198 protein-coding genes and 3 pseudogenes (2 of these 201 only partly in view) are annotated in these 230686 nt (G+C 65.7%); 109 read left to right on the top strand and 92 right to left on the bottom strand.

Annotated elements, in window-relative coordinates; all coding sequences use genetic code 11:
• The 4 genes from NED98_RS09285 to NED98_RS09270 form a co-directional block, all read left to right on the top strand.
• Positions 1-747, top strand: the final stretch of a protein-coding gene (locus tag NED98_RS09285) for a bifunctional salicylyl-CoA 5-hydroxylase/oxidoreductase (RefSeq protein ID WP_265312764.1). Its footprint begins 1572 nt before the window's first position; 747 of the gene's 2319 nt are visible here — the last part of the coding sequence; the start codon falls outside the window, past its left edge; the stop codon is at positions 745-747.
• Complete coding sequence (locus NED98_RS09280) at positions 744-1493, top strand: SDR family NAD(P)-dependent oxidoreductase (RefSeq protein WP_179514127.1); 750 nt, start codon at positions 744-746, stop codon at positions 1491-1493. Before NED98_RS09285 ends, NED98_RS09280 begins: the two co-directional genes overlap by 4 nt.
• Positions 1494-1504: 11 nt before the next feature.
• A complete protein-coding gene (locus NED98_RS09275; RefSeq protein ID WP_265312763.1) occupies positions 1505-2320 on the top strand; it encodes an enoyl-CoA hydratase family protein in 816 nt (271 codons plus the stop codon).
• Positions 2321-2383: 63 nt separating this feature from the next.
• Positions 2384-2776: a RidA family protein gene (locus NED98_RS09270; RefSeq protein ID WP_265312762.1), complete on the top strand. Its 393-nt coding sequence runs from the start codon at positions 2384-2386 to the stop codon at positions 2774-2776.
• Between the two features lie 8 nt (positions 2777-2784).
• Here the strand turns inward: NED98_RS09270 and NED98_RS09265 are convergent, their stop codons facing one another.
• Both NED98_RS09265 and NED98_RS09260 read right to left on the bottom strand, forming a co-directional pair.
• Entirely contained in the window at positions 2785-2967 is a 183-nt protein-coding gene (locus tag NED98_RS09265; RefSeq protein WP_265312761.1) for a hypothetical protein, read from the bottom strand.
• A gap of 92 nt (positions 2968-3059) precedes the next feature.
• Positions 3060-3989, bottom strand: coding sequence for a LysR family transcriptional regulator (locus NED98_RS09260; RefSeq protein ID WP_179514123.1), 930 nt, complete (start codon positions 3987-3989; stop codon positions 3060-3062).
• A 113-nt stretch (positions 3990-4102) separates the two neighbouring features.
• On the opposite strand from NED98_RS09260, the gene NED98_RS09255 reads away from it, so the two are divergent.
• From NED98_RS09255 to NED98_RS09245, 3 genes are all read left to right on the top strand, one after another.
• Positions 4103-4801 carry a pirin family protein gene (locus tag NED98_RS09255; protein WP_179514122.1) on the top strand — a complete coding sequence of 233 codons (699 nt, stop codon included), beginning with the start codon at positions 4103-4105 and terminating at the stop codon, positions 4799-4801.
• Between the two features lie 106 nt (positions 4802-4907).
• The gene (locus NED98_RS09250; protein WP_265312760.1) at positions 4908-7001 is read left to right on the top strand and encodes a S9 family peptidase; all 2094 of its coding nucleotides are present in this window, start codon (positions 4908-4910) and stop codon (positions 6999-7001) included.
• A gap of 12 nt (positions 7002-7013) precedes the next feature.
• Entirely contained in the window at positions 7014-7442 is a 429-nt protein-coding gene (locus NED98_RS09245; RefSeq protein WP_265312759.1) for a GFA family protein, read from the top strand.
• 128 nt (positions 7443-7570) lie between these two features.
• Here NED98_RS09245 and NED98_RS09240 read toward each other — a convergent pair whose 3' ends face one another.
• A complete protein-coding gene (locus tag NED98_RS09240; RefSeq protein WP_265312758.1) occupies positions 7571-8719 on the bottom strand; it encodes a winged helix-turn-helix domain-containing protein in 1149 nt (382 codons plus the stop codon).
• The gene (locus NED98_RS09235; protein ID WP_265312757.1) at positions 8719-9972 is read right to left on the bottom strand and encodes a DUF763 domain-containing protein; all 1254 of its coding nucleotides are present in this window, start codon (positions 9970-9972) and stop codon (positions 8719-8721) included. The genes NED98_RS09240 and NED98_RS09235 overlap by 1 nt, the downstream gene beginning before the upstream one ends.
• 216 nt (positions 9973-10188) lie before the next feature.
• On the opposite strand from NED98_RS09235, the gene NED98_RS09230 reads away from it, so the two are divergent.
• Positions 10189-11109 carry a DUF2268 domain-containing protein gene (locus NED98_RS09230; protein ID WP_265312756.1) on the top strand — a complete coding sequence of 307 codons (921 nt, stop codon included), beginning with the start codon at positions 10189-10191 and terminating at the stop codon, positions 11107-11109.
• Positions 11110-11136: 27 nt separating this feature from the next.
• On the opposite strand, the gene NED98_RS09225 is transcribed toward NED98_RS09230, so the two are convergent.
• The 9 genes from NED98_RS09225 to NED98_RS09185 all read right to left on the bottom strand — a co-directional run bounded on the left by NED98_RS09225 (position 11137) and on the right by NED98_RS09185 (position 21755).
• On the bottom strand, positions 11137-12810 hold the full coding sequence (locus tag NED98_RS09225) for an arylsulfatase (protein ID WP_265312755.1): 1674 nt from the start codon (positions 12808-12810) through the stop codon (positions 11137-11139).
• A 65-nt stretch (positions 12811-12875) separates the two neighbouring features.
• A complete protein-coding gene (locus NED98_RS09220) occupies positions 12876-13823 on the bottom strand; it encodes a TauD/TfdA dioxygenase family protein (RefSeq protein WP_265312754.1) in 948 nt (315 codons plus the stop codon).
• Positions 13824-13835: 12 nt separating this feature from the next.
• Entirely contained in the window at positions 13836-15227 is a 1392-nt protein-coding gene (locus NED98_RS09215; protein WP_265312753.1) for an MFS transporter, read from the bottom strand.
• A gap of 1 nt (position 15228) precedes the next feature.
• The gene (locus tag NED98_RS09210) at positions 15229-17661 is read right to left on the bottom strand and encodes a TonB-dependent receptor (protein ID WP_265312752.1); all 2433 of its coding nucleotides are present in this window, start codon (positions 17659-17661) and stop codon (positions 15229-15231) included.
• 269 nt (positions 17662-17930) lie between these two features.
• Positions 17931-18506, bottom strand: a complete 576-nt coding sequence (locus NED98_RS09205; protein WP_265312751.1) for an alpha/beta hydrolase — start codon at positions 18504-18506, stop codon at positions 17931-17933.
• A gap of 135 nt (positions 18507-18641) precedes the next feature.
• The gene (locus NED98_RS09200; RefSeq protein WP_265312750.1) at positions 18642-19388 is read right to left on the bottom strand and encodes a gamma-glutamyl-gamma-aminobutyrate hydrolase family protein; all 747 of its coding nucleotides are present in this window, start codon (positions 19386-19388) and stop codon (positions 18642-18644) included.
• Positions 19388-20314, bottom strand: a complete 927-nt coding sequence (epsC, locus tag NED98_RS09195) for a serine O-acetyltransferase EpsC (RefSeq protein ID WP_265312749.1) — start codon at positions 20312-20314, stop codon at positions 19388-19390. Before epsC ends, NED98_RS09200 begins: the two co-directional genes overlap by 1 nt.
• On the bottom strand, positions 20311-20949 hold the full coding sequence (locus NED98_RS09190) for a peroxiredoxin (RefSeq protein ID WP_265312748.1): 639 nt from the start codon (positions 20947-20949) through the stop codon (positions 20311-20313). The genes epsC and NED98_RS09190 overlap by 4 nt, the downstream gene beginning before the upstream one ends.
• A gap of 113 nt (positions 20950-21062) precedes the next feature.
• A complete protein-coding gene (locus NED98_RS09185) occupies positions 21063-21755 on the bottom strand; it encodes an ArsR/SmtB family transcription factor (RefSeq protein WP_265312747.1) in 693 nt (230 codons plus the stop codon).
• A gap of 123 nt (positions 21756-21878) precedes the next feature.
• On the opposite strand from NED98_RS09185, the gene NED98_RS09180 reads away from it, so the two are divergent.
• Complete coding sequence (locus tag NED98_RS09180) at positions 21879-23186, top strand: MATE family efflux transporter (protein WP_265312746.1); 1308 nt, start codon at positions 21879-21881, stop codon at positions 23184-23186.
• Positions 23187-23213: 27 nt separating this feature from the next.
• On the opposite strand, the gene NED98_RS09175 is transcribed toward NED98_RS09180, so the two are convergent.
• Both NED98_RS09175 and NED98_RS09170 read right to left on the bottom strand, forming a co-directional pair.
• On the bottom strand, positions 23214-24122 hold the full coding sequence (locus tag NED98_RS09175) for a hypothetical protein (protein ID WP_265312745.1): 909 nt from the start codon (positions 24120-24122) through the stop codon (positions 23214-23216).
• Positions 24123-24219: 97 nt separating this feature from the next.
• A complete protein-coding gene (locus tag NED98_RS09170) occupies positions 24220-24849 on the bottom strand; it encodes a LysE family translocator (RefSeq protein WP_265312744.1) in 630 nt (209 codons plus the stop codon).
• A 118-nt stretch (positions 24850-24967) separates the two neighbouring features.
• On the opposite strand from NED98_RS09170, the gene NED98_RS09165 reads away from it, so the two are divergent.
• From NED98_RS09165 to NED98_RS09150, 4 genes are read left to right on the top strand one after another with little or no spacing between them, the layout of a single operon-like run.
• The gene (locus NED98_RS09165) at positions 24968-25294 is read left to right on the top strand and encodes an ArsR/SmtB family transcription factor (protein ID WP_179514094.1); all 327 of its coding nucleotides are present in this window, start codon (positions 24968-24970) and stop codon (positions 25292-25294) included.
• The gene (locus tag NED98_RS09160; RefSeq protein WP_265312743.1) at positions 25291-25758 is read left to right on the top strand and encodes an SRPBCC family protein; all 468 of its coding nucleotides are present in this window, start codon (positions 25291-25293) and stop codon (positions 25756-25758) included. Before NED98_RS09165 ends, NED98_RS09160 begins: the two co-directional genes overlap by 4 nt.
• A gap of 33 nt (positions 25759-25791) precedes the next feature.
• The gene (locus NED98_RS09155) at positions 25792-26562 is read left to right on the top strand and encodes a DUF899 domain-containing protein (protein WP_265312742.1); all 771 of its coding nucleotides are present in this window, start codon (positions 25792-25794) and stop codon (positions 26560-26562) included.
• Positions 26559-26768 (top strand): hypothetical protein, encoded by a 210-nt coding sequence (locus NED98_RS09150; RefSeq protein WP_265267684.1) that lies wholly within the window; start codon positions 26559-26561, stop codon positions 26766-26768. Before NED98_RS09155 ends, NED98_RS09150 begins: the two co-directional genes overlap by 4 nt.
• Here the strand turns inward: NED98_RS09150 and NED98_RS09145 are convergent.
• From NED98_RS09145 to NED98_RS09135, 3 genes are read right to left on the bottom strand one after another with little or no spacing between them, the layout of a single operon-like run.
• Positions 26759-27193 carry a nuclear transport factor 2 family protein gene (locus NED98_RS09145; protein ID WP_265312741.1) on the bottom strand — a complete coding sequence of 145 codons (435 nt, stop codon included), beginning with the start codon at positions 27191-27193 and terminating at the stop codon, positions 26759-26761. The two genes, NED98_RS09150 and NED98_RS09145, sit on opposite strands and share 10 nt — an antisense overlap.
• Positions 27194-27204: 11 nt before the next feature.
• Positions 27205-27969, bottom strand: a complete 765-nt coding sequence (locus tag NED98_RS09140; protein ID WP_265312740.1) for a putative quinol monooxygenase — start codon at positions 27967-27969, stop codon at positions 27205-27207.
• A complete protein-coding gene (locus NED98_RS09135; protein WP_265312739.1) occupies positions 27966-28520 on the bottom strand; it encodes a DUF1579 domain-containing protein in 555 nt (184 codons plus the stop codon). The genes NED98_RS09140 and NED98_RS09135 overlap by 4 nt, the downstream gene beginning before the upstream one ends.
• 64 nt (positions 28521-28584) lie before the next feature.
• Between NED98_RS09135 and NED98_RS09130 the strand changes: the two genes are divergently transcribed.
• A complete protein-coding gene (locus NED98_RS09130; RefSeq protein ID WP_265312738.1) occupies positions 28585-29544 on the top strand; it encodes a helix-turn-helix transcriptional regulator in 960 nt (319 codons plus the stop codon).
• A 41-nt stretch (positions 29545-29585) separates the two neighbouring features.
• On the opposite strand, the gene NED98_RS09125 is transcribed toward NED98_RS09130, so the two are convergent.
• Entirely contained in the window at positions 29586-30638 is a 1053-nt protein-coding gene (locus NED98_RS09125) for an alpha/beta hydrolase family protein (protein WP_265312737.1), read from the bottom strand.
• A 13-nt stretch (positions 30639-30651) separates the two neighbouring features.
• Positions 30652-31224 (bottom strand): TetR/AcrR family transcriptional regulator, encoded by a 573-nt coding sequence (locus tag NED98_RS09120; protein WP_265312736.1) that lies wholly within the window; start codon positions 31222-31224, stop codon positions 30652-30654.
• A gap of 231 nt (positions 31225-31455) precedes the next feature.
• Here NED98_RS09120 and arr point away from each other — a divergent pair, with 231 nt between their 5' ends.
• Entirely contained in the window at positions 31456-31872 is a 417-nt protein-coding gene (arr, locus tag NED98_RS09115; protein ID WP_265312735.1) for an NAD(+)--rifampin ADP-ribosyltransferase, read from the top strand.
• Positions 31873-31889: 17 nt separating this feature from the next.
• Here the strand turns inward: arr and NED98_RS09110 are convergent, their stop codons facing one another.
• Together NED98_RS09110 and NED98_RS09105 are read right to left on the bottom strand one after the other, a co-directional pair.
• Positions 31890-32618, bottom strand: coding sequence for a DUF3142 domain-containing protein (locus NED98_RS09110; protein ID WP_265312734.1), 729 nt, complete (start codon positions 32616-32618; stop codon positions 31890-31892).
• Positions 32615-34756 carry a PA5441 family protein gene (locus NED98_RS09105; protein WP_265312733.1) on the bottom strand — a complete coding sequence of 714 codons (2142 nt, stop codon included), beginning with the start codon at positions 34754-34756 and terminating at the stop codon, positions 32615-32617. The genes NED98_RS09110 and NED98_RS09105 overlap by 4 nt, the downstream gene beginning before the upstream one ends.
• A 217-nt stretch (positions 34757-34973) precedes the next feature.
• On the opposite strand from NED98_RS09105, the gene NED98_RS09100 reads away from it, so the two are divergent.
• The 6 genes from NED98_RS09100 (at position 34974) to NED98_RS09075 (ending at position 51157) form a co-directional block, all read left to right on the top strand.
• A complete protein-coding gene (locus tag NED98_RS09100; RefSeq protein ID WP_265312732.1) occupies positions 34974-35921 on the top strand; it encodes a metallophosphoesterase family protein in 948 nt (315 codons plus the stop codon).
• A gap of 22 nt (positions 35922-35943) precedes the next feature.
• Positions 35944-36306: a cupredoxin domain-containing protein gene (locus NED98_RS09095; protein ID WP_265312731.1), complete on the top strand. Its 363-nt coding sequence runs from the start codon at positions 35944-35946 to the stop codon at positions 36304-36306.
• A gap of 31 nt (positions 36307-36337) precedes the next feature.
• The gene (locus NED98_RS09090) at positions 36338-36940 is read left to right on the top strand and encodes a sigma-70 family RNA polymerase sigma factor (RefSeq protein ID WP_265312825.1); all 603 of its coding nucleotides are present in this window, start codon (positions 36338-36340) and stop codon (positions 36938-36940) included.
• Positions 36937-37710 carry an anti-sigma factor family protein gene (locus NED98_RS09085; RefSeq protein WP_265312730.1) on the top strand — a complete coding sequence of 258 codons (774 nt, stop codon included), beginning with the start codon at positions 36937-36939 and terminating at the stop codon, positions 37708-37710. The genes NED98_RS09090 and NED98_RS09085 overlap by 4 nt, the downstream gene beginning before the upstream one ends.
• Positions 37711-38454: 744 nt before the next feature.
• A complete protein-coding gene (locus tag NED98_RS09080) occupies positions 38455-49926 on the top strand; it encodes an autotransporter-associated beta strand repeat-containing protein (RefSeq protein WP_265312729.1) in 11472 nt (3823 codons plus the stop codon).
• Positions 49927-49957: 31 nt separating this feature from the next.
• Complete coding sequence (locus NED98_RS09075; RefSeq protein ID WP_265312728.1) at positions 49958-51157, top strand: L,D-transpeptidase family protein; 1200 nt, start codon at positions 49958-49960, stop codon at positions 51155-51157.
• Positions 51158-51642: 485 nt separating this feature from the next.
• Here the strand turns inward: NED98_RS09075 and NED98_RS09070 are convergent, their stop codons facing one another.
• Positions 51643-52359 (bottom strand): TetR/AcrR family transcriptional regulator, encoded by a 717-nt coding sequence (locus NED98_RS09070; RefSeq protein ID WP_265312727.1) that lies wholly within the window; start codon positions 52357-52359, stop codon positions 51643-51645.
• A gap of 352 nt (positions 52360-52711) precedes the next feature.
• On the opposite strand from NED98_RS09070, the gene NED98_RS09065 reads away from it, so the two are divergent.
• The 9 genes from NED98_RS09065 (at position 52712) to NED98_RS09025 (ending at position 64127) form a co-directional block, all read left to right on the top strand.
• The gene (locus NED98_RS09065) at positions 52712-54916 is read left to right on the top strand and encodes a TonB-dependent receptor (RefSeq protein ID WP_265312726.1); all 2205 of its coding nucleotides are present in this window, start codon (positions 52712-52714) and stop codon (positions 54914-54916) included.
• 60 nt (positions 54917-54976) lie between these two features.
• Positions 54977-55819 (top strand): phytanoyl-CoA dioxygenase family protein, encoded by an 843-nt coding sequence (locus NED98_RS09060; RefSeq protein WP_265312725.1) that lies wholly within the window; start codon positions 54977-54979, stop codon positions 55817-55819.
• Positions 55820-55836: 17 nt separating this feature from the next.
• Positions 55837-56253, top strand: coding sequence for a RidA family protein (locus NED98_RS09055; protein ID WP_265312724.1), 417 nt, complete (start codon positions 55837-55839; stop codon positions 56251-56253).
• 80 nt (positions 56254-56333) lie between these two features.
• Positions 56334-57869, top strand: a complete 1536-nt coding sequence (locus NED98_RS09050; RefSeq protein ID WP_265312723.1) for a flavin-containing monooxygenase — start codon at positions 56334-56336, stop codon at positions 57867-57869.
• 170 nt (positions 57870-58039) lie between these two features.
• Entirely contained in the window at positions 58040-59518 is a 1479-nt protein-coding gene (locus NED98_RS09045) for a flavin monoamine oxidase family protein (protein WP_265312722.1), read from the top strand.
• A gap of 207 nt (positions 59519-59725) precedes the next feature.
• A complete protein-coding gene (locus NED98_RS09040; protein ID WP_265312721.1) occupies positions 59726-61207 on the top strand; it encodes a flavin monoamine oxidase family protein in 1482 nt (493 codons plus the stop codon).
• Between the two features lie 8 nt (positions 61208-61215).
• Positions 61216-61872: a c-type cytochrome gene (locus NED98_RS09035; protein ID WP_265312720.1), complete on the top strand. Its 657-nt coding sequence runs from the start codon at positions 61216-61218 to the stop codon at positions 61870-61872.
• Between the two features lie 36 nt (positions 61873-61908).
• Positions 61909-62586, top strand: a complete 678-nt coding sequence (locus NED98_RS09030; protein WP_265312719.1) for a hypothetical protein — start codon at positions 61909-61911, stop codon at positions 62584-62586.
• 35 nt (positions 62587-62621) lie between these two features.
• Positions 62622-64127, top strand: coding sequence for an NAD(P)/FAD-dependent oxidoreductase (locus tag NED98_RS09025; RefSeq protein WP_265312718.1), 1506 nt, complete (start codon positions 62622-62624; stop codon positions 64125-64127).
• A 117-nt stretch (positions 64128-64244) separates the two neighbouring features.
• Here the strand turns inward: NED98_RS09025 and NED98_RS09020 are convergent, their stop codons facing one another.
• A complete protein-coding gene (locus NED98_RS09020; protein ID WP_179514060.1) occupies positions 64245-64625 on the bottom strand; it encodes a glycine zipper 2TM domain-containing protein in 381 nt (126 codons plus the stop codon).
• Positions 64626-64832: 207 nt separating this feature from the next.
• Between NED98_RS09020 and NED98_RS09015 the strand changes: the two genes are divergently transcribed.
• Together NED98_RS09015 and NED98_RS09010 are read left to right on the top strand one after the other, a co-directional pair.
• Positions 64833-65798, top strand: a complete 966-nt coding sequence (locus NED98_RS09015; RefSeq protein WP_265312717.1) for a poly(ethylene terephthalate) hydrolase family protein — start codon at positions 64833-64835, stop codon at positions 65796-65798.
• An 85-nt stretch (positions 65799-65883) separates the two neighbouring features.
• Positions 65884-66327, top strand: coding sequence for a hypothetical protein (locus NED98_RS09010; protein ID WP_265312716.1), 444 nt, complete (start codon positions 65884-65886; stop codon positions 66325-66327).
• A 5-nt stretch (positions 66328-66332) separates the two neighbouring features.
• Here the strand turns inward: NED98_RS09010 and NED98_RS09005 are convergent, their stop codons facing one another.
• The 6 genes from NED98_RS09005 to NED98_RS08980 all read right to left on the bottom strand — a co-directional run bounded on the left by NED98_RS09005 (position 66333) and on the right by NED98_RS08980 (position 72713).
• On the bottom strand, positions 66333-66989 hold the full coding sequence (locus NED98_RS09005) for a TetR/AcrR family transcriptional regulator (RefSeq protein WP_265312715.1): 657 nt from the start codon (positions 66987-66989) through the stop codon (positions 66333-66335).
• Between the two features lie 91 nt (positions 66990-67080).
• Positions 67081-67776 (bottom strand): DUF899 family protein, encoded by a 696-nt coding sequence (locus tag NED98_RS09000; RefSeq protein ID WP_265312714.1) that lies wholly within the window; start codon positions 67774-67776, stop codon positions 67081-67083.
• 69 nt (positions 67777-67845) lie between these two features.
• Positions 67846-68394, bottom strand: coding sequence for a hypothetical protein (locus tag NED98_RS08995; protein ID WP_265312713.1), 549 nt, complete (start codon positions 68392-68394; stop codon positions 67846-67848).
• A 128-nt stretch (positions 68395-68522) separates the two neighbouring features.
• On the bottom strand, positions 68523-70052 hold the full coding sequence (locus NED98_RS08990) for a DHA2 family efflux MFS transporter permease subunit (protein ID WP_265312712.1): 1530 nt from the start codon (positions 70050-70052) through the stop codon (positions 68523-68525).
• A gap of 35 nt (positions 70053-70087) precedes the next feature.
• The gene (locus NED98_RS08985) at positions 70088-71230 is read right to left on the bottom strand and encodes an HlyD family secretion protein (RefSeq protein WP_265312711.1); all 1143 of its coding nucleotides are present in this window, start codon (positions 71228-71230) and stop codon (positions 70088-70090) included.
• Positions 71223-72713, bottom strand: a complete 1491-nt coding sequence (locus NED98_RS08980) for an efflux transporter outer membrane subunit (protein WP_265312710.1) — start codon at positions 72711-72713, stop codon at positions 71223-71225. Before NED98_RS08980 ends, NED98_RS08985 begins: the two co-directional genes overlap by 8 nt.
• 91 nt (positions 72714-72804) lie before the next feature.
• Here NED98_RS08980 and NED98_RS08975 point away from each other — a divergent pair, with 91 nt between their 5' ends.
• The 3 genes from NED98_RS08975 (at position 72805) to NED98_RS08965 (ending at position 77423) form a co-directional block, all read left to right on the top strand.
• Positions 72805-73455 (top strand): TetR/AcrR family transcriptional regulator, encoded by a 651-nt coding sequence (locus tag NED98_RS08975; RefSeq protein WP_265312709.1) that lies wholly within the window; start codon positions 72805-72807, stop codon positions 73453-73455.
• Positions 73456-73774: 319 nt separating this feature from the next.
• Positions 73775-75814 (top strand): M13 family metallopeptidase, encoded by a 2040-nt coding sequence (locus NED98_RS08970; RefSeq protein WP_265312708.1) that lies wholly within the window; start codon positions 73775-73777, stop codon positions 75812-75814.
• A gap of 88 nt (positions 75815-75902) precedes the next feature.
• Positions 75903-77423: an ABC1 kinase family protein gene (locus NED98_RS08965; protein ID WP_265312707.1), complete on the top strand. Its 1521-nt coding sequence runs from the start codon at positions 75903-75905 to the stop codon at positions 77421-77423.
• Positions 77424-77457: 34 nt separating this feature from the next.
• On the opposite strand, the gene NED98_RS08960 is transcribed toward NED98_RS08965, so the two are convergent.
• The 7 genes from NED98_RS08960 to NED98_RS08930 all read right to left on the bottom strand — a co-directional run bounded on the left by NED98_RS08960 (position 77458) and on the right by NED98_RS08930 (position 81878).
• The gene (locus NED98_RS08960) at positions 77458-77922 is read right to left on the bottom strand and encodes a PaaI family thioesterase (protein WP_265312824.1); all 465 of its coding nucleotides are present in this window, start codon (positions 77920-77922) and stop codon (positions 77458-77460) included.
• Positions 77923-77927: 5 nt separating this feature from the next.
• Positions 77928-78626 (bottom strand): SDR family NAD(P)-dependent oxidoreductase, encoded by a 699-nt coding sequence (locus NED98_RS08955; RefSeq protein WP_265312706.1) that lies wholly within the window; start codon positions 78624-78626, stop codon positions 77928-77930.
• A complete protein-coding gene (locus NED98_RS08950) occupies positions 78623-79216 on the bottom strand; it encodes a 2-hydroxychromene-2-carboxylate isomerase (protein ID WP_265312705.1) in 594 nt (197 codons plus the stop codon). Before NED98_RS08950 ends, NED98_RS08955 begins: the two co-directional genes overlap by 4 nt.
• Positions 79213-79713 carry a winged helix-turn-helix transcriptional regulator gene (locus NED98_RS08945; protein WP_265312704.1) on the bottom strand — a complete coding sequence of 167 codons (501 nt, stop codon included), beginning with the start codon at positions 79711-79713 and terminating at the stop codon, positions 79213-79215. The genes NED98_RS08950 and NED98_RS08945 overlap by 4 nt, the downstream gene beginning before the upstream one ends.
• Complete coding sequence (locus NED98_RS08940) at positions 79710-79994, bottom strand: hypothetical protein (protein ID WP_265312703.1); 285 nt, start codon at positions 79992-79994, stop codon at positions 79710-79712. Before NED98_RS08940 ends, NED98_RS08945 begins: the two co-directional genes overlap by 4 nt.
• Positions 79991-80338 (bottom strand): winged helix-turn-helix transcriptional regulator, encoded by a 348-nt coding sequence (locus tag NED98_RS08935; RefSeq protein ID WP_265312702.1) that lies wholly within the window; start codon positions 80336-80338, stop codon positions 79991-79993. The genes NED98_RS08940 and NED98_RS08935 overlap by 4 nt, the downstream gene beginning before the upstream one ends.
• Before the next feature lie 607 nt (positions 80339-80945).
• Positions 80946-81878 carry a formylglycine-generating enzyme family protein gene (locus NED98_RS08930; protein ID WP_265312823.1) on the bottom strand — a complete coding sequence of 311 codons (933 nt, stop codon included), beginning with the start codon at positions 81876-81878 and terminating at the stop codon, positions 80946-80948.
• A gap of 489 nt (positions 81879-82367) precedes the next feature.
• Between NED98_RS08930 and NED98_RS08925 the strand changes: the two genes are divergently transcribed.
• Positions 82368-84479, top strand: a complete 2112-nt coding sequence (locus NED98_RS08925) for a TonB-dependent receptor (RefSeq protein WP_265312701.1) — start codon at positions 82368-82370, stop codon at positions 84477-84479.
• Between the two features lie 27 nt (positions 84480-84506).
• Complete coding sequence (locus NED98_RS08920; protein ID WP_265312700.1) at positions 84507-85700, top strand: phosphatidylinositol-specific phospholipase C1-like protein; 1194 nt, start codon at positions 84507-84509, stop codon at positions 85698-85700.
• A gap of 44 nt (positions 85701-85744) precedes the next feature.
• On the opposite strand, the gene NED98_RS08915 is transcribed toward NED98_RS08920, so the two are convergent.
• The 8 genes from NED98_RS08915 to NED98_RS08880 all read right to left on the bottom strand — a co-directional run bounded on the left by NED98_RS08915 (position 85745) and on the right by NED98_RS08880 (position 98546).
• Entirely contained in the window at positions 85745-86917 is a 1173-nt protein-coding gene (locus NED98_RS08915; RefSeq protein ID WP_265312699.1) for a TetR family transcriptional regulator, read from the bottom strand.
• A 238-nt stretch (positions 86918-87155) separates the two neighbouring features.
• The gene (locus NED98_RS08910; RefSeq protein ID WP_265312698.1) at positions 87156-88679 is read right to left on the bottom strand and encodes a cryptochrome/photolyase family protein; all 1524 of its coding nucleotides are present in this window, start codon (positions 88677-88679) and stop codon (positions 87156-87158) included.
• Positions 88672-89265 carry a TspO/MBR family protein gene (locus tag NED98_RS08905; protein WP_265312697.1) on the bottom strand — a complete coding sequence of 198 codons (594 nt, stop codon included), beginning with the start codon at positions 89263-89265 and terminating at the stop codon, positions 88672-88674. Before NED98_RS08905 ends, NED98_RS08910 begins: the two co-directional genes overlap by 8 nt.
• Positions 89266-89462: 197 nt before the next feature.
• A complete protein-coding gene (gene glgX / locus NED98_RS08900; protein WP_265312696.1) occupies positions 89463-91247 on the bottom strand; it encodes a glycogen debranching protein GlgX in 1785 nt (594 codons plus the stop codon).
• Positions 91244-92707, bottom strand: a complete 1464-nt coding sequence (glgA, locus tag NED98_RS08895; RefSeq protein ID WP_265312695.1) for a glycogen synthase GlgA — start codon at positions 92705-92707, stop codon at positions 91244-91246. The genes glgX and glgA overlap by 4 nt, the downstream gene beginning before the upstream one ends.
• Positions 92704-93963 (bottom strand): glucose-1-phosphate adenylyltransferase, encoded by a 1260-nt coding sequence (gene glgC, locus NED98_RS08890; RefSeq protein ID WP_265312694.1) that lies wholly within the window; start codon positions 93961-93963, stop codon positions 92704-92706. The genes glgA and glgC overlap by 4 nt, the downstream gene beginning before the upstream one ends.
• 15 nt (positions 93964-93978) lie before the next feature.
• Complete coding sequence (glgB, locus tag NED98_RS08885) at positions 93979-96135, bottom strand: 1,4-alpha-glucan branching protein GlgB (RefSeq protein ID WP_265312693.1); 2157 nt, start codon at positions 96133-96135, stop codon at positions 93979-93981.
• Complete coding sequence (locus tag NED98_RS08880) at positions 96132-98546, bottom strand: glycogen/starch/alpha-glucan phosphorylase (protein WP_265312692.1); 2415 nt, start codon at positions 98544-98546, stop codon at positions 96132-96134. The genes glgB and NED98_RS08880 overlap by 4 nt, the downstream gene beginning before the upstream one ends.
• Before the next feature lie 300 nt (positions 98547-98846).
• Between NED98_RS08880 and NED98_RS08875 the strand changes: the two genes are divergently transcribed.
• Together NED98_RS08875 and NED98_RS08870 are read left to right on the top strand one after the other, a co-directional pair.
• Positions 98847-100451 carry an alpha-glucosidase gene (locus NED98_RS08875; protein WP_265312691.1) on the top strand — a complete coding sequence of 535 codons (1605 nt, stop codon included), beginning with the start codon at positions 98847-98849 and terminating at the stop codon, positions 100449-100451.
• A 134-nt stretch (positions 100452-100585) separates the two neighbouring features.
• The gene (locus NED98_RS08870; RefSeq protein WP_265312690.1) at positions 100586-101509 is read left to right on the top strand and encodes an alpha/beta fold hydrolase; all 924 of its coding nucleotides are present in this window, start codon (positions 100586-100588) and stop codon (positions 101507-101509) included.
• A 31-nt stretch (positions 101510-101540) separates the two neighbouring features.
• Here NED98_RS08870 and NED98_RS08865 read toward each other — a convergent pair whose 3' ends face one another.
• Both NED98_RS08865 and NED98_RS08860 read right to left on the bottom strand, forming a co-directional pair.
• Positions 101541-102662 carry a serine hydrolase domain-containing protein gene (locus NED98_RS08865; protein ID WP_265312689.1) on the bottom strand — a complete coding sequence of 374 codons (1122 nt, stop codon included), beginning with the start codon at positions 102660-102662 and terminating at the stop codon, positions 101541-101543.
• Between the two features lie 14 nt (positions 102663-102676).
• Positions 102677-104956, bottom strand: a complete 2280-nt coding sequence (locus NED98_RS08860; RefSeq protein WP_265312688.1) for a TonB-dependent receptor — start codon at positions 104954-104956, stop codon at positions 102677-102679.
• Between the two features lie 107 nt (positions 104957-105063).
• On the opposite strand from NED98_RS08860, the gene NED98_RS08855 reads away from it, so the two are divergent.
• Together NED98_RS08855 and NED98_RS08850 are read left to right on the top strand one after the other, a co-directional pair.
• The gene (locus NED98_RS08855; protein ID WP_265312687.1) at positions 105064-106323 is read left to right on the top strand and encodes a TetR family transcriptional regulator; all 1260 of its coding nucleotides are present in this window, start codon (positions 105064-105066) and stop codon (positions 106321-106323) included.
• A gap of 22 nt (positions 106324-106345) precedes the next feature.
• Entirely contained in the window at positions 106346-106777 is a 432-nt protein-coding gene (locus tag NED98_RS08850; RefSeq protein ID WP_265312686.1) for an ester cyclase, read from the top strand.
• On the opposite strand, the gene NED98_RS08845 is transcribed toward NED98_RS08850, so the two are convergent.
• Positions 106769-107653: an AraC family transcriptional regulator gene (locus tag NED98_RS08845; RefSeq protein WP_265312685.1), complete on the bottom strand. Its 885-nt coding sequence runs from the start codon at positions 107651-107653 to the stop codon at positions 106769-106771. The genes NED98_RS08850 and NED98_RS08845 overlap by 9 nt on opposite strands.
• A 94-nt stretch (positions 107654-107747) precedes the next feature.
• On the opposite strand from NED98_RS08845, the gene NED98_RS08840 reads away from it, so the two are divergent.
• The 7 genes from NED98_RS08840 (at position 107748) to NED98_RS08810 (ending at position 118078) form a co-directional block, all read left to right on the top strand.
• Entirely contained in the window at positions 107748-108515 is a 768-nt protein-coding gene (locus NED98_RS08840) for an SDR family oxidoreductase (RefSeq protein ID WP_265312684.1), read from the top strand.
• A gap of 278 nt (positions 108516-108793) precedes the next feature.
• Positions 108794-109954 carry a serine hydrolase domain-containing protein gene (locus tag NED98_RS08835; protein WP_265312683.1) on the top strand — a complete coding sequence of 387 codons (1161 nt, stop codon included), beginning with the start codon at positions 108794-108796 and terminating at the stop codon, positions 109952-109954.
• Positions 109955-110057: 103 nt separating this feature from the next.
• Complete coding sequence (locus tag NED98_RS08830) at positions 110058-112415, top strand: TonB-dependent receptor (RefSeq protein ID WP_265312682.1); 2358 nt, start codon at positions 110058-110060, stop codon at positions 112413-112415.
• Positions 112416-112434: 19 nt separating this feature from the next.
• Positions 112435-113967 carry a serine hydrolase domain-containing protein gene (locus NED98_RS08825; RefSeq protein ID WP_265312681.1) on the top strand — a complete coding sequence of 511 codons (1533 nt, stop codon included), beginning with the start codon at positions 112435-112437 and terminating at the stop codon, positions 113965-113967.
• Between the two features lie 30 nt (positions 113968-113997).
• A complete protein-coding gene (locus NED98_RS08820; protein ID WP_265312680.1) occupies positions 113998-115803 on the top strand; it encodes an N-acyl-D-amino-acid deacylase family protein in 1806 nt (601 codons plus the stop codon).
• On the top strand, positions 115800-116420 hold the full coding sequence (locus NED98_RS08815) for an FMN-binding negative transcriptional regulator (protein WP_265312679.1): 621 nt from the start codon (positions 115800-115802) through the stop codon (positions 116418-116420). The genes NED98_RS08820 and NED98_RS08815 overlap by 4 nt, the downstream gene beginning before the upstream one ends.
• On the top strand, positions 116417-118078 hold the full coding sequence (locus tag NED98_RS08810) for an amidohydrolase (RefSeq protein ID WP_265312678.1): 1662 nt from the start codon (positions 116417-116419) through the stop codon (positions 118076-118078). Before NED98_RS08815 ends, NED98_RS08810 begins: the two co-directional genes overlap by 4 nt.
• Positions 118079-118102: 24 nt before the next feature.
• On the opposite strand, the gene NED98_RS08805 is transcribed toward NED98_RS08810, so the two are convergent.
• Positions 118103-119029: a LysR substrate-binding domain-containing protein gene (locus tag NED98_RS08805; protein WP_265312677.1), complete on the bottom strand. Its 927-nt coding sequence runs from the start codon at positions 119027-119029 to the stop codon at positions 118103-118105.
• A gap of 96 nt (positions 119030-119125) precedes the next feature.
• Here NED98_RS08805 and NED98_RS08800 point away from each other — a divergent pair, with 96 nt between their 5' ends.
• The 10 genes from NED98_RS08800 (at position 119126) to NED98_RS08755 (ending at position 126928) form a co-directional block, all read left to right on the top strand.
• Entirely contained in the window at positions 119126-120277 is a 1152-nt protein-coding gene (locus NED98_RS08800; RefSeq protein WP_265312676.1) for an alanine racemase, read from the top strand.
• Positions 120277-120666, top strand: coding sequence for a RidA family protein (locus NED98_RS08795; RefSeq protein ID WP_265312675.1), 390 nt, complete (start codon positions 120277-120279; stop codon positions 120664-120666). Before NED98_RS08800 ends, NED98_RS08795 begins: the two co-directional genes overlap by 1 nt.
• Positions 120667-120803: 137 nt before the next feature.
• Positions 120804-121097: an HU family DNA-binding protein gene (locus tag NED98_RS08790; RefSeq protein ID WP_265312822.1), complete on the top strand. Its 294-nt coding sequence runs from the start codon at positions 120804-120806 to the stop codon at positions 121095-121097.
• On the top strand, positions 121097-121570 hold the full coding sequence (locus NED98_RS08785) for a YbaK/EbsC family protein (RefSeq protein ID WP_265312674.1): 474 nt from the start codon (positions 121097-121099) through the stop codon (positions 121568-121570). Before NED98_RS08790 ends, NED98_RS08785 begins: the two co-directional genes overlap by 1 nt.
• Positions 121571-121808: 238 nt before the next feature.
• A complete protein-coding gene (locus NED98_RS08780; RefSeq protein ID WP_265312673.1) occupies positions 121809-122825 on the top strand; it encodes an LLM class flavin-dependent oxidoreductase in 1017 nt (338 codons plus the stop codon).
• Positions 122826-122975: 150 nt separating this feature from the next.
• Positions 122976-123428, top strand: a complete 453-nt coding sequence (locus NED98_RS08775) for a MarR family winged helix-turn-helix transcriptional regulator (protein WP_265312672.1) — start codon at positions 122976-122978, stop codon at positions 123426-123428.
• A gap of 57 nt (positions 123429-123485) precedes the next feature.
• A complete protein-coding gene (locus NED98_RS08770; RefSeq protein WP_265312671.1) occupies positions 123486-124049 on the top strand; it encodes an isochorismatase family protein in 564 nt (187 codons plus the stop codon).
• A gap of 1 nt (position 124050) precedes the next feature.
• Positions 124051-124380: a hypothetical protein gene (locus NED98_RS08765; protein ID WP_265312670.1), complete on the top strand. Its 330-nt coding sequence runs from the start codon at positions 124051-124053 to the stop codon at positions 124378-124380.
• Positions 124377-125594: an MFS transporter gene (locus NED98_RS08760; protein ID WP_265312669.1), complete on the top strand. Its 1218-nt coding sequence runs from the start codon at positions 124377-124379 to the stop codon at positions 125592-125594. The genes NED98_RS08765 and NED98_RS08760 overlap by 4 nt, the downstream gene beginning before the upstream one ends.
• A 95-nt stretch (positions 125595-125689) precedes the next feature.
• Entirely contained in the window at positions 125690-126928 is a 1239-nt protein-coding gene (locus tag NED98_RS08755; RefSeq protein ID WP_265312668.1) for an alpha/beta hydrolase-fold protein, read from the top strand.
• A 230-nt stretch (positions 126929-127158) separates the two neighbouring features.
• Here NED98_RS08755 and NED98_RS08750 read toward each other — a convergent pair whose 3' ends face one another.
• Positions 127159-128292 (bottom strand): ROK family transcriptional regulator, encoded by a 1134-nt coding sequence (locus tag NED98_RS08750; RefSeq protein WP_265312667.1) that lies wholly within the window; start codon positions 128290-128292, stop codon positions 127159-127161.
• A 123-nt stretch (positions 128293-128415) separates the two neighbouring features.
• Here NED98_RS08750 and NED98_RS08745 point away from each other — a divergent pair, with 123 nt between their 5' ends.
• Together NED98_RS08745 and NED98_RS08740 are read left to right on the top strand one after the other, a co-directional pair.
• The gene (locus NED98_RS08745) at positions 128416-130917 is read left to right on the top strand and encodes a TonB-dependent receptor (RefSeq protein WP_265312666.1); all 2502 of its coding nucleotides are present in this window, start codon (positions 128416-128418) and stop codon (positions 130915-130917) included.
• A complete protein-coding gene (locus tag NED98_RS08740) occupies positions 130917-132074 on the top strand; it encodes a YdcF family protein (RefSeq protein ID WP_265312665.1) in 1158 nt (385 codons plus the stop codon). The genes NED98_RS08745 and NED98_RS08740 overlap by 1 nt, the downstream gene beginning before the upstream one ends.
• Before the next feature lie 835 nt (positions 132075-132909).
• Here the strand turns inward: NED98_RS08740 and NED98_RS08730 are convergent.
• The 3 genes from NED98_RS08730 to NED98_RS08720 form a co-directional block, all read right to left on the bottom strand.
• The gene (locus NED98_RS08730) at positions 132910-134391 is read right to left on the bottom strand and encodes an MFS transporter (RefSeq protein WP_432423308.1); all 1482 of its coding nucleotides are present in this window, start codon (positions 134389-134391) and stop codon (positions 132910-132912) included.
• Between the two features lie 148 nt (positions 134392-134539).
• Positions 134540-135844 (bottom strand): MFS transporter, encoded by a 1305-nt coding sequence (locus tag NED98_RS08725; RefSeq protein WP_265312663.1) that lies wholly within the window; start codon positions 135842-135844, stop codon positions 134540-134542.
• Positions 135841-136677, bottom strand: coding sequence for a metallophosphoesterase family protein (locus NED98_RS08720; RefSeq protein WP_265312662.1), 837 nt, complete (start codon positions 136675-136677; stop codon positions 135841-135843). Before NED98_RS08720 ends, NED98_RS08725 begins: the two co-directional genes overlap by 4 nt.
• A gap of 194 nt (positions 136678-136871) precedes the next feature.
• On the opposite strand from NED98_RS08720, the gene NED98_RS08715 reads away from it, so the two are divergent.
• Positions 136872-139166: a TonB-dependent receptor plug domain-containing protein gene (locus tag NED98_RS08715; protein ID WP_265312661.1), complete on the top strand. Its 2295-nt coding sequence runs from the start codon at positions 136872-136874 to the stop codon at positions 139164-139166.
• A gap of 4 nt (positions 139167-139170) precedes the next feature.
• Here NED98_RS08715 and NED98_RS08710 read toward each other — a convergent pair whose 3' ends face one another.
• Positions 139171-140055: a LysR family transcriptional regulator gene (locus NED98_RS08710; RefSeq protein ID WP_265312660.1), complete on the bottom strand. Its 885-nt coding sequence runs from the start codon at positions 140053-140055 to the stop codon at positions 139171-139173.
• A 205-nt stretch (positions 140056-140260) separates the two neighbouring features.
• On the opposite strand from NED98_RS08710, the gene NED98_RS08705 reads away from it, so the two are divergent.
• Positions 140261-140653 (top strand): hypothetical protein, encoded by a 393-nt coding sequence (locus NED98_RS08705; RefSeq protein ID WP_265312659.1) that lies wholly within the window; start codon positions 140261-140263, stop codon positions 140651-140653.
• Positions 140654-140800: 147 nt separating this feature from the next.
• Here NED98_RS08705 and NED98_RS08700 read toward each other — a convergent pair whose 3' ends face one another.
• Complete coding sequence (locus NED98_RS08700) at positions 140801-141157, bottom strand: VOC family protein (RefSeq protein ID WP_265312658.1); 357 nt, start codon at positions 141155-141157, stop codon at positions 140801-140803.
• An 87-nt stretch (positions 141158-141244) separates the two neighbouring features.
• On the opposite strand from NED98_RS08700, the gene NED98_RS08695 reads away from it, so the two are divergent.
• The 3 genes from NED98_RS08695 to NED98_RS08685 all read left to right on the top strand — a co-directional run bounded on the left by NED98_RS08695 (position 141245) and on the right by NED98_RS08685 (position 143462).
• Entirely contained in the window at positions 141245-141700 is a 456-nt protein-coding gene (locus tag NED98_RS08695) for a MarR family winged helix-turn-helix transcriptional regulator (RefSeq protein ID WP_265312657.1), read from the top strand.
• Positions 141693-142076 (top strand): glyoxalase superfamily protein, encoded by a 384-nt coding sequence (locus NED98_RS08690; protein WP_265312656.1) that lies wholly within the window; start codon positions 141693-141695, stop codon positions 142074-142076. Before NED98_RS08695 ends, NED98_RS08690 begins: the two co-directional genes overlap by 8 nt.
• Positions 142077-142151: 75 nt before the next feature.
• On the top strand, positions 142152-143462 hold the full coding sequence (locus NED98_RS08685; protein ID WP_265312655.1) for an aspartyl protease family protein: 1311 nt from the start codon (positions 142152-142154) through the stop codon (positions 143460-143462).
• Between the two features lie 170 nt (positions 143463-143632).
• Here NED98_RS08685 and NED98_RS08680 read toward each other — a convergent pair whose 3' ends face one another.
• On the bottom strand, positions 143633-144700 hold the full coding sequence (locus NED98_RS08680) for an aldo/keto reductase (protein WP_265312654.1): 1068 nt from the start codon (positions 144698-144700) through the stop codon (positions 143633-143635).
• 84 nt (positions 144701-144784) lie between these two features.
• On the opposite strand from NED98_RS08680, the gene NED98_RS08675 reads away from it, so the two are divergent.
• Positions 144785-145345, top strand: coding sequence for a TetR/AcrR family transcriptional regulator (locus NED98_RS08675; RefSeq protein ID WP_265312653.1), 561 nt, complete (start codon positions 144785-144787; stop codon positions 145343-145345).
• A gap of 268 nt (positions 145346-145613) precedes the next feature.
• The gene (gene xth, locus NED98_RS08670) at positions 145614-146390 is read left to right on the top strand and encodes an exodeoxyribonuclease III (RefSeq protein ID WP_265312652.1); all 777 of its coding nucleotides are present in this window, start codon (positions 145614-145616) and stop codon (positions 146388-146390) included.
• A gap of 54 nt (positions 146391-146444) precedes the next feature.
• Here the strand turns inward: xth and NED98_RS08665 are convergent, their stop codons facing one another.
• Positions 146445-147134 (bottom strand): hypothetical protein, encoded by a 690-nt coding sequence (locus tag NED98_RS08665; protein ID WP_265312651.1) that lies wholly within the window; start codon positions 147132-147134, stop codon positions 146445-146447.
• Between the two features lie 187 nt (positions 147135-147321).
• Here NED98_RS08665 and NED98_RS08660 point away from each other — a divergent pair, with 187 nt between their 5' ends.
• The 4 genes from NED98_RS08660 to NED98_RS08645 are packed head-to-tail and all read left to right on the top strand — an operon-like array spanning position 147322 to position 150047.
• A complete protein-coding gene (locus tag NED98_RS08660; RefSeq protein ID WP_265312650.1) occupies positions 147322-147900 on the top strand; it encodes an SRPBCC family protein in 579 nt (192 codons plus the stop codon).
• A complete protein-coding gene (locus NED98_RS08655; protein ID WP_265312649.1) occupies positions 147900-149084 on the top strand; it encodes a zinc-dependent alcohol dehydrogenase in 1185 nt (394 codons plus the stop codon). Before NED98_RS08660 ends, NED98_RS08655 begins: the two co-directional genes overlap by 1 nt.
• 11 nt (positions 149085-149095) lie before the next feature.
• Positions 149096-149866: an SDR family NAD(P)-dependent oxidoreductase gene (locus NED98_RS08650; protein WP_265312648.1), complete on the top strand. Its 771-nt coding sequence runs from the start codon at positions 149096-149098 to the stop codon at positions 149864-149866.
• Positions 149867-149879: 13 nt separating this feature from the next.
• Positions 149880-150047 carry a hypothetical protein gene (locus NED98_RS08645; RefSeq protein ID WP_265312647.1) on the top strand — a complete coding sequence of 56 codons (168 nt, stop codon included), beginning with the start codon at positions 149880-149882 and terminating at the stop codon, positions 150045-150047.
• Between the two features lie 334 nt (positions 150048-150381).
• Here NED98_RS08645 and NED98_RS08640 read toward each other — a convergent pair whose 3' ends face one another.
• Together NED98_RS08640 and NED98_RS08635 are read right to left on the bottom strand one after the other, a co-directional pair.
• A complete protein-coding gene (locus NED98_RS08640; RefSeq protein ID WP_265312646.1) occupies positions 150382-153372 on the bottom strand; it encodes a hybrid sensor histidine kinase/response regulator in 2991 nt (996 codons plus the stop codon).
• A gap of 295 nt (positions 153373-153667) precedes the next feature.
• Positions 153668-154489, bottom strand: a complete 822-nt coding sequence (locus NED98_RS08635) for an AraC family transcriptional regulator (RefSeq protein ID WP_265312645.1) — start codon at positions 154487-154489, stop codon at positions 153668-153670.
• A 479-nt stretch (positions 154490-154968) separates the two neighbouring features.
• Here NED98_RS08635 and NED98_RS08630 point away from each other — a divergent pair, with 479 nt between their 5' ends.
• Positions 154969-155313 (top strand): UBP-type zinc finger domain-containing protein, encoded by a 345-nt coding sequence (locus NED98_RS08630; protein ID WP_265312644.1) that lies wholly within the window; start codon positions 154969-154971, stop codon positions 155311-155313.
• Between the two features lie 99 nt (positions 155314-155412).
• Here the strand turns inward: NED98_RS08630 and NED98_RS08625 are convergent, their stop codons facing one another.
• The gene (locus NED98_RS08625; protein ID WP_265312643.1) at positions 155413-156180 is read right to left on the bottom strand and encodes a class I SAM-dependent methyltransferase; all 768 of its coding nucleotides are present in this window, start codon (positions 156178-156180) and stop codon (positions 155413-155415) included.
• A gap of 260 nt (positions 156181-156440) precedes the next feature.
• Between NED98_RS08625 and NED98_RS08620 the strand changes: the two genes are divergently transcribed.
• A complete protein-coding gene (locus NED98_RS08620) occupies positions 156441-158567 on the top strand; it encodes a TonB-dependent receptor (protein WP_265312642.1) in 2127 nt (708 codons plus the stop codon).
• A gap of 66 nt (positions 158568-158633) precedes the next feature.
• Positions 158634-160118, top strand: coding sequence for an alpha/beta hydrolase (locus NED98_RS08615; RefSeq protein WP_265312641.1), 1485 nt, complete (start codon positions 158634-158636; stop codon positions 160116-160118).
• Positions 160119-160156: 38 nt separating this feature from the next.
• Here the strand turns inward: NED98_RS08615 and dgcN are convergent, their stop codons facing one another.
• The gene (gene dgcN, locus NED98_RS08610; protein ID WP_265312640.1) at positions 160157-161149 is read right to left on the bottom strand and encodes an N-acetyltransferase DgcN; all 993 of its coding nucleotides are present in this window, start codon (positions 161147-161149) and stop codon (positions 160157-160159) included.
• Between the two features lie 235 nt (positions 161150-161384).
• Here dgcN and NED98_RS08605 point away from each other — a divergent pair, with 235 nt between their 5' ends.
• From NED98_RS08605 to NED98_RS08595, 3 genes are read left to right on the top strand one after another with little or no spacing between them, the layout of a single operon-like run.
• The gene (locus tag NED98_RS08605; protein ID WP_265312639.1) at positions 161385-162773 is read left to right on the top strand and encodes an amidase; all 1389 of its coding nucleotides are present in this window, start codon (positions 161385-161387) and stop codon (positions 162771-162773) included.
• Between the two features lie 4 nt (positions 162774-162777).
• Positions 162778-163890: a helix-turn-helix domain-containing protein gene (locus NED98_RS08600; protein ID WP_265312638.1), complete on the top strand. Its 1113-nt coding sequence runs from the start codon at positions 162778-162780 to the stop codon at positions 163888-163890.
• Complete coding sequence (locus tag NED98_RS08595) at positions 163883-165136, top strand: spinster family MFS transporter (protein WP_265312637.1); 1254 nt, start codon at positions 163883-163885, stop codon at positions 165134-165136. The genes NED98_RS08600 and NED98_RS08595 overlap by 8 nt, the downstream gene beginning before the upstream one ends.
• On the opposite strand, the gene NED98_RS08590 is transcribed toward NED98_RS08595, so the two are convergent.
• Together NED98_RS08590 and NED98_RS08585 are read right to left on the bottom strand one after the other, a co-directional pair.
• Positions 165133-166572 carry an N-acyl-D-amino-acid deacylase family protein gene (locus tag NED98_RS08590; RefSeq protein WP_265312636.1) on the bottom strand — a complete coding sequence of 480 codons (1440 nt, stop codon included), beginning with the start codon at positions 166570-166572 and terminating at the stop codon, positions 165133-165135. The two genes, NED98_RS08595 and NED98_RS08590, sit on opposite strands and share 4 nt — an antisense overlap.
• Positions 166569-167183, bottom strand: a complete 615-nt coding sequence (locus NED98_RS08585) for an FMN-binding negative transcriptional regulator (RefSeq protein ID WP_265312635.1) — start codon at positions 167181-167183, stop codon at positions 166569-166571. The genes NED98_RS08590 and NED98_RS08585 overlap by 4 nt, the downstream gene beginning before the upstream one ends.
• Before the next feature lie 178 nt (positions 167184-167361).
• Between NED98_RS08585 and NED98_RS08580 the strand changes: the two genes are divergently transcribed.
• Positions 167362-168357, top strand: a complete 996-nt coding sequence (locus tag NED98_RS08580; RefSeq protein WP_265312634.1) for a dipeptide epimerase — start codon at positions 167362-167364, stop codon at positions 168355-168357.
• A gap of 305 nt (positions 168358-168662) precedes the next feature.
• Here the strand turns inward: NED98_RS08580 and groL are convergent, their stop codons facing one another.
• Together groL and groES are read right to left on the bottom strand one after the other, a co-directional pair.
• The gene (gene groL, locus NED98_RS08575) at positions 168663-170282 is read right to left on the bottom strand and encodes a chaperonin GroEL (protein ID WP_265312633.1); all 1620 of its coding nucleotides are present in this window, start codon (positions 170280-170282) and stop codon (positions 168663-168665) included.
• A gap of 52 nt (positions 170283-170334) precedes the next feature.
• Positions 170335-170649: a co-chaperone GroES gene (gene groES / locus NED98_RS08570; RefSeq protein ID WP_265312632.1), complete on the bottom strand. Its 315-nt coding sequence runs from the start codon at positions 170647-170649 to the stop codon at positions 170335-170337.
• Positions 170650-170924: 275 nt separating this feature from the next.
• Here groES and NED98_RS08565 point away from each other — a divergent pair, with 275 nt between their 5' ends.
• A complete protein-coding gene (locus tag NED98_RS08565) occupies positions 170925-171158 on the top strand; it encodes a hypothetical protein (protein ID WP_265312631.1) in 234 nt (77 codons plus the stop codon).
• Positions 171158-171427: an usg protein gene (locus tag NED98_RS08560; protein WP_265312630.1), complete on the top strand. Its 270-nt coding sequence runs from the start codon at positions 171158-171160 to the stop codon at positions 171425-171427. The genes NED98_RS08565 and NED98_RS08560 overlap by 1 nt, the downstream gene beginning before the upstream one ends.
• A gap of 167 nt (positions 171428-171594) precedes the next feature.
• On the opposite strand, the gene NED98_RS08555 is transcribed toward NED98_RS08560, so the two are convergent.
• From NED98_RS08555 to NED98_RS08545, 3 genes are all read right to left on the bottom strand, one after another.
• Positions 171595-171933 (bottom strand): hypothetical protein, encoded by a 339-nt coding sequence (locus NED98_RS08555; RefSeq protein WP_265312629.1) that lies wholly within the window; start codon positions 171931-171933, stop codon positions 171595-171597.
• A gap of 176 nt (positions 171934-172109) precedes the next feature.
• Positions 172110-173531: an efflux transporter outer membrane subunit gene (locus NED98_RS08550; protein WP_265312628.1), complete on the bottom strand. Its 1422-nt coding sequence runs from the start codon at positions 173529-173531 to the stop codon at positions 172110-172112.
• Positions 173531-175024, bottom strand: a complete 1494-nt coding sequence (locus tag NED98_RS08545; RefSeq protein WP_265312627.1) for a DHA2 family efflux MFS transporter permease subunit — start codon at positions 175022-175024, stop codon at positions 173531-173533. Before NED98_RS08545 ends, NED98_RS08550 begins: the two co-directional genes overlap by 1 nt.
• Between NED98_RS08545 and NED98_RS08540 the strand changes: the two genes are divergently transcribed.
• The 6 genes from NED98_RS08540 (at position 175023) to NED98_RS08515 (ending at position 180077) form a co-directional block, all read left to right on the top strand.
• Positions 175023-175163 carry a hypothetical protein gene (locus tag NED98_RS08540; RefSeq protein WP_265312626.1) on the top strand — a complete coding sequence of 47 codons (141 nt, stop codon included), beginning with the start codon at positions 175023-175025 and terminating at the stop codon, positions 175161-175163. The genes NED98_RS08545 and NED98_RS08540 overlap by 2 nt on opposite strands.
• Positions 175164-175217: 54 nt before the next feature.
• On the top strand, positions 175218-176339 hold the full coding sequence (locus tag NED98_RS08535; RefSeq protein ID WP_265312625.1) for an HlyD family secretion protein: 1122 nt from the start codon (positions 175218-175220) through the stop codon (positions 176337-176339).
• 41 nt (positions 176340-176380) lie between these two features.
• Entirely contained in the window at positions 176381-176974 is a 594-nt protein-coding gene (locus NED98_RS08530; RefSeq protein ID WP_265312624.1) for a TetR/AcrR family transcriptional regulator, read from the top strand.
• 329 nt (positions 176975-177303) lie between these two features.
• A complete protein-coding gene (locus NED98_RS08525; RefSeq protein ID WP_265312623.1) occupies positions 177304-178200 on the top strand; it encodes a TauD/TfdA dioxygenase family protein in 897 nt (298 codons plus the stop codon).
• Positions 178201-178695: 495 nt separating this feature from the next.
• Positions 178696-179340 (top strand): ArdC family protein, encoded by a 645-nt coding sequence (locus tag NED98_RS23395; RefSeq protein WP_432423307.1) that lies wholly within the window; start codon positions 178696-178698, stop codon positions 179338-179340.
• A 47-nt stretch (positions 179341-179387) separates the two neighbouring features.
• Entirely contained in the window at positions 179388-180077 is a 690-nt protein-coding gene (locus NED98_RS08515) for a ferric reductase-like transmembrane domain-containing protein (protein ID WP_265312621.1), read from the top strand.
• 180 nt (positions 180078-180257) lie between these two features.
• On the opposite strand, the gene NED98_RS08510 is transcribed toward NED98_RS08515, so the two are convergent.
• On the bottom strand, positions 180258-181577 hold the full coding sequence (locus tag NED98_RS08510) for a hypothetical protein (protein ID WP_265312620.1): 1320 nt from the start codon (positions 181575-181577) through the stop codon (positions 180258-180260).
• 62 nt (positions 181578-181639) lie between these two features.
• Between NED98_RS08510 and NED98_RS08505 the strand changes: the two genes are divergently transcribed.
• Positions 181640-182143: a PadR family transcriptional regulator gene (locus NED98_RS08505; protein WP_265312619.1), complete on the top strand. Its 504-nt coding sequence runs from the start codon at positions 181640-181642 to the stop codon at positions 182141-182143.
• Between the two features lie 186 nt (positions 182144-182329).
• Here the strand turns inward: NED98_RS08505 and NED98_RS08500 are convergent, their stop codons facing one another.
• From NED98_RS08500 to NED98_RS08480, 5 genes are read right to left on the bottom strand one after another with little or no spacing between them, the layout of a single operon-like run.
• Positions 182330-182635, bottom strand: a complete 306-nt coding sequence (locus tag NED98_RS08500) for a DUF4387 domain-containing protein (RefSeq protein WP_265312618.1) — start codon at positions 182633-182635, stop codon at positions 182330-182332.
• On the bottom strand, positions 182622-184016 hold the full coding sequence (locus NED98_RS08495) for a DUF1446 domain-containing protein (RefSeq protein WP_265312617.1): 1395 nt from the start codon (positions 184014-184016) through the stop codon (positions 182622-182624). The genes NED98_RS08500 and NED98_RS08495 overlap by 14 nt, the downstream gene beginning before the upstream one ends.
• A complete protein-coding gene (locus tag NED98_RS08490; protein WP_265312616.1) occupies positions 184013-184834 on the bottom strand; it encodes an alpha/beta fold hydrolase in 822 nt (273 codons plus the stop codon). The genes NED98_RS08495 and NED98_RS08490 overlap by 4 nt, the downstream gene beginning before the upstream one ends.
• 13 nt (positions 184835-184847) lie before the next feature.
• Positions 184848-186323 carry an MFS transporter gene (locus NED98_RS08485; RefSeq protein WP_265312615.1) on the bottom strand — a complete coding sequence of 492 codons (1476 nt, stop codon included), beginning with the start codon at positions 186321-186323 and terminating at the stop codon, positions 184848-184850.
• Positions 186323-189268, bottom strand: a complete 2946-nt coding sequence (locus tag NED98_RS08480) for a TonB-dependent receptor domain-containing protein (protein ID WP_265312614.1) — start codon at positions 189266-189268, stop codon at positions 186323-186325. Before NED98_RS08480 ends, NED98_RS08485 begins: the two co-directional genes overlap by 1 nt.
• On the opposite strand from NED98_RS08480, the gene NED98_RS08475 reads away from it, so the two are divergent.
• A complete protein-coding gene (locus NED98_RS08475; protein WP_265312613.1) occupies positions 189234-190562 on the top strand; it encodes a citrate synthase in 1329 nt (442 codons plus the stop codon). The two genes, NED98_RS08480 and NED98_RS08475, sit on opposite strands and share 35 nt — an antisense overlap.
• 273 nt (positions 190563-190835) lie before the next feature.
• Positions 190836-191120 (top strand): annotated as a pseudogene (locus NED98_RS08470) (LysR substrate-binding domain-containing protein); the annotation flags it as partial.
• A gap of 148 nt (positions 191121-191268) precedes the next feature.
• Here NED98_RS08470 and NED98_RS08465 read toward each other — a convergent pair.
• The gene (locus NED98_RS08465) at positions 191269-191511 is read right to left on the bottom strand and encodes a MarR family winged helix-turn-helix transcriptional regulator (protein WP_265312612.1); all 243 of its coding nucleotides are present in this window, start codon (positions 191509-191511) and stop codon (positions 191269-191271) included.
• A gap of 180 nt (positions 191512-191691) precedes the next feature.
• Between NED98_RS08465 and NED98_RS08460 the strand changes: the two genes are divergently transcribed.
• The 4 genes from NED98_RS08460 to NED98_RS08445 are packed head-to-tail and all read left to right on the top strand — an operon-like array spanning position 191692 to position 196287.
• Positions 191692-192207, top strand: a complete 516-nt coding sequence (locus NED98_RS08460) for a 2Fe-2S iron-sulfur cluster-binding protein (protein WP_265312611.1) — start codon at positions 191692-191694, stop codon at positions 192205-192207.
• Entirely contained in the window at positions 192204-193172 is a 969-nt protein-coding gene (locus NED98_RS08455; RefSeq protein ID WP_265312610.1) for an FAD binding domain-containing protein, read from the top strand. Before NED98_RS08460 ends, NED98_RS08455 begins: the two co-directional genes overlap by 4 nt.
• Complete coding sequence (locus NED98_RS08450) at positions 193169-195367, top strand: xanthine dehydrogenase family protein molybdopterin-binding subunit (protein ID WP_265312609.1); 2199 nt, start codon at positions 193169-193171, stop codon at positions 195365-195367. Before NED98_RS08455 ends, NED98_RS08450 begins: the two co-directional genes overlap by 4 nt.
• Complete coding sequence (locus NED98_RS08445) at positions 195367-196287, top strand: XdhC family protein (RefSeq protein WP_265312608.1); 921 nt, start codon at positions 195367-195369, stop codon at positions 196285-196287. Before NED98_RS08450 ends, NED98_RS08445 begins: the two co-directional genes overlap by 1 nt.
• A 288-nt stretch (positions 196288-196575) precedes the next feature.
• Here NED98_RS08445 and NED98_RS08440 read toward each other — a convergent pair whose 3' ends face one another.
• The 5 genes from NED98_RS08440 to NED98_RS08420 form a co-directional block, all read right to left on the bottom strand.
• Entirely contained in the window at positions 196576-197997 is a 1422-nt protein-coding gene (locus NED98_RS08440; protein WP_265312607.1) for an efflux transporter outer membrane subunit, read from the bottom strand.
• Entirely contained in the window at positions 197990-199147 is a 1158-nt protein-coding gene (locus NED98_RS08435) for an efflux RND transporter periplasmic adaptor subunit (protein ID WP_265312606.1), read from the bottom strand. Before NED98_RS08435 ends, NED98_RS08440 begins: the two co-directional genes overlap by 8 nt.
• Positions 199140-202358 (bottom strand): efflux RND transporter permease subunit, encoded by a 3219-nt coding sequence (locus NED98_RS08430; protein ID WP_265312605.1) that lies wholly within the window; start codon positions 202356-202358, stop codon positions 199140-199142. The genes NED98_RS08435 and NED98_RS08430 overlap by 8 nt, the downstream gene beginning before the upstream one ends.
• 121 nt (positions 202359-202479) lie before the next feature.
• Positions 202480-203829, bottom strand: a complete 1350-nt coding sequence (locus NED98_RS08425) for a sensor histidine kinase (RefSeq protein ID WP_265312604.1) — start codon at positions 203827-203829, stop codon at positions 202480-202482.
• Positions 203819-204496 (bottom strand): response regulator transcription factor, encoded by a 678-nt coding sequence (locus tag NED98_RS08420; RefSeq protein ID WP_265312821.1) that lies wholly within the window; start codon positions 204494-204496, stop codon positions 203819-203821. Before NED98_RS08420 ends, NED98_RS08425 begins: the two co-directional genes overlap by 11 nt.
• A gap of 407 nt (positions 204497-204903) precedes the next feature.
• Here NED98_RS08420 and NED98_RS08415 point away from each other — a divergent pair, with 407 nt between their 5' ends.
• Positions 204904-205635 carry a PEPxxWA-CTERM sorting domain-containing protein gene (locus NED98_RS08415; protein ID WP_265312603.1) on the top strand — a complete coding sequence of 244 codons (732 nt, stop codon included), beginning with the start codon at positions 204904-204906 and terminating at the stop codon, positions 205633-205635.
• 719 nt (positions 205636-206354) lie between these two features.
• Here NED98_RS08415 and NED98_RS08410 read toward each other — a convergent pair.
• The gene (locus tag NED98_RS08410; protein ID WP_265312602.1) at positions 206355-207581 is read right to left on the bottom strand and encodes an MFS transporter; all 1227 of its coding nucleotides are present in this window, start codon (positions 207579-207581) and stop codon (positions 206355-206357) included.
• Between the two features lie 114 nt (positions 207582-207695).
• Here NED98_RS08410 and NED98_RS08405 point away from each other — a divergent pair, with 114 nt between their 5' ends.
• Both NED98_RS08405 and pgmB read left to right on the top strand, forming a co-directional pair.
• Complete coding sequence (locus NED98_RS08405; protein ID WP_265312601.1) at positions 207696-209846, top strand: glycoside hydrolase family 65 protein; 2151 nt, start codon at positions 207696-207698, stop codon at positions 209844-209846.
• A 2-nt stretch (positions 209847-209848) separates the two neighbouring features.
• Entirely contained in the window at positions 209849-210502 is a 654-nt protein-coding gene (pgmB, locus tag NED98_RS08400) for a beta-phosphoglucomutase (protein WP_265312820.1), read from the top strand.
• 32 nt (positions 210503-210534) lie between these two features.
• Here the strand turns inward: pgmB and NED98_RS08395 are convergent, their stop codons facing one another.
• Positions 210535-211518 (bottom strand): LacI family DNA-binding transcriptional regulator, encoded by a 984-nt coding sequence (locus NED98_RS08395; protein ID WP_265312600.1) that lies wholly within the window; start codon positions 211516-211518, stop codon positions 210535-210537.
• 436 nt (positions 211519-211954) lie between these two features.
• Here NED98_RS08395 and NED98_RS08390 point away from each other — a divergent pair, with 436 nt between their 5' ends.
• A complete protein-coding gene (locus NED98_RS08390) occupies positions 211955-214219 on the top strand; it encodes a TonB-dependent receptor (protein ID WP_265312599.1) in 2265 nt (754 codons plus the stop codon).
• Positions 214220-214485: 266 nt separating this feature from the next.
• Here the strand turns inward: NED98_RS08390 and NED98_RS08385 are convergent, their stop codons facing one another.
• Positions 214486-214626, bottom strand: coding sequence for a hypothetical protein (locus tag NED98_RS08385; RefSeq protein WP_265312830.1), 141 nt, complete (start codon positions 214624-214626; stop codon positions 214486-214488).
• Positions 214627-214818: 192 nt separating this feature from the next.
• On the opposite strand from NED98_RS08385, the gene NED98_RS08380 reads away from it, so the two are divergent.
• Together NED98_RS08380 and NED98_RS08375 are read left to right on the top strand one after the other, a co-directional pair.
• A complete protein-coding gene (locus tag NED98_RS08380; protein ID WP_265312598.1) occupies positions 214819-215133 on the top strand; it encodes an MFS transporter in 315 nt (104 codons plus the stop codon).
• Positions 215134-215253: 120 nt separating this feature from the next.
• Positions 215254-215403 carry a DUF736 domain-containing protein gene (locus NED98_RS08375; protein WP_265312597.1) on the top strand — a complete coding sequence of 50 codons (150 nt, stop codon included), beginning with the start codon at positions 215254-215256 and terminating at the stop codon, positions 215401-215403.
• Between the two features lie 49 nt (positions 215404-215452).
• Here the strand turns inward: NED98_RS08375 and NED98_RS08370 are convergent, their stop codons facing one another.
• Both NED98_RS08370 and NED98_RS08365 read right to left on the bottom strand, forming a co-directional pair.
• The gene (locus tag NED98_RS08370) at positions 215453-215923 is read right to left on the bottom strand and encodes a DoxX family protein (RefSeq protein ID WP_265312596.1); all 471 of its coding nucleotides are present in this window, start codon (positions 215921-215923) and stop codon (positions 215453-215455) included.
• Positions 215924-215980: 57 nt separating this feature from the next.
• Complete coding sequence (locus tag NED98_RS08365; RefSeq protein WP_265312595.1) at positions 215981-216265, bottom strand: BufA1 family periplasmic bufferin-type metallophore; 285 nt, start codon at positions 216263-216265, stop codon at positions 215981-215983.
• 213 nt (positions 216266-216478) lie between these two features.
• Between NED98_RS08365 and NED98_RS08360 the strand changes: the two genes are divergently transcribed.
• From NED98_RS08360 to NED98_RS08340, 5 genes are all read left to right on the top strand, one after another.
• Positions 216479-217018, top strand: coding sequence for a sigma-70 family RNA polymerase sigma factor (locus tag NED98_RS08360; protein ID WP_265312594.1), 540 nt, complete (start codon positions 216479-216481; stop codon positions 217016-217018).
• Positions 217015-217656, top strand: a complete 642-nt coding sequence (locus tag NED98_RS08355; protein ID WP_265312593.1) for a DUF1109 domain-containing protein — start codon at positions 217015-217017, stop codon at positions 217654-217656. The genes NED98_RS08360 and NED98_RS08355 overlap by 4 nt, the downstream gene beginning before the upstream one ends.
• 104 nt (positions 217657-217760) lie before the next feature.
• The gene (gene bufA2 / locus NED98_RS08350; protein WP_265312592.1) at positions 217761-218024 is read left to right on the top strand and encodes a BufA2 family periplasmic bufferin-type metallophore; all 264 of its coding nucleotides are present in this window, start codon (positions 217761-217763) and stop codon (positions 218022-218024) included.
• 57 nt (positions 218025-218081) lie between these two features.
• Positions 218082-218915 (top strand): MNIO family bufferin maturase, encoded by an 834-nt coding sequence (gene bufB / locus NED98_RS08345; RefSeq protein ID WP_265312591.1) that lies wholly within the window; start codon positions 218082-218084, stop codon positions 218913-218915.
• On the top strand, positions 218912-219661 hold the full coding sequence (locus NED98_RS08340; protein WP_265312590.1) for an HvfC/BufC N-terminal domain-containing protein: 750 nt from the start codon (positions 218912-218914) through the stop codon (positions 219659-219661). Before bufB ends, NED98_RS08340 begins: the two co-directional genes overlap by 4 nt.
• 291 nt (positions 219662-219952) lie before the next feature.
• On the opposite strand, the gene NED98_RS08335 is transcribed toward NED98_RS08340, so the two are convergent.
• From NED98_RS08335 to NED98_RS08310, 6 genes are all read right to left on the bottom strand, one after another.
• Positions 219953-220525 (bottom strand): tyrosine-type recombinase/integrase, encoded by a 573-nt coding sequence (locus NED98_RS08335; protein WP_265312589.1) that lies wholly within the window; start codon positions 220523-220525, stop codon positions 219953-219955.
• 38 nt (positions 220526-220563) lie between these two features.
• The gene (bla, locus tag NED98_RS08330) at positions 220564-221448 is read right to left on the bottom strand and encodes a class A beta-lactamase (RefSeq protein ID WP_265312588.1); all 885 of its coding nucleotides are present in this window, start codon (positions 221446-221448) and stop codon (positions 220564-220566) included.
• 122 nt (positions 221449-221570) lie between these two features.
• The gene (locus NED98_RS08325; RefSeq protein ID WP_265312587.1) at positions 221571-222008 is read right to left on the bottom strand and encodes an acetyltransferase; all 438 of its coding nucleotides are present in this window, start codon (positions 222006-222008) and stop codon (positions 221571-221573) included.
• Between the two features lie 84 nt (positions 222009-222092).
• Complete coding sequence (locus NED98_RS08320; RefSeq protein ID WP_265312586.1) at positions 222093-222467, bottom strand: hypothetical protein; 375 nt, start codon at positions 222465-222467, stop codon at positions 222093-222095.
• A gap of 190 nt (positions 222468-222657) precedes the next feature.
• Positions 222658-224079, bottom strand: coding sequence for an amidase family protein (locus NED98_RS08315; RefSeq protein WP_265312585.1), 1422 nt, complete (start codon positions 224077-224079; stop codon positions 222658-222660).
• Positions 224076-225485: an MFS transporter gene (locus NED98_RS08310; protein WP_265312584.1), complete on the bottom strand. Its 1410-nt coding sequence runs from the start codon at positions 225483-225485 to the stop codon at positions 224076-224078. Before NED98_RS08310 ends, NED98_RS08315 begins: the two co-directional genes overlap by 4 nt.
• A 172-nt stretch (positions 225486-225657) precedes the next feature.
• Here NED98_RS08310 and NED98_RS08305 point away from each other — a divergent pair, with 172 nt between their 5' ends.
• From NED98_RS08305 to NED98_RS23385, 5 genes and pseudogenes are all read left to right on the top strand, one after another.
• Positions 225658-226527 carry an alpha/beta hydrolase gene (locus NED98_RS08305; protein WP_265312583.1) on the top strand — a complete coding sequence of 290 codons (870 nt, stop codon included), beginning with the start codon at positions 225658-225660 and terminating at the stop codon, positions 226525-226527.
• An 18-nt stretch (positions 226528-226545) separates the two neighbouring features.
• Positions 226546-227031 (top strand): annotated as a pseudogene (locus NED98_RS23390) (TonB-dependent receptor plug domain-containing protein); the annotation flags it as partial.
• A 111-nt stretch (positions 227032-227142) separates the two neighbouring features.
• Complete coding sequence (locus NED98_RS08295; RefSeq protein WP_265312819.1) at positions 227143-228855, top strand: TonB-dependent receptor; 1713 nt, start codon at positions 227143-227145, stop codon at positions 228853-228855.
• Between the two features lie 81 nt (positions 228856-228936).
• Positions 228937-229596, top strand: coding sequence for a TetR/AcrR family transcriptional regulator (locus NED98_RS08290; protein ID WP_265312582.1), 660 nt, complete (start codon positions 228937-228939; stop codon positions 229594-229596).
• A gap of 46 nt (positions 229597-229642) precedes the next feature.
• A pseudogene (locus NED98_RS23385) lies at positions 229643-230326 on the top strand (MlrC C-terminal domain-containing protein); the annotation flags it as partial.
• A 36-nt stretch (positions 230327-230362) separates the two neighbouring features.
• Here NED98_RS23385 and NED98_RS08285 read toward each other — a convergent pair.
• Positions 230363-230686: the end of a gamma-glutamyltransferase family protein gene (locus tag NED98_RS08285; protein WP_265312581.1), read on the bottom strand. It continues 1290 nt past the right edge of the window; 324 of the gene's 1614 nt are visible here — the last part of the coding sequence; the start codon falls outside the window, past its right edge; its stop codon occupies positions 230363-230365.

Raw genomic sequence — 230686 nt, 5'->3', positions numbered from 1 at the left:
AATTGGCCGTTGGTCGCGCCGTCCGATGTCGCGTGGAGCGCGGAAAATCAGGTGCCCTCGGCGCTAACCCGCGCGCAGATGGACGAGATCCGCGACCGGTTCGTCCAATCGACGCGCTACGCCGACGCGGCGGGGTTCGATATGGTCGAGCTGCATTGCGGGCACGGCTATCTGCTCTCGGGGTTCATCAGCCCGATCCAGAACCGACGCAGCGACGATTATGGCGGCAGCCTCGACAACCGGCTGCGCTATCCGCTGGAGGTTTTTCGCGCGATGCGCGCCGTCTGGCCGGTGGACAAGCCGATGTCGGTGAGGATTTCGGCGACCGACTGGATGGGCGACGCCGGGGTGACCCCCGAGGATGCGGTCGAGATCGCGCGCGCCTTCACCGCCGCTGGCGCCGATCTGATCGACGTTTCGGCAGGGCAGGTGACCAGGGATCAGAAGCCGGTTTACGGCCGCATGTTCCAGACGCCATTCTCCGATCAGATTCGCAACGAACTGGGAGTGGCGACGATGGCGGTCGGCAATATCTACGAGGTCGATCACGTCAATTCGATCGTCGCCGCGGGTCGCGCCGATCTGTGCGCGATCGGGCGGCCGCATCAGATGAACCCCAATTGGACGATCGAGGCGGCGGCGGCGCAGGGGCTCGGCGAGGAAAATGTGCCGGTGCAATATCTGAGCGGCTATGCGCAGCTCAAGCTCAACAAGCTGCGCGCGGCGCAGGTGGCGGCGGCGCAATGAGCCACGCGATCGTCACCGGCGGCGGCAGCGGGATCGGGCTGGCGATCGCCAAGGCGCTCGTCGCCGCGCGGCATCGCGTGACGATCATGGGGCGCAGCGAGGCGCGGCTTCATGCGGCGCTGGTCGACTTGCCCGGGGCGAACGCGGTCGTCTGCGACGTGGCGGACGCGGCGTCGGTCGCGGCGGCGTTCGACGCGGCGGCGGCGCGCCACGGCGCGGCCGGCATCCTCGTCAACGCCGCGGGGGCCGCGCGCACCGCGCCGTTCGAGGCGTCGGCCGATGCATTGTGGGACGAATTGTGGCGCGTCAACGTGATGGGCGCGGTCCATACCAGCCGCGCGGCGCTCCCCGCGATGCGCAAGCTGGAGACGGGGCGGATCGTCAACGTCGCGAGCACTGCCGCGCTCAAGGGCTATGCCTATGTCAGCGCTTATACCGCGACCAAACATGCGCTCCTCGGGATGACGCGGTCGCTGGCGCTCGAGCTCGCCAAGACCGCGATCACCGTCAACGCTTTGTGCCCCGGCTATACCGACACCGATCTGATCCGCGATGCGGTCGCCAATATCGTCGCCAAGACCGGGCGCAGCGAGGAACAGGCGCTCGCCGCCTTCACCGCGAGCAACCCGCAGGGGCGGTTGGTCGAGCCGGAGGAGGTTGCCGCGACGATTTCGTGGCTGGTTTCCCCCGCGGCGCGCTCGATCACCGGACAGGCGATCGTCGTCGCCGGCGGCGAGATCATGTGAGGAGACTAAGGATGGAATTCGACGCGGCGGGCTACCGGCCGAGCCATTTCGCCTATGAGTTCAAGGATCGCGTCGCGACGATCACGCTCAACCGCCCCGAGCGCAAGAACCCGCTGACGTTCGATTCCTATGCCGAGTTGCGCGATCTGTTTCGCGCGTTGGTCTATGCGCCGGCGGTGAAGGCGGTGGTGATCACCGGCGCGGGCGGGAATTTCTGTTCGGGCGGCGACGTGCACGAGATCATCGGGCCGCTGACCGAGATGACGATGCCCGAATTGCTCGCCTTCACCCGGATGACCGGCGATCTGGTCAAGGCGATGCGCAAATGCCCGCAGCCGATTATCGCCGCGGTCGACGGGGTATGCGCCGGGGCGGGGGCGATCATGGCGATGGCGTCCGATATCCGCTTTGCGACGCCGGCGGCCAAGACCGCTTTCCTGTTCACCCGCGTCGGGCTCGCCGGGGCGGATATGGGCGCGTGCGCGATCCTGCCGCGGATCATCGGGCAAGGGCGTGCGGCGGACCTGCTGTTCAGCGGGCGCTCCTTCTCGGCCGAGGAGGGCGAGCGCTGGGGCTTCTTCAACCGCGTGGTCGCGGCGGAGGCGCTGGCGGGCGAGGCGGCAGGCTATGCCACGATGCTCGCGCACGGCCCGACCTTCGCGCACGGCATGACCAAGAACCAGCTCGAAATGGAATGGGCGATGCCGGTCGAGACCGCGATCGAGGCCGAGGCACAGGCGCAGGCGATCTGCATGCAGACGCAGGATTTCTCGCGCGCCTATCACGCCTTCGTGGCGAAGCAGAAGCCGGTGTTCGAAGGGGATTGAGATGGCAGGCGAGAGCTTCATCAACGAGCGCGACGATCGCGGCATTCCAGACGGGGCGAGACGATGAGAATCCTGCAACCGGCCGGCTGGCCGCGTCCCAAGGGCTATTCCAACGCGATCGAGGCGCGCGGGCGGCAGATCTTCGTTTCGGGGCTGGTCGGCTGGAACGAAGAGGAAAAGTTCGAACGCACCGATCTCGCCGGGCAGTTCGAACAGATCCTGCGCAATCTGGTGGCACTGCTCGTGGAGGCCGATGCCGGGCCGGAGCATGTCGTGCGGATGACCTGGTACATCACCGATCGCGCCGACTATCTCGATAATGCGCGGCGCATCGGCGAAATCTATCGCGCGATCATGGGGCGCAATTATCCGGCGATGGCGGTGGTGCAGGTCGTCGCGCTGATGGAAGCCGCCGCAAAGATCGAGATCGAGGTGACCGCGGTTGTTCCCGACTAGCGCGGGCTTCAACTATTGCCGGGCGTCTCGATCTTTACGTTGGCGTCGACCTTTTGCGGGGCGTTGCGCAGCAGATCGGTGCCGAAGACCACATAGAGTGCGACCAGCACCACGATGATCCCCAGGATGAAAGCGACCACCGTACTACCGCCGCCGCCGGTTTTGACTATGGTTGTCTTGTCCTCTGACATCCCATCTCTCCTCAGCCCGCACGAACGCCCACGCCAACATTCTGGTTCCGTTTAAGAGGACTACCGGTGCGCTGCGAGCCGCAGCGTCGCCGTCAGATGTCGGGCAGCCCGGCGTGGAGATAATCTTCCAGCCCCGCGCGCGCGAAATGGTCGATCAGCCACGCGCCGGCCGGGCCGGGCGGCACGTCGCGCCGCCAGATCCCGGCGAAGCGATAGATGCCGCCGGGATGATCGGGCATGTCGAGCCGCACCAATGTGCCTGCGACGAGATCGGGCTCGACCATCGGCAGCGGCATATTACCCCAGCCGATCCCCTCGCGCAGCAGGGCGTGCTTGGCGCCGAGATCGGCGAGCCGCCAGGTCTTGGGGCTGACCACCGAAAAGTCGCGCCCCTCGGTGAAATGCGAACGATCGGTCAGCACGAGCTGGATATGATCGCGCCCCGCGCCCGGCGCGATCCGCGCCATCCGGCCGAGCGGGTGATCGGGCGCGGCGACGGGGACCAGCGGCACCGCGCCGGCCGAGACGCTCTCGATCTCCTCGACGCCGACGAACAGCGGCCCGGAAAGCCCGATCGAGGCGGTGCCGTCGAGCACCATCGCGGTGACCGCGCCCAGCGCCTCGACGTGTAGCCGAAGCTGGACGGTGGGAAACTCGGCCGCGAAGGCGCGCAATGTCTTGGCGAGCCGCTCGGCCGGGAGCATCACGTCGACCGCCAGATCGACCTCCGCCTCCAGCCCTTCGAGCAGCCCCTTCACCTTGGCGCGCAGCCCGTCGATCCCGAGCGCGACGCTGCGCGCCTCGGCGAGGACGGCGCGGCCGGCGAGCGTCAGCCGGGGCTTGCGCGTTCCCTCGCGCTCGAACAGGGTCAGCCCGAGCTGCGCTTCGAGATTGCCGATTCCGTAGCTGATCACCGAGACCGCGCGGTTGAGCTTGCGCCCGGCGGCGGCGAAGCTGCCCGTATCGACGATCGCCAGAAAGATGCGGAGCTGGTCGAAGGTCGGGGTGCCGGGGTTGGCCACTTTTCAAGTTCCTGGAATAGTCGGGTCGATTTTATCCCTCTGAAAAGAAAAGTGCGCAACCTCTAAATCGTTCTCAACAAGGGCGGCCGGCGCCGCCCGACAGGAGATGCACGATGATCGAACTTCGCCCTTTCGACGGCCTCGGTGGTGCCAATCACGGCTGGCTCGATGCCAAGCATCATTTCTCGTTCGCCGGTTATCATGATCCGGCGCGGATGCACTGGGGCAATTTGCGCGTGTGGAACGACGATACGATCGCGCCCAAGACCGGCTTTCCGCCGCACCCGCACCGCGACATGGAAATCATCACTTATGTCCGCGAAGGCGCGATCACGCATGAGGACAGCCTGGGCAACAAGGGCCGCACCGAGGCCGGCGACGTCCAGGTGATGAGCGCGGGCACCGGGATCCGCCATTCGGAATATAATCTCGAGGATGTGACGACCAGGATCTTCCAGATCTGGATCATTCCGACCCGTGACGGCGAGCCGCCGCGCTGGGGCGCCAAACCCTTCCCCAAGGGCGAGCGCGCCGGGCAGTTCGTCACGCTTGCCTCGGGTTATGACGGCGACGGCGATGCGCTGCCGATCCGCACCGATGCGCGGGTCGTCGGCGCGACGCTCAAGGCCGGGGAGAGCGCCGATTACCCGCTGGGCAAGGACCGCAAGGCCTATCTCGTCCCGGCGACCGGCGCGATCCGGATCGACGACGTGCAGGTCAATGCGCGCGACGGCGCGGCGATCAGCGACGTGGAGGTGATCCGCGTCACCGCGATCGAGGATAGCGAGATCGTCCTCGTCGACGCGGCGTAATCGGGGAAGGCGGGCGATTGTCGCCCGCCTTTTTCGCATCTTGCGCCCCGTGCATTGCCAACCACGGGTCAGCCGCTAAGCTCTTCTCCCAAAAGGGGAGATGTGCATGCGGCCGATCGTGCTGGGCGTGTTGCTGGCGATCGCGCCGGCGGGAATTGCAGCAGCGGAAGCGCCGCCGCCGGGGCTGGAGGCGGCGCTCGCTTATCCGTTCCAGACCGGGCTCGTCGCGGCCGAGCGCGCCGATCGCATCGCCTGGATCAATGTGGTGAAGGGCGCGCGCAACGTGTGGAGCGCGGCCGGCCCCGATTATCGCGCCCGCCGGCTGACCGACGCGACCGCCGATGACGGGCAGGAACTGACCGGGCTGGTGCTGTCGCCCGACGGCACGCGCGCGATCTGGGTGCGCGGCGGCGATCACGACGCCAATTGGCCGATCGAGGGCGAGCCCAATCCGGCGAGCCGCACCGATGCGGCGACGCTCGAAATCTGGTCCGCCGCGACCGCCGGCGGGGCGCCGGTGAAGATCGCCGAAGGCGATGCGCCGGCAATCTCCCCCACGGGGCGCGTCGCCTTCATCAAGAGCGGCAAGGTGTGGAGCGTCGATGCCGCGGTGAAGGACAAGCCCGCGCTGCTGATCGCCGATCGCGGCAAGGCATCGGGGCTCGCCTGGTCGCCCGACGGGACGCGGCTCGCGTTCGTTTCGGGGCGCGGCGATCATGCCTTCGTTGGCATCTGGTCGGGCGCGGACAAGCCGGTGATATGGCTCGCCCCTGGCACCGGGTTCGACGGCGGCGCGGTGTGGTCGCCCGACGGCCGGCGCGTTGCCTTCACCCGCCAGCCCGGCGACGGCGGGGCGCCGCAACCTTTGCTGACCGAGGCGCCCGAGCCCTGGTCGATCCTCGTCGCCGATGCGACCAGCGGCGAGGGCAAGGTCGTGTGGCGCAGCCCGCGGACCGCCGAGGGTTCCTATCCCAGCGCGATCTCGGACGGCGCGGCACTGATGTGGGGCGCGGGCGACCGATTGGTGTTCCGCGCCGAACTCGACAATTGGGCGCATCTCTATTCGTTGTCGGCGAGCGGCGGTGAGCCGCTGCTGCTCACGCCGGGCAAATATATGGTCGAGCACACGAGCTTGTCGCGTGACCGCACCATGTTGTTCTACGACGCCAATAATGGCGCGACGAGCGGCGACGACGATCGGCGGCACGTGTTCCGCGTACCGGTCGACCGCGCTGCGCCGCAGGCGGTGACGCACGGCACCGGGCTCGAATGGACCCCGGTTGCGGCGGGCGGCGATCGCATCGCCTTTGTCGCGGCGGGGCCGACCCGCGCGGGCGAGGTGCGGATGATCGGCGCGGACGGACGTGAGACGCTGATCGGCGACGCCTCGACCGGCTACGCCCCGCCGATGGTCGTCCCCAAACAGGTGACCTTCAAGGCGGCGGACGGGATGCTGATCCACGGCCAGTTATTCGAGCCGGCGGGCGGCGGCAGGCATCCCGCGCTGGTCTTCGTCCACGGCGGGCCGATGCGGCAGATGCTGCTCGGTTTCCCCTATATGGATTATTACGCGCACAGCTATGCGATGAACCAATATCTGGTGACGCGCGGCTTTACCGTGCTGTCGGTCAATTACCGGCTCGGCATCGGCTATGGCCGCGCGTTCCAGCATCCCGCGCAGGCGAGTTTCCGGGGCGCATCCGAATATCGCGACGTGCAGGCGGCGGGCGCCTATCTCAAGTCGCTGAGCAGCGTCGATCCCGAGCGGATCGGGATCTGGGGCGGGTCTTACGGCGGCTATCTCACCGCGATGGCGCTCGCCCGCGACAGCGCGACCTTCAAGGCGGGGGTCGACCTTCACGGCGTCCACGATTGGTCGCGCACGCTGGTCGAGGAGGCCAAGCCGGCCGAGCGCTACGAGAAGGGTGATTGGGAGGCAGCGCTCAAATCGGCATTCGAAAGCTCGCCGGTCGCCGATGTCGCGCGGTGGAAATCGCCGGTGCTGCTGATCCACGGCGACGACGACCGCAATGTCCGGTTCAACCAGACGATCGATCTCGCGCGCCGGCTCGATGCCGCGGGCGTGCGTTATGAGGAACTGGTGCTGCCCAACGAGATTCACGGATTCCTGCGCTATTCGGACTGGCTCAAGGCGGACACCGCGACGGTGCGATTCTTCGAGGCGGAGCTCAAGAAATAGGAGGGGATGCCCGTGCCCGGATCGATCAGGGGTTCATGTCTTTGCGGCAAGGTCGCCTTCGCGATCGAGGGCAATTTCGGGCCGGTCGGGCAATGCCATTGTTCGAAATGCCGCAAGGTTTCCGGCACCGACGGCAATGCGGTTTTCTATACCGCGGTGAAAAGTTTTCGCTGGCTCAGCGGCGAGGGCGATATCCGCAGCTATCTCGTCCCCGGATCCGATGGCTGGCTATCGACCTTTTGCGGGACGTGCGGGAGCCCGGTGCCGCACACCGACAGCGATCGGAAAATCTATTTCGTCCCCGCCGGGCTGCTCGACGATGATCCGGGTTTTCGCGGCTATGCGGCGCATATCCACGTCGCGTCGAAAGCACCGTGGGTGCGGATTACCGATGACGCGCCGCAATTTGCCGAGGGATTTACGTCGTTGCGTGATGCATAGCGCATCGCGTGAAAGATGATCTGCCCCGGCGAAGGCCGGGGTCCAGTCACGACCGGCCCGATGCTGGACCCCGGCCTTCGCCGGGGGGGGGGGTGAGCAGGATGTGATTCAGCGCGCTCAGCGGAATTTCATCCCCCAAAACCCAGCCAGCGTTCCATCCGATCGAGTTCCGCCCGAAGCGCCTCCTGCGTATGCTCCGGCGCGCCGGGCTCCAGATGTACCGACTGGACGATCAGCCGCCGCGCCTGCCGGTCGGCCTTGAGATCGACCCGCGCGACGAGCCGGTCGCCGAGCAGGAAGGGCAAAACGTAATAGCCATATTGCCGCTTCTCCTGCGGCACATAGATTTCGATCCGGTAGCGAAAGCCGAACAGCCGTTCGGCACGGTCGCGTTCCCAGATCAGCGGGTCGAACGGTGCGAGCAGCGCCTGCGCCTCGATCCGGCGCGGCTGGCGCGCATCGCGATGCAGCCACGCGTGCCGCCACCCCGGGACGGCGACCGGGATCAGCGTGCCTTGCTCGGCGAGCGCTTCGATCGCGGGCCGCGCCTCGGCGGGTGACTGGCGGAAATAGTCGCGCAATTCCCCCTCGGTCGCGATGCCGAGCGCGGTGGCGGCGCGCTCGATCAGCGCGCGATGCGCCTCGGCATCCGATGGCGTCGGTTGAGCGAGCACGTCCGCCGGGATGACGCGCTCGGTGAGATCATAGACCCGTTCGAAACTGCCGCGGCGCGTGGCGGTGGTGATATGGCCCGCCCAGAACAGCCATTCGAGCGCGCGTTTGGTGTCGCTCCATTCCCACCAGCCCGATTGGCCCTTGTGGCTCTCGAAGTCCGAGGCGGCGAGCGGCCCTTCGGCACGGATCCGCTCGAGCAGCGCCATCGGCTCGGCGCGGCGCTCGGTGGCATAGAGCCGCATCCGTCCCCAGCCCGTCTCGCCGCGATCGGCCTTGGCCATCCGCCAGCGCAGCAACGGATGCGTCTCGAACGGCAGCAGCGAAGCTTCATGCGCCCAATATTCGAACAATTTGCGCTGGCGCTTCGGCCCCCAGGCGAGCCGATCGAGATCGGCCCGGTCATAGCCGCCGAGTCGCGAGAAGGCGGGCAGATAATGCGCGCGCAGCAACACGTTGACGCTGTCGATCTGATGGAGCTGGAGCCGTTCGATCGTGCGGCGGAGGTGGGCCGCCGTCGGCACATCGGGGCGTTTCGCGCCGAAGCCCTGCGCGGCGAGCGCAATACGCCGCGCCAGCGGCAACCCGATCCGTTCGACCGCCATCAGCCTTGCTCCACCGCGGTGCCGGCGGGCGGCTCCCAGCCGAAGACGCTGCGGCCGCCATAATCGTGCGAGCGTGCGAATTCCTCGGCGATGACCGCCTCGACCGACGGGCCGGTTGCGGTCGCTTCCAGCCGGCGCGCCTGCGCGTCGAGCCGGCGGATCGCCGCCAGTTCCTCCTCATTCCCCAATCTGGCCTTGAGCACCGCCGACTTCATCACCGCGATCGTATGGTCATAGACCTTGGTCGGCACCGGATAGGGATGCCGGTCCTTCCCGCCGTGGGCGAACGAGAAGCGCGCGGGGTCGCTGAAGCGGCACGGCGCGCCGTGGACCACCTCCGCCACGAGCGCCAGCGCGCGGACGGTGCGTGCGCCGACCCCGGGAACGAGCAGCAGATCGGCGAAGTCCGCGGGGCCACGTTCGGCGGCGGCGGCGAAGGCGGCGTGGAGCCGGCGGTCGATGATATCCTCGGCCCGCACCTCGTGACGATCGGGCAGGACGAGATGCGGGAGCAGCGGCTCGGTCGCGGGCGCTGTGCCCTTCTTGCCGTCGAGCCGCGCCAGTTCGCGCGCGATTCCGGTGGGGCCGATATCGGCGAGCAGCTCGAGCTGACGATCGCGCGACGCTGCGGCGCGGCGATCGGCCAGATTGACGATCCGCCCCTGATGATGCCCCTCGATCGCGGCATGCGGGGCGTCGACGTAGCTCTCCAGACCCTCCGACAGCCAGTGATAGCGGCGCGCCTGCCGCCGATCGCCGTTCATGCCTTGCTGGACGACGACCCAGCGGCCGTCGTCTGCGACGATGAAGCCGTGGAGGTAGAGATCGAACCCGTCCTGCACCGCGGCATTGTCGACCTTCGCCACCAGCCGGCTGACCCGGCCGAGCGCTGCACCGTCGATCCCGGTGCGATCGCCGACCGCCGCGAGCTCCTGCGGGGTCGCGCGGCTGTGCCGGCCGCGGCCGCCGCAGACGTGGATGCCGAGTTCGCCCGATAAAGGCGCGAGTCCGCGCTTGAGCGCGCCGATCACGCTGGTGGTGATCCCCGACGAATGCCAGTCCATCCCCATCACCGCGCCGAACGACTGGAACCAGAAGGGATGCGCGAGCCGGCGGAGCAATTCGTCGCGGCCATATTCGACGACGATCGCCTGCGCGATCACAGCGCCCAGCCGCGTCATGCGCTGGCCAAGCCACGCGGGGACGCGCCCGCCGTGCAGGGGAAGATCGGCACTGCCCGCGCGGCGCCCCATCAAGCGGTTCGCATCGGGAAGCGCCGGGCCGGGGCGGTGGAAAGAGGCACCATCGGCACCGTCTAGCACCGGCGGAACATGAAGTGAACAGGCTGGAACGACGGCGGCCGCTCGGTTCGCCGCGATTTCATTATTTTCTTCCGCTTCGACAAAGAAATGCACAGATAGATGCGCTTGCCGAGCGACCTTCGTCCGGCCGATGCGGAAGGAAGATCGATGACGCTTGCCGCCAAATCCGTCGGGGCGCTGGGGTTTGCGCTCGTCGCGCTCTCCGCCAGCGCGCTCGATGCCGCGTCGGCGCCGAGCGTGCCGGTGATCGAAACCGAGGATGTTGAGCGCTTCTATCGGATTTACGATGCGAACCACGGCAAGCCCAGCGCCGAGCAGCTCCAGCGCGACTATCTCGACGCCGGATCGGACGGGCTTCACACGCTGGCGCGACTGCGCCGGGTGACTGGGCAGCGCATCGCCGACCAGATCGCCGCGGACCCCTCGCTTTACGAACAAGCGCGGCGTTGCGCCGCGGTCCTTCCGACGACGGTCGACCGGCTCGCGGCGGTGACGCGCAAGCTCAGCCGGCTCTATCCGCCGGCGCGGTTTCCGCCGATCTCGATCGTCATCGGCCGTGGCCGCCCGGTCGGGGTGGGCGGGCCGGCGACGGGGCTGCAGATCGGGCTGGAGGCGCTGTGCGGGGTCACCTATTTCGACGCCGATCCGGCGGACCGCATCGTGCATGTCGTGGCGCATGAATATGCGCATGTTCAGCAGCAAAGCGCGCTGGTCGACGATCCGAAACCGACAGTGCTCCAGGCCTCGCTCGCCGAAGGGGCGGCCGAGTTCCTGGCCGAACTCACCTCGGGCGGCGTTTCCTATCCCCGGCTGGCGGGCTCGGTGCGCGGCCGCGAGGTCGAGCTGGGGCGCGCCTTCCTCGCCGATCAGGATAGCCGCGACCTGTCGAAATGGCTCTACAACGGCTCGATGCAGCGTGCCGGGGATATCGGCTATTGGATCGGATACCGGATCGTCCGCAGCTATTACCGGCAGGCGAAATCCAAGCGCGCCGCGATCCGCGGGATCATCGAGATGCGCGATCCCAAGGCCTTCCTCGCGGCGAGCGGCTGGCATCCGGGCGCGTAAGCTGCGCCCGGATGCGCCCGCGCGCCTTTAGGGATAGCGGCTCGGCGTCGACGGCATGACCACCCCCACGTCCTTGCCGTAAATGTCCCACGCCGCGGTAAGCTGGCGCAGCCGCTCGGGCTCGGCGGCGGCGAGGTCGCGGGTCTCGCCCGGATCATTGGCGAGGTTGAACAGTCGCCAGCGGTCACCGAGATGGACCGCCTTCCAATCGCCCTGCCGGATCGCGCGACGGCCGAACAGCTCGCTGCCGACCGCCTCTTCGGGCGCATGGATGCGTTCGGCCGCACCGGTGAGATAGGGAAGCCAGCTCAGCCCGCGCACCGGCTGGACGGCGCGGCCGGCGTATTGACTGCCGCGCCAGTCGCCGCCGGCCGCCTCGACCAGCGTCGGGACGATATCCATTACCGTGCCATAAGCGTGGCTGACCCCGGTCCGTGGCGATCCGGGCCAGTCGATGAACGCCGCGACGCGGGTGCCGCCTTCGGTGGTATAGCCCTTGTAGAGCCACGACGGCGCGGTCGCCGCCTGCGCCCAGCCGGGGCCGTACCAGGCGTAGGAGGTCGGCCGCCCGATATTGTCGAGCCGGTTATCGGCGGTCCTCACCCGCTCCTGAAACGCCGGGATCTCGAGCTTGGCGAGATCGGCGCCTTCCGCGCCATTGTCGGCGGTGAACAGGATGATCGTATTGTCATATTGCCCGGTGCGCTTGAGGTAATCGATCACCCGGCCGACATTCTGGTCCATGCGATCGACCATCGCGGCATAGACTTCCATCCGGCGCGATTGTTCGCGCTTCTGTTCGGCGGAGAGACTGGCCCATGTGCCGCCGCCGGGCAATTCGAGCGTATGCGCCGCGACATCGGCGGGGATCAGCCCGAGCTGTTTCTGGCGCGCCAGCCGCTCGGCGCGCAACGCCTCGAACCCCGCGTCATAGCGCCCGCGATAGCGCGCGATGTCCTCCGCCGGCGCCTGCAGCGGCCAGTGCGGGGCGGTGAAGGTGAGGTATGCGAAGAAGGGCTTGCCGCGATCGGCGCGGCCGAGTTGGTCGATCAGCTTGGCCGCATAAGCATCCGACGAATAGAAACCGGCGGGGAGCTGGCTGACACGGGTGCCATTCTCCCAATAGGTCGTCCCGCCGTCCCCGGGCTTCTGCGACAGATCGGTGCCGAAGTGATTGCCGCCGCCCTGCGCGAGATCGAAGCTCTGGTCGAAGCCGTGGCGCGCCGGGCTGTCCTCGGCGCGCACCCCGAGATGCCATTTGCCCGACATCATCGTCGCATAGCCCAGATCGCGCAGCCGATCGGCGAGCGTGACGATATCGGCGGGGAGATAGCCTTCATAGCCGCGCTGCCCGACCTGGTTGGGGGCGAGCATCTCCGCCATATTGCCGAGCCCGGCGAGGTGGTTGTCTGTGCCAGACAAGAGCATCGAGCGCGTCGGCGAACAGGTCGGCGCCGAATGGAAGCCGGTGAGCCTGAGGCCGCGTTTTGCGAGCGCATCGAGGTTGGGGGTGCGGATCTCGCCGCCGAACGCGCCGATATCCGAATAGCCGAGATCGTCCGCGACGATGACGAGGATATTGGGTCGCGCCGCAACCGGCGTCGCCGGTGCCGGGGGCGCGGCAGGCGCGGTTCGGGCGGGCGCGGCCTGATGCAGCGCCGCGACGGCAAGGAAGGTGGTGGCGAGCAGGCGACGGCGCATCGATCGTAGTTCCTTGGGAAAAGACGCGAAGCCGGCGACATCGCGCCGCCGGCCCCGCAAGAGCGTTATTCGGCGGCTTCGAGCGCGGCGACCGGGACCGGCTCGGGCTTGAGCGCGCGGCTGCGCGATCCGTCGAGCGCGACCGGGATCGTCCCGGCGATCGTCGCGCGGCGCAGGTGGCGGCGTTGCTTGCCGAAATCGGCGATTGCGCGATGCTGGGTCGCGCGATTGTCCCAGATCGCGACGTCGCCCGGCTGCCAGCGCCACCGCACAACATTTTCCGGCCGGGTGATCTGATCCTGCAGAATCTGGAACACACGCGCGCTGTCGTCGCGGTTCAGGCCGACGATATTCTTGACGAAATTGCCGAGCAGCAGCGATTTCTCGCCCGATACCGGGTGGACGTGGACCACCGGATGCTCGGTTTCGTAAACGGTGGAGGCGAATATCTCGCGATGCCGCCTGATCTGTTCGTCGGATGCCTCGGGCCGACTGGCGGCATAATCATAGGCATTGGTGTGGACCGCGCGCAGATCGGCGACCAGCGCTTTCAATGCGGGCGGCAGCCCCTCGTAAGCGGCGACGCCGCTCGCCCACAATGTATCGCCCCCCGTCGGCGGGATCACCAAAGCGCGCAGCACCGAGGCGGCGGGGAAGGCGGGGAGAAAGGTGATGTCGGTATGCCATTGCGACGCCGCCTCGCCCTCTTTCGAATTGAGTTCGAGCAGATATTTCGACCCTTCCGCGACCGGCACGGTGGGATGCGCCAGCGGATTGCCGAGCCGCGCGGCGAATGCCTCGTGGCTATCGTCGTCGAGGTGGGTCTGGCCGCGGAAGAAGATCACCTTATGCCGCACCAATGCGGCCTTGATCGCCTCGATCGTGAGGTCGTCGAGGTCGCCGGCGAGGCGGACGCCGCGCACCTCCGCACCGATCCGGCCGGCGACCGGCGCGATATCGAGCGGGCTGTCCGCGTCGGCGGCATTGTCGAACGAATGGGCAAGCTGGGTCATGGTGATGTTCCTTCAGGCTTGGGCGGTGGAGGCGGCGCGCCGATCGAGCGCGCGGCGGATCGCGGCATGGCGGGTCTGGTCGAGCGGGAAGCGCCAGATCAGCGCGGCCGAGATGATGTGCGCGACGGCGGGGCCGAGCGCGAAGACATATTTGAGCGCTTCGAGCGAATGGGCGGTGCTGTGCCCCCTGGGCTGGAAGCCGAGCCACGCGAGCAGCGGCAGCGCGATGCCGATGCCGATCGCCGGCCCGGCCTTGGTCGTCAGGCTGAACACCGAAAAGAACAGCCCGGTGCGATTGTGCCCGGTCTCCAGCTCATGCGCGTCGGCAACGTCGGCGACCATCGCGCGCAGCATCAGATTGCCCGAGCCCTGCGTCAGCCCCTGCGCCACCGCGAGCGCGACGAGCAGCCACAACAGGCCGGGAAACACCGCGAGCAGCGCGAGGTTGATCGCCGCCTGCGCGAGTTCGCCGGCGATCGCGGTCTCGCGCTTGCCGAAGCGGCGGCCGATCGTCAGCCAGATCGGCCCGGCGAGGATGCCGAAGGCGAATTGCAGCAGATAGAGCCCGCTCGCCCATTGCGGCAGCCCCATATAGCTCACCGTGAAGAAGGCGATCAGCCCGGCGCGGATCGATTGCCCTGCGGTTACCGCCACATCGGCGGCGAGCACGCGCAGCAGCAGGCGATCGCGGAAGACAAGCCCCGCGGCGCGCCAGAAGCCGGTGTGCGGGCCTGTCGCGGGCGGGGCGGGGGGCTCGCCGATCATCGTCAGGTTGAGCAGCAGCGCGGGCACCAAGGTCGCGAGGATGAACGCGCCGGTGACGTGGAGCTTGAGCACCCCGTCATCGGGGCGCCATTGTTCGATCAGCGTCGGCAGGATCAGCACCAGCAGCAGCCCGATCGAGCGCATCGTCTGCTGATAGGTCACGATGCGGGTGCGCTCGTGGTAGCGCCCCGATATCTCTCCCGCCCAGGCGGAGAAGGGCACCTCGATCATCGTGAACCCGGCGTAGAAAACGAACAGGGCGGCGGCGAGATAGGCCGGCGCGACGACCGCTGGCGGGAAGAACAGCAGCGCCGATCCGATCGCGAACAGCACGCCGCCGGCGGCGATCCACGGGCGGCGGCGGCCGATGCGCGTGCGGGTGCGATCCGAAAGCCCGCCGACGATCGGGTCCGTGGCGATATCCCAGAAGCGGCTGACGAAGAAGATCGCGCCCAGGGTCGCGAGCGAAATGCCGAAATGGCTCGCGTAAAGCTGCGGCAGGAACAGCGCGAGCGGGAGGCCGGCGGCGGCGAGCGGGATCGCGGGCGAGCCGAACGCGACGAGTCGCGCGCCGCTCGGGCTGTCCCGCTCCGCCGCGGGCGCCGCAAAGGCGGTGGGCTCGAACGCGACGCTCGCCATCTTAGAACCGCACCTTGAGCGTGCCGCCGAAGGTCCGCGGATCGCCGAGCGTCGCGGTGACGAGCCCGTAATTGAGCACGCTCAACGTCTGATAATAATTCTTGTCGAACAGGTTGCGCGCCCAGACCGACAGTTCATAGCGACCGTCCTCGAAGCGGAGCCCGAGCCGCGCGTTGACCAGGCCATAGCCGGGGACGAGCCCGTAGCTGCTGTTGCTGGCGACGGTGTAATAGGACGAGCGGTACGACCAGTCGCCGTGGAGGAACGCCTCGGTCCGATCGCCGACCGGCTGGGTCACGTCGCCGCCGACCGACGCGGACCATTTGGGCACCCCGGCGAGCGGCTGGCCCGACATGTCCTGCACCGGATTGCCCGCCGGATTGGCCGGCGTGGGATTGAGCGCTTCCACCGGGGTCGGCCCGTTGGGATAGCGGACATAGGTCGCGTCGGTATAGGCGAGCGAGCCGGTGAGGCTCAGCCAGCGCGCCGCGCGCCACGCCACATCGCCCTCGAAGCCGCGCGAGCGGACCTTGGGGATATTGGCGATATAGTTGATATAGGTATTGGTGCCGACGATCTGCTGGACGATCGTCGTCTGATATTGATCGACATCGGTCTGATAAGCGGCGAGGTTGATCGTCAGCGCGCGATCGAAGAACTGCGATTTGACCCCGATCTCGTAATTGTTGACCTTCTCGGGATTGACCACCGGGTTCACCCCGGCCGGGATCGCGGTGAGATTGAGCCCCTGGGACTTGGAACCGCGCGAATAGGTTGCGTAGAGCAGCACGTCGTTGCTCGGTTTCCAGCCGAGGGTGGCGAGGCCGGAGAGGCTGTCGTCGCTGGTATCGACGTTGAACGACTGGATCGGCCCGAGCGCATTGCGGATCGTGTTGACGCGGGCGACCTGCACATCGGTGAGCCCGGTGGTCGGCAGCGCGAAGGCGCGGACGCTGGTATAGCCGCCCCATTTGTCCTCATGCGTGTAGCGCAACCCGAGCGTGAGGCTGAGCGCCGGGGTGATATGCCAAGTGCCCTGACCGAACAGCGCGGCGCTGCGTGTATGCGGATCGGAGGTATAAGTGGTGAGCAGCCCGTTGCTGGCGATGTTCGCCACCGCCTGATTGTCGTTGGGATAGAGCGCGAGCGCGGCATCCGGGCCGAATTGCGTGCGGCCGTAGCCGCGCACCACCTGCCAGAAATAATAGCCGCCGATCAGCCAGTCGATCGTGTGCGTGCCGGTCGAGGCGATGCGCAGTTCCTGGCTGAACTGGCGCTGGAAGTTCCGGATATGTCCGACGGTGTTGATCGACCGGGCGATATAGTCGCCGTCGTTGAGCGGGAACCAGTTCCAGTTGCGCACCGCGGTGACCGAGGTGATCGCCGCGCCGCCGAGATCGTAATCGACCTGCCCGGATACGCCCCAGGTGTTCATGTTCGCCTGGAACGGCGAATTGGCGTCGGTGCGGCGCGCGAAGGGATCGAGCGGCTGCGGGGTATAGCCCAGCCGCGCGACGCGCTGGTTGAAGTTGTTCGCGATCGTCGTGCCGTTGCGATAGGTGTCGAACGTGCCGGCCAGCAGGTTGATGCAGCAATGCTGTTTCTGCTGGCTCCAGTCGCCGATCAACCGGATCGTCAGCCGCTCGCTTGGGGTGAGGAGAAGCTGGCCGCGCACCGAGGCATTTTCGTAATCGTGGACATGTTCGCGGAGCGTGGTGTCGTAGAGGAAACCGCCGCGATCGGTATAGGCCGCGCTCAGCCGGAAGGCGGCGAGGCCTTCGGCGATCGGGCCGGTCAGCGAGCCGCGGACCTGGCGGTAATCGTAATTGCCGAGATCGGCCTGGCCGTCGAAATGCCAGTCGAATTGCGGCAATCGGCTGGTGATGTTGATCGCGCCCGCGGTGGTATTCTTGCCGAACAACGTGCCCTGCGGCCCGCGCAAGACTTCGACGCGATCGAGATCGACGAGATCGAACTGGCTCTGTCCGACGCGGCCGTAATAGACATTGTCGATATAGAGCCCGACACCGTTTTCGAGGCCGTCGGTGGTCAGCGCGACATTCGAGCCGAGCCCGCGGATATTGATATTGGTATTGCGCGGGTTGAAGCTGAACACCTGAAGCGAGGGGACGAGCTGCTGGACCTGATCGAGCCGATAATCACCGCGCACGCCGAGCTGCTCGTTGCCGATGACGCTGAGCGCGATCGGCACGTCCTGCGCCTTTTCGACGCGGCGGCGGGCGGAAACGAGCACTTCGGCGGCGGCCGCCGGCTCGGCATCGGCGCTCGCCGCCGCCGCGGCGACGGGTTCGGGCGCCGCGGCGTCGTTGCTGGCGAATTGGGTCTGGGCGGTGGCGGCGACGGGGAACAACGCCGGCAGCGCGGCGGCCGCGGCGAGCAGATATCGACGGTAATTCAGGGCGTGACTGGTCACTTCCTCTAACCCCCTTTCCGGTTGAGGCTGGTTGTCGTTGGCGAGCGGGGACGCACGGCTCCCCGTCGCGTGACGCAGTGCGTCACGCGTGAAGGGCGAGCGGAACCGGGCCGCCAATCGTGCGGCGCGACGGTTTCCGGCGATTATGCTCGATGGATCAGCGGGCGGTGCGGCAGCACCGACACCGGGGCGGATCGTGGTGGCGGGGGTGTATCATCATACTCGCCTCGCAAGATGGAATGGGCCGCGACTGGCCCGCATCTCAATTCCTACCGGATTGGAGGAGATTTAAAAAGAAGAGATGCTAGGGGCGGTGTAAGCTCGGCTATCGAGCGCCGGAGCGTCGGCGCCGAGGGCGCGCGCGGCGCGAGGAAGGCACGCAGCGCCGCGCGCAGCGATGCCTCGGTGCTATCCCCCGCAATATCATTCTGGATTGCGTCGCGGGTGGCGAAGCGGCTGCGCCAGCGCGCGGCGAGCGCGAGGATATGCGCCGCCGTGCCGATTCCCGATGCGACGAGCAGCGACGGAAAGGGCAAAGGGGTGGCCGGGGTCGATGCGAGGCCCAGCCGCGGCCACTCGCGCGGCGCCGCCGGATCGAGCAGCACCGCCCCCGCGATCTGCCGCGAATAGCGCAACGGGCTGAGCTGCGCCCAATGCGCGAAGGCGATCGCGGCCAGCTCCGCCGCGACGACGATCACCGGCTGGGCGAGGTCGATCAGCGCCGCATCGAGCTGCGCGGCCCATTTGCCGGTCCGCTCACCCACGTCGAGCCGCAATTCGTGGCGATCCGCCTGCGGCAGATCACCGGCGGTCACGATTAGCAGAGCAGCATCGCCGATCGACATCGGATCACTCCCGCGCCTGATTGCTGAGGGGCACCGGATCGCCCCGATCGCGCGCAGCCGGTGGTTTAATATATACTGAATAGGTAGGAAATCGAGTCGCGCCGAAGCGACCGGTCGTCGCGCCCGGGTGCGATCTTATTGCCGCGCCGCGCTCGCCGCGCGCAGCGACTCGCCGAGCAGGGCGAAAAAGGCTTTGCTGCCCGCGCAATGCGCGACATCCCATTCGGGATGCCATTGCACCGCGAGCACGTCGGCGCCGCAGCCGGGCGCGCGGATCGCCTCGATCAATCCGTCGTCGCTCGCCACCGCTTCGATCGCGAGGCTCGCGCCAAGCCGTGCGATGCCCTGCTGGTGGACCGAATTGACGGTGAGGTGTCGATGCCCGGCGATTCCGGCGAGCACCCCGCCGTCGATCAGGTCGATCGCGTGGCGGTGATCGAACAAGGTGGCGTAATCCTCGTCCCACGAGCCGCGGTGATGCCGCCCGCTCGTGTCGGTCGCCGCGAGCGTGCCGCCGAACAGCACGTTGATCTCCTGCAATCCGCGGCAGATGCCGTAGACCGGCTTGCCGCGCGCGATCATCTGCTCGGCGAGTTCGAACGCGACCGCATCGCGTTCGGCATCGACCACGGCGCCTTCATCGGCCGGCCCCCCGCCGTAGCGCGCCGGCGCGACATGCGATCGCGCGCCGGTCAGCAACAGCCCGTCGAGCACCGTCGCGACCGCGCGCGCATCGACCGCATCGCTGACCGCCGGCACCAGCAGCACCGTCGCGTCGCACAATTGCGTCACCGGCGCGATGAAGCGCGTCGCGACCGACTGCACCGGCCGCGCGGCGACTTCGTTCGCGCACATGATGCCGATCACCGGGCGCCGCATCATCACGCCGCCTCGAGCTCGTCTTTGAGCGCGCGCGCGGCGCCGGCGGGAAGCTCGCGCGCCTCGGGCTGGACGATCACGCTGTCCGCCGGCACGTCCGACAGCAGCCAGACATTGCCGCCGATCACCGATCGCGCGCCGATCGAGACGCGGCCGAGGATCGTCGCCCCGGCGTAGATCACCACATCGTCCCCCACCACCGGATGCCGCGCGAGCGCGCCGCCGGGCGCGCGCGTCGCCGAGCCCAGCGGGCTGCACGCGCCGAGCGTGACATGCTGGTAGAGCCGCACCCGATCGCCGACGATCGCGGTCTCGCCGATCACCACCCCGGTGCCGTGGTCGATGAAGAAATTGCGCCCGATCGTCGCGCCGGGGTGGATGTCGATCCCGGTGCGCTCGTTGGCGAGCTCGGAGATCAGCCGCGCGACGATCGGCGCGCCCAATGCGTGGAGCTGGTGCGCGAGCCGGTGGTAGAGGCTGGCAATCGCGCCGGGATAGCAGAGCAGGATCTCGTCGACGCTGCGCGCCGCCGGATCGCCGAGGAATGCCGCCTCGACATCGCCGTCGACCAGCTCGCGCACCTCGCCGAGCGATGCGCCGAACAAGCGGACGATCGACGCCGCCTGGTCGGCCGGGAAATCGGCGCGCGATTCCTTTTGCCAATAGCCAAGCTCTGCGGCGATCTCGCGTTCGAGCGCGCCGAAGCCCGCGATCAGCTTGGCGGCGACGAACCGGTCTTCCTCATCCCCCGCCGCGCCGCGGAACCGCCCGAGCCGGCGCGGGTAGAGCGCGGCGGCCAATATGTCGACGATCGCCGCGATCGCCTCGCGCGACGGGAAGCTTTCGACATCGCGCCCCTCCTCCTGCCGCGCGCGCCAGCGATCGCGCGCGCCGCGCAGCGCGGTCACCGTCTCGGCGAGGGTCGTCATCGCCGCGCGCCCGGTTGCGGCACAGTGCGCAGATAGGGGGTGATCGTCCGCCAGCTGCCGAACAGCCGCCGCGCGGTTTCGTCGTCGACCGAGGGCAGGATGATGACATCGTCGCCGTCGCGCCAATCGGCCGGGGTCGCCACCTGTTGCGTCTCGGTGAGCTGCAGGCTGTCGATGCTGCGCAGCAGCTCCGCGAAATTGCGCCCCGTCGAGGCGGGATAGGTCAGCGTCAGCCGCAGTCGCTTGGCGGGATCGATCACCAGCACGCTGCGCACCGTCACCGTATCCGACGCATTGGGGTGGATCAGATCGAGCAGATGCGAAACGCGCCGGTCCTCGTCCGCGATCAGCGGGAAGTTGAGCGCGACGCCCTGCGTCTGTTCGATGTCCGAAGCCCAGGCGCGGTGGCTCGCCACCGAATCGACCGAAAGCCCTGCGACCTTGACCCCACGCCGGTCGAACTCCGGCTTGAGCCGCGCGACCGCACCCAGCTCGGTCGTGCACACGGGGGTGAAATCGCGCGGATGGCTGAACAGCACCACCCAGTCGTTGCCGGCCCAGCGGTAGAGACCGAAGTCTCCCTCGGTCGACGCTTGCGTAAAATCCGGCACCGTATCGAAAAGCTTGAGCGACATGCTTCACCTCCGATGCACGATCATATCCTATCAATTTAATAGGATATGGAATAAAAGCTATCGCGGCGGCAAGGCGACCTTTTGTCGGACGAAGCGACGAAGCGGTCGCGCGCTCACCCCGGTTCGTACCCGAAGCGCCGACGAAGCTCGGCCGCGCCGGGCGGGGTGACGCGGATCGCGCGGCTGCCGTCGACCCGCGCGATCCAGCCGCGGTCGAGCAGCCGTTCGAGCAAGGCGGCGCCGAGCACGCCGGCGAGGTGCGGGCGGCGCTCGCTCCAGTCGAGGCACGGACGGCAGACCGGCCGGCGGCCCCACCCGCGCGGGGCATCGAGATCGATCGCCATCTCGCCGAGCCACGCCCGCCCGTGATCGGTCACCGCGATATTATTATCGTCGATCCGCACCGCGCCGTTTGCGACCAGCGTATCGGTGATCGCGATGCCCAGCCGCCCCGCGAGGTGATCGTAACAGGTCCGCGCCTCGCGAAGCGCGTTTGGCACGCGCGGCGTCGCGCGATGCCGCGTAACGAGCGGTGCGGTCACCGCCATCAACCCTTCGAGCAGCCGCGCGACCTCGGGCGAGGCGAGCCGGTAATAGCGATGCCGCCCCTGCGCCGCGACCGCGACCAGCCCGCCGTCGAGCAGCTGGCGCAGATGCCCGCTCGCAGTGGCGGCCGAGACGCCGGCGATCGTGGCGAGCTCGCCCGCGCTATGCGCCTGCGCGTCGAGCATCGCATCGAGCATATTGGCGCGCGCCGGATCGCCGATCAGCCGCGCCACCGCCGCCATATTGTTTCCCGTCGTCATGTCGCGCTTTTAGCATGGTCGGCGGCGATGACATTTCGCTCGCGGCCAAAAGGTCGCGTTCCGCGACCATTTTTTTGCGGATCGGAGTAGCGTGATCGCCCGGTCCGTGTGATTTCGCCGGCGATGAACAACCTGACTCGCCGCAATATCTTCGCACAGGCATGGCCGATCATCGTCGGTCAGGCGCTGGTGCCGCTGGTCGGGGTGGTCGATGCGACGGTGATCGGGCGCACCGGCGACGCCGCAATGCTCGCGGGGGTCGCGCTGGGCGTCACGACGGTCAATCTGATCTTCTGGACCTTCGGCTTCCTGCGGATGGGGGTGACCGGGCTCACCGCACAGGCGGTGGGCGCCGGCGGCGGGGAGGAATTGCGCGCGCTGCTCGTGCGCGCATTGTTGCTCGGGCTGGGGCTGGGTGCGATATTGCTGCTGCTGTCGCCCGCGATCGTCCCGCTCGCGCTGCTGCTGATGCACGTGCCCGCCAACGCCGCCGCGGCGGCGCATGACTTCACCGCCGCGCGCTTCCTCGGCGCGCCCGCCGCGCTCGGCTTCTACGTGCTCAACGGCTGGCTGCTCGGGCTCGGCCGGACGCGGCTGGCGCTCGCGTGCCAGGTCGCGTTCAACGGCATCAACATCGTGCTCGACGTGCTGTTCGTCGCGGTGTTCGGGCTCGGGCCGTGGGGGGCGGGGATCGGCACCTCGATCGCCGAATGGGTCGCGCTGGCGAGCGGGCTATGGGCGGCGCGGCACGTGTTGGGGGCGGGCTGGTGGCGCATCGGCCGCGCGACGACCTTTGCCCCCGGCGCGTTTCGGCGGCTGTTGTCGGTCAATGCCGATATCATGATCCGCACCGTGGCGTTGCTGCTGCTGTTCACCTGGTTCGCACGCGCCGGCGCACGGCTCGGCGCGGTGCCGCTCGCCGCCAATCATGTGTTGATGCAGTTCGTCAGCATCAGCGCATTCGTGCTCGACGGGTTCGCCTTCACCGCCGAGGCGCGGGTCGGGGCGGCGATCGGCGCGGGATCGCGCCAAGGCCTGCTGCGCGCCGCGCGACTGACCGGCGAATTCTCGCTCGCGGGCGGCGTGCTGTTCGCCGCCGCGATCGCCGCGAGCGGGCCGTGGCTGATCACGCTCGTCACCCGCGATCCCGCGGTACAGGCGCAGGCGGTGGCGATGCTGCCCTTTTGCGCGCTGGTGCCGCTGCTCGGTATGCCGAGCTGGCTGCTCGACGGCATCTTCATCGGCGCGACGCGCGGGCGGACGCTGCGCAACGCGGCGATCCTCTCGCTCGCGCTTTATCTCGTCACCGATGCATTGCTGCGCGGGCTGGGCGACGCGGGCGTCTGGATCGCGCTGCTGGCGAGCTACCTCTATCGCACGGCGGCGCTGGGGCTCGCTCTGCCGCGTCTGGTGAAGCAGGTGGGGCGCTGATCGGCGGCCAGCGCTCCCGCCCGGCGCTCAGGCGCAGGATCGACGCTGCGGCGGCTTGGTGCCGTTCGGTGTCAGGATGACCTTGCCGACACGCGGATCCCACACGCTGGTGAAGCGCGGGAGGAAGCCGATGCCGAGCGTCAGCCGTTCGTCCTGGCGCTCGCTGCGCTCGAGATCGACCAGATCGACACGCTTCCCGCCGAAGGTGGCGGGCGTCACCGCGATACATCCCTTGCCGGGGCGCGGCTTGACGACCTTCGAGGGCGCGATCCGCTTCCAATTGGCGGGCTGCAGCGCGAGGCTGTCCCAGCCGGTCGTCCTGACGACGGTCGGCGTGGAATGGCCGCCGATGCTCGCGACGAACGGTCGCACCGGGCTGGAGGGGAGGAACGAGAGCGTGATACTCTCGGGCGGGCGCGGCGTCGGCGGCGCCTTGGCCAAGGGCATCAGGCGGACGACCTGCCGGCGATAATCGATCGTCGTGACGTATTTCTTGAAAAAGCCCCAGCCGAGCCAGCCGAGGAAGCGCGGGTCGATGTCCTGCTGCTGCTGACGGGCATCGATGCTGAGCGCGGCATCCGGATTCTTGCCATTGCCCGACGAGGCGGGAACCTTGAGCACCCCGGCGAGATCGGCCTTGTGCGCGCCCGCGTGGCGGCGAAGGACGATCGACTCGTCGCCACCGACGTGAACGCCCTGATCGAGCGGGACATAATGACGGTTCAGCAGGAAACGATCATAGGTCCCCGTATCGAGCAGGAAGACGCCGGGCTTGCCGTCCACCGCGCCCTTGATGAGCGGGAACCCTTCCTTGTTGAGCTGGAACGGCAGGACGGTCTCGCCCGTCGCGGGGCGGGGGCTATGCTTCTTTTCGGTCTTTGCGACGGCGGCGAACGGCACGGCCGCGAGGAGGATGGCGAAGGCTGCGACTTTCATGCGGCGGATCATGCCGGGCCGCAACGCCGCGTTCAAGCCGAACGCGGCAGGAAGCATCGGATTTCTAGTGCTTATGGGCGCCGCCGCCGCCCATTGCTCAGGACGGCCTCACCTTGAGCAACGCCAGCCCGAACCCGACGAAGATCGCCCCCGTGATGCGGTTGAACGCGCGCTTGATCGCCGGCCGGCTCAGATAGCGCGAGAGCGAATGGCCGCCGAACGCGTAAACGGCATACCAGCCGCATTCCACCGCGGCGAAGGTGAGCACCAGAATGGCGAATTGCGGCGCCTGCGGCTGGGTCGGCGTCACGAATTGCGGCAGGAACGCCGCGGCGAACAAGATCAGCTTGGGGTTGCTGATGCCGATCGCGAAGCCGCCGCGAAACAATCCGCCCGGCGACACCGCGGCGGGAAGCTCGTCGCTGCCCACATCGATCGGGCCGGCCTCGCTGCGCCACGCCTTGATGCCGAGATAGATCAGATAGGCGACGCCGGCGTAGCGCAGCACCGCGAAGGCGCCCGGCACCGCGAGCAGCAAGGTCGTCAGCCCGGCCGCCGACGCGGCGAGAACGGTAACCACCGCGGCGAGGCAGCCGGCCATCGCGGCGACGCTGCGCTTCATCCCCATTTCCACGCTTCGCGACAGGATGTGGAGCATATTGGGGCCGGGCGTGCCGGAGAGCAGGAAGACCGCGCCCGTAAACAGCCACCATGTGTGAAGCGTCATCCCTGCGTCCTTTGCCGACCGAAAGCGAGCGACGCGTTAGTACCTGAAATCGGCAGCTTTACGGCGAAGCGATAAGATTAGCATTGACTAATGAATTAGCGAAGACTAATTGAACTGCATGATGCAGTCCGTTGCGATCGACAATGTGCTTCGCGCGCTCTCGGACCCGACCCGCCGGGCGGTGTTCGAGCGTGTCGCGCGATCGGAACTCAACGTGGTCGAGCTGACCCGCGAGAGCGGGGTGACGCAGGGCGCGGTGTCGCAGCATCTGAAATTGCTCAAACAGGCCGGGCTGGTGACCGAGCGGCCGGAAGGTCGCCGGGTCTTCTACCGCGCCCGCCCGGAGGGGCTGGCGCCGTTGTTCGACTGGCTCAGCCATTATGACGCTTTCTGGCGCGACCGGTTCGCCGATCTGCGCTTGCTTCTCGAGGAGATCGATCAATGACCGACAGCCTGGTGCAGACCGACGCGCGCGTGATCGCGGTCGACGAGGTGTTCCCCCACGCGCCGGAGACGATCTGGAAGACGCTGGTCGACCCCGAACTGATCGCGCGCTGGCTGCGGATGACCCCGGTCGGGTTCGAGCCCGTCGTCGGCAATCTCTTCACTTATCAGACCAGCCCCGCGGGCGAATGGGACGGGACGATCCGCTGCGAGGTCATCGAGGTCCAGCCGCATCGCCGGCTCGCCTATAGCTGGCGCGGCGGCCATGTCGCGAACACCGGCTACGGCTCGCTGCTCGATACGGTGGTGACGCTGACGCTCGAACCGGTCGACGGCGGCACCCGGCTGCGCGTGGTCCATTCCGGGTTCGAGCTGCCGCGCAACGAAACCGCTTATCGCAACATGAGCGGCGGCTGGGTCGGCGTGGTCACCCGCGTCGGGGAGATCGCCGATGAGCAGGCGTAACGCATTATCCGTCCGACGAGCAGGAGCGACGTCATGAGCGAGGAACTGCCGAAAAACCATCCGCCGATCGTCTCGCCCGAGGCGTGGCGCGCGGCGCGCGAGGCGATGCTGGTGAAGGAAAAGGCGCTGGTCCGCGCCCGCGACGCGCTCGCCGCCGAGCGGCGGCGGATGCCGTGGATGGCGGTCGAGAAGGACTATGTCTTCGAGGGACCCGAGGGATCGGCGACGCTGCTCGATCTGTTCGCCGGCCGGCGCCAGCTTATCGTCTATCGCGCCTTTTTCGAGCCCGGGGTGTTCGGCTGGCCCGATCACGGCTGCCGCGGCTGCTCGCTCGGGGCGGATCAGGTCTCGAACCTCGTCCATCTCAACCAGCGCGATACGACCTTGGTCTATGCCTCGCGCGCGCCGCAGCCCGATATCGCGCGGCTCAAGGCGCGGATGGGGTGGGAACAGATTCCCTGGTATACGATCACCGACAGCTTCGACGCCGATTTCGGGGTCGACGAATGGCATGGGCACAATGTGTTCATCCGCGACGGCGCGAAAATCTATCGCACCTATTTCATCGACAATCGCGGTGACGAGGCGATGGGCAGCGTGTGGAGCTATCTCGATCTCACCCCGCTCGGCCGCCAGGAAATCTGGGAGGATTCGCCCGAGGGCTATCCGCAGACCCCGCCGTACAAATGGTGGAACTGGAACGACAATTATGACGCGGAGGACAAGCCCGACCCGCAATGGGTCGCGGTGACCGACGCCGGCGAGGCGGCGTTCCGCGATCCCGACGCGCCGGTGAAGGCGTGACCGCGTCGCGCTGGCTCGCGCTCGCGGCCAGCCCGACCTTCGCGGTGATGGCGCTGCTGAACCTCGCTTACGGCAGCGATGCGCTGATCTGCTCGGCGATGGGCACCGGCGCGACCGGCGGGATGACCGGCATGTATGCGTTGATGAGCCTGTTCCACGCCTCGCCGTGGCTCGCGCTGCGCGGCAGGGCGCGTGTTCAGGGCTGAGCGGCAGCGGGGAAGCGCGTCACCTCGGTGAAGACGACCTGCCACCGGCCGCCGCGTTTCGCCCATATGTCGGCGAACCGCATATGGCTGACGAAGGGCTTTCCGCCGTCGGTGCCGCGCAACGTCACCTCGCCCGACAGCACCGCGCCGTCGCGCCACACCCGGTTGATCGGATGCTCGATGACGAAAGGCTGGAGCGAGAAGCCCGGCGCGGTCGAATCGCGGATGAATTCGGCCTTGGTCGATATCTCGGCGGCGCCGTTGACCAGGGTATAATCGTCGGCGAGCAGCCGCTGCAGCGCGGCGCCGTCGTTATGCATTTGCGCCTGATCGTAATCCGCCGCAGCCTGCGCCAGATCGGGCGGCAAGGCCGCATCCTGTGGCGCGGCCGTTGCGAGCAGGGCGGTCCATAATATCGCGTGCATCCGTTTCTCCTTCAGGCATCGGGGACAGAAATCGACGGCGCGAGCCGCAGCACCTCGGGCTTCTGCATCAACGCGGGAAGCAGCGTATCGGCGATGCCGTCGCGCCAGCCGCTGCGCGCGCGCAGGCGGGTGTCGAACCCGCGCTCGCCGGCCTCGTCGGGGAAGTGCGCGATCCACAGGAAAACCGGGTCGTGCTCGCGCACCGGGAGCCGCGGGAAATTGTTCGCGGCCGCCTCGCTGGCGAGCGTCACGACCAGTTCGCCGCCGGCGCCGCGGATCTCCGGGCGCATCCGCGCGTCGAAGAACGCCGCGAACGCCGCCGGGTCGACATCGCGCAGACGATGGATCGCGATGCGGGTCACGCCCTTGTTCCCCAGCGCCTTCGGCCCGACCGGCCCGGATATGCGCTTCAGCAGCAGCACATTGTCGCTGTCGAGGATCATCGCATTGGCCTCGTTGCGATGCGCTTGCCACGCCGGACCGGTGTAGAAGGTCTGCAGCGCCGTCTTGCGCGCATCCATATCGGCGAAGCCGCGTATCCAGACGAAGCGATCGGGATCGTCGAGATCGCGGAATACCGCCAGCACATGACAGCCGACCGCATCCTGCGAGGTGACGAATTGCTGCTCGAACAATCGCGTGAAGGCGGTACGCGTGCCGCCCTTCAGTGTATATTGCCGCAATTCGAACACGCTGAGCTCGGGCGATGCCGCCGCGAGCAGCGGCACGGCCGCCAGCCCCGCCGCGCCGGCCACGAACAACCGCCGATCGATCACCGCCGGAACTCCATCACCCAATTGGTCTCCCACGTCGCCCCTCGATCGGGCGAGAAGGCCTGTTGCCAGCGCGGCACCCCGGCGGTGGGCATGTCCCAGATATAGCGGACGCGGATCGCCTTTCCGTCGAACATGCTGTCGCCGAAGAAGGTGCCGATGCCGTTTTCGAACCGGCCGGTGACGGGCGGATCGATCTCGGCAAAGCGCCCGTCCCACCACCAGATCGACCACAGCCCGGTCTTGGGATCGAGCCGCCGCAGCCCCTCGGCATGATAGGCGCCGAGCGGATCGTCGAGGAAATTGTCCTCATAGCCGGCGAGCCCGGCCATCAGCGGCCCGGCGGTGGTGGTGCCGGCGAATTCATACCAGTCGGTGCTCCGCGCCAGCCGTCGCCGCAGCTTGCGGTGGTGGACGGTCCAGCGCCCGTCCTGAAACGAGAAGTCGCGCAACGGCACGGCGCCGGTAGCGGTGGGCGGCGCGGTGGCCGCGGCGGTGAGCAGGGCGCCTCCGGCGATCAGGGCGCGGCGATCGAGCGGGAAAATCTCTGTCATGCCCCGAGCCATAATCGGGTAAATATGTCAGCCTGCGTCAACATTGATGCGCTAAGGCCGAATGATGCGTGCGAGCCGTCTGCTTTCGATCCTGATCCTGCTCCAGATCCACGGGCGGGTCTCGGCGCGCACATTGGCCGAGCGGTTCGAAGTATCGAAGCGCACCATCTATCGCGATGTCGACGAGCTGAGCGCGGCGGGGGTGCCGATCTATGCCGAACGCGGCGCGGCCGGGGGCTTCGCATTGCTCGACGGCTGGCAGACCCGGCTCACCGGGATGACCGGCGAGGAAGCCGAGGCGATCCTGCTTTCGGGCATGCCGAGCGCGGCGGCCGACCTTGGTTACGGCGAGACGGCGGCGACCGCGCGGCTCAAATTGTTCGCTGCCATGTCGGCGCCATCGAGCGCGGCGGCGCGGCGCGTCGCCGATCGTTTCCATTTCGATCCCATCCCCTGGCATCGCCGCCCAGCGCCGCGGCGCGAGGATTTGCGGCTCTTGGCGCGCGCGGTGTGGGAATGCCGCCGGCTTCAGCTCGTCTATGATAGCTGGGCCGGCCCCACGCCGCGCACGCTCGAGCCGCTCGGCATCGTGCTGAAGGCCGGGGAATATTATTTCGTCGCGCTGCGGCGCGGGCAGCCGGCGATCCACAAGCTCGACTATGCGCGCGATCTTGTGCTGCTCGACGAGGGCTTCGCGCGGCCGCCCGATTTCGATCTCGCCGCCGCATGGCGGGATGCGCTGGCGCGGTTCGAGGCGGCGTTGCGCCGCGATGTCGCGACGCTGCGCGTCGCCCCCGCGGCGATGTCGCGACTGGGCGCGCTCAACGCCGATATGACCGAACCGATCCTCGCCGCGGTGCCCGATGCGGACGGCTGGCGCCGCGTCACCGTGCCGATCGAGAGTGTCGATTTCGCCGCGGGCCAGCTGCTCGGCTTCGCGGCCGCGATCGAGGTACTCGCGCCCGCGGCGCTTCGCGCGGAATTGAAGGAGCGGGCAGAGGCTGTGACCGCGCTCTACGGATGACGGCATGTCCGCCGTCGTTGCGACGTCCGGCGACCGCGCGATCACCGAAGCGCGCGGTCGAACAGGTCGAGCGCTGCCGCGATCGCCGCCCGATGCGCGCTCTCCTGAACGGTTGCGTCGCGACAGACCGAAACCTCTTTCACCGCGGCTGCCGAACAGGTGGCGAGGAAGCTGTAGTGCGTGACGCCGGGAAGGATCGTCACGGTCGCGCCGGGGATCAGCGGCTTGGCGACCAGCGCATGGGTTGTCGGCGGCACCGTCACATCGGCTGCGCCGGCGATGATCGCCACGGGCACGCGCATGGCGCTAAGGCTCGCCGGCGTCAGCGGCTGCACCACCGGCGCCATCGCGAAAACCGCTTTCACACCGGGAAGGGAATGGTCATCGCTCGCCTTCGCCCGCTCGGCCGCGAGTGCGGGACTTTCGAGCGTCGCGGCCGCCTCTTCGTTGCTCAGCGCGAACTCCAGCTGCGGCTTGCAGGTGCCATCTTCGGGGTGCTCGTGGCAGAAGCGGATCATGTGCGCGGGATCGGTGCGCGCGCCTCCCGCGACCAGCGCGGTCAACCCGCCGATTGAGAAGCCCGCGACGCCGACGCGCGCCCGATCGATATGCGGCGACAGCCGCGGATCGGCGAGTACCGCGGCGAGCGCCACCTTCAGATCGTCGGCCCTGTCCCACCAGAGCACCGAACCGGCAGCGGTGGGGCGATCGATTCCATTGTTTCCGGGATGGTCGACGGCGACAACGACATAGCCTCGCTCGGCAAGTGCGCGGCCGAACCATCCCATCATCCGCGCCGATCCGCCGAAGCCATGCGACAAGAGCACGACGGGGTGCCGCGCCTCGTCAACGAATAGCGCGTCCGGTGCCGTGGTTCCGACCAGGAAGAGCGGCTGGTCGGGCGGAATGTCGATCGAGCGCTCGGGCGCACCAGCCTTCGCTGGATACCATATCGTAACGCGCAGGTCGGGGCGGTGCTCTGCATCGCGTAGCGCCGCGCTCGGCTGAGTGGCGAGCCGGTGCTGTTCCCCCACCGCCGCAGCCGCGGGCGCGGCGATAGGCAGGCAAAGCGCCGCGGCCATCAGGGTCAGCATTCTTGGGTTCATCCTATGGCTCCACGGCGTTGTGTCGCGGCTGTTCGGCACACAGCCCGTCCAGATAGAAATCGAGGTGACGATGCGCGAGCAATCGCTCCTCGTCCGGTGGCAGCCCCACCGCCAAGGGCCGCGCGAAGCGGGTCAAGGCGAAGACGATGTCGCGCTCGGAAAGATCGCTGCGCAGCGAGCCCTCCTGCGCGGCGCGGCCGACGATCGATTTCATGAGCGTTGCCGCACGCGCGCGAAGGTCGGGCCAATCCGGTTTTTCGAGCAGCGGGTGGAGAATATTCACCACCCCGATCCCGTTATCGAGGGCCATGTGCATATACTGACGCAGGGCGTCGACACCGCCGGGAACGGTTTCGACCAGCGTTTCTCCCGCGCCGATGCTCTTTTCCAGCACATGACGAATGACAGCGTGGAGGAGGGACTGCTGGTCCGGGAAGTGCCGGTAGAGCGTCCCGATGCCGACGCCGGCGCGCTCGGCAACAGCGTCTCGCGCGGGCTCGCCGCCGGCTTCCAGCGCCAGGTCGACGGTGACCTCGATGAGCCGCTGTCGATTCCTTTGCGCATCAGCCCGCATCCTGCACCCGCGCTCGACTCCAGAGCGATTGCCTTGACGCATCCATAAACGGAGGATATCACTCCGTTTGTTGTGCTGTCAATGTCGCTGCGAGGCCCATCGGGTTCGGGATCGATGAAACCACGGGCAACCAAATCTCGCTGGTCATCGGGAGGGGCGGCGATCCCCTGCCGTGTTCGCGACGCCAGTTGATCCACTTCGCGGCGACGGACTCAGTTCAAGGAGGCGCTAATGTATGCAAAAGATGTCCCGCCTGGCACCACGTTCTATCACGGCACCAAGGCCGACCTCGCCGTCGGCGACCTGATTGCGCCCGGTTTCGGAAGCAATTTCGTCGAACGCGGACTGAAGCACGTCTATTTCAGCGCGACGCTCGACGCAGCGACGTGGGGGGCGGAACTCGCCAAGGGCGAAGGCCGGGGCCGTATCTACGTCGTCGAGCCTACCGGTTCGTTCGAGGACGATCCAAACCTCACCGACAAGAGGTTCCCCGGCAACATAACCAGATCCTATCGCTCAACGGGACCGTTGCGGATTACGGGCGAGGTGAAGGACTGGATCGGCCATTCACCCGAACAACTCCAGCACATGAAGGACAGTCTTGCCCGCATGAGGGAGGAGGGCAGCGACACGATCATCGAGGACTGATCCGCACGAGTCTCCCCTTATCGCTTTTGCGCTGCGCGCGGCCCCCGGTTGAGCAGAAACACGACATAGCCGCGAAATTGCGGATGCCGTGCCAGCATCGGCGGCGCAGCCCACTCACCGCCCTCGACCAGCGCGACGCGAAAGGGAATCGGAAAATGCTCCATCCGTCGGAAATAGCGTTCGTAACCGGGAATGGTGGTGCGCCCCTGATAGGTCTGCACCACCGCCTCATCGATGATATGCGACAGCGCCGCGAGCGCCTGCGGGTCGCCGTGTGCGCTCCAGTCCATCAGTCCGGTAACCGACAATTTCCATCGCCGGGGCAAACGCTGCCGAAGATCGGCGAGGAAACGGGCATAGCCATCGATTCCGCGGGTCGCGGCGTCGAAATCGATCTGGAGCCCGGCAAGATCGTTGCCCGCCGCCTGCCAGCGTTCGAGATCGGCGAGGATCGCGTCATAGACCGCTGCATCCCAATCAAGTCGGTTGGCGCGCACCACCAGCCACAGCGCTTTTCCCGGCAGCCGCGGCACGCCCATGCGGAGCCGCTGGAAGCGCCGCGGCTGCCGCACCTCGCCGTCAAGAAGGTAGAGCGTCCTGGGGCGAAGCGCCGCCGCCGGCCTGACGCCGGGCCACAGGTAAAAGGCATCATAGCCCGCAGCGGCCACCTTTGGTGCGACGGGGGGCTCGGGCGCCGGCCGGCAGGCCGCAAGCAGCAGCAGCGCGCCGATCGCAAGCCGTCTCACCAATAATAACGCAGCGATTTGGCCCAGCGGCTGTTGGGATAACGCGTCTTCAGCTCGGTGAACCATGCCTTTCGCCGCGCGATCGGCGCCTGCGCCGCGTCGCTTTCCGCGCTGGTCGCATGGGGTCCGCTACACCCGTTATAGGCCGATGGCGCATAGCACATCACCGCGCGATAGAGCGCATAAGCGCGCTCCTCCGGCGCGGCGCGCTGATCGGCTATGACCGCGTCATACAGGGCGTCGCGCGACATCGGGCGCCCCGGGAAGCCGTCCGGCCCCGCGCCCAGCCATTCCTTCTCGCCGTCCGGCCTGAACAGGCTGAAGCCATCGAAGCCGTTGAGGCGATAGAATTCGCCGAGGCACAATTGCGCTTTGCGATCGGCCGGCGCGCGCGCGAGCGTGGCGGCGGTCTGGGTGATGGAGGGGCAGGCGTAATCCTCGGCCCAGGTCCCTTTGCGGAACAGGCCCGCCGGCACCCTGTCCTGAAGCGAGAAACTCCAGAGCCCGCCATCGGCCCCGGCATCGACGGGAAGCGACGCGATATCGCGGCCGAAATCGCCATAAGCGCCGCGATTCAGATCCTTGTACAGCAACGTGAACCAGGCGATGTCGCGTTCGTGCGCCGGGCGCGTGGCATCTTTCCCCACGCCTCGCAGGATCGCCGGGGTCGCCACCGTCTGCAACAGGATTTCTCGCGTCGCGGCGTCGGTGATCGGCGATCCGGGCGCGAAGATTTGCGCCACCCGCCCGTCGCGCTGCCACCGGATCGCCAGCCCCATCTCGACCAGCGGCCGCTGGAACAGCGGCGCGGCGCCGCCCATCATGTCGCGCCAGAAGCCGGCCTCATTGACGTCGCCTGTCCGCGCGAGCGCCATGCCGCGCAGCATCTGGCGGCTGAAGGCCAGCGGGGTGAAGCTGCCCGCTTTCGCCGCATCGGGAAGCAACGCGAGGATCGCCTTCGGATCTTCGCCGGCATAATAGCGCCGCGTCGCTTCCAGCAGCGTGTAGAGATCGGGGCGGGCGGCGAAGTGCGGCTTCTGTTGCGCCAGCTCGTCGGCGGAGAAGCTATATCCCTTGCCATCCTCGCGGCGCATACGCTTCAAATCGGCGATGGCGAGCAGCAGCGGCGTGTCGCCTGCCGCAGCGATGCGTGCGGTGACATCATCGGCATCCAACAGCTTGCGATCGATCTCCTCGGCGAGCAGCGCGCTTGCCTCGCTATCGCCAGGCGTCGTCGCGAGCAGTTTCTCATAAGCGCGGATCAGCGTTGGATTGTCCCCGCCGAGCCAGGCGACGCGCCGCTTCAGGCCCTCGGCCGATTCCGCGTAAAGCCCCTTGGGATAGGCTTTGAGATAGGCGGCGATCGCCTCACGCGCCTCGCCCAGCGCCGCGCGGTCCACCTTATCGGTTCCGGCGAAATCGCCATATTGATCGGTGGTGCCCGCCACCGCCGCGCGCAAGCCGATGCGGATCGGCATATAATGCGCGGCTTCGGCCACCCAGCCGGTCCGCGCGCGGGCGAGTGCGGCAAACCCCTGTCGCGCGGCCGCCCAATCGTTGCCGTAAAAGGCATAAGCCGCCTTCAGATAGGCGAGATAGTCGCGCCCCGGCTTGCTCGTAACCGGGGCATCCTCCCATTTCACCTCGTGGCAGCTCATCTGCGTCCGTAACGCGCCGAGCGCATCGCGCTCGGCCGCGGGGAGCGCACGCTCCTGCGCCAACGCCGCCTTGAACGCATCGACCGCAACATCCTGATCCGCGCAGATGCGGGGCGCGTCGGCCGCACCCTGCGACTGGGCCGATTGGGTCGTCGCCGGTTGCGGCCAGAATGCTTGCCGCAGCCCGTCCCAGGACATGAAGGTGTGCCCGAACTGGCGATCGTCGCTCCCGGGCGTCGCGCGCGCTTCGCCGCCGCGCGGCGGCATCAGGCTGCGCATCAGCAGCACCATGTTGATGCGCGTATCGTTGCCGGGGTTGAGCATCGCCTCTCCCCCGCAGGCGAAGGACGGCGAGGCCAGCCGCCATTCCGCCGAACAGCTATTGTCCGCGCACGCCCAGACCGCACCACCCGCTACGATCGTGGACGCCGCAAATGCCGTCAGCCCGGCGATCGCCCTGCGCTTATGCCCCTTGACCATATGGCCGCTTCCATCCCTGCTTCATTGTTTTTCTGGCGGATTTTTCCGCGAAGCGAAAGGCGCGGATCCGCCCGATGCCAAATCGGCGAAACGGGGCGGTTCGCCGCGTCGTTGCCCACCGCATCATCTGCGCGCGAAATAAATTCCGCTGCGACGGGAATAATCCGCATCGAGCCACGGTCTTTTCCCATGAACATGGTTTCAAGGGACCAAGCCGATGACCGATCACGCGGACGAAAGCCTCAGCCGGCGCGGCCTGCTGACCCATTGCGCGGGCTGGGCCGGTGCCGGGGCGCTCTACACGCTGACCGGCGGGATCGCCTCGTCGATCAGCCTCGATGCCGCGCTGGCGGCGCCCCCGCGTCGTGGCGCGAGCAAGCCGTTCACCTTCCTCCAGATAAGCGACACGCACATCGGCTTCGACAAGGCTGCCAATCCCGATACGCGCGGCACCGCGATCGCGGCGGTCGAGAAGATCAAGGCGCTGCCCGACAAGCCCGACATCATCCTCCACACCGGCGATATCACGCATCTGTCGACCGAGGAGCAGTTCGACGACGCGCGGCAGATATTGTCCGGGCTGGGTGCCCCGGTCTTCTATGTCCCGGGCGAACACGATTTCCTCGATGAAGGACAGGGGCGCGCCTATCTCGCGCGTTATGGCGCCGGGACGCTCGGCACCGGCTGGCACAGCTTCGATCATCTCGGGGTGCATTTCATCGCGCTCAACAATGTCGCCAATTTGAAGGCCGGTGGGATGGCGCATCTCGGCGAGGAGCAGCTTGCCTGGCTCAAGCGCGATCTCGCGGGATTGTCGGCGAGCACCCCGATCGTGGTGTTCGCGCATATCCCGCTGTGGACGGTCTATGAGGCATGGGGATGGGGGACCGACGACAGCGGGGCCGCGCTGGCGCTGCTCCGCCGGTTCGGCTCGGTCACCGTGCTCAACGGCCATATCCACCAGATTCTGCAGAAGGTGGAAGGCAATGTCTCGTTCCACTCGGCGCGGTCGACCGCTTATCCCCAGCCCGCGCCGGGTGCTGCGCCGTCGCCCGGTCCGCTCAAGGTGCCGAGCGAGCAGCTTCCCATGATGCTCGGCATCCGTACCGCGCGCTTCGTGCGCGGCAATGAACCGATCGCGCTGATCGACCAGTCGCTCGCCTGACCCAGTTTTTCGGAGTATCGCCATGACGCATGCCGTTGCCGCCGCCCGTCGCCTTGCCGCGCTGGCGCTGATCCTCGCTTTGCCCGCACTTGCCGCGTCGTCCGGCCCCGCGGCGGCGGCCACCCCGGCGAAAACCGTGACGGTGGCGATTAAGACGTTCGCCTTCACCGCGCGGGTCATCACCGTGGCGCCGGGGACGACCGTCGTCTGGACCAATGAGGATGAGGATCCGCATACCGTGACCGCCGCCGACCGGAGCTTCCATTCCGCCGCGCTCGATACCGGCGGCAAGTTCAGCTTCACCTTCACCAAAGCGGGCGATTTCGGCTATTTCTGCTCGCTCCACCCGCACATGACGGGCCGGGTGATCGTCAAGGCGAATTGACCATGATGCGATCGGGCGAGGGCCGGTGAAGATGCGCGGTGGTCGCCTGTTTCGCCCGCGCCTCGTCTCGCCGTCGCGCGACGCAGCGGGGCGGGAGGCGGCGCAGGCCGAACGCTTCCGCCTCGTCATGCTGCCGCACCTCGATGCCGCTTACAGCTTCGCGCGCTATCTGACCCGCGACAGCGTGGCGGCCGAGGATGCCGTGCAGGATGCCTTTCTACGCGCCTTCCGCGGCTTCGACGGTTGGCGCGGCGATAATCCGCGCGCGTGGCTGTTCGCGATCGTGCGCCATCGCTGCCTCGACGCGATGACGGCGCGCCGCGATCCGCTGCGCGGCGCCGAGCCGGTTGAGGCGATCGATCGCGATTCCGCGGTTGCCGCAGCAGAGCCCGGAGCGCTGGAGGATCAAGCGGCGCGACGTAGCGAGATCGCGATGCTGCGCGGCGCGATCGAAAGTCTGCCGGAGCCGTTTCGCGAAGCGCTGGTGCTGCGCGAGCTGGAAGAGCTGAGCTACAAGGATATCGCCACCGTCACCGGGGCGCCGATCGGCACTGTCATGTCGCGGCTGGCGCGGGCGCGGCAGATGCTCGCGACCTTGTTGTTGCCGCCCGTATCGCGAAAGGCGCAAGCATGACCGCGCATCCCGACAAGCTGTCGCTGATCCACTGCCTGTTCGACGGCGAGCTCGACGCCGCCAATGCGCTGGCGATCGAGGCGCACCTGCGCGAATGCGACGATTGCCGCAACGAGTTCGAGCGGATTAAGTCGCTGCGCGACCTGCTTGATACGGACCGGCTCAGCGAACCGGCACCCGAGGGACTGCGCGACCGGATCCTTGCGACGCTTGAGGCCGGGGCCGGTGTCCGCCCGTCCCCGCGCAGCGGGATCGCCGCGCATGTGTTGAATGGCCGCTGGGCGTCGGGGGCGCTGGCGGGGGCGCTCGCAGCGTGCCTCGCCTTGACGCTGGGGATGCCGCAGCTCACCCGGACCGACACCGCGGACCAGCTCGTCCAGAGCCACGTCCGCTCGCTGCTCGCGAGTCATCTCGTCGATATCCCGACCTCGGACCGGCATGTCGTGAAGCCGTGGTTCAACGGCAAGATCGACTTCGCCCCACCGGTGCCCGATCTCAGGGACGCGGGCTTTCCGCTGATCGGGGGGCGGCTCGATTATGTCGATGATCGACCGGTTGCGGCGATCGTCTACGGGCGGCGCCGGCATTACATCAATCTGTTCGTGCGCCCCGCGGGCGGACTGTCGCTGTCGCGCGGGTTCGCCGAGCGTCGCGACGGTTATAGCCTTGCGCGTTGGACGGCCGGTGGCCTCGAATTCTGGGCGGTTTCCGATGTGGGGGCCGACGATCTCGAGGCGTTCCGCCAAGCCTATATCGCGCACGGCGGCTAGCTCGGCCGGCATCCATCGCCGAAAAAGACCGTCCGCGCGACCGCAATCATATTGCCTCGCCCTCGTCATATTGTCGCGCGTGAACGGCGGTTCGTCTGGCCCACGCGCCGCGTCGGCAATTCATCGGCAATTGTGACGCGTTCCTTGGTCGCGTGAACCGGCCATGCTGATCGTGGCAAGGACCGCTTTCTGCCCTTCGTCTTTTCGCCCGCAAGGCAAGCGCCTCCCGATACGAAGGCAGGAAGGATAGCGCGCCAAAAAGCAAGTCAATAGGAGAACGGATCATATTGATCCTTTCTCTTCAATAAGATATTCAACGACTCGCCATGATGTAATACGGATATCATCTTCGGGGTTGATGGTTGAAACTGCGTAATGCGGTCGTACTATACTTGGTTAAAAAAGAATTAATAAGCCATTTTGTTCGCAATTGCACAATGATTACTTTCTGAACGATCGTTGTAACGCGATTTTGCCCTGATCCCCGGTTGGCTTTGCCGGGAGAGCGATATGGGTCATTCGGTTTCGGCGCGTCGCATGAACCGGATTTCGCGGTCCTTGCGGTCGGGAAGCGCAGCTTCCGTCATCGCGTGGCTCGCGTTATTCCCAACCGAGGCCGAGGCGCAATGCGCAGCAAATCCAGTCGGCAGTTCGACGATCGTCTGCTCGGGCGCTGTCGTTGTCTATTCCAATACGAGCAATGGCCTCGACGTTACGGTTGATCCGAGCGCGACGATCACGGTGGTGCCGATTGCCGGTGGAACCGCGCTTTCGCTCACCGGCAACAATGTCACGCTTACCAACAACGGCTCGATCAATGCCGCCGCCGGGCCGACGTTCGCGACGAACGGTGCGATCGTCGGGAATACGGCCACCGGCAGCACAGTGAACGTCACCAATAACGGATCGATCACCGCGGGAACGTCGCTCCTCGCCGGCCCGGCGCTCACGGTGAACAACGGTGTCGGCGGCGTAAGTACGATCGTCAATTCCGGGACAATTGGCGCGGCGGGCTTTGCGATCGGCTCGGCGGCGGTTTCCACCGCAGGCAGCGGCACCGTCAATTTCACCAACAATTACGGCGGAGCGATCAACGGGTCGGCGGTCTTTGCCGGCGGTTCGAGCGGCAACAGCTTCATCAACGGCGGCACGATCACCGGCGGCGTCTCGCTCGGCGCGTCGGCGGGCGCGCTCAACAGCTTCACGGCGATGACCGGTTCGTCGATCGGCACGACCGTCGATGCGGGTATCGGGACCAACAGCACCCTCAACCTCGCGCAGAACAGCGGCGGTGGCAGCCCGACGAGCGGCTCGATCGCGATCGGCAGCTACACCAATTTCTCCAACCTCTCGGTCCAGGGCGGAACCTGGAACATCACCGGTGCCTGGGTGCCGGCGGCGGCGTCGACCCCTGTCGTGACGCTTGGCGGCGGGACCGCGATCGTCAACCTGCCCGGCGTTTTCGCCACCGCGAGCATTACCGGCAACGGCGGGGCGCTGCAGGCAGGTGTCGCAGGCCTGTCGCTCGCCAACGCGATCAATCTCACCGGCGGCCTGGCGATCAGCGGCAGCAATGGACTGACGCTGAGCGGGGCGATCGGCGGTGCTGGCGGTCTGACGATGGGTGGGGCCGGGACGCTGACGCTGACCGGCGCGAACGCCTACGCTGGCGGCACGACATTGAATGGCGGCGGCGGCCTCGTGCTCGGCAACGGCCTTGCGCTTGGCACCGGCACCCTGGCCTTGAGCGGTCTCGGCGGTTCGTTGAGCGCGAGCGTGCCGGGCGTTGCGCTGTCCAATGTGATCAATCTGAACGGTGCCGGCCTGATGCTTGGCGGTGCCAACAGCCTCACGCTCGCCGGCGCGATCGGCGGTACCGGTGGATTGACGCTCGGCGGCGGCGGAGTCGTCACCTTGAACGGGGCCAACAGCTATAGCGGTGGAACCCTGTTGAACGGTGGTGGTGGGCTCACCGTCGGTGCGAATGCCGCGTTGGGCATCGGCGCGCTGACGGTGGCCGGCGCTGGCGGCACGCTCAGCGTGGGCGTGCCGGCAGTCACGCTCGCGAATGCGGTTAACCTCAACGGCGGCCTGACAATTGGTGGCGGCAACGCGCTGGGTCTGGGCGGCGCGATCGGGGGCACCGGTGCGCTGACGCTTAGCGGACCGGGGACGGTGACCCTGAGCGGCGCCAATGCCTATAGCGGCGGCACGACGCTGAGCGGTGGTGGCGGTCTTGCGGTGGGCGCGAGCGCCGCGCTGGGAACAGGCGCGCTGACGGTGAGCGGCCTCGGTGGGACGCTGAGCGCGGTGACCGCGGGCGTTACGCTGGCGAATGCGGTCAGCCTCAACACCGGGTTGACCGTCGGTGGCAGCAACAGTTTCGGGGTGAGCGGCGCGATTGGCGGCACCGGTGGGCTGACGCTCGGCGGAACGGGAACGCTCACGCTGAGCGGGACGAACAACTACACTGGGGGAACGATCGTCAACAGCGGCACGCTGGCGCTCGGCGCGGGCGGCCGCCTTGCGGCGGGCGGCGCCGTCAACCTTGCCGGGTCCGGCGCAATATTCGATTTGAGCGCCGCGGGCGCGGCGCAGACGATCGGCGCGCTGACGGGTGTCGCGGGCAGCAGTATCTCGCTCGGCGGCAACGGTCTGACGGTAAGCGGCAGCGCCAGCACCACCTTCGTCGGCGCGATCGGCGGCACCGGCGGGTTGACGCTGGGCGGCACGGGTTCGCTCACCCTCGCCGGCACGAACACCTATACCGGCGGAACGACCGTCACCGGCGGTACGCTCGCAATCGGACTTGGCGGTAGCCTTGCCGCCGGCGGGCCGGTCAATCTCGCCGGCGCCGGGGTCACGCTCGATTTGAGCGCGGCAGGGGGGGCGCAGACGATCGGGACGCTGACCGGCGTTGCGGGCAGCGCCATTGCCCTTGGCGGCACCAATTTGACCGTCGCCGGCAACAGCAACGGCACCTTCGGCGGCACGATCGGCGGCACCGGCGGCCTGACGCTTGGCGGGACCGGAACGCTCACGCTGACCGGGGTCAACACCTATACCGGCGGGACGGTGATCAATAGCGGGACGCTCGCGATCGGCGCGGGCGGCGGGCTTGCCGCGACCGGCGCGGTCAACCTCGCCGGTGCCGGTGCGTCGTTCGATCTCAGCCTCGCCGGTGCCGCGCAGACGATCGGCGCCCTGTCCGGTGTCGCGGGCAGCAGCATTGCGCTCGGCGGCAACGGGCTGACGGTGGGCGGCAGCGCCAGCACCACCTTCGCCGGCGTGATCGGTGGTACGGGCGGCCTGACGGTCGGCGGTACCGGGACGCTGACGCTCGGCGCGGCTAATGGCTACAGCGGCGGCACCACGCTCAACGGCGGCGGCGGGCTCGTGCTTGGCGCAAATGGTGCGCTCGGCACCGGGGCGTTGACCGTGAGCGGGCTCGGCGGCGCGGTCAATGTCGCCGCCCCCGGCATCGCGCTAACGAACGCCATCAATCTCACCGGCACGGGCCTCACGCTCGGCGGCAGCGATGACGTCGTGCTCGACGGCACGATCGCCGGCACGGGCGCGCTGACGCTCGGCGGCACCGGCACGGTGACGCTGAACGCTGCCAACAGCTATAGCGGCGGCACCAATCTCAGCGGTGGCGGCGGGCTTGCGCTCGGCGCCAATGGCGCGCTGGGCAGCGGCGCGCTCACGGTCAATGGGCTGGGCGGGACGCTCAGCGCTGCGACCGCGGGCATTACGCTGGCGAATGCGGTCACCCTCAATGGCGCCGGGCTGGCGATCGGCGGCGCCAACAGCTTTAGCATCAGCAGCGCAATCACCGGCACCGGCGGGCTGACCTTGGGCGGCACCGGCACGCTGACGCTGACGGGAGCGAATGGCTACACCGGCGGGACGCTGATCAACAACGGAACGCTTGCGCTTGGCGCGGGCGGTAGTCTCGCCGCGGGGGGCGCGGTCGACCTTGCAGGCGCGACCTCGGTATTCGATCTGAGCGCGGCTAATTCTCCCCAGATCATCGGGGCGCTCTCCGGTGTCGCGGGCAGTCAGGTCGCGCTCGGCGGCACCAGTCTGACTTTGGGCGGGAGCGCCAATGGCACTTTTGCCGGCACGATCGCCGGCACCGGCGGGTTGACGCTCGGCGGGACCGGGACGCTCATCCTCGCGGGCGCGAACGGCTACAGCGGCGGGACCACGCTCAACGGCGGGGGTGGCCTTGCGGTCGGCGTGAACGCCGCACTCGGCACGGGGGCGCTGACCGTTGGTGGGCTCGGCGGCACGTTGAGCGCCGCGGTAGGCGGGGTTACGCTCGCCAATGCGATCAACCTCAACGCCGGTCTCACGCTCGGCGGCAGCAATGATTTTGCGCTTTCCGGCCTGATCGGCGGAACCGGCGGGCTGACCCTGGGCGGGACCGGGATGGTCACGCTCGGCGCCGCCAACAGCTATAGCGGCGGTACGGCGCTGAGCGGGGGCGGCGCGCTCGCGCTCGGTGCCAATGGCGCCCTGGGTACCGGCGCGCTGACCGTAAATGGGCTTGGCGGTACACTGAGCGCATCGATCCCCGGGGTCGCCCTCGCCAATGCGATCAACCTGAATGGTGCCGGACTGACGCTGGGCGGCGGCAATGATATCGCGCTGGGCGGAGCGATCGGCGGCAGCGGCGGGCTGACGCTCGGCGGCCTCGGAACGGTCACCTTGAGCGGCGCCAATAATTATGGCGGCGGCACGTTGCTCAGCGGCGGCGGCGGCCTTGCGGTCGGTGCGAATGCCGCACTGGGGACGGGCGCCCTGACCGTGAGCGGGCTCGGCGGCACGCTGAGCGCGGCAACGAGTGGCATCACGCTGGCCAACGCCGTCAACCTCAACGGTGCCGGTCTGACGATCGGCGGCGGCAACAATCTTGGCGTGAGCGGCGCGATCACCGGCACTGGCGGGCTGACGCTGGGGGGCACCGGGACGCTGACCCTGACGGGGGCGAACAGCTTTACCGGCGGGACGACGATCAACAGCGGCACGCTCGCGCTGGGGGCGGGCGGCAGCCTCGCGGCGGGCGGTGCGGTCAACCTTGCCGGCGCGACCGCGGTGTTCGATCTCGCCGCGGCAAACTCGCCGCAGACGATCGGCACCTTGTCGGGCGTCGCTGGCAGCCAGATCGCGCTGGGCGGTACAAATCTGACGCTGGGCGGCAGCGCCAACAGCAGTTTCGCCGGCATGATCGGCGGGACCGGCGGATTGACGCTCGCCGGCACCGGCACGCTGACGCTGGGCGGTACGAACACATATAGCGGCGGGACGACGCTGAGCGGTGGCGGAGGGCTCGTAGTTGGCGCTAATGGCGCGCTCGGCACCGGCGCGTTGACCGTCAGCGGGCTCGGTGGAACGCTGAGTGCAGCCGCGCCGGGCGTAGCGCTCGCCAATGCGATCGACCTTAACGGCGCGGGGTTGACCCTCGCCGGCAGCAACGACCTCGCGCTAAGCGGCGCGATCGGTGGTACGGGCGGGCTGACGTTCGGCGGCACCGGGACGGTGACGCTGAACGGCGCGAACGCCTATAGCGGCGGCACGACGCTCAGCGGCGGCGGCACCCTCGCGTTCGGTTCCGATAATGCGCTGGGGACGGGCGCGCTGACGGTGAGCGGGCTCGGCGGGACGCTGAGCGCCACCACCGTAGGCCTTACCCTCGCCAATGCGATCGATCTCAACGGCGCCAATCTCACCTTCGGCGGGGCCAACAATTACACCCTGAGCGGCGCGATCAGCGGCACGGGCGGGCTGATGCTGGGGGGAACCGGCGTCGTGAGCCTCACCGGCGCCAGCAGCTATACCGGAGGGGTCGGGCTCAACGGCGGCAATCTGGTGCTCGGAGACAGTATCGCGCTCGGGAGCGGGGCGCTCAGCGTGGGCGCGCTTGGCGGCACGTTGAGCGCCGCGAGCCCCGGCATCGCGCTTGCGAACGCGATCGACCTCAATGGTAATCTGACGCTCGGTGGCGCCAATAGCCTCGCGCTCAACGGCACGATCGGCGGCACCGGCGGGCTGACGCTTGGCGGGACGGGCACCGTGACGCTCGGCGCGACCAATAGCTATAGCGGTGGGACATTGCTCAAAGGCGGTGGCGGCCTCGCGCTAGGCGCGAACGGCGCGCTGGGCACGGGCGCGCTGACGGTCGGTGGCCTCGGCGGGACGCTGAGCGCGGCCGCGCCGGGCATTGCATTGGCCAATGCGATCGATCTCAACGGGGCGAACCTGACGCTTGGCGGCGCCAACGATCTCGCGCTGGGCGGCGCGATCGGTGGCAGCGGCGGGCTGGTGCTCGGCGGCACCGGCACGGTGACACTCAACAGCGCGAACAGCTTTGCCGGCGGCACGATACTCGACGGTGGCGGCGGGCTAGCGCTGGGCGCGAACGACGCGCTCGGCACCGGTGCGCTGACGGTGAGCGGCGCTGGCGGCACCTTGAGCGCAGCGGTGCCCGGCATCGCACTGGCCAATGCGATCGATCTCAACGGCGCGACGCTGACGCTCGGCGGTGCCAATGGCCTCACGCTCGCGGGCGCGATCGGCGGTGCGGGTGGGCTGACGCTCGGCGGTACCGGCACAGTCACCCTTACCGGCGCCAACAATTATAGCGGCGGGACGACGCTCAACGGCGGCGGCCTTGCGCTCGGCGCAAATACGGCGCTCGGCACCGGCGCGCTGACCGTGAATGGCCTCGGCGGGACGCTGAGCGCATCGGTCCCCGGCATCGCGCTGGCGAATGCCGTCGACCTCAACGGCGCCGGCCTGACGCTTGGGGGTAGCAACAGCATCGCGCTCAATGGCGTGGTCGTCGGCACGGGGGGCCTGACGCTTGCTGGCGCCGCCGCGGTGACCCTGGGCGGTGCCAACAGCTATAGCGGCGGCACGACGCTGAGCGGCGGGGGGGATCTTGCCCTTGGCACGAACACCGCGCTCGGCACCGGTGCGTTGACGGTGAGTGGGGCCGGCGGTGCCTTGAGCGCAACGCTGCCCGGCGTCGCGGTGGCCAATGCGATCAACCTCAATGGCGCGACGCTGACGCTCGGCGGCACCAACGACGTCGCGCTCAATGGCGTTATCGGCGGTTCCGGCGGACTGGTTCTCGCGGGCGCCAATACGGTCACTCTCGCCGGCACGAACAATTATGCCGGCGGGACGACGCTCAACGGGGGCGGCGGCCTCGCGCTCGGCGCGAACGCTGCGCTAGGAACGGGTGCGCTGACGGTCGCTGGACTCGGCGGGACGCTCAGTGCGGCCGTGCCCGGCATTAGCCTCGCCAATGCGATCGATCTCAACGGCGCGAACCTGACGCTCGGCGGCGCCAACGATCTCGCGCTGGGCGGCGCGATCGGTGGCACCGGCGGGCTGACGCTCGGCGGGACGGGCATCGTGACGCTCGGCGCGGCCAACGGCTACACCGGCGGCACCGCGCTGACCGGCGGCGGGACGCTCGCGCTGGGTGCAACCGGCGCACTGGGGACCGGCGCGCTGACGGTGAGCGGGCAGGGTGGGACGCTCACCGCTGCGGCATCCGGCATCACCCTCGCCAATGCGATCGATCTCAATGGCGCGGGCCTCACGCTCGGCGGCGCCAACAATCTCGCGCTGGGCGGCGTGATCGGCGGAACCGGTGGGTTGACGGTCAATGGCAGCGGAATCGTGACGCTGACCGGCGCTAATAATTACACGGGCGGCACCGCGATCGACGCGGGTACGCTCGCGCTCGGCGCGGGCGGCAGCCTTGCGGCAGGCGGCGCGGTCAACCTCGCCGGCGCGACCGCAGTGTTCGATCTGAGCGCCGCGGGCTCGCCGCAGACGATCGGCACCTTGTCGGGCACGGCAGGCAGCCAGATCGCGCTCGGCGGCACCAATCTGGTGATCGGGGGGAGCACCAACAGCGCCTTCGCCGGCGTGATCGGCGGCACCGGCGGCGTGACGCTCAATGGAATCGGTGCGCTGACCCTGACCGGCACCAACACTTATACCGGCGGCACCACGATCGACAGCGGCACGCTCGCGATCGGCGCGGGTGGCAGCCTCGCGGCGACGGGCGGCGTCAACCTTGCCGGCGCGAGCGCGGTGTTCGATCTGAGCGCCGCCGGCTCACCGCAGACGATCGGTCTGCTTTCGGGTGTCGCCGGCAGCCAGGTCACATTGGGCAACACCGGTCTCGCCATTGGCGGTGCCGGCAGCAGCACGTTCGGCGGCGTGATCACCGGCACCGGCGGGCTGACGCTCGGCGGCACCGGGACGCTGACCCTGACGGGGGCGAACAGCTTTACCGGCGGGACGACGATCGACAGCGGCACGCTCGCGTTGGGGACGGGGGGCAGCCTTTCGGCCGGTGGCGCGGTCAACCTTGCCGGCGCAACCGCGGTGTTCGATCTCAGCGCGGCTAATTCACCGCAGACGATCGGCACCTTGTCGGGCGTCGCCGGCAGCCAAGTCGCGCTCGGGGCCACCAGCCTGACGCTGGGCGGCAGCGCCAATAGTAGCTTCGCGGGACTGATCAGCGGTACGGGTGGCCTCGGTATCGGCGGGTCGGGGACGCTGGCGCTCACCGGGGCGAACAGCTACAGCGGCGGCACCGCGCTCAGCGGCGGCGGTGGACTTGCGCTCGGCGCGAATGGCGCCTTGGGCAGCGGCGCGCTGACGGTTAGCGGGCTGGGCGGTACGCTCGGTGCGACCGTGCCCGGCATCACACTGGCCAATGCAATCAACCTCAATGATGTCGGCCTGACGCTGGTCGGCAGCAACGACCTCGCGCTCGGCGGTGCGATCGGTGGGACCGGCGGGTTGACACTCGGCGGGACCGGGACGGTGAGGCTGAACGGCGCGAACGCCTATACCGGCGGCACGACGCTGAGCGGCGGTGGCGGTCTCGCGCTGGGCGGGAACGCGGCGCTCGGTTCGGGGGCGCTCATCGTGAGCGGTCTCGGCGGCACATTGACCACCGTCCTGCCCGGACTTGCGCTTGCCAACGCGATCGATCTCAATGACGCGACACTGACGCTCGGCGGCGGCAACAATATCGTGCTGAACGGCGTGATCGGCGGCACCGGCGGGTTGACCCTGGCCGGCACCGGGGCCGTGACCGTCAACGGCGCGAACAGCTATGCTGGCGGGACCGCGCTCAGCGGCGGCGGCGAGCTTGTGGTTGGCGCGAACAACGCTTTAGGGGCCGGGGCGCTCACGGTGAGCGGTCCTGGTGGCACCCTGGGCGCGGCCGCGCCGGGCATCACGCTCGCCAATGCAATCAATCTGAATGGCGCCTCCCTGACGCTCGGCGGGGTCAATAATGTCGGTTTGACCGGGGTCATCGGCGGGACCGGCGGGCTGACGCTTGGCGGCACGGGCACGGTGACCCTCAGCGGCGCGAACAGCTATAGCGGTGGCACGACGTTCGGCGGCGGCGGTGGCCTCGCGGTCGGCGCGAACACGGCGCTCGGCTCGGGTGCGCTGACCGTGAACGGCCTCGGCGGCACGCTGAGCGCGAGCGTCCCGGGCGTCACGCTGGCCAATGCCGTCATCTTGAACGGTGCCGGTCTCACGATCGGCGGCAGAGCCAGCCTAGGGCTGGGCGGCGTAATCGGTGGGAGCGGCGGGCTGACGCTGGCCGGAACCGGCACGCTGACCCTGACGGGCGCGAACAATTATACCGGCGGGACGACGGTCAACAGCGGCACGCTCGCGATCGGCGCAGGCGGCAGCCTTGCGGCGGGCGGCGCGGTCAGCCTCGCAGGCGCGGGTGCGGTGTTCGATCTGAGCGCCGCCAATGCGGTCCAAACCATCGGCACTCTGTCGGGCGTCGCGGGGAGCCAGATCGCGCTCGGCGGCACCAGCCTGACCGTGGGCGGCGGCGGTAGCAGCGATTTTGCCGGTACGATCGGCGGAACGGGTGGGCTGACGCTCGGCGGGGGCGGCGCGCTGACCCTGACGGGCGCGAACAGTTACACCGGCGGCACGAGGGTCAACAGCGGCACGCTGGCGATCGGCGCGGGGGGTAGCCTCGCCGCGGGCGGCGCCGTCGACCTCGCCGGGCCGACCGCGATCTTCGACGTGAGCACCGCATCGTCACCGCAGAGCATCGGCACTCTGTCGGGCGTCGCGGGCAGCCAGATCACGCTCGGCGGGACCAGCCTCGCCTTGAACGAGAACGGCAGCAGCAGTTTTGCCGGCGCGATCGGCGGCACCGGCGGGTTGACGCTGAACGGTACGGGCACGCTGACCCTGGCCGGCGCCAGCAGCTATAGCGGTCCGACGACGATCAACGGCGGAACACTGGCCGTCACCGGCGCGATCGGCAATTCGATCGTCGCCGTGAATAATGGCGCGATGCTGACCGGCACCGGCAGCGTCGGTGGCCTCGTCGCGGCGGCCGGCAGCACCGTCGCCGCGCTGACCCCGGGGCAAGCGCTCTCGATCAACGGCGATGCGACGCTCCAGCCCGGGTCGACATTGCAAATCGCGATCAACCCGGTGCAGCGCGCAAGCCTTGCGGTGGCCGGATCGGCGCAGATCGGCGGCGCGACGCTCACGCTGGTCTCGGCGCCGGGCCAATATCGTCTCGGGACCACCTACACCGTCCTCAACGCGACCGGCGGGGTCCAGGGACAATTCGGCGCGGTCAATTCGACTTTCGTCTTCGTCGATCCCAGCCTGACCTATGGCTCGACCTATGTGTCCGCGACGCTCGAGCGCAACAGCATGCCCTTCGCCAGCATCGCCGCAACGCCCAATCAGGCGGCGGCGGCCGTTGCGATCGATCGGCTTGGCGTCAGCAACCCGATCGTTGGCGTCATCGCGGTTTCCGACGTACAAACCGCGCGCAGCGGCTTTTCGCAGCTCGCCGGTCAATTGCATGCCAGCGTGAGCTCGTCATTGCTGTCCGACAGCCATTATCTGCGCGATGCCGTGCTCGAGCGCGCGCGTACCGGGGCGGCTGGCGGCTCCGGTCCGCTCGGGGCGCTGTCCGCAGCGGGCAATATTCTCTGCCAGAATGCGGACCCGGTCGCGGCGGGCGAGGGGGCGATCCGGCATTGTGCAAGCGATTCGCCCTACCAGCCGGTCGTCTGGGGACAGGTGCTCGGCGGCTGGGGCAAGCTGCGTGGCGACGGCAATGCGTCGAGCCTCCACCGCGATCTCCAGGGGATGATCGCCGGCGTCGATGTCGCGCCGAGCGATGAGGTGCGGTTGGGCATCGCCGGCGGCTATACGCACAGCGGGTTCGACATTGCCGACCGGAATGGCACCGGGTCGATCGACAGTTATCATATCGCTGCCTACGGCGCCGGGCAGTTCGGCGGCTTCGGCGTGCGCGGGGGCGTCGCTTACAGCCTTTATCGCATCCACGGCGACCGCACCGTCGCCTTCGCCGACTTCCGCGACCGGCTGCGCAGCGGCTATGACGCGTCCGGAACGCAGGTGTTCGGCGAGATCGGCTATGGCATTCCGGTCGGCAAGGCGGCGGTCGAGCCGTTCGCGGGAATCGCCTATGTCGCGCTGCGTACCAACGGCTTCCACGAGCGAGGTGGCGCGGCGGCGCTGGTCGGGAACGCCAACCGCGCGCGTGTCGGCTTTTCCACCCTGGGCCTGCGCGGCGCGGTCGAGCTGGGCGATGCCGCCGGGTTCGATCTCAGAATTTATGCGACGGCGGGTTGGCGCCACGCGTTCGATGATGTCCGGCCCGTCGCGGCGCTCGCTTTCGTGGGCGGCGACGGATCGCGCTTCCAGACGGCAGGCGTGCCGATCGCGCGCAACACCGCCTTCGTCGAACCCGGGGTCGATATGACGATTGCGCGGCATCTGTCGCTGGGCGTCTCGTATCGCGGCCAGTTCGGCGACGGCGCACGCGACAATGCGGTGCTCGGGAATATCCGCTGGCGGTTCGGCGGCGCGACACGCCGGGCGCCGGAGACCGGGGTGCGCGCGACGGACGCGATGCCGGTCCTCTCGCCGCCGGTTCCCGCGCCGGCGCCAGCGGTTACGCCGGCCGCGGCGCCGGTCCCGGTGGTCGTCCCCGCGCTCGCGCCTCAGGCCGAGGCGGTCGCTCCCGCGCAGCGGACCCGGGCGAAACGGCTGGTCCCGCGCAAACCGCGACATGCGATCAAGGGCGAGATGGGTGCCCTCGACCGGTCGGTGCCCGTGGTCATCCGGGCTTCCGCGCGTGCCGGCGAGTAGAAGGCTGCGTCGAAGCGCGGGTTTCCTCGCCGTGCTGCTCCCCGTCTCGATCATTTCGGGCGCGCACGCACAACGAGCAGAGAGCCGGTGGACGATCGCCGACGCAAGGGCGCTCCTGGCCTATATCGACGGGATCGAGAATGAAGGACTGATTCCCGCCGATTATGCGCCTCAAACGCTACGGCGCGCGATCGAAAATAGCGAAGGCGCGGTCCTCGACGCTGCCGCCGATGCTTCCTTCACCGCGCTGGTCGAGGATTTGCGTGATGGTCGCACGCCCGTCGATGACCGCGGCGCATGGTATGTCGACGACGACGACGAGATTCGTAACCCGACCGACGCGGTGTTGGCGCGTGCCCTCCGCACGCACGATGTCTCCGGCACCCTTGCGGCGCTCGATCCCACGGCGCCCGATTATGCCGCGCTGAAGGTGGCTTTGGCCGGAACTCCTGCCGCCGACACCCGCCGACGAGCATTGTTGCGCGTCAATATGGATCGTTGGCGCTGGTTTCCGCGCGACTTCGGCAGCGACTATCTGTTCGTCAACGTGCCCGAGTTCCGGCTTCGGCAGGTGCGCGGTGGCGACGTCGTTCGGAACTATCGCGTGATCGTCGGCAAGCCTGGCGATACCGCGACGCCGATTCTGGCGGAGAAAGCTGCGGCAGTCGTGCTCAACCCGGTCTGGACGGTGCCTGAGCCGATCGCCGAGGGCGAGAGGCTCGGCGCGCGCCTCCTCGCCCGTCCCGACATGGCGCGGGCAGGGGGTTACGTCGTTCGCCGTGAGGCCGGCGGCAAGATCGCCGTTATCCAGCAGCCGGGGCCCGCGAATGTGCTGGGCAAGGTCAAGATCGACATGCCGAATGCCTATGGGATTTACCTCCACGACACGCCGGCGCAGGATCTGTTCGATCGCGCCGTTCCCGCGCTTAGTCACGGTTGCATTCGCGTGGAAGGCGCAATCGCGCTGGCGACCGATCTCGTCGGGACGAAGGCGGATATGCCGCCGGCTGCGGTGAAGGCGATCGTCGACGCCGGCCAGACGCGCAACATTGGGCTGTCGCGCCCGATGCCGGTCTTTATCGGCTATTTCACGATCGGCCCAACATCGAACGGCGGCTCACTGGCCGTCTTCGGCGACATTTACGGTTGGGACCCACCGGCAGCGGCAAGTTTCCAGCGGCCGCTTCGGGTCCTCGCGGCCCGGCAGCGTCGCGTTCTAGCGCCCAGGTGAAATACTTACGTTCGCAAGATGCGCGGCCGCTGGTTGGGGCTTCATGGTCTAACGCTGCCTGCCACATCGCAGAGCGGCGCGATCGCATCCTCCGCGACATAGTGGCAAAGATCCCCCTCACGCGTAACGAAGGCTATGCCCTGCGCGCGAGTGACGTTCCTTGCTGTCTTACGTACGACGTCGACCACCTCGTCGAGCGTTCTCGCGCGGGCCAGCCTCTCCGCCGCATCAACAATGCGTTCCACTGCTCAGTCAACCCTGCCTGTCCTCTCGCCATGGACTGAAGTGCCCCAGGTCAATGGAATTTTTCTCCGACGGGAAACCTGTCACGGGGAAGAAGGCTCCGTTGGCGATGCGCGTCGGTCACGCGAGTGGTAGTCGTGTCGTCCTTAACCGGGCCTGAGAACCAGGGTGGCATCGTCCGAAAACTCGAAAGTGCTTCAAAGTAGTCTAACTCGTTGCTCTCCGTGATGATCTGATGATCGTCAGAGCTTGTCATCTCTTGGTGAGACCAGCACGACCATGGCATCCAAAAGAGCCTTCATCCGCTCAGCCTCGAAGCGCTCGGGTTCGATCGGAAACATGATCATCCAGCCGTCGGCCATGGCGCAGAGCTGGTCGGCGAGCAGATCCGCCGGAATATCCGAACGGATTTTGCCCCGGCGCTGCTCTTTGGCAAGCCGCGTCGCGAGCGTTTTCCGGTAATGGGCGTACCGTCGCTGATATATAGTGGCAAACGCAGGATCGAGCCGGGCATGCGCAATGAGCTGGAATCCGGCTAGCCACGGATCGGATTCATCGGCTTTTGCCCAATTCAGGAAGCGTTCGAAGCCGGATTTCAGATCATCCTCAGTGGCTGCAAGGTAGCTGTCCCACTCATCCCACAGGCCTTCGACGATCGCGAGAACCATCGCTTCCTTGTTCTCGAAATAATAGGTTACCGCACCGGTCGTGCAGCCTGCGCGTTGTGCCACCTTCCTCAGCGACGCGCCGGAAAATCCTTCCTGGGCGACCACCGCGATTGCGACCTTCACCAATTCCGCGCGCTTCGCCGCATGATCGCCCGCAGGCCTGCCGCGGCCTCGTTTTGCAGGCATTTCACCGGGAATATTCGGCGATCGGGGTGCGGATTTCAGCTTAAGGTTGTTTCTCGCGGCCATGAGCGGAACCTTAACCGATCGCGTCACGATATCAAATACCATAACGGCAGTTACCTCAAAACGTTCCTCTTGGACCTCGCGGTCGTCGGCACCTGGCGGGGACAGAGCGGTCGATCGCGCATTTTTCTGGCTGACCGTTATTTTTATTCTTGCCAAAGCCCCGATCTAAATATTATTACGTCAGTTATAAAAAAAGACGCGCTCCGGCATCGGGCTGCGCGGACGGAAGAGGGTCGGCGGGAAAGCGCGAAACGACCCGGAAAAGACCGCAGGCAGTGATCGCGGGGAGGAGAGAGACATGAAGAGACTGGGGTATTGCCTGATTGCCGGCGTTAGCGGTTTGGCACTCGCCGTGCCTGCTGCAGCACAAAATGCGGCAGGGGCCGAGGCATCCGTGAGCGCGCCGCCGTCGGCGCCGGGCGACATCGTCGTCACCGCGCAGCGGCGTTCGGAACGTTTGCAGGACGTCGGCGTCTCGGTCTCGGCGGTAACGAGCGATGCGCTGCGCGCGAGCGGCATTTCCAACGCACAGGCGATTTCCAAGTCGATCGCGGGCGTCACGCTCGATTCGGTCAATTCGGGGACGGCGAACGCGCAATTGGTGGTGCGCGGCGTCTCGCAATCGGACTTCTCGTCGTTCCAGGAATCGCCCAACTCGATCTATATCGACGACATCTATCTCAGTTCGTCGGGTGCGGCGGGGTTCGCGCTCTATGATCTCGATCGCGTCGAGGTGCTGCGCGGGCCGCAAGGCACGCTGTTCGGCCGTGCCTCGAGCGGCGGCCTCGCCAATTTCCTTCCCAAGCATCCGACCAAAGAATGGGACGGTTATGCCGAGATCGGCTTCGGCAGCTATGCCGATGCCTATGCCGAGGCGGCGGTCGGGGGGCCGCTGACCGACAAGATCCGTTTCCGTGTCGCGGGCCGTCGCGAGGTGACCAACGGCTGGTGGATCAACGATATGCCGGGCGGGCGGGACACGCTCGAGAACGATTTCGCCGGCATCCGCGGGCAGATCGAAGCCGACGTCACCGATAATTTCACCGCGCGGCTGTCGGTCAGCTACGACAAGAACCCGCGGCATCGCGACGGCATCTATCGCTCGGTGCCCTTCTACCTCGTCAACGGCCACCCGGAGCCGCTGCCGGCCAATGTCGATGCTTATGGCACCGGGCCGGGCAACGACATGACCGGCTATCGCAACACCAATTCGCGCGCCTCGGAGGGGTCGTTCAACAATGTCGGCTTCTTCGAGAGCGAGCGCTTCTCGCCGTCTCTGTTCCTGACCTGGCAGATCGGCAATGCGACGGTGACGTCGATCAGCAATTACACCCGCTTCAAATCCAATTATCGCGAGGATTGCGACGGCGGCCCGGTCGATTTCTGCCAGGAAGCCTTCAAGCAGAATTTGAAGCAATATTCACAAGAATTGCGCATCAACGGCACTGCCGGGAACCTCACCTACACCGCCGGCATCTATTATCTCAACACCGATCAGAAGGTACTGAGTGCCTATCGCGCGCCGGCTTTATCGGGAAGCGATTTCGCCTATGACGATTTCAATCCCGTCCGGCAAAAACTGAGTTCGATCTCGGTCTTCGGGCAGATCGAGTATAAATTCACCCCGAAGCTCAAGCTGACGATTGGCGCGCGCTATTCGCACGACGTGAAGAAGTTCGATTCGAAGGCCTATTTCAACGAGCTCGGCAACGCCTATATCGACGGCAGCGCGGGCTCCACGGTGTTCGACCCTCCGCTTCTGGCTTATGACTTTTCGCAGGCCAATCCCGCGGTCGGCAATCTCGCGCGGGTCGTCAACGATCTCTGGTCGGGCAAGGTCCAGCTCGATTACAAGCCGAGCGACAATGTGCTGATCTATGCCGGCGTTTCGCGCGGCAGCAAGGGCGCGGGGTTCAACGGCAACACCACCGCGGCGCTGAGCCCAGCGAACTACGGTCAGACGGCGTTCAAGAGCGAATATCTCTACGACTATGAAGCGGGCGTCAAACTGCAGATGTTCGATCGTCGCGCGACGCTCAACATCGGCGTGTTCAATTACGATTATCACCGCTTCCAGGGCTTCGCCTATGTCGGGCTGCTCGGCATCGTCGGCAATTACAACGGCTATTTCCGCGGCGGCGAAATCGAGCTGAATGCCTATCCCGTGCCGTCGGTCAATGTGACGATCGGCGTGTCCTATGTCCGCTCGAAGCTGCACGACGTGCCGACGCTCTATGACGGCGTGCGCGACGAGCAGGGGGTCAATACCCCGCACTGGTCGGTCAAGGGCGCGATCTCGAAGGACTTCCAGATCGGCGCCGACAAGCTGACTCTGCGCTGGTCGGGTGACTATATCGGCGATCGTTATTCGTCGATCGACAACAATGCCGCGACCTTCGTCAAGGGATCGTTCGTCCACGGCGCGCGCGTAACCTATCATGTCGAGAGCATGGGGGTCGATCTGTCGGCGTTCGTCGACAACATCAGCAACGTCAACCGCCAGACCTTCTCCTACGACGTGACCGGCACGGAGGGCGCGGTGCTACGTGCCTATGCCCGGCCGCGCTGGTTCGGCGGATCGATCCGCAAGCAATTCTGACGAATAGCGGGAGCGCACTACCCGTCGCTTCAGGTCACCAAACAGAAAGGAGAGATTGTAATGGATGCCTCATTGAGCAAACGATTTCGCGAGGATGGCGCGGTTCTTGTGAAGAACGCCCTCGATCGCGAGCAGCTTTCACGATGCCGCGAAGCGTTCGATTGGGCGGTCGCCAACCCTGGCCCGGCAGCCTTTCAGATCTTCAACGGCACCGAGCACCAGACGCACAACGACAACAGCAATCCGAAAGCGAAGGAAAAGCTCGACGCGCTGATGACGACGCTTCCGTTCGGCAAGCTGCTTTCCGAGCTATGGGGCTCGAAGCACGTCTGGTACTTTGCCGAGGAAGTTTTTCTGAAGGCGGGCGGAAAGACGGGGCGGTCGCCCTGGCATCAGGATACGTCCTATCTGCCGTGGGCCGGCGATCATTGGGCCAATGCCTGGATCACCTTCGAATCGCTCCCGAAGAAAAATGCGCTGGAGGTGGTACGCGGTTCGCATCGTGGCCCGATCTACGATGGCACGACCTTCATGAATCCCGACGATCCGACCGAGCCGCTCCACGGCGAACATGCGGTGCCGCCGCTGCCGCGCCTTCCCGATATCGAGGCGGAGCGCGCGCGCGATCCCAATGCCTATGACACGGTTTCGTTCGCGAGCGAGCCCGGTGACGTATTGGTTCTCCATCCCGGCAGCCTTCACGGCGGCGCCCCGGTCGACGCCGATTTCCCCGAACGTCACACGCTGGTGTTCCGTTTCTTCGGCGACGACGCGACATTCCGCGCGCTGCCGACGCAAAGCGCCGGCGGCTATGATCGGAACGGGGTGTTGTTCGTCAAGGAGATGGCACAGCTCAACGAAGGTGAACCCTTCCGCTCGCCCGTCTTCCGCCAACTCATCTGACTGAAGGGAATATGTCCATGACGACAAAGAGCGCGCCGCGTCAGGTGATCAAGCCGGCTGGCACCGAAATACTCTATGACAACTTCCACTTCGCTCCCGCCACCCGGGTCGGGAACATGGTCTGGGTATCCGGGCAGGTCGGCATCGACGCCAATATGGTGCCGGGCGACGGGATGGAGGCCCAGGCGCGCCTGGCCTTTCAGGCGCTCAAGACGGCGCTCGAAGCCGCCGGCGCGAGCATGGGCGATATCGTCGAGCTGATCACCTTCCACATCGATCTGCGCGGCGAGATGGAGGATTTCGCCAAGGTGAAGGACGAGTACCTCCCCGATCGTTACCCGTCGTGGAGCGCGGTCGGGGTGACCCAGCTCGCGATGCCCGAACTGCGGGTCGAGGTGCGCGCGGTGGCGGTGATCGGCAGCGGTAGCGCCTGAAGGGAAAGCCGCCTTTGGCCGCGGCTGCCATCGCGTTGACGGCGGTCGCGGCAATTGACGTCTGGATGGAGAGGAAAGAGATGGCGGGAACAGCAGAGTCCGCATCGGCCGACGGAACGCATGTCGATGTATTGATCATCGGCGCAGGCGTTTCGGGAATCGGATCGGCGTGGCACATGAAAAGCCAGTGCCCTGACAAAAGCTTCCTTATCCTCGAAGCCAAGGATAGGTTCGGGGGAACCTGGGATACGCACAAATATCCCGGCGTTCGGTCCGATTCCGATCTTTACTCCTACGGGTATCGCTTCAAGCCGTGGGTCGGCGCACCGATCGCCAGCGGCGCCGACATCCTCAAATATCTCGGCGAGGTGATCGACGATAACGCGATCGGTGCGCATATCCGATACGGTCATCGCATCATTTCCTGCGCCTGGTCGCGCACAGACGCGCGGTGGAAGGTCGAGGCGAAGCGCGCGTCGGATGGCGCTACCGTCACCCTGACGGCCGGCTTCATCTGGGGTTGCCAGGGCTATTACGATCACGAAAAGCCTTATGTGCCCGATTGGCCCGGGCTGTCGGACTATCAGGGGCTGTTCGTCCACGCGCAGCTGTGGGATCCGGCGATTGACTATGCGGGCAAGCGGATTGTCGTGATCGGTTCGGGTGCGACCGCTGCCACGGTCATCCCGGCCCTTGCGGAAAAAGCCGCGCATGTGACGATGCTGCAGCGTTCCCCCACCTATTTCTATTGTAACGAGAACCGGAACGAGCTCGCCGACCGCCTGCGCGAGATCGGGATTGACGAACCGACGATCTATCGCGTGGTGCGGGCGCAGGTGATGTACGATCAGGACATCATTACGCGTCGCTGCGAGACCGAGCCCGATGTGGTGGTCGAGGAGTTGAAAAGCCTCGTTCGCGCCTTCACCGGTAAGGCCGATTTCGAGTTCGAGCCGCATTTCACCCCGAAATATCGTCCGTGGCAGCAGCGGGTCGGTTTTTGCCCGGACGGGGATCTGTTCAGGGCGATCGTCTCGCGCAAGGCCAGCGTCGTCGCCGACACGATCGAGCGTTTCACCCAAACGGGTGTGCGGACCAGGGGCGGACAGGAACTCGACGCCGACATCATCGTCGCCGCGACCGGTTTCAGAATGTCCGTGATGGGCGACATTCCGTTCGAGGTGGAAGGCAAGCGCGTCGATTGGGCGGAGACGATCACCTATCGCGGCATGATGATGACCGGTGTCCCCAATCTCGTGTGGGTGCTGGGCTATTTCCGCGCGAGCTGGACGCTGCGCGTTGACATGATGGGCGATTTCGTCACCGACCTGCTCAAATATATGGATGAGATCGGCGCGCGACGGGTCGAGGTCGCCTTGCGCCCGCAGGACCGGGATATGGCGATCCTGCCGTGGATCGAGCCCGAAAACTTCAATCCCGGTTATCTCATGCGCAGCATCCATGCCATGCCGCGTCGCGGCGACAAGCCCGAGTGGCGGCACAATCAGGATTATTGGGCGGAGAAAGACGCGTTCCCGCTGATCGACCCGACCGATGCGGCCTTCCTCTACGACGGCAGCCCGATCGCGCATCGGGAGGCCGCGGCGGCCGAATAGCCGCGGAGCAGGCTGGGGAGAGATCGCCAAAATGGCGGATGCCGGGCGACATATTTGGTGCCGGATATCCCGCCCGGCGCGACCGGCAAGATCGACAAGAAGGCGATCCGGGCCAGTCTGGACGGTGATGCACCGCCCTTCGACGCTATTCGCTGACAGGAGAGGGAAGAATGAAATCGAAACTGGCGGCCGGAGAGAATGGCGGTCTTGCGCGACGTTCGCTGCTTCAGGCGATGGGCGGCGGCGCAATCGCCGGCGGGCTTTTTGCCGGCGGCGAAGCGGCGGCGACCGTGGCCAAGGGAAAGGATCATTCGGTTCTCGACGTAGCGATCATCGGTGCCGGCCTTTCGGGCCTGACATCGGGCAGGGATTTGAAACGTGCCGGCTGCGAATCCTTCGTCATTCTCGAAGCGCGCGATCGTGTCGGCGGTCGCACCGTCAATCACGATATCGGCAATGGCGTCATCTCCGAAGGCGGCGGCCAGTGGATCGGCCCCGGCCAGACGGCGGTCGCCGATCTCGCGCGTGAACTGGGCGTCGCCACCTTTGACAGTTTCTACAAGGGCAAGACCGTCTATCTGGTCGGCGATCAGCGGATCGAGGCGGGCAGCGGAAACGGTGGTCTCGGCGCCGCCAGCCCGGTGATCGACAAGCTTAACGCCATGGCCCGCGAGGTGCCGAGCGCCGAGCCGTGGAACGCGCCGCGCGCGGCCAAACTGGACCGCCAGTCGCTCGCCGACTGGCTCGCGAAAGAGAAGCTGACCGACGACGACAGGCTGACCTTCTTCCTGTCGGCGACATTGACCTACGGCGCGCCGCCCGAGCAGCTCAGTCTGCTCCACTATCTGGCGATCATCAATTCGTCGGACTGCAATCTCGAGAAGCTCGAATCCATGCCCGGCGGCGCGCAGGAAAAGCGGCTCGTCGGCGGCTCTTATATGCTGAGCGCCAGGATGGCCGAGGATCTGAAGGATAAGATCAGGCTCTCCTCACCGGTACGCAAGATCGTTGGCTGGGACCGTAACGTGGTCGAACTCCACACCGATCGAGGCATCATCAGAACGCGGCAGGTGATCGTCGCGATGAGCCAGTCGCTGTGCAACCAGATCGCATTCGATCCGCCGTTGCCCGCCGATCGCGCGGCAATGCACAAGGCCTGGCCGACGACCGCGCATATGCGCAAGACCGTCCATGTCTATCCGCGTCCGTTCTGGCGTGATGCGGGGCTGAGCGGACAAGTCATTCAGGTCGGCGGGCCTGTGCTCTGGTGCACCGACAATTCGCCGTCCGATCTTTCGGTCGGCATCATCACCGCCTTCGTCAAGGAGGGCGCTCTGTCCGCTGATCCCAACGTGGCGCAACGTGAATTGTCTGCAATCTACGCCCGGGCATTGGGCGAAAAGGCCCGAAATCCTACCCAATATCATGAGATCGACTGGAGTAAGGTCGACCGTTGGAGCCTGTCGTGCACTTCGCCTTACGCGCCCGGGTTCCTCACCACATTCGGCAAGGCGATGCGAATGCCGACCGGCCGGCTGATCTGGTCGGGGACCGATATGGCGGAGCTCTGGCCCAGTTCGATGGATGGCGCGATCAGGGCCGGCCATCGTTCGACCTTGAAGGCGCTCGAAGCATTGGCGCGGTCCTGAACGAGCGATCGCGGGGACCGAGCTGACAATGAATGCCCGCGGGTACATCTCCCGCCACCGATTTATATCATAACAAGCGCGATATTAATTGTGCAAACCGCGATTCCGCCGCTTGCCAACCTGTGCGCGCTCATTTATCATCACATCTGTAATAAAAATATGCGTGACGAAAATTCCCGCGCGCATCGAAATTGCAGGGGAGGCGAAATGTCTCACGAATCGCGTTCCGATGACCCGTCGCTGGTCGAGCGAAGGGGCCTGCTGAAGCTAGCTGGCGCCGCGGCGGTAGGCGCGCTTAGTCTGGGCAATGCGTCGCCGCGGATCGGCGGTGCCGCTGACGGCGATGCATCACCCGGCATTCTCGATGTCGCGATCATCGGCGCGGGGCTCGCCGGGCTCACCGCGGCGCGCGATCTGGTCCGCAGCGGGTGTACGTCGGTCGTGGTGCTTGAGGCACGCGACCGGGTCGGCGGGCGGACGCTCAATTTCGATGTCGGCGGCGGGCACGTTTCCGAAGTCGGGGGGCAGTGGATCGGGCCGGGACAGACCGCGGTTGCTGATCTTGCGCGCGAGCTCAACGTCGGCACCTTCCCGACTTACTATGATGGAAAGACCACGATCCTCGGCGGCGAAGGCCGTGTCGAGATCGATCTCCACGGCACGTTCGGCACCGATGAAGCGCTTGCGGCAAAGCTGAGCAAGCTTTCGCGCGACGTACCGTCGGGCGCACCGTGGACATCGTCCCGCGTGCAGGAACTCGACAAACTCTCGGTTGGCGATTGGTTGGCAAAACATTCGATCAAGCCCGAGGACCAAAACGGCTGGAACAGCAGCATTGGCTTGTCTGGAGGGACCTTCCCCGCGAAAATGGGGCTGCTCCACTTCTTGTCGATGATCAATTCGGCGAATTGCGATTACGAGCAACTCGATTCGATCAAGAATAGCGCGCAAGGGACGCGTCTGGTCGGCGGGTCGCAGATCCTGTCGACCAAGCTGGCCGAACAGCTCGGCGACAAGGTGCGGCTGTCCTTTCCGATCCGGCGGATATCGGGCTGGGATCAGGAAGTGATCACCCTGCATTCGGATCGCGGCGAGATGCGCGCGCGCCGCGTGATCATGGCGCTCAGCCCGCCCTTATGTAACCAGATCCAGTACGAGCCCGCGCTGCCGACGGCGCGCGCCGCGCTGCATCGCGCCTGGCCGGCGCATTCGCCCGCGCGCAAGACCGCGATGGTCTATGCGCGCCCGTTCTGGCGCGAGAAGGGGCTCAACGGCCATGTCCTGCAATTCGGCGGGCCGATCATCTGGGCGTGGGACAATTCGCCCCCCGGCGGCGAGATCGGGATCATCAACGCCTTCGTCACCAATGCGATGCTGCCGACCGATCTCGGCGAGGCGAAGAAGATCCAGACGGCGATCTATGCGCAGGCGCTGGGCGACGAGGCGCTGTCGCCGGTCTCCTATCACGATCGCGACTGGGGGTTCGCCGATCCGTGGACGATCACCTGCGTCTCGGCGATCCCGCCCGGTTTCTGGAGCATCCACGGTGCCGCGCTGCGCCCGCCGTGCGGCGGTCTCATCTGGGCGGGCACCGAAACCGCCGACATCTGGGCCGGCTATATGGATGGCGCGGTCCGCTCGGGCCACCGGAGCGCGCTTGAGGCGCTCAACGCGCTGCGGCGGGCATGAGGGGGCATATGAAGAAATATCTTCTGCTCGGCGGGCTCGCCGTGGCCGCATTGCTGCTCGTCATTTTCGGGCCGACGCTGCTCAATCTCTATCGCCTGCAGAATTACGTTTCGGCGAGCGCTGAGGCGGCGCAGGCCGATGCCGGGCCTTGGCCGCGCACCACCGAGGTCTGCACCACCTGTCACGGGGTGAAGGGCAATTCGGTCAACGGCAATTATCCTGCGCTGGCAGGGCAGCCCGCGCCCTATCTCGCGGCACAATTGCAGCATTTCGCGAGCGGCGCGCGGGTCAATCCCAACATGGGGCCGCTGGCGATGACGATGAAACCCGCCGAGGTGGATGCGCTCGCGGCCTATTTCGCGCGACAGCCCGCACTGCCCAATCCCTATTTCAAGCCTGACCCGCAGGTGAGCGCCAAGGGCGAGAAACTGGTGGAGGGGGCCGGGTGCGCTGCGTGCCACGGCGCGCAGATGATGGGGCAGGAGCAATTCCCGCGGCTGGCCGGGCAGGGATATGAATATCTCGTCCGCCAGCTCGATGCCTTCGCCGGCGGCGCGCGAACCGAGGCGACCGGCACGATGCAGCGGTTGGCTGTCGCCGCCTCTCCTGACGATCGCAAGGCGATGGCTACCTATCTCGCCAACCTCCCGCCGTCGGCAAAATAGCGGCGCCCGCGACAGCATCCTTTTTCGAGGATTTTCGTGATGGATCTTAGATCATTCATCCTGTGCCTAGCGGCTTTCTCGCTCGCGCTGACTGGCTTCGTCTATGGCGCGAAATTCATAAGGAAGAAGAACTATCTCATCGGTATAGAGTGGTTCATCCTTGCGACATCGTCATCGAATGCGGTCGTCTATTTCGCGACCAATTCGCCCTTGTCGTTCAAGATCGCGCATTTCTTCGACACATTCTCGCGGGCGTTCGGCGTGCCGATCGTCATCCCGGTCGGGATGATGGTGCTCACGCACGGGATGAAGCCCTCGATCAGGTTCGATATCGCGATCTTTGCGCTGTCGTTCGTCGCGACGATCGCGATCTTGTCGCTGGGCTTTTTTCAGCCATTGCTCGCCTATTTCCTGCTTGGAATGTCAATATTGTACACGATATATCTGATTTATCTCGTCGCAATATTGCTCAAGGCGGGAGAGAAGTTGCAGGCATTGGGTGTGGCGCTGGTCACGGCGACGACTTTTTTCGTAGCGGCGGTCTATGATTTCTACAAAATACCGGGCGAGGATACGAACGTAATCTTCAATTTCTTTACCATCGCCCTCTTCACGTGGTCGTACATGACCGTCCAGCTTTACTACGCCTATTGCGCGCTCGAGCGAGCCCGGCGTGGCGGTGCGGCAGTGGGTAACAGCGCCGATTTAGCATGAAACAACGCCGAGTAAGCGGCGTGGGAGAAGATGTCATGAGTGAGATTGAAGGCGGCGGCCCGTTCGATCGCGAGACAATTGCGCAAGCGAAGCCGTCGCGCCGCGATTTCTTCAAGGGCGCCGCGGCGGGCGTGGCGATGACGACGGTGGCCGCGGCCGCCACGACCGTGGCCGTCGCCGGACCAGGTGCCGCTGACGATGCGATGGCTGCCGCCGATATGGAGAAATATCGCGCCCTCGGCGGCTGGATCGAGAAGCCGAGCGACATCCGACCGGCGCTCGACGGCGACACGATGGCGGATGTGGTGATTATCGGGGGCGGGTTCGCCGGGCTGTCGACGGCGCTCGAATTGCGACGGCAGGGCGCGAACGTCGCCGTCATCGAGCGCGAATTCTGCGGGTTCGGCGCGAGCGGGCGTAATGCGGGCTATCTCGCCGGCGCGGGCGGGCTGGAGCACGATCTGTTCCTCAAGCGCGTCGGCGACGAGACCGGCAAGAAAATCATCCAATATTACGACGGCGCGGTCGATTACGTCGAAGCCAGGTTCAAGGAATATGACATCGCCTGCGATTACGTGCCGTCGGGGGTGCTGCGCGCCGCGGTCGATCCGTCGCAGGAGGGAAGGGTTCGCGAGAGCATGGAGATAGGGCACCGGCTCGGTCACAAATCGCAATTCCTCGATTCCGCCGAGATGCGCGCGCGCGGGATTCCGCCCGCCTTCCTGTTCGGCGAATATGATCCGCGCGGGGGGACGCTCAACCCGGGTAAATATGTGCTGGGGCTACGTGCGGCTGCGTTGCGCGCTGGCGTCAGGATCTACGAAACCACGCCGATGCTATCCTATGCCGAGGGGCGGACGATCAAGGTGCAGACGCCGCGCGGCGCGGTGAGGGCGCGGGCGATGGTGTTCGCCACCAACGGCTATACCCCGGGGAACGGGTTGCTTGAAACCAAGGTGATGCCGGTCCGCGTGTCGGCGATCGAGACCGAGCCGTTATCGCCCGCGCAGCTGAAATCGCTCGGCTGGCCGCGGCGCGAGGGGATCGTCACCGCGCATTATATGATGGAAAGCCACCGGCTGACCGCGAGCGATACATTGGTCGTGACGACCAAGAAGGTGCGTTATCCTTACGGCTCGCGCACCCCCAATGTCCCGGATTACGATGCTTATCACGCGCTGCGTCGCGCGCTGCACGAGCGCTTCCCCACGGTTCGCGGGATTGCGCTTCGGACTTGCTGGAGCGGCTATATCAGCTTCGCGCAGGATGCTTTGCCGGTGATCGGGGTGACGGGGGCGGACCAGAATATCTTCTATACCGCCGGCTGTTCGGGACACGGCGTTGCGTCACAGTCGTTCGTCGGGCATCTGCTGGCGCAGCGCATCCGCGGCGTCGTCGACCCGATCCTTGCCGGGATTCGCCATGATACGCCGAACCTGCTGCCCGAGCCGCTGCGCTGGTGCACGGTAAACGGCGCTTTCGCGGCGACCAATGTGATGGATGAGCGGCTCAACGCGAAGATTGCAGCGCGTTCGGCGTAGCGATAGCGCGTGCACAATCGTGGACGGCAATTAACGGAGAATGAGGAAGGCATTGGTTCGAGATGGGCTGGGTCCGGGCTCCGGTGATCCGAACCCGGACCGCCCAAATATCCGGAATTAGCGGCAGCGCACCTGGCCGCGATCGACTGAACGGCCGAGCAAGGCGCCGCCGGCGCCGCCGATCAGCGTGCCGAGCGTATCGCCGCCGATCGCGTTGCCGAGCAGGCCGCCTGCCAGACCGCCGATCACCAGCCCGGTCGTACCGTCGTTCCGGCGGCAATAATAGCGCCCGTCGCGGCCGCGGTAGATGCGATCGTTGCGGCTGAGGCGGCGCTCCCGATAGCGCCCCGGGCGATAGGAATGCGATGCATCCCAGCCCTGCCTGTCCCCCTGCCAGCGATAATCGCGATCGCGATGCTGGGCGGCAGCCGGTGCCGGCAACGCGACCGGCAGCGCGACGGTGGCGGCAGCGATAGCGGCGACCAATTTCATACGCATGGGACATCTCCTTATTAGCGGAGGTTCAACGCTTCATTGCAGGTCGGGTTCACCGCGCGCTGGCGCCGCTCTCGTGCTTGATTGAATTTACATTCTTTACTGAATGTAAATTCAATCTCGGCTTTAACATCTTTGGCGGGCCGCGCGATCGGGAGCACCGTCGATCGATCGGGCGCCCGGCCGGAAGTCGATCAAAGGGAGAGGCAGATGAAGGGATTATCGCGAGCGGCCGTTGCGGCGCTCCTCGCCACCGTAATACCGGTGGTTCCGGCGCTGGCGCAGTCGGTGCCGAACGCACCCACCGGGCCGATCGAAACGAAATATTATGCCAACGGCCCATTCGCCACGACCCAGACCCGCTCGGCGGCACCGTGCGATTCAAAGGGCAACCAATGCGATATCTTCTATCCCAGCGACGTCACTTCCTCGACGACGCGGTGGCCGCTGGTGGTGTGGGCCAACGGGACCGCGGCGACGCCCGACAAATATACCTATTGGCTGCGGCATCTCGCGTCCTGGGGTTTCGTGATCGTCGCGACCCGCGATCAACAAACCGGATATGGCAATACTGCGCTGGATTCGCTTGCTTATATGCAGGGCGAGGAAGCCAATCCGGCCAGCCCCTTCTATCATCGCATCGATTTCTCGCATGTCGGCGCGGCGGGCCATTCGCAGGGCGCCTCGGGCGCGGCGAATGCGATGTTCCATTCGAACGGGGTAATCAGTACCGCGGTGGTCTTCCATCTGCCGAGCCAGATGTGGTGCAATCCGGCCGACAATTGCCTGCTGACGCCGACGCTGGCCGGCGGCGCGGGGTCGATCTTCTATGTCAGCGGCACCGCCGACGGGCTGATCGCGCCGGATACGCAGGGCAGCGGAACGCAGCTCAATTCGCAAACCGCTTATTACAACGCGACGCCGGCGGCGATGGCCAAGGCCAAGGGATTGCTCAAGGGCACCAATCATAACGACATTTCGGGCACGCCGGGGTGCGGGCTGCTCGGGATTCTCCAATCCTGCAACAACGGGACCTACGGCTATCTCGGCTTCCCGACCGCGTGGCTGGTGTGGAAGCTCAAAGGCGATGCCGCCGCCGGCGCGGCGTTCAAGGCCGGGTCCGGCGAGTTCTTCACCGCTACCGCGTGGACCGGGCAGGTCAGCAACGTGCCGTGATCGTTCCGGCCGCGCGTCCGCTGCGAAAAAGCGGCGCGCGGCCGAGGATCGGTTTCCCCGACAGAGACGAGAATGATCGATGCCGATGCGTCGCGTAACAGGCCGTTATTTGCTTGCCCTCGCGGTGGTCGCGGTGATCGCGGCCGCCGCCTTTCTCTTCTTCCGCGCCCCCGCCACGCCCGAGGTCGCGCGGACGAAAGCGATCGATACCGGCACTGCCGAACCGATGGAGCCGCTGCGCGCCCACGCGGCGCCGACTCCCACGGAATCGCCGGCCGCGACCGCGCCCCCGCCGGCGATCGAGGCCGCGATCTTCGCGTCGATCGCCGATCGCGGTGCCGAATTGCGCAGCGTCGCGGTCCGCCGCGATGCCCCACAGATCGCGTGCGGCGAAAAGCGCACTTCGAGGGATCCGGCGTTCAGGCGCTTCGTCTGGCTGGGGCATCTGAAGATGCTCGCCACCGACGACGGCTCGCGCGAGTTCGACCGGATCGCGATGATATGCCGCGAAGGCCAGTCGCTGCCTTAGCGCGGTCAGTCGGTGCGCCGCGCCGGCCCCGGGCGGCCCTGCGCGTCGACCAGGCCCGCTTTCGTCGCCCCCTCGATCAGCATCTTGAGAAAGTCGATCGAGCGGCGGGTGTCGGCGGGGTTGGGCGTCAGCACCTGCGCGATCGAAAGGCCGCGCACCGCCCAGACGAACAACCTGATCGCGGCGCGGGTCTCGGCCTCGTCGTCGCTGCCGAACTGCTCCTTGATCGCCTCGAACGACATCTGCTCGATCTGCGCCTGCATCGGCATGACGAGCGCCGCGAGCTCGGGATCGCTGCGCGACGCCTGCAGCACTTCGAGCACCGCGAGGCCCGAGGGTTTGCTCAGCACCGCCCACAGCATGTCGGGCCAGTCCGAAAGAACCGCCGCACGACCGCGGCTGGCGGCGATCTCGCGATAGCTGCGATGCTCCTGCTCGTAGACGGTGCGGATCACCGCCGCCATCAATTGCGCGCGCGTGCGGAAATGGTGACGCATCGCGCCGCGCGTCACGCCCGCCTCTTCGGCGATCAGTTCGATCGGCGTCTTGCTGTAACCGTTGCGATAAAGCAGCCCGATCGCGGCTTCCAGCAGCGCCTCGCGGGTTTCCGCGGTGCGCTCGGCCTGGGTTCGACGTTTCCTTGCCGGTGCTGCTGCCGTCACCCTTTTGCCCGTCCCTTCGATGCCCGGCCGGTCAGGGGCCGCGCTTTCCGCCGATGTGGCGGGACGGGGGAGGGTGCGTCAAGGACGACGCTCAATCATATTCCAGCTTCGGATACCAAGTTTCTCCGCGCCCTTCGGGGGTGAGATCGAGCGCGGTCCATAAGGGCGCGAAATCGGGGCCGCCGCGCGGGTCCTTGCCGGGGTCCGCCATCTCGCCGGTCATTTCCCCTTTCCAGAACAAGCGGACCTCGTCGCCATCCTTCCGGAACACCGCAAGCAGCGGATATTCCGCCTTGGTCGCCGGATCGAACACGCCGAAATCGAGCGGATAGCTGTCGCCCACCGTCTGGTGGAACCGCAGGTGATGCCAGCCGCGCTCCTGCGCAAAGGCGATCTGCCGCTCGACCGGGCTGCGCCCGAACACCGCCAGCGCGACCCGCTGTCGCAGATCATTGGCATTGGCGTTGAGCGGCCCGAGCAAATTGGTGCACATCGGGCACGGGCGCGCGCGCTCAGGGCCGTACATCCAGAAATAGGTCAGCAAGCTATTCTTGTCGCCGAACAGGTCGATCAGGCGGACCTCGGTGCCGTTCGCGTCGCTAAAGCGATAGTCCGCTTTAATCAGCGGGCCGGGCGGCAGCTCTCGGCGCAGCGCCGCGACCCGGTCGAGATGGCGCTGCAGCTCGATCTCTTCCGCCAGCAGGCTTTGCCGCGCCCGCGCATAATCGGCGGATTCATCGGGGGAAGGTTTGCGCAATGCAGCCAGTTCGATTGACGAGGCAGGCATCTTGTCCCCCCAATTTGCGACCGGTTCCGTGCGCAACAAATTGGCGGGCGGCTTGGTTCCGTGCGCCGGTCAGGCTCGCGCGGCGGGGTGATGCAGCGACACGGCAGTCGCGCCGAGAATGCCCGAGACGATCGCGGAGACGGCAAGGTCGTCGGTCGCCTGCTGGAGCAGCAGTGCGACGGCGCCGAGGACGACCGTCCCCCCAAGGAACGTGAACACCGAACGAAGCCGCGATGCGGCGTTATGGGAACGGTTTGCGACATGCCGGTCGACGAGCAGCCGCACGTCGCGAAGCGCATGCCGATCGAACCCGGCGGCGGCGATCGCGGTTTCCTCAATCGGATCGAGCGCTTCGCCGTCGAGACGGTAAAGCACGGCATAGCGGCGCAACGCCTCGAGCCGCGGATCGGCAAGCGCCGGCTTGGCGCGCCGGCCCGCGAGCCAGCCGCCGATCCGGGCAAAATGGCCCGGCGCACCGAGCGACGAGCGCGTGTCGCCGTAGGACAGTCGCAGCACCTCGCGCTCGATCGCGCCGAATTCGGCGCGCGGGCGCCGCACCGCGCCGGCCGCCGATGCGTCCGGCATCTGTTCGAATTGCACATAGGCCATGATCGTCATGCTCCTGTTCGTGCTGCGCGATGTCGCCGCGCCCTCATTCATATCGGCCGATCGCATGCTCGATAAAACCGGCAAAAGATCGATAATTCTTTTCTAGTTTCTTGAAACTCTCCACGCTCGTCGGGGCCTCAATGCGCTGCTCCTGGTTCGATCTGCCGCGCCGGCTTGGGGGCGGCCCAGATCAGCATCGCGGCGACGAAGAACATCCCCGCCGAGACCAGGAAGACATGATTGGTCGCGAGCGAGCTCGCCTCGGTGCTCACCAGCCGCTCGATCTGCCCGGCGATCGATCCGGGGTCGAACCCCTGGCTCTGCAGCGCGGCCACGGTGTCGTCGGTATTGAGCTTGCCGACCAGCTCGCTGTGCGCGGCGCGGGTCTGATTGTCCCAATAGGTCGTGACGATCGAGGTGCCGACCGCGCCGGACAAGGTGCGCAGGAAGCTCATCAGCCCCGCCGCCGATTCGAGCTCGTCGGGGTCGACCGCGCTCAACCCGATCGTGGTGATCGAGATGAAGAAGAACGGCATGCCGACGCCCTGCAGCAATTGCGGGATCGCCAGCGTCCAGAAATCGGCGCCGCTGAACCAGTGCGTCCGCAGCAATGATGTCGCGCCGAGCCACAGCACGCCGAAGCAGACGAGAATTCGTGCGTCGACGCGATTGGACAGATTGGCCGCGATCGGCGCCACCAGCAGCGCCGAAACGCCCGTGAACGCCGTCGCATAGCCCGCCCAGGTGGCGGTATAGCCAAGATCGGCCTGCAGCCATTGCGGGATAATCACCGCGGTGGTGAAGAAGGTGCCGAAGGCGAAGGCGAGCGCGATCACGCTGGCGGTGAAGCCGCGGTGGCGGAAGACGCGCAAATTGACCGCGGGATGCTCCTCGGTCAGCTCCCAGGCGCAGAACACCGCGAAGCCGACCGCCGCGATCACCGCCAGCGCGATGATCAGGTGGTTGTTGAACCAGTCGCGATCGTGGCCGAGATCGAGCATCAACTGCAGCGCGGCGATCCACACCACCAGCAGCGCGAGCCCGCTGCGATCGATCCGCGCCGGGCGCAGCGCGGTCTCGACAGGGCGCAGCAGCAGGATCGCGGCGGCAATGCACGCGATCGCGACCGGCAGGTTGACGAAGAAGATCCAGTGCCACGACCAATTGTCGCTGAGCACGCCGCCGAGGATCGGGCCGAAGATCGGCGCGGTCACCGTCGTCATCGACCAGATGCCGAGCGCCTGCCCCTGCCGCTCCTTGGGGAAGATGCGCATCATCAGCGTCTGGGTGATCGGCATCAGCGGGCCGCCGCAGAAACCCTGGCCGAGCCGGAACAGCACGATCTCGGGGAGCGAGGTCGAGATGCCGCACAGGAAGGAGAAGAGCGCGAAGCCGATCAGCGCGCCGATGAACAATTTCACGCTGCCGAAGCGCGCGGTGAGGAAGCCGGTGAGCGGCACGCACACCGCCTCCGCCACCGAATAAGAGGTGATAATCCACGTCCCCTGATCGGGCGCCACCCCGATCGCGCCCGAAATATGCGGGACGGAGACGTTGGCGATCGTGGTGTCCAGCACCACCATGAAATTGCTCAGCCCCAGCCCGAGCGCCGCGAGCAGCAGCGGCAGGCCGGAAAGCGTGACGGGTTGTTCGGATTGCGTGGCCACGGATGTTGCCCTCCTTCGGGCTGGCGGCGGAGCGCTCAGAGGTGGATCTCGGCGTCCATCGACAGCCCGACGCGCAGCGGATGCGCCTTGAGTTCGCGCGGATCGAGCCTGATGCGCACCGGCAGCCGCTGGACCACCTTGATCCAGTTGCCGGTCGCATTCTGCGCCGGGATCAGCGCGAACGCCGCGCCGGTGCCGCCCGAAAAGCCGGTGACCGTCCCGTGGAACACGACGTCGCTGCCGTAGAGGTCGGAGGTGACCGTCACCTTCTGCCCCGGCTTCACGCGGGTGAGCTGGCCTTCCTTGAAATTGGCGTCGACATAAAGCTGGTCGACCGGAACGATCTTCATCACCGCGGTGCCGGCGGCGAGCCGCTGGCCGACCTGGACCGCGCGGCTCGTCACCACGCCGTCGACCGGCGCGCGGATCACGGTGCGCGCGAGATCGAGCCGCGCCTGATCGACCCGCGCCTGCGCGGCGAGCACGTCCGGGTTGGTCTCGACCGTCGTGCCGGTGGTCAGCGCGCGATTGGCGGCGAGATCGCCTTTCGCGGCATCCTTGGCCGCGATCGCCTGCTGCACCGCGCTGCGCGCGCTGTCGAGGCTGCTCTTCGCCGCGGCATAGCCGTTGACCGCGGAGGTCAGCTCGTCGGCCGAGACCGCGCCGCTCGGCGCCAGCTTCCTGCGGCGGTCGAGATCGACCGACGCCTTCTGGAAAGCCGCCTGAGCCGAGGCGAGGCCGGCCTGCGCGCTGGCGATCGCCTGATCGCGCGCCGCCAGCGTCGCGGCAAGCGATTGGCCGGTCGCGCTGGTCTGCCCGAACTGGCGCTTCGCTTTGGCCAGCGCGGCCTCGGCATCAGCGAGCGCGATCCGCGCATCGGCATCGTCGATCCGCACGAGCACGTCGCCGCGCTTCACATTCTGCGTGTCCGACACCAGCACCTGCGCCACCTGCCCCGCGACCATCGGGGTCACCTGCGCGGTATCGGCGCCGACATAAGCGTTGTCGGTCGAGACATAATGGCTGCCGACCGCCACATACCAGATGCCATAGCCGCCGCCGGCGAGCAGCACCGCGCCGGCGATGCCGATCAGCGCCTTGCGCCGCTTGGGATTGCCGGGGGCGGGCGGGGTGGCGATCTCGGCGCTCGCGTCGAAACGGGGATCGGCGTCAGCCATGAATCTTGTCCTTGGAAACCGCGCCGGCTGCGGCGCTGACGGGGGAGGGGGAAGCGGCGACCGCGCCGCCGCCGAGCGCGCGCACCAAGGCGACGTCGAGGGTGAAGGCGCGCGCCTCGAGATCGACCACCACGCGCTGCTGCTGGAGCATGCTGTTCTGCGCGGTGAGCACCGAAAGGTAATTGGAGAGCCCGCCCTGGTAGCGCAGCTTCGCGACGGCATAGGCCTCCCGCGCGTCGGCGAGCGACTGGCGCGACTGGGCAAGCTGTTCGCCGAGCATCGACTGGCTGGTGACCGCATCGGCGACATCGTGGAACGCCGTGGCGACCGCGCCGTCATAGCTCGCGACCGCTTCGTCATAGCTGGCGCGCGCGACGCGATATTTGCCCCTGATCTCGCCGCCGTGGAAGATCGGCAGGCTCACCGCGGCGGCGGCCTGCCCGTTGTGCGATCCCGATACGAACAGGTTCGAAAGCCCGAGCGATTGGAAGCCGACCAGCGCGGTCAGGCTGACCGACGGATAGAAATCCGCCCGTGCCGCCTTGATCCGCGCCGCGCTCGCCTCGACCCGCGCGCGCGCCGAAACGATGTCGGGACGGCGACCGATCAGATCGGTGGTGACGTCCGCCGGCACGCTGCGCGCGGCGAAGGAGAGCGTCGGGCGCTGGATCGTAAGCCCGCGATCGGGACCCTTGCCGATCAGCGCGGCGAGCCGGTTGCGGGCGAGTGCGATCGATTCGTCGATCTGGGAAAGCTGGGTCCGCTCGGCCGGCACCGCGGCATCGGCCTGTTTGAGCTCGGCGCGGGTATCGAGCCCGACCGCGACGCGATCGGCAACCAGCTTCTGCGTCTCGACGCGCGAGGCCACCGCATCGGCCTGGACATCGCGCTCGGCGAACAGCCGCGCGAGATCGGCATAAGCGCTGGCGATATTGGTTGCGAGCAGCAGCCGCGCCTGCGCGACGTCGATCGCCGCCGCATCGGCGTCGGAAGTCGCCGCGCGCAGATTGGCGCGGTTCTTCCCCCACAGATCGAGGTCGAAGCTGAAATCGAGCGCGGCGCTGCCGGTATCCTTCCACCCCTTCGGGACGAAGGCGGCGGGGACGCCGTTGTTGTAGCTTTGCTTGGCGCCGCCGGCCTGCGCCTGCGCGTCGACCCGTGGAAGCAGCGCCGCGCCCGCCTGCTGGCGATAGCCGTCGGCCTGCCGCAGCCGCGCGATCGCGGCGGCGATATCGGGCGCGCCGGACAGCCCTTCCTCGATCAGCGTGGTGAGCTGGGCATCGCCATAGCCGCGCCACCAATTGCCGTCGGGCCAGGTCGCCGCTGGCGAGACGGCGGGGGCCAGGCTTTGGTCGGCCGCGAAGCTTTGCGTCGCGCGCATCTCCGGCCGCGGCCCGAGCGGCGGGACGGAGACGCAGCCCGACAAGAGCAGCGCAAGCGCCGCCGCTCGCAGCGACGCCCGATGATCAGTGACGACTCGCACGATTGAAACTCCGTACCAGTAAGTACGGTTTTTCGCCTGATCCCGCGCGTCGCCCTTGTCAATATAAAATCGTACTATATGGTACGAGAATATGAAGGAAGCAGCGAAGCCCGCACCCGGCCGCCGCGAAGCGCGCAAGGCCGCGCGCCGCGCCGCGATCGTCGCGGTCGCGTGGCGGCATTTTCTCGAACACGGCTATGATCGCACCTCGATGTCGGCGATCGCCGAGGAAATGGGCGGCTCCAAGGGTACGTTGTGGAGCTATTTCGCCTCCAAGGAGGAATTGTTCGCCGCGGCGATCGATGAGGTGACGACCGCCTTCCGCGCGTCGGTGATCGAAATTCTCACGCCCTCGCGTGAGCCGCGCGAGGCGCTGACGATCCTCGCCGAGCGCCTGATCGATCGCATCACCTTGCCCGATGCGATCGCGCTCCAGCGCCTCATCGTCGGCGAGGTCGAGCGTTTCCCCGAAATCGGGCGGATCTTCTACGATCGCGGACCGGGTGCCGGTCAGGCCGTGCTGATCGATTATATCACCGCGCAGGTCCGCGCCGGCAATCTGTCGGCGGACGATCCGCGGGAAGCGGCGCTGATGTTCTTCAATCTATGTGCCGGCGGCTATCATCAGCATGTCCTGTGGGGCATCGCCGATCACGACGACCGCCGCGCGAAATGCGAGGCGGCGCTCGCCGTCCAGCACTTCCTCCATTGCTATGGCGCGCATCGCCCGGCTGCCGGCTGATCTTTCCGGCGCGGGCGATGCGTTCATCAGGCATCGGCTGCGCCGACAGGGAGACGCAGCGAGTTTCGTGATCCCGTTATGTGCGGAAATAAGCGCATGATTGCGCTGCTCCTCACCGATCGCGACGCTCGCAGGCGCGAAGCCGTCAGCGCCCGAGATGATTGCGCTCAATGCGCAGATCAAATGTTCGCGCCGACACGTCACTCGGGACATGACCGTGAGATACTGCGGCTACTTCCTCGGCATCGCGTTCGGCGAGGAAGAAAGCGATTGACAATAACGTAGGTGCCTACATTATTGTCCGATGAGACGGCGGGACATGCTTGCGGGCCTGAGGCGCCTTCGTGCGGGCGTCCGCCCGGTAGCGCTGCCGTTGCTCGGCCTGGTGCTCGTCGCTGCATCGCCGGCCATTCCGCCCTGGGGGTTCGATCTCGGCGGGATGGATCGTTCGGCAAAGCCGGGCGACGACTTCGACCGATACGCCAGCGGCGCCTGGAAGCAGGCGATGCCGATCCCGCCCGATCGTAGCGCCTGGGGGCCCTTCGCGATGCTCCGTGCCAAGGCCGAGAGCGACGTCAAGGCGATCGTCGATGACATTGCCGGGCGGCCGCAACCAGCCGGGTCGATTGAGCGCAAGATCGCCGATGCCTACAACGCCTATCTCGACACCAAGGCGATCGAGGCGGCGGGATTGGCCCCTGCCAGGGCGGACCTCGCGCTGATCGCCGCGGCTCGTTCGCATGAGGATGTCGCGCGGCTGATGGGGCATCCCGAGCTCGGGCTCGGCGGCCCCTTATCCCTGACGCCGTGGCCGGACGCCGCGAACCCCGATCGCTATGCGATCAATATCGTCCAATCGGGCCTCAGCCTCCCCGATCGGGATTTCTATCTGAAAACGGACCCGCGGTCCGCCGAGGTGCGGGCCAGGTTCCGATCCTATGTTGCGCGGATGCTGGCGCTCGGCCATTATCCGGATCCCAAGGCCGCGGCCGACAATATGCTGGCGCTCGAGACCGCAATCGCCCGGGCGCACTGGACGCGCGAGAAGCGCGCCGAGCGCGATCTGACCTATCATCCCAAATCGCGCGCCGAGCTCAAGGCCTTCGCACCCGATTATCCGTGGGACGCGACGCTCGCCGCGCTCGGGATCGCCCCTCACGACCTTTACGTCCTCAAGGAGGACAGCGCGATCCGCGAACTGGCCACGCTGTTCCGCCGCACGCCGGTCGCGACGTGGCGCGCCTATATGACGTTTCATTATCTGAACGGCATGGCCGATGTGCTTCCCGCGGCGTTCGACGACCTGTCATTCGACTTCAACGGCCGCGTGCTTTCCGGCCTGCCGCAGAAACGGGAGCGCTGGAAACGCGCCACGGTCGCGCTCAACGCGGCGCTCGGCGAGGCGGTCGGCCAGCGCTACGTCCAGCGCCATTTCACGCCCGATGCGAAAGTGCAGATCACCGCGCTGGTTGAGAATCTGCGGACTGCGTTCCGCGCCCGGATCGAGCGGCTCGACTGGATGTCGGCCGGCACGAAGCAGGCCGCGCTGACGAAGCTCGCAGCGATCCGTGTGAAGGTGGGCTACCCGGAGAGCTGGCGCGACTATGCGACGCTGGAGGTCCGCGCGGGCGATCCTCTCGGCAACCGCAAGCGCGCGCTGCTGTGGGACTGGAAACGACGGATCGCGCGCCTCGCGCAGCCGGCCGACCGCGACGAATGGGGAATGACCCCACAGAACGTCAACGCCTATTCCAACAGCTTCTTCAACGAGATCGTCTTTCCCGCCGCGATCCTGCAGCCGCCCTACTTCGATCCCGCGGCCGATCTCGCGGTGAATTACGGCGGTATCGGCGGCGTGATCGGTCATGAGATGAGCCATGCGTTCGACGATCAGGGCGCGAAGACCGACGCGAAAGGCGCTCAGCGCGACTGGTGGGACAAGGCCGACATCGTCCGGTTCAAGGCACTGACCTCTCGCCTTGCCGAGCAATATTCGCGTTATGAGCCGATCCCGGGGGTCCAGCTGAATGGCCGGACGACGCTTAGCGAGAATATCGGCGATCTTGGCGGCCTCAATGTCGCGCTGGAGGCCTATCATCTCGCGCTCAAAGGGAAGCCCGCGCCGATCCTCGACGGCACCACCGGCGATCAGCGGGTCTTTCTGTCGTGGGCGCAGACCTACCGGGAAAACATCCGCGACGAGGCGCTTAGGGCCGCCCTCGCATCGGACCCGCATAGCCCGTCAACGTTCAGGGTGAATGGCGTCGTCCGGAACATCGACGCCTGGTACGACGCGTTCGGTGTGAAACCGGGCGATCGTCTCTACCTCGATCCCGTCGACCGTGTGCGTATCTGGTAGCGACGCCCCGGGGTTTTCCGCGCTTATGACGCGAGCCGAGTGCATTAGTTCCTGCAAGCCAGCGCGATCGCTCGCTATAGCGTTCCCCATGATCAAGACGCTGCTCGTAGCCGGCCGGGACCGCAATCGGCTCGCGGAGATTTTTCGTGTCGCTTCTCGATTTGGGCTCGGCATGCTCCTCGCGCGTCTTGGGCTCGAACAGGCGGAGCAGGCGGAAGAAGGCGCCGACGAGCCGCAGAGCCTGCCGCGGCGGACGCGCCTCGCGCTCGAGGCGCTCGGCCCGACCTTCGTCAAGCTCGGCCAGATCCTCGCAACGCGCGGCGACCTGTTGCCGCCCGAGTGGATCGCCGAACTGGAGAAGCTGCATAGCAGCGCGCCGACCCTGCCGTTCGAAGAATTGCGCGCGGCAGTGGAGGCGGCGCTCGGCCAGACCCCGGAGGCCACGTTTGCCCAATTCGACGTGGCGCCGCTTGCCGCCGCATCGATGGCGCAGGTGCATCGCGCAACCTTGCACGACGGACGACAAGTGGTGCTCAAGATCCGCCGCCCCGGCATCCGGCCGCGCATGGAGGCGGATCTCAGGCTGATTGCACAGCTCGCCGCGATCGCGGAGGCGGCAAGCGCCGAGGCGCGCCGCTTTGCGCCGTCCGCGCTGATGCGCCAGTTGGCAGAGGCGGTGCTGGAGGAGCTCGACTTCACCGCGGAGGGTCGCAACGCCGATCGCCTGCGCGCCGACTTTGCGCGCGAACCGCGCGTGGTGGTGCCGGAGATACATTGGGCCTGGACGTCCGAGACCCTCTTGGTGATGGATTATGTCGAGGGCATCGCGCCGCGCGACGGCGACACATTGCGTGCGGCCGGGATCGATCCGGCCGCGATCGCCGAATTGGGCGCCGACCTCGTCCTCGATATGGTGCTGGTCAACGGCCGCTTCCACGGCGATCCGCATCCCGGCAACCTGATGTGCCTGCCCGGCAATCGCATCGCGCTGCTCGATCTCGGTATGATCGGCCACGTCTCGCCGCGCCGCCGCGAGGAGTTCATCGGCTTCACGCAGGCGCTCAACGCCGGCGATCCGGCGCCATTGGCCGATGTCCTCGCGGCCTGGTCCGTGGGAAGCGGCGTGCCCGCCGAGCGGGTGCGGGCCGCCGCCGAGCGGTTGATCGCGCGGCACGGCGGTGGGCGCCTCGTGCTGAGCGCGGTGGTCACCGACTTCATGGCGCTGATACGGGACGAGGGCATGACCCTGCCGTCCGATCTGTTGCTGATCTTCAAGGCGCTGATCACGGTCGACGGGGTGTTATCCGGGATCCAGCCGGACTTCGATCTGTCCGAAGCGATGCAACGCTCCTCGCTGCGGATCGCGCGCAAACGGCTGTCGCCCGAGCATTGGATGCCGACCGTGCAGGCGCTGGCGTGGGAACTGAGCAAGATCGGCGACGACGCGCCGCGCCTGCTGCGGGCGGCGATCCGTCGCCTCGAAGCCGATCCTGCCGGGACCGCCGCCGCGCGGGGAGAGCGGGCGGCAATCGCGTCCGCGGCCCGTTTGATCGCGGGCGCCATCCTCGTCGCGGCGGTGATCGTGGCCGGCGCGCTGCTGCTCTCCTGAGCACTTTCGCCGGGACGACCCTAATCTGCGCCGTTCAGATGTCCCTCCGCTGGCGAGGCTCAACGTCGAATACCAGCAGCGTCGAAGTGGCCGTCGCGCACAGCCGGCCTTCGCCGTCGTGGAGTTCGGCTTCGGCGAACGCCACCCGGCGGCCAACCGAGACGGTGCGGCCGGTCGCGCGTACCGTGCCGCTGTTCTCGCTTAGCCCACGCAGGTAGGAAACCTTGAGTTCCAGCGTGGTATATCCGCGTTCCGGCCCGAGTTGGGAGTGCGTGGCGATGCCGCATGCACTGTCGAGCAGCGTCGCGGCATAGCCGCCGTGAACCGCGCCGAGCGGGTTATAAACGCTGCGGTCAGGCTTCCCCTCGAACACCACGTGCCCGCGCTCGACCTCGACCAGATCGAAGCCGAGCGTCTGTCCGATCGGGGCCTTCAACCCGCCGCCCAACATCGCCTGAAGCTGCGCCAGGCCATCGGGGCCGCTGCCTTCGTCCGCCATCTTGCTCACCACGGCTCATGGAACGGCCGGATCTCCGCGAGGAACGACCAGGCGTCGCGCGGTTGGTGCGCGAGGTGGAACACCTCGGCCGCGATCGATGTCGGCGAGATGAAAAAGTCGTCCGGCTTGTCAGGCTGAAGTTCGCGCTGCCACGGCACGTCGATCGCCGCGTCGATGACGAGATAGGCGACATGGACGCCTTTCGGCCCCAGGTCGCGCGCCAGCGATTCCGCCAGGATGCGCTGCGCCGCCTTGGTCGGTGCGAAGCCGGCGAACGCGGCCTTGCCACGCTGCGCCGAGGTGTTGCCGGTGACGATCAGCGCGCCTTCGCCCGCCTCGACCATTGCCGGCGAGGTCAGCCGGGCGAGATGGAACAGCGCCATCGTGTTGATGTCGAAGTTCTTCCGCAGCGTCTCGGGCGCGATGTTCATGAATGTGCCGAACGCGCCGCCGACCGCATTATGAACGACGACCTTCGGGAATCCCATGTCAGCCACCGCTCGCTCCAGCGCCGCGGGGTCGCTGACATCGCACGGCACCGCGATCGTATCGGCGATCTCCTGCTCAAGCGCGGCGAGCCGGGCGGCATCGCGCGCCAGCATCGCCACACGATAGCCGGCCTCGGCGAAGCGTCGCACGACGGCGGCGCCGGTTCCCGGCCCGACCCCGGTGACGAGCGCCAGCGGCTTTGCCCTGTCGGTCACGCGGCTTCCTCCAGGCGCTCGAGTTCCTCGCGTACGAAATCGAGCCGATCATTGCCGAAGAACATCGTCTCGCCGACAAAGACGGTGGGTGAGCCAAAGACGCCCCGCGCGGCGGCTTCGTCGGTGTTCGCGTCGAGCTGCTCGATCACCGCTGGCGTGTCGATCCGCTCGGCAATCGGGATGGCGTCGATGCCCGCCGCCGTGATCGCGGCGAGAACATCGTCCTTCGTGGCGAGCGCGTTCCCCTCGCTCCAGCACGCCCGGTACAGCGCCAGCGTGATTGCCGCCGCCTCCGACGGAGAGCGAGCGGCGAGCACGGCGCGCGCGCAGGCCTCACCGTCGACCTCGCGCATGTTCGCCGGGTTGAGCGTGAGGCCGTAGCGCTGCGCCCAGCGGCCGAGATCCGCTCGCGCGTAGCGCCCCTTGGCCGCGCAAGTGATCGTGGTCGGCACGTTGCCGACCTTCTCCATCAGGGTCAGGACTTTCATTGGCCTGAGCGCGATGTCGACGTTCATCCCGCGCAACTGAGTGAAGGCGAGATAGCTGTAAGGACTACGGAAATCGTAGAAAAGCTCAATTGGCTGGGTCATGAATTGGCTCCCGTCGAGCGTTCGAGAAGATGGCGTACCGTGTCGTCGGCGCCAGGCCCTGCGCGAAGCCGGACGCGGTCGCGCGGCACCGCCTCGCGCGTTTCGGCGTCAACGAGCGCGAGGATCAGCGGTCTGCCGGTTTCGCGATCGACCATTTCGATCGCCGGCTGGCCGAAGCCGCTGGCGTCCCAGCGATCGCCCCATTCGCGGAGAGCAACGCTGACCTTCCACAGGTCACGCCCCTTGGGCGTCAGACGATATTCATCGCGGGGAGGGCGTTCCTGGTAGCGGACGCGCTCGACGATGTCCGAGGCGGACAGATGCTTGAGCCGCGCGGCGAGCGTCGCGGCCGGGATGCCCGTGCTCGCGCGAAGGTCGTCATAGCGGCTCAGGCCCAGCGAAAGATCGCGGATGATGAGCAATGCCCAGCGATCACCGATCAGCTCCAGCGCGCCGGCGATCGAACAGCGCATTCCGGCGAACGACTTCGGCTTCATGGCTCGACCGTCTCGTTCCAGCTTTGCAACCGATCAAACCAGCGCATCACATCTCCATCGTTGACGGACACTTGCCCTGGGAAGGGTCTTATTACTTCAATTATTGAAGCTTTACGCCCGATGTGGACGAAGCGCAAGGTGGGCGAATGCCGAGCCGGATGACAGGAAGCGCGTGCGAGATGATGGCCCAGGCGGCGTACCGTGACACCGGCACGAATGGCCGACTTGAACGGTAATCCGCTTGATGATCGTGACGCCTCGTCGAAGCGACGCGTTTTCATACCGGCTCTTGATGAGCGGGAGTGCGATGCCGAGCCCGCCAATGTGCCAGATATTCGAGCGCCGGGCGCAGCGAGTCCGCGGAAGGCGCGAGCGCATAGACCTGGCTCGCAGCCGGAGGCGGCAGATAAAGCCGACGCACAAGCCCGGCCGCTTCGAGATCACGCATCCGTTGGGCCAGAACATTGGCGCTGATCGCCGGCAAGGCGGCCCGCAGGTCGGAAAAACGCAGATCATTGTCCTTGAGCCGCAGGAGAATCTGCAAAATCCAGCGCCCTTCCAGCAGACCCAGCGGATCGCGCGGGGTGGTTACCCCGGATGAAAAAGCGCGATCGGAGAGACTCATCGGAACAATGGCAAGCTCGCTGGTATCGGCTCGTGTTACATTACTTCAATGATTGAAGTCAATCAGGCCATTCGCCGTGAGACCAGCGCATTCCCGGAATGTGCTGCTCGATTGCGGTGGGGTGGGCCAAGGCGGCACGGCGCGACGATGTGGTCGGAAGTATCGCTGCTGCGGGAGGCCGGAAAAAGGCTGGACGGCTACGCAGGAGTGCGCCCACGATCGGCCCTTTGGCGCAGGTTCCTTTGAGCCCGAAAGCTGCCGCGGGTTTTCGGCGCCGCGCACCGCGTTGCGCGGTAAGGCGCGCGACGGCGCGGCGGCTAATCGGATGTTCTCGGGGGTTGCTCGGGCGCCGCCTGTCCGCCGACAATTGTCGACGGGTGGGTGCGGAAGGAGGCGAAGGTTTCGCGCGCGCGAGCAAGACGCGCGGCCAGATCGGCGAGAGTGTCGGGGTGGCGCTCAGCCACGCTATAGCTTTCGCCCGGGTCGGTTTGCATGTCTTATATTGCGGATAGCCGCGCGACGGCAAATCCTTATAGTAATTGCGATAATAGTGGTCGCTCAGGCAGCCGAGCGGGTTCACCTGCATGAGCGGGGGCTCCTTCGAGCGCTAGGTCGCGCGCACCACGCAGCGGAAGCCGATATGGCTGGTCGAACTGTCGATCGCCTGGGGATGCCGCGCGGCAGGGCGATAGCGCTGGCAATAGCTCGGCGCGCACAGGTGCGAGCCGCCCTTGATTACCTTGCGCGGGACCTTGCGCGCCGCGTTGGCCGGGTCCCAGCTCTGGAATATCTTGGCACCGCGTGGATTGTCCGCGACGCAGCATGAGGGCTTGGTCTTGGTCTTCCCGCGCGCCGCGGTCGCCGAGGCGTCCGCATACCAGTCTTCGGTCCATTCCCAGACATTGCCGATCATGTCGTAGAGCCCGAAGTCGTTCGGCGGATAGGCGCCGATCGGCGAGGTGCGTTCCCAGCCGTCGAGCAGCTGATTGGCGAAAGGAAACAGGCCCTGCCAGGTGTTGGCGCGCCATTGCCCGTCGGGGGTCAGTTCGTCGCCCCAGGCGAATTCGCGCGCCTCGAGCCCGCCGCGCGCGGCATATTCCCATTCCGCCTCGGTCGGCAAGCTCTTGCCCGCCCAGTCGGCATAAGCCTTGGCGTCCTGATGGACGACGTGGACCACCGGGTGATCGTCGAGCCCTTCGAGCGAACTGTCGGGGCCGGTGGGGTGGCGCCAGTCGGCACCGAGCACGAACCGCCACCATTGCGACGGATCGGAGAGATCGACCGGCCCGGCGGACTTGGTGAACACCAGCGAGCCGGGTTGCGCGAGCGCGGGGTCGACATCCGGATAATCGGCGGGATCGGGGGCGATTTCCGCGAAGGTGACATAGCCCGTCTCGGCGACGAAGCGCGCGAATGCGCGGTTGGTGACGGGGGCCGCGTCGATCCGGAACGGGTCGACGCGCACGCGCCGAACCGGCGCCTCCTCCGGGTAGAAACGCTCCGACCCCATCGTGAACGTGCCACCGGGCAGGGCGATCATCGTGTCCGCGGCAATCGTGTCCAAATCCTGTTTCCCGTGCAAGCAGCCGACCGAGCGACGGGCGGTTTTTCCGCCCCGATCGGTTCAGAAGCTATCCTAACGAAGCCCCCTTATGGCGGGAAGCGCCCTTGGGGAGCGCGATGAGATTGTGACCCCTCAGCGCGAGTACCCGATCGGTCGCGCGGCCGGGGCGTGACGTTTACCCCTGAACTTTTCCAATCTATAGTACGATCGTCTCGAAAGCGTAATATTCATCGACTATCGCGCCCCTCATTCAGGGTTTAAGAGAGAGAAAATTCTATGTTGCGCGAGTCGCGGATGTTCGTACGATCGTTCTTATCCGTTGGCGCAAGCGGGCTCGTGTTCTTTGTCTTTCCCGGCGCGGCGGCCGCGCAGGCGCAGGCTGGCGATGCAGCGCGAACGCAGGATTCCGGGGGATTACAGGAGGTGGTGGTTACGGCGCAGCGGCGGAGTGAGAATAGCCAAAGAGTGCCGCTGTCGATCCAGACGATCGACGGGCAAGCGATCGCCAATGCCGGCTACACCAATGTGACCGACCTCCAATATCTCGCGCCGGGCATGCAATATGATCCGACCCAGGGCGCCGCGTTCCAGATCCGCGGCGTCGGCACCACCTCCTGGGACTTTTCCAATGCCAAATCGGTCAATGTCGTGGTCGACGACGTGGTGATGGACGGCCAGCGTGCCAACGGGCTGACCGGGATGGTCGATATCGCGCGCGTCGACGTGCTGATGGGCCCGCAGGGCACGTTGTTCGGCAAGAATTCCACCTCGGGCGTGATCGCGGTTTCGACCAACAAGCCCAGGCTCGGCGTCACCTCGCTGCGCGCCAGCGCGAGCTACGGCGAGCATAATGACCGCATCCTCAACGCGACGGTCAACCTGCCGCTGGGGCAATATGCCGCGCTGCGCATTTCGGGCTTCGATCAGGCGCAGGAGGGTTTCGGCCGCAACGTCACGCTCAACCGGCTGGTCGGCTCGGTCCACGAATATGGCGGCCGCGCTAAACTCTATTTCGAGCCCAACGCCAGGTTCGACGTCACGATCTCGGGCGACTACGCGCATCATTGGGACAGCAGCGTGCGCACCCCGGTCTCCGGGCAGCCGGCCAACGTTACCGCGATCCTCAATTCGCTCGGCGTCTATCCCGGCCCGAAAAATGCCGACACGGCGGATTCGAGTTACGGGGCGATCGAGACCGAGGAATGGGGCGCCTCGGCGCGCATCCACGCCAAGCTCGGCGATTACGACCTGACCTCGATCAGCGCCTATCGCTACACGCTGTACAACAACAACACCCCGGCGAGCCTCACCCCGATCGACAAATATGCCTATATCCCGTTCAACTACGGGCATCTCTTCACCGAGAAGGTCAGCCAGGAATTCCACCTCGCCTCGCCGCAGGAGCGGCCGATCGCCTGGTTCCTCGGATTGTTCTACAACCGGCTAGAGGCGACGCAGACCCAGCTGCAATGGGCGACGCTCGGCGCGCCGGTCTATACCAATGGTGTGCCGATCTCGACGCTCTATGCGCTGACCGGCGCGATCGGAAAGAGCGGTAATACCTCGCTGTTCCACGCGGTGAACGAGACCGCGGCAGCATTCGGGCAGGTCCAGTTCAACCTTTCGGACCGGTTTCGCGTCGCGGTCGGCGGGCGCTATACCCACGACAACGTCTCGCAAAGGCTGTCCTATATCACGGTCGATCCGCAGCAGGTCGCGGGCTTCACCCCCAAATTCGTCGCGACCACCGCGCCGCCGGTCTTTCCCTATGGCAGCGTGAAGGGCGGCAATTTCTCGGTCCGCGTCTCGCCCGAGTTCCAGATCACGTCGACGGCGATGCTCTACGCGACCGTCAGCACCGGCTATAAGCCGGCGGGGATCGCGTTCGTCGGCAACAAATATGCGCCTTATCGCCACGAGACCGTCAAGGCCTATGAAGTCGGGCTGAAATCGGAGTGGTTCAATCACAAGCTGCGCTTCAACATCGACGTCTTCCGCTCCGATTTCACCGATTTCCAGGCGACGATCCTGACGCAGGTGCCCGACGGCGGCGGCGGTTTCCTGCTCGCCACCGCGATCGGCAATGCCGGGGGCCTGAGGACGCAGGGCGTCGAGGCGACGCTCGCGGTGCGCCCGACCCGTTCGCTCTCGCTGAGCGCGTCGGGCAGCTACACCGATGCGTGGTTCACCAATTACGTCTACAACCCGACGACCAACTACACCAATACGCGCTTGCCCAATTCGCCCGATTTCTCGGCAACCGCCGCGGTCGATTATGACCATGCGATCAGCGACGGCATGAAGGTAAGGGCGCATGCCGATTATGCCTATCGCAGCACCTATTGGACGGTGGTCGGCCAGCCCGATTATTCGCGCGTCCCCGGCTTCGGGCTGGTCAATGCGCGGCTGAGCGCGGTGACCGCCGACAACAAGCTCGAATTCGGGGTGTTCGCACGCAATCTGTTCGACACCTATTTCTCGACCGGCTGGCAGCTCTACGGCCAGCTCGGACTGCTTCACTATACCTCGCCCAATGCGCGCCGCACCGCTGGCGTGTTCGCCAACCTCAATTTCTGATCGACGCCCCGAAAGAAGGTTCACACCATGTCGAAACATGTCATGCGGGCGTTGCCGCTGATCGCGCTCGCCTTTGCCGCCGCCGCGGCGGCACAGCCCGCGCGCGAGGCGCCGGAATTGCCGGATTCGCTGCCGCTCAACCGCATCCAGGTGCTCGGCACGCACAACAGCTATTCGATCGGGGTCGACGCGCGCGTGCTCGCGCTGCTCGAAACGCGGTTGCCGTCGATGGGCAAGCTCGCCGCGCAGATGCCGGAGGAGCGGCGCCGTGAGATGCTGATCGCCCACCCGAACGACGTATCGTTCAAGGAAGCGCTGAGCTACCGCCACCCGAGCCTCACCGAGCAGCTCGATCTCGGCGTGCGCGGGCTGGAGATCGACGTGAACGCCGATCCCGACGGCGGCGCTTATGCCGATCCGGGGGCTTATCGGTTGCTGCGCGCTGAGGGAGTGACCGATCTTCTGCCGTTCGACCCCGCGGCGATGAAGGCGCCGGGGATCAAGGTGCTGCATATGGCAGACCTGGATTTCCGCAGCTCCTGCCCGACCTTCCGCGGCTGCCTCGCCGAGATGAAGGCGTGGTCGGACCAGCATCCGGGGCATATCCCGATCTTCGTGATGATCGAGGCGAAAGTGCAGGCGATCCCGATCCTCCCCGGTTCGACCACCCCGCCGCCGTTCACCAGCGCGACCTATGACGAGATCGACCGCACGATCGCCGAGGTTATCGGCCGCGCCAATGTCGTCACCCCCGATGAGGTGCGCGGGACCTATCCGACGCTGGAAAAAGCGGTGCTGGCGGGCAATTGGCCGACGCTGGGCAAGGCGCGCGGCAAATTCATCTTCCAGCTCATCACCGCCACCGGGCATGACGGCGCCTCGGCCTATCTGGAGGGGCATCCCGGCTTGAAGGGGCGGATGGCGTTCCTCGATTCCCAGCCGGGGCAGGATCATGCCGCCTTCATCCTCGACGATAACGCGCTAGTTCGCGGCAAGGAGATCAGGGACGAGATCGCCAAAGGCTATATCGTCCGCTCGCGCGCCGATATCGAAACCTATGAGGCGAAGACCAACGATCAGCGCCGCGCGACCGCAGCCTTCGCGAGCGGCGCGCAGATCGTCTCGACCGATTTCGAGAAGCCCGGCAACGCTTATGGCACCCCCTATGTCGTGACCCTGCCGGGCGGTGGCCCGGCCCGGATTGCGCCGCCCGCCAGATAGGTGCGCGCCCCGGCGGCGGCTCTCCCCGGCCGCCGCCGGCAGAGTCAGCTGCCGTCGCGCAACCGGGCGAGCGCGGCGATATCGAGCGCGAAGGCGGCGCCGTCGCCGCGCGCCAGCGCACCGAGGCGGGCACCAACCAATGTGACCACCGCGGCCTGCGTCGCGGCGGCGTCGAGCCCCGCCGCGCCGCCGACGCCCGCGGCGATCTCCGCCCGTACATTCTCGCCGCGCCGCCGGCGCATATCGAGCGCGAACGGGATCAGCCGCGCGTCGCGCAGCGCGGTCAGCGCGACCGAATGGGTGGCGCGCAACAGCGCATCGCCGCGCGCCGCGCGTTGCTGGGCGATGCCCTGCGTCAGCTCGCTGCGCATCCCGAGGATCAGCGCGCCCATGCCGGCGCGCAGCAAATCGTCGTGGGTGCGGAAATAATGCGCGACATTGGAATTGGCGACGCCCGCACGGGCGGCGACCGTGCGGTGGCTGAGCGCCGCGATCCCGCGCTCGGCGATCAATGCCGCGGCGTACCCCGCCAGCTCGGCCTTGCGCGAGCCTTCGGGCAGGTCGACCGGCAGCACGGCGGTATCGCGCGGTGTGCCGCAGCGGTCGACCAGCGCCTCGAAATGGCTGGCGATGCCCGATGCCGGCGCGCGAAACCGCGCCGCGAGCCGCGCGGTCGTCGCGGCGCGCAGCAGGCGGTAATCAGGGTGACCGGATGCGACGAGCGTGAAAGGAAGCTCGTCGCGGCAATAGCCGGCGATCGCGCGCCCGAAGAGCGCCGCATCCTCGCCGGCGGCGGGGCGCAGCAGCCCGATCCAGAAATCGTCTTCGGCGCCGAGCATATCGTCCATTCCCGTGCGCGTCGCGAGATCGATCGTCGCCTCGAGCATCAGCTCGCACCCGGCGACGGCGTGATCGCGGCGCAGCGTCGCCGCCTCGTCGAGCCACGCGGCGATCAGCGCGGCGAGCGTATCGGGCACCGACAGATCGAGCGCCGCGGCGCGGGGCTCCCATGTCGCGGCCATCCGTCGCCGTTCGTCGGCTTCCTCGGCGGCCAGCATGCCGATCAGCGCGCCCTTGTCGCCGATCCGATAATGCAGCGATCCGAGCGAACTTTCCGCATCCTGCACGATCGCGCGCAGGCTCAGCCCCGCCATGCCGTGCGCGACGATACGCGTGCGGGCGGCGTGGAGAATCTGCACGATGCTGGAACTGGCCATCATCGCCTTGTGGCGCGATGCTGGGCGCCGCTCAACGGAATTTGGTCAACAAACCGCGGCCGTTGCGCGATGCAATCGCGCTCGGCGCATCATACCGCCGATATACGCGGTCGCGCCTGCCATTTTCGGCGGCGACCGGGGCGTGATCCTACATCGGCGGGGCCAGCCGATCGGCCGGCTCAGAACTTGTACCCCAAATTAGCACTCCGGAGCCTTGCTTCAAAGAATTTATAGCAAGTTATCGATTGGACGAAGAAAATCGACCGTGGCCCGGGGCACTCGTTGTGCGCAGATTCTTATATGCTTCGAGCGCGCGCGCCCGCGCGCGCTTATGTTCAACTATTCTCTCGGGATAGCCCGCTGTGATGGCTTCAAGTTCACGAGGTCGATGGATGCTGGAGCTTGGAAGGCCGGATAGCTCGGGCAACCAGCGTCGGATATAGGCCCCGTCGGGATCGAATTTTTCCCCCTGAAGAACAGGGTTGAAGACCCGGAAATAGGGCGCCGCATCCGCCCCACTTCCCGCTACCCATTGCCAACTCGCCGGGTTGTTGGCGGGATCGGCATCGACCAACGTATCCCAAAACCATTGTTCGCCTTGGCGCCAGTCGATGAGCAGGTGCTTCACCAAGAACGACGCGACGATCATGCGCACACGATTGTGCATCCATCCAGTGTGCCAGAGTTCGCGCATTCCCGCGTCGACAAAGGGGTAGCCGGTTCGGCCGGTTTGCCAGGCGCGCAATGCTTGCGGATCGACCCGCCACGGCATCGCGTCGAACTGCGGCTGCAGGTTTCGATCGGCGAGGTCAGGGTGACGATAGAGAAGATGATAGGAGAATTCGCGCCAGCCCAGTTCGGTTTGGAATTTCTCGAGATTTCGATAGGATGTTCCGTGCTCTGCGGCATGGGTTGCAGCGGCGGCGGCATGCCAGAGCTGGCGCGGGGAGATATTGCCGAAGCGCAGATAGGGTGAGAGGCGCGAGGTCGCCGCGCGATCGGGATAGTCCCTGAAGCCGGCATAATTGCCGAAATGCTTGTCCAGAAAACAGCCGAGCTGATCGTGCGCGCCCTGCTCTCCGCGTTGCCAGCTCGATCGCAGGCCGCTGGCCCAGTCGGGTGTGGACGGTTCGAGCGAGAGATCGGCGAGGGTAACCGCCTGCAGCCTTTTGCGATGGTCGCCGCGGAACGGTTCCAGCTGCGCGGGGGCGGGGAGCGGCGCGACGGGGTCTCCGGTGTCCTGCGCGGCGCGCCAGAAGGCTGAAAAGACGCGGAACGGCTGGCCCGCCTTCGTCCTGATCGCCCATGGCTCATGAAGCAGATGGCCGTTGAAGCTCTTGGCCACGATCCGTCGCTCCTTGAGTGCCGACTTCAGTGTTTCGTCGAGCAGGCGCTCGGCCCCGCCATAGCGCCGGTTCCAGAATATCGCCGCCGCGTTGGTTTCGGCGGCGAGCGCGAGGATGATGGTCTGGGCCCGTCCACGATAGATCGACAGCCAGGCACCGCGCCGGCGCAGGTCTCCGTCCAGCGCTTCGAGCGAGCCGTGAAGCCACCATCGCGCGGCGCCCCCAAGCGGCCGCAACCCGGGCGATTCCTCATCGTGCACGAAGATGCAGATGATCTTGCGGCCAGTTGCGGCGGCGGCGTTAAGCGCAGGATTATCCGATATGCGCAGGTCGTCGCGAAACCACAGGATAACAGGGCGCTCCGGATCAGAAAGAGTTGGCTCGGCGGGCCGTTCGTGCAACGCAGGGCTAGCCATTGAGGCGCCAGATTTCGAAGTTCAGCACTGAGGCGAACGCAACCCATGCGGCCAATGGCATAAGGCACCGTGCCGCCACGAGATCAAGCCGGCGAAATCGATCGATCGTTGCAATGATCACCACAAATTGCGGCACGACGTTCACGAGCCCGGCAAGAGGGCTGTTGAGTCCGAAAAACAGCCATGACCACGAAGCATTGAGCGCGAGCTGCACGAAGAATAAGGTTAAAGCAATCCGGCGCTCGATCCGTCTCGCGGGGACTTTGAGGATACGCCAGACCGAATAGGCCATCAGCACATACAGGCTCGTCCAGACTGGCGCGAATATCCAGTTTGGCGGGTTGAACGACGGTTTCAGGAGGCCGGCATACCATGGGGCGAGATTGAGCCAGGTCGCCCATTGCCCGAGAAGCGAGGCGGCGATCACCGGAATGGCGGCACGTGCAGCCCTTAGCCAGGCGGGTTCGGCCGATTTTTCCGTCCTGTCCATCGGGTGAAACCTCACGCTTCGACTTTCACCAACGTTCGCGCTTTGCGGGACGCCGTTGAAAACCAATAAGGCGGTTTGCAAGAGTGCGGCAATCATTGTTCCGATCCGCGCATGGCACTCCCAATCTCCGTTCGCCGCTGCCGCGCCGCGGCATCGTTCTTTCGACAATCGGCGACAGGGCCCGCTGCTCGCGGGACCTGGGAGCGCATCCCCCTCGGACTAATGCGGGGGTCGCCGGGTACAACATGAAGGATCGCTCATTCGTCACCAATTGGGACAGAAGGCGAGGAACTCTACGCGGATGTGCCCACCCTCCGGCCGATGCGGTCGATATCGATCGAATAGGGCCGATCGGAATCGAGCGAGCGATATGTCAGACCGCTCGTCGCCGGATCTTCCCATTCGGCAATCGTCATGGGCTGGCCCGACGGCGACAGCCAGTCGCCCTGCCGCGGAAAGGTCGCGAACCAGCCGGCGCGGGCGGCGCGCCATTGCGCCAGCGCCGCGACATGATCTTCCAGCAGACGGTCGCGCGTGCCCCAGTCGAGCCATGTCAGGTGATTGTCCTGGCAATAAGCATTGTTGTTGCCGAGCTGCGTTCGGCCAAACTCATCGCCGGCGGTCAGCATGATCGACCCGGTCGAAGCGAACAATGTCCCCAGCAATGCCCTTGCGTCCGCGGCTCGATGCGCGACGACGTTCGGATCATCGCTCGGCCCTTCCACGCCGTTGTTCCACGAGGCGTTGTCACCTTGCCCGTCGCGGTTTTCCTCGCCGTTCGCCCAATTGTGGCGACCGGCATAAGCGACCGTATCGGCGAGCGTCATCCCATCATGCGCCGCGATGAAATTGACCGAGCGGCTATGAGGCCCGAACAAGTCCGAGGATCCCGCAAGCCGCGTTGCCAGCGTGCCGACCGTGCCGTCGCCGCGCCAGAAGCGGCGCACGTCGTCGCGGAAACGGTCGTTCCATTCGAGCCAGTTTTCCGGAAAGGCGCCGAGCTGATAGCCGCCGGGACCCGGGTCCCACGGCTCCGCGATCAGCACGCGATCGGCCAATATCGGGTCGGCGGCGATTTCGGCGAAGATCGGCGCGTCGGCCTGGAAACCGGGGCTGCGCGCCATGACCGGCGCGAGATCGAAGCGGAATCCATCGATCCCGCAATGCCGCACGAAATGGCGCAAGGTCGCGCGGGCGAGTTCGCGGACATAGGGCTCGCCAAAGTTCAGCGTGTTGCCGCAGCCGGTGTCGTTGATCAGCCGGCCTTCGCGATCGTGCGCATAGACGCCCCGATTGTCGAGCCCGCGAAAGCTCAACGTCGGCCCGAGCACATCGCTTTCGCCGGTGTGATTGAACACAAGGTCGAGGATCACGCCGATTCCGGCGGCGTGGAGCGCAGCCACCGTTTCACGCAACTCGGCGACGCCTCCCGGGCACAATCCGGGATCGAGCGCCATCGGCACCACCGGGTTATAGCCCCAGGCGTTGCAGAGGCCGAGCGGCGGCAGATGCCGCTCGTCGATCCAGGCAACGATCGGCATCAGCTCGATCGCGCCGACATGGAGCCTGGTGAGATGGGCGATGATCGCCGGATGAGCCAAAGCGGCGACGGTTCCGCGCAATTCTTCCGGCACATCGGGATGGAGCATGGTCAGTGCGCGGACATTGGCTTCGTAGATCAGCCCGCCGTGCGTGAAGACTGGCAGTGCGGGCTCCACCACCGGAAGGTCCCCGGGGACGATCGCTTTCGGCACCATTGGGCCTGTGTCGGTGCCGAATGCGTGGAGCGATGGCGTGTAAGCGAAGCGCCGGTCGAGCTCTGTCGCATAGGGATCGACGAGCAGCTTCGACGCGTCGAACCAGCGGCCTTGTGCGGGGTCGAACGACCCGGCGGCGCGATAGCCATAAAGAGTGCCGGGCGGGGCAGGGGCTTCGGCGACCCAGTCGGTTCCCTCGCGCCGCATTTCCCGTCGCACTTCGTGGTCGCGCTCGAAAAGGCACAAGGTCACGCTTTGCGCCTCGGGCGCGCGCACGCGAAAGATCGTCCCGGCGGGACCGGGGGTGGCGCCGTAGGTCATATGGCGCGAGCGGGACAAAGCGCGCGGTAGAGCGCGGCATAGGCCGCACCACTCCGCCGCCAGGAGAAATCCTGTTTCATCCCGGCGCGCTGGATCGAACGCCAGTCGTCCGGACGTTGCCATAAGGCCATTGCCCGCTCGATTGCGGCGCTGAGCGCGGCGGGTGTGACGCCGTCGAACTGAATTCCCGTCGCCGCCCCGATCGACAGAGCGGCGAGGTTGGCGTCGATCACGGTGTCGGCAAGGCCGCCGGTACGCGCGACGATCGGCACGCAGCCGTAGCGCAGACCATAAAGCTGGGTCAGCCCGCACGGCTCGAACCGGCTGGGGATGAAAATCGCGTCGCCGCCCGCCTGCAACCGGTGGGAAAGCGCCTCGTCATAACCGGTGCGGATGGCGATGCGGCCCGGGTGCCGCGCGGCGGCGGCAAGATAGGCCTGCTCCAGCGCGACATCGCCCGAACCGAGCAGCGCGAGGCGGCCGCCGAGCGAGACGAGATGATCGAGGACCTCGAGCAGCACGTCGAGGCCCTTCTGCCAGGTCAGCCGGCTCACCACGACGAACAGCGGGCCGTCGTCGGGCTCGAGCGCGAATTCCTGCTCCAGCGCGCGTTTGTTGGCCGTTCGCTTTGCCAGCGTCCGGACCGAGAAGGGGCTGGCGATGGCTCGATCCGTCTCGGGATTCCATTGGGCCGTGTCGATCCCGTTGACGATCCCCGAAACCCGCTCGCCCCGGCTGACGATCAGCCCCTCCAGCCCCATGCCAAACTCCCCGGTGCGGATCTCGCGCGCGTAGGTGGGGCTGACGGTGGTGATCGCCGCGGCACTTTCGAGCCCCGCTTTGAGGAACCCGACGCCGCCATGATATTCCACGCCGTCGAGCGCCCAGGCATTTCCCGGCAGGCCGAGCGCGTCGAAAATGGTGGCGGGGAAATAGCCCTGGAAGGCCATGTTGTGGATCGTCATGACCGCCGGCATCGCGCGCTTGAGCTGTCGCGGCGGTGCGAAGCGCAGATAGGCGGGGGCGAGACCGGCTTGCCAATCATGCGCATGGACGAGATCGAATCCGCGGCCCTTGACCGCGCCGCCTGCGATATCCGCCGCCGCCCGGCCAAAAGCTGCGAAGCGCCGCCAGTTATCCTCCCAGTCGCGCCCGGCATTGTCGGCATAGGGGCTTCCGTCGCGATCGAACAACGTAGGGCAATCAAGCACCAGAAGCGGATGCCCGGCGATTTCTCCCGCCAGGAGCCGCGCTTCCTCGCCGAGCAAATTGGCCCATTTGTGGATCGGCTTGTTGCTGTCGAGCGCGCGGCGCACCGAAGGGTAACCCGGCAGCAATGTGGTCAGCTCGATATCGTGCGGCGCCACCGCTGCCGGAAGCGCGCCGGCAACATCGGCGAGGCCGCCGGTCTTGATCAACGGGACCGCTTCCGAAGCGACCGAGAGTATGGAAAGCGTCATATCAGCCGATCGATCATCGCCTTGTTGATCAGGCACACGCCGTTTTCCGTACGGCGGAAGCGGCGATCATCGAGTTCCGGATCCTCGCCGACGACCAGCCCCTCGGGAATGCGCACGCCTGAATCGACGATCACCCGGCTGAGCCGCGCATGCCGGCCGATATTGCAATAGGGCAGGATCACCGCATCGTTGACGCTCGACCAGGAACCCATCTTCACCCCGGTGAACAACAGGCTGCGGCGTGCGACCGCGCCGGACACGATGCAATCCTGCGAGATGAGCGACGAGATCGCATGGCCGCGGCGGCCTTCCTCGTCATGGACGAACTTCGCCGGCGCGGACACGATCTGGTCGGTCCAGATCGGCCAGTCGCGATCGTAGAGGTTGAGCTTCGGCACGGTATCGGTCAGGTCGAGATTGGCTTCAAAATAGGCGTCGAGCGTGCCGACATCGCGCCAATATTCCTCGATCTCCTCCGCCGCGCGGATGCAGCTGTCGGCGAAGCGGTGGGCCACCGCCTTTCCGTGCTTGACGATATAGGGGATGATGTCCCCGCCGAAATCGCGCTTCGAATCCCGCTCTGCCGCATCGCGCTGCAATTGCTCGAACAGGAATCGCGTCTCGAACACATAGATGCCCATCGAGGCGAGCGAATGCCCCGGATCGCCGGGGATCGAAGGAGGATCGGCGGGTTTTTCGATAAAATCGGTGATCACATTGTCGGCATCCACCGCCATGATGCCAAAATCGCTCGCATCCTTGCGGGGGACGACGAGGCAGCCGACGGTGACATCCGCGCCCGAGTTGACATGCTGTTGCAGCATCAACTCATAGTCCATCTTGTAGATGTGATCGCCGGCGAGAACGATCATATAGCGCGGCGCATGGGCCGCGATGATGTCGATATTCTGATAGACCGCGTCGGCGGTGCCCTCGTACCACAAGAGTTCGGAAATGCGCTGCGAGGCCGGCAGGATATCGAAGCTCTCATTGCGCTCCGGCCGCATGAAATTCCACGCGCGGTTCATATGGCGGATCAGCGAATGTGCCTTGTACTGGGTGGCAACGCCGATGCGCCGGATGCCCGAATTGATCGCGTTGGAGAGGGCGAAGTCGATGATCCGGCTCATCCCGCCGAAATAGACCGCGGGTTTTGCGCGATTGTCGGTCAATTCCCGCAAGCGGCTGCCGCGTCCTCCCGCAAGGACATAGGCCATCGCCTCGCGCGCCAGCGGCCGGCCTGAAACGTCACGCATCCCGCACTCTCCCGCTCACCGCCCGTTCCATTCGAACATCAACGTCGCGAGCGGTGGCAGCGTTACCTCAGCCGCGCCGCCCGAGGCGATTATCCGGCCGAGATTGCCTGTCCCGGTGCCGCCATAGATTTCCGCATCGCTGTTGAGCACCTCGTCCCAGCCGCCGTCATGCGGCAGGGGCAGGCGATAGCCTTCGTGTACCGCCGGGGTCATGTTGGATATGACCGCGACGGGCGCCGCCCCGGGCGCCTTGCGCAACCAGGCAAATACCGAATTTGCCTTGTCGTCGACGATCAGCCATTCGAACCCTTCCGCTTCGCAATCGCGCGCGTGCAGTGCGGCTTTTTCGCGATAGAGCCGGTTGAGGTCGCGCACGAGATTGCGGACCCCTTCATGGGCCGGCGCGGCGCGCAGGTCCCAATCGAGCGGCCGGGCCTCAGACCATTCGCGCCGCTGGGCAAATTCCTGGCCCATGAACAGAAGCTTCTTCCCCGGATACCCCCACATCAGGCCATAATAAGCGCGCAGGCCGGCAAATTTCTGCCAATCGTCTCCGCTCATCTTGTTGATGAGGCTGCCCTTGCCGTGGACCACCTCGTCATGGCTCAGCGGCAGGACAAAATTCTCGCTGAAGGCATAGGTGAGGCCGAAGGTGATATCATCATGATGATATTGCCGATGGATCGGATCGCGCCCCATATAGGCCAGCGTATCGTGCATGAAGCCCATGTTCCATTTGAACCCGAACCCCAGGCCGTTCTCATGGACGGGGAGCGTCGCGCCGGGCCAGGCGGTCGACTCTTCGGCAATGGTCATGAAGCCCGCATGGCTGCCATAGACGGCCTTGTTCATCGCCTGCAGGAATGCCACCGCTTCCCAGTTTTCGCGCCCGCCATCCTTGTTGCGGATCCATTCGCCGTCCCGGCGAGAATAATCGCGATACAACATCGAGGCGACCGCATCGACCCTGAGGCCATCGACATGGTAGCGCTCGGCCCAGAATAAGGCGTTGTTGACGAGAAAGCTCGCCACCTCGCGGCGGCCGAAGTTGTAGATGGCGGTGTTCCAGTCCGGATGGAAGCCGAGCCGGGGATCCTCATGCTCGTACAAGGCGGTGCCATCAAAGCGGGCGAGGCCATGCGCGTCGGTCGGGAAGTGCGCGGGCACCCAGTCGATAAGGACGGAGATTCCGGCCCGATGCGCGCCGTCGACGAAGCGTGCAAAGCCCTCGGGGTCGCCGAAGCGGGACGAGGGGGCATAAAGGCCCGTCGTCTGATACCCCCAGCTCGGATCATAGGGATATTCGGAAACAGGCAGAAACTCGATATGGGTGAAACCGAGCTCGACGACATAGGGGATCAGCTCGTCGGCGAGCCGGTCCCATGAGAGGAACCAGCCCGCCGGATCGCGGTTCCAGGAGCCGGCATGAACCTCGTAGATCGAAATCGGCTGGCGGCGGGGGTCGACGCTTGCCCAGTGAGCACGGTGCCGCTCGTCGCCCCAGCGCACTTTGCCCGGGGTGGCGACCAGCGACGCGGTTTGTGGTCGCAATTCCGAGGCGAAGGCAAAGGGATCGGCCTTGAGCGGCAAGATCGCCCCGTCCGGTCCAATGAGGCGATATTTATAGGCGTTCCATTCGCCGATATCGGGGACGAAAATCTCCCAGACACCAATGTCCGCCCGCCGCCGCATCGAATGGCGCGCCGGGTCCCAGTCGTTGAAGTCGCCGACCACCGAGACGATCCGCGCATTGGGCGCCCATACCGCAAAATGCACGCCCTTTGCGCCCTGATGCTCGACGATATGGGCGCCCATCTTGTCGAACAGCCGCAAATGGGTGCCTTGCGCGATCAGGAAATCGTCCATCGGCCCGAGGACCGGCCCGAACGAATAAGCGTCGGTGACCCACCATTCGCCCACATCCGCCCGGCAATGGTATTTTACCGGTACGGGAGAACCAGCGATCCATCCCTCGAACAGTCCGCGCGGATCGACCTGTTTCAGCGCGCCCAGCGGGTTGCCGCTCAGGTCATGGACCTCGACCGTCGTCGCGCCGCGAAGGATCGCCCGCGCGAAAACCCCCTTTTGCCCGCCATGCACCCCGAGAAGGGAGAAGGGATCGGCATGGGTGCCTTCCAGCAGGGCGTCGATGGCGGCCTTCGATGGCTTCACTTAACTCCCCAGATATCCCTCGCATATTCACCGATTGTGCGATCCGAACTGAACCAGCCGACATTGGCGATGTTGCGGATCGCCATTGCCTGCCAGGTCGCGGGCGTCTCCCAGACCTGATCGACCGCGCGCTGCGCGGCGGTATAGCTGTCGAAATCGGCCGCGATCATGAACCAGTCGTGGTCGTAGATCCCGCCCATCAGATCGACATAGCGCTTGGGATCGTCGTGCGAGAATACGCCCGAGGCGATCGCGGCCATCGCCTGCTGGAGTTCGCTCGAGCCGTCGATCGTTTTGCGCGGATCGTATCCGTTGTTCCTTTTCTCGAGGACCTCGTCCGCAGTAAGGCCGAAGATGAAGATATTGTCGTCGCCCACGCGATCCTTGATCTCGATATTCGCGCCGTCGAGCGTGCCGATCGTCAGGGCGCCGTTCAGGGCGAATTTCATGTTGCCGGTGCCCGAGGCTTCCATCCCCGCGGTGGAAATCTGTTCCGACAAATCGGCCGCGGGAATGATGCGTTCGGCGAGGGTGACATTGTAATTGGGGACGAACACGACCTTGAGCAGCCCGCCGACCGACGGATCGGCGTTGATCCGCCGGGCGATGTCGTTCGCCAGTTTGATGATCAGCTTGGCGTTGGAATAGCTGGGCGCCGCCTTGCCGCCGAGGATCTTGACGCGTGGTACCCAATCCTTCTCGGGATGGCTGCGGATCTGATCGTAAAGCGCGACGGTCTCGATCAGATTCAGCAACTGGCGCTTATATTCGTGGATACGCTTGATCTGGACGTCGAATAAGGCGTCGGGGTTGAGCCGGACGCCGGTCAGTTCCTTGAGATGAGCGGCGAGTTTCACCTTGTTCGATCTTTTGACCTCGGCGACGCGCTCGCCGAGGGCGGCATCGCCGGCCAGCGCGTTCAGGTCCGCGAGTTTTTCGGCATCATCGAGGAAGCCGTCGCCGATCGCGTCGCGGATGACCGCGGTAAGGCCCGGATTGCACTGTTGCAGCCAGCGGCGCGGCGTGACGCCGTTGGTCTTGTTGTTGATCCGGGTCGGATAGAGGCGGTGGAGATCGGCGAAGACCGTGCTCTTCATGAGCTCGGTATGCAGCGCCGCGACGCCGTTGATCGAATGCGCGCCGACGAAGGCGAGGTTCGCCATCCTCACCCGCCGCTCGCCGCCCTCGTCGATCAGCGAAATCGCCGCGATCGCCCGTTCGTCCATTCCCGCGCGCCGCGCCTCGCGCAAGACGCGGCTGTTGATCGCGTAGATGATCTGCATGTGCCGCGGCAGCAATCGTTCGAACAGCGGCAAGGGCCAGGATTCCAGCGCTTCGGGCAGCAAGGTATGATTGGTGTAGCCGATGGTCTTCCGGCAGATGTCCCAGGCTTCGTCGAATTCGAGGCCATGATCGTCGATCATCAGCCGCATCAGTTCGGCCACCGCGACCGACGGATGCGTGTCGTTGAGCTGGATCGCCGCGTGGTCCGGGAGGCTGCGGATATCGCCCTCATATTGGACATGCCGGCGGACGATGTCCTGGATCGAGGCCGAGGAGAAGAAATATTCCTGTCTCAGCCTCAGCTCCTGCCCGGCCGCGTTTGAATCCGCCGGGTAGAGTACGCGAACGAGCGCATCGGCCCTTACCTCGTCCGCCAGCGCGCCGACATGATCGCCCGCGTTGAAGGCATCGAGCTTGATCGGATCGAGCGCGGTTGCGGTCCATAGCCGCAATGTGTTGACCCGCGTGCCGCGCCAGCCGACCACCGGCGTATCGATCGCGCTCGCCTCGACCTTTTCGGCCGGGCGCCATTCGACGCTGTCGCCGTCCGCGACGACCTCGCCGCCGAAGCCGATCAAATAGGCGCTCTCGCGCCGGTCGAACTCCCACGGGTTGCCGTGCGCAAGCCAGGTCTCGGGCAGTTCGACCTGCCAGCCATCATCAATGCGCTGGCGGAACATGCCGTTCACATAACGGATGCCATAGCCATAAGCGGGAATGTCGAGCGTCGCGAGGCTCTCCATGAAACAGGCGGCAAGCCGCCCGAGACCGCCATTGCCCAAGGCCGCGTCCGGCTCCAGTTCCTCGAGTTGCGCAAGGTCGAGCCCGTGGTCGCGCAACGCCTGCTCCATGTCGCGCGTCAGGCCGAGATTGGAGAGCGCGTCGCGGAGCAAACGCCCGATCAGGAATTCGAGGCTGAGATAATAGACCCGCTTGCCGTCCGCCTCATAGGTGCGCCGCGTAGACTCGATCCAGTGATCGACAATCTTGTCGCGGACGGCGAGCACCGTGGCGTTGAACCAGTCATGCGGCTTGGCGGCGAGTTCGTCCTTGCCGACGCGATGGCGCAAAACATCGAGGATGAGCGTGTCGAGCTGGGCGGCCGAGGAAGCGGGGTCGAGGGTCACGGCAGGTGCTCCGTCCGTCAGGCAAGCCACCTGACAGGCGGCCGCCGGTTTGTCTCCACGTCCTCTCCCGCGTCCATCCGCGTGGCCATATCGCTCATGCGCGGGCGGGTTGACCCGCTGTCGCGCCGAGCCCTGGCAGCGTCGGCTCCTCCTGCATTCTCTCCTTCTGCGGCCGAGCGTAGGACACGGCAGATCGATTCGACAAGATCGCTCGGTCGTCGATTGTCGCGCGATTGAGCATTTGCCTAGGCGGGCGCCCCCGGTCATGCTGCGTATGCGAACGGCAGGTGGAGCATGCTCATGGGGTCCGGCGACGATCCGTGGTGGAAGGGAGCCACGATCTATCAAATATATCCGCGCAGTTTTCGTGACAGCGACGGCGACGGGATCGGCGACCTTCCCGGAATCACCGCCGGCCTCGATTATGTCGCTTCGCTGGGCGTCGACGCGATCTGGATCTCGCCATTCTACACCTCGCCGATGCGCGATTTCGGCTATGACGTGTCGGATTATTGCGACGTCGATCGCATTTTCGGGACGCTTGCCGACTTCGACGCGCTGGTTGCCCGGGCGCATGCGCTGGGTCTCAAGGTGATCATCGATCAGGTCTATGCCCATACCTCGGACCTTCATCCGTGGTTCGCCGAAAGCCGCGGGAGCCGCGTCAATGAAAAGGCCGACTGGTATGTCTGGGCCGATCCGCGTGACGATGGAACACCGCCATGCAACTGGCAGTCGGTGTTCGGCGGTCCCGCCTGGACCTGGGATGCCCGACGCGGGCAATATTACATGCACACCTTTCTGGCTCAGCAACCCCAGCTCAACGGGCATAATCGCGACGTTCAGGATGCCCTGCTGGCGGTCGCGCGCTTCTGGCTCGATCGCGGTGTCGATGGATTTCGGCTCGACGCGCTGAACCATTCGATGCACGATCCGCTGCTACGCGACAATCCGCCGGCGCCGGATACCGGGCGGGTTCGCACGCGTCCGTGTGATTTCCAGACCAAACTCTACAGCCAGTCCCAGCCCGGCGTGATCCCGTTCATCGAGCGCATCCGCGCTGTCTGCGATGAATATGGCGCGATCCACACCGTCGCCGAAGTGGGCGGCGACAAGGCGGAGCCCGAGTTGAAGAGTTATACCGCCGGCTCGCGGCACCTTTCGAGCGCCTATGGCTTCGATTTTCTCTACGCGCCCGATCTCACCCCGCGGCTGGTTGCCGAGGTGATGGCAAAATGGCCGGGCGAAACGGGCGCCGACGGGGAGGCCGAAGGCTGGCCGAGCTGGGCGTTCGAAAACCACGACGCGCCCAGGGCGGTGTCGCGCTGGTCCGCGCCGGATATGATCGAGCGCTATGCGCGAATGAAGCTCGCGCTGCTCGCCTCGTTGCGCGGCAATATCATCCTCTATCAAGGCGAGGAGCTTGGGCTCGAACAGGATGAGATTCCGTTCGAACTGCTCCAGGATCCCGAGGCGATCGCCAACTGGCCGATGACCTTGTCGCGCGATGGTGCGCGAACGCCGTTGCCCTGGACCGCGGACGAACTTGGCGGTTTCACGACCGGCAAACCGTGGCTGCCGCTCGGCGCGCCCAATCGTGCGCGCGCGGTTGCCGTGCAAGAGGCGAGGCCTGATTCCCTGCTCAGTCACGCCCGGCGTGTACTGGCGTTGCGCAACGATCAGCCGGCACTGCGTCGCGGCGATTTCCGGCTGATCGAGGCGGGGACCGAACTCCTCGTCTTCGACCGGGTTGCTGGCGCCGAGACGATCCGGTGCGCTTACAACCTCTCGCCCGACCCCGTGACGTTCGATGGCGCGCGCGATCGGCACGTTGTCCTTCGGATCAACGGCGCGGAGGATAATGTGCTGTCCGGCTACGGCGCGCTGTGGTTCGTGCCTGGATAAATGAAATTCGCATCCGCCCTTTCCTATTGGCGGCCGGGGGTCCATGTCTGCTGACCGTCGTAATCCGTTGCGCGATGTGGGGCATCAAACCGAGGCAAAAGCGGGACGAGGTCGACAAGAAAAGGGGAAGGAATATGAAGCGCGCGATCGCGGCAATGCTCGTCCTGTTTTTCTCCTTGTTTGCCGCGCAGCATGCATCCGCGCAGGAATTTGCCTTTCCGGCGGGCTTCAGGACGACGGACATCGCGACGAACGGCACGACGCTGCACGTCCGCGTTGGCGGCGCAGGGCCGGCCGTGCTGCTCGTCCACGGCTATGGCGATACCGGCGACATGTGGGTTCCGCTCGCCGCGGCGCTGATGCGCGATCACATGGTCATAATCCCCGACCTGCGCGGCATGGGTCTGTCGGCCGTCGCGACAGACGGCTTCACGAAAAAGAACCAGGCGCAGGACCTGGCCGGCATCCTCGACAAGCTCAATGTCCGGCGGGCCGATGTGGTCGGACACGACATCGGCAATATGGTGGCTTTCGCTTTCGCGGAGGCATATCCGGATCGCACCACGCGGCTCGTCATGATGGATGCGCCGGTGCCGGGGGTCGGGCCGTGGGACGAGATATTGAAGAGCCCGCTATTGTGGCATTTCCGCTTTGGCGGGCCGGATATGGAGCGGCTCGTCGCTGGCCGCGAGCGTATCTATCTCGATCGCTTCTGGAACGAATTCGCGGCGACGCGAACTGCGTTCCCGGATGGCGCGCGCGTCCATTATGCGACGCTCTATGCCGCGCCGGGACGGATGCACGCCGGCTTCTCGCAATTTGCCGCTTTCGACCAGGATGTGATCGACAATCGCGCCTCGGTTGCTCATGGTCCGTTGAAAATGCCGATATTGGCGATCGGCGGGGATCATTCGCTCGGGCCGACGATGGCGGTAATCATGCGTGCCGCGGCGGACAATGTGACCGGGTTGGTCGTGCCGAATTCGGGCCATTGGCTGATGGAAGAGCAGCCTGGCCAGACGGTTGAGGCGATCGCCTCTTTCCTTCGAAGATCGTAGCGGGACCAGCGGCCGGCCGGCGGAATTTGGGTCAGTCGATCGCGGCGTAGAGCGCGTCGATCAATGCCTTGGCGCGCGGGTCGTCGCGGAGCTGCGTGCCCATGCGGTTCATCGTGTAGCTCATCGCGACCTGCGCGCCCGGATCGCCCATGGCGAAGGAGCCGCCCCAGCCGGAATGACCGAAAGCCGCAGGATTGGGGCCGTAGATGCCGTCGGTATTCATGAGGAAGCCCGCGCCCCAGCGAACCGGCAGGCCGAGCACGAGATCGACGCCTTCGATCTGCGTGCGGGTGGCGCGGACAAGGCTGTCGCGGCTGACTAGTCGGCCGTCGAGCAGCGCTGCGTAGAGCGCGGCGAGCCCGCGTGCATTGGCGTGGCCATTGGCGGAGGGCAGGTCCGCGGCGCGCCATTCGGGGGTATTGGGCGCGAGCGGATCGAGCGGCGGATTGGCGAGCGCGGCGATCTGTGGTGCGGTGAGCGATCCGACTTGCGCCGAATCCATATCGGGCGGTGCGATCATCTCGGCGCGGCGGGCTTCGTCTTTGGCGTCCAGCCCGATCGAGATTTCGAGTCCGCGCCGGCCGCGCAACTCGTCGGCGACGAACTGGCGCAGCGAAGTGCCGGTGATCCGCTCGAAGAGCTCGGTCGCGAGAATGCCGACCGAGATTGCGTGATAGCCCGATGCGGTCCCCGGCCGCCACAGCGGCGCCTGCGCCGCGAGTCGGGCTGCCGCCGCGCTACCGCCGAGCAGATCCGCGAACCGCGCCGGGGCGGTGAAGCCGCACAAACCCGCCTGATGCGAAAGCAATTGGCCGATCGTAATCGTCGCCTTTCCCTCGGCGGCGAATTCGGGCCAGTAGCGCGCGACCGGATCGTCGTACGACAGGCGCCCAGCATCGACGAGCATCGCAAAACAGGCGGCGGCGACCCCCTTGGTCGACGACCAGACGTTGACCAATGTGCCGGGCTGCCACGGCTGGGTGCGCCCCGCGTCGCGCCACCCGCCGATCAGATCGACCACGACCTTGCCGCCGACGATCACCGCGACCGCCGCGCCGATTTCGTTGCGTTCGGTGAAATTGGCATGAAAGGCCTCGCGCACCGCCGCAAAGCGCGGATCGCACACGCCCGAGATGGCAAAGTCGTCGCTCATCATCGATCTCCGCATCAATGCCGCCAGGAAAGCTCGACGCCGAAGGTACGCGGCGCGTTGTAATTCTTGTTGACGATGCCCAGCGTCGCGAGGTCGGTACCCTGCACTTCATATCTCTTGTCGGTGAGGTTGCGGCCCCATATCGCGACTTCCCAGCCGGCATGATGGGTCAGCGCGATGCGGCCGTTGAACAGCCAGTAGCGCCCCGCCGCGATCAGCGGGTCGTTGGCGGCATCCTTGAACACCGACGACGAATAACGCGTCTCGCCCTGGAAGCTGATGCGCATCGCATCGCCGACCGGCAGATCGTAGCGGATGCGGCCGGTGAACGAGGTCGTCGGTGCATTGGGCAGGCGGTTCCCGGCCGGGATCGTTCCGGCGGCGGTGGTGAACGAGGCGAGACGCGTATCGAGCAGCCCGATGCCGCCGGTCAACGTCCAGCGCTCGGTCGGGCGCAGGATCATGTCGATGTCGCTGCCGAATACGCGCGCGTGGCTGACGTTGCCGACCTTCTGGACCGACAGCCCGGTTGCCGGGTCGACATAGCGCACATAGGTCTGCGGGTCGTGATAATCGTACCAGAAGCCCGCGATGTTGAAGGTCACCAGCCGCGAGAATTGCGTCTTCGCCCCCACTTCGAACGCGTTGAGCGTCTCGGGGCGATAGGGGATGAGCTGGGCATCATTGTTGGTGAAGCCGCTGAAGAAGCCGCCGCTCTTCCGCCCGCGCGAGGCGGAGGCGTAGAGCAGCACCCCCTCGCGCGGGCGGAAGTTGAGCGCGACCCGCCCGGTGAGATTATGGTCGCGGATCGTGCCGTCGATGAAGGTGTCGTTGATGCCGAACAGCGGCGAGGGCGTGTCGAAGGTCGTCCCGCCGACATAATGCCGCTTCTCGCTGGTGTAGCGTAGCCCGGTGACGAGATCGACGCGCGGCCCGAAATGCCACGTCGCATTGGCGTATAGCGCGGCCGAGCGGGTGACCTGATTATAGGTCGTCGTGCCCGCGCCGCTCGCCGCGCCGAACAGCACGAGCGGCCATTGCTCGGTCACATTGGTGTTGTCGCCTGCCACGCGATCCCAGGAATAGAAACCGCCGGCGATGATATCGACAAGCTTTGTCTCGCGGCCGACGCGCAATTCCTGGGTGAACTGGCGGATCTTCTCGTTCTCGATAAAGTCGAACTGGTCGAGCGGGGTGGCATCGACATCGATGTGATAGAGCCGCTTGAAGTCGATATAGCCGGTGATCGAGGTCAGTTCGAACCCGCCTACGCGATAGCGGATCTTCGCGAGCAAATTCACCTGATCGATATTATAGGGGAAGCTGCGCTTCCAATCGCCCTTGTAGGGGTCGCTGCGGGTCTGGCGATAGCCATAGGCATCGGTGCAATTGCCGTTGTCGAGATGCCCCGCCAGCACCGCGGGGCATAGCACGAACGGCATCCCGGCGGCGAACGTGCCGTTGAATTGCGGCACGCCCATTTCGGAGCGCGAGCGCTCGCCCTCCACCTTGAACAACAAATCGAGATCGTCGGTCGGCTGGAGCGCAAGCTCCGCGCGGCCGAGCCAGATGTTGCGGCTGCCGATATCGCGGCGCCCCGGCGTGCCGTTTTCGAGCAGCGAGCTGGTCCAATATCCCGTGCCCTGCTGCACCGTCTTGCCACTGAGGCGAAGCTGCGCGCGATCGCCGAGCGGGGCGTTGATCATGACATCGGCATCGACCGTATCGTAATTGCCGTAGCTGATCCGCGCGGCATAGCCGAATGTCTTCTCGGGCGGCGCGGACAGGATGTTGATCGCGCCCGCGGTGGTGTTGCGGCCGTAAAGCGTGCCCTGCGGCCCTTTCAGCACCTCGATCCGCTGCAGATCGAACAGATTGCCGCTCATCAGGCCGGGCGAGGCGAGGGGGATCTCATCGACATAGACCCCGGCGGCCGGGCTCGACACGGTGCTGAAATCGTCGAGCCCGATGCCGCGGATCGTGACGGTCGGCAGCGCGCCGGGCACCGTCTCCTTGATGTCGACATTGGGGGCATAGGACGACAGGTCGTTGATCCCCGCGATGCGCGACGTGCGCAGTGTTTCGGCCGACAGCGCCTCGATCGTCGCGCCGACATTCTGCAGCCGTTCCTCGCGTTTGTAGGCGGTGACGACGATGTCGCCCGCGCCGTCGCTCCCACTGGCGGCCGGCGTGGGCGGGACGGCCTGCGCATAGGCCTGCGATAAAGGGCCGGCGATCGCCAGGCCGGCGATCATGCCCCCGCAAAGGCGCGCGCGCGGAAAGATCCTGCTCACGATATCCTCCCCATCGGATCATGCCGATCTGTTATTATCTCTGACATATTGGTATGTCCGGGCATACCGAGTTGTCAATATGCTTGCGATCGGGCACGGATGAGACGATGAGCCGGACCATCGACAGGAGCGCGGCGGGCAAGCCGCTCCGCGACGCCGCACGCGCGGCGCGACGCGCGGCGGTCCTGGAGGAAGCGTGCGCGGAGTTTCGCCGAGTCGGGGTCGCGGCGGCCGATCTCGCCGCGATCGCGCGCGCCGTCGGGGTCTCGCGCGCGGCACTGTATAATTATTGCGCCGGGCGGGAGGATCTCGCGCGGCAATGCTATCTCGAGTCGCTCGGCGCGCTGCAGGCGCTGCTTCACGACGCCATGTCGCTCCCCGGCATGGGGCTCGCCAAGGTCGCTGGTTTCGTGCGCGAGGCGATCGGGCATGACCGGCCGATCGCCGCGATCGCCGCCGAGCTTGATCTGCTGTCGGGCGAGGCGCGCGCGGAAGTTGAGCGCGGGCAGGACGAATTGTTCGATCGGCTGGCCGCGCTGATCACCGCGGGCCAGCGCGACGGCTCGGTGCGCGCCTGCGATGCGGCGATCGCGGCGCGGACGATCTGGGGGCTCGTTTTCTGGGCGCCGCTCGGCGAATTGTGGACCGGGCGCGCGGGCGAAAATCTTGCCGCCCGGATCGGGGCGGAACTGCCGCCGCTGGTCGAGCGCGGAATCGTCAGCAACAAGGCGCGCGGGCTGCATCCGGCGGAGGCGGCGAATTTGCTGGCGCCGATCCTTGCCGCGCGGCCAGACGATCGCATTGAGGAGGTGGCGCGCGCGGCGTCGCGGCTGTTCAATCGGCGCGGGGTCGAGGGCGTCTCGCTCGACGACGTGGCGGCTGAGGTCGGCGCGACCAAGGGGCTTTTCTATCATCACTTCAAGAGCAAGACCGCGCTGGTCCGCCATTGCTTCGAGCGCGGGTTCGAAATCTACGATCGCCTGATGAGCGTTGCCGAGGAAGGCGCAGACAGCATCGAGCAATCACGGCGCGCGCTGGAGTTGAATGTGATGGCGCAGCTCTACGGGCTGCATCCGATGTCGCTCAACATCTTCTTCCGCTGCCTGCCGGCGGAAGATCAGCGGCGCTATTCGCAGCGCGCGTCGGCGTTGCTCGATCTTTCGGTGGGATTTGCCGAACGCGGCATGGCGGCGGGGCTCAACCGGCGATTCGACGCCCAGGCGGTCTCGCTTGCCTCGGCGGGGACGTTCCTGTTCCTTGGCCGCTGGATCGAGGGCGAGGATCTCGATCGCGCGGAACGCACCGCGGCTGAGGTAGCGGATTTCTTCCTTTACGGTCTGACCGCCGCTGCTGAGCCGATCGATTGAAGCAACAGACAGGGGAGCGATGATGAACGAACTCGCGGAACGGCGGCTGCAGACGGTGCGCGATCACATGGCGCTCGAATGCGCGTGCGACTGGGATGCGGTGATCGCCACCTTCGAGCATCCGCGCTACGAAATGTACGGGACCGGGACGGTCTATGACGGCGAAGAGGCGGTGCGCGGCTATTTCCGCGCCTCGCGGACGCCCTTTCCCGATCAGGGCAATGAGATCATCGCGCTCGCTCATGCCGGTGACACCGTGCTGGTCGAGTTCTGGCTGACCGGTACGCATCTCGGCCCGCTGCGCGTCGGCGGGCGGGTGATCGAGCCGACCGGGCGGCGCTTCCGCGTCAGGATGGCCGCGTCGTTCGAATTTCCGCCGGGCGGCGACAAGATCATCTGCGAGCGGCCCTATTTCGATCCGATGCAGGTCTTCCACGCGCTTGGGCTAGGCTGACCGGAACCGGCCCGGCGAGCAGCCGAGCCTCTTGCGGAACGCGGTGCTGAACGCGCTGGCCGATTCATAGCCGATCTCGTCCGCGATCCGGTCAAGCGATTTCGCCCCGCGTATCAGCGCATCCTTGGCGAGCGCCATGCGCCAGCGTGCGAGATATTCGATCGGCGCACACCCCAAGGCTTCGTGAAAGCGCGCCGCGAAGGCCGATCGCGACATGCCGGCGATCCGCGCCAGTTCGGCAACCGTCCACCCGGCGCGCACGTCGGCGTGGATCGCGCCAAGCACCCGCGCCAGCGCCGCGTCACGCATGCCGCGCAGCAGCCCTTCCGCGCCGTCGGTCGCGCGCCAGCGCAATGCCTCGATCAGCAGCACTTCGAGCATCCGCCGGATGACGAGTTCCTTGCCCGGATCGTCGGACGCGCATTCTTCCGACAGCAGCGCGATCAGCCGGCCGAACCGCGTCGCCCGGCCCGCTGCGGCCGGAATATGGATCAGATCGGGGAGCAGCGCGAGCAGCAGCGGCGCATTGACCCGCTCGAATGCGAAGCTCCCGCCGAGCGCGACGAAATCGGGGTCGCCGTGCGGGTCGCCGTGACGGACCGGCGCGTTGCGCGGCTCGACCGCGATGCAGGGGGCGCCCGGCTTGCTCGAGAGCGAAAACGCCGGAGTCGTCGGCAGCAGCACGAAATCGCCGGAGACGAGGCGTAGCGGCTCTTTTCCGTCGAATGCGATCCATGCTTCGCCGGCAAGAACGATCGTGAAACCGGGTGCGTCATGCGCCGCATAGCACACGCCCCACTCGCCACGCGCCGAGATCGGCTTCGACACGGCGGCGCTCGGCTGAAGCAGCGCAATCATATCGCTCAGGGGATCCATCGTGGACGATCCGTAATCAATATTGGACGTTGAATTATAGATCGTCCGTGCCTGCCTGTCTATCTCGGTATCAATCGACCCAAGGAGACAGATGATGACCCGAACGATCCTGATTACCGGTGCCTCGTCCGGCTATGGCAAGGCGACCGCCGAATTCTTTCTGTCGCGCGGTTGGAATGTCGTCGCGACGATGCGGCGCCCCGATCCGGCGTTGTTCGACGATCGGAGTGGCCGGCTGCGCGTCCTGCCGCTCGACGTGACGAGCGACGAGAGCATTGCCGCGCTGATCGATGCCGCCGGCCCGATCGACGTGCTGGTCAACAATGCCGGAGTCGGTGGAGTGGGGGCGTTCGAGGCGATGCCGATGTCGCTGGTTCGCCAGCTGATCGAGACCAATACGATTGGCGTCATGGCGATGTGCCGGGCGGTCATTCCGCAGATGCGCGTGCGGCGATCGGGCATTCTCGTCAACGTAACGTCGAGCGTGACGCTCGGCGCATTTCCGCTCGCCGCGGCCTATACCGCGACCAAACAGGCGATCGAGGGCTTCTCGGCCTCGCTCGCGCATGAGCTTGGTCATTTCGGCGTTTCCGTGAAGCTTGTCGAGCCGGGCTATGCGCCGACCACCCGGTTCGGCGCGAATGCGATCATCCCGGTCGGGGACCTTCTCCCCGGCGGTTATGCCGATTTCGCGCAGCCGATCCTCGACGCCTTCGCCAACCCGCCGATGACGACGAAGGAAGGCGACGTCGCCGAGGCGGTGTGGAGCGCGGTCCATGATACCACCGGCACGTTGCACTTTCCCGCGGGTGACGATGCGGTCGCCTTGGCCCGGATGCGGCGAAAAGAGCTGGACGGATGATCCGCGAAGCTCGGTAGAAATTACGTTGCCGGCGTACTCCTCGCTGCGTCCGTGTTTAGCTTCATCTTAAGGCAGTAGTAAGCTGAGGCGGTGTGGCACTCGCGCCGTGCGGCGATACAAGCCTAAGCGAACGCCGCGACTGACCGTCAGGTTGATGTTGGCCGGCGACGGCTGCGCGCCGCGCGGTCGCCATAAGATTGCCGACGAGGCGAAATGGGGGCGGAGGGACCGTGTACCGCGGGAAATTACAGCTCTTGTCCGGATTGGCCGCGATCGCCGTGGCAACGCAGGCTGGCGGCGCGGTCGCGGAGCAACTGCCGAAGCGGGAGGCGCTTCTGCAATGGCGCGGCGACGCGCAGGTCGCGGGTTACCGCCACATCGACCGCATCTTCTCAACGCATATCGTGCGGCGCGGTGCGAAGGTCCGCCCGTTGCCCGTCGCGGCCGCCGCGATCCGCCCTGCCTATCGCTACGGGGCGGAAAGCGGTTCGGCCGACGATTATATGGCGCGCAATCGCACCGCCGGCCTGCTTGTCATCCATAAGGGGCGGATCGTTCTCGAGAAATATGCGCTGGGGATCACGCCGCACGATCGCTGGATATCCTTCTCGATCGCCAAATCGCTGACCTCGACGTTGCTCGGCGCGGCGATCGCGGACGGCAAGATCGCCGGCATCGACGCCCCGGTCACCCGCTATATCCCGGAATTGAAGGGCAGCGCCTATGACGGGGTGACGATCCGCCAGGTGTTGACGATGCGCTCGGGCGTCGCGTGGAACGAGGATTATGCCGATCCCGATTCCGATGTCGGCCGGCTCGCCGCGTCGATGGCGCATGACAGCGGCGCGTCGCTGATCGCGACGATGCAGAAACTGCCCCGCGCTGCACCCCCCGGCACGCGCTGGCATTACAGCACCGGCGAGAGCAACATGATCGGCATCATCGTCACCCGCGCGGTCGGCGAGCCCCTCGCCGACTATCTGTCGCGCAAGATCTGGCGGCGCTACGGCATGGAGAGCGACGCGAGTTGGGTGACCGACGGTGGAGTCGAGATCGGCGGCTGCTGCCTCAACGTCACGCTCAGGGATTATGGCCGCATCGGCCTGTTCGCGATGGGCGGAGGCATGGTCGAAGGCAAACCCATCCTCCCCCGCGGCTGGATGGCGCAGGCGACCAGCGCTTATACCGACCATGCCGAGGGCGATCTGGGCTATGGCTATCAATGGTGGGTGCCTTCGCCCGGCACCTTCGCGGCGATCGGCATCATGGGCCAGTATATCTACGTCGATCCGCGGCGCGAGACGGTGATCGCCGAGATCAGTGCCTGGCCCAATGCCGGTGACGACGAACATCATGCACGACAGGCCGCGTTTCGCGCCGCGGTGATCCGGGCCTTGCCTGCTGCGGTCACATCGCGACGGCGGCCGCGACACCGATAACATAACGACAATGACGCCCGGCCGCTTCCCATTGGGCGGCGGACATCGGCGCGCCGCGCGAGAACATCGCGCTTCTTATCCAGCATTCAAAAGGGAGGACGATATGGCGGTCTGGAAACTGGCGTTGCTGACAGGCGCGGCGCTCGCGCCGCTGGCGGCACAGGCGCAGCGCGCGGAAAGCGGACAACAGGGCGCCGCGGAACAGACGGGTGTGCCGGGCAGCGCCGGCGTCGGCGATATCATCGTCACCGCGACACGTCGCCAAAGCTCGATCGCCGATGTCCCGATCGCGATCACGGCGATGAGTCAGGCGGCGCTCGACGATCGCGGCATCCGCAATGTAAGCGATCTCAGCCGGATCACGCCGGGCCTGACCTTCACGCCGGCCTGGGGTGGTTCGACCCGTATTTCGATCCGTGGCATATCCTCGACGGTCGGCGCGGGCACCACCGGCATCTATGTCGACGATACGCCGATCCAGGTCCGCACCCTCGGCGCGGGCAACACCTCCTCCAACGCCTATCCCGCGATCTTCGATGTCGAGCGGGTCGAGGTGCTGCGCGGACCGCAAGGGACGTTGTTCGGTGCCGGTTCCGAAGGTGGCGCGGTACGCTTCATCACCCCCGAACCGTCGCTGACCAAATACAGCGGCTATATGCGCGCCGAGCAGGCGTTCACCGAGCACGGCGACCCGACCAACGAGGTCGGCGCGGCGATCGGCGGCCCGATCGTCAACGATAAGCTCGGCTTCCGCGTCAGTGGTTTCTATCGACGCGACGGCGGCTGGATCGACCGCGTCGATCCGCTGACCGGCGCGCAGATCGACAAGAATGCCAACGCGCTCGAGACGATCTCATTGCGCGGCGCGCTGCAATTCGCGCCGACCGATCGGCTGAAGATCACGCCGGCAATCCTGTATCAGGAGGTCAAGGGCCGCGATTCCAACCAGATCTGGCGCAATCTTTCGAACCCGGCAAATGGCGTGTTCAAGAGCGGGCAGGCATTGCGCCAGCCGTCGCGCGATCGCTATCTGCTCTATAGCCTGGCGGCGAACTGGGATCTGGGGCCGGCTTCGCTGATCTCGAATACTTCCTATTTCGATCGCAAGAATCCGCTCGACGTGGATTATACCGCTTATACTGCGGAATTGCTCGGCGGTGACTATCTTGCCGCCTATCGCAGCAAGAGCCCGTCGGTCGCGGCGATGAACAACCGCCAGAAAGTGTTCACGCAGGAAGTACGGCTGCAGTCGAACGGCACCGGCCGACTGAAGTGGGTATTCGGATTATTCTATCAGGACGCCAAACAATATGCGACCGAGGACGTCCATATCACCAACGGCGACGATCTGACCCAGGCGCTTTTCGGCACGACGGTCGAGGGTGCGTTCGGCATTCCGCTCGTCCAGCCCGGCAACGTGATCTATTACGGTTATGACCAATCACGCGACAAGCAGATCGCGGGTTTCGGCCAGCTCGACTTCAGCCTGACCGAACAGCTCACGCTTACCGCCGGGTTGCGCGTGGCGCGCACCAAATTCCGTTCGAGCAATGTGCAGGGCGGCCCGTTCAACGGCGAGGTCACCCGCGGCAGCTCGCGGCAGTCGGAAACCCCGGTCACCCCCAAGTTCGGCATCGAATACAAGCCCGATCGCGATCTGATGCTCTATGCCTCGGTGGCGAAGGGCTTTCGGACCGGTGGGGGCAATAACCCGGTGCCGACGCTGACCTGCGGCAAGGATCTTGCCGCGCTCGGACTCAGCGGCGCGCCGGCCGATTACAAGTCGGACTCGGTGTGGAGCTACGAGGCCGGGGTCAAGGGCGCCGCCTTCAACCGCCGGCTGCGGATCGAGACCAGCGCTTTCTACATCGACTGGCAGAATATCCAGGCCTCGATCCCGCTCAATTCGTGCGGCTTCACCTTCATCGGCAATCTCGGCGCCGCGCGCAGCCGCGGCTTCGATCTCCATATTACCGCCGCCCCGGTCCACGGCCTCACGCTGGAAGCATCGGTCGGCTACACCGATGCGAAATACAAGGACACGGTCTACGGCGGCGTGCTGCGTAACGGCTCGCGGTCGATCGTGATCTCGAAGGACGATCCGCTCTTCGTCGCGCCGTGGACCGTCTCGCTGTCGGGCGATTATGAAACCGACCTCGCGTCGAGCGCGGGGATCAGTGGCTATCTTCACGGCGAATATAATTACGGCGCCGGGTGGAATTACGGCCGGGTCGCGACGATCGGTTATGATCCGCTCGACACTTCCCAGGCCGCAACCCATGTCGCCGCGTTGCGGGTGGGGGTGCGCAAGGACGGAATCGACGCGTCGCTGTTCGTCAACAACCTGTTCAATTCTCGCGACCGGCTCGCGGTCAGCCACGATCCGATCTCGTCGGCGCTGTTCCGTGACGTGATCTTCCGCCCGCGCACGATCGGCGCGACGATTTCGTATCGCTATTGAACGCAAAAGGAGCAGAGCGATGAAATTACCTTCCTTGCTGCTCGCTCTCATGTTGAGCGCTGGCGTCGCGCCAGGCGCATACGCCCAGGCCAGCGCCGCGAATTCGGCGGCAAGCGCAGCGGCAATCGAAAACGGGCTGCGCCCGGCGTTCGACATCGCCGGCGAGGTGCCGGCGCGCTGGACGATCGAGGAACGGATGGAGCACTGGCGCGTCCCCGGCGTCAGCATCGCGGTGATCCGCGGGGGCAAGCTCCTCTGGGCCAAAGGATATGGCGTCCTGCAGCGCGGGCGACCGGAAAAGGTCGATGCCGATACGATGTTTTCGGTGGGGTCGGTCAGCAAGGTCGCCGCGGCCGGGATCGCGCTCAGGATGGTGGACGCCGGGATCCTCGATCTCGATCGCGACGTGAACGCCTATCTGCGCCGCTGGAAGGTGCCGGCGAACGATCTGGTCGCGCAAAGCCCGGTGACGTTGCGCGGGCTTATGTCGCATTCCGCCGGGCTCACCGTCCACGGTTTCCCCGATTTCCAGCCGGGCGCGGCACTGCCGACGGTGTTCGACACGCTCGACGGTCGCCCCCCGGCGGTCACCGCGCCGGTCCGCGTGACCTATGTGCCGGGCAGCCACTGGCGCTATTCGGGGGGCGGCATCACCGTCGAGCAACTGCTGATCGAGGATGTCTCGGGCATCGCGTTCAACGCCGCGGCACGACGCTACCTGTTCGAACCGCTCGGCATGACGCGTAGCAGCTACGAAGCGACGATCGCCGACAAATGGGGCAATATCGCCAAGGCGCACGGCCCGGACGGCGCGGCGCGAGCGCTGCCGCGCGGTTACGAATCGATGCCGGAAATCGCCGCGTCGGGTCTTTGGACAACCCCCTCCGATTATGCCCGCTACGTGATCGCGATGATCCGATCCTATAACGATCGCGAAGGCGCCTTCCTTGCCAACGCCACCGCGCAGCAGATGATGACCGAGGTCGGCGTCAGCCCTTATGGCCTCGGCCCCCAGCTCAGCGGGCACGGCGTCGACCGCATCTTCTCGCACGGCGGATCGAACGATTCGTACAAGGCGTGGATGGAAGGCCATCTCGCCACCGGCGACGGCGTCGTCATCTTTACCAACGGCGAAAACGGTGACGGGCTGCTGAAGGAAATCCGCCGCGCCGTCGCCGCCGCCGAGGGCTGGCGGATGGGCGGCAGCATCACCATTCCCGCGGCGACGCCCAGCGCCGACATGCTGCGGGCCTATGTCGGTCATTACCGCGTCGCTTCGCCATCGACGATCGCCAGCCAGCGCTCGCTCGCCTTCTCGCTCGACGTAAAGGACATCGAGATCGCAATGCGCGAGGATCGGCTCCGCGTCACTTATCGCGATTCCGAAGGCAACAAGCTCGAAGATACGTTGATACCGGAAGGCGGAAGCTGGTTCATCGAGGCCGACGACGGTGTCGAGCAGGTCGAGTTCGTCCGCGGCTATGACGGCAAGGTCAGCGGGCTCGTCATCCACAATGACGATTATTCGATGGACGCGCAGTTGATCCGCTGATCCCGCCGACCCGGCAAAAGAGGAACCCCGATGCCGTATCGTCTCTCCTGCGCGTCGCTTGCGCTGCTGATCGCCACCATTGCGGTGGGGCCGGGACTAGCGTCGCGCCCGAGCGGGTCGCCTGTCCATTACGATATCGTGATCCGCGGCGGCGAGATCGTCGACGGCACGGGCGGCAAGCGCTTCCGCGGCGACATCGGCATTCGCGGCGAGGTGATCGCCGCCATCGGCGACCTTTCCGCCGCCGCCGCCGATCGCATCATCGACGCCAAAGCGCGGATCGTTACCCCCGGCTTCATCGACATGCACGCGCATGTCGCCGACGACGAAGCGGGCGAACATGGCTTCCTGTCGACCGACCCCCGGCTTCGTGCGGGGCAGAATTATGCCGCGCAGGGGGTAACGACGGTGCTGGGCAACCCGGACGGCGCCCAACCCGCTTCGCTGCGCGACGAAGGCGCGCGGATGCGAACGCTCGGCATCGGCACGAACATCGCGCTGACCAATGGGCATAACGGGCTGCGTGCGCTGGTGATGAAACCGGCCGACACGAAGCGGCCCGCGAACGATGACGAGATCCGGCGGATGCAGGATATCATCCGCCACGATATGGCTTGCGAAGGCTCGTTCGGCCTTTCGCTGGGCCTGGAATATGACAGCGGCCGTTACGCCGATCGGCATGAACTGATCGAATTGGGCCGCGCCCTGCCGGCCTATGACGGCATCTTCATTCCGCATCTGCGCAGCCAGGGCATCGCGCCGATGTGGTATCTGCCCAGCACCAGCCGCGGCGCACCACCGCCCACGCTCGATCAGTCGATCGACGAAGTCCTGGCGGTTGCGCATGAAGCCGGGGCGACGGTGGTGTTCACCCACATGAAGGCGTGGGGCCCCGGCTATCGCGGCGAGGCCAGGCGGCTGGTCGCCAAATTGCAGGCGGCGCGCGATCGCGGCGACCGGGTGTTCATGGACGTCTATCCTTATGACAGCAGCGGCTCCGACGGCGATTTCGTCGCCATCCCGCGCTGGGCGTTCGGCGCCGATGGGGCGACACAGCCGGCATCCGATTATCGGACGCGGCTCGACCGTCTGCTCGCGACGGCAGATTCCACCCGTCGCGCAGATCTGATCGAAGACATCCGCCACTTCGTCGCGCTGAAGGGCGGGCCGGAGAATATCGTCGTCCTCGCCTATCCCGATCGGTCCTATGTCGGGAAACGGCTTTCAGAGCTGATGGCGCTGCGCAAGCTCGATCTGCCCGATCTCGTCCTGGCGCTCCAGCGCGAGGGGGACCCAAGCCTGCCGGGCGGCGCGCGGATGCGCGCGTTCAGCATGCTCGACGACGATATCAAGACCTTCTACCGCCAGCCCTGGGCGGCGACGTCGACCGACGGCTGGATCATCCTGCCCGAGGAAGCGACCGGCAGCCGCAAGTATATCAACACCAACCGTCGGCTGTTCGGCAGCTTCCCGCGCCGCATCGCTTATTATTCCCAGCAGCAAGGCGTCGATACGCTGGAACAGGCGGTGCACTCGATGACCGCGCTTCCCGCGACGATCCTCCATATCGGCGATCGCGGGCGGATCGCGGTGGGGATGAAGGCCGATCTCGCGGTGATCGATCTGCCGCATCTGCGCGACAATACCACAGCGCTCGAACCGAGCGTCTATCCCGACGGGATCGACTATGTCCTCGTCAACGGCCGTCTTGCGGTCGATCGAGGCAAGCGGACGCTGGCGCTGGCGGGCAAGGTGCTGTCGCCCGATCGCCGGCCCGACCAGCGCTGCCCGGCCCCCGGCCGCGCGATGAACCCCGCCACCGGAGGCCGACCGTGAGCGGACCTTTCGAGCGATATTCGGACGCGGATGTCGCGGCGCTGATCGCCGGCTATCCGCTCGCATGGGTGATCGGCGATGCAGCCGACCCCGCCGCGGTTTGCCAGCTGCCGATGATCGGCGAATATGATGTCGCCGGGCGGCTGGTCTCGTTGATCGGGCATATGGCGCGCCGCAACCCGCTCCATGCGCAGTTGACCGCCAATCCGCGCGCGCTGTTCCTGTTCAGCGGCCCGAACGGCTATATCTCGCCCGAACATGCCGGCCGGCGCGATTGGGCGCCGACCTGGAGCTTCGCGCATCTTCGTATCGCCGCGGCCGTGGCCTTTGACGCGGCGCTGACCGATGCCGCGCTCGACGCATTGATCGACGCGGAGGAGCACGGGCGGGCGAGGCCGTGGCGAGCGGCGGAACTGGGCGCGCGCCGCGACAAGCTTGCCGCGATGATCATCGGGTTCCGCGCCGGGGTGGAAAGCGTCCACGGGCGTTTCAAGCTGGGGCAGGACGAGCGGCCCGAAACCTTTCGCGCGATCGTTACGCACCACCCTGATCCTGAATTGCGCAGCTGGATGGAGAGGTTCGCCGCCCGGCGGAACGATGGGGGAGAGCCGAAATGATACGGGTCGATCGCCGGGACATGATCCTGTCGGGCGCCGCGGCGCTGTTGTGCGGCACCGCCTTCGCCGCCGGCCGGCTGCTCGACACCGCGCTTGTCAACGCCCGGGTGTGGACCGGCGGCGGCGGGCGTAGCGACGCCGTCGGAATCGCCGGCAACCGGATCGCCGCACTCGGCGACGGCGCTGTTCGCGGCTCGATCGGACGCAGCACGCGGGTGATCGACTGCGGTGGTGCGTTCGTCATGCCGGCGTTCACCGACTGCCACACGCATTTCCTCCGCGGGTCGGCGGATCTTCTCCATCCGGACCTGCTGACGGTAACCACGCGTGCGGAATTCATCGAGCGGATCGGCCGGGCTGCGCGCCAGCTTTCGCCCGGCCAGTGGCTGCTCGGCGGGCCGTGGGATGAGCAGAGGTTCGGCGGCGCGGTGCCCGATCGCGGCTGGATCGATCCCGTCACCGCCGATGTGCCGGTGGCGATCCCGCGCACCGATCTCCACGCGCTGCTGCTCAATTCGGTGGCGCTGAAGCTGGCAGGAATTACCCGCGACACGCCCGATATTCCCGGCGGCGTGATCGAGCGCGATGCCAGGGGCGAGCCGACCGGCATCGTCAAGGATAATGCCGCTTATGCCGTGCTGAAAGCGATCCCGCCGATTGCGCCGGCGGAGGCGGACAGGCTGATCAAGACGGGCATCGCTTATGCCCTGTCCCGCGGCGTCGCGCAGGTCCATAATACCGAAGTCGACTGGTCGGTTCACGATGCGGTGCGCCGGCTGCGCACGGCCGGGCCGACCGGTCTGCGCTTCTATTCGTTTGTACCGCTGGCGGATTGGCAACGCATGGCCGCGCTGGTCAAAGCGGAAGGGCGCGGCGACGATTGGGTGCGATGGGGTGCGATGAAATGCGTCTCGGACGGGTCGCTCGGTGCCCGCACCGCGCGCTTCTACCAGCCCTATGCCGATGCGCCGGCCGCGCGCGGCGTCTGGTCCACCAGCGTCGAGACGATGCGGGCATGGGTCGTTGCGGCCGATGCCGCGGGGCTGGCGATCACCACCCATGCGATCGGCGACGAGGCGAATGACGCGGTGCTCGACATCTATGCCGAGGCCGTCCGCCGCAACGGCGCACGCGACCGCCGGTTCCGCATCGAGCATGCGCAGCATCTGTCGCCCGGCGCGGTTGCGCGGATGCACCGACAGAAGGTCATCGCCTCGGTCCAGCCCTATCACGCGATCGACGACGGGCGATGGGCGGTCAAGCGGATCGGCGAGGAACGGCTGACGCGCACCTACGCCTTCCGCTCGCTGCTGGAGGCAGGGGTTGCCACCTGTTTCGGCTCCGACTGGCCGGTCGCGCCGATCGATCCGCTGACCGGGATCGACGCGGCGGTGCGCCGCGCGACGATCGACGGGAACAATCCCCGTGGCTGGCATCCCGAACAGCGGGTGACGGTGGAACAGGCGCTGACCGCTTACACCCGCACCGCCGCTTATGCCGGCTTCCAGGACGATCGGCTCGGCCGATTGCGGCCGGGCTATCTCGCCGACATCGTGGTGCTCGATCGCGACCTGTTGTCGGCGGCGCCGGCGCAATATTCCGGTACGCGCGTCCTGCGCACCTTCGTCGATGGGGTCGAGCGTTACAGCGCCGCATGATCGCGGGGCGCGGCCAGCACCGGCTCAGCCGGCGACCTGCCCGCCGCGCTGCCGCCACGGCACCGGCCGTAGCGAGCGACGCAACAAACCGAGAAAATCGTCCACCCTTGCCGCCCGCTCGCCGCGGCGGCCGAGGATCGCAGTGATATCGGCATCGGGGAGCTTCCAGCCAGGCAGCAGTGGCACCAGTCGCCGTGCGGCGATATCCTCCGCCACGTCCCATTCGGATCGGACCGTGATCCCGGCCCCGGCGAGCGCCAGCGCCTTGGTCACCGCGCCGTCGTTGCTCGACAGCAACGGCTCGATCCGGACGTTGATCCGCTCACCGCGCGCATTCTCGAACCGCCACAAGGTCACGTCCTCGTCATTCTCGCGCAACGCGATGCAGCGATGATCGCGCAGATCGGCGGGCGCGGCCGGCGCGCCGTAGCGATCGAGATAGGCGGGCGCGGCGCACAGCAAGCGCCGGTTGGGCGCGACCACCGTCGCGACCTGTTCGCTATCGCGCAATTCGCCGATCTGGATCAGGATATCGCAGGCGGTGGCGAGCCCGATGCCCGGGCGATCCGACAGATTGAGATCGACCCGTACATCGGGATGCGTCGCATGATAATCGATCACCAGCCCCACGACATAGGCCCGTCCGAAACCCAGCGGGGCGACCACCCGCAACACCCCCGCATTCTTGCCGCCGCGCTGGGCGAGCTCGTCTTCCATCCGGGTGAACTGCAACAGAATCTCATTCGCCCGTTTGAACAGCAATTCGCCGTCGCTGGTCAGTTTCAGCCCGCGATTGGATCGCTCGACCAGCCGCAGCGCCAGCTTGCGCTCGATATGCGTCAATCGCTGGCTGACCGCCGGGGGCGTGATCCCCAATGTACGCGCCGCCGCCGCCAATGACGCCGACGATCCCACCGTGACGAACAGTTCGAGGTCGTCGGCCGACAACATAAGATGCACCTTATGGTTACACTAAGCGAAGCCAGCATAGCGCAGCGAGCAGCCGGCGGTACAACCCCCTTTCGCCACACCGACACGGAGCAACCGGTGCCAGCACAGTCCGCGGCAACCCCGATCACCCAATTGGATACCCCCGCGCTTCTCCTCGATCGCGCGACGATGGACCGCAACATCGTGCGGATGCGCGACAAGATCGCGTCGCTCGGCGTCGCGCTTCGGCCGCATGTCAAAACCGTGAAATGCCTGGAGGCGATCGAGCGCATCGCGCCCGGGCGCGGCGCCGTCACGGTCTCCACGCTGCGCGAGGCCGAGGAACTGGCCGCGGCGGGCTATCGCGATATTCTCTACGCCGTCGGCATCACGCCGCAGAAGATCCCGCGCGTGCAGGCGCTGCGCCGGCGCGGTGTCGACCTCAAGGTTATCGTCGACAATCACGAGGTGGCGGCGGCGGTGTGCGCGGGCGGTTTCGACACGAGCGATCCGATCCCGACGCTGATCGAGATCGACACCGACGGGCATCGTGCCGGCGTGCGCCCCGACGACGCCGCGCTGCTCGGAGCGATCGCCGGCGGGATCGGCGGCGCGCTCCGGCTGGGCGGGCTGCTGACCCATGCCGGGGGCAGTTACGAATGCCGCTCGATCGAGGCGCTGAAGGCGAGCGCGGCGCAGGAGCGGGACGGGATCGCCCGCGCGGCGGCGATCCTGCGCGAGACCGGCCACCGGCTCGACATCATCAGCATCGGCTCCACCCCGAGCGTGCTGTTCTCCGAAAACATGACGGGCGTGACCGAGGCGAGAGCGGGTGTCTTCGCCTTCTTCGATCTCGTGATGGCTGGGATCGGCGTGTGCACGCCGCAGGATATCGCGCTGTCGGTGCTGGCGACCGTCATCTCGGCACAGGCGGATCGTGGACGGCTGATCGTCGATGCCGGATGGATGGCGATGTCGCGTGATCGCGGCACCGCCCGGCAGCCGATTGATCAGGGCTATGGCATGGTCTGCGATCTCCACGGCACGCCTTATCCCGATCTCATCATGATCGACGCCAATCAGGAACATGGCGTGCTCGGTCTCCGGCCCGGAAGCGCCGCAGCCTTCCCTGACCTTCATGTCGGCGATCAGGTGCGTATCCTCCCCAATCACGCCTGCGCGACCGCCAGCCAGCATGACGCCTATCAGGTGACAGACGAAGCGCGCGGCGCAATCATGCATATCTGGCCCCGCTTCGGAGGATGGTGATGAGCGATATCGTAGCAATACAGACGACCGAGGCGCCCGCGCCTGCCGGGCATTATTCGCAGGGCATTGCGTGCGGCGATCTGGTGTTCGTCTCCGGGCAATTGCCGGTGCGCGACGGCGGGGATCATTCGCTAGCGCAGGAGGGGTTCGAACCCCAGGCGCGCCGGGCGTTCGCTAATCTGCTCGCGGTGCTGAAGGCGGGCGGCGCCGCGCCGCGCGACGTGCTGCGCGTCACCATCTATCTCTCGGATGTCGCGGACTGGCCGTCGTGCAACGCGATCTACGCGGAGTTCTTCGGCGACAGCCGCCCCGCGCGGACGATCGTTCCGGTCGGCCCGCTGCATTACGGCTATCGGATCGAAGTGGACGCGATCGCCCGGCGGCGCTGACGCAACGCCTGGGCCGGGCAAACCCTGCGCCGACCACCCGGCGCGTGGGTAGATCGGCGCAAGCACGATATGCCTCAGAGGGCCTTCGCACCAAGGGCTAGACCTGCGCGGCTGGCGTTCATAAAGGGCCACCACCAATCAGAAGGAAATCCCTCGTGAACAATACCGATCTTGCCGACCGTATCGCGGAGACCCATGGCCTGACCAAGGCCGACGCCCGCAAGGTCGTCGACAGCGTGTTCGGCGTCATCGCCGAGGCGTCGGCCAAGGGCGAGGAAGTCTCGATCAACGGGTTCGGCAAATTCAAGGTCAAGGACATGCCCGCTCGCCAGGGCCGCAACCCTTCGACCGGTGCGGCGATCGAGATCGCCGCGTCGAAGAAGCTGGCCTTCGCGCCCGCCAAGGCGGTCAAGGACAAGCTGAACGGTTAATGGGCATCGAGGCGGTCCGCGCCTTCCTCGCGGCGCGGGCACCGGATATCGTCATCATTGAGCAGGCCTCGAGCACCGCGACCGTGCTCGAGGCCGCCGACACGCTCGGCGTTGCCCCGGGCCAGATCGCCAAGACCCTATCCCTCAGGGTTGGCGAGCATGTGATCCTGATCATGACCGCGGGCGACACGCGGCTCGACAATCGCAAGGTCAAGGACCTGCTCGGCGGCCGGCCGCGCATGCTATCGGCTGAGGAAGCAGAACAACTGACCGGCCATCCCGTTGGCGGCGTCTGCCCGTTTGGGCTCGCGACGCCGCTTCCTGTCTATTGCGACCTCTCGCTCAGCCGATACGATGAGGTCTATCCCGCCGCAGGCGCGCGCACCGCCTCGGTGCGGCTCAGTCCCGACCGTCTGGCGGCGCTGGTTGACGCGCGATGGGCCGATCTGTGTTCGTTGCCGGGCTCGGCTTGAAAGAGGCGTGATCGGCGGAACCGGGAACGTCTTTTTCCTTCCTCTCGTCCTGTTTCCGGGGGCGGATAGCGGCGGTGCGATGTGTACGACCCGCAAATCCTTCTCAGGCGTTCACTGATCGCGCGCGCGTTGGACGGTCATGCCGTGCTCGCGAAACGCAGCAATTCCGGCAAGGTGCTTGTATCCGCCCGGGCGGCGCGCCAGCTTGCGCGCAACGCAATCGTCAGGGTTTCCCCCAATGAAGAAGATCGGTTTTCTCTCGTTCGGCCATTGGTCGGCGGCATCGCAATCGGCGACCCGTTCGGCCAGCGACGTGCTGCTGCAATCGATCGACCTGGCGGTCGCGGCCGAGGAACTGGGCGCGGACGGCGCCTATTTCCGCGTCCATCATTTCGCGCAGCAGCTCGCTTCGCCGTTTCCGCTGCTGGCCGCCGTCGGTGCCCGGACTCGCCGGATCGAGATCGGCACCGGGGTGATCGACATGCGGTACGAAAACCCGTTCTACATGATCGAGGATGCGGGCGCGGCCGACCTCATCAGCCGGGGACGACTCCAACTCGGCATCAGTCGCGGTTCGCCCGAACAGGTGATCGACGGCTGGCGTTATTTCGGCTTTGCGCCCGCGGAGGGCGAGAGCGATGCCGATATGGGTCGGCGCCACGCCGAGGTTTTCCTCGAGCTGCTGGAGGGCAGGGGCTTCGCCCAGCCCAATCCGAATCCGATGTTCCCCAACCCGCCCGGCCTGCTCCGTCTGGAGCCTCATTCGGAAGGGTTGCGTGAGCGCATCTGGTGGGGATCGGGGGCGAACGCGACCGCAATCTGGGCGGCGCGGATGGGGATGAATCTGCAGAGCTCGACGCTCAAGGCCGACGAAACCGGCGAGCCCTTCCATGTCCAGCAGGCCAAGCAGATCCGCGCCTATCGCGAGGCCTGGAAGGAAGCAGGCCACAAACGCGAGCCCCGCGTGTCGGTGTCGCGTTCGATCTTCGCGCTGATGAACGACCAGGATCGCGCCTATTTCGGACGCGGCGACAGCAGCGACCAGGTTGGTATCATCGACAAGATGCGTGCGATATTCGGGCGGTCCTACGCCGCCGAGCCCGACGTCCTGATCGACCAGTTGCGCGCCGACGAAGCGATCGCGGAGGCCGACACCCTGCTCCTCACCGTGCCCAACCAGCTCGGCGTGGACTATAATGCGCATGTGCTCGAGGCGATCCTGACTCATGTCGCACCGGCGCTCGGCTGGCGCTGACGGGGCGACGCGGCGGCGGGGCAGGTCCGTCCGGTTCTATTGAAGGGGTAAGAAGCGGGCAGCGCTGTGGCGCCCGGCGCAACCATTTATCCAGTCTATCTGATCAGGCTATCTTTACAGCTTACCTGTCGATCTGATAGCTAGTCCAACATGAGTGCCGAACCGGATGATCAGGGACCTGCGCCGACATCGCTTCTGGCGCAGGAGCTCCGCGCGCTGATGGGCAGGCTGAAGCGACGCTTGCGCGATCAAGCCCATATCGGGGACCTCGCGCCCTCTCAGGTGTCGGTCCTGCTCCGCCTGGAGAAGGACGGGCCCGCTACGGCGTCGAGCCTCGCCCGTGCCGAGGGGATGCGGCCGCAATCGATGGCTCCGGTGCTCAACGCGCTGAAAGATGCCGGTCTCGTGAGCGGAACGCCCGATCCCGCGGACGGACGGCAGACGCTGTTCTCGCTCACCGAGGCGTTTCGGAAGTCGGTCGAGGAGGGTCGCGCCGCGCGTCAGGACTGGCTGACGCGCGCACTTCAGATGCGGCTTTCGCCGCAGGAGCAGGACGAGGTGGCAAGGGCTGTCGACCTGCTGAAGCGGCTCGTCGACGAGTGAAGGTGTTTCGCGGCCGCCAGCCGCGAAACCGATGCTGGAACTCAGGAGGATATTCCGATGGCGCTGACGATACTCGATCCGAACACGGCCCTGATCATCATCGATCTTCAGAAGGGCATCGTCGGCTTGCCTGTCATCCACCCCATAGATGGGGTCATCGAACGCGCCCGTGCGCTGGCCGACGCCTTCCGTCGGCGCGGCCTGCCGGTCGTGCTCGTCAATGTCGCGGGCGGGGCGCCGGGCCGGACCGAGCAGCCCCCTCAAACGGGCGCCCGTCCGGACGGATGGACCGATCTCGTTCCGGAACTCGACCGGCAAGCCGGCGACATCGTGGTGACGAAGCGGACCTGGGGCGCCTTCGCCAGTACCGACCTCGAGGCCCGGTTGAAAGCGCGAGGCGTCACCCAGGTGGTGGTCGCAGGTGTGGCGACCGGAACCGGCGTCGAGGCGACGGCGCGTCAAGCCTATGAGGCGGGCTTCAACGTCACCCTCGCGCTCGACGCGATGACCGACATCCGCCCCGAGGCGCATGACTATAGCATCAGGAACATCTTCCCGCGGCTGGGGGAGACCGGCACGAGCCGGGAGATCATCGATCTCCTCGCGACGAAGGATGCCTGAGATGCCCTGGCTTTCACTCCTGTCATATGGCTTCGGCGGCGCATTCCTGGCGAATGCTATCCCTCATGCCGTCAGCGGCATGATGGGCAGGCCTTTTCAGAGCCCCTTTGCACATCCGCCCGGACAAGGGCTCTCGTCGTCGACGGTCAATGTGCTCTGGGGATTCTTCAACCTCTTCGTCGGCTATGTGCTGGTCTGTCGCGTCGGTGATTTCGCATTGAAAGATACCGCAGACGTCCTCGCCCTAGCCGTCGGCGCCTTCGCGATCGCGCTGTTTTCGGCACGGCATTTCGGTCGCTTCCATGGCGGCAACGGGCCGGCGCATCGATGAAGGCTCGCGCGAGCAACACCTTCCGATCGCTGCGAAGCTTCAATTATCGGGTCTGGGTGGGCGGCGCCTTCGTCTCCAACGTCGGCACCTGGGTCCAGCGCACCGCGCAGGACTGGCTGGTGCTCACGCAACTGACCCATCATGATGCCTCGGCGGTCGGCTGGGTCATGGCGCTGCAGTTCGGGCCGCAACTCATCCTGCTGCCGTGGACGGGCTTCGCCGCCGATCATTTCAACCAGCGCAAGCTTCTCATCGCCACGCAGGCGACGATGGGTGCGCTCGCTATTGCATTGGGGGTGCTCACCGTCACCGGCATCGTCCAGCTCTGGCATGTCTACGTCTTCGCCTTCCTGTTCGGCAGCGCTGCGGCTTTCGATGCCCCGGTGCGTCAGACCTTCGTCGCGGAACTGGTCGGGGACGAGGATCTGCACAATGCGGTGGCGCTCAACTCCACCTCGTTCAACGCCGCGCGGATCGTGGGTCCGGCCGTCTCCGGCATCGTGATCGCCGCGGTCGGCACGGGCTGGGCCTTTCTGATCAATGGCGCCTCCTTCGCCGCCGTGCTGGTCTCGCTCGCCTTCCTGCGCACGGCCCAGCTTCGTCCGAACGCCCGGGCCGTCCGTGGGAGGGGCGGCTTCGCCGACGGGCTCCGCTATGTGTGGGATCGCCCGGACCTCAAGGCGATGCTCGTCATGCTGTTCCTGATCGGGACGTTCGGCCTGAACTTCCCGATCTTCATCTCGACCATGGCGGTCAGCGTCTTTCATACGGACGCCCGTGGATACGGGCTGTTGTCGTCGATCATGGCGATCGGCACGATGTCCGGCGCGCTTTTGGGCGCCGGGCGCGAAATGCCGCAGTTCCGGTTGTTGCTGGTCGGCGCCACGATCTTCGGTTTCGGCTGCACGTTCGCCGCCTTGGCGCCTGGCTATTGGCTGTTTGCTGGCGCGCTCGTCATCATCGGCGTGGCGGCGCTGACCCTCACCAACACGACGAACAGCCTGATGCAGCTCTCGACCGAGCCCGCCATGCGCGGGCGGGTGATGGCGCTGCGCGTCGGCATTGCGCTGGGCGGCACACCGATCGGCGCCCCGATCGTCGGTTGGGTGGCAAGTCATTACGGTCCGCGCTGGGCGCTCGGCATCGCTGCGGCTTCGGGCTTTGCCGCCGCCATCGTGGCGCTGGCCACCGCGGGCCGCCGCCGAGCAGGATAGCGCCAAGTTCGCGCCGACGGATAGCGATCGAAGGGGCGGCGAAGCGGGGCATTGGTCCGCACCTTGGCGCTTGATTTTTCTGACCGAACGGACAAATGTTAGCGCTAATATTTCAGACTCCCGATCCACACAGCGGGAGGGGTGCCAGGGGAGGAAATCCTGTGAAGATCGCTTTTGCTGCCTCGCTTGCGGCCGTCCTGATCGCGCAACCGTCGCTGTCGCAGACGCAGCCTCCCGTGATCGCCGAAGACTTCAAGCCGTCCTCGTTGAACCAGCCGGGGCAGCAATATCCGCAGGTCAATTCGCAAGGCTATGTCCGCTTCCGCATCGTCGCGCCCGCCGCGACAAGCGTGAAGGTGAGTCTGGGCCTTGGGGGCCGGGGCGGCACCGTCCTGAGCAAAGCCGCCGACGGAAGCTGGACGGGCACCTCCGAAGGGCCGCTGGACGAGGGCTTCCATTATTATCACCTCACGATCGACGGTGGCACGTTCAACGATCCCGGTGCGCTCAATTTCTTCGGATCGACGCGCTGGGAGAGCGGCATCGAGATTCCCGCGCGCGATGCTGATTTCTATGCGCTCAAGGATGTCCCGCACGGCCGGGTCGAGCAGATTCTATTTCCCTCGCCCAGCACCGGCGGCCCGCGCCGGGCGTTCGTCTATACGCCGCCGGGTTATGACAAGGACCCGAACAGGCGATATCCGGTCCTATACCTGCAGCACGGCTGGGGCGAGGACGAGACGGCCTGGTCCAGCCAGGGCCATGCCAACCTGATCCTCGACAATCTGATCGCCGCCGGGAAGGTGCGGCCGTTCATTATCGTCATGGCCTATGGCATGACCAACGATGTCCGGCCGGGCAGTCCCGGCGGGCTTGCCAGCTTCGACATCAAACCGTTCCAGACGCTGCTGCTCGACGAGTTGATCCCCTATGTGGATCATGAGTTTCGCACCCTGTCCGACGCGGACCATCGCGCCATGGCGGGTCTTTCGATGGGCGGGTTCGAGACCAAGCTGATCGCGCTGAAGAACCTCGACAAGTTCGCATATATCGGCCTGCTGAGCGGTGGTACCGTGTCGCTGGACGATATCAACGCAACTCCGGGGTATAAGGAGAAGGTCAAGTTGACCTTCGTGAGCTTCGGCAGCCGCGAACTCGAAGGTGGCCGGGCAGGCCCTCCCGGCGGCCCCCGCGTCGATCCGCGCGCGAACGCTGAGGCGCTCAAGAACGCCGGTATCGATAGTGCCTTCTATGTCTCGCCCAATACGGGACATGAATTCCAGTCGTGGCGGCGAAGCTTGCGCGAACTGGCGCCGTTGCTGTTCAAGGACTGACGATCGCCAGCCTATCTTTAACCGGCTGAGCTTCGGCGGGCAAAAACCGTCGACCGCCGAGGTACGTTCCCGCTCAGCAAATTCGCAACGACATGCGGTACGAACCTTGCGGCGTTGCCCGTTATCAGGCCGTCCTCGCGAATTCCCATCCCCGCCGATTTGAAGGCGAACGCAGACAGGGAGGCCGACCGAACGCAGACCACTGGTGCTCCGCTGGAGCAATCGTGTCGTCATGTTCGCGCGATCGACGCATGAATCGGCAGTAGCGCCGCGCCCAGCGCGGAGCCGGCGCCGCCGAGCTGGGAGATTTCGATGTCGTACCGCTCCTTCTCGCTCTCGGCGATATGGTCGCCCCATTTGATCGCCCGGCGGTTCAGCCGTTCGGCAAGTCCGTGCATGATCGCGGACGGCAAAGGGCTCATCAGCCGGATCGCCCCCGGATCGAACCAGGCGAGCGCCGAGTTGATCGTCTGGAGAAGCTGATCGGCGGCCCGTTCCAGCCAATCATCGATCGTCGCCTCATATCCCGGGATCGCCTCGGCAAAATCGGCCAGCGATCCGACCTTGCATCCGTCCGCCTGCAATGTTGCGATCAGATCGAGCGTCGTCGGGCGCGGCTGGTTACCCGGGTAGAACATACCGATCTCACCGGCGCTGCCCGTTTCGCCGCGCATCAGCCGGCCTTCATGAACGATTCCCGCCCCGATGCCGTGCCCGAGCAGGATCACCACCGCGGCGGTACAGCGCCGGATCAGCCCGCCCAGATAATATTCGGCGAGCGCCGCCGCCGTCGCGTCATTCTCGATCCAGATCGGCAGCCGCAGCGTTTCCTCGAAGATCGCGCGCAGCGGCGCCTCCTTCCACCCGGGCAGGTTCTGAACCACGTGCCAGCGATTGCCGTCGCGCGACAGCGCCGGGCCGGGCACGCTGAAGCCGACGCCGTACAGCCGGCTGCCCAGCAGTCGGTGTTCCATCGCGAGATCGTGGATACGGCGATCGACGTGGCGGGCGAAACAAAGCGGGTCGACGGGCTCGATCTTCTCGGACGTGAGCGACACCACGCCCCCGGCATAATCGACCAGCGCGATTTCCAGCAGGCCGGCATAGATCGCTACCCCGACCGCATAGCCCCCAGCCGGGGAAATCCGCAGCGGCACCGTCGGGCGCCCCCGACCCGCCAACGTCTCGGCGGGCAATTCCTCGATCAAGGCCTGCCCGATCAGCGTTTTGGTCAGCTTGGAGATGGCGCCGTTGCTGATCTGCAGAGACTCGGCCAGGGCAGACCGCGATTGTGGGCCGCGCGTGCGCAGCTGCCAGAGCAGCCGCTTCTCTTCCTCGAGCAGCGTGACCGGTGGATGCCTCATCATGCGGAGCCAATAGCAGCCCGGTACGCAGCCCGTGATTTATTTTCTCAGAAATAAATAAATCTGTCATCCGCGCCGCGCATCGGCGCCGCGAGTTCACGATATCTCGGGGGAAACGATCCGATGAAGAAGCATAATTTCGCCGCCGGCTGCGCGGTGCTCGCGCTCTGTGCGCTATCCGCGCCGGCCTTCGCGCAGACCGCCGACACGCCGGCCGCCGACCCGGCGCAGACCGCCGACGATACGGGTGCGGACATTATCGTCACCGGCTCGGCGCGCGCGCAGCGCCGTTTCGACGTCTCCTATGCGATCAACTCGCTCAGCCAGGCGAACGTCGAGAAGATAGCGCCGAAGAGTTACGCCGACCTGCTCGGCACGGTCCCCGGCATCCAGGTCGAGGCGACCGGCGGTGAGGTGCAGAACATCACCCGCGTGCGTGGCATCCCGACCGATCGTGGTTATCTGATCTTCCAGCAGGACGGGCTGCCGCTCTACCACGAAATCGACGGCGTCTTCTTCAACTCCGGCGAAGGCATGAACCGCTACGACTTGATGACCGAGCGGGTCGAGATCGTGCGCGGCGGCCCGGCGCCGATCTATGCCAGCAGCGCCGCGGCGATCGCCAACAACATCACCGTATCGGGCGGCCCGCAGGCGCGCGGCAAGGCGCAGGTCACGCTCGGCGACACCGGCCTCTATCGGCTCGACGCGATGCAATCCGGCCCGATCAGCGACAACACCTTTTTCGCGATCGGCGGCTTCCTGCGCCAGCATGACGGTTATCGCTATGCCGGTTTCCCCAGCGACAAGGGCGGCCAGATCCGCGCCAACCTCAAGCGCGAGCTGAACAATGGATATGTCAAGATCTCGGCCGAATATGTGAACGACCACAACGTCTTCTATCTGCCGATCCCGACCAACGATCCGCGTAACCCGGCGGTCTCGCTCAATCCCTATATCGACTATTTCACCGGCACGATGAACTCGCCGTCGCTGCGCAACGTCAACATCAAATATCGCGACGGCTCCGGAGCGCTGCAAAGCATGCAGCGCGACCTCGCCAACGGCCGTCACATGCGCTTCTTCAACGCCGCGGTCGATTACGAAGCGGACTTCAACGGCTGGCACGTCTCCGCCAAGGTCGGCGGGACCAAGGGCAAGTCGAGCTTCGACGCCTTTTATTCGACGACCAACCCCGCCGATGCCACCACCTTCGCCGCCGGCTATCTGACCGCCGCGCGCACCGCGTTCGGCCCCAATGTCGCGCGGCTGGGCTATGCGCTCGCGGGCACCAACGGCGCAACGGTCTACGATCCCTCGACCGCTTCGGGCCTCGTCATGTCCGGCCAGTATCGCGCCTCGGAATCGGACTTCTATTCGGTGCAGGGCGACCTCAGCGTTACCCGCAAGTTCGAGACGGGCATCGGCACTCATGACGTGCGCGTCGGCCTGTATGGCTCCTTCTACGGCAACACGCTGCTCCAGGCCTATCAGGACATGCTCATCGAGGTGCGCAGCCAGCCACGCACCCTCGACCTGGTCGCCTATTCGTCGACGGGCGCGGTATTGGGCTCGGTCACGCAGAACGGCGTGCTGCGCTACACCACGACGCTTAACCAGGGTCAGGGCGACGCGCAGATGATCGCCTTCTACGCGAACGACACCTGGGATATCACGCGTGGCCTGCGCGTCGACGCCGGTATCCGTACTGAACGCTATGGCTATAAGGGCATCGCGCTGCCCACCACGCAGGTCAATCTGGGTGACGCCACCACGCTCGCCGACGACACCACCCGCGCCTTCACCGGCCAGGTGCTCGATCAGCGGCTGAATCCCAAGGCGACCAACTGGACGGTCGGCGTCAACTACGACCTGAACGGCCATTTCGGCGCTTACGGGCGCATCTCCAACCTCGAAGTGCCGCCGCAGCTGGGTGTGGTGACCGGCATCAATGCGACCATCGTCAAGACCAAGGCGCGTCAGTACGAAGTCGGCCTGAAGGCGAGCTTCGGCCCGAACTATCTCTACGCGACCGGCTTCTACACCAAGTTCAACCCGTTCAACGCCTCGTTCGCGGCGTTCAACCCGCTGACCGGCCGCAACGACCAGACGCTGCCGTTCATCGGCGAGGCCTCGGTCAAGGGCGTCGAAGTCGACGGCCGGGTCGTGCCGGTCCGCTGGTTCTCGCTCGAAGGCTCGGTGACCTGGCAGAACCCGGAATATGCCAATCTGCAGAACAGCTCGGGCGCCGATCCGAGCGCGGTGAACGGCAAGCAGATCATCCGCGAGGCGAAATTCTTCGGCAATTTGCGGCCGAGCTTCGACTTCGACCTCGGCGCGCAGAAGGTCTCGATCTTCGGGCGATTCGAATGGGTCGGCCGGCGCTATGTCGACTTGTTCAACCGCACCGCGATGCCGGGGTACCAGACGATCGGCGCGGGCGCGTCGCTCGATTGGGGGGTGTGGCACGTCCAGGTCGTTGGCGACAATCTGTTCAACGCCCACGGCCTGACCGAGGGCAACACGCGTACCGACCAATTCGCCGGCCAGGGCACCAGCGAGGCGATCTACGGCCGCCCGTTGTTCGGCCGGAACTTCCGCCTCATCGTCAGCCGTAGCTGGTGATGCGTGCGCTGCTCCCCGCCGCGGCGCTCGCGGTGACGGCGCTCACCGCTCCGGCTTCGGCCGAGGCGGTGGACGACGGGATGATGGTAACGCTGTCCGCGCGACTCTTCCCGTTGCTCGATGCCGCCGGGCATGATCCAGCAGCGCTCGGGCGGATCGCCAGGGCGCCCGGCATGGAGGATGTGCTGCGCCTGCGGCGGGAGCGACGCGCCGTGTGCGGCGCCGATCTCGTCTGCCGCGCGCAGGCGCTGCTCTGGAGCGATCGCGAAGCGGCGGCGATGCGTCGCGCCGTCGCCCAAACGCAAGGCCTTCCCGCGGCAGATGATACGCCCGCTGCGCAAGTGGATCGCGAGATCGCGGGGATCAACACGATCGTGCGGACCTATGCGCTGGGGGCGATCCCCGCGACCGCGATCGATGGCCCCGGCGCGGTCTCGCCGCAGGATCATCAGGCGCGCCTCCAGGCAGCGGACTGGATCGCCGAGACGCCCCGCGACGGATCGGCGCAGCGGCTCGATCCCAGCATCGACTATGCGCTCGCGCTGCTCGACGTGAGCGATCGCACTGATGCGATCGGCCATGAACCGCTGACCGCCGGCGCCAACGCTGCGGCGATGGCGCGGGCGAAGACGCTCGACTGGCATCGCTATCGCTATAGCGCGATGATCGTCACGGGCGTTGGCCCCGAGATCGAGGGCGAACCGCTCAGCCCGTTCGGGAAATATCATTTGCGCCTTGCCGCGCGCCGGTTCGCGCAGGGTGACATCGCCTTCATCCTGCTCACGGGTGGACGGGCGCATCCACGCGCGACGCCGTTCACCGAGGCCGACGAAATGCGCAAGGCGCTGATCGACCGCTACGGCGTGTCGCCCGACGCGATCATCACCGAGCCCTATGCCCGCCACACCACCACCAACCTGCGCAACGCCGGCCGGCTGCTCGCGCGGTTAGGCGCGCCGCTGGAGGCGGAGACGGTGATCGTCTGCAACTCGCTGCAGAGCGCCTATATCGAAAGCGCGAAGTTCGCGGAGCGCAACGCGGCCGAGCTCGGCTATCAGCCCGGCAAGGTCGTGCGTCGGGTGTCGCCGACCGAACTGGTGTTCCGTCCGTCACCGGCGTCCGAGCGCGTCGACCCGCGCGATCCCCTCGATCCCTGAAAGATACCGTCATGCGCCGCTTCGCTTTGGCCGCCGCCCTCATGCTGTGCCCCGCCGTCGCCCATGCCTGGGGCGGCACGGGGCACGCGGCGATCGACCGCGCGGCGATCCAGACGATACCCGATGACGGCCCGGTCTTCCTCCGTCGCTATGTCGACTATATCTCCGCTTCGGCCGCGCTGCCGGACAGCTGGCGCGGGGATTCGGAGGGCTTTTCGAAGATCGAGGAAGACCCGAACCACGGCTGGTTCCGCGAACAATTCGCCTTCCTGAAGCCGATCCCGCGCTCGCGCTACGAGTTCATCCTCGCGCTCTATAAGCATTACGAGACGATCAAGCAGAGCGATCCGGCCACCGCGGCACGCACCAACGTCCGCTGGACCGGCACTTTGCCTTATGCGGCGATGGAAGCCTATGAGCGGCTAATCGTCTGCATGCGCGCGATCCGCGCGGCGCAGGCCGGCGGCGGCGACGCATCGGTTCCCGAGCAGCACTGCGCGTTCCAGGCGATCCGGCTCGGCCATTATATCGGCGATGGCGCGCAGCCGCTGCACATCTCGGTGAACTCGGACGGCTGGCTCGGCGCCAATCCGAACGGCTATACTCGCGACCGCAGCATTCACGGGCGGTTCGAGAGCCGCTTCGTCGACGGCATCGGCCTCACCGCTGCGGACATTATACCCCGGATCGGCGCGCCGGCGCATCGCCACGGCGACATGTTCGATGCGGTGCTCGCCTTTCTCGATCAATCGGGCGATCGAATGGAGACGGTCTACAAGCTCGAGAAGCGTGATGGCTTCAGCAACATGGCGGACAAGGACGTCCGCGCCCTGATCTACGAACGCACCGCCGCGGGCGCGGCGATGCTGCGCGATATGCTCTGCCGCGCCTGGGCGGAAAGCGCGGTGCTGCCGGCCAAGACGACACCCTCGCCACTCGATTTCTCCAACCCGCGCTTCAATCCGGAGACGGGCTCCGCCCCCGCCTGACGCCAGGCGAGCGCGCGCAACAGCCGCGCATGCCGGCGATGGTCGAGCGTGAAACGCCTGAGCAGCAACATGGCCAGCAGCGTGCCGGCGAGCGGCACGCCCAGACCGAGACCGAACATGCCGAGACGCACCGCTGTCGGCTGTACCGCGCCGGGAACGTAGCCGAGCGCGTTCAGCACCCAGCCGATCATCGCGGTCGCCCCGGCGCCACTGGCCTTCACCAGGACCAGGTAAAAGGCGAACAGCCCCGTCTCGAACCGCCGGCCGTGGCGCCATTCGACGACGTCGACCGCGTCGGCAAGCAGGCCCCAGGGCAGCATGAACACGCTCGCAAAGCCGAAGCCGATCAGCGCCGCGCCCGCCACCTGTCCCGCCGGCCACGCGATGCTCAGGGCGAAGAACAGGAGGCCCAGCGCGCTCACCGCATGTCCCGCCCCGAGAAGAAGGCTCTTGCTGAAGCGGTAAGTGAGCGTGGTCCAGGCGAGGACGCCACCGCATTGCCCCGCCGTCAGCGCGGTAAGCAGCAGGGTGACCGCGCGCGGCTGATCGACGACATAGGTTCCCAGATACATCAGCATCCGACCGAAACACGGCATCGCGAAACCGGTGAGCAGGGCCAGCGCGCCCATTGCCAACACCATCGGATCGCGTAGCGGAACGGCGATGCGATCGCCCCGAAGCGGGGATTCCGTGCCGTTCCCGCCGCGCGCGCCCGAGCCCCAAACGCACAGCAGCATGGTCAGCGCGAAGACCAGGCCCGCACCGATCCCGGTGAAAGCCAATGCGCCAAAATGTCGCGCCCGCCCCGCTTGCTGCACCAGCGGGGTGAGCACGGTGGCGATGGCCAACGCGCTCGCGGTGCTGAAGAGCAGCCGGTAGCCGGAGACGCGCCCGCGCGCCCGGCTGTCGCGGTTGATCTGCGCCATCAGCGCATTGTGCGGCACGTCGACGATCGCATAGGCGCCGCGGAAAATGAGGATCGCGGTCGCAAGCATCCAGCCACGACGCAGGCCCAGCACCGGCATTGCGTAGATCAATCCGAACGCCGCCCCACAAGGCAGCGCGGCCAAGGCTATCGTCCAGCGATAGCCTCGTCCCGCCGCCCGCCAATGGAGGACGAGCCGGGCCGCAAGCAGATCGAACACCAGATCGCCGAGCACCGCGAACAGCATCAGCCCCGCTGCCTGGGCACCGTTCAGCCCCAGCACGTCGGTCAGCAAAAACAGGATCGTCAGATCCGCGCCGCTGAACACCAGGGCCTTGCCGAAATTGCCCGACGAATAGGCGATCATCCGATATTCTGTGGTGATGTTCGCGATCGGGGGCATCTTTCGCATCAATGGCGACGGCAAGCCTGACGCCGTACCGCTACCGCCCGTACGACCCGATAATTTCAAATTGGCGACAGCGCTGAACGGCATCTATCGGAAGGCATGGCAGTCGCCGTTGGCTGTCCGTCATTGCGGTGGGCAGCGGTCAGGGGATTTGCTGACGTCGCAAGGCGCCGGCATAGACTTTCATGGCGAATGCGCAGCACCCGAGCGCAATCAGCAGCATGAGCGGCAGCGCGATCGCCAGCGACCACGCGACCGCAGCTGGCCGGGCGAAGACTCGATCGGTGATCAGCGCGACGATGGTCGGCCCGAGCCCCAGTCCGAGCAGGTTGGCGGTGAGCACGGCGATCGCGTGCTGAATGCCGCGCATCCGGCCCGGCGTGATCTCCTGCACCGTCGCCGGCCCCGAGCCGAGCGCGGCGGACAGGCAGAACAGCAAGGCAGCGGCGAGGGCGAGGAACAGCCCGGGCACCGGCATCAGGGGAGCCGCGATCGCGAGCGGGATCGCGGCGGCGAGCGCACCTGCCATCACCATCAGCCGCCCGGTCTCGCGACCGCGCGACCGCAACGCATCACCGGCCAGCCCGGCGGCGAAGGTCCCGGCACTGCACGCAAGGATGACGATCCAGCCCAACCGCCAGCCTGCCGCCGCCGGCCCCATCTGGAACGTCCGCGCCATCATCGCCGGGGTCCAGGAAAGCAGCCCATAGGCCGCCATATTGGTGAAGCCGACCGCGGCATCGACGCCCAGGATCGGCCGCCAATGCACGGCGAAATAGCGCCGCACCTCGCCCCAGCCCGGCGTCTCGTCGCTGCCCCCCGCGCCCCGGCGCGGTTCGCGCAAGCTCGCGACCCATAACGCCACGCCGAGCCCGATCGGCATCAGCAGCAGGAAGATCGCTTGCCAGTTCCGAACCGCACCGACCAATGGCAGGGAGACGTCGCCCTTGGGCAGCATGCCCAGTATTGCTCCCCCCAGGATCATCGCGAGCCCGGACCCGATAAAGGCCCCCATCGAATAGATCCCCACCGCGAGGCCGAGCCGGCGCGGCGGGAAATAATCGCCCAGCAACGAATAGGCCGACGGCGTCATCGTCGCTTCGCCGACACCTACCCCGATCCGGCTGAGCAGCATCACGGCATAGATACGGGTCAGGCCGAAGCACCCGGTCGCGATCGACCAGAAGGCGATGCCCATGCTCAGCACCGTGACTCGCCGCCTGGTGTCGACCAGCCGCCCGATCGGCAGGCCGCCGATCGACAGGAAGAGCGCGAACGACAAACCCTGAAGCAGGCTGATCCCGGTGTCGCTCAGCTTGAGGTCGCGCTTGATCGGTTCGACCAGCAGATTGAGGACCTGACGGTCCACGAACGCCAGGACATAAGCGACCATCAGCACCGCGAGCGCATAGGGCGCGTAACGCGGTCCGATGCAGCGGTCTGTCATTCGCCCAAAACCGCGTCGAGCTTCGGGAAGATCGCGCGATAATCGCCGAGATCGCGATGCGCCACGCCCGGCACCCGCTGGAAGTCGAGCCTATAGTCGTCGCCGTCGAGCGTCAGGACAGCCGCGCCGACGATCTTCTCGCCGATCCATTCCTGCATCCTGTCGGGGACGACGAACGCGGTCGACGGTACCCAGAAATGCTCGACGCCATCGACGGTCAGCCGGCGCAGCTGATGCGTATGCCCGCTCGCGACGAAGCGCAGATCGTGGCCGGCCAACACTTCCGCAAGGGCGAGCCGCTGTTCCAACGGAACATAGCGCGGGTGTCGCTCCTGATCGCTGAGCGCGACGCGCAGCCAGGGTTTGTGCAGGAACAGCCCGATCGGCCCGTCGACCGCCGCCAATGCGCCGCACAGCCAGTCGAATTGCCGGGTCTCCTCCGCGCTGTCGGTGTTGAACAGCTGGGCGTTGAGGCCGATCAGCGCCCAGTCGCCCGCCGGGTAGAGCCAGTGATCGGCCCCGAAAGCAGTGCGGAACAGGCCGAGCGCGGCGGCGTCGAACGGTTTTTCGCCGAGCGCCCGGCCGGGTACCGGATTGTCGCCGATATCGTGATTGCCGGGGACACAGAGCAACGGCACGTCGAGCCGGTCCAGCACCGTTTTCGCTTCCTCGACTTGCCCGGGCGCGGCGATGCCGTCGGCGGTCACGTCGCCGAGATGGATGACCAGATCGCAGCCGTCGCCGTTGATCCAGTCGATCGCCGCCACGGCGTTGCTGACAAAGTCTGTGGCCATCGCGGCCAGATGGGTATCGCTGATCAGCGCAATCTTCATGACGTGTCGCGGTCCCGCGCGGTTGGTGGGCGTCGCTTCCTGCCCCGGCGCAATTCGTTGCGGAAAGCGCAACCGCGGCATCGCGCGTTGCGTCGCGTGCAAATTGCATCGCCCGCAACACGCGACGCATGCTTTGCGTTGGCCGATCAGGGCTCCATCCGGTCAAGGCCGCGGCGACCAGAGGGGACCGACCGATGATTCGCCAGCTATGCCTGACCAGCGCAGCCCTTGCCCTGGGGACCGCTACCGCCGCCCGCGCCCAATCGGCACCCGATCCGCAAGCTCCCAACGCCGAAGCGTCCACCGACATCGTGGTGGTGGGGTCGCGCGGCACGCCGCGGCTGCGCACCGATACGCCGGCGCCGGTCGACGTGCTGAGCGGCGATACGCTGACCGATCAGGGGGCCGATAACCTCACTCGCGCTCTGTCGGCATTGTCGCCCTCGTTCAACTTCGTGCCGGCGGTCACCTCTCCCTCGGCGGCAGGGACGCGGCCGGCGACGCTGCGCGGCCTGACGCCGGATCAGGTGCTGGTGCTGGTCAACGGCCATCGCCGCCACGCCGCCGCGGTCATCAACACCAATAACGGCGTTGGGCGTGGCACGGTGCCGGTCGATCTCAACACCATCCCGGCGTCGGCGATCGAGCGGATCGAGGTGCTGCGCGACGGTGCCGCCGCGCAATATGGCTCGGACGCGATCGCCGGCGTCATCAACATCGTGCTGCGCAAGGATGCCGGGGGCGGCTACGCCTCGCTGCGCGGCGGCGCGACCGAGCGCGGCGACGGCGGCACGCTGGCGGCGGCCTCCCGCAACGGATTCTCGATCGGCAACGGCGGTTTCCTCACGGTGACATCGGAATTCCGCTCGCGCGCCCATACCAATGCCGCGGCGGTCGATCCGCGCTTCGGCCGCGTTACACAGCGGCTCGGCGATCCCAGATCGAAGGATGCCAATCTCGCGCTCAACAGCGAGATCCCGCTCGGTGCCAATATCACCGCTTACGCCTTCGCCACCGCCGCCGGCCGCTTCACCGAGTCCACCCCGCTGTTCCGGCTGCCCAATGTCTCGCCGGGCTTCTACCCCCGGGGCTTCCTGCCGCTGATCCGCCAGCGGACGCTCGATATGGGCGGCGCGGTCGGGTTGCGCGGCGCGATCGCCGGCTGGAAGTGGGACCTCAGCGACACCATCGGCTACAACCGCGCCGACATTCGCGTCGCCAATTCGGTCAATACCTCGCTCGGCGCGGCGAGCCCGACCAGCTTCGACGGCGGCGGCCAGCGTTATGCGCAGAACATCGCCAACCTGACCATCGACCGGAAGGTCGATCTACTGGCAGGCGCGAACCTCGCGATCGGTATCGAGCATCGCTACGAATGGTACAAGCTGCGCAAGGGCGAGCCGCTGTCCTATGCGGGCGCCGGCGCGCAGGGCTTTCCCGGCTACAACCCGCCATCGCCGGTCCATGTCGATCGCCACGCCTTGAGCGCTTTTCTCGACGCGGAACTGAGCCTGCTTCCCGGTCTCGATCTGGGCGGCGCGGTGCGGTACGAGGATTATAGCGATTTCGGCAGCCGCACGATCTGGAAAGGCTCGCTGTTCTGGCGCCCGGCGCCCTTCGCGGCGGTGCGCGGCGCGATCAGCACGGGATTCCGCGCGCCTTCGCTTCAACAGCAATATTTCTCGACCGTCACCAGCCAGCTGTCGAACGGCGTGCTGGTCAATGTCGGCAATTTCGCGGTGCGCGATCCGGTGTCGAGGGCGCTCGGGGCCTCGCCGCTGAGGGCCGAGACGTCGCGCAACTATTCGGGCGGGATCGTGCTCACGCCGATGCGCCGGCTCGACCTGTCGATCGACGTCTATCGCATCGACATCAAGAACCGCATCACCTTCAGCGAATCGCTGACCGGGCCGGCGGTGACCGCGATCCTGCTGGCGAACGGCATCACCAACGCCTCGCAAGTGCGGTTCTTCACCAATGCCGCCGACACCCGGTCGGAAGGGATCGAGGCGACATTGCACTGGTCGGCGGGCAAGGCGTCGACCGGGCTGCTCGACCTCTCGCTTGGCTATGGCGGATTCCGCAACAAGCTGACCAGGCTGAGCACCAACAGCGTGCTGCCCAGCCTGCCGCTGCTCGGCACCACCTCGATCGGCGTGCTGGTCGACTCGCAACCGCTCAGCAAGATCACCGCCAATGCCGGCGTCACCCTTGGTGCCTTCCACCTCAACGCCAATGTCGTCAATTACGGGCCGTTCCGCGCGGCGCCGCTCGGCACGGTGCAGCGGTTCGGGCCAAAGACCCAGGTCGACCTGACGCTGGGCGTCGATGCCGGCAAGGGCACGCGGTTCGATCTCGGCCTGCTCAACCTGACCAATGTCTTTCCCGATCAGGTGATCGGCCAGACCGACGGCCGGCTCTATACCGAGGCCGGCGGGCTGAACTTCAACGGCCGCGAATTCTTCGCGCGTTTCTCGATCCGCTATTGAGAGATCAGGCGAGCTGCGGTGTCGCCGCGGCTTGTTCCTCCAGCCAATGCCATACCGCGCCGACCGGTCCACGCCGCTTGCGGTCCGGCGCCGCGGCGAGCTGATAGCCGCCCGGGAAACGCGCCACCGGCAGGCCGATCCGCTCCAGCCGCCCGGCCTCCAGGAAGGGCCAGACCGTCGGGCTGGAACCGATCGCAACGCCCAGCCCTTGCGAGGCGGTCTCATAGAGCGCGTGGATGAACTCGAATCGAGTCACTTGCCCGCTCGGCATCGGTCTTCCCGTGGACCGGGTCCACCAATCCCACAGATCGGTTGGCTGGGTCACCGACAGGAGCGGATAGCGATCGAGACCGTCCTCCGCGAACGCCCGGGCGATCTGCGGTGCCGCGACCGGCGTGGCGGCGACGTTGAGCAAGTCGACATGGTCGAGCCCGGTCAGATCGATATCGGTGAAGCATATCCCGAGATCAGCTTCGCCGCTGCGCACCCCGCGGGCGCCACGATCGGTCTTGAGCGTCAGCGCGATATCCGGGTGCCGCGCGCGGAATTTCTCCAGCCGGGGGATCAGCCACCCGACCGCAAGCGAGTGCGACAGCGACAAGGTGACATCGCGGCGCCCGCGGTCGCCGACCTTTTCCGCGATGCGTCGGAGCTCGAGATAGGCGGGTTCCAGCTCCGCGAGGCAATCCTTGCCCGCGTCGGTCAGCCGCGCGCCGCCCGCGGTCCGCTCGAACAGCCGCGCTCCGACATGATCCGAAAAGGCCTGGATGCGGCGGGAGAAAGCTGCGGCGCTCAGCGCGCATCGATCGGCCGCGGCGCGAAACGTGGGGCCGCGCGCGCCCTCGATGAACGCCTCGATCTGCTCAAGCCGAGGAAGGGATCGCCGCATACCGGCAAGCCTATATCACTTGCGTGACAGTTGAGGGACGTTCCCTGGTTAGGAGCTGGCAGTACGCTTCCGGCCGATAGGAGTGGCTGGCCAAGGGCACGGAGGCGTCGCGGGCGCCCTGAAGCCTGGTCGCAGAGCCTCCATTTTGCCCGTCGCTGCCAAGAGGACGCGCAGGTACGCGGTCAACACCGGCGAGCATATCTTCATGACGATCAACGGCCAGGGCGCACAAGTGTATCAGGCGCTTGCGGATAATGAGTCCGGCACCACGATCACGGCTGTCGGCAGCGAAGGAGCCGTCACCGCGGACGGCAAGTGGAAGCTGATCTACAACTCGGTTTCCACGACCAGGGCCGGGCGGCGCTGGTATGCCGATCGCTCGCGCGAGGTATGGGCGATCTGGGGCGCTGCGATGGCGGCGGCGGGGCGTCGGCGCACGCTCCACGTCATCGCGTGGCAGGCGGCGCTCGGATTTGGCAGCGCTGCACGGGACTCGACTGGGAAAATACCTATCAGAGCACCGACCGCTTCGCGATCGCGCCTTATTGGGGCGGTGGCATTGCCGGCCCGACCGCAAACAAGGGGCCGGCAGACATAAACACTTACGACACCAACGCACGCCCCTCTCAAGATCAAATTGCCATACTGCGCGGCAGGTAGCGACACCGTGCATGTCAGCTTCGCGGAACCGCGGCGATGACAAGTAAAGGCGTGGAACGGGGCGGCACGGGTAGATGGCAGTCTCTCAGCTACCTTTGCGAAGCCGGCTGGGCCAACCCACGCGCACGAGCGTCTCGTCGGGGCCGTTCAGAGCGAACTCATACATGCCCCAGGGCTTGTCGCCAGCGCCTTCTCGCTCGATGATCTCGTCCGCAAAGACGGCGGCCAGGGCGTCGACATTCTCGCGATAGAGGTATAGCCCAAAGGGGTTTCTCCCCGGCGTCAGCCAGCCAGGAACGGCGGGATTGAGGTGGATATCTCCCCCATGCCCATCGCTCAGCATCCGGTAGTCGTCGGGGCTTCCATCATCGCGCGTGAAGCCCAGACGCTCGAAAAAGCGCTGCGCCGCATCGAGATCGTTGCAAGGCAGGATCGCCGTCATTCGCTGCAGCATTGGCCGGTCTCCAAGCGTTCTGCCATCACCAAACACTCAGTTGACGGCCGCATAATAATACGCAATGCGTATGAAATGACAAGCGGAGACGATCGTGAGAGCAGCGAAGCCCGGATCGTTCGAGCAGTGTTGCGGCTGGCGCGTCGACTACGCGGCCCCGCGTTCGATGGAGAGGTAACAGGCAGCGGTCTGGCGTTGCTCGCATCGCTGCATCGAACGGGTCCGATGAGTGCGGCGGCGCTGGCGCGCAGCGAGGGCTTGCAGCCGCAGTCGCTCAGTCGCCTGCTGGCCCGGCTGGAAGCCGACATGCTGATCGATCGGCCGATCGATCCAGTCGATCGACGCCGGCAACAGATCGCCCTCACGCCTGCCGGCACGGCGGCTTTGAAGCGGGCGATGACTCGCCGTCGCGCATGGCTCAGGGATGCCATGTCCCGCCAACTGAACGATGCCGATCGTCGGGCGTTGCTGGCGGCGACCGACGTGATGCTCCGGCTCGCCGGTCACGCGGGGGAAGATGGTCATGAATGAGGAACCCATCCTGATCGCGGCCGAGCCCCAGCTTTTCGTACCGGAATTGAGTGCGGCCTGCGCCTTCTATGTCGATCGCCTCGGCTTTACGCTCATGTTCATGCACGGCGATCCGCCTTTCTACGCGCAGGTCAGGCGGGGCGGCGCTTGCTTAAACCTGCGGCACACAGACGGCGAGGTGTTCGCGCGCGGCTTCCGCGACCGGGAAGCCGACGCGCTTTCGGCGACCGTAACGGTTCAGGGTATCGAGGCGCTGGCCCGAGCCTTCGACGCCGCCGGTGTCGAATGGCACCAGCGCCTCAAGCGTGAAATATGGGGCGCGCAAACCTTCATCCTCCGCGATCCCGGCGGCAACCTCATCGCTTTTGCCGAATAGCCGGCACGCGTCGCGCGGATATAGCAGGCCAGCATCGCGAGATCGACGGCAAGGCTGGCGCCGAAGCGCCCCAGCTTGTCCAACGCTTTTCGCGATGCGGGACGGCTCGCCACGACAAAATCCTGCCCAATTACTGTCGTTTGCTCGCGCCTGCGCAATAAGCGCGACACTGCCGAGACGCGCAATGGCCGAGCACCCTGGTTCGCAGCAGAGTTCGTCGTCGTGAAGGCCGCATTGTTCGCGGCGTTGGGCCTCATGCTCGGCGCCGCTGCGCCCGCGGCCACCGACGCGCCGGCCGTCGAGCCGACTTTCTGGCTTCCCGATGCCGGATCGGGCTGGATCGACTTCGATCCGGGCGATGGCGGCCAGGTCGTCATTCCGGTCGTCGTCAACGGCCAGCCGGCACGCGCACTGGTCGATACCGGCTTCGATCAGCTGGTGCTGAGCAAGGCGTTCGCCGATGCGCACCATCTCGCGTTAACGCCGTTGAACAAGCCGATCGGGTTCGGCGGCGCGTCGCAAACATACGCGACGCCCGGCATATCGCTCGATATCGGCGCGATGCGGACGACCCGCCCCGGCGCGTTGGTCGTGACCGATTTCGACAATGTGAGGAACGCTGGCCTCAACTTCGACGCGGTGATCGGTCTTGCGTTGCTGGCCAGGCTCGAATGGCAGCTCGACGAGGATCATCACCGCTTTCGATTCTTGCCCAGTCACGCCGAGCCGATCGTCGGCGGGACGCCGGTTCGGTTAGGGCCCCGCGGTTCGCGTCTCGTCACCACGATCGGCGTGAACGGCGCGCCGCTCGCCTCCGCGATGATCGACCTGGGAAGCGATGACGAGGTGAGCGTGCCCCCCGCGGTGATGCAGCAGGCGAAAGTGCATGTCGACACCGACCTGATGGCGGCGGGCGCGGGGGGCGCGGTCGTCGAGCCGGTCGGGCGACTGGGTTCGCTGACCATCGGCGGCCTGCAGGTCGAAGGCGCCCATGCGACGAGCGACGCCGGCTGGTTTCCCGGAGACGACATCAAGGCCTTGATCGGCATGGGCATATTGCAGCGCTACGACCTGACGGTCGACGTCCCGGCCGGTATGATGAAGCTGACCGCCCGGACCACGCCGGCGATACCCAGACCCAAATCGACCTCGGGCGTCCAGGGGGCCTATGCGGACGGCCGGTTGCTGATCGCCCATGTCATGAAGAATTCGCCCGCCGAGGCCGCCGGGCTGAAAGCGGGGGACGCGATCTGCGCGCTCGACGACAAGCCGATGTCGCAGCAACTGGTCGACCAGCATTGGGGTCGCGCGGCGCCCGGCACGCGATACGCCGTCAGGCTGTGCGACGGAACGGCACGGCAACTCGTGCTGCGCGACTTCTACTGAGCTGCAGCCGACGAAGGCGAGGAGCGATCGCCTCGCACGGTGGGTGAAGACTCAGCGGGATTGTGCGAGGAAGCCCGACCAACCTGGGGCGGGAAGGGGGGAGGGGGGAAACAACCGGCTGTTCGCCGTGGATTGCACGCACGGCACGCAGGTCGGCGACCCGGTAAGGCTCAGATTACCTTGCTCGGTTCACGGACCGGAAGCAGGCTGATGCTGTGTCCCGTGGCTGCTTCGGCTGCGCGACGCAGCATAGCCGGGTCCGACATGCCCTGACGGTCGAGCCGAGGCGTATAGGGGGCTTCCAGCCGTGCTGCCTCGTCGTCGGTGAGGCTGATCGATAGCGAGGCCACAGCATCGTCGATATGTTTTTCCTTGAGCGCCCCCACAATCGGCGCCGCCACCACAGGATTGCGACGCAGCCAGGCAAGCGCAATCATTGCCCGGCTGACGCCCCGTTCTTCCGCAATGGTCCCCACCGCCTCGATAATCAGCTTGTCGCTGTCGGCGGTGGCCGCACCCAGATTATAGGCCGCTTCGGTTTCCGCCCTTGCGGTGGTCGCTCCCCACGGCCGGGCCAGCCGGCCACGGTTGAGTGGGCTGTAGATGATGGTCTGCACCCCTTCGTCGATGCACAGCGCGTGCATTTCGCGTTCTTCTTCACAGTCGAGAAGATTGTAGCTATCCTGCATCGACACGAAGCGAGCCCAGCCGTTGGACTTCTGCAGGTGCAGCGCTTTGCCGAATTCCCAAGCCATCATCGACGATGCACCGAGGTACCGGACCTTACCGGCCTTGACGACATCGTTCAGGGCCTCGAGCGTTTCCTCCCACGGGGTGGTCGTGTCGCGACGATGGATTTGATAGAGGTCGATATAGTCGGTGCCGAGGCGTTTGAGGCTCATATCGACTTCGGTCATGATCGCCTTGCGCGACAGCCCTATGCTATTGGGCCCATCGCGCATCGGCGCGCTGATCTTGGTGGCGATCACGACGTTTTCGCGGTGCGCAAAGTCCTTCAGTGACCGCCCGAGAATCTCCTCGCTGGAGCCATTCGAATATAAATTGGCGGTGTCGAAGAAATTGATGCCCGCCTCAAGCGCGTGGCGAATGAGACGTCGACTTGCTTCCTCGTCGAGCGACCAGGAAGGGTAACCGCGTGACGGCTCTCCGAATCCCATGCAGCCAATGCAGATAGGCGAAATATCGAGGCCCGTCCGGCCGAGCTTGGCATATTGCATGTCCATCTCCGCATACGCTATATTTGGACAATTGTCCGCTTGCTGTTCCGTAACGGACAATTGTCCGTTTAGTCAAGGGGCGATATGGCCGTGAAGGAGGATGGATTGCGTGCAGACGCCCGCGCCAACCGTGATCGCATACTCGAGGTGGCACGTGAGGCGCTGACCGCCGATCCCGAAACGCCGCTCAGCGCTATCGGCAAGGCGGCCGGCGTTGGGCAAGGCACACTCTATCGCCACTTCCCGACGCGGGAAGCTCTGGCGCTGGCCATGTATCGCAAGGAGATCAGCGCCGTTGTGGCGCTCGCGTCCACATTGTTGGAAGCGCATCCGCCGCTTGAGGCGTTTCGCTTATGGTGTGCCCAGTTGGCGGATTCCAGTGCGATGAAGCGCGGCGTGGCGAGACTTCTGCAGGGAGCCACGTCCGAGGATGACAAGCGCGAGACCTATCAGCAGATGGTGTCGGCGGTGCGGTCGCTCCTCACTGCATGTGAGGGCGTGGGCGCGATTGATCGCGGTGCCAATGCCGACGATGTTTTGATGCTTCTCGGCGTACTTTGGCAGCTTCCTTCCCATCCCGGGAGGGATGCTCAGTCGACGAGGATAATTGCGCTCATCTTGAGGGGGTTGGGCGCCAAAGACTAGCTATGGCCGTGCGGCTCATTGCCATCAAAGCGAGAGGGAATGCGAGATCGCGCGCGAGGCTACCTCTCAGTCGTTTTCGACATGAATTGGCTGCCGGCCGATGCGACGGCGGACTTGTCGAAGAGTGGCCATGAGGGAGATCACAGGAACGTCGCGCTCGGCTGTGCGTCTTGGACGAATCGGCGCCAGATTCTGAATTATCATCGTGCGCTGTCAGGCCGGGGACGTGCCGGTCAGGAGCTGTCGGACCTATGATGGCTGTGCGGCTGTGAAGATCGCCACTTACAACGTCAACGGCGTCAATGGCCGGCTGCCGGTGCTGCTCCGCTGGCTCGCGCTCGCCGAGCCCGACATCGTTTGCCTCCAGGAATTGAAGGCGCCGCAGGACAAATTTCCGGAAATCCCGATCCGCGACGCCGGTTATGAGGCGGTCTGGCACGGCCAGACCCGCTGGAATGGCGTCGCGATCCTGAGCCGGGTCGGATCGATCCACGAAACCCGGCGCGGGCTTCCCGGTGATCCCGCTGATGTGCAGAGCCGCTATATTGAGGCGGCGGTCAATGGTCTGCTCGTCGCCGGTCTTTATCTCCCAAACGGCAACCCGCGACCTGGACCCGCATTCGATTTCAAGCTGCGCTGGTTCGACCGGCTCCAGACGCATCTGTCGTCGCTGGTCGGGCTTGACGCGCCGGTGATCGTCGCAGGCGATTTCAATGTCATGCCGGCCGACATCGACGTCTATGCGCCCGAGCGCTGGCGCGACGACGCGCTGTTCGCCCCCGAAGTGAAAGCGGCGTATCAGCGGTTGCGCGATCAAGGCTGGACCGATGCGGTCCGTCATCTCCACCCGAACGAGACGATCTACACCTTCTGGAAATATTGGCGCGGCGCGTTCGAGCGCAACGCGGGCCTCAGGATCGATCACTTCCTGCTCAACGCTCCGGCCGCCGCGCGGCTGCGAGCGGCCAAGGTCGATATCCGGCCGCGCCGCTGGGAAAAGACCAGCGATCACGCACCGGTTTGGATCGAGCTTGAGGAACGTTAAAGTGCGGCGTGGCCGCAAAACCGCGGCTCCGAGGGCGATCTGATTGCCAAGTCGCTATCCGCGCCAGGCGCGCATCGCCCGGTCATAGGCTGATTGCGCCTTGTCGACCTCACGCTTCAGTTTCGCTTGCTCCGCATTCTGCTGCTGCTCGAGTTTCCTCCGTTCGCGGTCGAGATCGGCCTGCCGCTGACCGAGCGCGGTACGCTCCATCTTGTGCCGCGCTGCGGCCTCTTCCAGCGCCTGCTCGGCTGCGCGCAACGGCGCTGCGTCGGGTTTGGGCTTGGGTGGTTTTTTCGGTTTCGTTGGTTTTTGGGTTTTGGCCGGTCGCGGTTTCGCAGTTCTCCGCAGCGCCGGTTCGGCCGCTTCCTGCTGCCGTCGTTTCGCCGCCGACGGTGGGTTTTTCGGCAAGGCGGCTATCTGCTCGCTGATGCTGCCGCGCGAGCGTCGGATGACGGTGCCGGGATTTTCAAGCGGCTCGCGCATGAGATCGGGATCGGTGACGCGCTCGGCGACCCCGCGCGCGAACAGATCCGCATCGCTCCCCCATGCCTCCAGCGCCGCCTTCTGGCTGGGCGCCGCGACATAGGCGTCATGGAAGCCGGTCGGCGTTCGGAACACCTTGAGATTCTGCTTGCGCGGCATCGCTTGGGGAACCTCGATCAGACCGGAATAGTAAAAATCCCGATCCGGCGCTGAAGTTTCCCAGGCGCTCGCCTCCGCATCGGAGCGGCTGAAGCGGGTCAATGCGCGGACGCGACCCGCCGGGACAGTTGTGGGTTGGAATCACGGCTTCCGGGAATTCGCGCTCTTGGCTATCGACTGCAACCATTGACTTAACATGGATAACTGAAACATCCAATAAAACACGGGGATAGGCCGGAACTGCGGCCAGTCGCGCGCGCTTGGGGAGAACGATCCACGGGAGCGCACGATGAGCGAACATTTGACCGACAGCGCGCCGCCGGCGGCGTCGAAGGACCGATCCGCAAACCAATATGCCGGGGAAGGTCTCGGGCACGTCGCCGGCGAAACGGTGGTCGGACAGGCTGTGACGATTAACCGGTCGGCGACCGAATTGTTCTCCTTCTTCCGCGACTTTGCCAATCTTCCGGCGTTCATGGAGAATGTCGCGCGGGTCGAGGTGCTCGACGACGAACGCTCGCGCTGGGCGGTGAAGGCGCCTGGCGGGAACATTGTCGAATGGACCTCGAGCATTACCGATCTGGTGCCGGGCACGCTGATCGCCTGGGCATCGGAAAAGGGGGCCGATGTTCCCAACCGCGGGCGGATCGATTTCCGGCCTGCCGGCGCGCGTGGCACCGTGGTGACCGCGACGATCGTCTACGATCCCCCGGCGGGCGCGATCGGCCGGCTGGTGGCGAAGCTGTTCCAGCGCGAGCCCGCGATCCAGGCGCGCCGCGATCTGCGCCGGTTCAAGCAATTGATGGAAACCGGCGAGGTCGCCACCGCGGCGCGCACGCGGCGCGCGCATGACGAGGAGAAAGGCTGATGCGCGCGCTCACCTGGCACGGCAAGCACGATGTTCGCGTCGAAACGGTCGAAGACCCGGAAATCGTCAATCCCCGCGACGCGATCATCCGGGTGACCGCCACCGCGATCTGCGGCTCGGACCTGCATCTCTACGATGGTTTCATCCCGACGATGCGGAAGGGAGATATCCTTGGTCACGAGTTCATGGGCGAGGTGGTCGATACCGGGCCGCGCTCGACGCTGCGCAAGGGCCAGCGGGTGGTGGTGCCGTTCACGATCGCGTGCGGCAATTGCTACCATTGCGGCAAGCATCAATATGCGGCGTGCGACAACGGGCTGCCGGCCGACAATCAGGATATCGCGCAAACGCTCTACGGCCAGCCGATGAGCGGTCTTTTCGGCTACAGTCACATGACCGGCGGCTACGCTGGCGGTCAGGCAGAATATGTCCGCGTGCCGTTCAGCGATGTCGGACCGATCGCCGTGCCTGATGGCATCGACGACGAGAAGGTGCTGTTCCTGTCCGACATCCTGCCGACCGGCTGGATGGCGGCCGAAAATGCCGAGATCGAGCCGGGCGATACCGTCGCAGTCTGGGGTTGCGGGCCGGTCGGGCTGTTCGCGGTGCAATCCGCCTTTCTCATGGGGGCGGAGCGGGTGATCGCGATCGATCATTTCCCGCACCGGCTCGAACTCGCGCAGAAGTTCGGGGCCGAGACGATCAATTTCGAGAAGACCCAAACCTATGATGCGTTGATGGAAATGACCGGCGGGATCGGGCCGGACGCGTGCATCGACGCCGTCGGGCTGGAGGCGCACGGTTTCTTCGTCGACAATGTGTGGGATCAGATCAAGGCGTCGACCTTCCTGGGCACCGACCGCGCGCATTCGATCCGCCAGGCGATCATCGCCTGCCGCAAGGGTGGGCGCGTGTCGATGCCGGGGGTCTATGGCGGCTTCATCGACAAATTCCCGCTCGGCGCCTTCATGGAGAAGGGGCTGACGCTCAAGACCGGGCAGACCCATGTCCAGCATTATATGCCGGGGCTGCTCCAGGCGGTCCTCGAGGGGAAGATCGACACCACCTTCCTGATCTCGCACCGGCTGCCGCTCGAACAGGCCCCGCAGGGCTATAAGATGTTCCACGACCGGCAGAACGAGGTCACTAAGGTAGTGCTGAAGCCCGGCCTCGCAGCGGCCTGAGGAGAGCAAGCATGGCGAAATTCGCGATCGTTACCGGGGCCTCGACTGGGATCGGGCGCGAGTTGGCGAAGCTCGCCGCGACCGACGGTTACGACCTTCTGCTTGCCGCCGATACGCCGTTCCACGACCCGCCAGCCGGCGCGCGCGACAATGTCGAGACGCTCGAGGTCGACCTTTCGACCGTCGAGGGCGTCGATCGGCTGCTCGACGCGGCACGCGGGCGGGAGATCGATCTCCTCTGCGCCAACGCCGGGCATGGGCTGGGCCATGCCTTTCTCGATCAGGAGGTCGCGCAATGGCGGCATGTGATCGACACCAATATCGTCGGCACGCTCTACCTGCTGCAGCGAGTGTTGCGGCAGATGGCGGCGCGGAACGAAGGGAAGGTGCTCGTCACCGGTTCGATCGCCGGATTCATGCCCGGCAGCTTCCAGGCGGTCTATAATGGTACCAAGGCCTTCATCGACAGTTTCGTCGATGCCGTTCGCAACGAGATGAAGGAAAAGCAAGGCGTCACCATCACCACGCTGATGCCGGGCGCGACCGACACCGAATTCTTCCGGCGCGCCGGGATGGAGGACACGAGAGTCGGTCAGCAGCGCAAGGACGACCCCGGCGAAGTCGCGAGGACCGGGTGGGATGCGGTCATGTCGGGCAAGGCGGATGTCGTCCACGGCTTCAAGAACAAGCTGCAGGCGGCTGCCAGCCATGTCCTGCCCGAAAGTGTCACCGCCGAAATGCACCGCAACATGGCTGAGCCCGGCTCGGCGAAAGATGGCTAGGGAGGAAGCGTCGATGGACGACAAGGCGATCAAGCCCACGCGCGAGACGCGGCGACCGAATCTCTCCACCGAGCATCAGCAGGAGGGCGATGCGCGGCGTCCCTCGGATCAGCTCAACAAAAACCAGCCGCCACCGCGCCCTGACGGCAGGAAAAAGAGTTCGCTGACAAAAAACGGCTGATCCCGAAGCACCGCCCGAAGGTGTCCAAGGCCGTCCCCTCGCGGCCGCAGGCGACCGGGCAAGCGTTGCTGGCGGATTTGGATAAATACCGGCGGGAGGCGCGGACGATGCAGACCAGACAAAAGCCAAACGAAAGGCGCCTCCGAGACAGGCGCCGCATTATTCGGCGGAACAGGTTCGTGGCGCGGAGATCATCATGCGCTTGCCCGGGCGGCCCCTGTTTCTATTGTGGGAACCTTTGCTGGCAGGCCGCTGGACATCATGGCGCGCGGGGGTCTTAACAGATCCGTACCGTTGAATCGACCGGTGTGTCTCCACCTTCAGATCATCCAGCTCATGTGATGCCGAGCCTCTTCAAACCGTCGATAATCGATTGGACGGTATAGGGCCGTACAAGGCGAACGACGGCCTGCGCGGATTCGGCCGACGGGGAAGCGGCCCCCGTGATCAGCACGGGGAGATCGGCCCATTGGCCGCGAATTTCCTTCAAAAGCGCGTCACTGTCCTTTTCGCTTGGGCCGGTCGCGATGACCACGGCGTCATATCCGCCCTGCGCGGCGCGCAACCGGCCCAGGCCTTCGGCGGCATTGGCTGCGGGCTCCGACAGATATCCGGCTGAACGAAGCGCTTCGATCGCGAGCGTGCGGACGGCCGGGTCGTCCTCGATGAGCAGCAGCCGTTTACCCGTTCGCGCGTCGAGGAGGTCGCGCACCCGCAACATCAGGCTCCGCGACGTAAATGGCTTGGGCAGAAGCTCGACGCCCGGGTCGAGGCGTCCCCCGTGAACGATCGCGTTGCGGGTATAGCCGCTGGTGTAGAGCACCTTGAGATTGGGGCGAAGCTGGCGAGCCCGATCGCTGAGTTCGCGGCCCGACAGGCCGGGCATCACGACGTCGGTAAAGAGCAGATCCACGCGTTGATTGCGGCGTTCGAGGATGCGCAGCGCCGCTGCACCGTCGCCCGCTTCAAGCACCTGGTAACCCGCGTCACGCAGCACGTCGGCGGAAAAGGCGCGGACTTCGGCATCGTCTTCGACGACCAATACGGCCTCGCCCCGTGCGCTGCGCGGCTCGTATGCGGTTTCCACCGGGGCATCCTCGATCGAGGCGCCGGTGAATCGTGGAAGATAGATTTTGACCGTGGTGCCGCATCCTTCCTCGGAATAGACGTTGACGTGTCCACCGGACTGTTTGACGAACCCGTAAACCTGGCTCAGTCCGAGTCCGGTACCATGGCCGACTTCCTTGGTGGTGAAGAAGGGCTCGAAAACGCGCGCCAACACGTCGCGAGGCATGCCGACGCCAGTATCGCTGACCGCGATGACGACATAATTGCCCGGCGGCACCTCGGCGTGCGCCGCCGCATAATCGGCATCGAGATAGGCATTGGCGGTCTCGATCGTCAGCGTCCCGCTATCGACGATCGCGTCGCGCGCGTTGACCGCGAGATTGACGAGTGCGCTTTCGAGCTGGTTGGGATCCGCCTCGACTGGCCAGAGGCCTGGACTGCTCACGACCTCGAGATGAATCAGCTCGCCAAGCGAGCGCTTGAGCAGGTCGGAGAGGCCGGCGACGACCTTGTCGAGATCGAGCGGTTTGGGTGCGAGCGGCTGACGGCGCGAGAAGGCAAGCAGGCGCTGGGTAAGCGCACTTGCCCGCTCGGCGCCCTTCATCGCGTTGCCGATCGCGCGCCGGACGCGCCCGCCGTCGGCAGGGTTTTCGAGCATTCGTAAGGCGATGTCGATATTGCCGGTGATGATGGTGAGAAGATTGTTGAAATCATGCGCGATGCCGCCGGTGAGCTGACCCACGGCCTCCATTTTCTGCGACTGGCGGAGCTGCTCCTCTATCTCGCGTTTCTCGGTCAGGTCGCGGGTGATCTTGGCGAAGCCGACGAGCTGACCGTCCTTGTCGCGGATGGCGTCGATGACCGCGCTCACCCAGAGCTGCGACCCGTCCTTGCGGATGCGCCACCCTTCGCTCTCATAGCGGCCGGTGCGGGTTGCGATCTCCAGCGCGCGAGCAGGGATGCCGGCCTCGCGATCCTCCTCGGTATAGAAGGTCGAGAAATTGCGTCCAAGGATCTCATCGGCGTTATAGCCCTTGATCCGCTCGGCGCCGGGATTCCAGTTGGTGATATTGCCCTGCGGATCGAGCAGGTAGATCGCATAGTCCGATACACCCTCGACCAGCATGCGGAAGTGCCGTTCACTCTCCGCCAGCCGGTCGGCCTGCGCCTGGATTTCCGCGGTGCGCTCCGCGATACGGTGTTCGAGCGATGCATTGAGATAGCGCAGCTCAGCTTCGGCGGCGCGGCGGGCGCGGATCTCGGCCTCGGTCGCCTGGTTGAGCCGGGCATTGTCGATCGCGATCGCGGCATGCCCGGCGATCCCGAGCAGGGCAGTTTCATGGTCGGCGGTGAACCGCGCCTCTTGATGATGACCGAAGAACAGCCCACCGTGCACCTCGCCGCTGCGAGATTTGACCGGCACCGCAAGATAGCTCGTCACCGGCAGATGGCCTTCGGGCATGCCGTGATAGGGCGCGCTCTTGCCGTAACGTGGATCGAGCCGGATATTGTCCGAGCGCACCACCCCGGTCCCTGTAAAGGTCGGCGCGAATACCTCGGTGTTGCGCGGCATAGGGAAGCGGGCGAACGCTTCGCGCGGCGCGCCAGACAGGCTGTACAGCGTGTAGCGCTCTCCCTTTTCGTCGACCTCGTTGTAGAAGAATGCACCGAACTCGGCGCCGGTGAGCTCGACCCCGGCGTCGGTGACCATCTGGACGATCGTATCGAGATCCCGCTCGACCGCGACCGCCGCGGCCGTCCGGTTGAGCAGCTCGAAGCTGTCCTGCAGCGCCACATTGGCGATCGCCGCGCCGACATAGCGTGCGAGCATGCCGATCAGCTCGACGGTCGTGTCGTCTGGCGCGCCCGGCTCGGACCAATAGGCGCCGATCGCGGCCTCGTCGGCGCCGGCGCGGACCGGCATCATCACCACGCTTTCGACAAACGTTCCGCGGTAGAAATCCTTGGGGACGCGCGGATCGGCGCGGACATCGGGAATGATCGCCGGTTCGCCATGCAGCATGACCCAGCCCGGAACGCATTCAGAAAGGCTGAAGCTGCGCCCGGCCCAGAGCGGCGCGATGGCGTCCTCGGCGATATAATGGCAATGATCGCCCTCGCGGACGACGAAGGTTACGCCCTGAGCGTCGATGACATTCCTCGCCGTCTTGCGCACCACATCGACCACCTCGTCGAGCGCTCGGGCGCGGGCGAGTTGTTCGGCGGCGTCGAATAACGCGTTCCACCTTTCAGACAATCTTGCCTGTCCTGTTGTCATGGACTGAAGCGCCCCGGATCAAAGGATTTTTCTTTGGGTGGAAACTTCCGACGGGGAAGAAGGCTCCCGTTGCGGGATCGATATCAGTCTTACGGGCCGCGGCGCCAATCGCTGGGTCATAAGACTGATGCGGGCGTCACCTTGGATGCTAACGTCGCTGTTCACTGCCGACGCCGCGCCGGCAAAGCCCGGCCGCCCCAAGAAGACGCCCGCCGAAGCCTGACCGTCACGGTTATCCGGTAAAACGCCTCCGCGCGGCGCGTGGAGGCATTTTTCATGCGCACGGCCGGTGGAGTCCCTGCAATGCGGCGCCCACTTCAGCCATGCGATTGGCGGCTGCAGGTCTGAGGATCGAGCGCGGCCGCGCGAAATAATCACGCGGCGACATCCCCATGAAATACCGAAACTCGCGATTGAAATGCGACTGGTCGTAATAGGCTTGATCGACGATCCGTCCGATCGGCTGGCCGTCGGGGTGCAGCAATTGCGCGAGCGTGCGCAGGAAGCGCTGGCGCCGCAGCAGCGTCTTGGTGGGAAAGCCGAACCAGCGTTGCGATGCCCGCGCGAGCTGCGTCATGGTCAGGCCGAGCCGATGCGCCAGTTCCTCGACATGGACATCTTCGGCTTCGTTGACCGCGGTGGCGATCACACCGATCCGGGGATCGCAGGCCGGCCGCGCGGCCGATCGCGCCGCAAAATAACGCTCGAGCAGATCGACACGGGCTTCGTCACTGGTTGCGCCGGCGAGCGCGATGTCGAGCGATCCGATCCCCGGCAGGATCGGTCCCGCGGCGGCGAACTTGTCGGCCAATGTCGCCGCATTGATCCCGATCAGATGCGCCCAGCCTTGCGGGGTAAAGCCGACCCCGGTCACGATACCGGGCCGGCCGCGGATCGGCCGCGCGCATGAGGTCGGCCCGAACAATGTCGCCGATTGCGGCGTCGCGAACTGGCCGTCGCCGGTCGCGACATCCCAGTCCTCGCCGCTATGGAAGCGCAAATTGCCCCATTCGGGATGGAGCAGATCCTCGATTTCGCTTCCCGCCGGGCCGCTGATCTCGACGAAATAATAGGCGGTGATGAAGTCGCTCAGCATGCCCGTGGGACGCCGAAACCGTACGTCCGCGACAGGTTCGATCTTGCCGGCTTCAGCCGCGTCAGTCTCCCTCACCCCATGCGCCCGCCACCCTGTTATCGCCAACCCGTTGGCGTCCTGCTTACGCTAATTCGCGTGGAAACCCATAGGTTCCGTGACGGAATCTGAGACGGCGTCGATCCTGGCAATGCCGGACTGATCGGCGCGATGAGCTTCGGCGGGACGAGGATCGACAGGTCCATCGATACCCGGCTGGCGTTCTCCCTCCTTGCGGTCGCTGCGTTCGCAACCGGCCGAGCGCGTCCAGCACCACACAGGCCGTCCACCTCCTGATGCGCGCGGGCGAACTGGAAGGACGAGTGGGTCCAGCATTTTTTCGCGGATCGCAGGCCTGTCCATTGCAGGCGCGATCTATATGGTGGGTGAGCGGGCAAGCGATGTCATCATCGCCGCTCTTGTCCAGAAAAGGATGGTCGAGGATGCGTGACGGGATCGACCCCAGCGTTCCGCCGAGCGGGACCGGATGCAAGGAATGCCTCGAAACCGGAGGCTGGTGGGTCCACCTCCGCCGCTGCGCGCAATGTGGCCACATCGGGTGTTGCGACACATCGCCTTCTCAGCACGCGACACATCATTTTCACGACACCGGCCATCCCGTCGTGCGCAGTTTCGAACCGGGAGAGGATTGGTTCTACGATTATCGCAGCGAGGCGGCATTTCCGGGACCTTCGCTTGCCGCCCCCCTGGCGCATCCGGTGGATCAGCCGATACCGGGTCCAGAAGGGGCCGTGCCCGAGGACTGGATGGAGCGGATTCATCGATGACAGATGAGCGGATCGGATCCTTCTACGAGAGCCGGGCAACCGTATCGCCTCGCTGTCGCCTGCTCTCCCGTAAGACGGCGAGAGCATGGGCGTGCACGGTCAATGCGGTTTGCGGAAGCGGAACATGAAGCGATCCGTCTTGCCGCGAATGGCAGGGTCGAACACCAGTTTCGCATGATCGTCCGCCGGATTGGCAAGCAACGGGCTCTCCGCTTCGAGCACGAAACCGGCGCTCGTGAAGTCGGTCTTCACGGTCGCAGGGTCGATGCGATGCAATTTCTCGACCACCGCGCGCGTGTCGCCGGCGGGGCCGACATGATCGATGATCCCGACGATGCCGCCGGGTTTGGTCGCGGCATAGAGCGCCTTCACGAACGCCGCCGGGTCGCTGCGAGGGATGCGATATTTGGCCGATTCCCAATAGAGGTCGTGGTAGCTGAGGTTGATGATCGTGAAATCGAACTGGTTCGGCGCGGCGCTGAACGCCTCGAACGGGTAGCGCACGAAACGAATGTCGGGTCGGCGCGCGACCAGCGCCGCCCATTTCTTTTGCTCCTCCGGCGTCGAATAGAATTGGCTCGGCTCGAACGCCGTCACCTTGCCTTTGGGGCCGACCGCATTGCCCATGATCTCCGCCCAATAGCCCGAGCCGGTCATGATATCGGCCGCCTTCATGCCCTTCTTCAGGCCGAGAAACGCCAGCACCTCGGCCGGTTTGCGGCTTTCATCGAGCGCGATTTCCTCCGCTGGCCGGCCCGGTTTGGCGACCGCGGCGGCAAAATCGGGCGTCGGCTCGCTGCGCGCCAGTGCCATCGATCCGCCCTGACACATGACCGCGAGCGCCGCGACCCAGACGATCTTCCGCATCCTCCATCCCCTTTGCGAAGTGTATCGAGCAGATAATACGTTGCGGCGCGGCGATGAAAAGCGGCATTGGGCGTTGGCGGCTCGTTACCGCTGGCGCAAAGGGGGTGCGTTTCGATCTGAAGGTTCTGAAAACCGCGTTTCATGACGCTTATGTGTAAAAGCGCCCGTCCTCTCGGCTAAGCAGCGCGCGCGCCGAGCATCGAAGATCGTCCGATTAGCACGGCGCATCCCATTGCCGATGCTATTGGGAGGGTATGAAGATGGTGGGGAAGAAAGACCGGCGGCTATTTTGCGCCACGTCGCTGGCCGCGCTGCTCGCGCCGGGGATCGCGGCCGCGCAGGATGCGGGAGACCTCGCCCACCCGAGCGACGTCGTCGTCACCGCGCAGCGCCGCGAGCAAAGCGTGGTGGATGTGCCGCTGACCGTCAACGTGCTGTCCGGCGCGGACCTGACGAAGCGCAGCGCAAGCTCGCTTCAGGATATCGCGGACAATGTGCCGGGTCTCGACGTTTTCTCGCAAGGCGGCGGGAAACAGCTGATCCAGATTCGCGGCATCAACAGCCTCAGGGGCACGTCGTCGCTGGTCGGGATCTATCTCGACGAGACGCCGCTCACCGGTTCGCAGGACGGCTTCTATCCGGTCTACGCCGATGCGGGAACGCTCGATCTCGCGCGGGTCGAGGTGCTCAAGGGGCCGCAGGGCACGCTGTTCGGCGAAGGCGCGATGAGCGGCGTGATCCGCTACGTCACCAACGATCCGACGCTCGATCGGATCGGCGGCACCGTCGACTATTCGATCTTCGCCACCGATGGCGGTAGCGCCTCCGCGCAGGTGAAGGCGGCGCTCAACCTGCCTTTGTCGGATACGCTTGCGGTGCGCTTCGCCGGCGAATATCAGGACAATGGCGGCTGGTTGAAGAACGTCGGCACCGGCGCGAAGAACGTCAATTCCAACCGGATCTACGACGGCCGCGTCAAGCTGTTGTGGCAGCCGGATTCGCGGCTGCGTGTCGTCGGCATGATCGATATCCGGCATAATAATGAGGATTCCCCGTCCTACGCCAATATCCTGCCTTATGAAGACGGGCTTTACCGCCACGCGATCGACCCATATGGGCGGACGAGCGGCGTGTCCGAACTCGATCTTTACAGTTTGAGGATCGAATACGACTTGGGATTCGCCGAGCTGATTAGCAATACTGCGCACAGCCGGCGCTACAGCAACAGCAATCTCGATCAAATCTATTACGCCACCGACGATCCGGCCGCGCCGATCACCCTGGAGATCGCCAATATGCGCTATCTCAACAAACAGTCGATCACCAGTCAGGAACTGCGGCTGACCTCCAAGGGCGACAGCCCGCTCAAATGGGTAGTCGGCGGCATCTACAAGGATGATGATCTGCTGCGTCATTTCCTCGACGGCGCGGAATTGCTCTATCCGCCGTCCACCACCGTGACGATCCTCGAGGAACCGATCAGGACGACATCGCAATCCTGGGCGATCTACGGCGACGCTTCATACACCCTGTTCCGCCGGCTCGAGCTGGGCGGGGGCGTGCGTTATTCGCATGACAGTCGTAGCTTCACCGACGGCGATCTGCCGACGCTGTCGGGGACTTTCGCGCGTGTCACCTATCGCGCATTCGTGAAATACGACATCGCGCGCGACGCGAACCTCTACTTCAACGTCGGCAACGGTTTCCGCAGCGGCGGGTTCAACGCGGTGGTCAATCCCGCCTTTCCGCCACCGCTGACCTATGCCCCCGAACGCTCGATGGCCTATGAGGCGGGGTTCAAGGCGACGCTGCTCGACGGGAAGCTCGGGGTGAACCTTGCTGCTTTCCAGCAATATTATCGCGGGCAGGTCTATGATCGTGTCGTGCTGACGCCGGTGTTTCTGCAATATACCGCCAATGGCGGCAACACGCGGATCAGAGGTGTTGAATGGCAATTGACTGCGAATCCGGTGCGGGCGCTGAAGCTGTCGGCGAGTGGCACCGTGATGGGATCGGTGTTCATCGCCTCCAGTCCCGAAGCGGAGGTGGATTTCCCGCCGGGCACCAGCCCGCTCGCGCTGCCCAAATATTCGATCCAGCTTGCGGCGAGCTATGCGTTCAATTGGTCGGCCGCCATCCCCGGTTTCATCGATCTGGATTTCAATCACAAAGACAAATTGGTCGGCGGGCAGGGCATAACGCGGATCGTTACCGGGCCGCAATCCTTCCTGGGGGCGAGCCTGGGTGCGACGATCGAAGGGTTCGAACTGGCGATTTTCGCGCGCAATCTGCTCAACGAGCACTCGCCTTATTATCCGACGCTCGGCGGGATCGGCGGGGTGCCGCGGCCGCGGCAGATTGGCTTCAGGATCGGGAAAGCGTTCTGAAACACGTCGCGTTGCGTGGCCCAGGGCTGGCCAGGTCGCGGTCGAACCCGTGAAAAGGGGTAGCCGATGTATCCGATCGACGTCGCTGCCTTTGCGCTGTTGACCGCGGCGGGCGTGCTGGCCGCGACGGGGCAGAGACGGCCGGCGGTGCTCGCCGCGCTGCTCGCGCTGGCCATCGCGCTGGTGGCGCTGGCCACGCTTCATTGGCAGGCGGCCCCGGCGGCAACGATCGCCGCGATCGCCGCGATCTTCATGCGCCGCCGCCGTGCCGCGCGGCGCGCGACGCGGATCGCGGCGCTGACGATATTCGTAATCGGGATTCTCGCGGCGGCGATCCCTTATTATCTGTTCCCGCTCTTTTCGCTTCCCGAGCCGGACGGCCGTTACCCGATCGGCGCGACGCGGATCGAGCTGGTCGATACCGCACGGCGCGGGGTGTTGGAGGATGGGCCGGGCGAGCCTCGCCGCATGATCGTGCAGCTTTGGTATCCCGCCTCGTCCAGCGGCGAGCCGATCGCGCGCTATCTGCCGCGCGCGACCATCGTGGCGGACGCCGGGTCGATCGCGCGCAACGCGTTCCATCATCCGTTCGAACTGCTCCATCTCGCCGCCGTCCCCACCCATGCGCGGCGCGATGCGGAACCGGCGGGGGGCAGCCATCCGTTGTTCGTCTTCAACCACGGCTATACGATGTACCCGGCGCAGAACACGCCGCTGTTCGAGCGGTTGGCGAGCCACGGATATGTCGTGGCGAGCATCAGCCACCCCTATGATTCCGCCCGGCAGCAATTCGCCGACGGGTGGAGCCGCGAAACCACGCCGTTGGTGGTGACCCCGGCAATGGCCGAAGCCTTGGGGGCGCTGGTCAAGGATCAAAGCGTCGCGGCCTGGCGTCGGCATTTTCCCGCTTATGCCGCGGCGGCGAAGGAGGACCGGCTGATGCGCAGCACCGCGGCGTGGCTTTCCGATACCCGCTTTGCGCTCGCCGCGCTCGAACGCGCCCGGCCGTCGACACTCGCGGGCAGGGTGGCGCGCTCGGTGGATTTCTCGCGGCTCGCGTTCGGCGGCATGTCGTTCGGCGGCGGGATCGCGGCGGAAGCCTGTGTCGAGGAGCCGCGATGCCGCGCCGCGATCAGCCTCGACGGCGTGACCTATGACCCGGCGATGTTCGATCGTGCGGCCGGCCGGCCGATGTTGTGGCTCCAGTCGGATTGGCCGCGTTATCCGCTCTACCCGAACCAGCCGCGCGATCCTCGCACGCATCCGATGGACTTTGCGTTCCGGCAATGGGCGGCGGTCGCGCCGGCGGACGATTTCCGCTTTCGGGTGGAGGGCGCGGGGCATCTCGCCTTCACCGATCTGATCCGCATGTTCCGCGTGCGCACCCCGCCCGCGGTCTACGGCACGATCCCCGTTGCCGAGATCGACGGGTTGATCGGCGATTTCGCGCTCGATTTCCTCGATCGGTTCGTCAGCGGGCAGGATAATGGGTTCCCGCATATGCAGCAGCGGCGGCATCCAGCGGCGATCCGGCACGTTCCCGCGCGCTGATCGTGCTCCCGCGCGGGCGGGAGCACGAGCCGGAAGGGTCAGTTCAGCAGCACATCGAGAATACGGTCGACGCCATGCCGGATCGGGTCGCAGCACGGCAGACCGGTCTGCGTCTCGATATCGCGGATGGCGGCGTCGATCGCCGTCGGCTCCATGCGCGACGTATTGACGCTGATCCCCACCACGCGCGCCTCCGGATTGGTGAGTTGGGCGGCGGCGACATTCATGTCGATGCAACGGCGCAGATCCGGCACCTTATAGTCGAAGCCGAGCAGATGCGTGCGCACCGGCTCATGGCAGACGACCAGCGCATCGGGTTGACTGCCGTGGATCAGCCCCAGGGTGACGCCGGCATAAGCCGGGTGGAACAGCGAGCCCTGCCCCTCGATCACGTCCCAATGATCGGGCGCCGCGTCGGGTGACAGCCATTCGGCTGCGCCGGAGATGAAGTCCGCGACCACCGAATCGATTGCGACGCCGCGGCCGGAGATCATGATGCCGGTCTGGCCGGTGGCGCGGAAATCGGCGGGGATGTTGCGCGCGCGCAACCCCGCCTCAAGCGCCAGCGCGGTATATTTCTTGCCGACCGAACAATCGGTGCCGACGGTCAGCAGGCGCTTGCCAATCCGCTTGCGCCCGGAACCTGGGGTGAAGGCGCGATCGGGCTGGCGCAGATCGAGCACCGCGCGCCCGGTGCGGTCTCGCGCCTCGGCGATCGCTGGGATGTCGTTCAGCCGCTGGTGCATCCCTGCGGCGAGGTCCAGTCCCTGTTCCAGCGCCTCGACCATCGTCGCGACCCAATGTTCGGGGATGAACCCGCCGACATTCACCACCCCGACGATCATCGTCCGCGCGCCGGCGCGGGCGGCCTCGGCCGGCGTCATCTCGGCAATGCCGAGATCGACCGCGCAACCGGGTAATCGATGCTGCGCCGCGACCAGCTCGCCGCGCCATTGGTTGACCCCGGCAGCGGTCTTGGCCGCGCTGAATTCGCCCACGTCACCCAGGAAAAGCAGATATGGTGCCTGCATCGTTACCCTCGTCTCGTCGCCATGTCGGCGATGACGGATGGCGCAGCGCGCGGCGTATCGCTTTGCCATTCCGGGCCAGCCGTTAGCCGTCACGGTGTCGGCCGAAAAATCGCGAACTGGCGGACCCCGATGGCTAAACCATCCCACGCGGAATGAGTGAAATCCTTGTCGACCAATCATTGCGGGACGGGCGACGGAACCGATGCAGCAGAGGCAAGCGAAATCAGGATCGACGATGGCCTGGGAGATCGGCCGGCTCGATGCGCACGATCAGGCCGCGCTCGTCCGTCGCGGCGAGGTGTCGGCGCGCGAATTGTGCGAATGGGCGATCGAGCGGATCGAGGCGCTGGACGGCGCGCTGAACGTCATCACCTATCGCGACTATGACGCCGCGCTCGACCGTGCGGGGCGAGCGGCCGGGCCGATGGCGGGCGTGCCTTGGCTGCTCAAGGACGGCCTCGATTATCGCGGCATGCCCAACCGCAGCGCGAGCCGGTTGCACCGCGACGCCCCGCCGGGCGCGGTCGATTTCCCGTTCACCCGGGCGTTCGACGATCGCGGACTGATCGCGCTGGGCAAGACCAACGCGCCCGAATTCGGGCTGCTGCCCACTACCGAGCCGTTGCTCTACGGCCCGGCGCGGAACCCGTGGGCGCGCGATCGTTCGCCCGGGGGATCGAGCGGCGGCGCGGCGGTGGCGGTGGCGACGGGAATGGTGCCGCTGGCACATGCGGCGGATGGCGGCGGATCGATCCGCATCCCGGCGTCATGCTGCGGGCTCGTCGGGTTGAAGCCAGGGCGCGGCGCGACGCTGCGCGCCCGCGCGCCGCATCTTATGGAGGATCTGCTCGCCTGCGACATGCTGCTGGGACGCAGCGTGCGGGACGTGGAATGGGCGATGGCCACGGTCGCCGCGACCCCGCCCGGCGCCACGGCGCCGCGCGACAAGCGGCTACGGATCGCGGTGATCACGACCAACCTGAACGTCGATCAGCCGCATCCCGAGGTGCTCGCCAGTACGATGCGTAGCGCGCGGCTATGCGAAGAACTCGGCCATCACGTGTTCGAAGCGCCGCTGCCCTATGACGGGCCGGCGGTGATGGCGGCGTTCAAGGCGATCTGGGCCTATCTCGCGCGTGACGTGCTGCAAGCCGCGCGCGCACGGTTCGGCGCGGCGGCCGATGCCGGCGTCGAGCCTTGGACGCTGGGGCTGGGCGAATGGGCGGCCGGCGCCGCGATCGACGATGTCGACCATCTGTTCCGCGCGATCGAGGATGCGCGCCGCGCGCTCGACACCGCGTTCGGCGATGCCGATGTGATCCTGTCGCCGGTGCTCGGCCTTCCCGCGCTGCGCATCGGGGAACTGGCCCCCGACGTGGATTTCGACCAGATCATGAAATTGATGTTCGATTATGTCTCCTATACCCCGCTGCACAATCTGACCGGTCACCCGGCGATATCGCTGCCGGTCCAGCCCGGATCGGACGGCGTGCCGATCGGCACGATGTTCGCGGCGCGGCGCGGGGGCGAACCGTTGCTGATCGACCTCGCCTATCAGCTCGAACGCGCGGTGCCGTGGAAAGATCGCTGGCCTGATTGCGTTCCCGGCGTCAGCATCGGCTGATCCGATGACCGATCCGCACCCGCCCGAGATACTTTCCCGCAGCCTGCATGACATGCTGATGCAGCTGCGCGATCCGGCGTCGGCGGACGGGCTCTCGACGCGCAAGGCGGACGGATGGAGCCACCCGACGCCTGGCGGGCTTGGCTTTCGCCACGAATATGACAGCAATGTCGCCAAGGGCGGGTGGGAGTTCTACGAGCTTCACAACGGCATCTGTGTCGCGCTGGTGAACATGGTCGCGCGGCGACAGATCGCGCGCAACCACCGTTGCGACGATTACCTCGCGCTGTCGGCGGTGCTCAACGGCAATGTCCGGCTGGCCGATCCGGCCGGCACCGATGGCGAACTCGCCGACGGTTATTGCACGATTTATGGCACCGGCGGCGAGCGCAGCTTCGATACGCTGTACGAGGCGGGCGATCATCTGCGCTGGGTGACGCTTTATTTCGAGCGGCGGCGCTTCTTCGCGCTGACCGGGCTCGCCGAGAGCGATATCCCCGCGGATCTTGCGCATTATATCCGCGAGGGCGGCGATTATCCGATCCGCAACGTACCGTTGTCGGAACTGGCCTCGCTGACCGCGCATCAGCTGATCTCGCCGCCGTTCGCGCGTGCCTTCCGCGGCTCGTTTATGTCGGCCAAGGCGCTCGAGCTGGCCTGCCACATCCTGTTTGGGCTGTCCCAGCCCGACAGCGAGCAGTTCGGCGGTCGTTTCGAGGCGGAAGACCACCGACGGTTGAAGCGCGCGATGCAGATGATCCGCGGCAACATCGATCAGCAGATCAGCGTCCATGAAATCGCCGAGGCGGTCGGCATGACGCGCCATCGCCTGCAGATCGGCTTTCGCATGATCTACGGCGAGACGGTGGGGCGCATCCGCGACAAGCTGCGCATGGAACTCGCGCTCGATCTCATCCGCGATTCCAAGATGTCGATGATGGAGATCGCACTGGAGACGGGATACGAGCATGCCGCGAGCTTCACCCGCGCGTTCAAGGCGGCATTCGGCGTTTCGCCGATCCAGATGCGCAAGGTAGCGAACGACGAATTGCGCGTCCGCCATCTCGCCTCCAGCCTCAAGCGCGGGAGCAAAGTGGCGGCCGACGACGATGCGTGAGACGCGCGGTGCGAGGATCCCGCGCGGTGCGATCGTGTTGCTGCTCAGCGCGATCTATGCGGTCAATTACATCGACCGGCAGATCCTTGCGATCATCCTCGAACATATCAAACACGAGTTCGGCGTTTCCGATACATTGCTGGGGTTGCTGGTCGGGCCCGCGTTCGCCTTGTTCTACGCGACGCTGGGGATGCCGATCGCGCTCGCCGCCGATCGGATGAGCCGATCGCGCATCATCGCCGCCTCGCTCGCCTGTTTCAGCGTGATGACGCTGGCATGCGGGCTGGCCGCGCGCTTCTGGCAACTCGTCGTCGCGCGGATGCTGACGGGGGTGGGCGAGGCGGGAACCGGCCCGGCGTCGCAATCGATCATCTCCGATCTCTACCCGCCGGCGGAACGGGCGACGGCGCAGGCGATCTACGCCACGGGGGTCAACGTCGGGCTGATGATCGCCTTTTTTGCGGGGGGCTGGATCGCCGACAATTACGGCTGGCGCGCCGCCTTCATCGCGGCGGGCGTGCCCGGCCTCGTGCTCACGCTGCTGGTGGTCCTGATCCTGCGTGATCCGCCGCGCGCTGTTGTCGCACGGACCGGCGCGGAGGCTCGGCTCGGCTTTCTGTGGCGACAGCGATCCTATCGTTACATCGTGCTCGGCACCGCGATGAGCGCCTTTTCCGGCTACGGCATCACCGCTTTCGTCCCCGCCTTCCTGATCCGTTCGCATGGCATGGGATCGACCGAGGTGGGGCTGATCTTCGCGCTGATCGTCGGTCTGGGAGGAGGGCTGGGCACCTATGCCACTGGCCGTATCGCCGATCTCGCCGCGCGGCGCGGCGGGATCCAGCGCAACCTGCTGGTGCCCGCGGTTGCGGCGATCATTGCCACGCCGTTCTGGGTGCCTTTCTTCCTTTCCGGCAAGGTCGCGGTCGCGATCGCGGCGGCGGTGATCCCGGTCTCGCTCAGCGCCTCGTTCATTGGGCCATGCGTCGCGACGATCCAGACGATTACCCCGCCCGCGATGCGCGCGCGGGCGGCGGCGATCCAATTGTTTGTCGGCAATCTGATCGGTCTCGGCCTTGGGCCTTTGGTGATCGGCGTGCTGAGCGACCTGCTGAGGCCGCTGCTGGGCGCGGATTCGCTACGTTATGCGATGTTCGCCGGCGTGGCAGCGGCCTTTGCCTCGATCCCCTTCTACCTCATCGCCGCGCGGCATGTTCCCGAGGATCTGGCGCGGCTCGACGCTTAACCGCCGCGCCTGAGCAATCGCCCGGCGCATGTGCCGGTTACGCCCTTCGCTTCGCGATAGGCGAGGCGCCCGTTGACCCAGGTGGCGACGACCCCGATCGACAGTCGCGTCGGCGCGGTGAAATTGGCCCGATCGATGACCCGCGCCGCATCGAACAAGGTGAGATCGGCATAGCGGCCCACCGCCAGCGTACCGCGATCCTTCATCCCGAAGGTGCGGGCGGTGAGCCCCGTCATCTTGTGGATGGCGGTCTCGATCGGAAACAGCCCGAGATCCCGGGCATAGTGGCCGAGCACGCGGGGAAAGGTTCCCCACAACCGAGGGTGCGGCCGCTCGTCGTGCGGCAGCCCGTCGCTGCCGATCATCGTCAGCCGATGTGCCATGATGTGTTGCACCTCGCGCTCGTCCATCGAGAAATAAACCGCGCCCGCCGGCACCAGCCGCGTCGCCGCCGCTGCCAGCGATACCCCCCATTCGGTCGCAATATCGGCGAGTGATTGCCCGGCGCGATCGGGGTGCGGTACCGACCAGCTGATCACCGTCTCGATATCGGCGCGGACCCAATCGGGGCGCAGCACGGTGCTGGACGCCGAATAGGGATAGACATCCAGCCCGATCGGGTGCCGCGCGGCGCAGGCGTCGATCATCGCCAGCGTCGCGTGCGATCTGCCGAAATTCTCCGGCGCGGTACATTTATGATGGCTGATGACGATCGGCAGGCCGCCCGTGATGCCGATCTCGATCGCCTCCGCGACGGCGGCCTCCACCTGATCGCCCTCGTCACGTAAATGGGTGACGTAGAGACCGCCGCGCGTCGCCGCGCATCGCGCCAACGCGGTCAGCTCGTCCAAATCCGCGCCGCCGCCGGGGGCGTACCACAGGCCGGTCGACAACCCCGCACCGCCCTGATCGAGCGCCTCGGCGAGCCGCGACTCCATTCGGGCGATTTCGGCGGCGGTGGCGGCGCGCGCGGTGTCTCCGCCCATCGCCTCGATCCTGATCGGCATATGGCCGATGAGCGCGAGCGCATTCACCGCCGGCGGCGATTCCGCGAGCTGCGCGGCATAAATCGAGAAGCGCGGGAATCGCCACCAGCGCGCGTCGCCGAGCAGATCGAGCGGGGCGGGGGGGCGGCAATCGAACGCAACCGGCGAAAGGCTGATCCCGCAATTGCCGACCACCACCGTCGTCACGCCCTGCGACAGCTTGCACAGCATCGCGTCCGCGCCGCCGAGAATCAAACGATCGTCATGGGTATGGGCATCGATGAAACCGGGCGCGAGCGTCAGGCCGGCCGCGTCGATCTCCTCGCGCGCGCCGTCGATGCTGCCACCGATCGCGACGATCCGGTCGTCCTCGATCGCCACATCGGCGATGAAGCCGGGCGCGCCGGTTCCATCGATCACCGTGGCGTCGCGGATCGCGAGATCGATCACGAATCCTCTCCCAGCCGTTCGGCATTGGCCGTTTCGACCCAGCGGATCAGCCCCTCGTCCGCCAGATGCGCGATCGTCTCGCGCACGACCGCCGGCGGCTCGTCCTGTGCCAGCTTGAAGCGGGCATCGACCTTGGCGATCGTTGCAGTAAAACCGATCACGCGGTCGCGCAGCGCGGCATAGCGGTGCCCGATCTCGGCGACGCGCCAGCGGTCGGGCCGTCCCTCCTCCATGCGGTGGACCAGCAAGTTGACCGCGCGGTCGGTCAGATCGTCGCGGATCGTGATATCGGCGGTCAGCGTCGCGTTGACGTAAATCCAGGTCGGCGCGGAATCGCGATCGGCGTACCAGCTTGGCGAAACGTAGGCATTCGGCCCCTGGAACAGGATCGCGGCGCGCGGCTGATTGCGAAGGCGCGCCGCCAACGGGTTCGTGCGCGCCATATGACCGAGCAGCACCATCGCGCCATTTTCCGGCCGTAACGGAATGAGCGGCAATTGGCTGCTCAATATTTCGCCGCCCGGATCGATGCTTACCAGCCACGCAAGCGGACAGGCCGTGACCAGCGCGGCGATGTCGTCCGGAGAGGAGGATGCATAAGACGAATTCACTCGACGCTCCGGGCTCGCCGTCGATCAACAACTTCGGCGGCACGATCCCGGCACGCAGCCACATCCGGCGAGGGGCTGCTTTGCATTTCGACCGGCCAATTGGCGAAATCGTCAACCGGACTGCAAAGCGCTTGCGCCGGGAGCGCCTATTCGGGTCAAGCCGCTGGAGGAAATGGTGATGAAGGTCGAAGCACGAACCGAGCAATGGGAGATGGCCGAGCCCTTCCGCATCTCGGGAGAGACATTCAGCCATGCCGAAATCGCGGTGATCACGATCGAGGATCGCGGTGTCGTCGGGCGCGGCGAAGCGTGTGGCGTATATTATCGCGACGATACCTCGGCACGCATCGTCGAACAGGTGACCGAGCTTGCGCCGATTCTGGCGGCTGGCGGGGTCGGCCGCGCTGAGCTTCAGCATTTGCTGCCAGCCGGCGGTGCGCGCAATGCGATCGACGTCGCCTTGTGGGAAATCGAGGCCGGGCACGCCGGAAAACCCGTGTGGCAGCTTGCGGGGTTCGCCGAGATCCGGTCGCTGCCGACGGTGTTCACGATCGGAGTCGCGTCGCCGGGTGAAATGGCACGCAAATCGGCCAGCATGCACCATGCGCACTCGATCAAGCTCAAGCTCGAAGGCGAGGGCGAGGATGCGGAACGGGTCAAAGCCGTGCGCGCCGCGCGGCCCGATGCGCAAATCGCCGTCGACGGAAACCGCGGGTTCGATGCGGAGTCTCTCGACGCGATCATGCCGACGTTGCGCGCCGCGGGGGTTATGCTGATCGAACAACCATTCGCGCTCGGGAAGGACGCGGACCTGCGGTACATCGATCGCACGATCCCGATCGCCGCGGATGAAAGCGTCCAGGACAGCAACGATCTGGAGCGGCTGATCGGGCTGGTCGATTTCGTCAACATCAAGCTCGACAAATGCGGCGGGCTGACCCACGCGCTGGAGATGGAGCGGACAGCGCGCGCAATGGGCTTCCGCGTCATGGTCGGGAATATGACCGGGACAAGCTGGTCGCAGGCGCCCGCGTTCCTTCTGGGCCAGCGATGCGACTTATGCGATCTGGACGGCCCGACATTTCTCGCCCGCGATCGCGTTCCAGGGGTCCGTTATGCGGATGGCATGGTTCACTGCCCCGATGATGTCTGGGGAAGAGGTCACGTCCGCTGAGTAGCCGGATTGAGCTTACGGCGCCACAAACTCAGGAAAAATAGGAGGTCAGTAGGCGTGCGCTGCGGACTCCCGAGGGCTTTTCCATGAAGCCGAAAGCTGAAACCGACGGAAGGTATTGGACGATGGCGTTCAAGTAACGGACAAGTAACAGCGAGGGTATACTCCCCAGCAGCGCGTCATCATTCCTCGTTCGCTCGCTTCCGGTAATAACTCAGGTCGTCACCGAACATACCCCTTCGTCCCCGTCGCATCGGCCGTGCGCGTTATGTAGTGACCGGGGCCGCGCGGCCCCGGTCGGCTTTTCAATAGTCCATCGGCGACGTCGCCGCCGGCTTTTCGTCCTTGGGCAGCTCGGCCACCAGCGCCTCGGTCGTGATCAGCAGCGACGCCACCGAGGCGGCGTCCTGGAGCGCGGTGCGGACCACCTTGGCCGGATCGATCACGCCGGATTTGACGAGATCCTCATATTCGCCGGTGGCGGCGTTGAAGCCCCAATTATAATTGCCGTTCTCGAGCAGCTTGCCGACGATCCAGGCGCCGTCTTCGCCCGCATTGTCGGCGATCTGACGCGCGGGTGCGCGCAGGGCGCGTCGCACGATGTCGATCCCCGATTGCTGGTCGTCATTGGCAGCCTTGAGCGCGTCGAGCGCCTTCAACGCGCGCAGCAGGGCAACGCCGCCGCCGGGAAGGATGCCTTCCTCGACCGCCGCGCGTGTCGCATGGAGCGCATCGTCGACCCGGTCTTTCTTCTCCTTGACCTCGACCTCGGTCGCCCCGCCGACACGGATCACCGCGACGCCCCCCGCGAGCTTCGCAAGCCGCTCCTGCAATTTCTCGCGGTCGTAATCGCTGGTGGTCGTCTCGATCTGCTGGCGGATCTGGGCGACGCGGCCGTCGATGTCGTCCTTCGCGCCCACCCCGTCGATGATCGTGGTATTGTCCTTGTCGATCGTCACCTTCTTGGCACGGCCGAGCATGGCGATCGTGACATTTTCGAGCTTGGTGCCGAGTTCCTCGGAGACGACATTGCCGCCGGTGAGGATCGCGATGTCTTCCAGCATCGCCTTGCGCCGGTCGCCGAACCCGGGCGCCTTGACCGCCGCGATCTTGAGCCCGCCGCGCAGCTTGTTGACGACGAGCGTCGCGAGCGCCTCGCCTTCGACATCCTCGGCGATGATGAGCAGTGGACGGCCCGATTGCACGACCTTCTCGAGCAGCGGCACGAGCGGCTGGAGATTGGCGAGCTTCTTCTCGTGGATCAGGATATAGGGCTCATCCAGTTCCACCTTGAGCTTCTCGGCGTCGGTGATGAAATAGGGCGAGAGATAGCCGCGGTCGAACTGCATGCCTTCGACCGTCTCGAGTTCGGTCGCGAGGCTTTTGGCCTCTTCGACCGTAATCACGCCCTCGTTGCCGACCTTCGCCATCGCTTCGGCCAGGATCTTGCCGACCTCCTCGTCGCCATTGGCCGAGATGGTCGCAACCTGGGCGATCTCGCTGTTGGCCGACACCTTTCTGGCGTGGCTCGCAAGATCGCTGACCACCGCGTTCACCGCCAGATCGATGCCGCGCTTGATATCCATCGGATTCATGCCCGCGGCGACCGCTTTGGAGCCCTCACGCACGATCGCCTGCGCCAGCACGGTCGCAGTGGTGGTGCCGTCGCCGGCCTTGTCATTCTGCTTGTTGGCGACCTCGCGCAGCATCTGCGCACCCATATTCTCGAACTTGTCGGCGAGTTCGATTTCCTTCGCCACCGTCACGCCATCCTTGGTGATGCGCGGCGCGCCGAAACTCTTGTCGATCACGACGTTGCGCCCCTTGGGGCCCAGCGTCACCTTCACTGCATTCGCAAGCGTATCCACGCCGCGCAGCATGCGATCACGCGCGTCCGACGCAAATTTCACTTCCTTGGCAGCCATCCTGGCTAACTCCTTTCTATCGATCCTTCCTGAGAGTTGGGAGGCGAGCCGCTTATGCCGCCCGCTTCAGTTCCGCGACGACCTCGACCACGCCGAGGATGTCGCTTTCCTTCATGATCAGCAGATCCTCGCCGTCGATCTTCACTTCGGTGCCGGACCATTTGCCGAATAGGATCCGGTCTCCGGCTTTGACCGAGAGCGCGGCATATTTTCCGGCATCGTCGCGCGTGCCGGGGCCGACGGCGACGACTTCGCCCTCCTGCGGCTTTTCCCTGGCGGTATCCGGAATGATGATGCCGCCCGAGGTTTTCTCCTCGGCTTCGAGGCGGCGGATGAGCACGCGGTCGTGCAAGGGGCGGAAATGCATGGCAAAACCTCCAGTTGCAAAACGAATGTCAATGTCCCCGTCGCCCCGTAGGAGGCGACGGGCAGCGATCAGCTAGGGCACCCATTTTTTGTGTTCAAGGGGCCGCTCGAAATTTTTTGGCAGTCGTGCCTCTTGAGTGCCAATTCCGCTGATTGCAATCGCTTAGCAGGCGATATCCCCCTCTTGACGCGACTCGCCTGCTTCCCAAATCTTTGCCCATCGCGGGCGCTCGTCGTCCCGCGGAGGAAAGGAGAGTTACGAGAGAGGACAGGGCTATGTCGGAACCGTTTTCACGTTTTCTGCACCCCTTCGACGTTGCGCACCATCCAAGCCTCGAACCGGAGGTGAAGCGCGCCATCCTCGCGTCCTGGGCATCGGACCGGCACGCGGTCCGCGACAGGCCGGCCGAGCGAAAGCCCCCGGGCGCGCGGCGCGCCGTTCCGATCGACGAACTGTTTGCCGCGATGCGGACGCTCGATCAGCGTCCGGGGCGGGAGCTATCCTCCTGATGACCGACCGGGCTTTCGTCGCTCAACTCGAAGGCTATGGCGTGACGACGGCGGAGATTCATTATTATCGTCCGGATGCCCCGTCGTTGCTGCAGCTGTTCGTGTGGCAGGAATATGATCTTGCACCGGACTTTCCGGTGCTGTTCGATTTCCTCGATCACTGGCAACGTGAGATCAAAGCGGCGCTCCATTCGGTTCGGATCGCGCATGACAAGCTCATCGGGCCGCGGGAATGGCGCGCGGTGGATGGCATCATCCCGCTCCAGTGATCGAAGCGCGCTTTCGCTGGGGAAAGTTTGCGGCGGGGCGGGTGTCGGTGGAGATAACTGCCATCCGCCGGTCCGTCGAAGGCGAACTGGATCGCGAAACCCGCAAGAGCGACCCCTCAATCGCCCCTGCGCCGCTTCTCGGAGATAGGGCGTGGCGCGGTGGCATCTCAGCCGGGTTTGATCATCTCGGCACTCCTGACGACCCGGTGATGCTCGACATGGTCGGGACGGGTCAGCAGGAAACGGTCGTCCTCGGGATAGTAACGCGCCACCTCGATGTCTTCCCCGGCAAAGGCGCGGATCGCGTCGAGCGATTCCCACCAGCTGAGGGTGGAGACCTCGCTCTCGCCATTGCCGAGCGTGCGGACCAGCATCTGCGCGCCGAGATTGCCCGGCGTCGCGCGATAATCGTCGAGCCCGGTGCCGGCGATATAGGCGATATAGTCGGCCTCGTCGGCGGTACGGATGCGCGCCGACCAGCGGCGCAGGATGATTGTGTCGGACATGGGGCGATCCTCCTGTCGACAGTTTAAGAGATCGACTGCGCCTTCCGAAATCGAATGCGGCGGCACCGCGATAAGGCGGGATTATGATCGGTGATCGCCGAGTTATCGCGTGGTAGCAACCCGCCACCGAGGTGCCTTCAGCATGGCCAGCCCGTCCGGTGGGGGTGCGGTGTCGGTCATGATCGCTCCTTGCCGTCGCTCATCCATCCGCCGCCGAGGGCTCGGTAGGCGGCGACCGCCGCGCGGGCCTCTTCCGCCCGGACGCTCGCGAGGGTGTCCGAAGCGGCGAGCAGTTCGCGATCGGCGTCGGTCACCTCGATCAGCCCGACGATGCCGCCGGTATAGGCGTCCTGGGCTTGCGCGCGGGCGCGGCTGAGTGCGCTGACCTGTCGCTCCAGATTCGCCCGCTGCCTATGTGCCTCGCCCAGGCGCGACAGCGCGGTTTCGACCTCCTCGGCGGCGCGCAGCACGGTGCCGCGCCATGTCGCGAGCGCTTCGGCGCGATGGGCGCGGGCGCCCGCGACTTCGGCATCGACACGGCCGAAGTCGAACAGCCGCCAGCGCAAGGCCGCACCGCCTGAAGCCTGCACGGCGTTGCCGGTAAACAGATTGCCAGTACCGAGGCTGGCCACCCCGACCAGGCCGGACAGCGAGACATGCGGGTAATAGTCGGCGAGCGCCGCGCCGATCCGCGCATCGCTGGCGGCCACCCGGCGCTCGGCGGCGATGATGTCGGGTCGTCGGCGGAGCAGTTCGGCAGGCGCGGAACTGCCGGCAGGCATCGGCGCGGACGGAATGGGAGAGACGGGTTGGAGTGCGGCACGCTCGGTGCCGGGCTGCTGGCCGAGCAGCACTTCCAGCCGGCTGAGCTGGGCGTCGATCGCCGCCCGCAGTGGCGCCGTCGATGCCTGGACCGCTTCCGCAGCCGCGCGCGCGCGATTGAGTTCGCGCTCGGCAGCCACGCCTTCGTCGACCCGCTGCCGCACCAGGGCAACGAGCGTCGTCTGGTTCGTTGCCTGTCGCTCCGCGACCTCGAGCCGCGCCTGGAGCCCGCGCAGCATAAGATAGGCGTCGGCGGTTTCGGCGGCGATCGCGACGCGGACCGCCGCTTCCTCAGCCTCGCTCGCCTCCAGCTCGCGCAGGCTGGCTTCCCGCAGACGTCGGTTGCCGCCGAAGAGATCGAGTTCCCAGCCCGCCTGGGCGCCCACCGAATATTCGGTGTAGCCGCGGTCGAGCCCGAGCGCCTGGGTGACCCGGCCGATCGCCGTCTCCCGCGACTGGCTGATCGTTGTCACTCCTCCCGTGGCATCGACGTTCGGCAGCAGCGCGGCGCCGGCTGCCCTGGCTACGGCACGCGCCTGACCGATACGCGCGCGGGCGACCTCGATGTCGGGATTGTTCGCAATCGCGCGCGCGACCAGCTCGGCGAGCAGCGGATCATCGAAGCTCCGCCACCACGCGGCCGTATCGCCGTGAGTGTCGATGGCACCGGCGCGGACGAAGGTCGGCGTCAGCGCGATAGACGGCGCGACATGGTTCGGGCCAACCGTGCAGGCGGTGAGCGCGGCGCAGGCCACGGCGGGCAGGGCGCGCTTCATCAATGCGCCTCGGCCGGCATGGCCGGCGCGTCGGTGGCGGGCAGGCGGCAGAACGGCACCAACACCAGCGCCGCGATGAACATCCACGCCATGATCCGGAACACCTCGTCAAATGCGATCGTCACCGCTTCGCGCGCAATCAGCCGGCCGAGCGTCGCCTGCGCCATCAACAGCGCGTGGTCGGGATCGGGGGTGATCGCGCTCATCCGCGCGGTGAGCGCCGCGAGCACATCGGGGGCGGCGCGATCGGGGGCGCCCAGTGCTTCCCCGAAGCGGAGCGCCTGTGTCCGTGTCGCATCGCCGAGCCAGGTGTTCACCGTCGCGATGCCGATCGCGCCGCCTAGATTACGCATCAGGTTGAAGAGGCCGGACGCATAGCGAAGCTCCGGCCCCTGGAACACCGACAGAGCGAGCCCGACGCTCGGCACGATGCACAGCATCACGAACAGGCCGCGCAGGAGCTGGGGCGCCAGCAACTCGTTAAAGCCCCAATTCGGTGCGACGTGCGAGGTCGCCCACAGGCTCGCGGCGAAGCCGACCAGCCCGATGGCGATGATGATCCGTCGATCGAACGCGTTCGAGGTGGCCGCTGCGATCACGGTGCTGACAAGCTGGGCGCCGCCCACAACGAATACCGTGGTGCCGATCTGCAGGCTGTCGAAGCCACGCACCCGGCCGAGGAACACCGGCAGCAGATAGGTTGACGCATAGATGCCGAAGCCGATCACGACGTTGAACACACAGGCGAAGGCAAAGGTCGGGCTGCGGAACGGCGACAGGCGCACGATCGGGTTGGCGGAATAGAAGGATCGCTCGAGGAACAGGCCGAACGCGACAAGCGCGATCCAGGCCACCATCATGATCCCGGGATCGCCGAACCAATCCTTTCGCGGACCTTCCTCAAGCACATATTGCAGGCCCGCGAGGGCGATCGCCATGCCGGCAAGCTGCGCCCAGTCGATACGCGCGAACATCGACGTGTCGGCGCGGTCGATGCGGATCAGGACAGTAGCGAGGACCGTAACCGCGGCGCCGGGCACGATATTGATGAAGAAGATCCAGCGCCAGTCGGCGGCGTGGGTGATGATGCCACCCACGGTCGGTCCGATCGTCGGTGCGAGCACCGAGACGACGCCGAGGATCGCCGGGATCATCGCGCGTTGTTTGCCCTCGAACAGGGTGAAGCCGACTGCGAACACCGTCGGCACCATGGCGCCACCGACGAAGCCCTGGATGGCGCGAAAGGCGATCATCGACTCGATGTCCCAGGCGAGACCGCAGGCGATGCTCGCCAGAGTGAAGAGTCCGGCCGAGGCGGCGAACAGCCAGCGCGTCGACATCGCCTGGCTGAGGAACGCCGACAGCGGGATCATCACCAGCTCGGCCATCAGATAAGCGGTTTGGACCCAGCTGATCTCGTCTGGCGCGGCGGATAGGCCGGCCTGCACCTCGTTGAGCGAGGCGGCCACGATCTGGATGTCGAGCAAGGCCATGAACTGGCCGAAGGCGAGCACCGCGAAGATCAGGAACTTGCGCGAGTTTGGCAGCGCGGCCGGGCTCGCCGCCGCTTCGCGGCGCTGCCCGCTCGCGCTGTCGATCACCGCACTTGCCACCACCGAAGACTCGCCTTGAAGGATTACGATCATAATATTATGGACATAATCTTAATCTGGCAAGCGGGTAGCTATGAGCGAATATCTGGAACCGACAAACTCGACGGCGGCAGCACCCAGGCGTTCGCGGCTTGCCGGCCGTCGCGCCCTTATCGCGGTGGCGGTGGCGTCGCTGGTCGGTCTTGCGGGAATCCTGTGGATTCTCGCCCCGGCGCGGTCGCACAGCACGGACGACGCCTATGTCGGCGCCGACGCCACCACGGTCGCCCCGCGTGTTCGCGGCTTCCTTGCGCGCGTGCTGGTGAGCGACAACCAGCCGGTTCATCGCGGTCAGCCCCTGATCGAGATCGATCCCGAGGAGTTCGACGCGCGTATCGCCTCGGCGCGTGCTGCCCTTATCGACGCCCAAGCGGGGCTGGACTCGGCGCGTGCGGCGCTCGCCAGTCTGGATCAGGACGAGCGGCTGTCGCGCGCTCAGGTCGACATGGCCCGCACCGGCATCCGCGCAGCCACCGCGCAAGCCGCGCTGGCGACGGCGGACCGGCGTCGCTATGCCGCGCTCGCCGAGACCGGCGCCGCGCCGCGACGCGAGGCGGACAGCTTTTCGACCGCCGCGATCGCCTCGTCACAGGAGGCTGCGCGGGCGGCCGCGCAGCTACGCGTCGCACAGGAAAATGCCGGGGTCACGAGCGCGCGCCGTGCCGGCTTGCGAGCCGACGTCGGCGCTGCCGAGGCCAAGTTAGCGCAGGCGCGCGCTGCCCTTGATCTTGCCTTGCAGGATCGCCGTCACGCCGTGATCCTTGCGCCAATTGACGGCGTGGTCGGCAGTCTGCAGGCGCGACCCGGCGATTACGTCCAACCCGGCTCCCGCCTGCTGATGCTCGTGCCGATGAACACGCTCTATGCGACCGCCTTCTTCAAGGAGACGCAGATCACCCATATGCATCCGGGACAGCGTGCCTCGATTGCAGTCGATGCGCTGCCCGGCGTGAAACTGAGCGGCCGCGTCGAAAGCCTCGCACCGGGAACGGGCGCAAATTTCGCGCTCCTCCCGTTCGAGCCCGGAACCGGCAACTTCACGAAGATCGTCCAACGGGTCGGGGTCAAGATCCGCTTCGACCCCCGCCAAAGCGATGTCGCGCGGCTGCGTCCCGGCCTTTCGATCACCGCGACGGTGCGAGTCGACGGAGGGTGAGGCGCTTGTCCCGATGAACCACACACTTAAATGATTGGCTGATGCGATACGATGCCAACCATAAGCGCAAGACGCGCGACCTCATCCTGACCGAAGCGGCCAAGGTCCTGCGTACGGCCGGACCCGAGAAGCTGAGCGTGGCCGAGGTCATGCGGGCGGCCGGCATGACCGTTGGCGGCTTTTATGCGCACTTCAAGTCGAAGGACGACCTGCTCGCGCACGCCGTCGAGACGGCCATCGCCGACTTTAACGCCGATGTGGAGCGGGCCGAGACCGATGCCCCACCGGCCGAACGCTTCGAGCGGCTCGTTCGCTTCTACCTCTCACGCCGGCACCGGGACGCCCCCGAGGCCGGCTGCCCGTTGCCGAGCCTTGGCGGCTACGTTGCCGGGATGGACACGGAGGCGCGTCGCCGCTTCGGTGCAGGTCTCGACATCCTGACGAGCCGGCTGGAACGGCTGCTGAGCGCGATGCAGGTTGAGCAGCCCGAGGAGGCCGCGAGTTCGGTCGCAGCGGAGATGATCGGCGCGATCACGCTCGCCCGCGCGGCGATGGGCAGCGGTCAGTCCGATGCGATTTTGAGGCGGTCGAAAGACGCCATCCTTTCGCGCTACGTGCCGCGGCAGGCCGACTGAAGAGAGGATCTCGGCCGCTGAGTCTCCGACGTGGAGCTAGGCTAGGCGGAGGCGATGTAGCCCAATTCAACCCGTCGCGGTGTCCGCCAAATCGGCGGCAGGCCAGGTCGGGGTCGCGCACGCTCTCGCCGCTCTACGCAGGTGAGAGCGAGCAGGCGCATTCTGGGGCGGCGAGCCACAGTCGTCGAGGTAGAGGGCTATCGATTGCCTAATACCTACTTATCCGATAGGAATATAGCTCTGCTTGGCGTGGTCAGAGCAAGCCTTTTGCCCGCCGATGCGTGAACCGTGTCAGGATCGCGCGCGTTGAGAGGATGAGGAGCAGCGCCATGGCCACCGCCTTTCGGGTCAGTACCGACTTTCAGGAACACGCCGCGAGTCGCGGTATCTCCATCACGCTGCCCACGCCCACGATCGGTGCGGAAATAGCGGGAATTGACCTCAATCTGCCGCTCAAGAGCGCTGACGTGGAGATCATTCGCGAGGCATGGCTGACGCGGAAGGTCATCTTCTTCCGCGATCAGGATATCAGTTACGAGAGCCATTTGCGGCTCGGTCGGCTGTTTGGCGAGCTCGAAGGGCACCCGGTGATTCCCCATGTCGAGGGACATCCCGAAATACTCATCATCCAGGGCGTCGAGGGTGTGAAGCTGACCGAAGAGTCGCTAATCCCGTTCAAGGCGGCGAACAAGTGGCATACCGATGTGACGTTTCGCGAGCGCCCGTCAATCGCCTCGATCCTGCGCGCGCGGCTGTTGCCTCCGCTGGGCGGCGACACGATCTGGTCGGACGCGGCGGCGGCGTACGAGGGCCTGCCGATCGCGGTCAAGGAGCGGATCGAGAATCTCGACGCCGAGCACGACATCGTCCGCAGTTTTGGCGGGCGCGTCACCGAGGAGAAGCGCGCCCAGCTTGCGCGTGATTTTCCGCCGGTGCGGCACCCGGTCGTCCGCACGCACCCGGAGACCGGCGAGAAGATATTGTACGTCAATTACACTTTTACGACGCGCATTCTGGGCGTGAGCGAGGAGGATAGCGACCGCCTGCTCCGAACCCTTTTCGACCGCATCAAGGTGCCTGAATATCAGGTCCGGTTCCGGTGGACGCCTCACGCAATCGGCATCTGGGACAACCGGTCGACGCAGCATTACGCGGTCGGGGACTATTGGCCGGCCGACAGGATACTCGAGCGCGTCACTGTTTCTGGCGATATTGTCACGCCCTGAGCGGGCCTCTCATGAGCGGTAGCGATCCGATCCTCCGGAAATGGACCGGCGGGCGGCACCCAGCCTGTTTGAAAGCAGTCGTCGGTAGCAGCACGAATCGCCCGAGACGAGGCGCAGCCGCTCCTTAACCCGACGGTGTCTCGCGCCACGCTCGAGGAAATATCGGCGACACAGGCGCCCAGCATTGTGGTGATAGAGGTCTGGGGGCACCGCTGCATGTGCTCTGCTACGCCCGATTTTGTACAGCGGTCGCCCGAGGACGGCCCGCTTCAGAGGGAGGGAATGGCCGGCTCCGCCGTGACGGGTTAAGGGGGGCGAGAGAGGCTCGCTGCCGGCCCGTTCACGGAGAGTGGCAATGGCATACCAGCCACAGGCCGGCGGCCGTCAGGGCAGTCGACCAATCACTATGTGCAGAACATTGCGCGGATTATCGCTGAGCTCGAAGCCGGAGGCCTTCGCTGGGTTCGGCCTTGAACAGTGCGGGCCGGGCTCGGTATGCCCTATAATGCTGTGTCGGAAAGGCGTTACCGCAGGATCAATGTTCTTACGCTTTGGCATGCGGTCGTCGAACGCGGATTTCGGACTCACGCGTTTCTGACATTTCGCCAGGGGATGACGCGGATATTTGTTTGGCGTGTCATTGCCGCCCTCGCCGAGCAGTTGATTCCTGCGTGCGGGAGCCATGTCGCTCTGGTCGCGCCAGAACCAGATCCGATCCTTGAGCACGCTATCGTCGGGATCGACATAGAATTCGGGCCAGGTGCAGTTGTGGCGGTCGGAAGCCAATTTGACGCCTTCGCGCAGCAACTCGGCATATCGTCCGCGCGAAATACCGAACAAGACGAAGTCTCGCTGTTGCTGGCGGACATGTATCTTCACCTTGCTACCGGTGTCCAATCCGGCGCAGATCTCACGGAACACATCGTCCCAGCGACACCGATCCGCGTCATGATCTCTGATCACGAATTTCCGGCAGGAACGCGCCCAATGGCTGCCGTAGAACCGCATTCGCTCGCTTCCCGATTGCCGTCTGTCCGCTTTCTCCAAACCGGAAGCAAGCCGGCGCGCCGCGATCGGTTTCGTACCGCAAATCGCCTCGCTTCAAGCCCCCAACGGGAGATCGGTTTCCTCGTTGTTTGACCGAAAGGTTCACCGTGATAGTTTCAGCGTAGCTGCGGGGGCGCACGATGACAGGACGGGGCAAGACCTATCTTTTGTTTGTGATCGGGCTTGCGGCGATCGTCGCAGGTTTCTGGCGGACCTTCTTTGGGGATCCGCTCAGCAACGATGGTTGGCACACGCTGCACGGGATCGTCTCGACAGCTTGGGTGCTGTTGCTGATCGTGCAATCATTGCTGATCGGTCGCGGCAGCTATCGCTTGCACCGGCGGTTAGGCTGGACGTCGCTGGCGTTGGTCGCTTTGCTTGTGGGGACAAGCAGTTACATGGTCTGGATCGAGCTCGTCGGGGACGAAGGCTTTCCGCGCGACCTTCGGCTCAGCCTTGTCTTTCTCGATATCACATTCCTGCTCCTGTTCATGGCGATGTACGGCCTCGGCATTGCCTACCGTCGGAACCGGCGGCTGCATTCACGCCTGATGGGCTCGACCATCCTGATTGGCCTTGGGCCTGCCCTCGGGCGGCTCTACGCCCAGCAGATACCGGCGCTGCATGGTCTTGCCGGCGGCCTGACATGGACCTTTTATACCATCGAAGCGGTGCTGATCATCGCAATCATGGCGGAACTGTTCAGAAAGCGATTGTCTTGGCCATTCCCCACCTTGCTCGCGATCTTTGTCGCGATTCAAGCTGGTACGATCTGGGCGACGGGCGATACCTTTGCAGCGATCGCCCGTGCGGCGGGGGCGCCAGTCTAGGTCGAGCCGACAGCGTGAACCCGCTGCCGCCGCTTATTGTTTGGCATTGAAGACGCGAAGTCGCGCGACCGAAAACCGCCCATCGGCGACGCGCCTAAAACCGATCGTCCCTGGTTGTGATATCCCTTCCAGAAACTTGGCTGTCGATTTTTGGCACAGCGACAGCCGGGCTGCTATGCGCTATTGCGCGCCGCGTTCCTGGATGGCGTAGCGGACTGCGGCCGAGGGAAGCATGAGCACAGCGGGCTTCTGCCCAGCTGTGACTATTATTTGATCCACGGGAATGGCGTCCTCTGCTTCACTCGCGAGAAATGCCTGGACCAGCCGTGTTCCGGATGTCGGCAGCAGCGATTGCGGAACGGCTACCGGCTTGCGCCCCATCGCTGCAAGCCAGTCCGGCCGGCCGGCGACGGAGGTCGTGCGGGGATGGACGACCTGCAAATCGACCGAACCCGCGAGCAGCCCGACCGTGAGGGGCTTGCCATGACGCATCAGCACCACCGACCCCGCGCGCGCTTTGGGTTCGGCGAGGGCGTAGAGATCCGCATCTGGCCGGTTCATCGGGATCGACGACAGACCTGCTTGATCGATCGTCAGCGGATCGATGCCGGTAGCACGTTTGAGCCTTTCGGCCATCATCACGACCTTGCCGCCCTCGGCCGCGATCGGCCGTTCGGCCGCGTGATGCTCGCCGGCATAGATCAGGAGCTTCGCGTCGGGATATTGCTTGAGCGCGCGCCGGACGATGTTGTCTGCCTGATCCTGTTCGCGCTGCCCCTGGGCATTTTCTGCCAGACCGGCATAGTCCGTGCGAATCATCTCGTAGGAGACGGGGCGATAGCCGAGCGCCAGCGATTGACGGAGGAAATCGGCAAATATCGGATCGTCGAGATAATAGCCGCTCGATCGACGCGGGTATTTCTCCGCAGATAGCTTTTCCATCTTGGCACGCGACGCCGTGTCGTCGGTGTCGCGCTTCAACGCTTCTACCGCCAGAACGGTATAGCCGAGCGGGCGTAGCGCGCGGGCGACTTCCAGCCCGAAGGCGCGCCCGCGCGGATCGAGATGATTCTCGTCGAGAATGACGATGCTGGTCCGCCGCGCGCGACGCACGATCTCCGGGATCGCCGAAACCCCCTTCGCGGCACGAAGATCGGCGATCTGTTCGGCAGGCACATGGAAATCGGCCGACTTCACGGGATTGAAGGTGGGGGTGCTGGTCATGCACGACATGACCTGCGCCCATTGATCGAAGACGTCCGGATCCTTGATATCGGCTGCGGATGCGATGCCGAGATGCGCAAGAAGGCCGAACGAAGCATCGAGATAGCGGCCATGCACCGCATCCTGGACCGACTGGTTGTTGGCGTCCTGGAGGCGCTTCTCCTCCATTTGCGCCGCCGAGCCAACCGGAACGGATGACGGGGGAAGCCCCTGGGCTGCGCTTGCCGCTGTCGTGCTCGCCGCGAGCAGGCTACCCAGGATCGCAAGAAATCGCATAATCGGCCTCATAGTACGATTCGTACTATGAGGCCGGGAAAAGTGGAAGGCAAGTGGTGCAGGTGCGGAAGATCAGCGAACTCGAAGGGGCGATCCTGTCGGAGATCGAGCATCGTGGGCAGCAAACCGCATTTCAGGTGCGGAAGGCCTTTGCGGATTCGTTCTCGCTGGAATGGAAGGGAAGCGCCGGCGCTATCTATCCGGCGGTGCGACGCCTGGAGAAGGACGGCCTTTTGCAGGCCAGCGCGGCGCAGGGGGGAAGAGCGACGCGGCACCTGTCGCTCACGGCGGTAGGGCGACAGGCGCTCAGGGACTGGGCGTGCGATCCGGTGCTGGCGACGAGCATCGGCGTCGATCCCTTCCGGTTGCGGGCCGGCATCTGGGCGATCCTGACGCCCGAGGATCGTAAAGGGCTCTTCCTGGAACTGGAGGCGGCGATCGAGGCGAATGTCGGCGCGCTGGAGGATTATCTCGGCAAGACCGATCCGGTGGAACGCGTGCGGATTGAGATGGCGATGACGGTTCAAAAGGCTCGCCTCGAAAAGCTTCGGACTTTTGGCGACTGAGCGGTGAAAGGCGCGTTCGTTCCCAGCGTGCGGCACGCTGATTGAGCGGCTTTCTATGAGTCGAAAACGGCCGCTGCGGCTAGCTGAGGCGGCGTTGCCGCTAGGCGCCTCAAAGCAGTCGTTCGATCACCCTCACCCGATTTCCAGAAGCGGCCGGGCCAACGGGCGCTTCGTCGACACTCGTGGCTATGCCACGATCTCCAGCAAGCGCGCGAATTGCTGTCCGCCATGCATATCGCGTTCGATCATGCCGCCCTGAGGCGCGGTTCGCGGGTAAGAGAATTTGACGACATTGAGATCGGGGACAGCAAACCATTTCACCGAATCTTCCGGTACCCCGAAAATCCCGGCTAACCGCCCGGCAGAAAGAGCCTCGGACCGCGAATAAAGATCGAACGAGCTCCGATCCTTGAAGAACAGATCCACCGTAATCCAGAACGGGCCGGCGTTCTTCGAGCGTATGTATCGGCAGATCTCATTAACCCTGGGCATCGGCGAACTCCGCGCTTTCGATCATGACGGTGCGTACCAGCGCCATCGGATCATCGACCCGGATGACGTGGTTCAGCTTGAACTCGAACACGCGCCCGCGCTCGATCTCGGCGGGGGAGAAGGGGAAGCCGTAGCTCGGCAATTCCATCTCGCGATCGAGCGGCATGTGGAAGAACAGCGGATTGCAGGTCTTGGCGATCAGCGTGGCCAAGTCCTGCGTCCGCGCGGTGGCGACGAACAGCAGCCCGACCTCGCGCGGTGGCGTGGCGGGCGGGGCCACCGTCGTGCCGGATACCGCATTCCAGCCATAGGCGCGCAGCGAGATGTTGAAATCGCCGATCGCCTTGCCGAGCACGGCGTAGATGCGGGCCGTCATCATTTCCTGCATCTGTGCGAGAAAGCGGTCGATTTCGCCCAGGACCTTCGGGTCCTGGATACCGACCAGCATGATCGTCTGGAACGGGCCGCCCGCAGCGCCCTCCAGCTTCATCGTATAAGGACGCGGATCGAAGCGCGAGCCCCGCACCTGCACCACGCGATCGTCGACGGCGCGATAGCGTGCTTCCGTCACGTCGAGGATTCCGCCGGGCTCGACCAGATGGAAGGGGTCGCTGTTCTCGTAGAGCATGTGCGACGACGCCGAATAGGGATCGCAGACGTTGGCGGCGTCGAGCGGCTCGATCTCGAACGCTTCCGTGCCGATGCGGATCAGCACGCCGCCCTCGCGCGGGTTGCGAGTGCACAAGCCGCCGCACTCGGCGATCTTCGCTGCATGCCAGGCCGAGCCCACATCCGCACCCTTCATCAATGGGATCGCGGCGAGCACAGCAGTGTCGGTGGTGCGTCCGCCGAGCACGATGTCCGCACCCGCCTCGATCGCGGCGACATATGGCTCCGGTCCCATCAGCGCGACGATATGGTCGCACGCCGCGAACATCGCCGGATCGACCGTCGTCATTGGGGCGAGCGGCGTGATCGCACCGGCGGCGGCAGCAGCCGCCATGTCGGCGGGCCGCTGCTCCGAATAGAGCAGGGCGATCCGTGGCGAGAGACCCTCCTCCCGGGCGATCTCGATCGCGATGTCGCGGGTCCAGTCGAGCGCGGCGTCGGCACCGCTCGTCCCGCACGATCCGATCAGCAACGGTATCCGGGCTTTTGCCTGCGCGAGCATAAGCAGGCGCAGATCAGCCTTCACGGCGTCGCGCGAATATTTGGGTTGTGCGGTGGCGAGATATGCGGGGCCGCTATCGGTCGAACCCGCGTCACATGCGATCGCGTCTGCGCCAAGCGCCAGCCCCTCCTCCAGGTTCGATGCGCGTACGCCGGTGCCCAGCGCCCCCACGGGCACGATCACGTTCACTGTGTTGGTCAGTCGGGTCATGCTGGTGCCTGCAGGTTCACAAGATTTTCGAGGAAGCGTTCGACCGCAGGGGTTGCGCTCAGGCCGGCGTGGGCGATGCCGGGGACGATTGTCTGCGTCGCGGGCAGGCTGTGCTCAAGCCAGTTGCGGAGCAGGGTGGCGTTACGCTCCAACCGGTTGCGCCCGAGCGATGCCATGTCGGCCGAATGGGCGGCGAAGCCCGGCGGATAGACGAACTCCTCGGTATCGAGTTCGCCGATAATTAGTTGCGAGGGCACCTTGCGCATCGCCTCCAGATCGAGCGGCGCGCCAAAGCGCTGCGCGAAATCGCGCGTGCCGATCCAAAAGTCCCGGCTGTCGTCGATCAGCGTGACTCCTCCCGGCGCACCGACCGATACGGATGCGAGCCGATCGGGATGCAGATAGTAGAAGCGGTGCGCAAAATGCCCGCCGCCGGAGAAGCCGAACAGGTCGAAACGAGGGAAGGCAATGCCGAGCAACGCTTCCACCTCCGCAATCATGCCGAGCAGGATGCGATCGTAGCGGATGCTGCCCTCCGCGATATATTTATACCCGTCAGGATTGCCGTCCCCCAGCACGCCGACCGGGAACAGGGGCGCAAGCACGACATAACGGTTGCGATCGGCGAATGGCGCGAGCGCGTCGCGATAGGCCATGCAGCCGCGCGCGGAGCCGTGGACGGCGATCAGCAGGCGGAACCCCTTGGGATCTTCCAGCAGCGCTGTCGGTAGATGGAGGCAATAAGAGAAGCGCGGGTCTGCCGCGTAGGCGATCTGCGCTTTCGGGAATCTAAGGCGGGGGTCGGAAGAGGCGGGCATGGCATGTCAGTCCTCAGGTAAGCGCGGAGGGAGCGGGCTCGGCGGTCCGTTTCGCAGCATCCTCGGCCAGGGTGCGGAGGTTTTCCTCGTGCCGGTGGCGATCGATGCGGAACATCCAGACCATCGCGATGGCGGCGGCGTTCACCAATATCACGATCGGTAGATAGAGAGCGCCGAGCCACCAAAGGGTTGCAGCCGGGACCGTCGCTGCGTGCGCGTGCGCCGGGAAAGCGATGAACGCCAGCAGGCCGCCCGAGATCATCACACCGAAACCCGATACTGCCTTGGTGAAGAAGCCATCCGCGGCGAACAGCAAGCCTTCGGAACGACGGCCGGTGGCGACCGCCAGTTCATCGGTCACATCCGCCAACATCGAGTTCAGCAGCACGGCGGTCATCACGTAGAGCACGCCCGAGACGAAGATATCGGCCATCAGAATGGCGTAGAGCGCCATCGTTCCGTTGGCGGGCATCAGGCCGATCAGCCGCAGCAAGATCGGCAGGCCCGCGAAGAGCACCGCGAGCGTAAAAGCCGCGAGCGCCGCCTCGCGCTTGCCCATGTTTCGCGCCACCACCGGCACCAGCGCCGCGCCGGCAAAGGTGGCGATCGCAGTCATCGTCGCGATCCCAGAAAGCTGATGTTGGCTCAGACCCCAGAAATAGAGGCCGAAATAAAGTTCCAGCCCATTGCGCACGCCGCTCGATATCGACACCAGCATCCCGACCGAAAGAATCGCGAGGGCGGAACGGTTACGTAACATGCCGAACATCTCGCCGAAGGCGCGCCACGGCCCGCCACCGTCACGGGCGGGCTTCGACAACCAGGGGACGATCCACTGCGTTGCCCGTGCGGAAATCAGGATCACCACCAGGATCACCACCGAGCAGAACAGGGCGAAGGCGAAATAGCCGTTTCGATCCGTTACGCCGCCGGTACCATCCGGCGCCACCTTCAGGAAATATTGATAGGCGAGCACGGTGGCCCCAAGTCCCGCCAGCGTGCGGAAGAAGATGCGCAGCGACACCAGCGTGGTGCGACGGTCATAATCGGTCACAAGCTCGGGGGCGAGCGCCTTGGAACTGTTCTCATAGAGCGAATAGCCGAAACGGACGACCAGATAGCTGGCGATCATCCACACGTAAGTGGCGGTGTGCCCGAACGATATCGGCGGGTTCCACAGCAGGAAGAACGCGATCGCCAGCGGCAGCGCCGCACCATACATCAGCGGATGGCGCCGCCCCAGCGGGGTGCGCAGGCGATCCGAGTACCAGCCGACTACCGGATCGGTGACGGTATCGAACACCGTGGCGATCAGGATTACCGAGGACACCGCAGCCGGCGGCAGCCCGATCGCCTGATTGTAGAAGATCAGCAGGAAGGTCTCGAGGATCTTGAGCTTGATCCCCGACGACACCGCGCCCAGCGAATAGAGCGTCAGTGTGCCGTTGCCGACGCGCGGCATGGTGGTGGAGGGGGCGGCGTCGGCCATCAGAACTTCGCCTTGAACCCGATGAACATCCGCCGTCCCACGATGTCATAGGTGTTGAGATCGATCGTATAGGCGCCGACCGGCGACAGCACCGAAATCGGTGGCGTGCGATCGAACAGGTTGGTTACGCCACCGCGCAGCTCGAAATTGCCGGCTACCTTTACGCCGAGGTCGAGGTCGAAATAGCTGACCGAGGCTGTGTGGGGCAGCGCCGGCTTGGCCACGCCGACATTGCCCGAATTGTTCATCGGCCCGATGTAGCGCCAGCGTAAGCCGAGATCGAAAGCCTCGCCCGAATAACGCAACGAGGATGTGGCTTTCCAGCGTGGCCGGGCGGAGGAGAACAGGTCGATCTGCGTGTTCTGGATCGTGCCCGCATAATCGAGGAACGCTGCGCCCGGCAGCGTCTGGATCTCGAATTTGTCGAGATAGCTTAGGTCCGTGCCCAGCGTGACGGTACCGCTCTTCAGCCCCAATTCCGACAGCGGGATCGGCCAGCTCGCGGCAATATCGATCCCCGCTGTCCTGTAGCCGCCGAGATTGAGGCGCGGGTTCGAAATGCCGCCGATCTGCCCGGTCGCGGATTCGCGGCTGATGAGCTGGCAGAACTGGTTGTTCGGGTCATAGGTCGGATTGCTGCCGTCGGCGTTGAAGCACCTCTGGACAGCGAGCGGGCCGCTGATGTTGCCGAGCGCGTCCTTGATCTTGATGTTGTAATAATCGACCGACAGTGTGAATCGTCGGAACAGCCCGCTCGCATGGACGGGCGCGAACACCATGCCGATCGAGAAGGTGTCCGCCGTCTCCGGTTTCAACGCCAGATTGCCCGCTGTGATCGTCCGCGCGCGGGTCGCGCCGTTGATATAGCTGTCGATCAGATTGGCGGGCACGCCCTGCGCGAGGCACAGGCTGCGCACCTGCGTTGCGCCGGCATAGCCCCTCGCGCGATAGCCGCTGCGGATATCGCACGGGTCGCCGCCGGGGATCGGCCCGAGCGTACCGAGCGACGCTGAGTCCAGCGTCGTCGCGCTGAACATGTCGCCGACGCTCGGTGCGCGGATCGCGCGAGCATAGCCGCCGCGGACCATTACCGCGTCGATCGGTTTCCAGTCCAGATCGGCCTTGTAGGTGCTCGCGCCGCCCGAAATCCGATAGTCGGAATAACGATATCCGAGGTCTACGTTGAGCGATCGGAACATCGGTACATCGGCCAGCACCGGAATCAGCAACTCGCCATAGATCTCCTTCACGGCGTCATGCCCGCCCGATGACGAGGTCGGCAGGAAATTGGCGAGGTCGCCCGAGGCGATCACGGCGTCCGGCGTGAAGGCATAGGAGGTGCGCCGATAATCTGCGCCGGCGGCGAAGCGTACCTTCCCCGCGGGCAGGGCGAACAGGCTACCGGTCAACGTACCCTCCACGACGAGCTGGCGCAGGCTGGTCGTGCTCTCGGCGTTGCGCGCGATATAGGCGCGGCACGCGTCAGAGATCGGCTGTGGGCCAAACGGGTTGAAGCCCCCCGAGCACAATTCATTGCCGCCGTCCGCCGCGTTCAGCAGATTCTGTACTGCGCTTATGCTGGGATAATTGATCTCGTGCGCGGTGTAGAGCGTGCGGCCGAGCGTCGCATAGGCGCTCCATGCGACATCGCCGAGACCGAGCTTCCCATCGGCACCGGCGGTGATCTGATAGACGTCGTAGCGGTCATGCTCGGTTCGCGCGCCCAGCACGTCGAACCTCTTCTGGATCGTGAAGGGTGCCGTCGGATTTGCGCGGGAGGCGAGCAATGCCTGAAGATCCGCCGGAATGAAGGGGTTGGTGACGGGAACCGTCAGGATGGAGGAAGTGGAGCTTGAATTGGGCGGTGGCCCGGCAGTCGTGGCGTCGTAGCGGGTGTAGAGCCCCTGCACGAACATCTTGGTCGACGAGCCCAGCTCATATTCCGCGCGGCCATAGCCGGTGTAGCGTTCAAGGGGCACCTGCGCGTAATTGAAATAACCCGTGTCGGCATAAAGGCTGTTGTTGTAGGTGGTGTAGATACCCGTCGTCGGGCCATTATAGCCAAGCAGGCTGTTCTGCGCGCGGAAGATCGTGCCGTCCGCGTTGAAGCTAAGGGCAGTCGATCGGGAGACGCTGCCCGTCGCTGCGCCGTAGCGTGCGAAGATTGCGTTGACTGCTGCCTGGCTCGGCAGGTTCGCAGCGTTGACCAGCAGGATGCCGTTGGGCGTGTTGGTCGAAAGCGCCTGATCGTCGAGATAAGGACGAGCGCGGAAGCCCAGGCTGTCGCGCGCCGAATAGACGGCCGCCAGCGTGACGTTGCCGCGCCCACCGGCGAAACTCGTACCCGCCGTGATCGAAAGCTCACGCGTCGCCGCATCGCCCTTGTCGGTGATCGACGTCTGGCCGCCCAGTTCGACACCCTCGAAACGTCGACGGAGCTTGATATTGACGACGCCGGAGATCGCGTCAGAACCATAGACGGCGGAAGCGCCGCCGGTGATCGTCTCCACGCTCTCGATCAGCGCGGAGGGTAGGACGTTGAGGTCGGCCGAGCCGTCCGGATTGGCCGGCTGGAGCCTGCGGCCATCGACTAGCACGAGCGTCCGCTGGCTTCCCAGTGCACGCAGGTTGAGATTAGCCTGCCCGCCGCGCGCGTTGAAGCTCGATGCCGATCCCGCGGACGGTGCGAACTGCGGAAGCTGGTTGAGCGTCGTCTCCAGTGTTGGTGACCCGCGAGAGGCGATCGCCTCCTGCCCGATGGTGACGATCGGAGTCTGCGATGTCGTATCGCGCCGAGCAATGCGGGAGCCGGTGACGACGATATCGGGCTGCGTATCGGCTCGCGCGGTTGCCGCAGGAGCCGGTGCGGTGTCCTGAGCGCGCGCTACGCCGCTCCACGTCCCCGAAACAATGGCGATCGCCAACGCACTCCGGCTGACCAGCATTTACTCCTCCCCTCATATGTTGACGATTTCCGTCAATTCGTCTGCTATCGTCGATATTGTCGATAGGGTGGGTAAGGAATCAATCTTGATGATTTCCGTACATGGTGAGGACGGCCAGATGTATCTTTCGGCGCAGGAGGCGGCAGACGCCCTGGGCGTCTCGCGTACGACCCTCTATGCCTATGTCAGCCGGCGCGGTATTCGGTCGGTTGCGGTTCCCGGCAGCCGGGAGCGGCTATATTGGCGCACCGACATCGAGCGTGCGAAGACGGCGCGAGGAAGACCGCCCGTGCGCCGCGAGAATGCGCCGCCGCCGGAATCGGCGATTTCGCTGATTGGGCCGGATGTGCTTTATTATCGCGGCATGGACGCAGTCGCACTGGCCGAGCACCACAGCCTCGAACAGGTCGCGGCTCTATTGTGGGACCAGCCGGAGGCGGCGGTTTTCACCGATCGTCTGCCCATATTTCCAGAGACGATGCGGCAGGTCGCGGCGACGTTGCGCACGTCAAGCGGCACCGCGCGCGCTGCCGCTGCATTGCCGTTGATCGAGGACGCGAACCCTCGGTCGTTCGATTTCTCGCCCGCCGGCATGGCCTCGACCGGCGCCGATGTGTTGCGGAGCCTCACCGCGCTCAAGCTCGGCGTCCCCGCGCCATCTGCCGCACCGATCCATGAGCAGGTCGGCGCTCACCTCGGCCTGTCGTCCGCTTGGCAGGATTTCGTGCGGCGGATGCTCGTTCTGTCAGCGGATCACGGTTTCGAACCCAGCACCTACGCCGTCCGCAGCGTTGCAGGCATTGGCGTGTCACCCTACAGGTCGGTTGCCGCCGGCCTGTTGCTGGTCGGGGGGCGGCGCACGCAACTTGGCCGGTTCGATGTCATCACGCGGTTGCTGACCGATATCTGTGAAGGCGATCCTGACGAAGTGATGCTCGCCCGGCTAAAGGGGGATGATCAGGTACCCGGCTTCGGCTACGACGCCTACCGCCACCGTGACCCGCGTGCCCGCGCGTTGCTCGATCAGCTCGATGTCGTGATGGGGGACGCGATCGGCCTGAAACGTCTCAAGCGCGCTATCGCCATCGTCGAGGATGCGCGGGGCCTTTATCCGGATTATGCGCTGGTGTCGGAGTTTGCCGGACGTCAGTTCATGGAAGATAAGCGGGATTCGATGTTTGTGCTGGGGCGGTGCGTCGGCTGGATTGCTCATTCGATCGAACAATATCGCACCGGTGAGGCGATCCGGCCGGCGTCAATCTACACCGGGCGACTTCCGGATCAGGTTACTTGAGACCGCGACGCGCTCAACCTCGGTCGTTCAACCCTGTTCGACGCGATCCCGAAACCGCCCTCGCTCACCTCACTCTAGGCTACGGTCCAGACGGCGGACATTGCTCGCCTTCAATGGTGGCTAAGCTGCTATTTGCGACGCCTAATCCTGGAGCTACTTCCGCACGTTCGCCACGAAGGGCGAGCGTCGGGGCAGGGCTTCAGACGGTCGGAACAGTGCCACCGTCAATAACGAACTCGGAGCCGTGGATGGCTGCAGCGCGATCCGAGGCCCTGGCAATTCGAGAAGGATGGTCAGCCCGTCCAAATCGACGTTCAAGGCCCGATCACGCTGGACGAAGCCAGCCTCTCCCGCATCGCGGTGCTCGATCACATCGGCATCGGCTCCTTCATGGAGTCCGATGTGCGCGAAGACATCGAGGCAGGCCGTCTCGTTCGGGTTCTGAAAGAATGGACGCCGCCACTGGCACCTCTATGTCTCTATTATCCGAACAGACGGAATTCCTCGGCCGCATTCAGGGCTCTGATCGACATGGCGCGTGGTCATAGCCAGAGCTGAGGTCAGCTAGGCGGGCTCGAAAAATACTGGTCTCGCGGGTCGCGAAGCCTCAGTTGTTGTGGTAAGCGTGCGGCGGTTCTAGGCGACTTGGGCCCTGAATTCACTACCCCCGACTTTCGCAACAGCTGTTGAAAACCAGAATCGGCGCCTATCGCTCCATGGCTTCGACATTCGCCATCACCCGCTGCAAGAGATTGATCAGCATGGCGAGTTCCGCCTTGGTGAAGCCCGACATCATCTCGCTGTTAGCCTGTTGAAGAATTGCCCGCCCTTTCGGCAACTTGGCCTGTGCCGTTTCTGCCAGTGATACCAGACTGCTCCGCCGATCGGCCGGATCCGGCTTGCGCTGCACGAGGCTGTCGCGTTCCATGCGAGCTAGCAGCTGCGCCATTTTCGGTTGCTGGCAGCTATCAGCGACTCGCATCTTGATCCGGTCCGACGGCAGTGTGCCAGGGCTCCGTTCACAAAGTCGCCTCGAGACGGAGACGAGTGCATTCTCCGACCGATGCAGAGATAAGATGTGGACACCAACCCGCCGAGCGGCGTTATGCTGTCGCGGACGGAGGGCGCGATGCACTTTACGATCAACGGGATGCAATATGATGCGGATATCGACGTCCGCACATCGTTGCTCGATCTGCTGCGCGAGCATCTCGGCCTCGCCGGAAGCAAGAAGGGGTGCGATCACGGCCAGTGCGGGGCGTGCACCATTCTCGTCAACGGGCGGCGGATCAATGCCTGTCTCACGCTGGCGGTGATGCACCAGGACGATGAGATCGTGACGATCGAGGGCCTCGGGACGATCGACGATCTCCACCCGATGCAGGCGGCGTTCGTCCAGCACGACGGCTATCAATGCGGCTATTGCACACCGGGCCAGATATGCTCCGCGGTCGGGATGCTGGACGAGGTGGCGCGCGGCTGGCCGAGCCACGCATCCGCCGATCTTGCGCGCCCGATATTCGATGACGACGAGATATCCGAGCGGATGAGCGGCAATCTCTGCCGCTGTTCGGCCTATCCCAATATCGTCGACGCGATCCGCGAGGCTCACGCTGCGTCGATCGAGTCGGAGCAGGCGGCGTGAGAGCGTTCGACTTCACCCGTGCGGATAGCCCGCAAGCAGCGGTCGCGGCTGGCGGGCGCTTCATCGCCGGTGGCACCAATCTCATCGATCTGATGCGGTTGGAGGTGGAGACCCCCGAGCGGCTGATCGACATCAGCCGGCTCGATCTTGCGCGGATCGAGGACCGCGCCGATGGCGGGTTGACGATCGGCGCATTGGTGCCGAACAGCGATCTCGCCGCCGACCGCCGCGTGATCGAGCGTTACGAGGTGCTGAGCCGCGCGCTGCTCGCCGGTGCTTCCGGGCAGCTCCGCAACAAGGCGACGACCGGCGGCAATCTGCTCCAGCGCACCCGCTGCTATTATTTTTATGACACCGCCGCGTCCTGCAACAAGCGGTCGCCGGGCGCTGGGTGCGACGCGCGCGGCGGCTTCAACCGTATCCACGCCGTGCTGGGGACCAGCGACGATTGTATCGCCACGCATCCCGGCGACATGCCGGTCGCGATGCAGGCGCTGGATGCGGTTATCGTCACGCTCACGCCCGGCGGAGCGTGCCGGCGGTTGCCGATCGCGGATTTTTACCGCCTGCCGGGAAACACGCCGCAAATCGAAACCGTCCTCGAGCCTGGTGAACTCATCACCCATGTCGAGTTGCCGCCGCCGGTCGCCGGTGCGCGACACCTCTATCGCAAGGTACGCGACCGCGCCTCTTATGCCTTTGCGCTGGTCTCGCTCGCGGCGCTGGTGAAGGTGACCGACGGGCGGATCGCTCATGCGGCGCTGGCCTTCGGCGGCCTCGCGCCGCGACCGTGGCGCGATCCGGCAGTGGAAGCCGCGCTGATCGGCCGGGAACCGAGCGTCGAAGTCTTTGCCGCTGCGGCGGACATATTGCTCGGCGAGGCGCGAGGATCCGGTCACAACGATTTCAAGATGCCGCTCGCGCGCCGTGTGCTGATCGCCGCGCTTCGGGATTTGACACAATGACCGAATATCGCATGGACGAGGCGCACGCCGGCCTCGCGCTCGATCGCGGGGTGCAGGGCATCCTCGGTCGTCCGCTCGACCGGATCGACGGCCCCGCCAAGGTGACGGGCGCTGCCCGCTATGCGCTGGAGCATCGGCTCGAGCATCTGGTGTGGGGCGTGGCGATCACCGCACCTGTCGGCAAGGGGCGTGTCGTGGCGTTCGATACCGCCAATGCCGAGGCCATGCCCGGCGTGCTCGCAATCTATGCCGGGGATGAGGCGCTTCCCCGCCAGACGCCGGTATTCGGGCAGGATCGGGCGCAACCCTATGACGGGACGATCGACAGCTGGGGCGAGATTGTCGGCGTCGCGATCGCGGAAAGCTTCGAGGCGGCGCGCGCCGCCGCCCGCGCGGTGATCGTCACCTGTGCGACGGAGGACGGCATATTCGCGACCCGCGACGGCGAGGGCGATGCCTTCGGGCCGCCGGAAGGCGCGCTGCTCCCCAATATCGTCAAGGGCGATCTCGATCGCGCGATGGCCGAGGCGGCGGTGGCGCTGGACGTCGATTATTCCACCCCGCGTCAGGTTCATGCCGCGATGGAACCGCATGGCACGATCGCCGAATGGCATGGCGACAAGCTGACGTTGCGCTGTTCGATGCAGATATTCCGTCAGGCGCGGCCGGTGCTTGCCAATTCGCTGGGTATCGCGCCGGAGGATATCAGGCTGATCTCGCCGTTCATCGGCGGGGGTTTCGGCGGCAAGAATGTCAGCGCGGATGCGCTGCTGGCGGCGGTGGCGGCCAAACGACTGGGGCGGCCGGTGAAGGTCGCGCTTGCGCGGGCGCAGATCTTCCACGCCTGTTATGGCCGGTCGGACACCTATCAGCGCATCCGGCTGGCGGCGGATGCGCAGGGGCGGCTGATCGGCTATGGGCAGGATAGCCTTGTCAGCCAGAAGGTCGGCGCCAATTCGTTCGAGCCGGTGCCGCTCGGCGCGATCGCGCTCTATCGCGGCGAGCATCGCAGTTTCACGACGCGCGTGGCCCCGGTGAATCTCGTCGCGCACGGCCCGGTCCGTGCGCCGGGCGAAGCCGTCGGCATGATCGCGCTGGAATGCGCGATGGACGAGCTGGCGCGCGAACTGGGGCTCGATCCGATCGAACTGCGCCGGCGCAACGAGCCGGAGCGCGATCCCACGACCGGCCGCCCTTTCTCGTCGCGCCGGCTGATCGAATGTTTCGACGAAGGCGCGCGCCGGTTCGGCTGGGACAGGCGCGAGCGGCGCCGTGAGGGCGAGTGGCTCGTCGGGCACGGCGTCGCCACCGCCGCGCGCGTCAATTTCCTGGCGGATTCGAGCGCGCGCGTGACGCTGACCGGCGAGGGCCGCGCGATCGTCGAAACCGACATGACCGATCTCGGCACCGGAACTTATACGATCCTTGCGCAAGTTGCGGGCGAGGCGCTGGGGCTGCCGGTCGAATCGGTCGACGTGCGGCTGGGCGACAGCGATTTCCCGACCGGCGCCGGATCGGGCGGCTCGTTTGGCGCAGCCTCGTCCGCCTCGTCGGTGGCGCTCGCCTGCGACGATATCGTGCGCTCGCTCGCCGCCGCGATGGGCGCGACGCCGGAGGAAATGACGCTCAAGGACGGTCACGTCATCGCGGGCAATCGCCGCGTGCCGCTGGGCGACTTGGTCGGCGATACGCCAATTGTCGCGATCGGCACGATCCATCCCGGCGCGAACAACCGCCGCTTCAGCCAGGCTGCGCACGGCGCGCAATTCTGCGAGGCATGGGTCAATGCGGTGACGGGCGAGGTGCGCGTGAAGCGGATGCTCGGCGTGTTCGATTGCGGGCGTATCCTCAATCACAAGACGGCGCGCAGCCAGGCGATCGGCGGGATGATCTGGGGCCTCGGCTATGCCTTGCATGAGGAGGTCCATATCGACCCGCGCACCGGCGCGATCGCCAACCGCGATTTCGGCGAATATCACATCCCCACCAATGCCGACGTGCCGCAGATCGAGGCGTGGTTCGTCGAGGAGGTCGACCGGCACGCCAATCCGGTCGGCGCGAAAGGGATCGGGGAGCTCGGCATTTCCGGCGCGGGCGCCGCGGTCGCCAATGCCGTCTTCGATGCGTGCGGCGTGCGCGTGCGCGACATGCCGATCACGCCGGACAAACTTCTCATGGGGCTACCGCCGATCTGATGGCCGACAATGATGCTGTTCTTGCCGCCGCCCGGGCATGGAAGGACGCGCCGATGGCGCTGGCGACGGTTATCTCCACCTGGGGCTCCGCCCCGCGCCCGCGCGGCAGCCATATGCTCGTCCATGCCGATGGCCGGTTCGAGGGATCGGTTTCCGGCGGATGCGTGGAGGGCGATATCCTCGATACCGCCGCACAGGTGATCGCGGGCGCCCCGTTCCAACTAAAACATTATGGGGTGGCGGACGCGAATGCGTGGGAGGTCGGTCTGCCGTGTGGCGGCCAGATCTCGGTTCTGGTGCAGCCGGTAACGGCGCAAGGCTTTCCGCCCGACCTGTTCGAGCAGATCGGCGCGGCGCGCGCCGAAGGGCGTCCGCTGGACATATTTACCGACCTTGCGAGCGGAACAAGCAGCGTCGAGCCTGTGGCCGGCGAAGCGTTCGTCAATCGTTATGACGCACCCCGTCGGCTGCTGATCGTCGGCGCGGTGCAGATTGCGCAATCGCTGGTCGCGCTGGCGCGGTCGCTCGGCATCGCGACGGTGGTGATCGATCCGCGTGGCAGGTTTCTCACCGAGGAGCGCTTTCCCGAGACGACGCTCGACGATCGCTGGCCGGATGATGCCGTCGCCGCTTATCACCCGGGCCCGGCGACGGCCGTCGTCGCGCTGAGCCACGATCCCAAGATCGACGATCCGGCACTGATCGCGGCGCTCGCTGCCGGCGCGGGTTATGTCGGCGCGCTCGGCAGCCGCCGCAGCCACGCGACGCGGCGCGAGCGACTGGCGGCAGCGGGGGTATCGTCGCTTATGCTTGACCGTATCGATGCACCGGTGGGGTTGGATATCGGTGCGATCGGGCCGGCAGAGATCGCGCTTTCCATCGCAGCCGCGATCGTCGCGCGATTCAATGGACAGAGTTGATGGAAACGACGGCCTTGCGGCGAAGGGGCTAATCTGGATGCCGAAGGCATTGCGCTATCAGTGATGCTCATGTTTCATTGCCACGGTTCCCGACCAGGGTCAGTCAATCAGCGGCGGACTAGGGGACGGCACGTCCCGGATAGGGGCGAGCGTTCGTTTCTGGCGTTACAGTTCTGCGCGGGTGGCCGGTTCTGCGCCGAAGTACGGCTTGTGGGTGGACTACGACCAGGCCGCTTTCAGACGGGAATCAGGGTAGAGTTGTCTGACGGCCGCGGGCCGTGCGGCCGATCAGCTAAGTCGGTCGGTCGCCGGCCTGGTCCACCCCCCGCCGGTGGCGCGGATCAACCCGACCGCGGCCTGCACCCGCCGCGTTTCGAGTGACAAAGCGGTTTCGCGCATCCTGAGCGCGGCCGTCTGCGCCGTCACCACGTCGAGATAGGTCGCCGCGCCCTTCACATAGCGGTTGAGCGCGATCGCCTGCGCCTGTTCGGCGTCGGCCGCTGCCCTTTCCTCCGCCGCCTGCTCGGTGCCGAGGTGGTTGAGCAAGGCGAGCTGATCCTCGACATCCTGGAACGCGCCCAGCGATATCGCGCGATAGCGCGCGGTCGTCTCGGCCCATTCCGCACGTGCGGCCGCAAGCTGGGCATGGCGTTTCCCGCCGTCGAACAGGCTGAGTGCGATGCTGGGCCCGATCGACCAGAAGAGATTGGGCGCGGCGATCAGCCCGGCGAGCGCGGTATTCTGGAAGCCTCCCGATCCACCCAGGGTGATCGCGGGGAAGAAGGCCGCCTTCGCCACCCCGATCCGCGCATTGGCCGCCGCCATCTCGCGCTCGGCGGCGGCGACATCCGGGCGGCGCTGGAGCAGGGTGGAGGGCAGGCCGACCGGCACCGCGGGCAGGGCGAATATCGTCGCCGCTTCGGGCAGCGAGAAAGCCGAGGCGGGATTGCCGGTCAGGCTGGCGATGGCATGTTCGGTGAGCGCGCGAGCGGTGCGGACGTCCTCGGCTTGCGCGCGCGCCTCTTCCAGCAATGATCCGGCGCGCGCGGTATCGACCCCGGAGGCGATCCCGCCGGTGAAACGGCGCTGCACCAGCTGATCCGCCTGGTTATAGGCCGCGACCGTCTGGCGGAGCAGCGCCAGCTCGCGATCCTGCCCGCGCAGCCGGATATAGGTCAGCGCGAGCTGGGTCTGCAGGCTGAGCCGGACATCGGCCATCAGATCGCGGCTCGCCTCCGCCTCGGCCTTGCCTGCGGCGACCGAATTGCGCACCCGGCCCCACAGATCGGGGTCGAAGTCGATCGATCCGCCGATCGTCTCAGCGCCATAGAGATCGGGCTGATGCGCACCCCGCAACGGGCGGTTGTCCGACTGGCGGTTGCTGGTCAGATTGGCGCCGACGCCGATATGCGGCAGCCCGGCGGCGCGCGCCCCGCGCAGATCGGCGCGTGCGCGATCGTAACGCGCCAGCGCGATCGCGAGCGTGGGGTTGGCGGTGTCGATGCGTTGTTCGAGCGTATCGAGCTCGGCGTCGCCGAGCAGGCGCCACCATTGCGCCGGGAGCGCCGCGGCCTGATCGGCCGGCTTCCACGTCGCATCTTCCTTGAAATGCGCCGGCGCCGCGATGACGGGCGGGTGGTAGGCGGGCGCCATCGAGCACCCGCCGATCGCGCAGGCGGCGACGATCGCGGTCAACCTGCGTTTAGCCACGCGCACCTCCGACGCGGACCAATTCGCCTTCGGCGAGCGAGTCCGGCGGATTATCGACGATCCGCTCTCCGGCGGAGAGCCCGGCGCGGATCTGTACCGTCTGCCCGCGATCGAGCCCGATCTGGACATGCCGCAGCCGGATATGCCCGCCCGCATCGACCGTCGCGACCTCGCTGCCCCCGGCGCGGAACAGGAGCACGCTCGACGGCACCTCGACCCCGCCGGCTTGTCCCGGCAGGTCGAATACCACGCGCGCAAAGCCGCCAGGCTTGAGCAGATTGCCGGGATTGTCGGCCTGCAGCTCGACCTGGAAGGCGCCGCTCTGTGCATCGACCGCGCCCGATGCGCCGGTGACATGCGCGGGGAAATTGCGGCCGGGGAAGGCGGGGACGGTCAGCGTCGCTGCCATGCCGGGGTGGATCGCGGCGGAATCGGCCTGCGGCACGCTGACATAGACGCGGATCCGCCGTGTATCGGCGACCGCGAACATCGGCTGTTGGGTGCCGCCGCTGCCGGGGCCGACGAGATCGCCGATATCGGCGTTGCGCGCGGTCACCACCCCGGCGAAGGGCGCGCGGACCACCGCGAAGGACTTCATCGCCTGCAACCGGCCGAGCGCGGCCTCCGCCTCCTTTACCGCGGCGAGGCGGACCGCAAGATCGCCGTTCTTTTCGTCGGCCTCCTGCTTGGAGACCGATGCGGTGGTGAGCAGGTCGTTCCAGCGCAATGCGGTGCTCCGCGCCAGCCCGGCATGCGCCCGCGCGCTGGCAACGGCGGCGCGCGCCTCGTTGATCTGCTGATCGAGCTCGGGGGTGTCGATCGTGCCGAGCGGGGTGCCCGCCGCTACTTCGGCGCCGATATCCTTCGCCCAGCCACGGACATAGCCCGAAACCCGCGCATAGAGCTTGGCCGCATTCCACGCCTGCATCGTGCCGGGAAGGTCGAGCGTATCGGCGGCGGTGTCGCCCTTCACCGTGATCAGATGGACGGTGGGGATCGACTGCACATCGGAGACATGCGTCGCGGTGTCGACATCGTGGCCGCGCGCCACCACCCCCGCAGCGACCACCCCGGCCGCGATCAGTGCAGCGACGATCCCCGCCCGCTTCAGCCCGCGCGGGGCCGCCGCCGGAATGGTCACATCATGCATGGATCGGTTCTCCGACAGGTTCGGGCGTGGCGGCCGCGTGCTCCTTGCGTCCGTGGACCATCGCAAAGACGACGGGGACGAAGACGAGCGTGGCGATCGTCGCGCAGATCAGCCCGCCGATCACCGCACGGCCGAGCGGGGCATTCTGTTCGCCGCCTTCGCCGAGGCCGAGTGCCATCGGCGCCATCCCGATGATCATCGCCAATGCGGTCATCAGCACCGGGCGGAAGCGGGTCGCACCGGCCTCTGCGGCGGCGCGCACGGCATTGTCGCTGGCGGCGAGCCGTTCGCGGGCGAAACTCACCACCAGCACCGAATTGGCGGTGGCGACGCCCATGCACATGATCGCGCCGGTCAGCGCCGGTACCGACAGGGGCGTGTGGGTGGCGAACAGCATCCACACGATCCCGGCGAGCGCGGCGGGCAGCGCGGTCACGATCACGAACGGATCGAGCCAGCTCTGGAAATTGACGACGATGAGGAGGTAGATCAGCACGATCGCCCCGGCGAGCCCGATGAACAGCCCGGTGAAGGCGGTGTTCATCGTCTCGACCTGCCCGCGCAGTGCGACCTTGGCGCCCTTGGGCAGGGCGCCGTGGGTGGCATCGAGCACCTTCTGGATGTCCCCCGCCACCGCGCCGAGATCGCGACCCTGCGTCGTCGCATAGATGTCGAACACCGGCTGCACCGCATAATGCGACACCACCGCCGGGCTGATCTCGCGATGCAGCGTGCCGAGTGCGCCGAGCACCTGGAACGTCCCCGGCTTGGCGCCCGAGACCGGCAGGTTGGTGAGCTGTGCCATGCTCTCGGTGCGATATTGCGGCGCCTGCACCACGATCGGATAGGAAACGCCGTTCTTGGGGTTGAGCCAGAAGGTCGGCGCGATCTGGAAGCTGCCGGCGAGATCGACTGACAGGTTGCGCGTCACGTCATTCTCGGTGATGCCGAGCCGGTCGGCCTGCGCGCGATCGACGTCGAAGCCGAGTTCGGGATAATTGTCCGCCTGTTGCACGCGGACGTCGGCGATCCCGGGGACGCGCGCGAGCCGCGCGGCGAGCATCCGCGCATAGGCCGCGCCACCCTTCATGTCCGGCCCGGCGATCTGCACGTCGATCGGGGCGGGGGCGCCGAAATTGAGGATCTGGCTGACGATATCGGCGGGCAGGAAGGAGAAGGTCGAGCCGGGGAAGGCTGCGGGCAGCGCGCGGCGCAAGGTGCGGGTGAAGCCGGCGGTCGGCGCATGGTCTTCCTTCAGCGTGATCATGATGTCGCCGTCCTGCGGGCCGACCCCGCCGGTGTTCGAATAAGCGCGGTTGATGCCGCTGACCGGCAGGCCGATATTGTCGACGATCGCGTCGAGTTGATCGGGAGGGACGATCTGGCGGATGCGATCCTCGATATGATCGAACAGCGCCGCGGTCTCCTCCAGCCGGGTGCCGACCGGCGCGCGGACGTGGAGGTTGATCTGGCCCGAATCGACCGTCGGGAAGAAGGTCCGCCCGAGCATCGGCGCGAGCGCGAACGACAGCAACACCACCGCCATGAAGCCGATCACGAACGGCTTGCGGCGCGCCAGTGCGAAGGCCAGCACCTCGACATAATAGCCGCGCACATGCTCGAAGCGGGTCTCGAAAGCGTGCTGGAAACGACGGAACGGATTGCGGGTTTGCGGGCGCCCGGCCTGCGCGTCGTGGCTCAGCATCACCTCGGCGGTGTGGGGGGTGGCGTGATCGCGCAGCAGGTAATTGCCCATCGTCGGGACGAGCGTGCGCGACAGGACGAACGAGGCGATCATCGCGAACACCACCGCCATCGCCATCGGCGCGAACAGGAAACCCGCGACCCCCGGCAGGAAGAACATCGGCAGGAAGGCGATGCAGATGCACAGCAAGGAGACGAACGCCGGGCCGACGATCTGCTCGGCGCCGTCGAGGATCGCCTGGCGCACCGATTTGCCTCGTTCGAGATGCCAGTTGATATTCTCGATCGTCACCGTCGCATCGTCGACGAGGATGCCGACCGCGAGTGCGAGCCCGCCCAAGGTCATGATGTTGAGCGTCTGCCCCGCCGCGGCGAGCCCGGCGACCGCGGCGAGCACGGCGAGCGGGATCGACGCGGCGATGATCACCGTCGAGCGCCACGAACCAAGGAACATCAGGATCATCAGGCTGGTCAGCGCGGCGGCGATCGCGCCCTCGCGCACCACCCCGGAGACCGCCGCCTTCACGAACAGCGACTGATCGGCGAGCAGGTCGATCTTGAGCGTCGGCGGCAGGGTTTCGCGCAATTTGGGCAGCACCGCCTTCACCTGATCGACGATCGCGATCGTCGAGGCCGAGCCGCTCTTGAGCACCGTCATCAGCACCGCGCGGCCCCCGTCGACGCGCACCGCATTGCGCTGCGGCGGCGATCCGTCTCGAACGTGCGCGACATCGCCGATCGTCACCGTCGCGCCGTCGACTGTTCTGATCGGCAGCCGGTTGAGATCGTCGATCGCCGAGGGGCTATTGTTGAGCTTGAGGTTATATTCATATTGCCCGATCTTGGCGGTGCCGGCGGGGACGATCTGGTTCTGCGCGGCGAGCGCGGCCGCAACGTCGGTCGCCGACAGGCGATGCGCGGCGAGCTGCGCCGGATCGAGATCGACCTGGATCTGTCGCTCCTTGCCGCCATAAGGCGAAGGGATCGCGGCGCCCTGCACCGAGGCCAGAGCGGGACGGATGAAATTCTGCCCAAGATCGAAAATCTTCTGCTCGGACAATCCCTTGCCGGATAATGCGAGCTGCAGGATCGGCACTGTCGAGGCATTGTAATTGAGGATCGTCGGCGGGGTGATGCCCGGCGGCATCTGTTTGAGCACGGTCTGCGACAAGGCCGTGACCTGCGCGGTCGCGGTGCGGATATCGACCCCCGGGCGGAAAAAGATCTTCACCACCGCGATCCCGGCGAGCGACTGGCTCTCGATATGATCGATGTCGTTGACCGAAGAAGAAAGCGAACGTTCGTAATAATATACGACCCGCCCGGCCATGTCCTCGGGCGGGAGGCCGCGATAGGTCCACACCGCGGCGATCACCGGGATCTTGATGTCGGGAAAGATGTCGGTCGGGGTACGGAACGCCGCCGCGCCGCCGAACAGGACGATCAGGATCGCCAGCACGACGAAGGTATAGGGCTTGCTGAGCGCGATCTTGACGAGCCGGAGCATGAAACGTCCCGTTCACCTGAAAAGGTTGCCGGTGACGCCATGACGAGGGGGGTGCCAGCGGGCGTCACCGACGGGGCGGCCTAATCCTCCTCAATCGGCGGTTTGGCGAGTGAAATGAATTTCACTCGGCCGGGGTGATGCGCGCGATCAGCCCCGGTTGCGCGTCGCGCAGATCGAGCCGCAGCCCGTGCGCACCGAGGATCGCGGACACCACGCTGAGCCCCAGCCCGGAGCCCGGCGCGCTGGCGGCGTTGCTGCCGCGGTGGAAGCGGCGCAACACCGCCTCGCGCTCGTCCGCGGCAATGCCCGGTCCGTCGTCCGCCACGTCGAGGTGCCAGCGCGCCGCATCGCCGCCGGTGGTGATGCGGACATGCCCGCCCGCGCGGCCGAATTTGATCGCATTGTCGACGAGGTTGCTGACCGCTTCGAACAGCAATTTCTCGTCGCCGTGAAGCGGCAGCGGATCGCAATCGAACGACAGCGTGATGCCGCTGTCCTCGGCGAGCGGCTCATACAAGTCGGCGACGCTCGCCGCGATCGCGCCGAGATCGACCGCCGCGAACCCCGCACGCCGGCTTCCCGCCTCGAGTTCGGAAATGCGCAGCAATGCGGCGAAGCGCTCGAGCACGGTATCGAGATCGTCGACCGCCTGGGTCAGCCGCGCGCGGTGATCGGGCGCCAGCGCATCGTCCTGCGCAATCCGGTGGAGATTGGCGCGCACGCGGGTAAGCGGGGTGCGCAGGTCGTGCGCGATCGCATCGGTCACGCCCTTCACCTGCGCGATCGTGCGCCCGACATCCTCGACCATCGCGTTGACGGTATCGGCGAACTGATCGAGTTCGTCGTGCCGCCCGGCGAGCGGCATGCGGCGTTCGAGATGCCCTTCGGCAATCGCGCGGCTCGCCGCCTGCAGATCGCGCACGCGGCGCAGCGGCCCGAGGCTGAGCCCGATCGCGGTGGCCCCGACCCCGATCGCTATTGCCACGCCGCTCCACACCAATATCCCGAGCATCCGCACGCGCAGATCGCGGATCTGGGTGATGTCGCGCCCGACGAGCAGGGTTTCGCCGCGGTCGGTGCGTTTGGCGAGCAGCCGGATCGGGCCGATGCCGTGGCCCGCGTCCTCGATATCCGCCGGCTGGTCGTAACGCAGCGAGGGCGGCATCCTGAGCATGCCCGCGACCGGTTCGCCGTCGCTGCCGAGCAGACCGTAATAATTGAGCCCCGACCCTGCGCGTTCGGTTTCGAGCCGGACGCGCGCGGGGAGTGCCTGCGGCGCGACCGCGAGCATCCGCCCCGCAAGATCGGCGAGGATGCGGTCGCTGCGGTCGGTCAGTTCGCGGGCGGTGAGGAGGTAGATCGTGCCGGTGAGCAGCACGATGCCCGCGGCGAAGGTCGCGCCGAGCATTGCGGTGAGGCGAAAGGCGCTGGTGCGGCGGATATCCGCGAAGCGCAGCGGCTCAGCCAGCATCGAGCCGATAGCCTTCGCCTTTGATCGTCTGGATCGCCGAAGGCGCGCCGGGGCGATCGAGCTTCTTGCGCAGCCGCGCGATATGGACGTTGATCAGATTGGCGCCGGGATCGAAATAATAGCCCCACACCTGCTCGAAGATGATCCGCCGGCTGACCACCTCGCCCCGGTTGCGCATCAGGAATTCGAGCAGGCGAAATTCCATATGGAGCAGCCGGACGGCCTCGCCCGCGACATGCACGGTGCGCCGCACCAGATCGAGCTCGATATCGCCGGCGCGCAGCAGCATCGTATCCGCGCGATCGTGATGACGCCGGATCAGCACCTCGACACGCATCGCCATCTCATTGGGGGCGAAGGGTTTGATGAGATAATCGTCGCCCCCGGCGCGAAGCCCGGCGATCCGCTCGTCGACGTCGCTCAGCGCGCTGATCATCAGGACGGGGGTGGTGATGCGGCGCTCGCGCAGGATGCGCACCACCTCGAGCCCGTCGACCGCGGGGAGCATGCGGTCGAGCGTGATCGCGTCGAACCCTTCGCGGGTCGCGCGGTCGAGTCCGGTCGCCCCGTCGCGAGCGATCGTCATGTCATGGCCATGCCCGGCCAGTTCCGCGGCGATCTCGCGCGCGGTGCCTATGTCGTCCTCGATCACCAGGATGCGGGGCATGACGCGGGCATAAGCGTCGGAAACGCTCACGACAACGCTCTTGCGAGCACAGCGAATGCCGCACGCCCTCCATCGCGCGCGAGTGCGTAATATGCAGTGAGCTTGGATCCTTTCGCATCTGATGGACGTTTTTGTCGATTGGACCGTCGTCAGGGCGGCTCAAAAGGGTGTTGAGATGCGTCTGAAGCTGCTTCCGGCACTACCAGAGCCGGCGACCGGGGTCATGATGATCGCCGGCTTCGGTCTGCTGGATGGGGGAAATCGCCCACCCTGGGGCGTGGTTCGTCCACCTGCAAGGCCTCACACGGAGCCGGCGCGCGACACTAGCAAGCGCGTCCATTTGCATCGCTCTGCGAGCTAACGAAAATAAGAGCCATATTTTGGGATACTAATAGGGAGTGACGTTTATGAAGGGGATCATCCTAAGCGCCGCAGTGGTCATGCTCGGCTTTGCTCCCAACGCAGTAGGGGCTGTGTCAACCGTCAAATTCAAGTTCTCGGGCAATCTCGATTATCGTAATGCTTACGGTGCGCGTGGCAGCATTCTGAACAACGCTCTTCCTTGCGAACGGGGGTGCCCCTGGACTCTTTCGGTGGAGTTGCCGGACCACGCCGGGCCGTCCTTCAAGGCCCAGTCAGCGGTGCTAAGCTTTGGAGGCGAATCATATAGCCTCTCTGATTTTTCCGCCTACTCAGCCTATATCTTCGGCAATTCGCCCTACGACGTAATGATCATGCATGGTGGGGTGGACTACCCAGTGACTGGGGTGCCCGGCGCGACGGGTCTTGGTTTCGAATTGGGTTTCAACTTTCCGAGGGGCACATTGGTAGCCTCACATCAGACTCCACCGACGGATCCGAACCTATATCTACACGGCCTTCTGCCTTCCTCGTTCGCCTATCTCTTTATGACAAACTTTCCCGGCGAAGCCGGTGGCGGCGAATCCGGATTGCAACTCGAGACGTTTGACCCTTTAAAAGGCCCGTATCAATATCCTTTGACGGGGTTTTCGGTGTCCGGAGCGTTTTCCAGCGCCGTTCCCGAGCCGGCAGCGTGGGCAATGATGGTCGGGGGCTTCGGTCTGATGGGCGCTGCAGTCAGACGCCGCCGCCCCGTTTGTCCCTATGTCCTGACCTGAAGGGTCAGTAGCGGGACGCGCTACACCGGTCGGCCGTCGAGCACGCCATTTTCGGCGACCCGATTGTGCTTCGGGGACGACAGGAGTGTGCCACGCGTCGCTTTGCCGATGTTCTAAGCGGCTAGGGAGCTTTAATGCCCGCAACGGATCACTCCACCAAGGCTACCGGAAATGGTGGGCGGCGCTCCCTCCGAAAAGGGGAAAGTCGAGACGACTTCAGCAAACTCCCTGAGATTATTCTGCGCGAAGACCAAGCAGTGCTGACACTCGCGAGCCGTCCGCAGCTATGGTCGCGGTGAGTTGGCCGAGCCATTCGTCATCAGGCTGAGATAGTGGGCAAAGCACACCCAAGGGTTTTGCTCAAGCCGCCCCCGCCCTTTCCGATGTCTGCTGTCGGGTATCTACAAAAGGCGTCTCTATGGAAGAGATTGGGGCGGCAGCGGTCGGCCGGTGCCGGCTGACGTATTCACCCGGCCGAAGAGCTCGGGGTGGGTGGAAACCTGCATAGCGGTTTTAGAGTAGATCGAAAGCTATGCCTGCGGGTGATCGCATTCGATGGAAGTGGCAACGTCCGACCCGGTTCAAGTCGCTGTGCGTTCGGTGTTCAGCCGGCTCTCGGCAAAACGGCCGTTCGTAAGGAGAACGGTGTCGATCGGGGCTCCGAACGTCGCCGCACCAGCGCTCGGTCGGCCGCATTTCTTCAACCTCCGGAGCATCAGTTATGCCGCCACGGATCGCCGGCGGATCAACACTGTCGCCACGGCGAGCGCCGCGATCGGGGCAAGCAATGTGTAAAAAGCGAGCGTGCCGTGGAAAGCGGCGAACACATGGCCGACGATGAACGAGCCGGTCGTGCCGCCCAACGCCGAGAAGACCACGATCAGCCCGACCATCGCGGGCTGCTTCTCGGGCGGCATCGCCGAAAGGATCGCCGAATTGAGTGCGGGATAGATCGGCGCCATCGCCAGCCCGATCAGCGGAAAGAGGAAGGCAGCGAGTGGCGCGCCGGCCCATGACGTCACCTCGCCGTGATGCGCTTCGGCGAGCGGCAACACCGCGACGATCAGGATTGCCATCATCACAAGGCAGCCGCAGACCAGCGGAAACCACCCGGTGCGGCGAACGATCACCCCGGCGCCGAGCCGTCCGACGGCAAGACTGACCGCGAAAATCGATGCCGCCTGCACGCTCATCGGCGCGGACAGCCCGAGCAATTCGCGGTTGAAGGTCGGCAGCCACGAGCCGATGCCCTGCTCGACCAGCACATAGCAGAAGATCGCCGCAATGAACGCGAGCGTCAGCGGGCGCCACGCCAGCCGGATCATATCGGCAAAGCGTCTCTCGGGCGCGCCCGACGCGGCAGCCCTGCCGATCGCGCCCTCGTCGAACGGCGTCACGACGAACAGCGCTGCCACCCCGAGACATAGTGCCGCCAGCACATAATAGACGTCGAGCCACTGGAGGTTCCCTGGCGCGACCGGATCGATGAAGGCGGCGAAGATCCAATAGCCGCTGAGCACGCCCAGCATGAACACGCCCTCGATCAGGTTGAGCAGAGAGGCATGCCGCGCGCTACCCTGCGTCAGCAGCCCGACGAAGCTGTAGACCGACACCTTGGCGACGCCGAAACCGATGCCGACTGCGAGGAACATCAGCCGCGTCGTCCAGAAGCCGGGCACGAGCGGCATCGCAAGGCAGGCGAAACCGACCCCGGTCAGCGCGACGATCAGCGCACGGCGCAATCCGAAGCGCGGCAATTGCGCCGCCAGAAGGAAGCTGGTCGCCGCGATCGACAGGTCCTTGAACCCCTCGAGCGAGCTCGCCGCCCCCTTGGTGACACGGAACGATTCGATCGACTGGAGGATCACCGTCCCCACGCTGTTTAGCAGCACCGCGAATATGGCGTAGCTAAGCGCCAACGCGATCGTGATCCGGGTCCTGTTCATCATCCTCCCCCAACCTCACTCGCAATCCGGTTTATGGTCTTGACCGCTTCCTATTATGAAATGCATATCATAAGCAAATCGGGCGAGCGATCGTCATCCTCGGAGAGCAATGCAGTGGGGCGATCATTACCGGAAGCAAGCTTTTCGTCGCTCCGGTTCGCGCGCGACGGCTGGCACCTCTCGGCGGCGGGAACGGATGCGCAATCCGGCCATGTCGCGGCGCTGTTTTCGATCGGCAACGGCTTCGTCGGCACGCGCGGGCCGGGCGACCCCGTCGGCGCCCCGCGGGTCTATCTCAACGGAGTCTATGAGCGCGTGCCGATCGCCTATCACGAGGCGGCACACGGCTTCGCGCGGGAAAGCGACTTGCGGCTGGCAGTGGCCGATGCGACGCGCCCCGCGATCATGGTCGCGGGGCGGCTGCCCGGCGCGACGGCGGCGGTCGAGCTCGATCTCGCTCGTGGCGTGCGCACCGAAACGCTCGCGATCGACGAGGTGGCAGTGACGGTCGAGCAGTTCGTCCCGATGACGCGTCAGGGGCTGGTGCTGACCCGCGTCCGCTTTCCGGCGGGGCAGGACGTGACCGTTCTGCCTTATGTCACCGCGCCGCCGGGCGCGGGCGAGCCGGCGGCGGCGGCGGATGCGGTCTATGATCCGCGGATCGCGCCGACGATGGCCGACAGCCCGTGGATCGAACAAGCGGTGCGCGCCGAGCCGAACCACGCGCTACGCATCGACCGGCTGGCGCGCAGCTGCTTTGCGGTCGCGGCGGGGATGCAGCTCATCGGTCGGCGGTCGGTCGACGGCACGGCCGAGATTGACCTTGTCTCCGTTTATCGCGCGACGCGCGACGGCGATCCCAGCCATGAAGCGATGGAGGCGATGCGGCACGCCGGCAGCCATGGCTATGACGCGCTGCTCGCTGAACAGACCGGCTGGTTCGCGGATTTCTGGGCCGCTAGCAACGTCGACATCCCCGCCGATCCCCGCGCCGCGCTCGCGATCCGCTTCGCGCTCGCCGAACTGGCGATGGCAGTGGGACGCGACGGCAAGACCTCGATCGGCGCCAAGGGGCAGACCGGCGAAGGCTATGAAGGCCACGTCTTCTGGGACGCGGATCTCTATGTGCTGCCGGTGTTCGCCTTCACCCGACCCGAGATCGCTCGGGCGATGCTGATGTGGCGGATTTCGGGGCTCGATGCCGCGCGCGACAATGCGCGCGCGATGGGACAGCAGGCGGGCGCGCTCTATCCGTGGCGCACCATCGGTGGGCACGAATGCTCGGCCTATTTTCCGGCGGGATCGGCGCAATATCATATCAACGCTGATATTGCCTTCGCGCTGGAAACCTATCTCGCGGCGACCGGGGATCGCGCGATCCTCGCCGAAGGCGGTGCGGCGCTGCTGGTCGAGACCGCACGCATCTGGCTCCAGATCGGCTACCATGACGCGGCGCGCGGCGACGCCTTCGTCATCAATCGCGTGACCGGGCCCGACGAATATTCGGCGATCGTCAACAATAACCTCTATACCAACATGATGGCGGCGCGGCATTTGCGCTTCGCGGCGCGCGAGGGCGTCGCCGCCGGGCTGATCGACGCCGTCGAAGCAGCGCGGATGACGCGCGCGGCCGAGATGATGTTCCTGCCGTTCGACGCCGAGCGGCAGATCCCCGCGCAGGACGAGGCGTTCTTCGCGCTCGAGCCCTGGCCGTTCGGGCAGACACCGGCCGATGCCTATCCGCTGCTGCTTCATTTCCACCCGCTGACCATCTATCGCCACCGCGTGTCGAAACAGGCCGATGCGGTGCTCGCGCTGGCGCTGATGCCGGAAGCGTTCGGCGACGCCGGGCGGCGGATGCTCGATACCTATGAAGCGACGACAGTGCATGATTCGACGCTGTCGGCCAGCGCCTTCGCTACCGCCGCCGCGCGGGTCGGCGACGGCGCGCGCGCGGCGCATTACTGGCGCGTCGCGGCCTTGACCGACCTCGCCGACCTGTTCGGCAATGCCGACCACGGGCTCCACATGGCGGCGCTGGCGGGGAGCTGGACCGCACTCGTGATGGGCTTTGCCGGGATGCGGGTGGAGGGTGACATATTGTCGTTCGATCCGGTCGAGATTCCGGGGCTCGCGAACTACACTTTCACCGTCACGTTTCGCGGCGCGCGGGTCGAGGTAGCGGTGTCGGGCCGGGAGGCGCGCGCCACGGTTGACGGCGGCGATAATGTCGTCGTGCGATGCGGCGGGGCGGAGGCGAAGTGACGATGGCGTTCCGCGCGGCGATCTTCGATCTTGACGGCGTGCTCGTCGACAGCGCCCGGCTGCATTTCGTGGCGTGGAAAAAGATCGCCGAGGAACTCGGCGTGCATTTCACCGAAAAGGACAATGAAGCGCTGAAGGGCGTCGATCGCTTGGGCTCGCTCGAGCATATCCTGGCGCTCGGTGCGCTGGCGCGGACGCCGACCGAAAAGGACGAACTCGCCACGCGCAAGAACGGCTATTATCTCGAGGCGCTGGAAACGATGGACGCCAGCGCAGTGCTGCCCGGCGCGACCGCGTTGCTGGGCGCCGCGCGGGATGCGGGGCTGGCGCTGGCGGTTGCCTCTGCCAGTCGCAATGCAACGACGGTCCTCGCGCGCGCGCAGCTGCTCGATGCTTTCGATTTCGTTGCCGACGCCGGAAAGATCGCGCGATCGAAGCCTGCGCCGGATATTTTCCTTGCCTGCGCCGAGGCGCTGGGGATCGCACCCGAAGCCTGTGTTGGTTTCGAGGACGCTGCCGCCGGCATCGCTGCGATCAAGGCGGCGGGGATGACCGCGATCGGGATCGGCGACCCGCTGGTGTTGGGCGCGGCGGACCGGGTGTTCGCCACGACTGCCGCGGTCGAGCTGGCGTCGGTGCTGCGGCTGGCGCGCTAAGCGGGAATGTCCCCGTTCGCGCTGCTCGCCGCTCAGGTCTGACGGACGATCAGCCGCGTCGGCAAGATGCTCGATTTGGGTTTCCCGCCCTCCAGCATCTGCATCAGCTTCTCCACCAGCAGCGCGCCAGCGAGATGTGTCTCCTGCTCGATCGTCGTGATCGCCGGGGTGAAATGCGCGGCGGGCGGAATGTTGTTGTAGCCACACAACGAATAATCGCGCGGCGCTTCCAGCCCCGCCTCGCGGAAGGCGGCGATGATCGCCATTGCGGCGGTATCCGAAAAGGCGAACACCGCGTCGGGCGGCTGATGGTTGCCACGCAGCCACTGCGCCGCGCTTTGGAAGATCGGCGCATAGGCCATTTGCTCCGCCGCGAGATGCTCGACGCTGACCTCGCGGTGTTTTGCGGCGATCTCGCGCAGTCCCTCGAAGCGCATGTTGATCTCGCTATGCGCGATATTGCCGACGAACAGCCAGCGTTTCGCGCCGCGCCGGACGAACAGCTCCCCCGCGAGCCGCCCGCCGAGGTGGTTGTCGCTGCCGACGGCGCAATAAGGATCGGCCGGGTCGACCCCGCCCCACACCACGAACGGCGCGCCGGCGCGGGCAAGGTCGCGCAGCATCCGGCCGCGCACGCCCTGGCCGAGGAAGATGAACCCGTCGGCCACGCGCGAGCTGATGAGATCGACATGGCTTTGCGCGTCGGACAGGTTTGGCGGGGAAAGCAGCAGATCCTGATTGCGCACCGACAGCGCTTCGGACACCCCCGCGAGCAATTCGAAGATGAACGGGTCGGCGACGCGCCCGGCGCGATGCGAGGCGAGATCGAGCACCACCGCGATCGTATCGTTGCGCGTCTGCCTGAGCTTTTGCGCATTGCGATTGATCGCATAGCCATTTTCCCGCGCGACCCGCAGCACGCGCTCGCGCGTCTCGTCATTGACCAGCGGGCTGTTGTTGAGGACGCGCGACACCGTCGGCTTCGAGACGTTCGCCAGCCGGGCGATATCCCCCATATTCACATCCATGCCGCGGCGACGCGCCAATATCCTCACTCCCCAACGTTGAAACGGTTGCAATCGCTGCGGCGATCGCCGCCATCATGGCCGTCTGTGATCTTCCGGCAAGAGATAAGCGCGGGCAAAGCGCCGGCGCAACAACCAGCTTGTGTACCAGGGTGGGGATCCGTGCCCGGATGGGGAGGAGGGCACTCATGATCTCTTTTGCACCAACTGTTGCATTGCTGCCACGCGATCGCATCGATGTTCCGATCTAAACCACTGATAAATATAACTTTTATTCGAAGGCGCTGGATGTAACATTTTATTGAAATGCAATTCAGGGCGGTATAACGTTCGTCGCGAAGACGCGCTTGAGAGCATGCGTCGATCGCAGGAGAGGAATATGATGTTGTCCCGCAATCGCACTTTCATCGCCGTTTCTGGCTTGGCAATGTCGGTTGCTCTGGCCAATCCGGCCTTGGCGCAGGATACATCGGCGCAGCCGGCCGCGGCGGCGCAACCCGCCGATACCGCCCCCGAAATGTCCGATATCGTCGTCACCGGCCGCCCGGCGGGCAGCGGGATCAACAAGCTCGAAGCGGGCTATTCGATCACCACCATGTCCGCCGAAGACATCAAGCTGCAGGCGCCGAAGAGCGCGGGCGACGTGCTCAAATCGATCCCCGGCGTGTGGGTGGAAAGCTCGGGCGGCGTCGGCACCTCGAACGTGTTCGTGCGCGGTATTCCCAGCACCGGCGACGCGCCGTTCGTGACGATGCAGTTCAACGGCATCCCGGTCTATGGCGCCAGCAGCCTCTCGTTCATGGATCAGACCGGCATGACCCGCATCGACGACACGGTGATGGGGATCGAGGGCGTCAACGGCGGCCCTGCATCGCTGTTTTCGGACGGTCAGCCGGGTCTGACCACTAATCTGCGGCTCCGCGAGGGCGGCGAAGAAATGCACGGCAGCCTGACCGCCTCGGTCACCGACTATAGCGCGTGGCGCGTCGACGGCTATTTGAGCGGCAAGCTTGCGCCCGATACTTATTATATGGTCGGCGGCTATATCTCGCGCGGCGATACGGTGCGCCGCGCCGGGTTCGACACCGAAAAGGGCGGTCAGATCACCGCCAATCTCACCCACAAGTTCACCAACGGCAGCATCAACGTGTTCGCGCGCTACACCGACGATCACGGCGAATGGTTCCTGCCGTTCGCAACCGCCGTGCCGGGGCTCGATCTCGGCACCTACAACCAGCTCAGCAAATATTCGCGCTACGCCACGATCATCACACCCGGCAGCGCGGGCAGCGGCGCGACCGAGACGGTCGACCTCAACAAGGGCCGCGGCTGGAAGGGCATCGTCACCGGCGCGAACCTCAATTATGATTTCGGCGGCGGCATCTCCTTCGCCGATCGCTTCGGGTACACGAGCGGCACGCTGCGGACGACCGGGCTCGTGCCGGCCGGCGCAGGGGCGATCACCGTGGCTGATGCGCTCGCCGCCGGGAACGGTACGCCGGGCCAGATCGCGGTCCACGGGATCAACACCGGCGCGACGCTGGCACCGACCGATTACGTCCAGCAATTCGGCGCCTGGGTAGTCGAAAAGAAGCTTCGCAACATCTCGAACGAAGCTGTGCTGACCTTCAAGACCGGCCCCAACACGCTCAACCTCGGCTATTATTTCTCGCATTTCTCGTCGCGCGACGCATGGAGCTTGGGTGCCAACCGCTGGATGCAGGTGGGCGGGTCGCGCGACCTCGTCGATCTGGATAACGGCACGCTCGGCGCGTTCGCGATCGCCGATTACGGGCGCGCCGACGTCCATGCCATCTACGCGTCGGACTCGTTCAACATCACCGACGCGCTGCGCCTCGATGCGGGGGTGCGGCACCAGTGGACCAACATCAAATTTAATATCCAGGGCAATGGCCTGCCCGATTATGCGCATATCACCCGCGAGGCGACGCCGTGGACGGTCGGCCTCAATTATCGCGCGACCCGGACGTTCGACGTCTACGCGCGCGTGTCGCAGGGCTATCATTCGCCGTCGTTCGACGATGTGCGCTCGCAGCTCGGCAACACCGGCCCGCGGCTCGACCTCAACTGGAGCGTGCGCTCCTACGAAGGCGGCGTGAAATATCACGACCGCGGGCTCCAGCTCGCGCTGACCGGCTTCTACGACGAGGTCGAAGGTGCGGTGTACAATGACGTCGGCGTCCCGCCGCAGATCGCAGGTTCACGGACCAAAGGCATCGAGTTCGATGCCTCGTGGCAGCATGCCAGCGGCTTCGGCATCACCGGCAACGCGGTGCTGGAGGATGCCAAGACCCACACTCCGAACATTCCCGATTTCGACGGCAAGCGCGCGCAGCGCATTCCCTCCTATCAGGTGCGCGTCACGCCGACCTTCACCGTCACCGCCTCGGATACGTCGGACGTGACGCTTTACGGCACGTTCGAGGCGATCGGGAAGCGCTACAGCGACCTCAAGAACCTGCAGGAGCTGCCGGCCTACCAGACGCTCAGCGCGGGCATCAAGGCGAAGGTCGACGGCTTCACGCTGCAGATTTCGGGCGACAATCTCACCAACTCGCATGGCCTGACCGAAGGCAATCCGCGCTTCCTCGCCGGGCCCGGCGTGGCGATCCCCGATGTGCGGCCGATCTTCGGCCGGTCATATCGCTTCTCGGTCGGTTACGCTTTCTGATCGACCGCGAGGCAGCCCTCATCTGTTCCGGTCCAAATCCCCGGATCAGATGACCTTGCGCCGTCGACGGGGTTCCGGACGCGGATTGAACCGCATCCGGAACTCCGCGTTACCGCATCGCATGCATTGTCCCCGGAATTTCTGCTCGAACCGCGATGGCAGTATCGCGATTGGGGCCGCCGGGAATTCTCGGAGTGCTGGGTCCAACGACTTCGCTAAGTTCTCGACCAAGTGATGACCAGGGCCGCACGGCCCCGGTCAGTTTTTCAATAGTCCATCGGCGACGTAGCCGCCGGCTTTTCGTCCTTGGGCAGCCCGGCCACCAGCGCTTCGGTCGTGATCAGCAGCGACGCCACCGAGGCGGCGTCCTGGAGCGCGGTGCGGACCAGTTTGGGCTCGGTGCACACGGATTCCTAGGGATCTCACTCGGAATTATCAGTGGGTTTGGGGGGAAGGTCGGCATATGGCTCGGCGGCCAGCTTGGCGACCGGTTCGGCCGCGCCGACGCACGCGCCTATTGCGCGATTCCTGCTATTGCGAGTCTGGCGGCGCTTCCCTTCACGATCGCTGTCTATCTGATACCGAGCGCGCCGGTGGCAATGGCATTGATGATCATACCGATCATCCTGGGTTCTTTCTGGTTCGGGCCGGTCTACACAGTCGGTCAGAGCGTTGTCCCGCCGACGATGCGGGCGACCTCGTCAGCCATCCTGCTGTTTATCCTCAATGCGATTGGCTTGGGCCTTGGGCCGCTAAGCGTGGGCCTTCTCAGCGATCTCCTGGCAACATCGTTCGGTCTGGGTGACGCCGAAGGCGTGCGGTGGGCATTGATCGCGTCGAGCCTGTTGGCGCTCGGAACATTCGCGCTGTTCTGGACCGCGAAACGCACTGTGCGGGTGGATATGGTCCCGTGAGGTTACTGGATGAGATAATCGGCAAGGAGAATAGTTTCGCTCCAAATAGCTTCGTCGCTCCGGTCCTTCGCTCGCGCCTGTCGCCCGAACGGTTCTGGCGCGCATCAAAGGAGACGTGCAATGCCTGTCATCGGTTATGTCACCCGCAACAACGGCGACTTCAAGGGCCAGATCCGGACGCTCTCGATCCGCACCGACGTCGAGATCGTACCCAATCGTTCGAAGGCGCACGAAAGCCAGCTCTGCGTCACGAGACAAGTCGCAAGATAGGATGCCAGCGGAAACCCGATCGAAGCGGCCCGCGGCTCCGACCGCGGTTTCAGGCGTGAGCGAATCGTGCCGCTGGATGCAGCAGCCGCGCGATGCCCCGATCCAATGACCAGGCGCCGCCACCCCGGAAGATCAATGGCAGGAGGACTGCGGCCCAGCTGAGATGAGTCGGCCATGCATCGGGATAGACGAAGATCTCGATCGTCAGCGTCATCATGAACAGCGCCAGCGCCGAAAGGCGAGTGGCGACGCCGAGTACGAGCAGGATCGAAAAGACATGTTCGGACCAGGTCGCGGCGACTGCCGCAATGGTCGGCGGCACCAGCGGCAGCGCATATTCGGTGCGGAACAGCTCGTAGGTGCTGTCGGTGATATGGATGATACCGTCGACCTTGGTGCGACCCGACATGAAGAAAACGCCCGCGATGCCGAGCCGCGCAACGAGCAATAGAAGGGCATCGGGCACCAACGCCGACGCGCGGCTGATCACGCGGTCGTAAAGGGCGATGAGCTGTTCCATCGGAAGTCTCCGTGAACGGCCAGCCGGCGCCTTGACGGCCCCGGCTGCGCGCGATTGTCAGGCCTTGGGGCTCAGCGAGCCGGGGCCTTTGGGGGTCTTGATCGTGGTGCAGGTGCCGGCCTTGACCAGCTTCCAGGCATTGCCCTGATAGTCGACCTTCGAGGTGCCGGCGCAGCTCGTCCCCGCGCCCGCCTTGCAGTCGTTCTTGCCCGCTTTGGCGACGCCGTAGCATTTTTCCATTGCGGGCTTGGTCTGCGCGGAGGCGGAAGCCGCAGCGGCAAGCGCGGTGCCGGCAACCGCCATCGCGAGGGTGGCCGCGATCGTCGCGTGAGTCTTGTGCATCGGAGTGGTCCTTCGTGTCTGGGCCTCTGGCGCGCGGCCCGGATCCGTGGGATGCCAGGGCCGCGCGGTGACCCGGGTAGGAGGCGGTTGCACCGGATCATGACGGCAATTCGGCCGGCGCCGAGCAACGGTTACACATCGACCTCAAATAAATTTCGTCACCGGCTGTAACCTTTCGGCCGGCTACGCCGAACTCTCCCGTGAGGAGCGCGAATGAAGGCGAACGAGGACGAGTTGCGCCAACTGATGATCAGTGGCCTCGACGGCAATGCTGCCGACCATGCAGCGCTGTTGCGCCACCTGGTCCCCTTGCTGCGCGGCTTTTATCGACGCCGGGCGAACGGTTCGGAGGACGACATCGAAGATCTGGTGCAGGAAACGCTCATCGCCGTGCATACCCGCCGGGCGAGCTATGACCGCGATCGGCTATTCACCGCCTGGCTGTTTGCGGTCGCACGTTACAAGATGATCGACCATTTCCGCCGTAATCGCCGCCTCCAGCCGATCGAGGGACTGGAGGAAATCCTGATCGTCGAAGGGTTCGAGGACGCATCCGGCGCCCGGCTCGATGTTGATGATCTGCTCGAAACCCTGCCGGTCAAACAGGCGCGGATGATCCGCGCGACGCGGATCGAGGGAATGAGCGTCGCCGAAGCAGCCACCGCTGACGGGATTGGCGAATCCGATGTGAAGATCTCGGTCCATCGCGGCCTCAAGACCTTGATGGCGCGCTTTCAGGGAGGCGGTCGATGAACACCGAGGACCTGATCACCAAACTCTCCGCCGACGTGCCGAAAGTGCGTCGTCATGCCGTCGGCTGGCGGCTCGCAATCGGCCTGTTGCTGGGTGCATTGGTCGCAAGCGCAGCGGTCGTATCGATGCTCGGCATCCGGCCCGACCTTCATGTCGCGATGCGCGGCTTCGCCTTCTGGATAAAATGGACCTACACGATCTCGCTGTCGGCCGTGGCGCTGGCCGTAACCGCGCAACTTGCACGGCCCGACAGCGGCAGCGTGCGCTGGGTCTGGCTGCTTGCCGTTCCGGTTACGCTCCTTGCCGGTGCCGGCGTCATCGAGCTGGTTCGAACGCCCCCTGCTAAGTGGCTCGCCATGTGGCTCGGGCATAGCTGGATGGTCTGCCCGTGGATCGTGCTCGGCCTCGCCATGCCGATCTTCATCGGCCTGCTCTGGTCGTTCCGACGATTGGCGCCGACAAGGCTGCGCGCCGCCGGTGCTGCAGCGGGCCTCTCGGCCGGCGCCTTTGCCGCCACGGTGTATTGCGTGCATTGCCCGGAGGTCTCGGCGATCTTCGTGCTGACCTGGTATTCGCTCGGCATCCTGCTCGCCGCTTCGCTCGGGGCCTTGCTCGGACCCCGGCTGCTGCGCTGGTAATTTTTCGTGGCGTACGCGCTTTTTTCTCGGGCGATGTAACCGGGCGGGCGACGGCAGCGAACTAGGGTGGCCAACCAGGCAGAACCCTTCTCACGGAGCTATTTATGACCGTTATCCGCACTACCGCCAGCATCGCCGCCGCCGCCGCAGTCGTCGCCATTTCCGCTGCCGCGCCGACCGCCGCGATCGCAAAAGGGGCGGCGGCAAAGGTCCATTGCTACGGCGTCAATACCTGCAAGGGCCAGTCGGACTGCAAGACCGCGAAGAACGACTGCAAGGGCCAGAATTCGTGCAAGGGCCAGGGCTTCAAGGAACTGACCGCCAAGGCCTGTGCGGCGGCGGGCGGCAGCGAGACCGCGCCGAACTGATCCTCCTACCGGCCCGGCGCGCTCGTGTCGGGCCGGCTCCCCTGCAGGAGCGAAGCAATGACCATTGCTCCCTTTTCCGGCTTCGGGCTCGGGCTACGCAAGCCGTATTATGCCGAGTTTCTGGACACCCCCATCGCGGTCGATTTCGTCGAGGTAATCTCGGAGAATTTCATGGTTGATGGTGGCCGGCCGCGCCACATCCTGCGCGATGTCAGGGCGCGCTATCCGGTCGCCTTGCATGGCGTGTCGATGTCGGTCGGATCGGCCGACGGCGTCGATGGCGCCTATCTCGCGCGCCTGCGCGCGCTGATCGACGAGATCGATCCGCTGTTCGTCTCCGATCATCTGAGCTGGTCGCGGATCGAAGGCTTCAACTCGCACGATCTGCTGCCTCTCCCCTATACGGAGGAAGCGCTCGACCTCGTCTGCGCGAATATTGCGCGGGCGCAGGACGCGCTGGGCCGCGAAATGCTGATCGAGAACCCGTCAACCTATATCGATTTCGCCTCCGCCGACATGACCGAATGGCAGTTTCTCGATGCCATGTGTGGCCGCACGGGCTGCGGACTGCTGCTTGACGTCAACAATGTGTTCGTCAGTGCGACCAACCACGGCTTCGATCCGATCGCCTATCTCGATGGCGTGCCGCATGATCGCGTGCGGCAGATCCACCTTGCCGGGCACAGCCGGGGAGCCGAGATGCTGATCGATACGCATGATCGGCCGGTGCCCGCTTCGGTCTGGAACCTCTATGCTTACGTCATGCCGAAGCTCGGGCCGGTCGCGGCGATGATCGAACGCGACGACGATATTCCCCCGCTCGCCGAGTTGCTCGCCGAACTCGGCACCGCGCGGACGATCGCGCGTGGCGCGCTGCGAGAAGCGGCATGAGCCTGATCGAGCTTCAGCGCGATATGCGCGCGTGGCTGACCTCAGAGGACGCAGTCGCCGCTGCGCGTTTCGGCGAAGCGGCCGCGCCGGGCCTGCGCGTCTATCAGAACAATTATCGGGCACAGCTCGCGGCGTGCCTGGAAGAGAGCTTCGAGCACACGCGCGACTGGATCGGCGGCGAGGCTTTTCATCGGGCGGTGGTCGCGCATGTCGATCGCCTGCCGCCAAGCAGTTGGACCCTCGACGCTTATGCGCGCGATTTTCCCGCGACGCTGGAAATCCTTTATCTCGCCGACCCCGAGGTAGCCGAGCTTGGCTGGCTCGAAATGGCGCTCGGGGAGGCATTCGTCGCGACCGATGCCGACGCGGTTTCAGCCGGCGAACTCGGTGACGTCGATTGGGACCGTGCCACGCTGCGGATCACGCCGACGCTCGATCTCGGCAGCCTGACGACGAACGCTCCCGCGATCTGGTCGGCGCTCGCGACCGGCGAGGTGCCGCCCGCGGTCGAGTTCTTGCCCGAGCCCGGCGCTATCCTCGTCTGGCGACATGGCGATGTCGCGCAATTTCGCGCCATCGATCAATATGAGCATCAGGCGCTGCTCTCGGTGCGCGCCGGCATGTCCTTCGCGAAATTGTGCGACCTGATGGTCGAGGCGTTTGGCCAGGAGATTGGGATCGCGCGCGCTGGCGGGATGCTGGGCCAATGGCTTGCCGATGGTCTGGTCGTCGGGATTGCGACATAAGACAGGGGCCGGTCTTGGAAAGGCGCTGCTGGCCGCTCAACGGCAGGAATTGGGGCGCATCGGTCCGTCCGGTGCCAGCGGCAGACTCCCTGCCAACGAAAGGGCATGAGGTGGGTGGGAAGCGATCATTGACCAGGGGCCTTTTCTGCCGACGATTCCGACATGCGGACGCTCTCACCGAGCAAACGCAGCATCTGATGGAATGGCTTCCCCGGCGTACACCCCGGAAACACATAACCATCGGGCCGGGGCTTTGTCATGGCTGCCTGTTCCCGGAGGATTTCCATGCAGCTATCGGTAAGGGGAATGCGATGTTCCCCGGCCAGATTTGATGCGATTGCCCGGGATCGTCCAGACCCGATCGATGAGGTTGAACTTACGCCAGGTGGCAAGCCGCGTCTCCGCCGTCCTGGTCGCGCATAGGATGATCATCTGCAGCGCCCGCGCCGCGATAGCGGAGCGTGCCGCCAGACGCTCATAGAACTTCGGCAGATCCTGGTAGGGGACGGCAGGATGATGCCTGACCGCATATTTACGCTTCTGCCTTGGCAGCAGGTGGAGGAAGTCGCCTCGCCATCGGGCTGGGTTCTCCCACGGGCCGATAATGAGCTTTGTCGCCCTGGCCGCATCGAGGATGGTTTCAATGCGCCCGCGCAAAATCCCGGCGGTCGGCGATATGGTCAGCCAGATCGGCTGCACCGCGGCCAGCACGTCATCGGTTGTGATCGCATCGATGGGCATGTCCAGCAGATTGGTCGCGTGGTTTTCGACCGACGCCCACCAATGCTTATGATGCTTGATGGCTCGCCACCCGTCTCTGTGGCTCTCGATATAAGCGTTCGAGCAACGCGCCGTCAGTGCCATGGATACGATAAGCCGATACCTCTGATGAGCCCGCTCGATCAGGCGCTTCCCGTGACGATACGCGCTACGTCAGCCAAAACGGCTTCCTGATCCGCCACGGCACCATGCGCTATGCTGAGATATGCCGCGACAACGATCGGCCGACGGCCGGGCGGAAAGATCACTCCGACATCGTTGGTCGCTATGCCTTCCCACGTCCCCGGCTTGTTCGCAATCAGCCACCCCGTCGGCAAACCCCGCCGCAGGCGTAGCGCTGCCGCGTCCCTAGATGCCGTCATCCATTCGGTCAGGCGCGCCCGCGACGCTGGCGAAAGGGCGGAGCCGAGCAAGATGTGTCGCAGCGTGGCAACCATGGCCCTGGGCGACGTCGTGTCGTGCACTTCTCCCGGCTTGACGATGTTGAGGGCCAGTTCGGTCCTGTCGACGCGGGTCGTCTGGTCTCCGATCGAGCGTAGATAGGTGGTCAGCGCGGAAGGTCCGCCGAAGCCGGCCAGCAAGAGATTTGCGGCGGTGCTGTCGCTGACAATTGCTGCGGCTTCGCAAAGTTGCTGGACGGTCATGCCATCAGCGATGTGCGGCCTGGTTGCCTTGAAGGGCGTCACCAGATCCTTCTCACTGAAATAAACTCTCCGATCCAGCTTTTCCTCCCCGCGGTCAACGCGAGCCAGTGTGAAAGCGATCGCCAAAGTCTTGAACGTACTGCACAGAGCGAAGCGTTCATCGAGACGACGCCCAACCACCTCACCGGTCGCGGTGTTCAGGACGGCGACACCCAGCCGCCCGCCACTGCGGATTTCAAGCGCCTTGAGCTGGGTTTCGACAATGGCTCGGCGACTATTTGCCCGCGTTGAAGCCGCAAACAGCCATGGCAGCGCCGTAAAGGAAGCGAGACATATTCTGCGTCTCGTTATCATCATGGACATGCGGTCTTTCTTTCAGGAACGATGTCTGCTTGCACCGCATGCGATGCCCTGCGGTGGTTGCCGACGTTGCATCAGAAACTGGCGATCAAAGAAGCGCAAATCCTCGAGGCGCGAGGCCGAGATCATTCGTCGTGCCGCAAATGAATGAGCGGATAGGGCCTGCCTTGATCATCGACGGGCGAACGGCCGGTGCGTTTGAACCCCATTTTCTCATAGAAGCCGACTGCCTGGCTATTTTGTTCATTGACGTCGGTCGTCATCTTCGGATGAAGCTTCAGCCCATGGCGCACGAGCGCGGCACCGACACCAGTCCCCCGAAAGAAGGGATCGACGAAGAGCGCCTCCATATGGCCGCTGTCGATGAGCATAAAGGCCAGCGGGTAATCATTGGCATCTACTGCCAGCCACGGCCGCGCCTGAGGCAGAAAGCTGCACACCATCTCATCAAGCGCGAGACGATCCTCGGGCAAGAGGAAGTCATGCGTCGCCTCAACCGCGCCACGCCAAATTTCGATGACACGGATGCCTTCGTCGGGGCGGGAATGTCTGATTGTAATCACTGCGGTATCGTCTCACGTTTTAATTCGTTGTCGGCTTGCCGAAGGAATATACGCGCGATGCCGACAACGCATACGGCTGCGGTGCTATTCACTCGGGCTGAAGCGGGTGAGCCGATAGGCCGCCCAGGTGCCAATCAGCGCCAATGGAATCACGCTGACAAAAACTCCAACGGAGGTCGCCCGCGCGCTCTCCGCGTTCATCCCGTGAGAGAAGCCCGCAAGGTTTGCTGCGGTTCCGGCGATTGCTGCCCCTGCGGCGGAGCCCCTCTGGCGGACGGTGGTGATCGCGGCGGAGCCAATAGCGCGATCCTCCTCCATCAGTGCCCCCAGCAAGCGTCGGCTCATGAAGCTCCACGAGAAGCCGAACGCGGCGCCCATAAGCGCACCGCCCAGCAGTACCCAGCCCAGCCACCCCTCGGCAAGTGTCAGCGGCAGGATGAGCAGGCTCGCGGTCAGCATGAGCGCCCCCCAGCGGATCCATCGGGCCTCCCATCTACCGCTTACATGCGCCACGGCAGGAGCCTTCCCCCATACGCGGATTCCGCAGTGTGAATCGGCATCGGATTGGACGCGGGTCGACGCAAACGGGTCCACGAATTCAATGACCAATGGGGGATGAAATCGGAATCCGATTCACAGATGAGATCGGTCACTCTTGGCAAACCCAGATGGGCGGCGTTCTCTGCCCCCATTCAATCGCTGCTTCCAGTTGATATGCCAGGCGAAGCAGCAAGGTCTCACCGCCCGGCTTTGTCGCGAATTGAATACCGACAGGCAAGCCGTTGTCGCTGAAGCCCAAAGGCAGGCTGATCGAAGGGGTGCCGGCGAAATTGTCGATCCAGCAATAGCCGGCATAATCGATCAGATGGTCGCGCGTGGCGTCCCACGATGTTTCGGGCCCAAACACCCCGATGCGGACGATCTCGGTGCTGAAGGTCGGTGTCATCCAGATATCGATGGCATCAAACCGTTCAAGATAAAGCGCTACATTCTTCTCCATCTGTTGCAATGCGCCAGCGTATCGCTCATCGTCGATATGTCGTCCCGCGGCGACAAGGGTGGCCGAGCGATATTCCAGATCCGCAAGCTCGATCGGGCGGCCGATCAAGGCCGCCATGTCATTGATGCTGCGAACGAACCGGCCCTCGGCGATATCGTTCAGCGCGCCGATGGCGCGCGGGCCGTCGAAGGGCAGCGAGCCGTCGGCAACGCGATGCCCAAGCCGGCCGAGGAGATCGATCGTGTCGGCGAAGACGCGCCCGACGCTTGCATCCGGCGCTGCGCCGGTGCGCATGACCGCGCTATAGGCCTGGATCGAAAGCCTCGTGTCGATCGGCGCTGTGACCATAGGCGCGGGAGCGAAGGCTGCATCGGGGCTGCGTGTCTGCGTCGCATCGAACCAGGCGGCCGTGTCGCGAACGGTGCGGCTGACGCATCCGTTCACGCCCAGGTCGCTAATCGCTCTCATCGCCACGTCGCCGAAATTTCGTCCCCGCGATGGCTTGAGGCCGACGAGACCGCAGGGCGCCGCGCCATGCCGGATGGAGCCGAGCCCATCGCTGGCGTGCGCGATCGGAACCACGCCCGCCGCCACCGCCGCGGCGGCGCCGCCCGACGAGCCGCCCGGTGCGTAATCGCGGTTCCAGGGATTGCGCGTCGCGCCGACAAGCGGCGATTCGGTCACCACGTTGAGGCCCAGTTCGGGCATCGTTGTCCGGGCGATCGAGATCGGGCCGGCGTTGGCGATCGCCTGGGTATAGGGCGAGTCCTCGCGGGCAATATGGTCGCGCAGCGCTGCGGACCCCCAGCTCGCAGGCACGCCCTTTTCCATGATCGCGTCCTTGATCATCGTCGGAATGCCTGCGAGCGGCCCCGTGCGTGTGACGGCCGCCTCGGCGCGTGCGCGCTCAAAGTTCGGCCAGGCGATCAGGTTGAGTTGCGGATTCACCGCCTCGGCCCGTTCGATGGCGCGCTCAACCAGCGCCGTGGACGTGGTGAGACCCGCTTCCAGCGTTTCGCGCATGCCGGTCATGTCGTCTGCTCTGCCGGTGGAAGCGTTGCGGCTTGTCATGCTTGATCTCCGGGAAATAGCGACCGGACGGCCCGGGCAGTAACGGCAAAGTGCCGCGGTGCGAGTGAAATGAGGATCGCGGCAAGGATCAGCGACGGCACACTGACGATCGCGATCGAATAGAGCATTCCGCGCGTCCCGCCGATCAGCCCGGAGACCGTTCCGACCGCGAGCGGCGAGACGGCGAGGGCAAGCGCATTCACGATGCCAAGCAGCGCGAGCACGCGTGACCGCAGATGCTCCGGCGCAAGATCCTGGATGATCCCCGGCATCAGCGCCGAGCCGGCAATCCCCATCGCGCCCTGAAGCGCAGCGATGGCATAGGCCTGGAACGGCGAGCTCGCCAATGGCAGAAATGCCGCCGGCAGTGGCGCGATCCATATGAAGAGACTTGCGGCCCGGAGCGGTGACCAGCCCGGGATACGTTCCCCGAGCTTCAATGCGATGCCGGGAAGGAACACCCCGATCAGGGTGGCGATGGTGACCGCGGTGCCCAGGCCGACGCCGACCGTCGCGGGGACGACTCCAAAGGCGCGGGGCAGGGCAAGCGGGAACCAGTTCAGCGCCGCGGTCATCGCGACGGCCATCGCGAATATCGATCCGAAAATGCAGGCGAGCGTGCGACCATGCGCGCGCGCATAGGGCAGGAAGGCGAGTATCGGTTCGCCGCCGCCCGCGCGAGTGGCCCGGGCGGGAGCCGCATGCTGCGACAGCGGCATGGTTGCAACGAGAAGGAAGAACAGCGGACCGGGGAGCGCGAGTGCCATCATGGCAATGCGCCAGTTGTCGAGGCTTGCGAGCCCAGAGGGCAGGCTGGGCGAAGCCGCGAGCCATTCGAGCATCGCGCCGCCGAGCGCCACGCCGAGGCCGGCACCGAACAGAGTGCCCCCGTAGAAGATCAGGTTGGCGGCGTGACGTTTTCGCTCGGAAAAAAGGTCGGGAATGAGGGCGTATACGATCGGCGCCAACCCGGCTTCGCCGATCGCTATTCCCACCGTTCCCAAAAACAGTCCGCCAAAACTGTCCTGAAACACGCAGAAGAATGTTGCGGCTGACCATATCGCGACGCCGATCGCGAGGATCAGGCGGCGGCCGAAGCGGTCCGCAAGCCATCCCATCGGATAGCTCGCGGCACATGCGAAAACCGCCATGCCGAGACCCTGTAACATTCCCAGCTGAAGGTCGGTGAAGCCGAGCGATGTTTGCAGTGACGGCGCGATCAGGCTGAGCATCTGCCGCACCACTACCCCGAGCAATGACGTCATCATCAAAACGCCGAGGCCATACCAGGCCAGCATCATTGCACCGCGCGACTCGTCCGCGGCGTGCTGGTCGATTGCGGGACTTTCGGTTTGCGAAGGGGTGAGGGGAGGGTGCGTCGCGATGCTCTTTGTTCCGCTTGTCATTCGCGCCTCCCTTGCCGCCATTTTTCGCCATCGACCGGCATCGGCAATCGAAGATATAAACAAGTTGACTTTATTGTAAAGTGAGCGGATGAAGCGGCATGGTCGGGCGGGCGGCGTGGCAAGCCCCTCGAACCTCGCGGCCAAAAAAAGGCGCGCGTAGAGGAGCGGAAAGATGGAATTTTCGGTACGGGCATCGCTCGAGCAATTTACGCTTGTGCATCCCGCGGGCGGAGCGCCAATCACGATCAGCGTAGCGGCGCCCGCGGTACCGCCGGATGCGAATGTGCCGATACTCTTCGTCGTCGACGGCGATCTCGTCTTCGGGATGGCCGCCGAGATTGCGCGTGCCATGTCGAGCGTCGGAGCCGTGCCGGCCCATTATGTCGTCGGCATCGGATATGACGCCGACTACGCCGCTTTTCTTAAGTTGCGAACCGCCGATCTGACGCCGCCGCTGGCGGCAGCGGCCCGCGAAGCTATGGGCGCGTTCGGTACGATGATCGGCAGCGAACGCAACGGCGGAGCCGATGGCTTTCTGGCCTTTCTCGTCGATATGGTGATGCCCGAACTGGCGGCGCGCCATCCGCGAACGGTGGGCGGTGCGCATATCCTGTTCGGCCATTCGCTGGGCGGGCTTTTCGCAGCGAATGCGCTGCTGACCAGACCGGCCAGCTTCTCTGCCTATGTCATCAGCAGCCCGTCGCTGTGGTGGGACGGATTTTCGATCCTGCAGAAACTGCCGGCCTTTGCCGGTCGGCTGGCGGCGCTGCCCCGGCAACCGCGGATCTTTGTCGATGTCGGTGGCAAGGAACAGGATGTGCCGACCCATGTGCCGCCCGAATTGGGTGCAACGCTTGAGGCGGTGCAGGCGCAAATTCTGGCGTGCCGGATGGTCGACGCGGCGGTGGAGTTCGCCGACGCACTGGCGGCTGCCGGCGCTTCGGGCCTGCGGCGGGTCGTGTTTGCCGAGGATGACCACATGTCGGTGGTGCCCGCCGCGCTTCTTCACGGCGCCCGCTTTGCGCTGGGGCGCGAAGGCTGAACGACAATAACGATAGAAATGGGGGGATATATGCGGCGTTTCAAAACCATATTTGCAGGAACGGCCCTTGCCATCGTCATGGCGTCGCCCGGCGCGGCCCGGGCGCAATCCGCGGGCGCCCCCGCCCCCGAAGCGGGGCGCGACCTTGGCAACGACGAGATCGTTGTGACGGCGCAAAAGCGAGAAGAGCGGCTGATCGACGTGCCGTCCGCGGTTACCGCGATCGGCGGCGGGGTGCTGACCGAACGCAATTTAACGCGGATCGAGGAAATCGCTGCGCACACGCCGGGCCTCAGCGTCAGCCAGACCGGGGTCGGCGTGCAGCTCACCCTGCGTGGGCTCAATGCGAGCGGGCAGGGGGCGACGACGGCGGTCCTCGTCGATGATGTTCCGCTGACATCGGCATCTTCCTATCAACAGACGACGACGCCCAATTTCGACACCTATGATCTTCAGCGGATCGAGGTGCTGCGCGGGCCGCAAGGGACATTATACGGCGCCTCGGCACTCGGCGGGCTCGTGAAATATGTCACCAAAGCCCCCAATCTGACGCGCGTCGAGGGGCGCGGGCAAGTCGAGGTCGACGCTGTCCGCGGCGGCCAGATCGGCGCGGCGGTGCGCGGCGTGGTCAATATCCCGATCACCGAAGACACCGTCGCCATCCGCGTATCGGGTCTTTTCGAACGCCTGCCGGGCTATATCGACAACAATTTGCGCGGCGACCGCAACGCTAATGGCGGCGAGCGCTATGGCATTCGCGGCTCGCTATTGTGGCAGGCCAGTCCCGATTTCAGCGTGCGGCTCGCTGCGATCTGGCAGCGCGACGATCTGGACGCCACGCCAACCGTCGAGCTCGTCGGGGCGATGCTGACGCCAACTCATCCGCCCGCTGATGCTACAGCAATCGCCCATGGCGGCGATCTGCAGCGCAATTCGCGCATCGCCGAGCCGGTGAAGCGCGACGCGCAAATCTATAGCGCGACGCTGAACTATAATGCTGGCCCGGTCGCTATCACGAGCGTGACCAGCCTTGCCCGAACGCGCGTCAATATGGTGCTCGACGTCAGCTATGAAAGCGCGGCGCCCGGCGTGACTTTCGGGGATTTCGTCGGTCCGCTCTATGGCCAGCCGATCTCGATCCGAAGTGGCAATCTCGCGTCTGTGCGCCGGTTCAACCAGGAAATCCGGATCGCGTCGGTACCCGGCAACGGCCCTTTCGACTATCTTGTCGGCCTTTTCTACGCCGATGAGAAAAGCCGTGTCACCCAGGTTTTCGATATCCTGTCGGTGGCACAGCCGGCGCAGGTGCTGACGGCGCCGTTTCCGGGTGGCGCGCTCGATATTCCGGCGAGCTATGAAGAGCTGGCAGGGTTCGGCCAGCTGACCTGGCATGTCGCGCCCAATGTCGAAGCGACCGCCGGCGCGCGTTATTCGCGCAACTGGCAACAGTCCCAGGCGACGAAGCTATTTGGCTTCGCCACGCAGTTGACCGGCGACGTCACCGATCCGCTGTCGAAAGTCAGCGACGGCAAGGCGACCTGGTCGGGCGCCATTAGCTGGCATCCGGTTGAACGGGTCAATTTGTACGCCCGTGTCGCAACCGGTTATCGTCCCGGCGGTCCGAACGCGATCCCGTCGGTCGCGTCGCCGGGATATTTGACGCGCTATAAGCCCGATACGACGGTAAATTACGAGCTGGGTGCAAAAGGTGAACTCTTCGATCGACGCCTCGCGTTCGATGTGTCGCTATTCACGATCGATTGGTCCGACATCCAGATTCCTACGATATCGATCAATCCCGACACTGGCGTCCCGCAGAACTTTACCGCCAATGGCGGCAAGGCGCGCAGTCGCGGCGCGGAATATGCTTTGCGGCTTTCCGCAACGTCGCAGCTATCCTTGTCGGTATCGGGCTCGTTGGTCGACGCCGACCTGCGCGCCGACGCGCCGACGATCGGCGGCGTCCGCGGCGACCAACTGCCCTATGTGCCCAGGTTCTCCAACACGGTGAGCGTCGATTACCGCGCGCCCGTCGGCGACGACGCTAAGATCTTTGCCGGTATCGACTGGGCCTATGTCGGCGCGCGCTATTCGAACTTCGCCGCGACGCCGGTGCACACGATCCACCAGCGGTTGCCCGACTATCACAGCGTCAACTTGCGCGGCGGGGTTGATTTCGGCCGCTTTCAGCTCGACGCCTTTGTGACCAATGTCGGTGATTCGAGGGGGCTTTATTCCTATCTCAGTGGCGCGGGCGCCAATGCGACCGGTACGGGGGTGATCCAGCAGCCGCGAACATTCGGGTTGCGCTTCGGAGCCGAATTTTGAGGTCGCCTGGGCAGAAGCCGAGGCCGAGCGGCCCCGCTTGCCGGTCGCAAGCGAGGCGCGAGCAATCGGGGAAACGCAGCTATGAGCCAGGCCGCTGATGTCATAGAGGAGGTTTCCGATATGACGGAAAAAGCCGCAAAACCCCGGCGTAGCCAAGCGGACCGAAGCGCCGCCACTCGTGCCAAGGTGATTGCCGCGGCGCGCGATATTTTGTGCGTGCAGGGCTATTCGGGCGCCACGATGCATGCGATCCGCGACGCTACGGGGATGAGCCTGGGAGCGATCCAGCACCAGTTTCCGACCAAGGCCCGCATCATGGCCGCCGTCGCGGCAGAGTTTTCGGAATATCGCACGAAGATTTATTCCGAAGCGATCAGGCGAGGAACGACACCGCCGCAATCGCTCGAGAATTTGCTCGACGCCAACTTCGCGATGCTGGGGCGGCCGGAAATGGCGGCGTTGCTGGAAATTCATCTGGCGCGCCGGAACGACCCCGACCTCGATCGCGAGGTCGCGCCAAGCACGCGCCGGTTTGACAGGCGTGTCCGGCTCTGGGCTCATATGATCTTGCGCGCGGCGGGAATCCGCAACGACGAAGCCCTCATGAGCCTTCAACTGCTCAACAATGCGATCACGCGCGGGCTTACCGTCGAATATATTCGCAATGCGAATAAGGATGAGATCGAGCGAGCCGTCCGGATATGGAAGAGGCAGATGCTGACGCTTCTGTTCGGAGACTGAACCTTTCGATTTGCGGTTAGCGCGAGACGGTCTCGCGATCGAATTGATGTGGAGGTATTGCGCCGTCCGCGCCGCGAAGCGCGGGGCGATTGCGTCGTCGCTCGTAGTTGCTAGAAGGCGAAACCATCGTCATTTAATTAGGCATGCCTACCTGTTGTGCGCTCGGCGTTGGCTTGGCACAGGACGCCTCGCGGAAGGGCAGACAGGACGTGCGAGACGGCGGGCGCAGATCGTCGAGCAGCTTGCGCACTTCGCTTTGCCGACCCCATTGGCGTGGCGATCAGTTCATGCGCTCGTTCCCAGATATGGGCGCATTATCGAGCCATTGAAGTTCCCGATCAGCGTCCGCACAGCGTGCGCGAGAACGATGTCGGCGGTCATTGCAACATTTCTTCTGCTAGCGGTCGACCGAGCTGAACCAGTACATTTTGCGTTGACTACCGCGTCGGCGCTAAGCTTCCTTGCTGAAAACGGACGCCTTGCGGACACCGGTTTTCACTTCGCCGACAACGGTATAGGGCCGGCCGGTGCCGCGGACGGCGCCAACAATCTCGGAGGAGGGGCGCCGGCCGACAGCAACTATATTCTCCGGCGCCTGATCGAACGGGCCATGACGGATGTCCTCATCGCCTTCCGATACGATCCGCAGGCGGCGAACATTCTGTTTGAGGCCCGGATGGGTGCCGCGCTCGATATGCGTGTCGGTGGCAAGATCGGGCTAGCGTCCGGCGATCGGGTGGACGGTCAAACCGTGGCCTTCGACGGCCTAGACGGCATCCGCCGCGCCAGCGCGACGAGGGTCGGCGCACGCGCTCGACACGCCATCTTCGCTGATGTGTACACCTTCGTAGCTGCCGGCGTGGACGCTCCACGGGCCGGTCAACTCGAAGTTCAGCCCGCGTTCGCGCGCCGCGGCCTGGATCTCCAGCGTTCCGCAGTCGAGTTCGATGGAGATGCTGTTAGGGGTAAGGCTGGTATAGACCGGTCCGCCGATGCGCGGCTGATGAACCGAAGTCTCGATGTCCATGCCGAAATCCAAGATGTTGAGCGTGTTGGTGATGCAGGTCTGGATGAGCGCAACGCTTGGCGA

It is taken from the genome of Sphingomonas lycopersici (assembly GCF_026130605.1).
Lineage (GTDB): Bacteria > Pseudomonadota > Alphaproteobacteria > Sphingomonadales > Sphingomonadaceae > Sphingomonas > Sphingomonas lycopersici.
The sequence above is the reverse complement of the archived record's forward strand: the minus strand, read 5'-3'. Positions and strand labels throughout refer to the sequence as shown.

What these genes read in the sequence shown, in the direction of transcription:
- NED98_RS08410 (WP_265312602.1), bottom strand. Translation starts at nt 207,581, where the DNA reads ATGAACAGGACCCGGATCACGATCGCGTTGGCGCTTAGCTACGCCATA.
- NED98_RS08740 (WP_265312665.1), top strand. Translation starts at nt 130,917, where the DNA reads ATGCGTGCGCTGCTCCCCGCCGCGGCGCTCGCGGTGACGGCGCTCACC.
- NED98_RS08510 (WP_265312620.1), bottom strand. Translation starts at nt 181,577, where the DNA reads ATGCGATTTCTTGCGATCCTGGGTAGCCTGCTCGCGGCGAGCACGACA.
- NED98_RS08960 (WP_265312824.1), bottom strand. Translation starts at nt 77,922, where the DNA reads ATGGCGGACGAAGGCAGCGGCCCCGATGGCCTGGCGCAGCTTCAGGCG.
- NED98_RS08435 (WP_265312606.1), bottom strand. Translation starts at nt 199,147, where the DNA reads ATGCATGATGTGACCATTCCGGCGGCGGCCCCGCGCGGGCTGAAGCGG.
- NED98_RS09205 (WP_265312751.1), bottom strand. Translation starts at nt 18,506, where the DNA reads ATGTCGATCGGCGATGCTGCTCTGCTAATCGTGACCGCCGGTGATCTG.
- NED98_RS08975 (WP_265312709.1), top strand. Translation starts at nt 72,805, where the DNA reads ATGAAGGAAGCAGCGAAGCCCGCACCCGGCCGCCGCGAAGCGCGCAAG.
- NED98_RS08535 (WP_265312625.1), top strand. Translation starts at nt 175,218, where the DNA reads ATGAGCGAATATCTGGAACCGACAAACTCGACGGCGGCAGCACCCAGG.
- groES (WP_265312632.1), bottom strand. Translation starts at nt 170,649, where the DNA reads ATGCATTTCCGCCCCTTGCACGACCGCGTGCTCATCCGCCGCCTCGAA.
- NED98_RS08360 (WP_265312594.1), top strand. Translation starts at nt 216,479, where the DNA reads ATGAAGGCGAACGAGGACGAGTTGCGCCAACTGATGATCAGTGGCCTC.
- NED98_RS09220 (WP_265312754.1), bottom strand. Translation starts at nt 13,823, where the DNA reads ATGACCCAGCTTGCCCATTCGTTCGACAATGCCGCCGACGCGGACAGC.
- NED98_RS08910 (WP_265312698.1), bottom strand. Translation starts at nt 88,679, where the DNA reads ATGGCTAGCCCTGCGTTGCACGAACGGCCCGCCGAGCCAACTCTTTCT.
- NED98_RS08785 (WP_265312674.1), top strand. Translation starts at nt 121,097, where the DNA reads ATGGGCATCGAGGCGGTCCGCGCCTTCCTCGCGGCGCGGGCACCGGAT.
- NED98_RS08905 (WP_265312697.1), bottom strand. Translation starts at nt 89,265, where the DNA reads ATGATTGCCGCACTCTTGCAAACCGCCTTATTGGTTTTCAACGGCGTC.
- NED98_RS09170 (WP_265312744.1), bottom strand. Translation starts at nt 24,849, where the DNA reads ATGACGCTTCACACATGGTGGCTGTTTACGGGCGCGGTCTTCCTGCTC.
- NED98_RS08630 (WP_265312644.1), top strand. Translation starts at nt 154,969, where the DNA reads ATGCGTGACGGGATCGACCCCAGCGTTCCGCCGAGCGGGACCGGATGC.
- NED98_RS08690 (WP_265312656.1), top strand. Translation starts at nt 141,693, where the DNA reads ATGAATGAGGAACCCATCCTGATCGCGGCCGAGCCCCAGCTTTTCGTA.
- NED98_RS09000 (WP_265312714.1), bottom strand. Translation starts at nt 67,776, where the DNA reads ATGCCTGCCTCGTCAATCGAACTGGCTGCATTGCGCAAACCTTCCCCC.
- NED98_RS08795 (WP_265312675.1), top strand. Translation starts at nt 120,277, where the DNA reads ATGAGCGATATCGTAGCAATACAGACGACCGAGGCGCCCGCGCCTGCC.
- NED98_RS08530 (WP_265312624.1), top strand. Translation starts at nt 176,381, where the DNA reads ATGCGATACGATGCCAACCATAAGCGCAAGACGCGCGACCTCATCCTG.
- NED98_RS08700 (WP_265312658.1), bottom strand. Translation starts at nt 141,157, where the DNA reads ATGACGGCGATCCTGCCTTGCAACGATCTCGATGCGGCGCAGCGCTTT.
- NED98_RS23395 (WP_432423307.1), top strand. Translation starts at nt 178,696, where the DNA reads ATGCCCTATAATGCTGTGTCGGAAAGGCGTTACCGCAGGATCAATGTT.
- NED98_RS09165 (WP_179514094.1), top strand. Translation starts at nt 24,968, where the DNA reads ATGATGCAGTCCGTTGCGATCGACAATGTGCTTCGCGCGCTCTCGGAC.
- NED98_RS08480 (WP_265312614.1), bottom strand. Translation starts at nt 189,268, where the DNA reads ATGCTGGTCAGCCGGAGTGCGTTGGCGATCGCCATTGTTTCGGGGACG.
- NED98_RS08770 (WP_265312671.1), top strand. Translation starts at nt 123,486, where the DNA reads ATGGCGCTGACGATACTCGATCCGAACACGGCCCTGATCATCATCGAT.
- NED98_RS08710 (WP_265312660.1), bottom strand. Translation starts at nt 140,055, where the DNA reads ATGCGGCGATCCCTTCCTCGGCTTGAGCAGATCGAGGCGTTCATCGAG.
- NED98_RS08840 (WP_265312684.1), top strand. Translation starts at nt 107,748, where the DNA reads ATGACCCGAACGATCCTGATTACCGGTGCCTCGTCCGGCTATGGCAAG.
- NED98_RS08675 (WP_265312653.1), top strand. Translation starts at nt 144,785, where the DNA reads ATGGCCGTGAAGGAGGATGGATTGCGTGCAGACGCCCGCGCCAACCGT.
- NED98_RS08475 (WP_265312613.1), top strand. Translation starts at nt 189,234, where the DNA reads ATGGCGATCGCCAACGCACTCCGGCTGACCAGCATTTACTCCTCCCCT.
- NED98_RS08660 (WP_265312650.1), top strand. Translation starts at nt 147,322, where the DNA reads ATGAGCGAACATTTGACCGACAGCGCGCCGCCGGCGGCGTCGAAGGAC.
- NED98_RS08825 (WP_265312681.1), top strand. Translation starts at nt 112,435, where the DNA reads ATGAAATTACCTTCCTTGCTGCTCGCTCTCATGTTGAGCGCTGGCGTC.
- NED98_RS08365 (WP_265312595.1), bottom strand. Translation starts at nt 216,265, where the DNA reads ATGCACAAGACTCACGCGACGATCGCGGCCACCCTCGCGATGGCGGTT.
- dgcN (WP_265312640.1), bottom strand. Translation starts at nt 161,149, where the DNA reads ATGCAGGCACCATATCTGCTTTTCCTGGGTGACGTGGGCGAATTCAGC.
- glgX (WP_265312696.1), bottom strand. Translation starts at nt 91,247, where the DNA reads ATGACCTACGGCGCCACCCCCGGTCCCGCCGGGACGATCTTTCGCGTG.
- NED98_RS08730 (WP_432423308.1), bottom strand. Translation starts at nt 134,391, where the DNA reads ATGCCCCCGATCGCGAACATCACCACAGAATATCGGATGATCGCCTAT.
- NED98_RS09040 (WP_265312721.1), top strand. Translation starts at nt 59,726, where the DNA reads ATGTCTCACGAATCGCGTTCCGATGACCCGTCGCTGGTCGAGCGAAGG.
- NED98_RS09060 (WP_265312725.1), top strand. Translation starts at nt 54,977, where the DNA reads ATGGATGCCTCATTGAGCAAACGATTTCGCGAGGATGGCGCGGTTCTT.
- NED98_RS08555 (WP_265312629.1), bottom strand. Translation starts at nt 171,933, where the DNA reads ATGTCCGACACAATCATCCTGCGCCGCTGGTCGGCGCGCATCCGTACC.
- NED98_RS08940 (WP_265312703.1), bottom strand. Translation starts at nt 79,994, where the DNA reads ATGAAAACGCGTCGCTTCGACGAGGCGTCACGATCATCAAGCGGATTA.
- NED98_RS08720 (WP_265312662.1), bottom strand. Translation starts at nt 136,677, where the DNA reads ATGAAGATTGCGCTGATCAGCGATACCCATCTGGCCGCGATGGCCACA.
- NED98_RS09025 (WP_265312718.1), top strand. Translation starts at nt 62,622, where the DNA reads ATGAGTGAGATTGAAGGCGGCGGCCCGTTCGATCGCGAGACAATTGCG.
- NED98_RS08995 (WP_265312713.1), bottom strand. Translation starts at nt 68,394, where the DNA reads ATGACGATCATGGCCTATGTGCAATTCGAACAGATGCCGGACGCATCG.
- NED98_RS08445 (WP_265312608.1), top strand. Translation starts at nt 195,367, where the DNA reads ATGGCCGACAATGATGCTGTTCTTGCCGCCGCCCGGGCATGGAAGGAC.
- NED98_RS08820 (WP_265312680.1), top strand. Translation starts at nt 113,998, where the DNA reads ATGCCGTATCGTCTCTCCTGCGCGTCGCTTGCGCTGCTGATCGCCACC.
- NED98_RS08450 (WP_265312609.1), top strand. Translation starts at nt 193,169, where the DNA reads ATGACCGAATATCGCATGGACGAGGCGCACGCCGGCCTCGCGCTCGAT.
- NED98_RS08500 (WP_265312618.1), bottom strand. Translation starts at nt 182,635, where the DNA reads ATGCCCAGGGTTAATGAGATCTGCCGATACATACGCTCGAAGAACGCC.
- NED98_RS08465 (WP_265312612.1), bottom strand. Translation starts at nt 191,511, where the DNA reads ATGGCGCAGCTGCTAGCTCGCATGGAACGCGACAGCCTCGTGCAGCGC.
- NED98_RS09265 (WP_265312761.1), bottom strand. Translation starts at nt 2,967, where the DNA reads ATGTCAGAGGACAAGACAACCATAGTCAAAACCGGCGGCGGCGGTAGT.
- NED98_RS08655 (WP_265312649.1), top strand. Translation starts at nt 147,900, where the DNA reads ATGCGCGCGCTCACCTGGCACGGCAAGCACGATGTTCGCGTCGAAACG.
- NED98_RS09280 (WP_179514127.1), top strand. Translation starts at nt 744, where the DNA reads ATGAGCCACGCGATCGTCACCGGCGGCGGCAGCGGGATCGGGCTGGCG.
- NED98_RS08715 (WP_265312661.1), top strand. Translation starts at nt 136,872, where the DNA reads ATGATTCGCCAGCTATGCCTGACCAGCGCAGCCCTTGCCCTGGGGACC.
- NED98_RS08600 (WP_265312638.1), top strand. Translation starts at nt 162,778, where the DNA reads ATGACCGATCCGCACCCGCCCGAGATACTTTCCCGCAGCCTGCATGAC.
- NED98_RS09125 (WP_265312737.1), bottom strand. Translation starts at nt 30,638, where the DNA reads ATGCTGACCCTGATGGCCGCGGCGCTTTGCCTGCCTATCGCCGCGCCC.
- pgmB (WP_265312820.1), top strand. Translation starts at nt 209,849, where the DNA reads ATGGCGTTCCGCGCGGCGATCTTCGATCTTGACGGCGTGCTCGTCGAC.
- NED98_RS09190 (WP_265312748.1), bottom strand. Translation starts at nt 20,949, where the DNA reads ATGTCGCTCAAGCTTTTCGATACGGTGCCGGATTTTACGCAAGCGTCG.
- NED98_RS08425 (WP_265312604.1), bottom strand. Translation starts at nt 203,829, where the DNA reads ATGCTGGCTGAGCCGCTGCGCTTCGCGGATATCCGCCGCACCAGCGCC.
- NED98_RS08870 (WP_265312690.1), top strand. Translation starts at nt 100,586, where the DNA reads ATGAAGCGCGCGATCGCGGCAATGCTCGTCCTGTTTTTCTCCTTGTTT.
- NED98_RS09240 (WP_265312758.1), bottom strand. Translation starts at nt 8,719, where the DNA reads ATGGCGGTCGAACGGATCGGGTTGCCGCTGGCGCGGCGTATTGCGCTC.
- NED98_RS08310 (WP_265312584.1), bottom strand. Translation starts at nt 225,485, where the DNA reads ATGACAAGCGGAACAAAGAGCATCGCGACGCACCCTCCCCTCACCCCT.
- NED98_RS09255 (WP_179514122.1), top strand. Translation starts at nt 4,103, where the DNA reads ATGATCGAACTTCGCCCTTTCGACGGCCTCGGTGGTGCCAATCACGGC.
- NED98_RS09145 (WP_265312741.1), bottom strand. Translation starts at nt 27,193, where the DNA reads ATGCACGCGATATTATGGACCGCCCTGCTCGCAACGGCCGCGCCACAG.
- NED98_RS08850 (WP_265312686.1), top strand. Translation starts at nt 106,346, where the DNA reads ATGAACGAACTCGCGGAACGGCGGCTGCAGACGGTGCGCGATCACATG.
- NED98_RS08845 (WP_265312685.1), bottom strand. Translation starts at nt 107,653, where the DNA reads ATGGATCCCCTGAGCGATATGATTGCGCTGCTTCAGCCGAGCGCCGCC.
- NED98_RS08595 (WP_265312637.1), top strand. Translation starts at nt 163,883, where the DNA reads ATGCGTGAGACGCGCGGTGCGAGGATCCCGCGCGGTGCGATCGTGTTG.
- NED98_RS09215 (WP_265312753.1), bottom strand. Translation starts at nt 15,227, where the DNA reads ATGGCGAGCGTCGCGTTCGAGCCCACCGCCTTTGCGGCGCCCGCGGCG.
- NED98_RS09270 (WP_265312762.1), top strand. Translation starts at nt 2,384, where the DNA reads ATGAGAATCCTGCAACCGGCCGGCTGGCCGCGTCCCAAGGGCTATTCC.
- NED98_RS08755 (WP_265312668.1), top strand. Translation starts at nt 125,690, where the DNA reads ATGTTAGCGCTAATATTTCAGACTCCCGATCCACACAGCGGGAGGGGT.
- NED98_RS08725 (WP_265312663.1), bottom strand. Translation starts at nt 135,844, where the DNA reads ATGACAGACCGCTGCATCGGACCGCGTTACGCGCCCTATGCGCTCGCG.
- NED98_RS08930 (WP_265312823.1), bottom strand. Translation starts at nt 81,878, where the DNA reads ATGATCGCCCTGCCCGGTGGCACGTTCACGATGGGGTCGGAGCGTTTC.
- arr (WP_265312735.1), top strand. Translation starts at nt 31,456, where the DNA reads ATGTATGCAAAAGATGTCCCGCCTGGCACCACGTTCTATCACGGCACC.
- NED98_RS08695 (WP_265312657.1), top strand. Translation starts at nt 141,245, where the DNA reads ATGACAAGCGGAGACGATCGTGAGAGCAGCGAAGCCCGGATCGTTCGA.
- NED98_RS08490 (WP_265312616.1), bottom strand. Translation starts at nt 184,834, where the DNA reads ATGCCCGCCTCTTCCGACCCCCGCCTTAGATTCCCGAAAGCGCAGATC.
- NED98_RS08335 (WP_265312589.1), bottom strand. Translation starts at nt 220,525, where the DNA reads ATGGCACTGACGGCGCGTTGCTCGAACGCTTATATCGAGAGCCACAGA.
- NED98_RS08965 (WP_265312707.1), top strand. Translation starts at nt 75,903, where the DNA reads ATGATCAAGACGCTGCTCGTAGCCGGCCGGGACCGCAATCGGCTCGCG.
- NED98_RS08865 (WP_265312689.1), bottom strand. Translation starts at nt 102,662, where the DNA reads ATGAGCGACGACTTTGCCATCTCGGGCGTGTGCGATCCGCGCTTTGCG.
- NED98_RS08760 (WP_265312669.1), top strand. Translation starts at nt 124,377, where the DNA reads ATGAAGGCTCGCGCGAGCAACACCTTCCGATCGCTGCGAAGCTTCAAT.
- NED98_RS09100 (WP_265312732.1), top strand. Translation starts at nt 34,974, where the DNA reads ATGACCGATCACGCGGACGAAAGCCTCAGCCGGCGCGGCCTGCTGACC.
- NED98_RS08420 (WP_265312821.1), bottom strand. Translation starts at nt 204,496, where the DNA reads ATGCCCCGCATCCTGGTGATCGAGGACGACATAGGCACCGCGCGCGAG.
- NED98_RS08875 (WP_265312691.1), top strand. Translation starts at nt 98,847, where the DNA reads ATGGGGTCCGGCGACGATCCGTGGTGGAAGGGAGCCACGATCTATCAA.
- NED98_RS09035 (WP_265312720.1), top strand. Translation starts at nt 61,216, where the DNA reads ATGAAGAAATATCTTCTGCTCGGCGGGCTCGCCGTGGCCGCATTGCTG.
- NED98_RS09225 (WP_265312755.1), bottom strand. Translation starts at nt 12,810, where the DNA reads ATGCGCCGTCGCCTGCTCGCCACCACCTTCCTTGCCGTCGCGGCGCTG.
- NED98_RS09055 (WP_265312724.1), top strand. Translation starts at nt 55,837, where the DNA reads ATGACGACAAAGAGCGCGCCGCGTCAGGTGATCAAGCCGGCTGGCACC.
- NED98_RS08415 (WP_265312603.1), top strand. Translation starts at nt 204,904, where the DNA reads ATGAAGGGGATCATCCTAAGCGCCGCAGTGGTCATGCTCGGCTTTGCT.
- NED98_RS09120 (WP_265312736.1), bottom strand. Translation starts at nt 31,224, where the DNA reads ATGCGGGCTGATGCGCAAAGGAATCGACAGCGGCTCATCGAGGTCACC.
- NED98_RS08745 (WP_265312666.1), top strand. Translation starts at nt 128,416, where the DNA reads ATGAAGAAGCATAATTTCGCCGCCGGCTGCGCGGTGCTCGCGCTCTGT.
- NED98_RS08315 (WP_265312585.1), bottom strand. Translation starts at nt 224,079, where the DNA reads ATGACAAGCCGCAACGCTTCCACCGGCAGAGCAGACGACATGACCGGC.
- NED98_RS08430 (WP_265312605.1), bottom strand. Translation starts at nt 202,358, where the DNA reads ATGCTCCGGCTCGTCAAGATCGCGCTCAGCAAGCCCTATACCTTCGTC.
- NED98_RS08810 (WP_265312678.1), top strand. Translation starts at nt 116,417, where the DNA reads ATGATACGGGTCGATCGCCGGGACATGATCCTGTCGGGCGCCGCGGCG.
- NED98_RS09155 (WP_265312742.1), top strand. Translation starts at nt 25,792, where the DNA reads ATGAGCGAGGAACTGCCGAAAAACCATCCGCCGATCGTCTCGCCCGAG.
- NED98_RS08765 (WP_265312670.1), top strand. Translation starts at nt 124,051, where the DNA reads ATGCCCTGGCTTTCACTCCTGTCATATGGCTTCGGCGGCGCATTCCTG.
- NED98_RS09130 (WP_265312738.1), top strand. Translation starts at nt 28,585, where the DNA reads ATGCGTGCGAGCCGTCTGCTTTCGATCCTGATCCTGCTCCAGATCCAC.
- NED98_RS08985 (WP_265312711.1), bottom strand. Translation starts at nt 71,230, where the DNA reads ATGGCTGACGCCGATCCCCGTTTCGACGCGAGCGCCGAGATCGCCACC.
- NED98_RS08515 (WP_265312621.1), top strand. Translation starts at nt 179,388, where the DNA reads ATGACAGGACGGGGCAAGACCTATCTTTTGTTTGTGATCGGGCTTGCG.
- NED98_RS09175 (WP_265312745.1), bottom strand. Translation starts at nt 24,122, where the DNA reads ATGAAAGTCGCAGCCTTCGCCATCCTCCTCGCGGCCGTGCCGTTCGCC.
- NED98_RS08380 (WP_265312598.1), top strand. Translation starts at nt 214,819, where the DNA reads ATGGCATTGATGATCATACCGATCATCCTGGGTTCTTTCTGGTTCGGG.
- NED98_RS08635 (WP_265312645.1), bottom strand. Translation starts at nt 154,489, where the DNA reads ATGCTGAGCGACTTCATCACCGCCTATTATTTCGTCGAGATCAGCGGC.
- NED98_RS08680 (WP_265312654.1), bottom strand. Translation starts at nt 144,700, where the DNA reads ATGCAATATGCCAAGCTCGGCCGGACGGGCCTCGATATTTCGCCTATC.
- NED98_RS09275 (WP_265312763.1), top strand. Translation starts at nt 1,505, where the DNA reads ATGGAATTCGACGCGGCGGGCTACCGGCCGAGCCATTTCGCCTATGAG.
- NED98_RS08945 (WP_265312704.1), bottom strand. Translation starts at nt 79,713, where the DNA reads ATGAAGCCGAAGTCGTTCGCCGGAATGCGCTGTTCGATCGCCGGCGCG.
- NED98_RS09230 (WP_265312756.1), top strand. Translation starts at nt 10,189, where the DNA reads ATGACGCTTGCCGCCAAATCCGTCGGGGCGCTGGGGTTTGCGCTCGTC.
- NED98_RS08615 (WP_265312641.1), top strand. Translation starts at nt 158,634, where the DNA reads ATGTATCCGATCGACGTCGCTGCCTTTGCGCTGTTGACCGCGGCGGGC.
- NED98_RS08290 (WP_265312582.1), top strand. Translation starts at nt 228,937, where the DNA reads ATGAGCCAGGCCGCTGATGTCATAGAGGAGGTTTCCGATATGACGGAA.
- NED98_RS08970 (WP_265312708.1), top strand. Translation starts at nt 73,775, where the DNA reads ATGCTTGCGGGCCTGAGGCGCCTTCGTGCGGGCGTCCGCCCGGTAGCG.
- NED98_RS08355 (WP_265312593.1), top strand. Translation starts at nt 217,015, where the DNA reads ATGAACACCGAGGACCTGATCACCAAACTCTCCGCCGACGTGCCGAAA.
- NED98_RS09160 (WP_265312743.1), top strand. Translation starts at nt 25,291, where the DNA reads ATGACCGACAGCCTGGTGCAGACCGACGCGCGCGTGATCGCGGTCGAC.
- NED98_RS08370 (WP_265312596.1), bottom strand. Translation starts at nt 215,923, where the DNA reads ATGGAACAGCTCATCGCCCTTTACGACCGCGTGATCAGCCGCGCGTCG.
- NED98_RS08705 (WP_265312659.1), top strand. Translation starts at nt 140,261, where the DNA reads ATGACGATCAACGGCCAGGGCGCACAAGTGTATCAGGCGCTTGCGGAT.
- NED98_RS08525 (WP_265312623.1), top strand. Translation starts at nt 177,304, where the DNA reads ATGGCCACCGCCTTTCGGGTCAGTACCGACTTTCAGGAACACGCCGCG.
- NED98_RS08565 (WP_265312631.1), top strand. Translation starts at nt 170,925, where the DNA reads ATGTCGGAACCGTTTTCACGTTTTCTGCACCCCTTCGACGTTGCGCAC.
- NED98_RS08485 (WP_265312615.1), bottom strand. Translation starts at nt 186,323, where the DNA reads ATGGCCGACGCCGCCCCCTCCACCACCATGCCGCGCGTCGGCAACGGC.
- NED98_RS08605 (WP_265312639.1), top strand. Translation starts at nt 161,385, where the DNA reads ATGGCCTGGGAGATCGGCCGGCTCGATGCGCACGATCAGGCCGCGCTC.
- epsC (WP_265312749.1), bottom strand. Translation starts at nt 20,314, where the DNA reads ATGACGACCCTCGCCGAGACGGTGACCGCGCTGCGCGGCGCGCGCGAT.
- NED98_RS09235 (WP_265312757.1), bottom strand. Translation starts at nt 9,972, where the DNA reads ATGGGGCGCCGCGCGGGCAGTGCCGATCTTCCCCTGCACGGCGGGCGC.
- NED98_RS08460 (WP_265312611.1), top strand. Translation starts at nt 191,692, where the DNA reads ATGCACTTTACGATCAACGGGATGCAATATGATGCGGATATCGACGTC.
- NED98_RS09085 (WP_265312730.1), top strand. Translation starts at nt 36,937, where the DNA reads ATGACCGCGCATCCCGACAAGCTGTCGCTGATCCACTGCCTGTTCGAC.
- NED98_RS08750 (WP_265312667.1), bottom strand. Translation starts at nt 128,292, where the DNA reads ATGAGGCATCCACCGGTCACGCTGCTCGAGGAAGAGAAGCGGCTGCTC.
- NED98_RS08625 (WP_265312643.1), bottom strand. Translation starts at nt 156,180, where the DNA reads ATGCGGAAGATCGTCTGGGTCGCGGCGCTCGCGGTCATGTGTCAGGGC.
- NED98_RS09095 (WP_265312731.1), top strand. Translation starts at nt 35,944, where the DNA reads ATGACGCATGCCGTTGCCGCCGCCCGTCGCCTTGCCGCGCTGGCGCTG.
- NED98_RS09135 (WP_265312739.1), bottom strand. Translation starts at nt 28,520, where the DNA reads ATGACAGAGATTTTCCCGCTCGATCGCCGCGCCCTGATCGCCGGAGGC.
- NED98_RS08650 (WP_265312648.1), top strand. Translation starts at nt 149,096, where the DNA reads ATGGCGAAATTCGCGATCGTTACCGGGGCCTCGACTGGGATCGGGCGC.
- NED98_RS09180 (WP_265312746.1), top strand. Translation starts at nt 21,879, where the DNA reads ATGAACAACCTGACTCGCCGCAATATCTTCGCACAGGCATGGCCGATC.
- NED98_RS08495 (WP_265312617.1), bottom strand. Translation starts at nt 184,016, where the DNA reads ATGACCCGACTGACCAACACAGTGAACGTGATCGTGCCCGTGGGGGCG.
- NED98_RS08915 (WP_265312699.1), bottom strand. Translation starts at nt 86,917, where the DNA reads ATGGCCAGTTCCAGCATCGTGCAGATTCTCCACGCCGCCCGCACGCGT.
- NED98_RS09070 (WP_265312727.1), bottom strand. Translation starts at nt 52,359, where the DNA reads ATGGTATTTGATATCGTGACGCGATCGGTTAAGGTTCCGCTCATGGCC.
- NED98_RS09250 (WP_265312760.1), top strand. Translation starts at nt 4,908, where the DNA reads ATGCGGCCGATCGTGCTGGGCGTGTTGCTGGCGATCGCGCCGGCGGGA.
- NED98_RS09105 (WP_265312733.1), bottom strand. Translation starts at nt 34,756, where the DNA reads ATGGTCAAGGGGCATAAGCGCAGGGCGATCGCCGGGCTGACGGCATTT.
- NED98_RS08550 (WP_265312628.1), bottom strand. Translation starts at nt 173,531, where the DNA reads ATGAAGCGCGCCCTGCCCGCCGTGGCCTGCGCCGCGCTCACCGCCTGC.
- NED98_RS08580 (WP_265312634.1), top strand. Translation starts at nt 167,362, where the DNA reads ATGAAGGTCGAAGCACGAACCGAGCAATGGGAGATGGCCGAGCCCTTC.
- NED98_RS09015 (WP_265312717.1), top strand. Translation starts at nt 64,833, where the DNA reads ATGAAGGGATTATCGCGAGCGGCCGTTGCGGCGCTCCTCGCCACCGTA.
- NED98_RS08830 (WP_265312682.1), top strand. Translation starts at nt 110,058, where the DNA reads ATGGCGGTCTGGAAACTGGCGTTGCTGACAGGCGCGGCGCTCGCGCCG.
- NED98_RS08950 (WP_265312705.1), bottom strand. Translation starts at nt 79,216, where the DNA reads ATGACCCAGCCAATTGAGCTTTTCTACGATTTCCGTAGTCCTTACAGC.
- NED98_RS09045 (WP_265312722.1), top strand. Translation starts at nt 58,040, where the DNA reads ATGAAATCGAAACTGGCGGCCGGAGAGAATGGCGGTCTTGCGCGACGT.
- NED98_RS08320 (WP_265312586.1), bottom strand. Translation starts at nt 222,467, where the DNA reads ATGCTGACCGCGAGCCTGCTCATCCTGCCGCTGACACTTGCCGAGGGG.
- glgA (WP_265312695.1), bottom strand. Translation starts at nt 92,707, where the DNA reads ATGACGCTTTCCATACTCTCGGTCGCTTCGGAAGCGGTCCCGTTGATC.
- NED98_RS08390 (WP_265312599.1), top strand. Translation starts at nt 211,955, where the DNA reads ATGTCGGTTGCTCTGGCCAATCCGGCCTTGGCGCAGGATACATCGGCG.
- NED98_RS09200 (WP_265312750.1), bottom strand. Translation starts at nt 19,388, where the DNA reads ATGATGCGGCGCCCGGTGATCGGCATCATGTGCGCGAACGAAGTCGCC.
- NED98_RS08540 (WP_265312626.1), top strand. Translation starts at nt 175,023, where the DNA reads ATGAACTGGCCGAAGGCGAGCACCGCGAAGATCAGGAACTTGCGCGAG.
- NED98_RS08805 (WP_265312677.1), bottom strand. Translation starts at nt 119,029, where the DNA reads ATGTTGTCGGCCGACGACCTCGAACTGTTCGTCACGGTGGGATCGTCG.
- glgC (WP_265312694.1), bottom strand. Translation starts at nt 93,963, where the DNA reads ATGCGTGACGTTTCAGGCCGGCCGCTGGCGCGCGAGGCGATGGCCTAT.
- NED98_RS08920 (WP_265312700.1), top strand. Translation starts at nt 84,507, where the DNA reads ATGTCGAAACATGTCATGCGGGCGTTGCCGCTGATCGCGCTCGCCTTT.
- NED98_RS08775 (WP_265312672.1), top strand. Translation starts at nt 122,976, where the DNA reads ATGAGTGCCGAACCGGATGATCAGGGACCTGCGCCGACATCGCTTCTG.
- NED98_RS08620 (WP_265312642.1), top strand. Translation starts at nt 156,441, where the DNA reads ATGGTGGGGAAGAAAGACCGGCGGCTATTTTGCGCCACGTCGCTGGCC.
- NED98_RS08395 (WP_265312600.1), bottom strand. Translation starts at nt 211,518, where the DNA reads ATGGGGGATATCGCCCGGCTGGCGAACGTCTCGAAGCCGACGGTGTCG.
- NED98_RS08560 (WP_265312630.1), top strand. Translation starts at nt 171,158, where the DNA reads ATGACCGACCGGGCTTTCGTCGCTCAACTCGAAGGCTATGGCGTGACG.
- NED98_RS08545 (WP_265312627.1), bottom strand. Translation starts at nt 175,024, where the DNA reads ATGGCCTTGCTCGACATCCAGATCGTGGCCGCCTCGCTCAACGAGGTG.
- NED98_RS08935 (WP_265312702.1), bottom strand. Translation starts at nt 80,338, where the DNA reads ATGAGTCTCTCCGATCGCGCTTTTTCATCCGGGGTAACCACCCCGCGC.
- bufA2 (WP_265312592.1), top strand. Translation starts at nt 217,761, where the DNA reads ATGACCGTTATCCGCACTACCGCCAGCATCGCCGCCGCCGCCGCAGTC.
- NED98_RS09185 (WP_265312747.1), bottom strand. Translation starts at nt 21,755, where the DNA reads ATGACGACGGGAAACAATATGGCGGCGGTGGCGCGGCTGATCGGCGAT.
- NED98_RS08645 (WP_265312647.1), top strand. Translation starts at nt 149,880, where the DNA reads ATGGACGACAAGGCGATCAAGCCCACGCGCGAGACGCGGCGACCGAAT.
- NED98_RS08340 (WP_265312590.1), top strand. Translation starts at nt 218,912, where the DNA reads ATGAGCCTGATCGAGCTTCAGCGCGATATGCGCGCGTGGCTGACCTCA.
- NED98_RS08375 (WP_265312597.1), top strand. Translation starts at nt 215,254, where the DNA reads ATGCCTGTCATCGGTTATGTCACCCGCAACAACGGCGACTTCAAGGGC.
- NED98_RS08855 (WP_265312687.1), top strand. Translation starts at nt 105,064, where the DNA reads ATGAGCCGGACCATCGACAGGAGCGCGGCGGGCAAGCCGCTCCGCGAC.
- bla (WP_265312588.1), bottom strand. Translation starts at nt 221,448, where the DNA reads ATGTCCATGATGATAACGAGACGCAGAATATGTCTCGCTTCCTTTACG.
- NED98_RS09010 (WP_265312716.1), top strand. Translation starts at nt 65,884, where the DNA reads ATGCGTCGCGTAACAGGCCGTTATTTGCTTGCCCTCGCGGTGGTCGCG.
- NED98_RS08305 (WP_265312583.1), top strand. Translation starts at nt 225,658, where the DNA reads ATGGAATTTTCGGTACGGGCATCGCTCGAGCAATTTACGCTTGTGCAT.
- bufB (WP_265312591.1), top strand. Translation starts at nt 218,082, where the DNA reads ATGACCATTGCTCCCTTTTCCGGCTTCGGGCTCGGGCTACGCAAGCCG.
- groL (WP_265312633.1), bottom strand. Translation starts at nt 170,282, where the DNA reads ATGGCTGCCAAGGAAGTGAAATTTGCGTCGGACGCGCGTGATCGCATG.
- NED98_RS09020 (WP_179514060.1), bottom strand. Translation starts at nt 64,625, where the DNA reads ATGCGTATGAAATTGGTCGCCGCTATCGCTGCCGCCACCGTCGCGCTG.
- NED98_RS08780 (WP_265312673.1), top strand. Translation starts at nt 121,809, where the DNA reads ATGAAGAAGATCGGTTTTCTCTCGTTCGGCCATTGGTCGGCGGCATCG.
- NED98_RS09090 (WP_265312825.1), top strand. Translation starts at nt 36,338, where the DNA reads ATGCGCGGTGGTCGCCTGTTTCGCCCGCGCCTCGTCTCGCCGTCGCGC.
- NED98_RS09050 (WP_265312723.1), top strand. Translation starts at nt 56,334, where the DNA reads ATGGCGGGAACAGCAGAGTCCGCATCGGCCGACGGAACGCATGTCGAT.